The organism is Herbiconiux sp. VKM Ac-2851, from assembly GCF_013205105.1.
Classification (GTDB): Bacteria; Actinomycetota; Actinomycetes; order Actinomycetales; family Microbacteriaceae; genus Herbiconiux; species Herbiconiux flava.
On the sequence record NZ_JABMLJ010000003.1, the window covers coordinates 56291 to 277505 of the forward strand.

At 71.9% G+C, this 221215-nt stretch carries 226 protein-coding genes, 1 tRNA gene and 1 pseudogene (2 of these 228 cut by a window edge); 129 read left to right on the forward strand and 99 right to left on the reverse strand.

Annotation, left to right across the window (positions count from 1 at the left end; genetic code table 11):
* The 4 genes from HQQ85_RS13185 to HQQ85_RS13200 form a co-directional block, all read right to left on the reverse strand.
* Positions 1 to 494 carry the 5' portion of a hypothetical protein gene (locus HQQ85_RS13185; protein WP_173182972.1) on the reverse strand. Its footprint begins 76 nt before the window's first position, so only the first 494 of its 570 coding nucleotides appear in the window; it begins with the start codon at positions 492 to 494; its stop codon lies off the left edge, out of view.
* A gap of 83 nt (positions 495 to 577) precedes the next feature.
* Positions 578 to 1987 (reverse strand): L-serine ammonia-lyase, encoded by a 1410-nt coding sequence (locus tag HQQ85_RS13190; protein ID WP_173183022.1) that lies wholly within the window; start codon positions 1985 to 1987, stop codon positions 578 to 580.
* A gap of 188 nt (positions 1988 to 2175) precedes the next feature.
* On the reverse strand, positions 2176 to 3135 hold the full coding sequence (locus HQQ85_RS13195; protein WP_173183023.1) for an alpha/beta hydrolase: 960 nt from the start codon (positions 3133 to 3135) through the stop codon (positions 2176 to 2178).
* Entirely contained in the window at positions 3132 to 3977 is an 846-nt protein-coding gene (locus HQQ85_RS13200) for an alpha/beta fold hydrolase (protein ID WP_173183024.1), read from the reverse strand. Before HQQ85_RS13200 ends, HQQ85_RS13195 begins: the two co-directional genes overlap by 4 nt.
* Positions 3978 to 4108: 131 nt before the next feature.
* On the opposite strand from HQQ85_RS13200, the gene HQQ85_RS13205 reads away from it, so the two are divergent.
* Positions 4109 to 4681, forward strand: a complete 573-nt coding sequence (locus HQQ85_RS13205) for a TetR/AcrR family transcriptional regulator (RefSeq protein ID WP_173183025.1) — start codon at positions 4109 to 4111, stop codon at positions 4679 to 4681.
* Between the two features lie 19 nt (positions 4682 to 4700).
* Here HQQ85_RS13205 and HQQ85_RS13210 read toward each other — a convergent pair whose 3' ends face one another.
* Complete coding sequence (locus HQQ85_RS13210; protein WP_173183026.1) at positions 4701 to 6056, reverse strand: APC family permease; 1356 nt, start codon at positions 6054 to 6056, stop codon at positions 4701 to 4703.
* A gap of 191 nt (positions 6057 to 6247) precedes the next feature.
* On the opposite strand from HQQ85_RS13210, the gene HQQ85_RS13215 reads away from it, so the two are divergent.
* Positions 6248 to 6523 carry a type II toxin-antitoxin system HicA family toxin gene (locus tag HQQ85_RS13215; RefSeq protein ID WP_173183027.1) on the forward strand — a complete coding sequence of 92 codons (276 nt, stop codon included), beginning with the start codon at positions 6248 to 6250 and terminating at the stop codon, positions 6521 to 6523.
* Positions 6524 to 6547: 24 nt separating this feature from the next.
* Here HQQ85_RS13215 and HQQ85_RS13220 read toward each other — a convergent pair whose 3' ends face one another.
* From HQQ85_RS13220 to HQQ85_RS13240, 5 genes are all read right to left on the reverse strand, one after another.
* The gene (locus tag HQQ85_RS13220) at positions 6548 to 7567 is read right to left on the reverse strand and encodes a LacI family DNA-binding transcriptional regulator (protein WP_173183028.1); all 1020 of its coding nucleotides are present in this window, start codon (positions 7565 to 7567) and stop codon (positions 6548 to 6550) included.
* A gap of 143 nt (positions 7568 to 7710) precedes the next feature.
* Positions 7711 to 8574 carry a carbohydrate ABC transporter permease gene (locus HQQ85_RS13225; RefSeq protein ID WP_173183029.1) on the reverse strand — a complete coding sequence of 288 codons (864 nt, stop codon included), beginning with the start codon at positions 8572 to 8574 and terminating at the stop codon, positions 7711 to 7713.
* Positions 8571 to 9524 carry a carbohydrate ABC transporter permease gene (locus HQQ85_RS13230; RefSeq protein WP_371741897.1) on the reverse strand — a complete coding sequence of 318 codons (954 nt, stop codon included), beginning with the start codon at positions 9522 to 9524 and terminating at the stop codon, positions 8571 to 8573. Before HQQ85_RS13230 ends, HQQ85_RS13225 begins: the two co-directional genes overlap by 4 nt.
* A gap of 65 nt (positions 9525 to 9589) precedes the next feature.
* On the reverse strand, positions 9590 to 10903 hold the full coding sequence (locus tag HQQ85_RS13235) for an ABC transporter substrate-binding protein (protein ID WP_173183031.1): 1314 nt from the start codon (positions 10901 to 10903) through the stop codon (positions 9590 to 9592).
* A 75-nt stretch (positions 10904 to 10978) separates the two neighbouring features.
* A complete protein-coding gene (locus HQQ85_RS13240; RefSeq protein ID WP_173183032.1) occupies positions 10979 to 13102 on the reverse strand; it encodes a glycoside hydrolase family 36 protein in 2124 nt (707 codons plus the stop codon).
* A gap of 175 nt (positions 13103 to 13277) precedes the next feature.
* Between HQQ85_RS13240 and HQQ85_RS13245 the strand changes: the two genes are divergently transcribed.
* The 3 genes from HQQ85_RS13245 to HQQ85_RS13255 all read left to right on the forward strand — a co-directional run bounded on the left by HQQ85_RS13245 (position 13278) and on the right by HQQ85_RS13255 (position 19194).
* Positions 13278 to 16892 carry a cell wall-binding repeat-containing protein gene (locus tag HQQ85_RS13245; protein ID WP_173183033.1) on the forward strand — a complete coding sequence of 1205 codons (3615 nt, stop codon included), beginning with the start codon at positions 13278 to 13280 and terminating at the stop codon, positions 16890 to 16892.
* Between the two features lie 85 nt (positions 16893 to 16977).
* Positions 16978 to 17892 (forward strand): cation diffusion facilitator family transporter, encoded by a 915-nt coding sequence (locus tag HQQ85_RS13250; protein ID WP_173183034.1) that lies wholly within the window; start codon positions 16978 to 16980, stop codon positions 17890 to 17892.
* A gap of 66 nt (positions 17893 to 17958) precedes the next feature.
* Positions 17959 to 19194: a kynureninase gene (locus HQQ85_RS13255; RefSeq protein WP_173183035.1), complete on the forward strand. Its 1236-nt coding sequence runs from the start codon at positions 17959 to 17961 to the stop codon at positions 19192 to 19194.
* Positions 19195 to 19237: 43 nt separating this feature from the next.
* Here the strand turns inward: HQQ85_RS13255 and HQQ85_RS13260 are convergent, their stop codons facing one another.
* A complete protein-coding gene (locus tag HQQ85_RS13260; RefSeq protein ID WP_173183036.1) occupies positions 19238 to 19693 on the reverse strand; it encodes a MarR family winged helix-turn-helix transcriptional regulator in 456 nt (151 codons plus the stop codon).
* 22 nt (positions 19694 to 19715) lie between these two features.
* Here HQQ85_RS13260 and HQQ85_RS13265 point away from each other — a divergent pair, with 22 nt between their 5' ends.
* The 7 genes from HQQ85_RS13265 (at position 19716) to HQQ85_RS13295 (ending at position 25547) form a co-directional block, all read left to right on the forward strand.
* On the forward strand, positions 19716 to 19961 hold the full coding sequence (locus tag HQQ85_RS13265; RefSeq protein WP_173183037.1) for a hypothetical protein: 246 nt from the start codon (positions 19716 to 19718) through the stop codon (positions 19959 to 19961).
* 199 nt (positions 19962 to 20160) lie between these two features.
* Positions 20161 to 21552 carry an ABC transporter substrate-binding protein gene (locus tag HQQ85_RS13270; protein WP_254069459.1) on the forward strand — a complete coding sequence of 464 codons (1392 nt, stop codon included), beginning with the start codon at positions 20161 to 20163 and terminating at the stop codon, positions 21550 to 21552.
* The gene (locus tag HQQ85_RS13275; protein WP_173183038.1) at positions 21542 to 22558 is read left to right on the forward strand and encodes a carbohydrate ABC transporter permease; all 1017 of its coding nucleotides are present in this window, start codon (positions 21542 to 21544) and stop codon (positions 22556 to 22558) included. The genes HQQ85_RS13270 and HQQ85_RS13275 overlap by 11 nt, the downstream gene beginning before the upstream one ends.
* Positions 22555 to 23439 carry a carbohydrate ABC transporter permease gene (locus HQQ85_RS13280; RefSeq protein WP_173183039.1) on the forward strand — a complete coding sequence of 295 codons (885 nt, stop codon included), beginning with the start codon at positions 22555 to 22557 and terminating at the stop codon, positions 23437 to 23439. The genes HQQ85_RS13275 and HQQ85_RS13280 overlap by 4 nt, the downstream gene beginning before the upstream one ends.
* Positions 23440 to 23521: 82 nt before the next feature.
* Entirely contained in the window at positions 23522 to 23812 is a 291-nt protein-coding gene (locus HQQ85_RS13285) for a hypothetical protein (RefSeq protein ID WP_173183040.1), read from the forward strand.
* 11 nt (positions 23813 to 23823) lie between these two features.
* Positions 23824 to 24804 (forward strand): alpha/beta fold hydrolase, encoded by a 981-nt coding sequence (locus HQQ85_RS13290; protein ID WP_173183041.1) that lies wholly within the window; start codon positions 23824 to 23826, stop codon positions 24802 to 24804.
* Positions 24805 to 24878: 74 nt separating this feature from the next.
* The gene (locus HQQ85_RS13295; protein ID WP_173183042.1) at positions 24879 to 25547 is read left to right on the forward strand and encodes a GNAT family N-acetyltransferase; all 669 of its coding nucleotides are present in this window, start codon (positions 24879 to 24881) and stop codon (positions 25545 to 25547) included.
* On the opposite strand, the gene HQQ85_RS13300 is transcribed toward HQQ85_RS13295, so the two are convergent.
* Positions 25544 to 26803 (reverse strand): type II toxin-antitoxin system HipA family toxin, encoded by a 1260-nt coding sequence (locus tag HQQ85_RS13300; RefSeq protein WP_173183043.1) that lies wholly within the window; start codon positions 26801 to 26803, stop codon positions 25544 to 25546. The genes HQQ85_RS13295 and HQQ85_RS13300 overlap by 4 nt on opposite strands.
* Complete coding sequence (locus tag HQQ85_RS21375; protein ID WP_271206412.1) at positions 26803 to 27102, reverse strand: helix-turn-helix domain-containing protein; 300 nt, start codon at positions 27100 to 27102, stop codon at positions 26803 to 26805. The genes HQQ85_RS13300 and HQQ85_RS21375 overlap by 1 nt, the downstream gene beginning before the upstream one ends.
* Positions 27103 to 27258: 156 nt before the next feature.
* Between HQQ85_RS21375 and HQQ85_RS13310 the strand changes: the two genes are divergently transcribed.
* Entirely contained in the window at positions 27259 to 28455 is a 1197-nt protein-coding gene (locus tag HQQ85_RS13310) for an LLM class flavin-dependent oxidoreductase (RefSeq protein WP_173183045.1), read from the forward strand.
* Positions 28456 to 28562: 107 nt separating this feature from the next.
* Here the strand turns inward: HQQ85_RS13310 and HQQ85_RS13315 are convergent, their stop codons facing one another.
* Positions 28563 to 28871 (reverse strand): hypothetical protein, encoded by a 309-nt coding sequence (locus HQQ85_RS13315; protein WP_173183046.1) that lies wholly within the window; start codon positions 28869 to 28871, stop codon positions 28563 to 28565.
* Between the two features lie 85 nt (positions 28872 to 28956).
* On the reverse strand, positions 28957 to 29526 hold the full coding sequence (locus HQQ85_RS13320; RefSeq protein ID WP_173183047.1) for a tetratricopeptide repeat protein: 570 nt from the start codon (positions 29524 to 29526) through the stop codon (positions 28957 to 28959).
* A 108-nt stretch (positions 29527 to 29634) separates the two neighbouring features.
* On the opposite strand from HQQ85_RS13320, the gene HQQ85_RS13325 reads away from it, so the two are divergent.
* On the forward strand, positions 29635 to 29796 hold the full coding sequence (locus HQQ85_RS13325) for a hypothetical protein (RefSeq protein WP_254069460.1): 162 nt from the start codon (positions 29635 to 29637) through the stop codon (positions 29794 to 29796).
* 136 nt (positions 29797 to 29932) lie between these two features.
* A complete protein-coding gene (locus HQQ85_RS13330) occupies positions 29933 to 30220 on the forward strand; it encodes a hypothetical protein (RefSeq protein ID WP_173183048.1) in 288 nt (95 codons plus the stop codon).
* 141 nt (positions 30221 to 30361) lie between these two features.
* Here HQQ85_RS13330 and HQQ85_RS13335 read toward each other — a convergent pair whose 3' ends face one another.
* A complete protein-coding gene (locus tag HQQ85_RS13335) occupies positions 30362 to 30760 on the reverse strand; it encodes a tryptophan synthase subunit alpha (RefSeq protein WP_371741898.1) in 399 nt (132 codons plus the stop codon).
* Positions 30761 to 30845: 85 nt separating this feature from the next.
* Positions 30846 to 31727, reverse strand: coding sequence for a neutral zinc metallopeptidase (locus tag HQQ85_RS13340; protein ID WP_173183049.1), 882 nt, complete (start codon positions 31725 to 31727; stop codon positions 30846 to 30848).
* A 113-nt stretch (positions 31728 to 31840) separates the two neighbouring features.
* On the opposite strand from HQQ85_RS13340, the gene HQQ85_RS13345 reads away from it, so the two are divergent.
* The 6 genes from HQQ85_RS13345 to HQQ85_RS13370 all read left to right on the forward strand — a co-directional run bounded on the left by HQQ85_RS13345 (position 31841) and on the right by HQQ85_RS13370 (position 38072).
* Complete coding sequence (locus HQQ85_RS13345; protein ID WP_173183050.1) at positions 31841 to 32656, forward strand: GntR family transcriptional regulator; 816 nt, start codon at positions 31841 to 31843, stop codon at positions 32654 to 32656.
* Positions 32653 to 34161: an MmgE/PrpD family protein gene (locus tag HQQ85_RS13350; protein WP_173183051.1), complete on the forward strand. Its 1509-nt coding sequence runs from the start codon at positions 32653 to 32655 to the stop codon at positions 34159 to 34161. Before HQQ85_RS13345 ends, HQQ85_RS13350 begins: the two co-directional genes overlap by 4 nt.
* Entirely contained in the window at positions 34161 to 35066 is a 906-nt protein-coding gene (gene prpB / locus HQQ85_RS13355) for a methylisocitrate lyase (RefSeq protein ID WP_173183052.1), read from the forward strand. The genes HQQ85_RS13350 and prpB overlap by 1 nt, the downstream gene beginning before the upstream one ends.
* Positions 35067 to 35110: 44 nt before the next feature.
* Positions 35111 to 36232: a bifunctional 2-methylcitrate synthase/citrate synthase gene (locus HQQ85_RS13360; RefSeq protein WP_173183053.1), complete on the forward strand. Its 1122-nt coding sequence runs from the start codon at positions 35111 to 35113 to the stop codon at positions 36230 to 36232.
* A 67-nt stretch (positions 36233 to 36299) separates the two neighbouring features.
* On the forward strand, positions 36300 to 37520 hold the full coding sequence (locus tag HQQ85_RS13365) for a cation:proton antiporter (RefSeq protein WP_173183054.1): 1221 nt from the start codon (positions 36300 to 36302) through the stop codon (positions 37518 to 37520).
* A gap of 45 nt (positions 37521 to 37565) precedes the next feature.
* On the forward strand, positions 37566 to 38072 hold the full coding sequence (locus tag HQQ85_RS13370) for a nucleoside deaminase (RefSeq protein WP_173183055.1): 507 nt from the start codon (positions 37566 to 37568) through the stop codon (positions 38070 to 38072).
* 42 nt (positions 38073 to 38114) lie between these two features.
* On the opposite strand, the gene HQQ85_RS13375 is transcribed toward HQQ85_RS13370, so the two are convergent.
* On the reverse strand, positions 38115 to 38627 hold the full coding sequence (locus tag HQQ85_RS13375) for an Lrp/AsnC family transcriptional regulator (protein ID WP_173183056.1): 513 nt from the start codon (positions 38625 to 38627) through the stop codon (positions 38115 to 38117).
* Positions 38628 to 38769: 142 nt separating this feature from the next.
* Between HQQ85_RS13375 and ald the strand changes: the two genes are divergently transcribed.
* The 3 genes from ald (at position 38770) to HQQ85_RS13390 (ending at position 41589) form a co-directional block, all read left to right on the forward strand.
* Positions 38770 to 39927 (forward strand): alanine dehydrogenase, encoded by a 1158-nt coding sequence (gene ald / locus HQQ85_RS13380; protein WP_173183057.1) that lies wholly within the window; start codon positions 38770 to 38772, stop codon positions 39925 to 39927.
* Between the two features lie 167 nt (positions 39928 to 40094).
* The gene (locus HQQ85_RS13385; protein ID WP_173183058.1) at positions 40095 to 40496 is read left to right on the forward strand and encodes a hypothetical protein; all 402 of its coding nucleotides are present in this window, start codon (positions 40095 to 40097) and stop codon (positions 40494 to 40496) included.
* 190 nt (positions 40497 to 40686) lie between these two features.
* Positions 40687 to 41589: a DMT family transporter gene (locus HQQ85_RS13390; RefSeq protein ID WP_173183059.1), complete on the forward strand. Its 903-nt coding sequence runs from the start codon at positions 40687 to 40689 to the stop codon at positions 41587 to 41589.
* A gap of 28 nt (positions 41590 to 41617) precedes the next feature.
* On the opposite strand, the gene HQQ85_RS13395 is transcribed toward HQQ85_RS13390, so the two are convergent.
* A complete protein-coding gene (locus HQQ85_RS13395; protein ID WP_173183060.1) occupies positions 41618 to 44698 on the reverse strand; it encodes a DEAD/DEAH box helicase in 3081 nt (1026 codons plus the stop codon).
* A gap of 124 nt (positions 44699 to 44822) precedes the next feature.
* Here HQQ85_RS13395 and HQQ85_RS13400 point away from each other — a divergent pair.
* Positions 44823 to 44899 (forward strand) — tRNA-Arg (locus HQQ85_RS13400).
* Between the two features lie 95 nt (positions 44900 to 44994).
* Here the strand turns inward: HQQ85_RS13400 and HQQ85_RS13405 are convergent.
* The 6 genes from HQQ85_RS13405 to HQQ85_RS13430 form a co-directional block, all read right to left on the reverse strand.
* Positions 44995 to 45240 (reverse strand): hypothetical protein, encoded by a 246-nt coding sequence (locus tag HQQ85_RS13405; RefSeq protein ID WP_173183061.1) that lies wholly within the window; start codon positions 45238 to 45240, stop codon positions 44995 to 44997.
* Positions 45241 to 45244: 4 nt separating this feature from the next.
* Positions 45245 to 45562 (reverse strand): type II toxin-antitoxin system RelE/ParE family toxin, encoded by a 318-nt coding sequence (locus HQQ85_RS13410; protein WP_371741899.1) that lies wholly within the window; start codon positions 45560 to 45562, stop codon positions 45245 to 45247.
* Entirely contained in the window at positions 45559 to 45789 is a 231-nt protein-coding gene (locus HQQ85_RS13415; protein WP_173183062.1) for a type II toxin-antitoxin system ParD family antitoxin, read from the reverse strand. Before HQQ85_RS13415 ends, HQQ85_RS13410 begins: the two co-directional genes overlap by 4 nt.
* 47 nt (positions 45790 to 45836) lie before the next feature.
* A complete protein-coding gene (locus tag HQQ85_RS13420) occupies positions 45837 to 46487 on the reverse strand; it encodes a DUF5701 family protein (protein ID WP_173183063.1) in 651 nt (216 codons plus the stop codon).
* Between the two features lie 97 nt (positions 46488 to 46584).
* On the reverse strand, positions 46585 to 47004 hold the full coding sequence (locus tag HQQ85_RS13425) for a hypothetical protein (RefSeq protein ID WP_173183064.1): 420 nt from the start codon (positions 47002 to 47004) through the stop codon (positions 46585 to 46587).
* Between the two features lie 106 nt (positions 47005 to 47110).
* Positions 47111 to 47533 carry a YchJ family protein gene (locus HQQ85_RS13430; protein WP_173183898.1) on the reverse strand — a complete coding sequence of 141 codons (423 nt, stop codon included), beginning with the start codon at positions 47531 to 47533 and terminating at the stop codon, positions 47111 to 47113.
* Positions 47534 to 47588: 55 nt separating this feature from the next.
* Between HQQ85_RS13430 and HQQ85_RS13435 the strand changes: the two genes are divergently transcribed.
* The gene (locus HQQ85_RS13435; protein WP_173183065.1) at positions 47589 to 48509 is read left to right on the forward strand and encodes an alpha/beta hydrolase; all 921 of its coding nucleotides are present in this window, start codon (positions 47589 to 47591) and stop codon (positions 48507 to 48509) included.
* Here HQQ85_RS13435 and HQQ85_RS13440 read toward each other — a convergent pair.
* On the reverse strand, positions 48439 to 49092 hold the full coding sequence (locus HQQ85_RS13440; RefSeq protein ID WP_173183066.1) for a TMEM175 family protein: 654 nt from the start codon (positions 49090 to 49092) through the stop codon (positions 48439 to 48441). The genes HQQ85_RS13435 and HQQ85_RS13440 overlap by 71 nt on opposite strands.
* 157 nt (positions 49093 to 49249) lie before the next feature.
* Between HQQ85_RS13440 and HQQ85_RS13445 the strand changes: the two genes are divergently transcribed.
* On the forward strand, positions 49250 to 50704 hold the full coding sequence (locus HQQ85_RS13445) for an MFS transporter (protein ID WP_371741900.1): 1455 nt from the start codon (positions 49250 to 49252) through the stop codon (positions 50702 to 50704).
* An 81-nt stretch (positions 50705 to 50785) separates the two neighbouring features.
* Here HQQ85_RS13445 and HQQ85_RS13450 read toward each other — a convergent pair whose 3' ends face one another.
* The gene (locus HQQ85_RS13450; protein ID WP_371741901.1) at positions 50786 to 51721 is read right to left on the reverse strand and encodes an aldose 1-epimerase family protein; all 936 of its coding nucleotides are present in this window, start codon (positions 51719 to 51721) and stop codon (positions 50786 to 50788) included.
* 266 nt (positions 51722 to 51987) lie between these two features.
* On the opposite strand from HQQ85_RS13450, the gene HQQ85_RS13455 reads away from it, so the two are divergent.
* The 4 genes from HQQ85_RS13455 to HQQ85_RS13470 all read left to right on the forward strand — a co-directional run bounded on the left by HQQ85_RS13455 (position 51988) and on the right by HQQ85_RS13470 (position 54933).
* On the forward strand, positions 51988 to 52455 hold the full coding sequence (locus HQQ85_RS13455) for a DUF4190 domain-containing protein (protein WP_173183068.1): 468 nt from the start codon (positions 51988 to 51990) through the stop codon (positions 52453 to 52455).
* 202 nt (positions 52456 to 52657) lie between these two features.
* Positions 52658 to 53596: a cysteine synthase A gene (gene cysK / locus HQQ85_RS13460; protein WP_173183069.1), complete on the forward strand. Its 939-nt coding sequence runs from the start codon at positions 52658 to 52660 to the stop codon at positions 53594 to 53596.
* A gap of 178 nt (positions 53597 to 53774) precedes the next feature.
* The gene (gene epsC / locus HQQ85_RS13465) at positions 53775 to 54365 is read left to right on the forward strand and encodes a serine O-acetyltransferase EpsC (RefSeq protein ID WP_173183900.1); all 591 of its coding nucleotides are present in this window, start codon (positions 53775 to 53777) and stop codon (positions 54363 to 54365) included.
* Between the two features lie 97 nt (positions 54366 to 54462).
* Positions 54463 to 54933 (forward strand): hypothetical protein, encoded by a 471-nt coding sequence (locus HQQ85_RS13470; protein WP_254069461.1) that lies wholly within the window; start codon positions 54463 to 54465, stop codon positions 54931 to 54933.
* A 64-nt stretch (positions 54934 to 54997) separates the two neighbouring features.
* Here the strand turns inward: HQQ85_RS13470 and HQQ85_RS13475 are convergent, their stop codons facing one another.
* The 4 genes from HQQ85_RS13475 to HQQ85_RS13490 all read right to left on the reverse strand — a co-directional run bounded on the left by HQQ85_RS13475 (position 54998) and on the right by HQQ85_RS13490 (position 59052).
* Positions 54998 to 56110: a BMP family protein gene (locus HQQ85_RS13475; RefSeq protein WP_173183070.1), complete on the reverse strand. Its 1113-nt coding sequence runs from the start codon at positions 56108 to 56110 to the stop codon at positions 54998 to 55000.
* A gap of 140 nt (positions 56111 to 56250) precedes the next feature.
* Positions 56251 to 57228 carry an adenosine deaminase gene (add, locus tag HQQ85_RS13480; protein WP_173183071.1) on the reverse strand — a complete coding sequence of 326 codons (978 nt, stop codon included), beginning with the start codon at positions 57226 to 57228 and terminating at the stop codon, positions 56251 to 56253.
* A gap of 1 nt (position 57229) precedes the next feature.
* Positions 57230 to 58195: a nucleoside hydrolase gene (locus HQQ85_RS13485; RefSeq protein ID WP_173183072.1), complete on the reverse strand. Its 966-nt coding sequence runs from the start codon at positions 58193 to 58195 to the stop codon at positions 57230 to 57232.
* 86 nt (positions 58196 to 58281) lie between these two features.
* On the reverse strand, positions 58282 to 59052 hold the full coding sequence (locus HQQ85_RS13490) for a nucleoside phosphorylase (protein WP_173183073.1): 771 nt from the start codon (positions 59050 to 59052) through the stop codon (positions 58282 to 58284).
* 101 nt (positions 59053 to 59153) lie between these two features.
* On the opposite strand from HQQ85_RS13490, the gene HQQ85_RS13495 reads away from it, so the two are divergent.
* Positions 59154 to 59933, forward strand: coding sequence for a GntR family transcriptional regulator (locus tag HQQ85_RS13495; RefSeq protein ID WP_173183074.1), 780 nt, complete (start codon positions 59154 to 59156; stop codon positions 59931 to 59933).
* Between the two features lie 32 nt (positions 59934 to 59965).
* Here the strand turns inward: HQQ85_RS13495 and HQQ85_RS13500 are convergent, their stop codons facing one another.
* Complete coding sequence (locus HQQ85_RS13500; protein ID WP_173183075.1) at positions 59966 to 61900, reverse strand: glycoside hydrolase family 15 protein; 1935 nt, start codon at positions 61898 to 61900, stop codon at positions 59966 to 59968.
* Between the two features lie 120 nt (positions 61901 to 62020).
* Here HQQ85_RS13500 and HQQ85_RS13505 point away from each other — a divergent pair, with 120 nt between their 5' ends.
* From HQQ85_RS13505 to HQQ85_RS13515, 3 genes are all read left to right on the forward strand, one after another.
* Positions 62021 to 62914, forward strand: a complete 894-nt coding sequence (locus tag HQQ85_RS13505) for an SDR family oxidoreductase (RefSeq protein WP_173183076.1) — start codon at positions 62021 to 62023, stop codon at positions 62912 to 62914.
* Positions 62915 to 63235: 321 nt separating this feature from the next.
* Positions 63236 to 64114, forward strand: a complete 879-nt coding sequence (locus HQQ85_RS13510) for a CoA ester lyase (RefSeq protein ID WP_173183077.1) — start codon at positions 63236 to 63238, stop codon at positions 64112 to 64114.
* A gap of 69 nt (positions 64115 to 64183) precedes the next feature.
* Positions 64184 to 64516 carry a hypothetical protein gene (locus tag HQQ85_RS13515; protein WP_173183078.1) on the forward strand — a complete coding sequence of 111 codons (333 nt, stop codon included), beginning with the start codon at positions 64184 to 64186 and terminating at the stop codon, positions 64514 to 64516.
* A 13-nt stretch (positions 64517 to 64529) separates the two neighbouring features.
* On the opposite strand, the gene HQQ85_RS13520 is transcribed toward HQQ85_RS13515, so the two are convergent.
* On the reverse strand, positions 64530 to 65885 hold the full coding sequence (locus HQQ85_RS13520; RefSeq protein WP_173183079.1) for an alpha-amylase family glycosyl hydrolase: 1356 nt from the start codon (positions 65883 to 65885) through the stop codon (positions 64530 to 64532).
* Positions 65886 to 65940: 55 nt separating this feature from the next.
* On the opposite strand from HQQ85_RS13520, the gene argG reads away from it, so the two are divergent.
* Positions 65941 to 67380: an argininosuccinate synthase gene (gene argG, locus HQQ85_RS13525; protein ID WP_173183080.1), complete on the forward strand. Its 1440-nt coding sequence runs from the start codon at positions 65941 to 65943 to the stop codon at positions 67378 to 67380.
* Positions 67381 to 67502: 122 nt separating this feature from the next.
* Here the strand turns inward: argG and HQQ85_RS13530 are convergent, their stop codons facing one another.
* On the reverse strand, positions 67503 to 67682 hold the full coding sequence (locus tag HQQ85_RS13530) for a hypothetical protein (protein ID WP_173183081.1): 180 nt from the start codon (positions 67680 to 67682) through the stop codon (positions 67503 to 67505).
* Positions 67683 to 67764: 82 nt separating this feature from the next.
* On the opposite strand from HQQ85_RS13530, the gene HQQ85_RS13535 reads away from it, so the two are divergent.
* From HQQ85_RS13535 to HQQ85_RS13565, 7 genes are all read left to right on the forward strand, one after another.
* Complete coding sequence (locus tag HQQ85_RS13535) at positions 67765 to 69369, forward strand: FAD-dependent oxidoreductase (RefSeq protein ID WP_173183082.1); 1605 nt, start codon at positions 67765 to 67767, stop codon at positions 69367 to 69369.
* A 52-nt stretch (positions 69370 to 69421) separates the two neighbouring features.
* Positions 69422 to 70717 carry an MFS transporter gene (locus tag HQQ85_RS13540; RefSeq protein ID WP_173183083.1) on the forward strand — a complete coding sequence of 432 codons (1296 nt, stop codon included), beginning with the start codon at positions 69422 to 69424 and terminating at the stop codon, positions 70715 to 70717.
* Positions 70718 to 70726: 9 nt separating this feature from the next.
* The gene (locus tag HQQ85_RS13545) at positions 70727 to 72361 is read left to right on the forward strand and encodes a carboxylesterase/lipase family protein (RefSeq protein ID WP_173183084.1); all 1635 of its coding nucleotides are present in this window, start codon (positions 70727 to 70729) and stop codon (positions 72359 to 72361) included.
* 73 nt (positions 72362 to 72434) lie between these two features.
* Positions 72435 to 73103: a trimeric intracellular cation channel family protein gene (locus HQQ85_RS13550; RefSeq protein WP_173183085.1), complete on the forward strand. Its 669-nt coding sequence runs from the start codon at positions 72435 to 72437 to the stop codon at positions 73101 to 73103.
* A 157-nt stretch (positions 73104 to 73260) separates the two neighbouring features.
* Entirely contained in the window at positions 73261 to 73749 is a 489-nt protein-coding gene (locus HQQ85_RS13555; RefSeq protein WP_371741902.1) for a hypothetical protein, read from the forward strand.
* Between the two features lie 47 nt (positions 73750 to 73796).
* Positions 73797 to 74753: an FAD:protein FMN transferase gene (locus tag HQQ85_RS13560; RefSeq protein ID WP_173183086.1), complete on the forward strand. Its 957-nt coding sequence runs from the start codon at positions 73797 to 73799 to the stop codon at positions 74751 to 74753.
* On the forward strand, positions 74750 to 76276 hold the full coding sequence (locus HQQ85_RS13565) for an FAD-dependent oxidoreductase (protein ID WP_173183087.1): 1527 nt from the start codon (positions 74750 to 74752) through the stop codon (positions 76274 to 76276). Before HQQ85_RS13560 ends, HQQ85_RS13565 begins: the two co-directional genes overlap by 4 nt.
* 25 nt (positions 76277 to 76301) lie before the next feature.
* Here HQQ85_RS13565 and HQQ85_RS13570 read toward each other — a convergent pair whose 3' ends face one another.
* Both HQQ85_RS13570 and HQQ85_RS13575 read right to left on the reverse strand, forming a co-directional pair.
* Positions 76302 to 77681 (reverse strand): deoxyribodipyrimidine photo-lyase, encoded by a 1380-nt coding sequence (locus HQQ85_RS13570; protein WP_173183088.1) that lies wholly within the window; start codon positions 77679 to 77681, stop codon positions 76302 to 76304.
* A gap of 57 nt (positions 77682 to 77738) precedes the next feature.
* Complete coding sequence (locus HQQ85_RS13575; protein ID WP_173183089.1) at positions 77739 to 78185, reverse strand: MarR family winged helix-turn-helix transcriptional regulator; 447 nt, start codon at positions 78183 to 78185, stop codon at positions 77739 to 77741.
* Positions 78186 to 78592: 407 nt separating this feature from the next.
* On the opposite strand from HQQ85_RS13575, the gene HQQ85_RS13580 reads away from it, so the two are divergent.
* The 4 genes from HQQ85_RS13580 to HQQ85_RS13600 all read left to right on the forward strand — a co-directional run bounded on the left by HQQ85_RS13580 (position 78593) and on the right by HQQ85_RS13600 (position 83105).
* A complete protein-coding gene (locus tag HQQ85_RS13580) occupies positions 78593 to 79381 on the forward strand; it encodes a DeoR/GlpR family DNA-binding transcription regulator (RefSeq protein WP_173183090.1) in 789 nt (262 codons plus the stop codon).
* Positions 79378 to 80475, forward strand: a complete 1098-nt coding sequence (locus HQQ85_RS13585) for a 1-phosphofructokinase family hexose kinase (protein ID WP_173183091.1) — start codon at positions 79378 to 79380, stop codon at positions 80473 to 80475. Before HQQ85_RS13580 ends, HQQ85_RS13585 begins: the two co-directional genes overlap by 4 nt.
* Before the next feature lie 132 nt (positions 80476 to 80607).
* Complete coding sequence (locus HQQ85_RS13595) at positions 80608 to 82737, forward strand: fructose-specific PTS transporter subunit EIIC (protein WP_173183092.1); 2130 nt, start codon at positions 80608 to 80610, stop codon at positions 82735 to 82737.
* A 98-nt stretch (positions 82738 to 82835) separates the two neighbouring features.
* Positions 82836 to 83105: an HPr family phosphocarrier protein gene (locus tag HQQ85_RS13600; protein WP_173183093.1), complete on the forward strand. Its 270-nt coding sequence runs from the start codon at positions 82836 to 82838 to the stop codon at positions 83103 to 83105.
* A 63-nt stretch (positions 83106 to 83168) separates the two neighbouring features.
* On the opposite strand, the gene HQQ85_RS13605 is transcribed toward HQQ85_RS13600, so the two are convergent.
* Positions 83169 to 83867 carry a winged helix-turn-helix domain-containing protein gene (locus tag HQQ85_RS13605; protein WP_173183094.1) on the reverse strand — a complete coding sequence of 233 codons (699 nt, stop codon included), beginning with the start codon at positions 83865 to 83867 and terminating at the stop codon, positions 83169 to 83171.
* Positions 83868 to 84261: 394 nt separating this feature from the next.
* Between HQQ85_RS13605 and HQQ85_RS13610 the strand changes: the two genes are divergently transcribed.
* On the forward strand, positions 84262 to 85755 hold the full coding sequence (locus HQQ85_RS13610; RefSeq protein WP_173183095.1) for an MFS transporter: 1494 nt from the start codon (positions 84262 to 84264) through the stop codon (positions 85753 to 85755).
* A 29-nt stretch (positions 85756 to 85784) separates the two neighbouring features.
* On the opposite strand, the gene HQQ85_RS13615 is transcribed toward HQQ85_RS13610, so the two are convergent.
* The 3 genes from HQQ85_RS13615 to upp form a co-directional block, all read right to left on the reverse strand.
* On the reverse strand, positions 85785 to 86849 hold the full coding sequence (locus HQQ85_RS13615) for a nitronate monooxygenase family protein (protein WP_254069462.1): 1065 nt from the start codon (positions 86847 to 86849) through the stop codon (positions 85785 to 85787).
* 192 nt (positions 86850 to 87041) lie between these two features.
* A complete protein-coding gene (locus tag HQQ85_RS13620) occupies positions 87042 to 88424 on the reverse strand; it encodes an HNH endonuclease signature motif containing protein (RefSeq protein WP_173183096.1) in 1383 nt (460 codons plus the stop codon).
* A gap of 97 nt (positions 88425 to 88521) precedes the next feature.
* Complete coding sequence (gene upp / locus HQQ85_RS13625; protein ID WP_173183097.1) at positions 88522 to 89154, reverse strand: uracil phosphoribosyltransferase; 633 nt, start codon at positions 89152 to 89154, stop codon at positions 88522 to 88524.
* 86 nt (positions 89155 to 89240) lie between these two features.
* On the opposite strand from upp, the gene tadA reads away from it, so the two are divergent.
* Positions 89241 to 89669 (forward strand): tRNA adenosine(34) deaminase TadA, encoded by a 429-nt coding sequence (gene tadA, locus HQQ85_RS13630; RefSeq protein WP_173183904.1) that lies wholly within the window; start codon positions 89241 to 89243, stop codon positions 89667 to 89669.
* Positions 89670 to 89757: 88 nt separating this feature from the next.
* Here tadA and HQQ85_RS13635 read toward each other — a convergent pair whose 3' ends face one another.
* Both HQQ85_RS13635 and HQQ85_RS13640 read right to left on the reverse strand, forming a co-directional pair.
* Positions 89758 to 90516, reverse strand: coding sequence for a glutamine amidotransferase (locus tag HQQ85_RS13635; RefSeq protein ID WP_216851750.1), 759 nt, complete (start codon positions 90514 to 90516; stop codon positions 89758 to 89760).
* Positions 90513 to 91475, reverse strand: a complete 963-nt coding sequence (locus HQQ85_RS13640; RefSeq protein WP_173183098.1) for a cation diffusion facilitator family transporter — start codon at positions 91473 to 91475, stop codon at positions 90513 to 90515. The genes HQQ85_RS13635 and HQQ85_RS13640 overlap by 4 nt, the downstream gene beginning before the upstream one ends.
* A gap of 49 nt (positions 91476 to 91524) precedes the next feature.
* Here HQQ85_RS13640 and proC point away from each other — a divergent pair, with 49 nt between their 5' ends.
* Positions 91525 to 92385, forward strand: a complete 861-nt coding sequence (gene proC, locus HQQ85_RS13645) for a pyrroline-5-carboxylate reductase (protein ID WP_173183099.1) — start codon at positions 91525 to 91527, stop codon at positions 92383 to 92385.
* A gap of 10 nt (positions 92386 to 92395) precedes the next feature.
* On the opposite strand, the gene HQQ85_RS13650 is transcribed toward proC, so the two are convergent.
* Both HQQ85_RS13650 and HQQ85_RS13655 read right to left on the reverse strand, forming a co-directional pair.
* The gene (locus tag HQQ85_RS13650) at positions 92396 to 93034 is read right to left on the reverse strand and encodes a response regulator transcription factor (RefSeq protein WP_216851797.1); all 639 of its coding nucleotides are present in this window, start codon (positions 93032 to 93034) and stop codon (positions 92396 to 92398) included.
* A gap of 35 nt (positions 93035 to 93069) precedes the next feature.
* A complete protein-coding gene (locus HQQ85_RS13655) occupies positions 93070 to 94506 on the reverse strand; it encodes a sensor histidine kinase (RefSeq protein WP_173183101.1) in 1437 nt (478 codons plus the stop codon).
* A gap of 126 nt (positions 94507 to 94632) precedes the next feature.
* Here HQQ85_RS13655 and HQQ85_RS13660 point away from each other — a divergent pair, with 126 nt between their 5' ends.
* The gene (locus HQQ85_RS13660; protein ID WP_173183102.1) at positions 94633 to 95358 is read left to right on the forward strand and encodes a GAP family protein; all 726 of its coding nucleotides are present in this window, start codon (positions 94633 to 94635) and stop codon (positions 95356 to 95358) included.
* Positions 95359 to 95388: 30 nt separating this feature from the next.
* On the opposite strand, the gene HQQ85_RS13665 is transcribed toward HQQ85_RS13660, so the two are convergent.
* Positions 95389 to 96060 (reverse strand): TrkA family potassium uptake protein, encoded by a 672-nt coding sequence (locus HQQ85_RS13665; RefSeq protein ID WP_173183103.1) that lies wholly within the window; start codon positions 96058 to 96060, stop codon positions 95389 to 95391.
* Positions 96053 to 97468, reverse strand: a complete 1416-nt coding sequence (locus HQQ85_RS13670) for a TrkH family potassium uptake protein (protein ID WP_173183906.1) — start codon at positions 97466 to 97468, stop codon at positions 96053 to 96055. The genes HQQ85_RS13665 and HQQ85_RS13670 overlap by 8 nt, the downstream gene beginning before the upstream one ends.
* A gap of 158 nt (positions 97469 to 97626) precedes the next feature.
* On the opposite strand from HQQ85_RS13670, the gene HQQ85_RS13675 reads away from it, so the two are divergent.
* The 10 genes from HQQ85_RS13675 to HQQ85_RS13720 all read left to right on the forward strand — a co-directional run bounded on the left by HQQ85_RS13675 (position 97627) and on the right by HQQ85_RS13720 (position 104884).
* A complete protein-coding gene (locus tag HQQ85_RS13675; RefSeq protein WP_173183104.1) occupies positions 97627 to 98088 on the forward strand; it encodes a helix-turn-helix transcriptional regulator in 462 nt (153 codons plus the stop codon).
* Between the two features lie 39 nt (positions 98089 to 98127).
* Positions 98128 to 98331, forward strand: coding sequence for a helix-turn-helix domain-containing protein (locus tag HQQ85_RS13680; protein WP_173183105.1), 204 nt, complete (start codon positions 98128 to 98130; stop codon positions 98329 to 98331).
* 84 nt (positions 98332 to 98415) lie between these two features.
* Entirely contained in the window at positions 98416 to 98514 is a 99-nt protein-coding gene (locus HQQ85_RS13685) for a 30S ribosomal protein bS22 (protein ID WP_003792170.1), read from the forward strand.
* A 79-nt stretch (positions 98515 to 98593) separates the two neighbouring features.
* Positions 98594 to 98896, forward strand: a complete 303-nt coding sequence (locus HQQ85_RS13690) for a hypothetical protein (RefSeq protein WP_173183106.1) — start codon at positions 98594 to 98596, stop codon at positions 98894 to 98896.
* A gap of 103 nt (positions 98897 to 98999) precedes the next feature.
* The gene (locus HQQ85_RS13695) at positions 99000 to 99839 is read left to right on the forward strand and encodes a PRD domain-containing protein (RefSeq protein ID WP_173183107.1); all 840 of its coding nucleotides are present in this window, start codon (positions 99000 to 99002) and stop codon (positions 99837 to 99839) included.
* 136 nt (positions 99840 to 99975) lie between these two features.
* Entirely contained in the window at positions 99976 to 102042 is a 2067-nt protein-coding gene (locus HQQ85_RS13700) for a beta-glucoside-specific PTS transporter subunit IIABC (RefSeq protein ID WP_173183108.1), read from the forward strand.
* The gene (locus tag HQQ85_RS13705) at positions 102039 to 103673 is read left to right on the forward strand and encodes a glycoside hydrolase family 1 protein (protein WP_173183109.1); all 1635 of its coding nucleotides are present in this window, start codon (positions 102039 to 102041) and stop codon (positions 103671 to 103673) included. Before HQQ85_RS13700 ends, HQQ85_RS13705 begins: the two co-directional genes overlap by 4 nt.
* 49 nt (positions 103674 to 103722) lie before the next feature.
* Positions 103723 to 103986: a glutaredoxin family protein gene (locus HQQ85_RS13710; RefSeq protein ID WP_173183110.1), complete on the forward strand. Its 264-nt coding sequence runs from the start codon at positions 103723 to 103725 to the stop codon at positions 103984 to 103986.
* A complete protein-coding gene (locus HQQ85_RS13715; protein ID WP_173183111.1) occupies positions 103983 to 104282 on the forward strand; it encodes a Dabb family protein in 300 nt (99 codons plus the stop codon). Before HQQ85_RS13710 ends, HQQ85_RS13715 begins: the two co-directional genes overlap by 4 nt.
* Positions 104279 to 104884, forward strand: a complete 606-nt coding sequence (locus tag HQQ85_RS13720; protein WP_371741903.1) for a GNAT family N-acetyltransferase — start codon at positions 104279 to 104281, stop codon at positions 104882 to 104884. The genes HQQ85_RS13715 and HQQ85_RS13720 overlap by 4 nt, the downstream gene beginning before the upstream one ends.
* Here the strand turns inward: HQQ85_RS13720 and aspS are convergent.
* On the reverse strand, positions 104848 to 106176 hold the full coding sequence (aspS, locus tag HQQ85_RS13725) for an aspartate--tRNA(Asn) ligase (RefSeq protein ID WP_371741904.1): 1329 nt from the start codon (positions 106174 to 106176) through the stop codon (positions 104848 to 104850). The two genes, HQQ85_RS13720 and aspS, sit on opposite strands and share 37 nt — an antisense overlap.
* Before the next feature lie 407 nt (positions 106177 to 106583).
* Here aspS and HQQ85_RS13730 point away from each other — a divergent pair, with 407 nt between their 5' ends.
* Genes HQQ85_RS13730 through ccsB form a run of 5 tightly spaced genes read left to right on the forward strand, consistent with a single transcriptional unit; the run spans position 106584 to position 111483 of the window.
* Positions 106584 to 107240, forward strand: a complete 657-nt coding sequence (locus HQQ85_RS13730; protein WP_173183112.1) for a histidine phosphatase family protein — start codon at positions 106584 to 106586, stop codon at positions 107238 to 107240.
* Positions 107237 to 107899, forward strand: a complete 663-nt coding sequence (locus HQQ85_RS13735; protein ID WP_173183113.1) for a TlpA disulfide reductase family protein — start codon at positions 107237 to 107239, stop codon at positions 107897 to 107899. Before HQQ85_RS13730 ends, HQQ85_RS13735 begins: the two co-directional genes overlap by 4 nt.
* 1 nt (position 107900) lies before the next feature.
* Positions 107901 to 108689, forward strand: coding sequence for a cytochrome c biogenesis CcdA family protein (locus tag HQQ85_RS13740; protein WP_371741905.1), 789 nt, complete (start codon positions 107901 to 107903; stop codon positions 108687 to 108689).
* A complete protein-coding gene (locus HQQ85_RS13745; RefSeq protein ID WP_254069464.1) occupies positions 108673 to 110427 on the forward strand; it encodes a cytochrome c biogenesis protein ResB in 1755 nt (584 codons plus the stop codon). The genes HQQ85_RS13740 and HQQ85_RS13745 overlap by 17 nt, the downstream gene beginning before the upstream one ends.
* 57 nt (positions 110428 to 110484) lie before the next feature.
* Positions 110485 to 111483: a c-type cytochrome biogenesis protein CcsB gene (gene ccsB / locus HQQ85_RS13750; RefSeq protein WP_173183910.1), complete on the forward strand. Its 999-nt coding sequence runs from the start codon at positions 110485 to 110487 to the stop codon at positions 111481 to 111483.
* A 52-nt stretch (positions 111484 to 111535) separates the two neighbouring features.
* On the opposite strand, the gene HQQ85_RS13755 is transcribed toward ccsB, so the two are convergent.
* Entirely contained in the window at positions 111536 to 112555 is a 1020-nt protein-coding gene (locus HQQ85_RS13755) for an o-succinylbenzoate synthase (protein ID WP_371741906.1), read from the reverse strand.
* 110 nt (positions 112556 to 112665) lie between these two features.
* Here HQQ85_RS13755 and HQQ85_RS13760 point away from each other — a divergent pair, with 110 nt between their 5' ends.
* From HQQ85_RS13760 to HQQ85_RS13770, 3 genes are read left to right on the forward strand one after another with little or no spacing between them, the layout of a single operon-like run.
* Positions 112666 to 113583 carry a 1,4-dihydroxy-2-naphthoyl-CoA synthase gene (locus HQQ85_RS13760; RefSeq protein ID WP_173183115.1) on the forward strand — a complete coding sequence of 306 codons (918 nt, stop codon included), beginning with the start codon at positions 112666 to 112668 and terminating at the stop codon, positions 113581 to 113583.
* 43 nt (positions 113584 to 113626) lie between these two features.
* A complete protein-coding gene (locus HQQ85_RS13765; protein ID WP_173183116.1) occupies positions 113627 to 115150 on the forward strand; it encodes an AMP-binding protein in 1524 nt (507 codons plus the stop codon).
* Between the two features lie 11 nt (positions 115151 to 115161).
* On the forward strand, positions 115162 to 116148 hold the full coding sequence (locus HQQ85_RS13770; RefSeq protein WP_173183117.1) for a 1,4-dihydroxy-2-naphthoate polyprenyltransferase: 987 nt from the start codon (positions 115162 to 115164) through the stop codon (positions 116146 to 116148).
* 22 nt (positions 116149 to 116170) lie between these two features.
* Here HQQ85_RS13770 and HQQ85_RS13775 read toward each other — a convergent pair whose 3' ends face one another.
* A complete protein-coding gene (locus HQQ85_RS13775) occupies positions 116171 to 116503 on the reverse strand; it encodes a DUF4229 domain-containing protein (protein ID WP_173183118.1) in 333 nt (110 codons plus the stop codon).
* Positions 116504 to 116755: 252 nt separating this feature from the next.
* Here HQQ85_RS13775 and HQQ85_RS21095 point away from each other — a divergent pair, with 252 nt between their 5' ends.
* The 4 genes and pseudogenes from HQQ85_RS21095 (at position 116756) to HQQ85_RS13795 (ending at position 121693) form a co-directional block, all read left to right on the forward strand.
* Entirely contained in the window at positions 116756 to 117106 is a 351-nt protein-coding gene (locus HQQ85_RS21095) for a PLD nuclease N-terminal domain-containing protein (protein WP_173183119.1), read from the forward strand.
* On the forward strand, positions 117103 to 118896 hold the full coding sequence (gene menD, locus HQQ85_RS13785; RefSeq protein WP_173183120.1) for a 2-succinyl-5-enolpyruvyl-6-hydroxy-3-cyclohexene-1-carboxylic-acid synthase: 1794 nt from the start codon (positions 117103 to 117105) through the stop codon (positions 118894 to 118896). The genes HQQ85_RS21095 and menD overlap by 4 nt, the downstream gene beginning before the upstream one ends.
* A 144-nt stretch (positions 118897 to 119040) precedes the next feature.
* Positions 119041 to 120885: pseudogene (recQ, locus tag HQQ85_RS13790) on the forward strand (DNA helicase RecQ); the annotation flags it as partial.
* Positions 120886 to 121309: 424 nt separating this feature from the next.
* Entirely contained in the window at positions 121310 to 121693 is a 384-nt protein-coding gene (locus tag HQQ85_RS13795; protein WP_173183122.1) for a cupin domain-containing protein, read from the forward strand.
* Positions 121694 to 121701: 8 nt separating this feature from the next.
* Here HQQ85_RS13795 and HQQ85_RS13800 read toward each other — a convergent pair whose 3' ends face one another.
* From HQQ85_RS13800 to HQQ85_RS13810, 3 genes are all read right to left on the reverse strand, one after another.
* Positions 121702 to 122385, reverse strand: coding sequence for a HEAT repeat domain-containing protein (locus tag HQQ85_RS13800; RefSeq protein WP_173183123.1), 684 nt, complete (start codon positions 122383 to 122385; stop codon positions 121702 to 121704).
* Between the two features lie 77 nt (positions 122386 to 122462).
* On the reverse strand, positions 122463 to 122831 hold the full coding sequence (locus HQQ85_RS13805) for a nuclear transport factor 2 family protein (RefSeq protein ID WP_254069465.1): 369 nt from the start codon (positions 122829 to 122831) through the stop codon (positions 122463 to 122465).
* Between the two features lie 49 nt (positions 122832 to 122880).
* On the reverse strand, positions 122881 to 123354 hold the full coding sequence (locus HQQ85_RS13810) for a nuclear transport factor 2 family protein (protein ID WP_173183124.1): 474 nt from the start codon (positions 123352 to 123354) through the stop codon (positions 122881 to 122883).
* A gap of 85 nt (positions 123355 to 123439) precedes the next feature.
* On the opposite strand from HQQ85_RS13810, the gene HQQ85_RS13815 reads away from it, so the two are divergent.
* Entirely contained in the window at positions 123440 to 124552 is a 1113-nt protein-coding gene (locus HQQ85_RS13815; protein ID WP_173183125.1) for a DNA topoisomerase IB, read from the forward strand.
* Here HQQ85_RS13815 and HQQ85_RS13820 read toward each other — a convergent pair.
* Positions 124549 to 125514, reverse strand: a complete 966-nt coding sequence (locus HQQ85_RS13820; protein WP_173183126.1) for an alpha/beta hydrolase — start codon at positions 125512 to 125514, stop codon at positions 124549 to 124551. The genes HQQ85_RS13815 and HQQ85_RS13820 overlap by 4 nt on opposite strands.
* 164 nt (positions 125515 to 125678) lie before the next feature.
* On the opposite strand from HQQ85_RS13820, the gene HQQ85_RS13825 reads away from it, so the two are divergent.
* Positions 125679 to 128441, forward strand: coding sequence for a LuxR family transcriptional regulator (locus HQQ85_RS13825; RefSeq protein ID WP_173183127.1), 2763 nt, complete (start codon positions 125679 to 125681; stop codon positions 128439 to 128441).
* On the forward strand, positions 128438 to 129073 hold the full coding sequence (locus HQQ85_RS13830) for a GntR family transcriptional regulator (protein ID WP_173183128.1): 636 nt from the start codon (positions 128438 to 128440) through the stop codon (positions 129071 to 129073). The genes HQQ85_RS13825 and HQQ85_RS13830 overlap by 4 nt, the downstream gene beginning before the upstream one ends.
* A 26-nt stretch (positions 129074 to 129099) precedes the next feature.
* On the opposite strand, the gene HQQ85_RS13835 is transcribed toward HQQ85_RS13830, so the two are convergent.
* Positions 129100 to 129612 (reverse strand): hypothetical protein, encoded by a 513-nt coding sequence (locus HQQ85_RS13835; RefSeq protein WP_173183129.1) that lies wholly within the window; start codon positions 129610 to 129612, stop codon positions 129100 to 129102.
* 117 nt (positions 129613 to 129729) lie between these two features.
* Between HQQ85_RS13835 and HQQ85_RS13840 the strand changes: the two genes are divergently transcribed.
* Positions 129730 to 130143, forward strand: coding sequence for a nuclear transport factor 2 family protein (locus HQQ85_RS13840; RefSeq protein WP_173183130.1), 414 nt, complete (start codon positions 129730 to 129732; stop codon positions 130141 to 130143).
* A gap of 24 nt (positions 130144 to 130167) precedes the next feature.
* On the opposite strand, the gene HQQ85_RS13845 is transcribed toward HQQ85_RS13840, so the two are convergent.
* Together HQQ85_RS13845 and HQQ85_RS13850 are read right to left on the reverse strand one after the other, a co-directional pair.
* Positions 130168 to 131496: an FtsX-like permease family protein gene (locus HQQ85_RS13845; protein WP_173183131.1), complete on the reverse strand. Its 1329-nt coding sequence runs from the start codon at positions 131494 to 131496 to the stop codon at positions 130168 to 130170.
* Positions 131496 to 132263 carry an ABC transporter ATP-binding protein gene (locus HQQ85_RS13850; RefSeq protein WP_371741907.1) on the reverse strand — a complete coding sequence of 256 codons (768 nt, stop codon included), beginning with the start codon at positions 132261 to 132263 and terminating at the stop codon, positions 131496 to 131498. The genes HQQ85_RS13845 and HQQ85_RS13850 overlap by 1 nt, the downstream gene beginning before the upstream one ends.
* Before the next feature lie 225 nt (positions 132264 to 132488).
* Here HQQ85_RS13850 and HQQ85_RS13855 point away from each other — a divergent pair, with 225 nt between their 5' ends.
* Positions 132489 to 133010 (forward strand): MarR family winged helix-turn-helix transcriptional regulator, encoded by a 522-nt coding sequence (locus HQQ85_RS13855; RefSeq protein ID WP_371741908.1) that lies wholly within the window; start codon positions 132489 to 132491, stop codon positions 133008 to 133010.
* A 10-nt stretch (positions 133011 to 133020) separates the two neighbouring features.
* Here the strand turns inward: HQQ85_RS13855 and HQQ85_RS21385 are convergent, their stop codons facing one another.
* Entirely contained in the window at positions 133021 to 133797 is a 777-nt protein-coding gene (locus HQQ85_RS21385) for a DUF305 domain-containing protein (protein ID WP_371741909.1), read from the reverse strand.
* 5 nt (positions 133798 to 133802) lie between these two features.
* Positions 133803 to 134507: a DUF3105 domain-containing protein gene (locus HQQ85_RS13865; RefSeq protein ID WP_173183133.1), complete on the reverse strand. Its 705-nt coding sequence runs from the start codon at positions 134505 to 134507 to the stop codon at positions 133803 to 133805.
* Between the two features lie 158 nt (positions 134508 to 134665).
* Here HQQ85_RS13865 and HQQ85_RS13870 point away from each other — a divergent pair, with 158 nt between their 5' ends.
* Entirely contained in the window at positions 134666 to 135391 is a 726-nt protein-coding gene (locus tag HQQ85_RS13870; protein ID WP_173183134.1) for a 1-acyl-sn-glycerol-3-phosphate acyltransferase, read from the forward strand.
* Between the two features lie 79 nt (positions 135392 to 135470).
* Here the strand turns inward: HQQ85_RS13870 and HQQ85_RS13875 are convergent, their stop codons facing one another.
* Positions 135471 to 135938 (reverse strand): helix-turn-helix domain-containing protein, encoded by a 468-nt coding sequence (locus tag HQQ85_RS13875; RefSeq protein ID WP_173183135.1) that lies wholly within the window; start codon positions 135936 to 135938, stop codon positions 135471 to 135473.
* Between the two features lie 65 nt (positions 135939 to 136003).
* Here HQQ85_RS13875 and HQQ85_RS13880 point away from each other — a divergent pair, with 65 nt between their 5' ends.
* The 8 genes from HQQ85_RS13880 to HQQ85_RS13915 all read left to right on the forward strand — a co-directional run bounded on the left by HQQ85_RS13880 (position 136004) and on the right by HQQ85_RS13915 (position 145394).
* Positions 136004 to 137260, forward strand: a complete 1257-nt coding sequence (locus HQQ85_RS13880) for an MFS transporter (protein ID WP_216851751.1) — start codon at positions 136004 to 136006, stop codon at positions 137258 to 137260.
* Positions 137261 to 137389: 129 nt separating this feature from the next.
* The gene (locus HQQ85_RS13885; protein ID WP_173183136.1) at positions 137390 to 139549 is read left to right on the forward strand and encodes an acyl-CoA dehydrogenase; all 2160 of its coding nucleotides are present in this window, start codon (positions 137390 to 137392) and stop codon (positions 139547 to 139549) included.
* 119 nt (positions 139550 to 139668) lie between these two features.
* Positions 139669 to 140640, forward strand: a complete 972-nt coding sequence (locus HQQ85_RS13890) for an ABC transporter ATP-binding protein (protein ID WP_173183137.1) — start codon at positions 139669 to 139671, stop codon at positions 140638 to 140640.
* Positions 140637 to 141470, forward strand: a complete 834-nt coding sequence (locus HQQ85_RS13895) for an ABC transporter permease (protein WP_173183138.1) — start codon at positions 140637 to 140639, stop codon at positions 141468 to 141470. Before HQQ85_RS13890 ends, HQQ85_RS13895 begins: the two co-directional genes overlap by 4 nt.
* 5 nt (positions 141471 to 141475) lie before the next feature.
* A complete protein-coding gene (locus HQQ85_RS21100) occupies positions 141476 to 142894 on the forward strand; it encodes a histidine kinase (RefSeq protein WP_173183139.1) in 1419 nt (472 codons plus the stop codon).
* Positions 142891 to 143595 (forward strand): response regulator transcription factor, encoded by a 705-nt coding sequence (locus tag HQQ85_RS13905; RefSeq protein ID WP_173183140.1) that lies wholly within the window; start codon positions 142891 to 142893, stop codon positions 143593 to 143595. Before HQQ85_RS21100 ends, HQQ85_RS13905 begins: the two co-directional genes overlap by 4 nt.
* Before the next feature lie 79 nt (positions 143596 to 143674).
* The gene (locus HQQ85_RS13910; RefSeq protein WP_371741910.1) at positions 143675 to 144589 is read left to right on the forward strand and encodes an endo alpha-1,4 polygalactosaminidase; all 915 of its coding nucleotides are present in this window, start codon (positions 143675 to 143677) and stop codon (positions 144587 to 144589) included.
* Between the two features lie 121 nt (positions 144590 to 144710).
* Positions 144711 to 145394, forward strand: a complete 684-nt coding sequence (locus tag HQQ85_RS13915) for an HAD hydrolase-like protein (RefSeq protein WP_173183142.1) — start codon at positions 144711 to 144713, stop codon at positions 145392 to 145394.
* Here the strand turns inward: HQQ85_RS13915 and HQQ85_RS13920 are convergent.
* Entirely contained in the window at positions 145391 to 146125 is a 735-nt protein-coding gene (locus HQQ85_RS13920) for a DUF2510 domain-containing protein (RefSeq protein WP_173183143.1), read from the reverse strand. The two genes, HQQ85_RS13915 and HQQ85_RS13920, sit on opposite strands and share 4 nt — an antisense overlap.
* Before the next feature lie 49 nt (positions 146126 to 146174).
* Between HQQ85_RS13920 and HQQ85_RS13925 the strand changes: the two genes are divergently transcribed.
* The 5 genes from HQQ85_RS13925 (at position 146175) to mtnB (ending at position 151233) form a co-directional block, all read left to right on the forward strand.
* On the forward strand, positions 146175 to 147251 hold the full coding sequence (locus HQQ85_RS13925; RefSeq protein ID WP_173183144.1) for an aminotransferase class V-fold PLP-dependent enzyme: 1077 nt from the start codon (positions 146175 to 146177) through the stop codon (positions 147249 to 147251).
* 64 nt (positions 147252 to 147315) lie between these two features.
* Positions 147316 to 148476 carry a methylthioribose-1-phosphate isomerase gene (locus HQQ85_RS13930; RefSeq protein WP_173183145.1) on the forward strand — a complete coding sequence of 387 codons (1161 nt, stop codon included), beginning with the start codon at positions 147316 to 147318 and terminating at the stop codon, positions 148474 to 148476.
* Positions 148473 to 149639 carry a phosphotransferase gene (locus tag HQQ85_RS13935; protein ID WP_173183146.1) on the forward strand — a complete coding sequence of 389 codons (1167 nt, stop codon included), beginning with the start codon at positions 148473 to 148475 and terminating at the stop codon, positions 149637 to 149639. The genes HQQ85_RS13930 and HQQ85_RS13935 overlap by 4 nt, the downstream gene beginning before the upstream one ends.
* A gap of 101 nt (positions 149640 to 149740) precedes the next feature.
* Positions 149741 to 150490, forward strand: a complete 750-nt coding sequence (gene mtnC, locus HQQ85_RS13940) for an acireductone synthase (protein ID WP_371741911.1) — start codon at positions 149741 to 149743, stop codon at positions 150488 to 150490.
* The gene (mtnB, locus tag HQQ85_RS13945; RefSeq protein WP_371741912.1) at positions 150487 to 151233 is read left to right on the forward strand and encodes a methylthioribulose 1-phosphate dehydratase; all 747 of its coding nucleotides are present in this window, start codon (positions 150487 to 150489) and stop codon (positions 151231 to 151233) included. The genes mtnC and mtnB overlap by 4 nt, the downstream gene beginning before the upstream one ends.
* A 52-nt stretch (positions 151234 to 151285) precedes the next feature.
* On the opposite strand, the gene HQQ85_RS13950 is transcribed toward mtnB, so the two are convergent.
* Positions 151286 to 151879: a response regulator transcription factor gene (locus HQQ85_RS13950; RefSeq protein ID WP_173183918.1), complete on the reverse strand. Its 594-nt coding sequence runs from the start codon at positions 151877 to 151879 to the stop codon at positions 151286 to 151288.
* Between the two features lie 201 nt (positions 151880 to 152080).
* Between HQQ85_RS13950 and HQQ85_RS13955 the strand changes: the two genes are divergently transcribed.
* On the forward strand, positions 152081 to 152359 hold the full coding sequence (locus tag HQQ85_RS13955) for a GlsB/YeaQ/YmgE family stress response membrane protein (protein ID WP_173183147.1): 279 nt from the start codon (positions 152081 to 152083) through the stop codon (positions 152357 to 152359).
* Positions 152360 to 152461: 102 nt separating this feature from the next.
* Here the strand turns inward: HQQ85_RS13955 and HQQ85_RS13960 are convergent, their stop codons facing one another.
* On the reverse strand, positions 152462 to 153706 hold the full coding sequence (locus tag HQQ85_RS13960) for a low temperature requirement protein A (RefSeq protein WP_173183919.1): 1245 nt from the start codon (positions 153704 to 153706) through the stop codon (positions 152462 to 152464).
* A gap of 70 nt (positions 153707 to 153776) precedes the next feature.
* Positions 153777 to 154694: an aminotransferase class IV gene (locus HQQ85_RS13965; RefSeq protein ID WP_173183148.1), complete on the reverse strand. Its 918-nt coding sequence runs from the start codon at positions 154692 to 154694 to the stop codon at positions 153777 to 153779.
* Positions 154695 to 154798: 104 nt separating this feature from the next.
* Here HQQ85_RS13965 and HQQ85_RS13970 point away from each other — a divergent pair, with 104 nt between their 5' ends.
* On the forward strand, positions 154799 to 155593 hold the full coding sequence (locus HQQ85_RS13970) for an SDR family NAD(P)-dependent oxidoreductase (protein WP_173183149.1): 795 nt from the start codon (positions 154799 to 154801) through the stop codon (positions 155591 to 155593).
* Between the two features lie 60 nt (positions 155594 to 155653).
* On the opposite strand, the gene mtnK is transcribed toward HQQ85_RS13970, so the two are convergent.
* The 4 genes from mtnK to HQQ85_RS13990 all read right to left on the reverse strand — a co-directional run bounded on the left by mtnK (position 155654) and on the right by HQQ85_RS13990 (position 160921).
* A complete protein-coding gene (gene mtnK / locus HQQ85_RS13975; protein WP_173183150.1) occupies positions 155654 to 156892 on the reverse strand; it encodes an S-methyl-5-thioribose kinase in 1239 nt (412 codons plus the stop codon).
* A gap of 116 nt (positions 156893 to 157008) precedes the next feature.
* Positions 157009 to 158079 carry an ABC transporter permease gene (locus HQQ85_RS13980; RefSeq protein WP_173183151.1) on the reverse strand — a complete coding sequence of 357 codons (1071 nt, stop codon included), beginning with the start codon at positions 158077 to 158079 and terminating at the stop codon, positions 157009 to 157011.
* Complete coding sequence (locus tag HQQ85_RS13985; protein WP_216851752.1) at positions 158076 to 159827, reverse strand: sugar ABC transporter ATP-binding protein; 1752 nt, start codon at positions 159825 to 159827, stop codon at positions 158076 to 158078. The genes HQQ85_RS13980 and HQQ85_RS13985 overlap by 4 nt, the downstream gene beginning before the upstream one ends.
* Positions 159824 to 160921 (reverse strand): substrate-binding domain-containing protein, encoded by a 1098-nt coding sequence (locus HQQ85_RS13990; protein ID WP_173183152.1) that lies wholly within the window; start codon positions 160919 to 160921, stop codon positions 159824 to 159826. Before HQQ85_RS13990 ends, HQQ85_RS13985 begins: the two co-directional genes overlap by 4 nt.
* 169 nt (positions 160922 to 161090) lie before the next feature.
* Between HQQ85_RS13990 and HQQ85_RS13995 the strand changes: the two genes are divergently transcribed.
* Complete coding sequence (locus HQQ85_RS13995; protein ID WP_173183153.1) at positions 161091 to 161666, forward strand: acireductone dioxygenase; 576 nt, start codon at positions 161091 to 161093, stop codon at positions 161664 to 161666.
* A gap of 32 nt (positions 161667 to 161698) precedes the next feature.
* Here the strand turns inward: HQQ85_RS13995 and HQQ85_RS14000 are convergent, their stop codons facing one another.
* The 4 genes from HQQ85_RS14000 to HQQ85_RS14015 all read right to left on the reverse strand — a co-directional run bounded on the left by HQQ85_RS14000 (position 161699) and on the right by HQQ85_RS14015 (position 165460).
* On the reverse strand, positions 161699 to 162841 hold the full coding sequence (locus HQQ85_RS14000) for a VIT1/CCC1 transporter family protein (RefSeq protein ID WP_173183154.1): 1143 nt from the start codon (positions 162839 to 162841) through the stop codon (positions 161699 to 161701).
* A 148-nt stretch (positions 162842 to 162989) separates the two neighbouring features.
* The gene (locus tag HQQ85_RS14005) at positions 162990 to 163460 is read right to left on the reverse strand and encodes a hypothetical protein (protein ID WP_173182973.1); all 471 of its coding nucleotides are present in this window, start codon (positions 163458 to 163460) and stop codon (positions 162990 to 162992) included.
* Between the two features lie 123 nt (positions 163461 to 163583).
* Complete coding sequence (locus HQQ85_RS14010) at positions 163584 to 164777, reverse strand: acyl-CoA dehydrogenase family protein (RefSeq protein WP_173183155.1); 1194 nt, start codon at positions 164775 to 164777, stop codon at positions 163584 to 163586.
* Positions 164774 to 165460: a histidine phosphatase family protein gene (locus HQQ85_RS14015; RefSeq protein WP_173183156.1), complete on the reverse strand. Its 687-nt coding sequence runs from the start codon at positions 165458 to 165460 to the stop codon at positions 164774 to 164776. Before HQQ85_RS14015 ends, HQQ85_RS14010 begins: the two co-directional genes overlap by 4 nt.
* A gap of 94 nt (positions 165461 to 165554) precedes the next feature.
* Here HQQ85_RS14015 and HQQ85_RS14020 point away from each other — a divergent pair, with 94 nt between their 5' ends.
* From HQQ85_RS14020 to HQQ85_RS14050, 7 genes are all read left to right on the forward strand, one after another.
* Positions 165555 to 166964 (forward strand): amidohydrolase family protein, encoded by a 1410-nt coding sequence (locus HQQ85_RS14020; RefSeq protein WP_173183157.1) that lies wholly within the window; start codon positions 165555 to 165557, stop codon positions 166962 to 166964.
* Between the two features lie 104 nt (positions 166965 to 167068).
* Entirely contained in the window at positions 167069 to 167377 is a 309-nt protein-coding gene (locus HQQ85_RS14025; protein WP_216851754.1) for a hypothetical protein, read from the forward strand.
* Positions 167378 to 167408: 31 nt separating this feature from the next.
* Positions 167409 to 168311, forward strand: coding sequence for an FHA domain-containing protein (locus HQQ85_RS14030; protein WP_173183158.1), 903 nt, complete (start codon positions 167409 to 167411; stop codon positions 168309 to 168311).
* A 92-nt stretch (positions 168312 to 168403) separates the two neighbouring features.
* On the forward strand, positions 168404 to 169384 hold the full coding sequence (locus HQQ85_RS14035; protein WP_173183159.1) for an acetylxylan esterase: 981 nt from the start codon (positions 168404 to 168406) through the stop codon (positions 169382 to 169384).
* 10 nt (positions 169385 to 169394) lie between these two features.
* On the forward strand, positions 169395 to 169877 hold the full coding sequence (locus HQQ85_RS14040; RefSeq protein WP_173183160.1) for an N-acetyltransferase: 483 nt from the start codon (positions 169395 to 169397) through the stop codon (positions 169875 to 169877).
* 23 nt (positions 169878 to 169900) lie between these two features.
* Positions 169901 to 170785, forward strand: a complete 885-nt coding sequence (locus tag HQQ85_RS14045; RefSeq protein ID WP_173183161.1) for a PPK2 family polyphosphate kinase — start codon at positions 169901 to 169903, stop codon at positions 170783 to 170785.
* A gap of 66 nt (positions 170786 to 170851) precedes the next feature.
* A complete protein-coding gene (locus HQQ85_RS14050; RefSeq protein WP_173183162.1) occupies positions 170852 to 171745 on the forward strand; it encodes an alpha/beta fold hydrolase in 894 nt (297 codons plus the stop codon).
* Here HQQ85_RS14050 and HQQ85_RS14055 read toward each other — a convergent pair.
* Positions 171732 to 172991 carry an MFS transporter gene (locus HQQ85_RS14055; RefSeq protein WP_216851755.1) on the reverse strand — a complete coding sequence of 420 codons (1260 nt, stop codon included), beginning with the start codon at positions 172989 to 172991 and terminating at the stop codon, positions 171732 to 171734. The two genes, HQQ85_RS14050 and HQQ85_RS14055, sit on opposite strands and share 14 nt — an antisense overlap.
* 114 nt (positions 172992 to 173105) lie before the next feature.
* A complete protein-coding gene (locus HQQ85_RS14060; RefSeq protein WP_173183163.1) occupies positions 173106 to 174149 on the reverse strand; it encodes an LLM class flavin-dependent oxidoreductase in 1044 nt (347 codons plus the stop codon).
* A gap of 96 nt (positions 174150 to 174245) precedes the next feature.
* On the opposite strand from HQQ85_RS14060, the gene HQQ85_RS14065 reads away from it, so the two are divergent.
* Both HQQ85_RS14065 and HQQ85_RS14070 read left to right on the forward strand, forming a co-directional pair.
* The gene (locus HQQ85_RS14065) at positions 174246 to 174746 is read left to right on the forward strand and encodes a MarR family winged helix-turn-helix transcriptional regulator (RefSeq protein ID WP_173183164.1); all 501 of its coding nucleotides are present in this window, start codon (positions 174246 to 174248) and stop codon (positions 174744 to 174746) included.
* Between the two features lie 36 nt (positions 174747 to 174782).
* Complete coding sequence (locus HQQ85_RS14070; RefSeq protein WP_173183165.1) at positions 174783 to 175607, forward strand: SDR family oxidoreductase; 825 nt, start codon at positions 174783 to 174785, stop codon at positions 175605 to 175607.
* Between the two features lie 33 nt (positions 175608 to 175640).
* On the opposite strand, the gene HQQ85_RS14075 is transcribed toward HQQ85_RS14070, so the two are convergent.
* Positions 175641 to 176636: an NAD(P)/FAD-dependent oxidoreductase gene (locus HQQ85_RS14075; protein ID WP_173183166.1), complete on the reverse strand. Its 996-nt coding sequence runs from the start codon at positions 176634 to 176636 to the stop codon at positions 175641 to 175643.
* Positions 176637 to 176747: 111 nt separating this feature from the next.
* Between HQQ85_RS14075 and HQQ85_RS14080 the strand changes: the two genes are divergently transcribed.
* On the forward strand, positions 176748 to 178109 hold the full coding sequence (locus HQQ85_RS14080) for an HNH endonuclease signature motif containing protein (protein WP_173183167.1): 1362 nt from the start codon (positions 176748 to 176750) through the stop codon (positions 178107 to 178109).
* Positions 178110 to 178233: 124 nt separating this feature from the next.
* Here HQQ85_RS14080 and HQQ85_RS14085 read toward each other — a convergent pair whose 3' ends face one another.
* The gene (locus tag HQQ85_RS14085; protein WP_173183168.1) at positions 178234 to 178485 is read right to left on the reverse strand and encodes a hypothetical protein; all 252 of its coding nucleotides are present in this window, start codon (positions 178483 to 178485) and stop codon (positions 178234 to 178236) included.
* Between the two features lie 41 nt (positions 178486 to 178526).
* Here HQQ85_RS14085 and HQQ85_RS14090 point away from each other — a divergent pair, with 41 nt between their 5' ends.
* The gene (locus HQQ85_RS14090; RefSeq protein ID WP_173183169.1) at positions 178527 to 179111 is read left to right on the forward strand and encodes an XRE family transcriptional regulator; all 585 of its coding nucleotides are present in this window, start codon (positions 178527 to 178529) and stop codon (positions 179109 to 179111) included.
* 40 nt (positions 179112 to 179151) lie between these two features.
* Here the strand turns inward: HQQ85_RS14090 and HQQ85_RS14095 are convergent, their stop codons facing one another.
* Positions 179152 to 179331, reverse strand: coding sequence for an antitoxin (locus HQQ85_RS14095; protein ID WP_173183170.1), 180 nt, complete (start codon positions 179329 to 179331; stop codon positions 179152 to 179154).
* 130 nt (positions 179332 to 179461) lie between these two features.
* Between HQQ85_RS14095 and HQQ85_RS14100 the strand changes: the two genes are divergently transcribed.
* The gene (locus tag HQQ85_RS14100; RefSeq protein ID WP_254069467.1) at positions 179462 to 180139 is read left to right on the forward strand and encodes a hypothetical protein; all 678 of its coding nucleotides are present in this window, start codon (positions 179462 to 179464) and stop codon (positions 180137 to 180139) included.
* A gap of 33 nt (positions 180140 to 180172) precedes the next feature.
* Here HQQ85_RS14100 and HQQ85_RS14105 read toward each other — a convergent pair whose 3' ends face one another.
* Together HQQ85_RS14105 and HQQ85_RS14110 are read right to left on the reverse strand one after the other, a co-directional pair.
* Complete coding sequence (locus HQQ85_RS14105; RefSeq protein ID WP_173183171.1) at positions 180173 to 180544, reverse strand: gamma-glutamylcyclotransferase family protein; 372 nt, start codon at positions 180542 to 180544, stop codon at positions 180173 to 180175.
* A gap of 90 nt (positions 180545 to 180634) precedes the next feature.
* Positions 180635 to 181441: an SDR family NAD(P)-dependent oxidoreductase gene (locus HQQ85_RS14110; protein ID WP_173183172.1), complete on the reverse strand. Its 807-nt coding sequence runs from the start codon at positions 181439 to 181441 to the stop codon at positions 180635 to 180637.
* 135 nt (positions 181442 to 181576) lie between these two features.
* Between HQQ85_RS14110 and HQQ85_RS14115 the strand changes: the two genes are divergently transcribed.
* Genes HQQ85_RS14115 through HQQ85_RS14125 form a run of 3 tightly spaced genes read left to right on the forward strand, consistent with a single transcriptional unit; the run spans position 181577 to position 185138 of the window.
* Complete coding sequence (locus HQQ85_RS14115) at positions 181577 to 182839, forward strand: acyl-CoA dehydrogenase (protein WP_173183173.1); 1263 nt, start codon at positions 181577 to 181579, stop codon at positions 182837 to 182839.
* Positions 182836 to 184428 (forward strand): PIG-L family deacetylase, encoded by a 1593-nt coding sequence (locus HQQ85_RS14120; RefSeq protein ID WP_173183174.1) that lies wholly within the window; start codon positions 182836 to 182838, stop codon positions 184426 to 184428. Before HQQ85_RS14115 ends, HQQ85_RS14120 begins: the two co-directional genes overlap by 4 nt.
* Positions 184425 to 185138: a glycosyltransferase family A protein gene (locus HQQ85_RS14125; protein WP_173183175.1), complete on the forward strand. Its 714-nt coding sequence runs from the start codon at positions 184425 to 184427 to the stop codon at positions 185136 to 185138. The genes HQQ85_RS14120 and HQQ85_RS14125 overlap by 4 nt, the downstream gene beginning before the upstream one ends.
* Positions 185139 to 185172: 34 nt before the next feature.
* Here HQQ85_RS14125 and HQQ85_RS14130 read toward each other — a convergent pair whose 3' ends face one another.
* Positions 185173 to 185739 carry a TetR/AcrR family transcriptional regulator gene (locus HQQ85_RS14130; RefSeq protein ID WP_216851756.1) on the reverse strand — a complete coding sequence of 189 codons (567 nt, stop codon included), beginning with the start codon at positions 185737 to 185739 and terminating at the stop codon, positions 185173 to 185175.
* Positions 185740 to 185866: 127 nt separating this feature from the next.
* Between HQQ85_RS14130 and HQQ85_RS14135 the strand changes: the two genes are divergently transcribed.
* Positions 185867 to 187030, forward strand: coding sequence for an epoxide hydrolase family protein (locus HQQ85_RS14135; RefSeq protein ID WP_173183176.1), 1164 nt, complete (start codon positions 185867 to 185869; stop codon positions 187028 to 187030).
* A gap of 32 nt (positions 187031 to 187062) precedes the next feature.
* Here HQQ85_RS14135 and HQQ85_RS14140 read toward each other — a convergent pair whose 3' ends face one another.
* Entirely contained in the window at positions 187063 to 188178 is a 1116-nt protein-coding gene (locus HQQ85_RS14140) for an SDR family NAD(P)-dependent oxidoreductase (RefSeq protein ID WP_173183924.1), read from the reverse strand.
* A 133-nt stretch (positions 188179 to 188311) separates the two neighbouring features.
* Between HQQ85_RS14140 and HQQ85_RS14145 the strand changes: the two genes are divergently transcribed.
* Positions 188312 to 188869, forward strand: coding sequence for a TetR/AcrR family transcriptional regulator (locus HQQ85_RS14145; RefSeq protein WP_173183177.1), 558 nt, complete (start codon positions 188312 to 188314; stop codon positions 188867 to 188869).
* A gap of 14 nt (positions 188870 to 188883) precedes the next feature.
* On the opposite strand, the gene HQQ85_RS14150 is transcribed toward HQQ85_RS14145, so the two are convergent.
* The 4 genes from HQQ85_RS14150 to HQQ85_RS14165 form a co-directional block, all read right to left on the reverse strand.
* Positions 188884 to 189477 carry a signal peptidase I gene (locus HQQ85_RS14150; protein ID WP_173183178.1) on the reverse strand — a complete coding sequence of 198 codons (594 nt, stop codon included), beginning with the start codon at positions 189475 to 189477 and terminating at the stop codon, positions 188884 to 188886.
* Positions 189474 to 190259: a hypothetical protein gene (locus tag HQQ85_RS14155; RefSeq protein WP_173183179.1), complete on the reverse strand. Its 786-nt coding sequence runs from the start codon at positions 190257 to 190259 to the stop codon at positions 189474 to 189476. The genes HQQ85_RS14150 and HQQ85_RS14155 overlap by 4 nt, the downstream gene beginning before the upstream one ends.
* A gap of 1 nt (position 190260) precedes the next feature.
* The gene (locus tag HQQ85_RS14160; protein ID WP_173183180.1) at positions 190261 to 190779 is read right to left on the reverse strand and encodes a hypothetical protein; all 519 of its coding nucleotides are present in this window, start codon (positions 190777 to 190779) and stop codon (positions 190261 to 190263) included.
* 92 nt (positions 190780 to 190871) lie between these two features.
* Entirely contained in the window at positions 190872 to 191465 is a 594-nt protein-coding gene (locus tag HQQ85_RS14165) for an alternate-type signal peptide domain-containing protein (RefSeq protein ID WP_173183181.1), read from the reverse strand.
* A 205-nt stretch (positions 191466 to 191670) separates the two neighbouring features.
* Between HQQ85_RS14165 and HQQ85_RS14170 the strand changes: the two genes are divergently transcribed.
* Entirely contained in the window at positions 191671 to 192864 is a 1194-nt protein-coding gene (locus tag HQQ85_RS14170; RefSeq protein WP_173183182.1) for a zinc-dependent alcohol dehydrogenase, read from the forward strand.
* Positions 192865 to 192886: 22 nt separating this feature from the next.
* Here the strand turns inward: HQQ85_RS14170 and HQQ85_RS14175 are convergent, their stop codons facing one another.
* Together HQQ85_RS14175 and HQQ85_RS14180 are read right to left on the reverse strand one after the other, a co-directional pair.
* On the reverse strand, positions 192887 to 193321 hold the full coding sequence (locus tag HQQ85_RS14175; RefSeq protein WP_173183183.1) for a hypothetical protein: 435 nt from the start codon (positions 193319 to 193321) through the stop codon (positions 192887 to 192889).
* On the reverse strand, positions 193318 to 194472 hold the full coding sequence (locus HQQ85_RS14180; protein ID WP_173183184.1) for an HVA1 family protein: 1155 nt from the start codon (positions 194470 to 194472) through the stop codon (positions 193318 to 193320). Before HQQ85_RS14180 ends, HQQ85_RS14175 begins: the two co-directional genes overlap by 4 nt.
* A gap of 94 nt (positions 194473 to 194566) precedes the next feature.
* Between HQQ85_RS14180 and HQQ85_RS14185 the strand changes: the two genes are divergently transcribed.
* Complete coding sequence (locus HQQ85_RS14185; protein WP_173183185.1) at positions 194567 to 195124, forward strand: CGNR zinc finger domain-containing protein; 558 nt, start codon at positions 194567 to 194569, stop codon at positions 195122 to 195124.
* A 20-nt stretch (positions 195125 to 195144) separates the two neighbouring features.
* On the opposite strand, the gene HQQ85_RS14190 is transcribed toward HQQ85_RS14185, so the two are convergent.
* From HQQ85_RS14190 to HQQ85_RS14210, 5 genes are all read right to left on the reverse strand, one after another.
* Positions 195145 to 196182 (reverse strand): diacylglycerol kinase family protein, encoded by a 1038-nt coding sequence (locus HQQ85_RS14190; RefSeq protein ID WP_173183186.1) that lies wholly within the window; start codon positions 196180 to 196182, stop codon positions 195145 to 195147.
* A gap of 61 nt (positions 196183 to 196243) precedes the next feature.
* Positions 196244 to 196396, reverse strand: a complete 153-nt coding sequence (locus tag HQQ85_RS14195) for a hypothetical protein (protein WP_173183187.1) — start codon at positions 196394 to 196396, stop codon at positions 196244 to 196246.
* A 108-nt stretch (positions 196397 to 196504) separates the two neighbouring features.
* On the reverse strand, positions 196505 to 197059 hold the full coding sequence (locus HQQ85_RS14200; protein ID WP_173183188.1) for a DUF3800 domain-containing protein: 555 nt from the start codon (positions 197057 to 197059) through the stop codon (positions 196505 to 196507).
* A 63-nt stretch (positions 197060 to 197122) separates the two neighbouring features.
* Positions 197123 to 197653: a DUF1697 domain-containing protein gene (locus HQQ85_RS14205; RefSeq protein ID WP_173183189.1), complete on the reverse strand. Its 531-nt coding sequence runs from the start codon at positions 197651 to 197653 to the stop codon at positions 197123 to 197125.
* 9 nt (positions 197654 to 197662) lie between these two features.
* Positions 197663 to 198262 carry a TetR/AcrR family transcriptional regulator gene (locus HQQ85_RS14210; RefSeq protein ID WP_173183190.1) on the reverse strand — a complete coding sequence of 200 codons (600 nt, stop codon included), beginning with the start codon at positions 198260 to 198262 and terminating at the stop codon, positions 197663 to 197665.
* A gap of 96 nt (positions 198263 to 198358) precedes the next feature.
* On the opposite strand from HQQ85_RS14210, the gene HQQ85_RS14215 reads away from it, so the two are divergent.
* Genes HQQ85_RS14215 through HQQ85_RS14225 form a run of 3 tightly spaced genes read left to right on the forward strand, consistent with a single transcriptional unit; the run spans position 198359 to position 201005 of the window.
* Entirely contained in the window at positions 198359 to 199357 is a 999-nt protein-coding gene (locus HQQ85_RS14215; RefSeq protein WP_173183191.1) for an NADP-dependent oxidoreductase, read from the forward strand.
* A gap of 59 nt (positions 199358 to 199416) precedes the next feature.
* Positions 199417 to 200136 carry an SDR family oxidoreductase gene (locus HQQ85_RS14220; protein WP_173183192.1) on the forward strand — a complete coding sequence of 240 codons (720 nt, stop codon included), beginning with the start codon at positions 199417 to 199419 and terminating at the stop codon, positions 200134 to 200136.
* Positions 200133 to 201005: an alpha/beta fold hydrolase gene (locus HQQ85_RS14225; RefSeq protein ID WP_173183193.1), complete on the forward strand. Its 873-nt coding sequence runs from the start codon at positions 200133 to 200135 to the stop codon at positions 201003 to 201005. The genes HQQ85_RS14220 and HQQ85_RS14225 overlap by 4 nt, the downstream gene beginning before the upstream one ends.
* Positions 201006 to 201107: 102 nt before the next feature.
* Here HQQ85_RS14225 and phoA read toward each other — a convergent pair whose 3' ends face one another.
* On the reverse strand, positions 201108 to 203033 hold the full coding sequence (gene phoA / locus HQQ85_RS14230) for an alkaline phosphatase (protein WP_173183194.1): 1926 nt from the start codon (positions 203031 to 203033) through the stop codon (positions 201108 to 201110).
* 230 nt (positions 203034 to 203263) lie between these two features.
* Here phoA and HQQ85_RS14235 point away from each other — a divergent pair, with 230 nt between their 5' ends.
* Complete coding sequence (locus HQQ85_RS14235) at positions 203264 to 204439, forward strand: FAD-dependent oxidoreductase (RefSeq protein ID WP_173183195.1); 1176 nt, start codon at positions 203264 to 203266, stop codon at positions 204437 to 204439.
* On the opposite strand, the gene HQQ85_RS14240 is transcribed toward HQQ85_RS14235, so the two are convergent.
* Positions 204396 to 205103: a GNAT family N-acetyltransferase gene (locus HQQ85_RS14240; RefSeq protein WP_173183196.1), complete on the reverse strand. Its 708-nt coding sequence runs from the start codon at positions 205101 to 205103 to the stop codon at positions 204396 to 204398. The two genes, HQQ85_RS14235 and HQQ85_RS14240, sit on opposite strands and share 44 nt — an antisense overlap.
* A 182-nt stretch (positions 205104 to 205285) precedes the next feature.
* Between HQQ85_RS14240 and HQQ85_RS14245 the strand changes: the two genes are divergently transcribed.
* The 6 genes from HQQ85_RS14245 (at position 205286) to HQQ85_RS14270 (ending at position 210068) form a co-directional block, all read left to right on the forward strand.
* Entirely contained in the window at positions 205286 to 205990 is a 705-nt protein-coding gene (locus HQQ85_RS14245; RefSeq protein WP_173183925.1) for a response regulator transcription factor, read from the forward strand.
* A complete protein-coding gene (locus tag HQQ85_RS21685) occupies positions 205987 to 207576 on the forward strand; it encodes a HAMP domain-containing sensor histidine kinase (RefSeq protein ID WP_173183197.1) in 1590 nt (529 codons plus the stop codon). The genes HQQ85_RS14245 and HQQ85_RS21685 overlap by 4 nt, the downstream gene beginning before the upstream one ends.
* 88 nt (positions 207577 to 207664) lie before the next feature.
* Positions 207665 to 208810, forward strand: coding sequence for a zinc-dependent alcohol dehydrogenase (locus HQQ85_RS14255; protein ID WP_173183198.1), 1146 nt, complete (start codon positions 207665 to 207667; stop codon positions 208808 to 208810).
* Between the two features lie 9 nt (positions 208811 to 208819).
* The gene (locus HQQ85_RS14260) at positions 208820 to 209380 is read left to right on the forward strand and encodes a hypothetical protein (protein ID WP_173183199.1); all 561 of its coding nucleotides are present in this window, start codon (positions 208820 to 208822) and stop codon (positions 209378 to 209380) included.
* Positions 209381 to 209415: 35 nt separating this feature from the next.
* Entirely contained in the window at positions 209416 to 209676 is a 261-nt protein-coding gene (locus HQQ85_RS14265; protein ID WP_173183200.1) for a hypothetical protein, read from the forward strand.
* Complete coding sequence (locus tag HQQ85_RS14270) at positions 209673 to 210068, forward strand: hypothetical protein (RefSeq protein ID WP_173183201.1); 396 nt, start codon at positions 209673 to 209675, stop codon at positions 210066 to 210068. Before HQQ85_RS14265 ends, HQQ85_RS14270 begins: the two co-directional genes overlap by 4 nt.
* 19 nt (positions 210069 to 210087) lie before the next feature.
* On the opposite strand, the gene HQQ85_RS14275 is transcribed toward HQQ85_RS14270, so the two are convergent.
* Both HQQ85_RS14275 and HQQ85_RS14280 read right to left on the reverse strand, forming a co-directional pair.
* Positions 210088 to 211767: an MFS transporter gene (locus HQQ85_RS14275; protein ID WP_173183202.1), complete on the reverse strand. Its 1680-nt coding sequence runs from the start codon at positions 211765 to 211767 to the stop codon at positions 210088 to 210090.
* Positions 211764 to 212588 carry a tryptophan-rich sensory protein gene (locus HQQ85_RS14280; RefSeq protein ID WP_173183203.1) on the reverse strand — a complete coding sequence of 275 codons (825 nt, stop codon included), beginning with the start codon at positions 212586 to 212588 and terminating at the stop codon, positions 211764 to 211766. The genes HQQ85_RS14275 and HQQ85_RS14280 overlap by 4 nt, the downstream gene beginning before the upstream one ends.
* Positions 212589 to 212718: 130 nt before the next feature.
* Between HQQ85_RS14280 and HQQ85_RS14285 the strand changes: the two genes are divergently transcribed.
* Together HQQ85_RS14285 and HQQ85_RS14290 are read left to right on the forward strand one after the other, a co-directional pair.
* Positions 212719 to 213753 (forward strand): ABC transporter permease, encoded by a 1035-nt coding sequence (locus tag HQQ85_RS14285; RefSeq protein ID WP_173183204.1) that lies wholly within the window; start codon positions 212719 to 212721, stop codon positions 213751 to 213753.
* A gap of 55 nt (positions 213754 to 213808) precedes the next feature.
* Complete coding sequence (locus HQQ85_RS14290; protein WP_371741913.1) at positions 213809 to 214246, forward strand: DUF3253 domain-containing protein; 438 nt, start codon at positions 213809 to 213811, stop codon at positions 214244 to 214246.
* A 60-nt stretch (positions 214247 to 214306) separates the two neighbouring features.
* Here HQQ85_RS14290 and HQQ85_RS14295 read toward each other — a convergent pair whose 3' ends face one another.
* A complete protein-coding gene (locus tag HQQ85_RS14295) occupies positions 214307 to 214642 on the reverse strand; it encodes a LysR family transcriptional regulator (protein ID WP_173183205.1) in 336 nt (111 codons plus the stop codon).
* 9 nt (positions 214643 to 214651) lie between these two features.
* A complete protein-coding gene (locus HQQ85_RS14300; protein WP_173183206.1) occupies positions 214652 to 215446 on the reverse strand; it encodes a hypothetical protein in 795 nt (264 codons plus the stop codon).
* 158 nt (positions 215447 to 215604) lie between these two features.
* Between HQQ85_RS14300 and HQQ85_RS14305 the strand changes: the two genes are divergently transcribed.
* Positions 215605 to 215892 carry a hypothetical protein gene (locus HQQ85_RS14305; protein ID WP_173183207.1) on the forward strand — a complete coding sequence of 96 codons (288 nt, stop codon included), beginning with the start codon at positions 215605 to 215607 and terminating at the stop codon, positions 215890 to 215892.
* A gap of 96 nt (positions 215893 to 215988) precedes the next feature.
* The gene (locus tag HQQ85_RS14310; RefSeq protein ID WP_173183208.1) at positions 215989 to 217746 is read left to right on the forward strand and encodes a cellulase family glycosylhydrolase; all 1758 of its coding nucleotides are present in this window, start codon (positions 215989 to 215991) and stop codon (positions 217744 to 217746) included.
* A 33-nt stretch (positions 217747 to 217779) separates the two neighbouring features.
* On the opposite strand, the gene HQQ85_RS14315 is transcribed toward HQQ85_RS14310, so the two are convergent.
* Positions 217780 to 218454: a hypothetical protein gene (locus tag HQQ85_RS14315; RefSeq protein WP_173183209.1), complete on the reverse strand. Its 675-nt coding sequence runs from the start codon at positions 218452 to 218454 to the stop codon at positions 217780 to 217782.
* 63 nt (positions 218455 to 218517) lie between these two features.
* Entirely contained in the window at positions 218518 to 218802 is a 285-nt protein-coding gene (locus tag HQQ85_RS14320; RefSeq protein WP_173183210.1) for a putative quinol monooxygenase, read from the reverse strand.
* 68 nt (positions 218803 to 218870) lie between these two features.
* On the opposite strand from HQQ85_RS14320, the gene HQQ85_RS21485 reads away from it, so the two are divergent.
* Positions 218871 to 221215, forward strand: the 5' portion of a protein-coding gene (locus HQQ85_RS21485; RefSeq protein ID WP_173183211.1) for a DUF2207 domain-containing protein. Its footprint extends 934 nt past the window's final position; only the first 2345 of its 3279 coding nucleotides appear in the window; its start codon is at positions 218871 to 218873; its stop codon lies beyond the right edge, outside the window.

Sequence of the window (221215 nt, forward strand, 5' to 3'; positions counted from 1 at the left end):
CCGGCGATCACAAAACCGTCGATCTCCCGGTTGTCGGCCGCCCAGGAGAAGTAGACGCCCAGGTAGACCGTGGTGGCCTGGGGAAGTTGGAGGTTGTTGGCGACGAGCACGAGCGGTTCAGCGCCCGGGGTCGAGGCCAGGACGAACGGGAGGTTGTTCACGGGGACCTCGGCGTTGCTGGTGCCGCCGACGGGCGCGGTGTCGGTCAGATCGCCGTCGAACGCCATTGTGACGACGCCCGTCGTCGGGGTGAGACCTGCCAAGGTGAGCACAGCGGAGTCGGCCACCACCGCCTGACCGGAATTCGTGATCGCGATCACACCCAGCACCATGGTCTCGTCGGGGAGCTCGAGGTAGGCGGCAGCGAAGTCGACCGTGATCGTCGTGCTGGCGGCGGCCGCCGGGGCACCGACGGCGACCGCGATGACCGGCACCGACCACGCGGCTCCGGCGAGCACGGTGCGGCGGTCGACGGGCGTGGTGGGGAGGGCCATGGCGTCAGCCTAGAGACAGGCGGGCCCCGGATGCTCGCCCCCGACCGGGGCAGGGCCGGGCGGCAGCACAGCCGGCGGCAGCGTCAGCAGTTCGGCACGTTCACCGCGAGACCGCCGCGCGCCGTCTCCTTGTACTTGCTCGACATGTCGGCGCCGGTCTCGCGCATGGTCGCGATCACCTGGTCGAGCGAGACGTGGTGGGTGCCGTCGCCCCAGAGCGCCATCTTCGCCGCGTTGACGGCCTTGGCGGCGGCGAGGGCGTTGCGTTCGATGCACGGCACCTGCACGAGCCCGCCGATCGGGTCGCAGGTGAGGCCGAGGTTGTGCTCCATCGCGATCTCGGCCGCGTTCTCGACCTGGCGCGGGGTTCCGCCGAGCACCGCGGCGAGCCCGGCCGCCGCCATCGACGACGCTGAACCCACCTCGCCCTGGCAGCCGACCTCGGCGCCCGAGATCGAGGCGTTGCTCTTGTACAGCGCCCCGACGGCCGCCGCCGTCAGCAGGAACTCGGTGACGATGCCGCGGTGCGCATCCTGAACCTGCGAACGCGGCGTGTAGTGCAGCGCGTAGTACAGCACCGCCGGGATGATCCCCGCCGCCCCGTTCGTCGGCGCCGTTACGACCCGCCCGCCCGAGGCGTTCTCCTCGTTCACCGCGAGGGCCACGAGGTTCACCCGCTCCTGCCAGAACTCGGGCCGCCGCTCCGGGTCGACCACGTCGAGGTGCGCGTGCAGCACCCCGGCCCGCCGCCGCACGTTCAGCCCGCCCGGCAGCACGCCGGTGCGCGTGAGGGCGTTCCGCCAGCACGCGTCCATCGCCTGCTCGATCGCGACCAGTCCGTCGTCGAGGGCTGAGGCCGTGCGCGTCGCGAGCTCGTTCCGCCGCACCACCTCGGCGATCGACAGCCCCGTCTCGTCGCAGCGCGCGAGCAGCTCGTCGCCCGTGGCGAAGGGCAGGGGCACCGGATGCTCGTACCGCCCGCTCGCGCCCTCGTCATCGCCCTCGCGCAGCACGAACCCGCCGCCGACCGAGTAGTACGTCTCGGTGACGAGCGCCGCGCCCGCCGCATCGACGGCCGAGAGCGTGAGCGCGTTCGGATGCCGCGGCGCGATCGTCAGCGGCCGCAGCACGAAGTCGCTCACTGCGCACCGCACCGAGCACTGCCCGGCGAGCAGCACGAGCCCCGAGGCGCCGATCGCGGCGAGCCGCTCCTCGGCCTCCGACGGGAGCGTTGTGTCGGGCCGCAGCCCCTCGAGCCCGAGCTGGATGGCGCCGAAGGTGCCGTGTCCCGACCCGGTCGCCGCCAGCGACCCGAAGAGCGTCACCCGCACCTCGGCGGTGGCGTCCAGCACAGCGGGGGAGAGGGAGCCGGCGAAGGCGTTCGCCGCGCGCATCGGGCCGACCGTGTGCGAGCTCGAGGGCCCGAGACCGATCGTGAAGAGGTCGAAGACGCCGGCCAGTCGTGGCGGCGTCGCCGTGGATGATCCGGTCATCGCGCACTGCTCCTTCGTGCCCGGCGTCGTGTGCCGGGCGCTCCGGCCGCGCGGGGTGGGCGGGCGCGGAGTCGTTCGACTGTACCCGCGCGCCCACCCCCGATCAAGACCGGAATCCGCGTGCCGCCCCGCGTGAGGCGGCGTGCGCAGGGGCCGGATGCGACCGCCGCCGCATCCGGCCCCTGATCTCACCGCGAGAGCCGCCGCCGCACCCACTCGCCGCGGGTGCGCCGGGCCGCCCGGGAGAGCTCGGCGTCGGGCGCCAGCAGCTCGAACAGGTGGTACCCACCGGGCCAGACGTGCAGCTCGGCGTCACCGCCCGCGGCCCAGATCGCGCTCGCGTAGGCCACGTCCTCGTCGCGGAACACCTCGGCGGACCCCACCTCGATGTACGTCGGCGGCAGCCCTGCGAGACTGTCGGCGCTCGCTGGGGACTCGTACCGGCTGAGCGTCGCGAAGTGCCGGCGTTCACCGAGCAGGAAGTTCCAGCCGGTCTCGTTGCTGGTGCGATCCCAGATGCCGATGCCGTCGATCTGCTGGGCGGAGACCGAGTCGTTCTGCTCGTCGAGCATCCCGTACATGATCACCTGGCCGGCGAGGGCGGGGCCGCCGCGGTCCCTGGCCATCAGGGTGATGCCCGCCGTCAGCCCGCCACCGGCGCTGCCGCCGATCGTGAGCAGCCGCTCGGGGTCGATGCCGAGCTCCGCGGCGTGCTCGGCCGTCCAGAGCAGCGCGGCGTAGCTGTCCTCCAGCGCAGCGGGTGCCGGATGCTCGGGGGCCAGCCGGTACTCGACGGTCACGACCACGGCATCCACCTGCTCGACGTAGTCCAGCACCGGCTCGACGCCCACGAAGCGGTCGCCGAAGATCATCCCGCCCACGTGGGTGAAGAAGAACCCGGGACCGGTGGTGTGGCCGGGCCGGCTGAACACCGAGATGAGGAGCTCGGGTGCGCCGTCGGGCCCCGGCACGCTGATCTCGCGGTGCTCGAGGTCGCGCTCGGCGAGCAGCTGGTCGAGCGTCTTCGTGAAGCCCGGGCCGCGGAGCGCCTGGAGGTGCTCCGGCAGCAGGGTCGGACTGATCGACTGGTTGACGACGTCGAGCACGACTTTCAGCTCGGGGTCGAACGGGGGAGCGGAGATCGTCATCGTGCACCCGCCGCCCGCTCGATCAGCTTCGCCACGTCGGCGGGCTTCTCGAGCATCGAGAGGTGATCGGCCTTGACCTCGACCACGGTTCCGCCGGCGCGCGACGCCATGGCGCGCTGGCCGTCCGCCGGGATGACCCGGTCCTCGGTGCCGATCAGGAAGAAGCTCGGAAGCGACTTCCAGGCCGGGGCGCCGGACGGCTCCTGGAGGGCACCGCCCGCGATCGGCCGCTGCGAGGCCGCGAGGACGGCGGCGTCATGACGGTCGAGGTGCGCCGCGAACGCGGCCGCGAAGCCCGACCGCTTCACGTAGAGGTCGGGGTTCCCCGTGGGCAGGTTCGGGTCCTGCACCGCGTCGAACACCTCGCTCGGGTCGGCGGCGAGGGCCGAACCGGGCACCGCCCCCGCGAGCTGCACGATCGTCTCGCCCTGATCGGGGGCGAACGCGTCGATGTAGGCGAGTGCGGTCACGCTGGGGGTCTGCGCTGCGGCGTTGGTGATCACCGCGCCCCCGTAGGAGTGGCCGACGAGAACGACCGGTCCGGTGGTGGCCTGGTTCACGAACGCGGCGACGGTTCCGGCGTCGGCGGCGAGGCCGCGCAGCGGGTTCGGCGCGGACAGCACCGTGTAGCCGTCCTTCTGCAGGCGGGCGGTCACCGGGGCGAAGCTCGAGGAGTCGGCCCAGGCGCCGTGCACCAGCACGATCGTCGGCTTGGCGGAGGGACGAGCGGTGACGTCCGCGGCCGCAGCAGGGGCTGCGGCGGCGAGACCCGTCAGCGCGGCGACCGCGGTGACAGCGGCGGCGAGCCCCAGGGAGGAGCGCCGCGGGCGAAGGAGTGACATGGTGTGCCTTTCGATTGGTAGAACGATCGGTCGTTCTTGTTAAAGAATGCACTATTGATAATGCCTGTCAAGCGAATTCGCGCGAATTGGCTGGGTAGATATACCGTTCGTTCTTGTGTATGATCACGGGCATGCCTGCACGCACCCGCGACTCCCTGCCGCCTCGCCAGCACCTGCTCGAGGTCGCCGCCGAGCTGTTCTACCGCGAGGGCATCAACTCGGTCGGAATCGACCAGATCGTGCGTGAGGCCGGTGTCACCCGGGCCACCCTGTACCGGCACTTCCCCGGCAAGGAGGCGCTCGTCGTGGCCTATCTGCAGCGCGAGGACGAGCAGCTCCGCGCCGTCTTCGCGCAGGGCGAAGCGCAAGCGGTGTCACCCGAGCACATGCTGGAATCTGCTCTCGAGGGCATCGCCGACGACGCGACGCGTCATCATCAGCGGGGCTGCCCGTTCATCAACGCGGCCGCGGAGTTCCCTGACGCCGACAGCGCCGTGCGCCGGGTCGTGGCCGACCACCGGGCTTGGTTCAAGGAATCGCTCGTGCGCTACTTGGGCGACGCCGGCCGGCCCGAACCGGCCGAGACGGCCGACGCCCTCGGCATCCTGCGCGACGGGGTGCTGATCGGCAGCTATCTCGACGACTCCGCGAGGGTGCGCCGCGCCTTCCTGCGAACCGCGCGGCCTCTCGCCGGGCTCTCCTGAGGAGGCCGCGCGGGGGCTGTCAGGCGCGGCGGCGGTCGCGCATCCGTCGACCGAGCACGGTGGCGAAGTAGAGCACCACGCCCAGCACCAGGAACCCGCCGCCGAAGGCCCAGACGATCGGCTCCTGCTGGGTCAGCAGCAGGATGCACGAGAGCACGCCGAGCACGGGCACGAACGTCCAGACGCGGAAGTGCTCGTGCGCGACCCTGTCGCGGCGCAGCACCAGCACCGCCACGTTCGTGCTGATGAACGAGAACAGCAGCAAGAGCACGACCGCCGAGGCGAGCGTCGCGAGGTCGCCGACGAGCGTCAGCAGCATCGCCAGGATCGTGGTGCAGACGATCGCGACCCACGGGGTGCGGCGCTTCGGCAGCACCTTCGCGAGCGGGCTCGGCAGAAGACCCTCGGTGGCCATGCCGTAGCTCAGCCGGCTCGTCATGATCATCGTCAGCAGCGCCCCGTTGGCCACCGCGATCAGCGCGATCAGGCTGAACAGCCAGTCGGGGATCGGCACCCCGCTCGCGGCGACGACCGCCAGCAGCGGACCCGACGACTCGCCGAGCTCGTCGGCCGGCAGCGCGATCGACGAGGCGAGCCCCACCAGGATGTAGACCACCCCGGCCGTCAGCAGCGCCCCGAACAGCGCCTTCGGGTAGACCTTCGAGGGCCGGCGCACCTCCTCGGCCACGTTCGCCGAGGTCTCGAAGCCGACGAAGGAGTAGTAGGCCACGATCGCGCCGCCGAGCACCGCGAGCGCCGGCGAGGCGTCGGTGGGGAACTGCCCGATGCGCGAGACGTCGCCGCCCCCGCCGCCGAGCATGAGGCCCACGACGACCACCACGATCACGAGTCCCGAGACCTCGATCACGGTCATCACGACGTTGCTCTTGACCGACTCGCTGATGCCGCGCGCGTTGAGTGCCGCCACCAGCAGCAGGAACACCAGCGCCGCGGGGATCGTCGGCACGGGGAGGAACGTCTGCAGGTACTCGCCCGCGAAGGCGATCGCGAGCCCGGCCGCGCTCGTCACACCGGCGGCGAGCATGCAGAAGCCCACGAGGAACGACACGATCGGCGCCTTGAACGCCCGCTGCGCGAATACCGCGGCGCCGCCCGCCTTCGGGTACTTCGTGACGAGCTCGGCGTACGAGCCGGCGGTCAGCAGCGCCAGGACCAGCGCGAGCGCGAGCGGCGCCCAGAGCGCCCCGCCGACCTCGCCGGCGAGCACGCCCATCAGCGCGTAGATGCCCGCGCCGAGCACGTCGCCGAGGATGAACAGGAACAGCAGCGGCCCCGTGATCTTCTTGCGCAGCGGGGTGTCGCCGTCGCCGTCCTCGGTGCCGCTCGGGGCGGTCTCGCGTGTCTCGCTCGTCATGGGGCACACCGTACCCGGGTCGCCTCCCGCAGCCTCCCCCCTTGCCACCCGCCCCGCGTCGAGGCATCTTGCGACAGATGACGGGGCGCCGGCGGTCGGTGCGCGGCTAGGTTGACGAGCGGATGACCGTGCCACGCGCATCCGTTCACCACCGTGAACCCACCGAGCTGCACCACCGAAAGGGGCCACCGATGTCCGGCATCGACCACGTCAGCCAGCACCACCGCACCACCCTCGAGAACATCGGCCACCACCCCACCACCCATAACCTGGAGTGGAACGACGTGATCGGTCTGCTCGAGGAGATCGCCGAGGTGCGCGAGGAGCACGACGGCAAGTTCATCGTGAAGCTCGGCGACGAGCGCCTCCTGCTCACGAAGCCCCGGCACAAGGACGTCGACGAGCAGATGGTGCTCGACCTGCGCCGCATGCTGCGCGGGGCCGGGTACCTGCAGGCGAAGCCCTAGCGGGCGGGCGGCAGCGGGCGGACTCTAACGGCGGGCGGCCGGCGGCCCGGCGCTGTCGCGGATGACCAGCTGCGGCAGCTCGGTGGAGGTGCGCCTCCGCTCGTCGCCGGACATCGCCCCCCGCAGGAGCTCGACGCCGCGGCGGCCGAGACCGACGAAGTCCTGCTCGACGGTCGTCAGCGCAGGGCTCCACATGGCGGCCAGCGGATGATCGTCGAAGCCGACCACGCTGACATCACGCGGCACCGCCACTCCCTCATCGCTGAGGCCTTTGATCACACCCATGGCGATCTCGTCGTTGCCGCAGAACACGGCGGTGACGCCCGGGTCGTGCGCGATCTCCCGGCCGATCCGCCGACCGGACTCCGGTGACCAGCTCGCCTCGAACGGCGGCACGATCTCGGCTCCGGCCCGGGCGAGGGCGCGGCGCCAGCCCGTGGTGCGGCCGTCCTCCTTGCGCGAAGGCGGCACGCGCACGTGGTGCACGGTGGCGTGCCCGAGCGAGAGCAGGTACTCGGTGAGGGTCTCGGCGGCGTGCAGCTCGTCGAGCACGGCCTGCGGCACGTCCCGCGAGCGCACCCCGGAGATCGCGACGACGGGGGTGTCGCGCGGGAGACGGTTCAGCACCGCGACCCCGGGCGGGTCGAACTTCAGCACCACGACACCGGCCGGGCTCTGGTCGAGCACGAGCGACACCGCGCGCGAGACCTCCTCGTCACCGGGGCTCTCGACCACGGTGATGGTCACCGTGTAGCCGTCGGCGCGGGCCTCCTCCTCGATGCCGCGGATCGTCTCGGCGTAGCCGTACTGGGAGGTGTTGCCGGCGACGATGGCGATGGTGTGGGAGTGCCGGGAGGCGAGCGCCCGCGCCGTCGCGCTCGGCCGGTAGTTCAGCTGCTCGATGGCCTCGCGAACCCGCCGCACCTTCTCGGGCGTGACGCGGGCCGCACCGGTCAGCACCCTCGACACGGTGGGCACCGAGACGCCGGCCAGCTTCGCCACGTCGGCGATCACCGCCGGACGGGCGCTGCCGTTGTCTGCCATCGCACCCCTCGTCGCTCGTGCGCGCTTGCGCAGCGCAGCACTCCGTTGCCATTGTGGCTCCCATTCTGGCTGCCCGGCACCGGACTCGGCGACTTCCCCCTGAGCGTCGGCGGACACGGCGAGGCCGGCCGCCTGCGAGACGTCTACTTCACCGCTCCGCTCGTGATGCCCGAGATGATCTTGCGCTGGGCGAAGACGAACACCAGCAGCAGCGGCAGGCTCATCAGGATGATGTAGGCGAAGATCAGGTGCCAGTTCTGCAGGTACAGCCCGGCGCTGGCGACCTGGAAGAGGTTCAGCGGCAGGGTGTCGAGTCGCCCGCCCACCACGAACAGGGCGTAGAAGACGTCGTTCCAGATGTACAGGCAGATGAGGATCGTGGCGGTCGCGAGCACGGGCATCAGGAGCGGCAGGATGATGCGGATGAACACCTTCACCGGGCCGGCGCCGTCCACCCGGGCGGCCTCCTCCAGCTCCGGCGGGATGGTGCGCACGAATCCGGTGACGAAGAAGATCACGGTGGAGAGGTACATGCCCATGTACACGCCGATCATGCCGACCGCCGTGCCGGCCAGGCCGAGCTGCCGGAGCAGGAGCACGATCGTCACGACGGCCGGCGGGAGCACGATGCCGCTGATGGCCAGCGCGTAGAGCACCGCGAGACCGCGACCGCTCCGGCGCCCGAGGATCCAGGCGGCGGCCGAGCCCAGGATGAGCACGCCGATGACCGCGGGCACCATCACCAGCAGGCTGCCGGCGAGGCCGAGCAGCATGCGGCCCTGGTCGAACACCTCGGCGAAGTTCTGGAAGAGCTGCCACTCGGCGGGAGGCGAGAGATCGGGGTTGAAGGCCTCGGCCTGCGACTTTCCCGCCGTGCTGATGACGAGCCAGAACGGCACGCCGAGCAGCAGCACCACCGCCAGCACGGTCGCTACGGGCTGTGCGAGTCGGGCGAGGCGACCGGCGGATGCGCGGCGGCGGCGCAGGGAGTGCTCGAGGGTGCTCACAGCACGTCCTCTCTCTTGCGAAGGGTGCGGATGACGGGGAAGGCGAGGATCGCGACCATCAGGAACAGCACGAGGCTCATCGTGGTGGCCTGGGCGAACAGGCCCTGCCCGAAGGTGCGGAAGATGAAGATGTTGAGGAGCTCGGTGGTTCCCCCCGGGCCGCCCTCGGTGGTGGCCTGGACGATGTCGAAGCCGTTCATCGAGCCGAGCAGCGCCGTCGCCACGTTGAAGGTGATCGCGGGGGCGAGCAGCGGGAAGCGGATCTGCCGGAACGTCTGCCACCACGATGCGCCGTCGAGTCGGCTCGCCTCGAGCACGTCGGCGCTGATGGTCTTGAGGCCGGCGAGGTAGATCAGCATCGACAGGCCCATCCACTTCCAGGAGTGCACGAGGGCGACGACGACGATGGTCCAGGTGGTGTCGCCCAGCCAGGCGATGCTCACGTCGCTGCCGGTGACGAAGGAGAGGATGTCGTTCAGCGCGCCCTCCGGCTTCAGCAGCGCCTGGAAGATGTAGCCGACGGCCAGGGCCGACATGATCACCGGGATGAAGAAGAGCACCCGGGCCGTGCGGTTCAGGCGGGTGTCCCGCTCGAGCAGCAGGGCGAGGATCAACCCGAACACGTTCTGGAACACGGCGACCAGCACCGCATAGATCAGGGTGACCCGCAGGGCGTTGACGAGCGTGCCGTTGCTGAACAGCGAGACGAAGTTGTCGAAGCCGATGAACCCGATGCTCGACTTGAAGCTCGACCAGTCGGTGAAGGCGTAGACGAAGTTGAAGACCGTCGGCACGAAGAAGAACACCAGCAGCACCGCGAAGGCCGGGATGAGGAACCACAGCGGGTGGTCCTGGCGCCGGCCGCGCGACGGCTGCCGGCGGGGAGTCCGCGTCGGAGGCGAGATCGACTGACGTCTCTCCGGTGCGAGGAGCGTTCTGTTCGTGGACACGGCGGGACTGCCTTTCGTGGGGTGGTGCGCCGGATGCGGGACGGGCATCCGGCGCACCGGGATGATCAGAAGCCGGAGGCGCCCTGGGCCTTGGCCAGCTCGGCGAACTGGTCCTGGGTCGCCTGCGCGACCTGCTCGGGGGTCTTCGTTCCCTGGATCATGTCGGCCAGGTAGATGTACAGGTCGGGGTTCGCGATGGCGAGGGCCTGCATCGAGCCCACCGAGTCGCCGAGCGAGGCGCTGACGTCGGTGAGGGCGGTCGGCACGGTGTCGGGAGTCGTGACCGAGCTCTGCAGCGAGACCGTCGCCTGCGCGTCGACGAAGTCCTGGTAGCCGTCGCCGAGCCAGTACGACAGCAGCTGACGTGCGGCGGCCTCGCGGGTGGCATCCCCGGTCTTGAAGGCGACGAGGGCGTTGCTCTGGTCGGGGATGAAGGTTCCGATGTTGCCCGAGGGGGCGATCGGGAAGAAGCCGATCGAGTCGTTCAGCTCCTCGGTGCTCGACTTCGCCTGCAGCTGGCTGAAGAAGGAGTTGACCTGCACGACCATCGCCGCGTCGCCGTTCAGCAGCGCGTCGCCCTGGTCCTCGAACGTGGCCGTCTTGATGTCGGAGTTGAACAGCCCCTCGTCGATCAGGCCCTGGTAGCTCTCGATGGCTCCGAGGATGGTCGGGTCGGTGAACTTCTCCTCACCGGCGTTCACCCTGTCCCAGAGGCCGTCCTTGGCGGCGTCGGCGAGCTGCACCTGCACCCACCACTGCGTGGCCCAGCGGTCGCCGCCCATCTCGTAGAACGGGGTGACGCCCTTGCCCTTCAGATCGCGCGCGGTCTGCAGGAACGAGTCCCAGTCGGTCGGCAGCGTGGTGACACCGGCGTCGGCCAGCACCTTCTTGTTGTAGTAGACGCCCTCGACGGCGGGGGTCGAGACGAGCGCCGCATAGCGGGTGCCGTCGAGGATGCCCGTGATGTCCTTCAGAGCCGGATCGAACGAGTCGACCCAGGGCGCGCCTTCCAGGGACTGGAGGTTGGTGCTCGCGTTGAGCGCGGTGAGCTGCGAGCCGGTGGGCTGCCAGAAAGCGAGGTCGGGCTTGTCGCCGGTCGCCACCTTGGTCTGGATGCCCTGCTCGTAGGGGTCGGGGATCGTGACGACGTCGATCTTCGCGCCCGTCAGCTTCTCGAACCCGGAGACGACGCTCTCGGGGACGGTGTTGGAGTTCTGGGCGGCCCAGATGGTCAGGTCGACGCCCTCGAGCGAGGTGTCCTGCGCGGGCCAGTCGGCGGGGGCGGACGAGCCGCCGCCGCTGCCGGGGTCGCTGCATCCGGAGAGTGCGAGAGAGGCGGCCGCCACGAGGGCGGCGGCGCCGATCAAAGCTTTCTTCATTGAACTGCTTCTCTTTCTGTGATGTCGTCGGGCCGATCGACCACGGCGGTGCTGCAGGGGTGGATGGTCACCGGGTCAGTGACGGATCCGGAAGGTGCGCGCGGATGCGGTGCGGGCGTGCGCGCTGACGGTCAGCACTCCTCTCTCACGATTCCAGTCGGTGCTCCACTCCGGAAGACTCCGGGGGAAGACGGTCTCGACGACGATCTGCTGTCCGCGCAGATGCGGCAGGTCGAGCTCGAGGTCGAGGGGTTCGCCGTCGGACAGGCCGCGGTTCCAGACCGAGACCAGATCGCCGGAGCCGTCGCTCTGCGCATCCGGAGTCAGGCCGAGGGCCACCCATCGGTCGGTCCACCCCGGCAGGCCCAGCGGCCAGAACGGGGTCGAGGCCGCGATGTCGGCGCGCAGCGCCTGAGCTGCGCCGATGGCGTCGCGCACGAGGGATCGCTGCTCGTCGCGCATCCGGTTCAGGTAGCCCGAGACGTAGTAGCGGCCGAGGAGGCCGGTGACCAGGCAGAACGCGATCTCCTCGTCGGTCATCGACGGCTGCGGGTAGGCCCAGCTCGCCGCCTGCTCGGGCAGCATCGCGAGCGGCGCCGCAGCGGCGATCGGCGGATAGAGCCGGAAGTCCTGCTGGTCGGAGGTCGACTGCATCTGCAGGCGGGAGAGCATCGCGAAGTCCGTCCGCATCGCTCCGGAGGCGCAGTTCTCGACGATCAGTTCGGGATGCCGGTCGAGCACCCCGTCGAGCCACCGGAGGTGGGCGCGGTTGTGCTGCAGCAGTCCGTCGCCGGCACTCGCCGCGGCCACGTCGGTGCCCGGTCCGGGGTTGATGTTGTAGTCGAACTTGAAGAAGCCGATGCCGAACTCGCTGACGAGGCGGTCGACGACGGAGTCGAGGAAGGCGACGACCTCGGGGTGGCGGAGGTCGAGATGGTAGCGCTCGTGCTCCTCGACCCGCACGCCGAGGCGCTGAAGGAAGGCGTCGTCGGGGAGGCTCTCGGCCATCGGGCTCCTGACCCCCACCACTTCCGGCTCGAGCCAGAGCCCGGGCACCATGCCCCGGCTCCGGATGTGGTCGACGACCTCACCGAGCCCGCCCGGGAAGCGGGTGGTCGACGGCCGCCACTCGCCGACCGTGCCCCACCAGGATCCGCTGTCGTCGTACCAGCCCGCGTCGATGCAGAAGATCCCGGCGCCGGCGTCGGCTGCCGCGTCGATCAGCGGGAGCAGACGCTCGGTGGTGGGGTCGCCGTCGAGGGTGTTCATGTAGTCGTTGAACACGACGGCCAGTTCCGTGTTGTCGGGGTGCGGACGGCGGGCAGCCCGACGGTGCCGGGTGAGCGAGCGCACCGCCTCCGGGAAGGACGGCGCGAGGGCGACCGTGGCCGGTACGGTCGTGAACGACTGCCCGGGGTCGAGCCGATGCAGCCAGGCGTGGTCGGCGTCGGTCGGGCCCGATAGCGTGACGACACCGCCCGTGATGTTCTCGGCGACGTCCCAGCGCCAGCCGCCGTTGTGCTCGATCTGCCAGATCCAGCAGGCGCCCTGGGCGACCGACTCGACGGCGGCGAGAGGGATGCCCGACCCGGTCGACCAGGTGCCGGAGGAGTGCTGGCCGTGGAAGCTCCGGCGATCGTGCCCGGTGAGGTCCTCGCGGATGGTGGGGATCTCGGTGCGCAGGGGGGCTGTGCTCCACCGGCCCTCGCCGAGCCACTCGTTCCAACCGGACACGAGCTGCCAGCCGTCGAGCGCGCCGCTGCCCCCGAGGGCTGAGCTCCAGCTCGCGACCGACCGCAGCGCGTGGGCCTTCTCACTCGTGTTGCGCACCTGGACGGTGCTGCGCACCGCGCCCGTGCCGGGGAGGAGCTGCAGCCGGACCGTCACCTCGAGGCCACGGACGTCGTCGCGCTGCACGATGCGCAGCAGGCTGCCGTCGCCGTCGCCGTCGCCGTCGCCGTCCGCCTCGATCTCGTGGCGGACGTAGCGCAGGGCCGCGCCGATCTGCGAGTGGTCCAGGCGGCCGGACGCGGGGTCGTGCCCGGCCGCGACGGTGACGATCTCGACGAAGGGCACCGGTGACGCCATCGTGAGAGCAGCTCCGCCGCCGGCCGCGGAACGCAGTGAGACGGCGGAGTCGTCATCCCACCCGAACTCGAGCGACAGGTGGTCGTCTCCCCACTGGAACGTCGTGGTCACGGGTCTCCTCTTCATCGGGGAGGCGTCGCGGGGTGGCGGCGCCGGCTGGTCGAGAGCCATTGTGATAGCGATTTCAGAATTGCGCAAGCTGTAAATGAAACCGGTATCAAATTTCCTTGCCCTCAATCGTGAAACCGGTATCATCGGTCTCGTCCACCGACAGGAAGAGCATTCGATGAAGAAAGCCCTGACCGGGCTGGCCGCTACCGCGGCAGCCGCACTGACCATCGGAGGTCTGACCGCGCCGGCAGCCTCCGCCGCCGAGAACGCCGAGGTGCTCTCGGTCGACTTCTCCCAGACCACCGGCGAGTTCCGGGGCGGAGCCACCGGCACCCTCTACGGCTTCGGCGACCAGGGGGCTCCGACCCAGGCGCTGATCGACGGGGCCCACATCACCAATTCCTCGCAGAAGGCGCCCTACGGCACCCAGCACCCGAGTGGCGACGCCCTGAAGATCGAGGACGGCTTCTTCGCCAAGCACGGCGAGGATCTCTACATCTACATCCAGGACTACTACCCCGACTGGGCCTACAACGGCGGCGCCCGCCCGGGCGACGACCGCAGCTACGACCAGGCCACCGGGGACTACACCGAGACCCCCAACGGCGTCTGGGACTACCTCGAGGTGGTCGAGTTCGTCACGGAGGCGGTCGCGACGCAGTCGGCGCACCCCGAGCAGTACGTGTTCATCCCATTCAACGAGCCCGACGGCGGCAACTGGTACCCCGACTGGGCGGCGCAGAAAGACCAGTTCCTCGGCGACTGGCAGTCCACCTACGAGATGATCGAGTCGGTCTACGAGCGCCACGGCCTTGCGAACCCGGTGATCGGCGGGCCCGGCGACTACAAGTGGGAGCGCGAGCGGTCGGCTGACCTCCTCGACTTCTCGATCGAACACGACGTGCTGCCCGACGTGTTCATCTGGCACGAGCTGGGCATCGAGAACCTCGCGACCTTCCGGTCCAACCTCGACGAGTACCGGGCGTTGGAGGCCGAGCGCGAGCTCGAGCCCATCCCGGTGAACATCACCGAGTACGGCATGCTGCGGGACATGGGCGTGCCCGGTCAGCTGATCCAGTGGTTCTCGATGTTCGAGGACGAGAAGGTCGACGCCCAGACCGCCTACTGGAACTACGCGGGCAACTTCTCCGACAACAGCGCTCGCGTCAATTCGGCGAACGCCGGCTGGTGGATGTTCAAGTGGTACGGCGACCTGGCCGGCAGCCAGACCGTGCAGGTCACCCCTCCCGAGCTGAACGTCGCCGACACCCTGCAGGGCATCGGCGCCGTCGACACCGCCGAGAAGCGTGCCACGGTGCTCTACGGAGGAACCGGCGCCGACGTGCGACTCGAACTCTCGGGGCTCGACACCGCGGTCTTCGGGAACCGGGTGGACGTCGAGGTGCGCGAGGTGGCCCTCAGCGGTGCCGAGGGCGTGCACGGCACTCCCCGTGTCGTCGCGGCGTACGACGGCGCCGTGCTGTCGTCGGGAGGTCTCGACCTGACCGTTCCCGGCTACGACCGGTACGCGGGCTACCAGGTGGTCATCACCCCCGAGCAGACCCGCGAGGTCACCGCCGACACCACCTGGGCCGCGAGCATCGAGGCCGAGGACACCGCTCTGACCTCCGTTACCGCCTACGACCAGGACCCGACGGCGGGCGGAGGCTGGAAGTTCCTCGCCTCGGGCAGCCGCGACGTCGGCTCGTTCAACCGCGCCGACTCGAAGGCCGACTGGACGGTCACGGTGCCGCGCGACGGCACCTACCGTTTCCAGGTCGTCGGCTCGGCACCCGGTGAGCCCGGCCGCCAGGCGCTCTTCGTCGACGACGGGTTCGCCGAGACCGTGCAGTACACGGCCGACCTGGCCCTGAACGCGACGAGCCGTTGGCAGTACCGCGGCAGCGCCGAGGTGACCGTGCCGCTGACCGCCGGCGAGCACGTGCTCTCCCTGCGGGCCAGCGAGGACGGCAGCACCGTGCTGCCCGGTTCCGACATCACCCTCGACAAGTTCCTGCTGACCGACGTGACCGACGGCGAGCCGACGGTGTACCCCGCCAGCACGCTGCGCTACGACGGCGGGGCCGGGGTGCGGTACGAGAATCCGGATGCCCGTGGCTTCGCCTCGATCGCCGGTGCGGATGCTCGGGCCGACGTCTACGCGAACGCCTGGGAGGCGGGGTACCACGACGTCGCCGTCGACTACGCGAGCACCGCGGCCACGACGGTGGACGTCACGCTGAACGGCCGGGCGGTCGCGCGGCTCTCGGCGCCGGACGCGGGGCACTGGCGCTCGACGGCCCGGCTGCATCTGTCCGAGGGCATCAACGAGATCGAGCTGAGGTCGGCCGAGGGCATCCTGCTCGACCGGGTCACCACGACCCGTGCGGTCGAGGGCGACGCGGCGGCGACCACCATCGAGGCGGAGGACGCCCAGCTGAACGGCGGTGCCGCGCTGGTGCCGCTCGCTCCCGAGGTGGGCAGCAACGCGTCCGGTGCCGGCTACGTGGGCAATCTGGGCAACGGCGCGGGCAGCACCTTCGACATCGCACGCCAGCCGGCGTTCGCCGAGCCGGGCGCCTACGACGTCGTCGTGCACTACTCGAACGCGGAGACCTCGGGGAGGCACGACTACAACCCGCAGGTGGTCGACCGGCGGCTGACCGTCACCGAGGCCGGTTCCGACGAACCGGCTGCGGAGGCGTACTTCCGGTACACCTACTCGTGGAACAGCTTCTGGAACCGCACCATCCCGGTGACGCTCAGCACGACCGACGGAACGCTCTCGTTCGGCAACGCCGAGGCGTGGGCTCCGAACGTCGACCGCGTCACGATCGCTCCGGCGCTGGTCGGCATCCCGGTGACCGAGCCGACCGCGACGCCGGATCCCGACCCGGTGACGGTCGACCGCATCGGGGGCGCCGACCGTTTCGAGGTCGCCGTGAACACGGCTCAGGAGGGCTTTCCCGACGGGGCCGGCACGGTCTACGTCGTCTCGGGCGAGGTCTTCGCCGACGCCCTGTCGGCGGCTCCGGCTGCGGCGGCCGACGAGGCGCCGATCCTGCTGACCCGTCGAGACGAGGTGCCGAGCGGTGTCCTGACCGAACTCGACCGGCTCGACCCGCGGCGCATCGTGATCGTCGGCGGCGAGGACGCGGTCGGCGCAGCTGTGGCCAGCCGTCTCGCCGAGGTGGCCGACGTCTCGCGGATCCGCGGGGCCGACCGGTTCGAGACCTCGCGGGCGGTGGCCACCCGGGTCTTCGCCGGCGGGGCCGGAACGGTGGTGCTCGCGACCGGCTCGACCTTCGCCGACGCCCTGTCGGCGGGAGCCGCGGTCGGCTCCGACGGTCCGGTCGTGCTGATCGACGGTGCCGCCGCCGGTCTCGACGAGGCGACAACGGCCCTGGTCACGGAGCTCGGGCCCGACGAGATCGCCATCGCGGGAGGGCCGCTGGCCGTGTCAGACGGCATCCAGGAGCAGGCGGCGGGGATCGCCGAGACGGTCCGCCTCGGCGGGGCCGACCGCTTCGAGTCGTCGCGCAGCATCAACGCGCACTTCTTCGGGGCCGCCGACCGAGTGCTGCTCGCCACCGGTCAGACCTTCCCGGATGCGCTGGCCGGCTCGGCCTTCGCTCCCCGCGTCGCTGCCGCGCTGTTCACGGTGCCCGGCGACTGCGTGCCGACCGACACGCTCGCCCAGATCGAGCAGCTCGGCGCGGAGCGCATCACGCTGCTCGGCGGAACGGCGGCGCTGTCGCCGTCGGTGGAGAGCCTCACCCGCTGCGGCTGATCCGCAGCGACGACCGGGGGCGGGTGCGCGAGCACCCGCCTCTCCGTCGTCGGCGGATGGTGCGCGCGGGCGTAACGTCGCTCGCATGACCGTCGTCATCGCGTTCCTCGCCAACATCCTCGTGGCCGCCGCCAAGTCGGTCGTCGCCGCGCTCACCGGCTCGGCGTCGATGCTCGCCGAGGCGGCACACTCGTGGGCGGATGCGGGCAACGAGATCTTCTTGCTGATCGCCGACCGGCGGGCCGAGAAAAAGCAGGACCCCGCGCATCCGCTCGGCTACGGCCGGGACGCCTACATCTTCTCGCTGTTCGCGGCCTTCGGCATCTTCACGGTGGGGGCCGTGGTGTCGGTCTACCACGGCATCCAGAGCCTGGCGGCGCCCGAGGCGGTCGAGGACTACACGCTCAACTACATCGTGCTCGCGGTGGCCTTCGTGCTCGAGGGCTTCTCGCTGACGCAGTCGGTGATGCAGGGGCGTCGCGCCGCGAAGCAGTACGGGCGCGGCTTCTTCGACTACGTCGTGAACGGCTCGAACACGACGCTCCGCTCGGTGTTCTTCGAGGACACGGCGGCCCTCCTCGGCCTCGTCATCGCGGCCGGCGGCATCGGCCTGCACCAGGCGACGGGCGACCCGGTCTGGGACGCGATCGGCTCGATCCTGATCGGGCTGCTGCTCGGCGGGGTGGCCCTGCTCCTGATCAGCCGCAACCGGCGGTACCTGCTCGGGGCGGGGCCGAGCAGCTCGTACCGGGCCGAGACGGGGCGGATGCTCCTCGCGCACCCCGAGATCCAGCGCGTCACCTCGCTGTACCTCGAGTTCTCGGGGCCCGGGAAGCTGTTCCTGGTGGCCGCCGTCGACCTGGTCGGCGACCAGAACGAGGACGGCGTGGCCGCCCAGCTGCGCCGCCTCGAGACCGACCTCGAGCGCGAGGAGCTGATCGGCAAGGCCGTGCTCACCCTCGCGGTCAGCGACGAGCCCTCCCTCGACTTCGCCGCCTGAGCCCGGCTCGGCCGTGCCGGTGCGTGGGTCTGCGAGCATGGTGCCCTCGTCTGCGAGCATGGGGGGATGACCGCCTCCACCAGCCTGCCGGTGCTCGCCGCGCGGGCCGCCGAGCTCGACGCCGCCGATGCGCTCGCGCCCTTCCGCGACGAGTTCGTCGCCGACCCCGGCGTGCGCGCCTACTTCGACGGCAACTCCCTCGGCCGCCCCGTCGCCGCCACGAAGGAGCGGATGGCGGCGCTCCTCGACGCCTGGGGAGGCCGCCTGATCCGCGGCTGGGACGAGCAGTGGATGGCCTCCCCCGAGAAGGTCGGCGACCGCATCGGCGCCCTCACCCTCGGCGCGGCGCCCGGCCAGGTCGTCGTCGGGGACTCCACGACGGTTCTGCTCTACAAGCTCATCCGGGCCGCCGTCGCCGCCCGTCCCGGCCGCGACGAGATCGCGATCGACGACGACGACTTCCCGACCGACCGGTTCCTGGTCGAGAGCATCGCGCGCGAGTGCGGCCTCACCGTGCGCTGGATCCCGGTGCCCCGCGACGGCGGCCCCGAGCCCGCGCAGATCGAGGAGCTGGTCACCGAGCGCACCGCGCTGCTGCTGCTCAGCCACGTCTCGTACCGCTCGGGCCACCTCGCCGACGTCGAGACGCTCACCCGCCTCGCCCACGACGCCGGCGCGCTCGTGCTCTGGGACGTCTGCCACGCCGTCGGCTCGGTGCCCACCGAGCTCGACCGCTGGGGCGTCGACCTCGCCGTCGGCTGCACCTACAAGTACCTCAACGGCGGCCCGGGCGCTCCCGCCTTCGCCTACGTCCGGGCCGGGCTGCAGCCCGAGCTGCGCCAGCCGATCACGGGCTGGATGGGCGCGGCCGACCCCTTCGCGATGGGCGAGCACTACGAGCCGGCCATGGGCATCCGCCGGGTGCTCAGCGGAACGCCCTCGATCCTCGGCATGCAGCCGATGCTCGACATGCTCGACCTGATCGAGCGGGCGGGCATGCCGGCGGTGCGGGCGAAGTCGGTCGCGCTCACGGAGCTGGTGATCGAGGCGGTCGAGCCCGGCGGGGAGCTCGCCGGCCTCGGCCTCACGCTGGCGTCACCCCGCGACCCGTCTCGGCGCGGGGGCCACGTCACGCTCGGGCATCCGGATGCGCAGGCCGTCGTCGCCCGGGCCTGGCAGCGCGACGTCCTCCCCGACTACCGGGGGCCCGGCGGCATCCGCATCGGGCTGTCGCCCCTCAGCACCTCGTTCGACGAGGTGGCCGACGGGCTCGGCGTGATCGCGGAGTGCATCCGCGACTGAGCGGGCCCCAGCCGCTCGTGTCGGGCGGCGGGCAGGCGGCGGTTCAGGATGCGCTGACCGGCACCGGCGCGATCCGCTCGATGATCGCAGTCAGCCGGGCCTGCAGCTCGAGCAGCTCCGCGACATCGACGCCGAGCGCCTCGATCACCTGCGGCGGCACCTGCTCGGCCCGATCGCGCAGCCGACGCCCATCCGCCGTCAGCTGCACCGCGAGCTGGCGCTCGTCGCTGGCCGACCGGGCACGCGTCACCAGCCCGGCCGCCTCGAGCCGCTTCACGAGCGGCGACAGCGTCGCCGGTTCGAGCCGGAGCGCCGCGGCGAGCTCGCCGAGGGAGCGCGGCTCCCGCTCCCAGAGCGCCAGCATCACCAGGTACTGCGGATGCGTCAGCCCCAGCGGCTCGAGGATCGGCTTGTAGACCCCGATCACCGAGCGGGACGCGACCGCGAGCGCGTAACACAGCTGCCGGTCGAGGGCGAGAAGATCGGTGCCGGTCGTCATAATCGTTAGTATACTAATCGTTATGGCACGAAAGAAGGCCCCGCGCGAGCCGAACCCGATGAACCCCTTCGACGGCAAGCCCGGCTTCGTGAACCGCCTCAACCGCATCGTCTTCACCTTCACCGGCCCGGCCCAGGTGGGCATCGGCCGCCCCGAGGCGCCCTACGTGCCGCCGGCCGACCCCCGCTGCCCCCTCTGCGGCAACCTCATGGCCGACCACACCATCGACCGCACGGGCGAACGCACCCAGCTGCACTGCCCCGCCTGATCCAGGCTGCAGGCCCCGCCGCCGCCCCGCGCGCCGAGCAGCAGAATATGCCCGAACGGGGGTGGTGCTGTCAAGCCCCTTGTCGCTTCGAGAAGCGGTTCTAGCGTGATTTTCGGTTCCGGTGGCGGAACCCGGCGCGACCCGTCGCGCCGCGAACCACGACGCGCGAGAGACCCGCGCGGGCAGCACGAGGGTGACCATGGACAGCGCACGCACGGCCAAGACGATGACCGCCTCCGCGGTCGTCCTGGGGATCGCACTGGGGCTCGGCGGCTGCGCCGTCGGCACGGGCGGATCCGCCACGCAGGACGACACCGACTACGACTCCTCGGCGGCCCTCTCCGGAAAGCTGACCGTGATGGGCTTCGGCGCCAGCGACGACGTCGCCACCGCCCGCCTCGACCTGACGAAGAAGGAGCTCGGCAGCGACGTCGACGTCGAGCTGATCGAGGGCGACCTCGACATCCAGCAGTTCCTCTCCTCGGTCGCCTCGGGCCAGCCGCCCGAGCTGCTCTACGCCAATCGCGACCAGATCGGCTCGCTCGCCGCCCGCGGCGCCCTGCTGCCGCTGGATGCCTGCATCGCCGGCGAGGGCATCGACACGGGCCAGTATCGCGACACGGCGCTCGCGCAGGTCACCTTCGGCGACGAGATCTACGGCATCCCCGAGTTCAACGGCATCCAGATCACCATGGCGAACAGCGACCTCCTGAACGCGGCCGGCCTCACCCTCGACGACGTGAACGGCAGCGATCCCGCCGCCGTCACCGCGGCCAGCGCGGCGCTCGCGAAGCCCGACGCGAACCCGCCGGTGATCGGCTACGACAGCAAGCTGCCCGAGTTCCTCCCGCTCTGGGCCAAGGCGAACGGCGCCGACCTCATCTCGGAGGACGGACGCACCGCCCAGCTCGACGACCCCGCCGTCGTCGACGCGCTCGAGTGGGCGGTCGGCATCTACGACGCCCAGGGCGGCTTCAGCACCATCAAGGCGGTGCGCGACTCCGCCGACTTCTTCGGTTCGGGCAACCAGTTCGCCACCGACGCGCTGGGCGCCATGCCGATGGAGCAGTGGTACCTCAACGTGCTGAACGACGTCTCGCCCGACGCCCCGCTCGTGTTCGACACCGTGCGCGACCGCCAGGGCCAGCCGATCGCCTACGCCAGCGGCTCGGCCTGGGCCATCCCGGCCGGCAGCGAGAACACCGCGGCGGCCTGCCGCTGGGCGCGGGTGATGACGAGCGTCGACGCCTGGCAGGCGGCAGCGGATGCGCGGCTCGCCGCACGGCAGGAGGAGGGCAAGCCGTTCACGGGCATCCTCACCGCGAACGTCGAGGCCGACGAGGCCATCCGGGCGATGGTCACCTCGGGCGGCGAGCCCTGGGACTCGGGCGTCACCGCGATGTACGAGGCCAACGACCACACCTTCTCGCTGCCGGCGAACCCCGCTGACGCCGAGTTCAAGTCGGCCTGGCAGGACGCGGTCAACCGCGTGCTGAACGGACAGCAGGAGCCGCAGGATGCGCTCGCCCAGGCGCAGGACGAGGCCCAGAAGGCGCTCGACAAGGCCTGGGCGACGCTGGATGGCGAGTGACACGACGGCCCGCCCCCGAGCGAGCCGCGACGCACGCGGGGCCGACGGCGACGGCGCCGACGGCCCCGCACCGAAGACGAAGGCCGCCCCCGTCCGCCCGAGCCTGAAGCGGGCGCGGCGCCGCAACGTCCTCGCCGCCCTCGCCTTCCTCTCGCCCTGGATCGTCGGCTTCGCCGTCTTCACCCTCTGGCCCCTGATCTACAGCGGCTACCTCTCCCTCACCGACTACGACGTCATCAACGATCCGTCGTTCGTCGGCCTCGACAACTACGCGCAGCTCTTCGCCGACCCCAAGGTCGCGCTCGCGCTGGGCAACACCCTCTTCTACGCGGTGCTGCAGATCCCCGCGTACGTGATCGTCTCGCTGGTGCTGGCGGTGCTCCTGGATCGTGCCGGGCGCGCATCCGGATTCTTCAGGACCGTGTTCTTCCTGCCCAAGATGACCCCGCCCGTGGCCGTCGGCGTGCTCTTCCTGCTGCTCTTCAACGGCCAGAACGGCCTGGTGAACGGCGCGCTCGGGCTCGTGGGCATCGACGGGCCGGCCTGGACGACCGACCCCGCCTGGGTCAAGCCCGGCCTCATCCTGATGAGCCTGTGGACGGTCGGCTCGTCGGTGATCATCCTGCTCGCCGCCCTCCGCAGCGTGCCCGAGGACGTGCTCGAGGCCGCCCGCCTCGACGGCGCCAACGGCCTGCAGGTCACCTGGCGCGTGACCGTGCCGCTGATCAGCCCGGCGCTGTTATTCATCGTGATCATCAACACGATCAACGCCCTGCAGACCTTCGACGAGGTCTACACGGCGTTCTTCGGCGGCGGCAACACGACCTACAGCAACGACGCCGCGCTGTTCTACGTGATCTACCTCTTCCAGCAGGCCTTCGAGTTCCTGCACATGGGCTACGCCTCCGCGCTCGCCTGGCTGCTCTTCGTGATCATCATGGCGATCACGGTCGTGCAGTTCCTGGTCTCGCGCAAGGTCGTCTACTACGAGGGGGGCGAGCGATGAGCGGGCAGCGTTCGAGCGGCCGGATGCGCGGCCCGCTGCTGCGCCCCACCCGACACGGGCGTGCCGGCCGCATCGGGCTCGGCGTCGCCCTCGTCGCGGTCTCGGTGGTGTTCCTCTACCCCTTCGTCTGGCTCGTCAGCGCCTCGTTCAAGCCGCGCGGCGAGGTGTTCGACAACGCCCTGATCCCGAAGACGTTCACGCTCGAGAACTACGTGACCGTCTGGCAGGAGGCGCCGATGGCGCTGTGGCTGCTGAACACGGTGCTCGTGACGGTGCTGGCGGCGACCGCGGTCACGCTCTCGAGCGCGCTCGTGGCGTGGGGCTTCTCGTACTACCGCTTCCGCGGCCGGGGCGTGCTGTTCGCCTTCGTGCTCGGGTCGATGATGCTGCCCGGGGCGGTGACGATGATCCCGACGTTCCTGATCTGGAACTCGCTCGGCGCCGTCGGCACGCTCGTGCCGCTCTGGGCGGGCAACCTGTTCGGCAGCGCGTTCTACATCTTCCTGCTGCGGCAGTTCTTCCTCGGCGTTCCACGGGACTACTTCGACGCGGCCCGCATCGACGGCGCGGGCCACTTCGGCATGTTCTGGCGGATCGCGTTGCCGCTCTGCAAGCCGGCGCTGGTGGTGACGTTCCTGTTCGAGGCGCAGGCCGCCTGGACCGACCTCATGCGCGGCCTGATCTACCTCCGCGACACCTCGACGTTCACCATCCCACGAGGCCTCAAGTCGCTGGTCGACGCCTACGGCTTCGGAGGCGAGTGGCACTGGGAGATCATCGTCACGGCGTCGGTGATCACGACCGTGCCGATGATCATCCTGTTCTTCCTCGGTCAGAAGCAGTTCGTGAGCGGCATCAGCACCTCGGGCCTGAAGGGCTGAGCGAGCCGAGCGGATGCGCGGCCCGGCGCTTCCCGTCGGCCGCTCCCGTGCGGCAGACGGGTGCCCGGCATACGGTGAGGGCATGGCACTCGAACTGACCGACACCACCATCGAGCACCGCGGCTCGAGCTATGCGCTCAGCGGCGGCCCGACAGAGTGGGCCATCACCCGGGCGGGCACGCCCCTGGGCCACCTCGTCGTGAAGTCCTCCGCCGGCGAGGAGGGCGAGCCCGTCTACACGACGAGCCTGCCCGACGGCACGGCCGGCAACCTCGAGGGCACCGACTGGGAGCAGGTCGTGCGGGGCCACCTGAACGAATTCGACCCCGAGATCGCCGACCCGACCTCCGACGTACCGAGCGCCGGCGGCTGAGCCGCACGCGGATGGTGGAGCGCGGAGGGGACCCGAACGAGCCGAACACCTCGATCGAGGTGCGGCGCGTCGAGCGCGGCGACGTCTACACGCGCGTCTCGACCATCGGTTCGCCCGGCGGCCGCGCCTTCGTGCTCGTGGCCGGCCTCGGCGTCGCCGCCACCTACTTCGAGCGCCTCGCCCCGAACCTGAACGAGTTCGGCCCGGTGCACGCCCTCGACCTGCCCGGGTTCGGCGGGGTCCCGCATCCGCCCGCCGCGATGAGCATCGAGCAGTACGCCGACCTCGTCGAGGCCGTGATCGACGAGCTCGACCTCGACGACCCCGTGCTCATCGGGCACTCGATGGGCACCCAGATGGTCGCCGAGGTCGCGGCACGGCGGCCCGACATCACCACGGTGGTGCTGATCAGCCCGGTCGTCGACCCCTCGGCGCGGCGGCTGCCGACGCTCGCGTTCCGCTTCCTGCACGCCGCCTGGCACGAGCCGGTCAAGGTGAAGCTCCTCGCCGTCGGCTCGTACCTGACCTGCGGGCCGAAGTGGTTCCTGCGCGTGCTTCCGGCGATGATGCGCTTCCGCATCGAGGACCGCTTCCCGCGCATCCGGGCCGCCACCCTGATCGTGCGCGGGCAGCACGACGCCGTGGTCTCGGAGGCCTTCGCGGAGTGGGCGGCCACGCGCATCCCGTTCGCCTCGACCTGGGAGATCGGCGGCGCCGCCCACTCGGTGATGCACCAGCACGCCGAGGGCGTGGCCCGGCTCTGCGTCGAGTTCGCGCGGGCGCCGCGCGACACCGACGGCCTGCTCAACCGCATGTCGCACGAGGCGGCCGAGACCCCCGAGCCGACCCACGCGAGCCCGGCGCTCGCGCTCAAGGCCCTCGGCGGGCGGCTGCGCGAGTTCGTCGGCGTCGTGCGGCGGGACGACCGGCTGATCGCCGAGGGCAAGAGCGAGCACGCCGAGGCGATGGCGGAGGAGCAGGGCGAGCGCTGACGCGACTTAGCCTGACGTCGGCTCCTCGCGTCTTCCCCTGACGTCTGCTCCTCGCGTCTTCTACTCTTGTGGTCATGAGCATCGAAGACGTGTGGCCGCTGTTCGCCCTCCGCCTCGCGACGCCGCGGCTGGTGCTGCGGGTCGTGCGCGACGACGACCTGCCGGGTCTCGCCGACGCGGCTCTCGCGGGCATCCACGGGGAGCGGATGCCCTTCATGCGCCCCTGGAGCGAGGAGGAGCCCGCGACCCTCCGCCGCTCACTGGCGCAGTTCCAGTGGCGGCGCCGCGCCGATCTGCGGCCGGAGTCGTGGGGGCTGAACTTCGCGGTCCTGCGGGATGGGCATCCGATCGGTGTGCAGGACCTCGAGGCCGACGACTTCGGCATCCTGCGCACGGTGTCGACGGGCTCATGGCTCACCCGCTCGGCGCAGGGCCAGGGGTTCGGCACCGAGATGCGCCAGGCGGTGCTGACCTTCGCCTTCGACCACCTCGGCGCCGACTACGCCGACTCGGGCGCCTTCGACTGGAACGAGCCCTCGCTCGCGGTCTCGCGCAAGCTCGGCTACCACCCCAACGGCCTCGCCTTCGCGAGCCCGCGCCCGGGCGAACGCGCCACCGAGCAGCGCCTCCGCCTCGCGGCCGCCGACTTCGCGCGGCCCCCGTGGCCCGTCGCGGTCACGGCCCCGCCGGCGGCCCTGGCGGCCCTCCTCGGCGACGCTGCTCCTACAGAACCCGGCGCCTAGCCGGCAGCGGCTCCGCCGGCGCGGTCCGACGCGGCGGCGACGAGGTCGATCGTGGCGTCGAGAGTCGGCGCGAAGCGGTCGAGCTCGCCCCGCGCGATGCGGTGCCGCTTCGCGACCGCACGCCACTCCCGGGCCGCGTCGGCGACCTCCCGCAGAACGCCCTGCGCCCCAGCGGCGTCGAGATCGAAGGAGGGCGCGTAGTCGAGGAGTGTGCGCAGCTCGGCGTCCGGAGTCGACGCACCGCCGACCGAGGTCACCCGCTGGGCGGCGAAGACTGGTTCGGGGTTGATGTCGAACGCGGGCGACAGCGTCCAGCCGCCGCGGGCGCGCAGGAAGCCGTGGTTGCGCAGGTGATCGTCGGTGTTGTGCAGGGCGATCGAGAACGCGATGCGCCGCCAGAGCTGGCGGAGGTCGGCCGTGGCGCGAGCACTCTGCGCGGCCAGGGCCTCGGCGATCTCGAGGTAGTCGCGCGGTTCGCCGTCGCTCGTCTCCAGCATCGTCATGGCGGAGATGTAGCCGACCCGCTCGGTGCCCGCCCGGTCGAAGCGCTCGAGCAGCAGCACGCTGCGGCCGTCGAGCTCGAGGTGCTGTGTCACCGGGACGTCGATCCCGGCCTTCCCGGCGAGTTCCAGGGCGACGCCCTCCCACGCGATCACGTCCCACTCGTCGCCGGGGTGGGGGAACTTCGCGATCAGGAGGCGCTCGCCGTCGCGCACCGAGGCCTTCGGGCGGGCTCCGCCGAGCGATCCCGTTCCGGCGTCGAGCAGCAGCTTCACGGCGGCCAGATCTCCGGGCTCGTCCCGGGCCACGCGCTCGGCCGCCCGCATCAGCTCGGGCAGTGCGATCAGCTTGGGCACGGTGTCGGCCGGATGCTCGAACGGGCCGTCGGGCGAGGTGCGGAACCGCAGGGCGCCGTGCCGGGTCGCGTCGCTCACGCCGAGCAGGTAGTCGCGGTCGTCGATCATCCCCATGACCTCACCAGCGGCCGACGCCTCGGCGCGCAGCCGCTTCCCGATCAGCGCGCGTCCCCAGCGATCGGGGGCGGCGTCGGCGAAGGCCCGGGGCAGCGGGGTGGCGAGCGCCTGCGACCCGGCGTGCAGCGGGAGGGCTGGTTCGATCGCGTAGGCCGACGGGTCGGCGAGGTAGCGTCGGTCGTAGCCGAACGACGAGACGACCGTGCGGCGCCGCACCGTCGAGAAGAGCTCCCCGACCGAGCGCGTCGTGCCGCCTTCGTCGAGCTCGGCGAGGATGCGCATCAGGGTCGTACCCGGATGGGCAGCGCCTCGTCGGCACGGGCTCGGCCGAGGTCGGTGCGGTACGGGTCGCTCGCCTCCACCAGCGCGTCGAGCACGCCGAGCGCCCGCGACACCGCGAGCACGGAGCCGAGGCCGACGCCCGGGTCGCCGTGCTCGATCTTCGAGAGCGTGGAACGGGAGATGCCGGCGCGCTCCGCCAGCTGCGCCGAGGTGATCGACTGGAGCTTGCGCCACGCTGCGAGGTTCTCGCCGATCTCAGCGGCGGACCGGGTGACGCGAAGCGGGACCGGTCGGGCCACTTCGGCTCCTTCCGTCTGCAGATGACGACACAAAACAGTTTTACGTCGGTGATCTGAGACAATAGCACGACGCACTGCCGACGTGGGAATACCTGCGGGAGTCGGGCGTTGTAGGAGATACATGCAAACGCATTGATCTGAGAAAGGGTCGCAGCCATGCAGTTCGGAATCTTCACCGTCAGCGACGTCACCACCGACCCCACGACGGGCCGTACCCCGGATGACACCGAGCGCACCCGCGCCATCCTGACCATCGCCCAGCACGCCGACCAGGCGGGCCTCGACGTCTTCGCCACCGGCGAGCACCACAACCCGCCCTTCGTGGCCTCCTCGCCCACCACCATGCTGGGCTACCTCGCCGGCACGACCGAGAACATCGTGCTGTCGACCTCGACCACCCTGATCACCACGAACGACCCGGTGAAGATCGCCGAGGACTACGCGATGCTCCAGGTCATCTCGAACGGCCGCATGGACCTCATGATGGGCCGCGGCAACACCGGGCCGGTCTACCCCTGGTTCGGCAAGGACATCCGGGCGGGCATCCCGCTGGCCGTCGAGAACTACGCGCTGCTCCGCCGCCTCTGGGAGGAGGAGGTCGTGGACTGGGAGGGCAAGTTCCGCACCCCGCTGCAGGGCTTCACCTCGACGCCCCGCCCGCTCGACGGGGTGCCGCCGTTCGTCTGGCACGGCAGCATCCGCAGCCCGCAGATCGCCGAGCAGGCCGCGTACTACGGCGACGGCTTCTTCCACAACAACATCTTCTGGCCGATCCAGCACACCGAGCAGATGGTGTCGCTCTACCGCAGCCGCTTCGAGCACTACGGTCACGGCCGTGCCGACCAGGCGATCGTGGGGCTCGGCGGGCAGTTCTTCGCCCGCAAGAACTCGCAGGACGCGATCGACGAGTTCCGCCCGTACTTCGACAACGCCCCCGTCTACGGCCACGGGCCCTCGATGGAGGACTTCACGGAGCAGACCCCGCTCACCGTCGGCTCGCCCCAGCAGATCATCGACCGCTACGCCACCATGCGCGACCACGTCGGCGACTACCAGCGCCAGATGTTCCTGATCGACCACGCCGGGCTGCCGCTGAAGACGGTGCTCGAGCAGATCGACATCCTGGCCGAGGAGATCGTGCCTGCCCTCCGCGAGATCAACGACTCGCAGCGCCCCGCCGGCGTGCCGAGCAACCCGCCGTCGCACGCCGAGCGCGTCGCCGCGGCCCGGGCCGCGGGCGCGGTGGGCGAGGGTCACGTCGCCGGTGAGGACCACTGGACGGGCTCCACCGCCGAGGACGACCGCACCCCCGCCGCCGCGGGCGCCCACACCGGGGCTGCCTTCGGCCTCTGACCCACGCGCAGCGCTTACTCGCCGTACGCTCCGGACGAATAAAGAGGTCCTCCGCCGCCATAGTGGTCGCGGAGGGCCTCTTTATTCGTCCGGGGCGTACAGCCGCGTCAGCGCTGGGTGATCGCCAGGGCGACGAGGGTCGCGGTGCCGCCGACGAGCAGCACCCAGCTCAGGATGCGCACAGCGAGGTTGCCCCGGAACCGCTGCCAGCGCGTCCGGAGCTCGGGCCGCGCGAACGAGCCGCCCTTCGCCGCGACGGGCTGCTGCGGCACCGCCGTCGGTTCGGCCGGTGCCGGTGCCGGTGCGATCGCGCGATCGAGGTCGGAGCGCTCGCGGGTGACGTCGAACTCCCAGAGCAGGTCCTCGATGGCCGCGTCGTTCTCGGCCGTCCGGTCCCGTGCTGTGTGCTTCGTCATCAGGCTCCGAGCGTAGGCGCGGCCGAGCGGAGCCCGCCATGGGGAGAACTCCCCATCGCCGCGAGCGTCGGCGCTCGCGGGTCCGTCAGTCGGCGGGCCCGCGCAGCGCGGCGGCGTAGTTCGTGAGCGAGCGCCGGTAGCGCGGCACGTGCGGCGCTAGCGCCCCCAGCGCGACCCCCACGGCCTCGCGCTCCCGGCCGGCGTCGGCCAGGGCGAGCGCGAGGAACGCGAGCACCGCATCCTGCAGCTTCTCGGCCTCGCGGGCGTTCTCGTCGTCTCCGGCGATCGGATGCGCGGCCTCCGCCTCGAGCAGTGCCACCGCCTCTTCGGCCTGCCCGAGCGCGCGGAGCGAGCTCGCCAGCTGCACCGTCGCCTGCCGACGCCGCCACGCGTCGAGCCCCGGCTCCCCGCCGTCGGATCCGGCGCCGGAACCCGCGGCGAGCGCCGCGCGGTAGAGGGGCACGGCCTCCGGGGTGCGGCCGACCGAGTCGAAGCCGCCGGCCCGCTCGAACTCCACGACGGCGCGGGGCACGTCGGCCGCGCCCTCCGCGGTCACGCGCTCGAGCTCGGCCACGAAGGCCTCGGGCGTGTAGTCGTCGAAGCGCGCCCAGAGGTCGTCGACCCGGGACTGCCAGCGTGCATCCGTCGTGCTCATCGAACCAGTCTCGCACCCGGCTCCGTCTAGGCCGGGAGCGGGCTGGGCGAAGCGCCGCGGACCGGCGTGGCTGCCGCCGATGTCGGTGGTGCGGCGCACAATGTCGGCATGAACGATTTCGACATCTGCGAACGCTGCGACGGCTCGGGGGCCGACCCCCTGCAGAGCTTCCACGAGGACGAGTTCACCCACTGCCGCGACTGCCGCGGCGACGGTGTGACGCTGTCGTTCGACGAGCTGCTCGAGGAGCCCCTGCGCCTCTCGGCCTGACCGCCGTCTCCCGTCGCCGCACCCCGCCGCGACACAGCACCGCCGAGAAGTCAAGCCGCAACGAAGCGATAACGAATCGCGGCGCATCATGCGAAACTTCCCGTAAGCGAGGACGATTTTCCCCAGGGGAGGCGAGATGGGCACCAAGCACTACCGGCGCGGCGACGGTGCCGGCGCCACCGCCGTCGCTCCCGATCCGAGCGATCCCTACGCCGCGTACCTCGACTGGGTCGCCGAGGGGCGCCCGTCGCTCTCGGGCGGACTGAGCACCGGCCCCACGCCCATGCCGGCGGGGCCCGCGGCCGAGGCTCCGGCCATCCGCGTCACGGCTCACGTGCAGGTGCAAGACCTCGGCGGCGTCGCCGAGCAGCCCCTCCGCCCCTCCCTCTGGCAGCGCCTCACCTCCTTCGGCCGCTCCCGCTGACCCGGCCCGTCGCCTCGACGCGAGGCGTGCGCGGCGTGCGAGGCGTGCGCGGTGACGGAAGGTGCCTGATCACCCGGTTTCGCATTCCGGCCATTCCCGCGAGGGCGCTGACGCCGGGTTCGATGGACGGCTGCCCGGGCGTCAGCCGGCGCGGCGGTCGGGGGCGTCGGCGGTGTCGGGGGCGCCGGGGCGGGCGATCGAGCCGTTGCGGCCCGGGCCCGGAGCCCAGTCGGGAGCGTCTTTGTCGCCGATCAGGCGCCACACCGAGGGCGTGAGGTCGGGGTGGTCGAGCGCGATCTGCCGCAGCACGCGGTAGTTGCGCGCCGCCGAGGGCCGGCGCCCGCCGTTCGAGGCGATGTTGTCGGCGCGCAGGAGGTAGACCACGAGCTCGTCGACGGTGGGCAGCTCGTCCATGAAGTCCCACGGGTCTTCGCCCGAGAGCAGCCGCTCCTGCACGATCGTGGCGAGCTCGTCGGCCGCCTCGGCCCGCAGCACCTCGAGGCTGGCGTGCCCCCGGGGCAGATGCTCGTCGTACGTCACCCGAAGAGCCTAAACGGCACCCCCGACACCCGCCCAACCAGAGCATCGCTCACGACCCGACGGCCGCAACGCGCCACCGCGACGGTCAGAGCTGCGAGGCGTCGACGCCGAAGGTGTCGCAGGCCGTCGGCCCGCCCGACAGCCCCGCCGAGAACCACTTCTGCCGGGACTCGCTCGACCCGTGCGTCCACGCCTCGGGGTTCACCTGCCCGCTGCTCTTCTCCTGGATGCGGTCGTCGCCGATCACCGAGGCGGCGTTCAGCGCATCCGCGATCTGGGCGTCGGTGACCGGCTCGAGGAACGTCGTGCCGTCGGCGTCGGCGATGGTCGACGCGGCGCCCACCCACGACCCGGCGTAGCAGTCGGCCTGCAGCTCGGTACGAACCGACGCCGAGGCGGGCCCGGTGTCACCGGAATTCTCCGATGCGAGCACCCCGGTCAGGTTCTGGATGTGGTGCCCCCACTCGTGCGCGATCACGTACATCTGCGACAGCGTGCCTCCGCTCGCCCCGAACTGGGTGCGCAGCTCGTCGAAGAACTCGGTGTCGAGGTAGATCTGCTGGTCGGGAGGGCAGTAGAAGGGTCCGACGGCGCTGGTCGCCTGGCCGCAGCCGGTGTTCGTCGACTGCTCGAACAGGATGATGTCGCCCGGCGCCCGGTACTCGGCCCCCACCTGCGCGGTCGCATCGGTCCAGTAGACGTCGAGCGAGGTCGCCGCACCGGTGATCAGGCACTCGGTGCTCGCGTTCGCGTCGGCACCGGTCTCGCACGAGACCGCCTGGTCCTGCGAGCTGTCCGACCCGCCCGAGCCCCCACCGCCGGCGAGCCCCGTCAGGTCGACGCCCGTGAGCTGCGACAGCAGGAACAGCCCCACCACGACTACGACGCTTCCGCCGCCGATCGCGACCCCGCGACCCCGCTTCGAGACCTTGCCGGAGTCGATCTTCGCGTTCGGGTCGAATGTCATGTGCTGAATGTACTGCGGAACGCGCATCCCGGCCCGTGTATACACAGGCTCTTGAATCGGCCGACGAACGGGCGTAGATTGGCCTCGATGTATACAGAGAGCGGATGCGCGTGATGGCCCGCGCGAGTGAGCTCGCCTATGAGGCGCTGCGCTCCGAGATCCTGTCGTGGCAGCTCGCGCCAGGTGCCGTGCTCGCCGAGGTGGAGCTCTCGGGCCGTCTCGGCATCTCCCGCACCCCCGTGCGCGAGGCCCTGGCCCGGCTCGTCGCCGACGGTCTCGTGGAGCCGCAGGGCGGCCGCGGCCTGATCGTCACGGCCGTCTCGGCGGCGAACGTGACCGAGCTCTTCGAACTGCGGCGTGCACTGGAGACCGAGGCGGCCGCACTCGCGGCCCGACGCCGGAGCGCCCCCGCCTTCGTCGCCCTGCAGAACGAGCTGCGGGAGGTGCCCGCGCTGCTGACCGATCCCGACCCCGGCCGTCACGCCTACTACGACCTGGCGACCCGCTTCGACGCGGCCATCGACGAGGCTGTGCGGAACCCCTTCCTCGTGCAGGCCCTCACCGGCGTGCGCACCCACCTGGCGCGCCTCCGCCGCCTCTCCCGCGACAACCCAGCGCGCCTGCTCGAGGCGGCCCGCGAGCACCTGCTGATCGTCGACGCGATCGTCGACGGCGACCCGCAACTCGCGGCCGACGCCACGCGGGTGCACCTGGCGCGGAGCCTCCGCGCCACGCTCGGCTCCCTCGACGCCGACCCGCCCGCGACCCCGGCGCGAGCATCCGCCCCCACCGATGCCCGCCCCGCCGCCCCCACGGCCGCCGCCCCCACCGCCACGGCCGCCGCCCCCACGGCCGCCGCCCCCACGAACGACCAACGAACATCCACCCCCGCACCCACCACCCCACCGAAAGGCGCCCCCGCCCGATGAACCTCCACGACGTGCGCGTGCACCGCAGCGACGAGAACCTCCCCCGCGAGGGCCAGCTGGCCCACAAGATCGCCCAGGTCGCCGCCGACCCGGTGGCGGTGACCCCCGAGGTGACCGAGATGGTCATCAACCGCGTGATCGACAACGCCGCCGTCGCGGTCGCGAGCATCACCCGCGGCCCGGGTGTCGCCGCCCGCGCCCAGGCGCTCGACCACCCCTACGCCCCGGGCGCCTCCGTGTTCGGTGTCACCGGCGGCTACAGCCCCGAGTGGGCCGCCTGGGCTAACGGGGTCGCCGTGCGTGAGCTCGACTACCACGACACCTTCCTCGCGGCCGAGTACTCGCACCCGGGCGACAACATCCCGCCGATCCTCGCCGTCGCCCAGCACGTCGGCTGCACCGGCGCCGACCTCGTGCGCGGCATCGCGACGGGCTACGAGATCCAGGTCGACCTGGTGAAGGCGATCAGCCTGCACAAGCACAAGATCGACCATGTCGCCCACCTCGGCCCGTCGGCCGCCGCCGGCATCGGCACCCTGCTCGGCCTCGACGTCGAGACGATCTTCCAGGCCGTCGGCCAGGCGCTGCACACCACCACCGCCACCCGCCAGTCGCGCAAGGGCGAGATCTCCACCTGGAAGGCCCACGCCCCCGCCTTCGCCGGCAAGATGGCCGTCGAGGCGGTCGACCGGGCGATGCGCGGCCAGACCAGCCCCACCCCCATCTACGAGGGGGAGGACGGCGTGATCGCGTGGCTCCTCGACGGGCCGGATGCGCGCTACGAGGTTCCCCTCCCGGAAGACGGCGAGGCGAAGCGCGCCATCCTCGACACCTACACGAAGGAGCACTCGGCCGAGTACCAGGCGCAGGCGTGGATCGACCTGGCCCGCAAGCTCAACCGCGAGCATCCGGAGACCGCCGACCCGGCGAACGTGGTGAGCGTGACGATCCACACCAGCCACCACACCCACTTCGTGATCGGCTCGGGCGCGAACGACCCGCAGAAGTACGACCCGACGGCCAGCCGGGAGACGCTCGACCACTCGATCCCATACATCTTCACCGTCGCGCTGCAGGACGGCGCCTGGCACCACGTCGACTCGTACAGCCCGGCGCGGGCAGCGCGACCCGACACCGTCGAGCTCTGGCACAAGGTGCAGACGCTCGAGGACCCCGAGTGGACGCGCCGCTACCACTCGCTCGACCCCGCCGAGAAGGCGTTCGGCGGCCGTGTCGAGATCGTGCTCGCCGACGGCTCGACCGTCGTCGACGAGATCGCGGTGGCCGACGCGCATCCGCTCGGCGCCCGCCCGTTCGCCCGTGCCGACTACGTGCAGAAGTTCCGCACGCTGGCCGCCGGTGTCATCGAGGAGGCCGAGATCGAGCGCTTCCTCGCCCTCGCCGAGCGCCTGCCCGAGCTCACGGTCGACGAGGTGCGGCAGCTGAACGTCGTCGCTCGTCCCGGCCTCCTCGAGGCCATCCCCACCCCGAAGGGACTCTTCTGATGCTGTACTCCACGATTCCCGCGCACGAGAAGCGCGCCGCCTTCCGCTCGGCGCTGACCTCCGGCCGACTGCTCAGGATGCCCGGCGCCTTCAACCCGCTGAGCGCCCGCCTGATCGAGGAGAAGGGCTTCGACGGCGTCTACATCTCGGGCGCGGTCATCGCCGCCGACCTCGGCTTCCCCGACATCGGTCTCACCACGCTCACCGAGGTGGCCACCCGCGGTGGCCAGATCTCGCGGATGACGAACCTGCCGACGCTGATCGACGCCGACACGGGCTTCGGCGAGCCGATGAACGTCGCCCGCACGGTGCAGACGCTCGAGGACGCCGGGGTCTCCGGCCTGCACATCGAGGACCAGGTCAACCCGAAGCGCTGCGGACACCTCGACGGCAAGGCGGTGGTCGACGCCGACACGGCGGTCAAGCGCATCCGGGCCGCCGCCGACGCGCGCCGCGACCCGAACCTGCTGATCATGGCGCGCACCGACATCCGCGCCGTCGACGGCCTCGGCGCCGCGATCGACCGCGCCAAGCAGCTCGTCGACGCGGGCGCCGACGCGATCTTCCCCGAGGCCATGGCCGACCTGTCGGAGTTCGAGGCCATGCGCAAAGCGATCGACGTGCCGATGCTCGCGAACATGACGGAGTTCGGCAAGAGCGAGCTGTTCTCGGTGTCGCAGCTCGAGTCGGTGGGCGCGAACCTCGTGATCTACCCGGTCTCGCTGCTGCGCATCGCGATGGGCGCCGCCGAGCGCGGGCTCGACGCACTCGTCGCCGAAGGTTCACTGAAGAGCGAGGTCGCCACGATGCAGACGCGTGCCAGACTCTACGAACTGCTCGACTACCCGGCCTACAACGCGTTCGACTCCTCGGTCTTCGATTTCGAGGTTCCGGATGCTCGCTGAGCACCTCACCGGCCGGCCCACGTTGTTCACGAAGGAGTGCTGACATGACCGATCCGCAGGAGATCAAGAAGGGGCTGGCCGGCGTCGTCGTCGACTACACGGCGGTCTCGAAGGTCAACCCCGAGACGAACTCGCTGCTGTACCGGGGGTATCCGGTGCAGGAGCTGGCGGCGTCGTGCTCCTTCGAGCAGGTCGCGTACCTGCTCTGGAACGGTGAGCTGCCCTCCGACGCCGAGCTCGAGGCCTTCGAGCGGGCCGAGCGGTCGCAGCGCGCGCTGGATCCGGCCGTGAAGCGGGTGATCGACGAGCTGCCGCTGACCGCGCATCCGATGGACGTCGTGCGCACCGCCGTGTCGGTGATCGGCGCGCTCGACCCCTCGTGGGACGACTCGTCGGAGGAGGGGACGCTCGGCAAGGCCGTGCACCTGCTCGCCGCGCTGCCCGCGATCGTGGCCTACGACCAGCGCCGCCGCCGCGGGCAGGATGTCGTGGAGCCCGACGAGTCGCTCGGGTACTCGGCGAACTTCCTGCGGATGACCTTCGGTTCGGTGCCCTCCGACGTGGTCGTGAAGGCGTTCGACGTGTCGATGATCCTGTATGCGGAGCACTCGTTCAACGCGTCGACGTTCACGGCGCGGGTCGTGACCTCGACGCTCAGCGACCTGTACTCGGCGGTCGTCGCGGGCATCGGGGCGCTGAAGGGGCCGCTGCACGGCGGCGCCAACGAGGCCGTGATGCACGTGTTCGACGAGATCGGCACGGCTTCGGCGGCCGAGGCGTGGCTCGACGAGGCGCTGGCGGCCAAGCGCAAGATCATGGGATTCGGGCACCGGGTGTACAAGAACGGCGACTCGCGGGTGCCGACGATGAAGGCCTCGCTCGACACGCTCGTGGCCGAGTACGACCGGCCCGATCTGCTCGAGCTGTACGTGGCCCTCGACGAGGCGATGCAGTCCCGGAAGAGCATCAAGCCGAACCTCGACTACCCGTCGGGGCCGGCGTACCACCTGATGGGGTTCGACACCGAGATGTTCACGCCGCTGTTCGTGGCGTCGCGGATCGTGGGGTGGACGGCGCACATCCGGGAGCAGCTGGCGTCGAACGCGCTGATCCGGCCGCTGTCGGCGTACAACGGGGTCGACGAGCGGCACGTGCCCTCGGCCTGAGCGGTCGGGCTTGTCGACGCCGCCGCTGCCGTGCGCCAGGATGGTGCTGACGAAGGCGGGGTAGGGGATGGACCAGGCTGATCCGGTCGGCATCGTGCTGATCGCGGCGCTCGCCGTGGCGGCTCCGTTGGTCGCCGCGGCCGTGGGCCGGGTGGCGCGCGTGCCGCTGGTGGTGTTCGAGATCCTGCTGGGCGTGCTGGTGGGGCCGAGCGTTCTCGGCTGGCTCGGGCCGAGCCCGTTCTCGGGCGCGATCGCGGAGTTCGGGCTCGCGCTGCTGTTCTTCATGGCGGGTCGCGAGATCGACTTCGCCGCGATCGCCGGCCGCCCGATCGCCCGGGCCGGCCTCGGCTGGGGCATCTCGCTCGTCGTCGCGATCGCCGTCGGTTACCTGATCGCCCCCGACCTCGAGGCCGCGGTGTTCATCGGCGTCGCCCTCACCTCCACCGCGCTCGGCACGATCATGCCGATGCTCCGCGACGCGGGCGAGCTGTCCACCCCGTTCGGCCGGGCCGTCACCGCGGTCGGCGCCGTGGGGGAGTTCGGGCCGCTGATCGCCATCTCGCTCTTCCTCAGCGGCCGATCGCCCGGCATCTCGGCCGTCGTGCTGATCGGCTTCACGGCGATCGCGCTGCTGGGCATCCTGGCCGCCTCGCGCGGACCGCGCACGGGCCTGCACCGCATCGTCACGACGACCCTGCACACCAGCGGACAGTTCGCCGTGCGCCTCGTGCTGCTCGCGATCGCGGCGCTCGTGGTGCTGAGCGTGATCCTCGGGCTCGACATGCTGCTCGGCGCCTTCGCGGCCGGCGTGATCTGCCGGGTGCTGCTCTCGGGCGTGAACAAGCCCGACCTGGAGCTCGTCGACGCGAAGCTCGAGGCGGTCGCGTTCGGCTTCCTCGTGCCGGTCTTCTTCATCTACACCGGCATCACCTTCGACCTCGAGGCGCTCCTCGCCGACCCGGTCGCGCTCGTGCTGCTGCCGGTGTTCGCGGTGCTGCTGCTCCTCGTGCGGGGGCTGCCGAGCATCCTCGCCGCGCCCGCCGGATCCTCCCGTGTCGACCGCGCGGCCATCGGCCTCTTCGGCGCAACCGGCCTGCCGATCATCGTCGCGGTCACCGGCATCGCCCTCGATCGCCAGGCCATCCTCCCGGGCACGGCGGCGGCGCTGGTCGGCGCGGGGATGATCTCGGTGCTGCTGTATCCGCTGATCGGCCTGACGCTCCGCCGCCGCTCGCGTGGGGGCGCCCCGCTCCCGCCTGACGACGAGCACGTCCCGGTCGAGGCGTAGCCGGCGGTTCACGCCCCGTGGCGCGGCGTGTGCCAGGCTGAGTGGATGACCGTCGCACCGCTCGCGCCCTCCGACCTCGCCCCCGCCGACCTCGCGCACCTCGAGCGGGCCGTCGCCCTGGCGGCCGCCGCCCGCGACCGCGGCGACCACCCGTTCGGCGCGCTCCTCGTCACTGCCGACGGACGCGCCATCGAGGCGATGAACACCGTCAACACCGGACACGACCCCATCGGTCACGCCGAGACCAACCTCGTCCGCGACTCGGGGCAGCAGCTGGAGCGCGACGAGCTCGCCGCCTCCACGCTGTACACGAGCACCGAGCCCTGCGCGATGTGCACGGGCGCGATCTACTGGGCCGACATCCCGCGCGTGGTCTTCGCCCTGTCGGAGGAGGCGCTGCGCGACCTCGTCGACGCGCAGGAGGGCGTGCCGACGCTGGCGCTTCCGTCGCGCGAGGTGCTCGCGCGGGGCGGGCGTGACGTCGAGGTCGTCGGGCCGGTCGCGCTGCCCGGTGCCACCGCGGTGCACGTGGGGTTCTGGAACGAGGACTGACCCGACGCCCGCCCGCGCTGCCCGCCGCGCCGCGCAACCGCCCTACAGCGCCTCGCGCACCTCGCTCCACGAGCTGCCCTGCTGCATGTGCTGCACCCCGATCAGGTGGTCGAAGACGATGTTCGTCTGCGTGGAGGCGACCGAGTTGTCCATGCTGAGCTCGGTGGCCACGAAGTCCCGCAGCTGCCCCGTCGAGGTGCAGGCCACGTGGATCAGGAAGTCGTCGGCTCCGCCCAGGAAGAACACGTTCAGCACGTTCGGGAGGGTGATCACGCGCTGCGCGTAGCTGCGGATCTCCGCCCGCGCCTGCGCCTTCAGCCGCACCTGCACGATCGCCTCGATCGGCAGCCCGAGCGACGCCCAGTCGGGCTGCGCGTGGAACGACCGCAGCACCCCGCTCGCGTGCAGCGCCCGCACCCGCACGAGGCAGGTCGACGGCGCGATGCCCACGCGCTCCGCCAGCTCCTTGTTCGGCAGCCGGGCCTCGCGGCAGAGCTCCCAGACGATCCGCTCGTCGATGTCGTCGATCACGGCTGTTCCGTCGGTACGCCCCATCGCTCTCGTCCTCCGAACTACGCGGCCAGAACTGCCGCCTCGACCGAATGATATTCGGGATCGATGACAACGAGCATCCGATCGCCCGATAATCGAGCCAGATCGCGAACGCGACGGTCGACGACGAGCGAAGGAGCCCACCGTGATCATCGGGGTGCCGAAAGAGATCAAGAACAACGAGTTCCGGGTGGCGATGACGCCGTCGGGTGTCTTCGAGCTGGTGAAGCACGGGCACACGGTGCTCGTCGAGACGGGGGCCGGCGTCGGCTCGGCGATCGTCGACGACGAGTATGCGGCGGCGGGAGCATCCGTCGTCGATGTCGATGCGGTGTGGGCCGCCGAGATGATCGTGAAGGTCAAAGAGCCGATCGAGCCCGAATACGAGCGGATGCGCGCGGGCCAGCTCATCTTCACCTACCTGCACCTGGCCGCCGCCGAACCGCTCGTGGCCGCGCTGATCTCGTCTCGGGCGACGTCGATCGCCTACGAGACCGTGCAGCTCGCCGACGGTTCGCTGCCGTTGCTCGCGCCGATGAGCGAGGTCGCCGGACGGCTGTCGGTGATGGTCGGCAGCTACCACCTGATGGGGTCGAAGGGCGGCCGCGGCGTGCTGCTGGGGGGCGTGCCCGGGGTGCGCCCGGCGAAGGTCACCGTGATCGGCGGCGGGCAGGCCGGCGAGAACGCGGTGCAGCAGGCGGTCGCGGTGGGGGCGGACGTGACGGTGCTCGACCTGTCGATCCCGCGGCTGCGGCACATCGACGAGGTGTTCGCCGGGCGCGTGAAGACCGTGGTGTCGAACGCGTTCGAGGTCGAGCGGAGCGTGCTCGAGGCCGACCTCGTGATCGGCGCGGTGCTCGTGCCGGGTGCGGCCGCACCGAAGCTCGTCTCGCACGAGCTCGTGTCGCGGATGAAGCGCGGCTCGGTGCTGGTGGACATCGCCATCGACCAGGGCGGCTGCTTCGAGGACTCGCGACCGACCACCCATGATGAGCCGACGTATCCGGTCGAGGAGACGATCTTCTACTGCGTCGCGAACATGCCCGGCGCGGTGCCGGCCACGTCGACGGCGGCGCTGACTAACGCGACACTGCCGTACGTGGTGCGGTTGGCCGATCGCGGGTGGCGGGAGGCCGTGCAGCGGGACGCGGCGCTGGCGGCGGCGGTGTCGACCGTGGACGGGCGGCTGACGCACGAGCCGACGGCGGAGGCGTTCCCGCACTTCGGGTACACGCCGCTCGCGTCGGCGCTCGCTGCGGAGCCTGCCGGTGCGGCTTCGGCGGCTTCGCCCGCCTCGGCCTGACGGCTGCGGCGGCGGCTTCGCTCGCCTCGGCCTGGTCGCCGGCTCGCGGAGCCGCTGGGCGACGGTCGGCGCGGCGGATGTGACGAAGCGGGGTGCGGGAGCGTCTCAGAGGTGACGCGCGTCGGCGAGGCCGCCCCGCGCGGAGCCGCCGCCATCCGAGGAGCACCATGCGATCGTCCCGTTCCCGCCGAAGCCGCCCGCGCGCCGTCTGGGCCGCCGTCATCACGGGACTCGTCGTCTGCCTGCTGATCGTGGTCGGCGTGATGCTGCCCGTGCTCGGCCTGATCGCGGGCGCCGACGCCACGACGGTCGGGGTGCTCGACGTGCCGGTCGGTGCCATCGCGGTGTCGATCCTGATCTGCTCCGTGGTCGCGCTCGGGTTCCTCTGGTCGGCGTTTGTGTCGCGCAACGGCGCATTGTCGTGGGTCGCGGCCGTCGCGGCGGTGGTGGCGACGCTGATCGGGTCGGTCTGGCCGCTCGTCGCGACCGGGATGTCGAGCGTCGGCCAGGTGCAGGACCTCATCCCGTTCATCCAGGACCTGATCGGGCGGGTCGTGGCGCTGGGCTGACGTCGCCATCGCGGTCGCAGCCGCGGTCGCAGTCGCGGTCGCTCGTCCTCGTCCCGAGATGCCCATCGGCCGTCTGTCGGCAACCCTTTCGGCCGGGCTGCGTCGATATCCCGCCATCCTGCGTCGGCCCGTGCCGCGGGTGCTGCGGCGGGTGCCAGAATCGCTGCATGGCACCATCGGTTCGCGCGGCATGACACGTCGGGGCGTCGTGCTCTTCGCGGCGCTGGGCGTTGCATGGGGCATCCCGTACCTGCTCATCAAGGTCGCCGTCGGAGAGCTCGACCCCGCGATGGTGGTGCTCGCCCGCAGCGCGCTCGGCGGGCTCCTGCTGCTGCCGCTGGCGGTGCACCGCAGGCAGGTGCTCGTCGTGCTGCGGCGCTGGCGGCCGCTGCTGATCTACACGGCCGTCGAGATCGTGGTGCCGTGGTACTTCCTCAGCACGGCCGAGCAGCGGCTGCCGAGTTCGACCGCCGGGCTGCTGCTGGCCGCGGTGCCGCTCGTCGGGGTCGGGGTCGCGTTCCTGTTCGGCCGGCCCGAGCGGCTGAGCGGCGCCAACTGGGCCGGCATCGTCGTCGGCATGCTCGGGGTGGCCGCGCTGGTGGGCCTCGACGTCGCCGGTTCGGATCTCGTCGCCGTCGGCCAGGTCGCCATCGTCGTCGTGGGCTACGCGATCGGCCCGGCGATCCTGTCGAAGTGGATGCCCGATCTGCCCGCCGTGGGCGTCGTGACCGTCTCGCTGCTGATCGCCGCGCTCGTCTACCTACCCGTCGTGCTGCTGACCGGCGCGCTGCCCACCGAGGTGCCGTCGGCGGAGGTGATCGCGTCGGTGGTCACGCTCGCGGTCGTCTGCAGCGCGGGCGCGTTCCTGATCATGTTCGCGTTGATCGCCGAGATCGGACCCGTGCGCACCACGACGATCACCTACGTCAATCCGGCCGTGGCGATCGTGGCGGGGGCGCTCGTGCTCGGGGAGCGCGTCACGGTGTGGACCGCCGTCGGCTTCGGGCTGGTGCTCGTGGGCTCGTACCTCGTGACGCGCCGCCGCCGGGCGCGCGCGGCCCCTGAGCCGAAGGCGGCGCCGCTCCTCGACTGACTCTGACCGGCCGCGGTTCGCGCGCCGCTCAGGCGAGCAGCCCCCGCAGGTCGTCGGCCGTGAGCGCCCTCGCGAAGAGGGCGTCGTCGTCGAGCACCGCGTCGAAGAGCTCGGCCTTGTGCTCCTTCAGTGCCATCACCTTCTCCTCGATGGTGTCGGTCGCGACCAGCCGGTACACGTTCACCGGACGCTCCTGCCCGATCCGGTGCGTGCGGTCGATCGCCTGCGACTCCGACGCCGGGTTCCACCACGGGTCGAGCAGGTAGACGTAGTCGGCCTCCGTCAGCGTCAGCCCGAAGCCCCCGGCCTTGAGGCTGATCAGGAACACCGGCGCAGTGCCCTCCCGGAACCGCTGCACCACCTCGGGCCGCCGCCGCGTCGAGCCGTCGAGGTACTCGTAGGCGATGCCCTCCGCGTCGAGCCGGGCCGCGACCTTCGCCAGGTAGCTCGTGAACTGGCTGAACACGAGCGAGCGGTGGCCCTCGCCGATCACCTCGCCGAGCTGCTCGACCAGCACGTCGAGCTTGGACGAGGGGATGGACGAATGAGCGTCGTCGATGAGGGACGCGTCGAGGCTGAGCATCCTGAGCAGTGTCAGCGAGCGGAAGACGATGAAGCGGTTGCGGTCGAGGTCGTCGAGCAGCCCGAACAGCTTCTGCCGCTCGCGCTGCAGCACGGTGTCGTAGAGGTGCCGGTGCGCGGGGGAGAGCTCCACGGGCAGCACCTGCTCCTGCTTCGCCGGGAGCTCGGGCGCGACGGCGTCCTTCGTGCGGCGCAGCAGCACCGGCCGGATGCGCTGCCGCAGCGTCGCGAGCGCCCGCGGGTCGATGCCCCGCTCGATCGGCCGCTGGAACTTCTCGGCGAACAGCCGCGCCGACGGGAACAGCCCGGGCGCGACGATGTCGAGCAGCGCCCAGAGCTCGAGCAGGTTGTTCTCGAGCGGGGTTCCGGTGATGGCGAGGCGGAACGGCACGTCGAGCTCGCGCGCGGCCTCGTGCGCCTTCGAGAGGTGGTTCTTCACGAACTGGGCCTCGTCGAGCACGAGCCCGGCCCAATCGAGGGCGCGGTAGTGGGCGGCGTCGAGGCGGAACAGGGCATAGCTCGTGACCACGATGTCGGCCCCCGCGGCGACCTCGGCAAGCCGCGCCGCGCTGCCCTGCGTGGTGGTCACCGCGCGAACGACCAGGCCCGGGGTGAAGTGCGCGGCCTCGGCCTGCCACGTGCCGACCACCGAGGTCGGTGCCACCACGAGGAAGGGCGGCGGATGCGCGGCGGCGCCCGCCCCGCCTTCGGCCCGGTGCTCGCGGGCATGGGCGATCAGCGCCAAGGTCTGGAGGGTCTTGCCGAGGCCCATGTCGTCGGCCAGGATGCCGCCGAGCCCGTTGCGGTGAAGGAACGCCAGCCAGTCGAACCCCGCCTTCTGGTAGGGGCGGAGGGTGACCGAGACGGTGGCGGGCACCGGTGTGGGTGGCACCGAAGCATCCGTCGCCCGGGCCAGCTGCTGCGCCGCCCGCACCGCCTGCCGCCAGGCGAGGGCGTCGGGGCTCTCGTCGGCCGTGTCGTCGAACTCGGCGAAGCGGGCGGCCTGGTGGCGGCTGACGCGCAGGCCGGTCTCCCACTCGTCGAGCGTCGTGGACTCCTCGAGCAACTCGCGCAGGCGGTCGAACGCCGGATGCTCGAGCGACAGGTACGTCTTGTCGACCATCAGCAACCGCGTGCGCCCCTTGGCGAGCGCCTTGAAGAGCGGGCCGAACGGCACCCGGTAGCCGCCGATGTTCACCACGATGCCGAGGTCGAACCAGTCGCGCTTCAGCGTCTCGACGTGGGTGATGCTGATGTCGGGGTGGCCGATCAGCTCGCGGTAGGCCGGCCGCGGCCCGATCACGTCGACCCGCACGTCGGGCAGGGCGTCGAGGGCCGGCAGCGCCTTCTCGGCGAAAGCCGCCGCGGTGACGCCGTCGAGGGTGACCGGCGGCGCCTCCGCATCGATCTCGAGGGCGGCCGCCGCCGGGAAGCGCCGCAGCACGGTGTCAAGCTGCTCGCGCGCCGCCTCGGCGATGCGCAGCTCGGACACCGCGTCGCGCAGCCCCACCCACTCCCAGTCGAGCGTCAGCACGTCGTCGGCCAGGAACCGCGCCGTCAGCACCAGCGTCGGCGGGGGAACCGTCGGCAGCGCGACGCTCCCGTCGGCGCTCGCGAGCAGGATGCCGCGGCGGAGCGCCGGGTAGTACTCCTCGAAGAACTGCCCGGTGTCGGCCGCCGGCACGGTGATGGCGGGGCGGCCGAGTGCGCGCTGCTCCTCGATGCTGAGCGGATGCGCGGCCGGTGCCAGCACGATCCGCGGCCGCTTGGCGCTGGTCAGGTCGTAGGCGTAGATGCCGTGGTCGCCGATGGCTCCGGCATGCTGGGCGGGGTGCAGGTCGTCGTTTTCGTCGTCGTCGTCACCGTGGTCGTCGCGCCTTGCGTCATCACCGGCGTCGGCGGCCCTTTCGGTGAAGGCGACGAGCGGGGTGAGGCGGAGGTCGCCCGAGCGCTGGCGGGCGTCGAAGGAGACGGACGCGCATCCGCTCACCTGCACCGTGCCGGCCTTGGCCGAGCTGACGAGGGCGATGCCCAGCCGGCGCGCCTCGGCCAGCAGCTGCCAGAGCAGCGGGCTGAGGAAGTCGTCGAGCGTCAGCCAGTCGGTCTCGGGCACGACGTGGGGCGGCCGCGTGGCGCGGTGCAGCGCGGCGAACTGCGCGAACCAGCGGTGGTGCGCGGGGTCGAGCGCGAGCCGGTTGACCTGGTGGGTGAAGGAGCCCCAGGTCACGTTCGCCTTCACATACGAACCCGACACCGAGCGGATGACCGGCCGAACGGCCAGCCGTCGCGGGGCCCCCTCGGCCGCCGCTCCCTCCGCGGTCGCCGCGCGGGTGCTCGGGCCGCGCCAGCGATCGTGGTCACGCGGCGCCTCTTCACGCACCTCGAACTGGAGGCCCATAAACGTGCTTCCCTCGCCGCCCGCCCCACCGGTCTCAGCGGTTCGTGCGCTCGCCGACGCGCGCTCGGGGCCGGCAGGCGACAGGGCGTCGACGGCCGAACGCCAGCTCGGGGGCGGTGCGGGAGACATGGGTCAATCGTGGCATCCGCCCCCGACATCGAGGCACCCGCGAGCTGAGGCTGCGTCGACTTTGTGTTGCCCGAACCACCTGCTAGGCTCTGATGTTCGTGCGGGAGATCGTTTCTCACACACTGCGCCCTTAGCTCAGCTGGATAGAGCGTCTGACTACGGATCAGAAGGCCAGGGGTTCGAATCCCTTAGGGCGCACCACACGAAGGCCCCGGTTCTACGAACCGGGGCCTTCGCCGTTTCCGCGGCTGCGGCTCGCCTGCTGTCGCGACTCTTCATCCCGGAAAGTCGCGCGCCTACGCGACAAGGCGCACGATGAAGATGACCAGGCAGATCGCCCCCACGACGACGGTGCCGATTCCCCACACCCGGTTCGTCTCTCGATCGCCGCGCGTCGTCTCGTCCGTTCCCGGTCGGTTCCTGGCGATGAAACGCTCGAACGGGTGGGGGAAGATCAGGGACAGCGCCCCCACGAGGACCAGGCCGGCGCCGATGGCGAGCAGCAGGGTCGGGCGGTACTCGCGAGCGGCCAGGGACACCACTCCCTCAATCACCGGCGAACTCGCGGGGGAGGTCGCGCCGCGTGTGGAGCACGCGATGGATGCGCACGGCGTCCGCGTCGTCGGTGTAGATCGCCACGTACGGGAAGCGGCCGAGCGGAACGCTCCTCACCTCGGGGATGCCGAGATCGATTGCCAGGCGCGCCGACCCCAGCGACGGGAACTCGGCGAGGAGGTCGCGCAGATTCTCGAGTTCGTCGACGAGGTCGAGTGCGACATCAGCGGCGCCCTCGCCCACGTAGTCGTCGATCGCCGACGCGATGTCCTCGTCGGCGCGCGCGGTGGTGACCACGCGGCGGGTCACGCGGCGTCGCGGATGCGCGCACGCAGTGACTCGAAGTAGGAGGCATCGAGTTCAGAACCCGGTCCCGAGGTCATGCCGTCGGTGACGAGCGCGCGCAGCCTCTCGCGGTCCTGTTCCCGGCGGATCAACTCACGGATGAACTCGCTGCTGGTGCCGTACCGCTCGCCGACCTGCGACTCGACGAAGTCCTTGAGCGCGTCGGGGAGGGAGACGTTCATGGTTGCCATGGAGCGAGGATACGCCGTGTGACAAAGATTGTCACCGACTGGGAAGGTCAGGCGGCGGTGGCTGAGGCGTGGCCGAGCCAGGGGTGGCGGTTGCCCGCCCAGCACCAGCCGAGCTTGGGGGCGCCGCGGCGGGTGCGGCCGTCGCGGCCCGTCCCGCCGCTGATCCACAGGGCCGGGACGCGGGCGTCGAGCGTGCCGTCGGGCTTGCGGTGGCGGGAGGCGATGGTCATGAAGCAGTGATTCGGGGCCAGCTGCTCGGGCTGCTGGAGGAGCCAGCTGATGCCCTCGCTGATCGTGAGCGGGCGGCGGCCACGGGCGAGGATCTCGGGCAGCGCCTCGTCGGGCGTGCGGTTCGACAGGTCGTCGCCGCGGTCCATTCCGTGGGCGAGCGAGAAGCCCTCGGGGCAGGCGTCGAGGTCCGGATGCTCGGTGAACGCGTCGAGGTCGGTGAGGTCCTCGACGACGAATCCCGGCTTCCCGCCCCGACGCAGCAGAGTGACGAGCTGCGAGGGCGCGGCGATCGCGGGGCCGACCACGAGGATCGAGTCGGGGCGGCCGCGGAGAGTCGACGCGCGGCTCCGCAGTTCCTCGGCGCTGATGCCGGCGAGTTCGGGCAGGCCGAGGTCGATCAGGCGCTGCAGCTGCTCGCTGAGCGGCGGGGTGCGGTGGGTCGTGGGGGTGGCGATGGTCAAGGTCATGGTCGGCCTTCCAGGTCACCCGCTTCAACGCCTGGGTGGTCGCCGCCATTCCCTCGCCCGCCCGGCCTCCGGTGGCGAGGACGAACGGGGGAGGGCGTCAGGCGACGCCGTCAGCGTCGGGGTCGGGGCTGTCGGCGTGGGTGTCGGCCGGCGCGGCCGAGGCGTCGGCTCCGTCGCTGTAGGCTCCGATGCCGTCGGGGCTGCTGGTGCCGGATCCGTTCGGGCCCGAACTCTCGGAGTGCGCCTCCCGGGCGGCGAAGCTCTCGTGGTCGGGATCGAGCGACGACTTCTCGCCGCGCTCGTCGACGCCGTCGGGCTGGTCGGCGATGTCACGCGCGTCAGTGGTGTCGCCCGTCGAGCCGTCACCCGTCGAGTTGTCACCCGTCGAGCCGTCACCCGTCGAGCCGTCACCAGTGGAGGCGTCGACGGTCGGGGCGCCGAACGAGCCGCCCTGGTCGAGGACGTCGGGCTGGTCGGCGTCGTCGGGCGCGGGGGTGGTGCTGCTGCTGTCGGTCATGGTGACTCCTCTGTCGGTGCTTCCACCTTGGGCCCGATCCGCGGATGCGCAAGCCCGCGTGCCGAGCTGGTGCGGGCGCGGAGCCGGGCCCTGCGTAGGGCTCACCTCAGAGGGCGTCGACGTAGTACCAGCGGCCTCCTTCCCGCACGAAGCGGCTCGTCTCGTGCTGCATGCCCGCGGCACCCGGGTGGCCGGGGCGCGGGCGGTGGTGGGCCGCGAACTCGACGACTCCCTCGGTGTCGAGGGGGCCGCCCGCCGAGCGGGAGGGGATGTCGAGGCGGTACCAACGCAGCGAGTCGTCGAGCTCGAGCCGGGAGGGGCGCGTCGAGGGGTGCCAGGTTGCCAGGAGGTAGGCCGGGTCGCCGACCGCGAAGGCCGAGAAGCGGGAGCGCATGAGCTGCTCGGCCGTGGGAACGACGGCGGTGCCGGCATGGAACGGGCCGCAGCACTCGCCGTAGGGCGCGCCGCTGAGGCAGGGGCAGCGGGCATCGGCGGAGAGGCCGGGCGGGGCGGGAACCGGCGAGGGCAGCGAAGAGGGAGCGGAGTCTGTCACCCGGTCATTCTCGCGCGCCTAGGGTGGTCGGGTGACTGCGGGCGAGGCGAACGGTGGACAGATCCGGACTGCGACCGACGGTGCAGGAGGAGACAGCCGACCGGAGGCCCGCTCGGTCAGCGGCGCCGGCGGAGTGCGGATCGTCTATGAGACGGCGGGCGCGACCGGGGCGCCGGCGGTGCTGCTCGTGCACGGCTTCGCCTCCGACCGCCGGTCGAACTGGGTGCGCACGCGCTGGGTGTCCACGCTGGTCGACGCGGGCTTCCGCGTGATCGCCCCCGACCTCCGCGGCCACGGCGAGAGCGGCCGCCCCCGCAGTCTCGCCGCCTACGGGCTGAGCGCGTTCCGCGACGACCTGACTGCGGTGCTCGATGCCGAGGCGCCCGGCGAGAGCGTGCACGTGATCGGCTACTCGCTCGGTGCCCGGCTCGCGCACGACTACGTGCAGACCCACCCCGAGCGCGTGCGCTCGGTCACGATGGGCGGCCCGCCCGTCGAGGGGTCGTTCGCCGGCTTCGACCTCGCCGCCGCCCGATCCGCGACCGCCACAATCTCCGCAGCCAGCACCACCGCCGCCAGCACCGCGACGGCCAGCACCACGGCGGACGGAAGCCAGGCGCTGAACGGGGAGACCGCCCGCTACGTCGGCATGGCCTCATCCGCCGGCAACGACCCCGAAGCTCTGCTCCGGCTGGCCGAGGCCGTGAGGCGCCGGGCGTTCCGGCCGCGCGCGGGTGCGGTCGCGCATCCGCTCTTCATCGTCGCGGGGGAGGACGACCCGGTGCACGACGGCTCCCGGATGCTCGCCGCCGAGCTGCCCGGAGCGCGGTTCCTCGGGCTGCCGGGCCGCGACCACGTCAGCGCCGTGACCTCGCGGGTGTTCAGGGCAGCGGTGGCGGCGTTCCTGACGGAGCTGGAAGAGGGGCGTCGGAGCGACCCGTCAGGCGCCTGACGATCGCCTGCACCGGGCCGGTGAGCACGAGCAGGAACAGCCCCCAGAGGCCGAGCCCCGGCACGAGGACCACAGCGAGGAAGGTCACGAGCATCATCCCGGCGGTCACGACCGAGGGCATGATCGAGAGCGTGCCGCGCACCGCGGGGGCCACCAGGGCGGGCCGGCGGATCAGGATGGCCTGCTGCCAGAGCAGCGCGAGACTGCTGAGCAGCATCGTGCCGACGTAGATCGCGGCGCGACCGTCGTCGGCGCTGGAGCCCTCGGACAGCAGCTCGGTCGGGTACGGCAGGAAGACGATCGTCAGCAGCCAGAACAGGTTCGCCCAGAGCAGCCAGGAGTCGTAGTCGACGGCACGCTCGTAGACGCGGTGGTGGGCGATCCAGAAGCGGCCGATCACCGCGAAGCTGATGATGAAGACCATGAACTTCGGCAGGTCGTCGAGCACGACGTCCCAGACGCTCTGCCCCGAGGCGACGTCGGTGACGCTGTCGACCAGCGGCAGGATGAGCAGCGTGATCGCGATGGCCACGACGGCGTCGCTGAAGTTGACCAGTCGATCGAAGCCCCGCTCGGTGTGCATGGGGCCATTCTGCCGAACGACAGGGGTGTCGGGCGCGGGGGCCGGGCGGGCATCCTGAAATCAGCAGGAATAGAGCGGATGCCCGTGCGGTTGCACCCGCGTATCTACTTCACAGGGGGCAATCATCTCGTCGACGCAATCGGGTAACGATCAGAACGTGCAGCAGGACGTGCCGTGGCTCAGCGACGAGGAGCGCGCCCGTCTGAGCGCGCCCGTCAATCAGCGGGCCGTCGTGTTCACGCTCGCGTTCACGGGGCTGGTCGCGGCGTTCATGATGACGCTGCTCACGCCGCTCGTGCCCTCGCTGCCGGCGCTGCTCGACGTCTCGCCTTCGGACGGACAGTGGGCGGTCACCGTGACACTGCTCGCCGCGGCCGTGTCGACGCCGATCGCCGGGCGGCTCGGCGACCTCTACGGCAAGCGCCGGATGGTGCTCGTGCTGCTCGCGCTCGTGATCGTCGGGTCGGTGGTGGCGCTGTTCTCGAGCTCGCTGATCCCGCTGATCGTGGGGCGGGCGCTGCAGGGTGCGGGGATCGGTGTGATCCCGCTCGGCGTCAGCATCCTGCGCGACGTGCTGCACCGCGACCGGCTCGGCGGGGCCGTGGCACTGGTCTCGGCGACGCTCGGCGTCGGCGGCGCGGTCGGCCTGCCGGTCGCCGCCGTCATCTCTCAGTATCTGGACTGGCACGCGCTGTTCATCGTCTCGGGGCTGCTCGCGGCCGTGGGGCTGGTGCTGGTGTGGCGGATGATCCCGGTTAGCACCTTGCGGAGCGAAGGGCGCTTCGACGTGCTCGGCGCCGTCGGGCTCGCGGTCGGGCTGACCGGCGTGCTGCTCGGCGTGTCCAAGGGCGGGAGCTGGGGCTGGGGGTCACCGCTGACGCTCGGATCGCTCATCGGCGGCGCCGTCGTGCTGCTGGCCTGGGGCGTGTTCGAGCTGCGTACGCCGAGCCCGCTGATCGACCTGCGGGTCGCCGCGAGTCGCACCGTGCTGCTGACCAACCTCGCCTCCATCACGGTCGGGTTCGCGTTCTTCGCGAGCACCGTGGTGCTGCCGCAGCTGCTCGAGGCGCCGACCGGAACCGGCGTCGGGCTCGGGCAGACGATGCTGGTCGCCTCGCTCTGCCTGATGCCCAGTGGGCTCGTGATGTGGGCGATGTCGCCCGTCGCGGCGCGGCTGATCAAGGCCCGTGGGGCGCGCACGAGCTTCATGCTCGGCATCGCGATCATCGCCGTCGGCTACGTGCTGGCGCTGTTCCTGATGACCGAGGTGTGGCACACGATCGTGATCGCCACGGCGGTGGGCTTCGGCGTGGGGTTCGCGTACTCGTCGATGCCGACGCTGATCATGGCGGCGGTGCCGGCGACCGAGACGGCCGCGTCGAACGGGCTGAACTCGGTGATGCGCACGCTCGGATCGACGATTGCGAGCGCGGTGCTGGGCGTGGTGCTCGCCGGGAACCTCGTGACGGCGAACGGGGTGACGACGCCGAGCGCGTCGGCGTTCCAGGTGACCTTCGTGATCTCGGCGGTCGCGGCGGCGGTGGGCGTGGTGCTGACGGTGTTCATCCCGCGTCGCGCGGCTGCGGTGCGCGGGGCGAGCCTGCCCGACTAGCGTCGGCGGCGCTGCGCGGGGCGAGCCTGCCCGACTAGCCTCGGCGGCGCTGCGCGGGCGGCGACGGATGCGCGGCGGGGGCTAGACGGCCGCGATGGTCCAGGCCGCGGTGGTCGAGGCGTTCGGCGCCAGGACGATGAGGTCGGTGCCCGAGTTGAAGGCGTCGGGCGGGCAGGTCATGGGCTCGACCGCGAGGCCCGCGCGGTGCATCGTGGGGTCGACGTTGTCGGCCGTGTGCACCTGCACCCAGCCGCACTCGGGGCCGAAGGTCATGGCGGTGGCCGTGCCCTCGGGCGAGCGGACGGTGACCGTCGCGGTGCCGTCGGCGTCGCGCGAGAGCGAGCGGAACGCGTGGTCGATGAAGGTGTCGGCGATCAGCCGCTCGGTGCGGAAGTCGAAGACTCCGCCGTCTTCGCTCGTGACGTCGGCGATCGCGACCGGGATGAGACGGTCGGGCGTGACGGTGAGCACCTCCGCGGCCGGCAGAGTGAGCATCCACTCGTCGACCGGGCCGGGGCCGGCCACGAGGTAGGGGTGCGGGCCGGTGCCGTAGGGCGCGGGGGTGTCGGAGACGTTCGTGGCCGTGACGGACTGACGGAGGCCGCCGTCGGCGTCGAGCGCGTACTCGACCGCGAGTTCGAGACGGTGCGGGTAGCCCGCCTGGGGCTCGACGGTCGCGCCGAGCAGCACGCGGGAGTCATCGCGCTCGAGCACCGCGAAGTCGAGCCAGGCCGCGAGCCCGTGCAGGGCGTGGCCGCGGGCGGGCTCAGTGAGGGCGAGCACCTGGTCGACGCCGTCGAAGGTGTAGACGCCGTCGACCACGCGGTTGGGCCAGGGCGCGAGAGTGGCGCCCCGGTAGGCCGGCCGTAGCTCGTCGAGCCCGAACGGCACGACGAGGTCGCGGCCCTCGTGCTGGAGCAGACGCAGCGTGGCGCCGATGCTGGCGATCGAGGCGCGGTAGGCGCCGGCTTCGAGGTCGATCCGCGATCCGGACAGGGGGCGGCGGGAGGCGTTCACGGCAGAGCTGCTTTCAGACGAGGCGGGCGAGGCGGGTGGAGCGGGTGGAGCCGGTGGAGCGAGGCGGGTGAGGCGAGACGGCGGTGGCGCAGGGCGGGTGCGACGTCGGCCAGGCAGCCTCCGTTGCGCCTCCACGCTAGCGCGTCGGCTTCGGGCCGGGCGGCGGAGGGCTGATCTGTGGACGGTCCGCCGCGCATCCGAGCCTGTGCAGGAGCTTCGCGGTAGGTTCGTGATGCACCTGCTCATCAACTGAAGGGGACACGACGATGACCGACGACAGCCAGCGCCCGGGCGAACCCACGCCGCCGCCCGCCGCACCGCAGTACCAGGCTCCGCAGGGTCAGCAGCCCGCGCAGCCCTACCAGGCCGCCCCTCAGTACAACGCGGCCCCCCAGTACAACGCGGCGCCCCCCGCCGGCCAGGGCCAGGTCGTGCCCGGCAAGACGCTCGGCATCGTCAGCCTCGTGCTCGGCCTCGTCGGCTTCTTCATCATCGCGTTCGTCGCGCCGATCGCGGGCATCATCACCGGTGTCATCGCCGGTCGCCAGTCGAAGGCTGCCGGGGTGAAGAACACGCCGGCCAAGGCGGGTCTGATCATCTCGATCGTGGCGCTGGTGCTGCAGATCATCGGCACGATCATCCTCGTCGTGGTGCTCGGTGGCGTCATCGCCCAGTGCGCCGACCTCGGCCCCGGCGTCTACGAGGTCGACGGCACCACCTACACCTGCGGCTGAGCCCGCCCAGCTGCACACCGAAGCCCCGGGGGTCGACCCTCGGGGCTTCGTCGTCGGTTCAGGATGCTCGGTCGGCGCTCTCCGCCGGCACCGGCGTGCAGCCGCCGCAACATTCGGGCTCCGCGGAGCCTGGCGAACTAGAGTTGGCAGCGACGCTCCACGACCAGTTCACGCTCCAGAAGCTCCCAGAAAGACGGTACCCATGGCTGCTCGCATCTACGACGACGTCACCCAGCTCGTCGGCCGCACCCCGCTCGTCCGCATCAACCGGCTCACCGAGGGCATCGACGCCACGGTGCTCGGCAAGCTCGAGTTCTACAACCCCGCCAACAGCGTGAAGGACCGCATCGGTGTGGCCATCATCGACGCCGCCGAGAAGTCCGGCGAACTGAAGCCCGGGGGCACCATCGTCGAGGGTACGAGCGGCAACACCGGCATCGCGCTGGCCATGGTCGGCGCCGCGCGCGGCTACAAGGTCGTCATCACCATGCCCGAGACGGCATCGACCGAGCGTCGCGTCGTGATGCGGGCGTACGGCGCCGAGATCGTTCTCACCCCCGGCCCCGAGGGCATCCGCGGTGCGCTCGCGAAGGCGCACGAGATCGTCGACGCCACCCCGAACTCCATCCTCGCGCGCCAGTTCGAGAACGCCGCGAACCCCGAGATCCACCGCACCACCACCGCCGAGGAGATCTGGGACGACACCGACGGCGCCGTCGACATCTTCGTCGCGGGCATCGGCACCGGCGGAACCATCACGGGCGTCGGCCAGGTGCTGAAGCAGCGCAAGCCGGGCGTGCAGGTCGTGGGCGTGGAGCCGCTCGACTCGCCCCTGCTCACGCAGGGCACCGCCGGCCCGCACAAGATCCAGGGCATCGGCGCGAACATCGTGCCCGACATCCTCGACCGCGAGGTCTACGACGAGATCATCGACGTCTCCCTCGACGACGCCCTGCGGGTGGGGCGCGAGCTCGCCAGCGAGGAGGGCATCATGGCTGGCATCTCGTCGGGTGCCATCATGTGGGCGGCCCTCGAGGTCGCCAAGCGTCCCGAGAACGCGGGCAAGACCGTGGTCGCCATCGTCTGCGACCTGGGCGAGCGCTACATCTCGACGCCCCTCTGGGCCGGACTCGGCGACTGACGCGCGGGCCGCGGGCAGGCGAGGGGTGAGCGACCGGTCGGCGCTGCCGCCGGGGAACGATGCACGCCCGGCGGGCGGCTGGGCCGGGCGTGACCCGTCGGCGGTGCCGCCGGCGGACGGTGCGCGCGAGAGCGGCGGCCGAGTCGGGCGCGACCGGGCGGCCCTGCCCGCGGGCGGCATCGCGCGCGTACGGGCACGGCTGCGGGAGGACGTGCGGGCGGCGCGGCTGCGCGACCCGGCGGCGCGGTCGGGGCTCGAGATCGTGCTGGCGTACCCGGGTGTGCACGCGGTGTGGGTGCACCGGGTCGCGCATCGGTGGTGGCGCAGCCCGGGTCTCCGGCTGCCCGCGCGGCTGCTGTCGCAGTTCGCCCGGTTCCTCACCGGGGTCGAGATCCACCCCGGGGCCCGCATCGGGCGCCGCCTGTTCATCGACCACGGCATGGGCGTCGTCATCGGCGAGACCGCGGTGATCGGCGACGACGTGATGCTGTACCACGCCGTCACCCTGGGCGGGAAGAGCACCCGGCGCGAGAAGCGGCATCCGACGCTCGGCGATCGCGTGACGGTCGGCGCGGGGGCGACCATCCTCGGGCCTGTGCACATCGGCTCCGACTCGAGCGTCGGTGCAGGAGCAGTCGTCGTGAAGGATGCACCCGCCGGCGCCATCCTCGTCGGCATCCCGGCCCGCGACCTCTCGCAGCACGCCTCGACCGGCCCCGGCTCCCTCACCGACCCCGCCTTCTACCTCGACCCGGGCATCTACATCTGACCGGTGCGTCAGGCCGCGTGAGGCCGCGTCCGGCCGCGTCGCGCGTCGGCCGCGCGAGCCGGTGGTCGCGCATCCGTCATCGGGGCAAGCTCGAAGCATGAGTGAGCAGAGAGACGAACGGATGCCCGACCTCGCCGACCGCGACAGCGGGCCCGATGCGGCCCACCGTCGCCCCGAGGGTGTCGACGACGCCACCGTCGAGGCGCTCGGCAAGCTGTCGGAGGCGCTCGAGGTGGTGGAGCAGGCCCGCGGATTCCTCTACGGCTTCCACCGGATGACCGGCAAGGCCGACCTCGCGCTGGGTGAGGCCGTCGGGCTGCTGCGCGACGCGGGCCACGAGGAGCTGGCCGAGCGGATCGAGCGTGAGATCGTCGGACGCAACGTCATCGAGGGCCGCTGGACCTTCCAGATCGTCGAGGACTTCGACGACGACTACTACGCCGCCTTCAAGGCCGCCGAGCGCGACGCCCGCGACCAGCTCGCGGAGGGCCGCCGCCACCTCTTCGAGGCGGAGATGAAGGAGGACCGCCGCACCCACGGCCGCCGCCACCACGAAGCGCGCCCCTGACGTTCCGAAAGGGTCCCCTGCGCGACGAGCAGAGGACCCTTCAGGCGTTCGGTGGAGAAGGGCGTCAGCCCTGCGAGGGCGACGACGGCGACTCGACGACGACGGTGCCGGCGATGATGTCCGCCTTCAGCTGGTCGAGCTCGGCGATCACCGACGGGTCGATCCGGCTCTCCCAGTCGTGCAGCGGCGCGATGCCGACGCCGTCGTTCTCGAGGGTGCCGACGTAGGGGGTGCTGTCGAAGTCGCCGGCGCCCGCAGCCGTCGTGACCTCGGAGGCGGCGGTCGTCAGGTTCTTCAGCACCGACGTCAGGTAGTAGGGAGCGCCCTCGGGCTCGGCCTCGTAGGCGTCGTTGTTCACGCCGAGGATGGCGCCGTCGACGCCCCGGTCCTTCATCGCCTCGATCGACGCGAGGAAGAGCGAACCGGCCACCGGCATGATCACGTCGACGTTCTGGTCGAGCAGGCCCTCGCTCAGCGTCTTGGCCTGCACCTGGTCGTCGAAGTTGCCGACGAAGAGGCCGTCCTGGGCCGCCTTGTCCCAGCCGACCACCTTGACCGACGCGCCGTGCGCCTCGTTGAACTTCGCGACGCCGTCGACGAACCCGTCCATGAACACGGTGACCGAGGGGAACGGCATCCCGCCGTAGGTGCCGACGACGCCGGTCTTCGAGGCGGCGGCCGAGAGGTATCCGGCGAGGTAGGCGGCCTGGGCGGTGTCGAAGAGCACGGGCTTGACGTTGTCGACCTCGACCGGCGTGCCGTCGTCGTCGGAGACGGTCGAGTCGATCAGGGCGTAGTCGATGTCGGGGTTCTCGGCGGCCGAGTCACGGGTGGCGGCGGCCAGCGCGAAACCGACGGTCACGATGAGGCTGCAGTCCTCGTTCACCATGGCCGAGATGTTGCCGGCGTACTGGTCCTCCGAGGTCGACTCGGCGGTGCGGGTGTCGACGCCGAGCTCGTCGGCGGCCTGGGCGACGCCGTCGTAGGTGAGCTCGTTGAACTGGCCGTCTTTGAACCCGGTCAGGTCGGAGACGGCGCACGGCAGGAAGTCGCCGGCGGCGGTTCCGGATGCTCCCGCCTCCGTCTCGGGTGCACTGGCGCAGCCCGCCAGTACGAGGGCGGCGGCGGCCGTGACGGAGCCGAAGCCGAGGAAGCGGGTTCTCGTGGTGAGGGTCATCGTGATCTCCAGGTTCGCTGATGCGGTGTCGGAACGGTGCAGGTGGTGCGGGTGGAGCTGATCGGTGCTGCAGGTGATGCGTGGTGCGGTGATGCGTGATGCGTGGTGCGTGGTGCCGTGGTGCTGGGAGGGACGAGGGCCTATCGCCCTCGTCCCGCCGCCGCGATCAGCCCCGCCCGCACCGAGTCGTCGGCGAAGACCGCCGACGCGCTGGTGCGGTCGAGCCGCTCGAGGTCGGCGGCCGTGAAGCCGAGGGTCGGGCCGAGCAGTGCCCGCTCGGCCGAGAGCGGCGACCCGGTCTGCACGGGGTTGTCGTCGCCGAGCGCGAGGGCCGCGCCCGCGCGGGCGAACAGTCCCGCCGGATGCGCGTCCACCGACGGGATGGCCCCGGTGTACCAGTTCGACGTCGGGCAGATCTCGATCACGATGCCCTGCTCGACGATCCAGGCCAGCGCCTCGGGGTCGCTCGCGAGGTGCGCCCCGTGCCCGATCCGGCTGACGCCGAGCAGTTCGACCGCCGACCGCGCGGCGTGGCCGGGCGCCGACTCGGCAGCATGGCAGGTGAGCCCGAGCCCGGCGGCCCGAGCGAGGCGGAAGGCGTCGACGTGCGGCTCCAGCGCGGGGAAGAGCAGCTCGTCGCCGGCCAGGTCGAAGCCGACGACGCCGCGTCCGGCGAAGCGCGCGGCGCTCGCCGCGACCTCCTCGTTGACCGAGGGCGAGTGGTGCCGCAGCGCGGCCACCACGACGCCCGCGGGCATGCCCGTCAGGGCGACGCCGTCGGCGACACCTTCGCAGACCGCCGCCACGACCTCGTCGAGGGGCAGGGAGTCGGAGACGTGGGTGGCCGGCCCGAAGCGCAGCTCGAGGTAGTCCCCGCCGTCGGCGGCCGCGTCCTCCACCGCCTCGCGGGCGATCCGGGCGAGCATCTCCCGGCGCCGGAAGAACGGGTAGCTCGACGCCACCTTCTGCAGGTAGACGGTGAGGTCGGCCGGGCCGGTGAGCTGCAGAGCATCCGCCCACCCCGCCGGAGGCTGCGACAGGCCGGCCGCCCCCGCGAGCTCGGCGGCCGTCGACGGGCGCAGCCGCCCCTCGAGATGGGAGTGCAGATCGATCAGCACGTCACACCTCCAGCAGCCGGTCGAGCAGCACGGGCGCGAAGTCGGAGCCGAGTTCGAGCACCACCCGCACGTGTGCACCGGGCTGGTCCGGGTGGCCGAGGAAGCGGCCCCGCAGGTCGCAGATCGTCTGACCCCGCCCGGGCCCGTCGGTGGTGTCGACCTCGACGTGCACCCGCGGCGCCACCGAGGGGCGCACCGTGCCGGTGGCGATGGCCGCCGCGAGGGGGTCGTGCAGCGCCGAGCGGCGCTCGCCGTAGAACGTGGAGTTGAAGTCGAAGTAGAAGTCGAGCATCTCGCCGAGCGCGGAGGCGAGGGGCCGTCCCGAGTCGAGCAGCCGGTGGCGGCCGGCCTCGTCGAGCGGATGGGCCAGCGTCACGTCGAGCGGCACGAGCGTGACCGGCCATGGTGCCGAGAGCACGGCCTGGGCCGCCTCGGGGTCGTTGCCGATGTTGGCCTCGGTGACGGGCGAGATGTTGCCGGGCACGAGCGCCGCGCCGCCCATGATCGTGACCTCGGCGATCAGGGAGGGCAGTGCTGGCTCCCGACGCAGGGCCTCGGCGAGGTTGGTCAGCGGGCCGACGGCCAGGATGTGCAGCTCTCCGCCGTGCTCCCGGGCCAGCGAGATCAGCAGCTCGGCGGCGTCGACGTCGAGAGGGGTGCCGGCGGCGCGGGGCGCCGAGAAGCCGCCGAGCCCCGACGGCCCGTGCACGTGCGTGGCACCTCCGTCGAAGCCCGACCGGGTGAACCCGCCGTCCGACGGCTCGGCCGCGCCGACCGCGACCGGCCAGGACCGGCCGGCGAGCGCGAGCACGTCGATCGTGTTGCGGGCGCCCTGGGCGGCGGACACGTTGCCGCTCACGGTGCCGACTCCCACCACCTCGACCTCGGGCGACGCGGCCAGCCAGCCGAGCGCGAGGGCGTCGTCGATGCCGGTGTCGCAGTCGACGTACAGAGGTGCGGGGCTCATCGGTTCTCTCCTCGGGGGGTGGAGCGGGTATGAAGTTGGATGTTATACGTCCAATGTGTCGACGGTGTTACGGGCAAGCCGAGATCTCACAGCTCCAGCCGCACCGCGGTCTCGAGCGCGGCCTCGATGCTCGTCATCCATCCCGCCGCCAGCGCCTCCTTGACGCCGTCGTACAGGCTCGTCCCGTCGTGCAGGTTGCTCGACGCCGCGCAGATCATCCCGGCCCGCACCCCGCGCAGTCGCGCGACGACGAACAGGGCCGAGCTCTCCATCTCGACGTTCAGGATGCCCAGGCCGTTCAGTTCGGCGATCCACTCCGGCGTCTCGGCGTAGAACGCGTCATCGCTGACGTTCAGGCCGGAGTGCACCGTGGTCGAGGTGCCCGCGGTGAGCGACCGTGCGGTCTCCGCGAGGCTCGTCGCGATCTGCAGGTCGGGCACGGCGGGGTAGCCCGGGTGCGCGTAGGCGGCCGTCGTGCCGTCGTTCCGCAGCGTGCCCTCGCTGACGAGCAGGTCGCCGGGGCGGATGCCCGTCTGCAGGCCGGCCGACGAGCCCACGCGGATGAGCGAGGTGACGCCGACCCGGATCAGCTCCTCGGCCGCGATGGCGGTCGACGGGCAGCCCATTCCGGTGGAGGTCGCCGTGATCAGCCGCCCCTTGTAGAGCCCGGTCATGGTGAGGTGCTCCCGCTGGTGCGCGACGGTCTTCACGTCCGTCAGGAACTCCGCGATCATCGGCACCCGGAAGGGGTCGCCGGGCAGCAGGGCGACTGTCGAGACCTCGCCCGGTGCGATCCCGATGTGGTACTGCCGTTCGCCGAGTCCGACCGAGTTCTTGTCGACCGCTGTCGTTGCCATGGTGTCTCCCTGTCTGAGTGAGTATGATGTTATACATCCGAGTCGGCGTCAATGACCGACGGATGATCGGCACCGACGTCCGCGCGACGAGGAGAACGTCCATGGCAGCTGCAGTCACCACCCTCCGGCTCGACCCGCTCGTGGTGCCCACGGGCCAGCCGCTGCGGGTCGCCGTGTACTCCTCGCTGGCCGAGGCGATCCGTGGCGGGAGGGTCGAGCTCGGCTCGCTGCTGCCGAACGAGGCCGATCTCGGCGTGGCCCTCCGGGTCAGCCGCACGGTGGTGCGCGAGGCGCTGATGCTGCTCGAGGAGGACGGCCTGATCCGCACACGGCGGGGCATCGGCCGCTTCGTCGCCGAAGCGCTGCCGCAGGTCGGCCTCGAGCAGCTGCGCCCGCTCGAGGCGATCGCCGCGACCGGCGACAGCGCCATCGAGGTGGTGCGCACGCTGCACGAGCTGCAGCCGACGAGCGACTTCATCACCCGCGGACTGCAGCTCGGGGCCGACGACGACACCTGGGTGCAGGAGAACGTGCTGAAGCGCGACGGCGAGCCGGTGGCCCAGATGCTCGAGGTGCTTCCCGCCGGAGCGGTGCTGGCCGAGCGAAGCCCGGAGCTCGCGGCCCGGCTGCCCGAGCTCGAGACGGAGGGCCGGAGCCTCCTCGCGGCCGTGATGGACGTGCTGGGCGGCCGCCTCGGGCCGGCCGTCTACGACGTCTCGGTCGGCCGGGCCGGCGCCGAGCGCGGCCGCTCCATCGGCCTGCCGGCGAAGGCCCCGGTGCTGGTGCTGACGCACAACGTGCTGCTCGACGGCAAGCCGATCTACCTGGCGAAGAACCTCATCACCCAGGGCTTCGGCAGTCTCACCATCGCGCAGGGCTGAGAGTCAGCCCCGGCCGAGACGCAGGCTGCACCTCACTCCGACGACGACGACTCGGATGACGACGCCGAGCGGATCGACAGCGCCGCGTTGATCAGCGCCAGGTGGCTCAGCCCCTGCGGAAGGTTGCCGAGGAACGCGTGGTCGTCGGCGGCGATGATCTCGGAGTAGAGCCCGACGTCATTGGCGAGGGGGAGCAGGGCGCGCATCCGCTCGGTCGCATCGGCCACCCGCCCCGTGCGGGCCAGGGCCTCGGTGAGCCAGAAGGCGCAGGCCACGAAGGTGCCCTCCTCCTCGTCGACACCGCTGTAGCGGTAGAGCAGCGGGCCGGCCGAGAGCTCCTCGTCGATGCGGGCGATGGTGGCGTCCATGCGCGAGCGCGGCCCGAAGGCGCGGTCGGCGTGCAGCAGGATCGACGCGTCGAGCCGGTCGCTGCCCGGGTGCATGAGGTAGGCGCCGCGCTCCTCGCTCCAGCCGTGCTCCGCGACCCACTCCTCGATCAGGCGGCGGTTCTTCCGCCAGTGCGACAGGTCGTCCTCGCTCGGCTTGATCTCGCCGATCTCGGCGAGGTGCAACGCGTCGGTGATCGCCTGCCAGCAGCCGACCTTGCTCGAGACGTAGTGCTCCTCCTCAGGAAGCTCCCACATGCCCGAGTCCTTCTTCGGCCAGTCGTGGCAGGCCGCGTCGGCGAAGGCGACGATGAGCTCGCTGGTGCGCTCGTCGAGGATGTTGCCCGCATCCACGTAGCGCGCCATGATGCCCACGACGTCGGCGTAGACGCCGAGCTGCAGCTGGTCGCTGGCGTCGTTGCCGACGCGGACGGGGCCGATGCCGCGCCAGCCCTCGGCGGGGGCGTCGTGCATCCGGCCCGGCAGTGAGCCGTCGAGGCGGAAGAAGATGTGCAGCTCGCCCTCGTACTGCTTCAGAGTCTTCAGCACCCAGGACACCGCCGCGTGCGTCTCCTCGCGCAGCCCGAACTCGACGAGCGCTCCGACCGTGTAGGCCAGGTCGCGCACCCAGGCGAAGCGGTAGTCGTAGTTCTTGCCGCCGGTGCGGTTCTCGGGCAGGCCCGAGGTGGCGGCGGCCGCGATCGAGCCGGTGGGGCTGAAGATGAGCAGCTTGAGGGCGAGGGCGCTGCGCTGCACGACGTCGGTCCACTCGTCGTCCTCATCGCCGTCCGGGCCGTCGAACTCGCGGGTCCAGGCCTGCCAGCTCTCGATCGAGCGGTCGATGCCGCGGTCGACGTTCTCCGGCACCGGCACGTGGATCGGCTCGTCGTCGGTGCCGCAGAGCGTCAGCAGGTGCCGCGACCCGGACGAGGCGGTGAAGGCCCCGTAGAACGACAGCGGGCCTTCGGGGAACCCGTCGCCCGGCTCGGAGGGGTCGAGCCGGCCGTGCTCGCTGCCGACCAGCACGAGGTCGATCTGGCCGACGCGCAGGATGGGGCCGTGCACGGTGTCGACGCGCTTGACCCCGGGGATGTCGCTGCCGTCCGCGCTGCTGCCCTCGTCCTCGTCGTCCAGCCCCGCCCCGTCGTCCTCCAGCCCCTCGAACACGGCTCCCGGAATGACCGCCCACCGCATCGGCACCGACCCCTCGAGCCCCTCGATCCGGCGGGCGAGCTCGAGCCAGGGCAGCCGTCCGGCCACACCGGTGACCAGGGCATCCGTCACCCGCACCACGCCGGTCGCGGTGGTGAAGGTCGTCTGCAGCACGTTCGTGCCGGTGACGTAGGCGCGCTCGCTCGTGAAGTCGTCCACGGGGCGGAGCTCGAAGCGACCGCCGGCCGGGCCGTCGACGAGGGCCGCGAAGACGGGGGGCGAGTGCAGGGCCGGCACGGGCATCCAGTCGACCTGCCCGTCGAGGGCGATCAGGGCGACCGTGCGGCCGTCACCGATGGCAGCGTAGTCGCGCAGGTCGACGTAGCGGGTGGCGAGCTGGGGCGCGGCGTCGGCCGGTGAGGGTGTCATCGCTCTCGATCATGGCCCTGCCCGAGCCGCGCGGCATCGCTTCGCGCCCGTGAGTACGCCGACTGTCAGGCACCTGCAAGCCCCGCGCGCGATCGGCTCGACCGTCGTAGCGTGACGCGCATGTCCGAGACCATGTACACGCCCCAGGATCCGACCAGCCAGTACCCCCGCCCGCCGTTCCCCGCGCAGCAGCAGAGCGGTCCCGGCGATCACCGCAAGATGGACCCGGCCCCTGACCACGGCGAGACCACCTACGTCGGCACCGGACGCCTGCCCGGCCGCAAGGCGCTGGTCACCGGAGCCGACTCCGGCATCGGCCGCGCAGTTGCCATCGCCTATGCCCGTGAGGGTGCCGACGTCGCGCTCAGCTACCTGCCCGAGGAGCAGGCGGAGGCCGAGGAGGTCGCCGAGCTGATCCGCGCCGAGGGCCGCACCGCCGTGCTGCTGCCGGGCGACCTGCAGGACGAGGCCGTCGACCAGCAGGTCGTCGCCGACGCCGTCGAGGGCCTCGGTGGCCTCGACATCCTGGTCATCAACGCCGGCACCATGCCCACGGTCGACAGCATCGACGACTTCGAGACGAAGACCCTCGACCACGTGCTGAAGACCAACATCTACCCGCTGTTCTGGCTGACGAAGGCCGCCTCGCCGCACCTGAAGCCGGGCGCGTCGATCATCACCACGTCGAGCATCCAGGGCTTCGTGCCGTCGCCCTCGCTCGCCGAGTACGCGGTCTCGAAGGCGGGCATCGCCAACTGGACCCGGGCCATGGCGCAGCAGCTGATCGAGCGCGGCATCCGCGTCAACGGCGTGGCCCCCGGCCCCGTCTGGACGCCGCTGCAGCCCGCCTTCGTGCCGAACCAGAAGATCGAGCAGTTCGGCAGCGAGACCCCCATGGGCCGCGCCGGCCAGCCGGTCGAGCTCGCACCGGCCTTCGTGTTCCTCGCCTCGCAGGAGTCGAGCTACGTCGTGGGCGAGACGATCGCGGTCACGGGGGGCTCCCCGACTCACTAGCTGCAAGCTCGAGGGCCCGGTGCGACTGCGTCGCGCCGGGCGCTCGAGCGGCGGCTGCGCGCTTCGCGCGCGGCCGGGCGAGGCCGGAGGCCTCGCGGCTTGGCGCCACCGTGTTACTCGCGCCCTTCGGGGGCGAGTTGGGACGGTGACGTCGGTGCGGTCGAGTGGGCGCGGTGGTTCGCGGTCGCGGCGGCGGGTGTGAGGGGCGGATGCGGGGGTGACCCCGCGTTCGCCCCTTGCGTTCGTTATGCACGCAATTCGGGAGGTGGGGCGGGGGACCGTAGGGTTGAGGGGCAGCCTGTCGATGAAGAGAGAAGCACCATGACGTCAGAGACCACGACCACGCCGACCAGCGCGCCCGCGCCCGCCGCCGAGCGGCACGAGGTGCCCGCCGAGATCTCGCGCTCGTGGCTGCTGCTGTCGGCCCGGCGAACCGAGGACTTCGACCGCGCCTCCCGCTCACGCGCCGACCAGCTCGTGCTCGACCTCGAGGACGCGATCGACCCCAAGCACAAGGACTCCTCGCGCGACGACGTCGCCGCCTGGCTGAGCGGCGGCGGCAGCGCCTGGGTGCGCATCAACGACCGCGCCAGCGACTTCTGGAGCGACGACGTCGACCAGCTCAAGGGCCTGCCGGGCCTGAAGGGCGTGATGCTCGCCAAGACCGAGGACGCCTCGCACGTCACCGAGACCTTCGACCGCCTCGGCGGCACCACCCCGGTGCTCGTGCTGATCGAGTCGGCCCTCGGAATCGAGGAGGCCGTGAACATCGCCCGCGCCCGCGGTGCCTTCCGGCTCGCCTTCGGCAGCGGCGACTACCGCCGCGACACCGGCACCAGCGCCGAGGACATCGCGATGGCCTATCCGCGCTCGCGCCTCGTCGTCGCCAGCCGCGTCGGCGGGCTGCCCGGCCCGATCGACGGCCCGACCGTCTCGTCGAGCCACCCCGTGCTGCGCGAGCAGTCGGCCACCGCGGTCGCACTCGGCCTCACCGGCAAGCTCTGCCTCGACACCGATCAGCTGCCCGTGATCAACGAGGCCATCAGCCCGACGCAGTCCGACGTGACCTGGGCGCGCGACTTCCTCGCCGACTTCGAGGCGCGGGGCCGCGTGATCCGCGACGGCAGCGACCTGCCCCGCCTCGGCCGCGCCGAGAAGATCGACCGTCTCGCGCGCGCGTTCGGGGTCGGCCCGCTCTAGGCCTCGGCGAGCGGACGCAATTCGGCCAGCTCCGGCCCCGGTGTCGGTGGCTCCCGATATCATCGGCAGATGCCGTTCCGCAGTAAAGAGACCCTGGAGGCCTGGCTCGATGAGTTCCGCACCACCCGCGAGGGGGGTCAGCTCATCAACGTCCTGGTGCAGCACGGAGGCGATGGTGCCGACACCGGCCTCGTCGTCGTCCCGTTGAAGAACGAGGGCACCGAGATCTACATGCAGCCGGTCAGCGTGGGCGACCCGCACTGGAGCGTGACGCTCGGCGAGCGCAGCAAGCCTCTCGAGCTGTCGTCGCTCGACCTTCAGGCCCTGGTGGCCGAGCTCGCGGTCGCCGCCGCTCTCTGCCAGTTCCTGCAGGACAAGTCGGCCGCCCACACCGAGGACTGACCCACCTCGGGCGTCAGTCGCCGAGCACGGCCCAGCCGTGCGGCGGGAGGCTCGCCCGGCCCGCCGCGAGCGAGGCCGAGCCCGCCAGCACCGCCGAGGCGCCGCCCGCCGGCACCGCCACGGCTTCGTCGCCGATGTTCAGCGCCGTCACCACCGCGCCCGACCCGGTGGCCGTGCGCACGACGAGCGCCGTGTTCGTGACGTGCAGCACGTCCGAGCGCGCCGAGTGCAGCCAGGCGTGCCGTCGCCGCAGCGCGATCAGCTCGCCGTGCAACGCCAGGAGCTCTCGCGCATCCGGTCCGGCGCCCGGCAGCGAGGAGGGCAGCGACTCGGCCGACGGGGGCGAGTCGGGGAACTCCGGCCGCACCGCGTCGTCGCCGCCGAGCCGCTCCTCCTTCACGGCGCGCAGCCCGTACTCGTCACCCGCGTAGACCATCGGGGTGCCGGCGAGGGTGAACAGCAGGGCCAGGGCGTGCGGCAGATGCCGCGCATCCGGGATCGCCGAGGCGATGCGCGACACGTCGTGATTGCCCACGAAGGTGGTCGGCACGAAGCCCTCGAGCAGCTCGTTGCCGCGCTCGATGGCGTGCTTCAGCTCGAACAGGTTCGCGTCGGCGATGCCGTGCCAGAGGCCTTGCCACAGCTCGTACTGGGTGAGCGAGTCGAGCCCCGACTCGGCCACGATCGCGAGCGCGTCGCCGTGGATCACCTCACCCGTGAACCAGGCGTCCGGATGCGCGTCCCGCACCCGCGGCAGCACCTGCGCCCAGAACGCCGGCGGCACCGCGTACGCCGCGTCGAGCCGCCAGCCGTCGGCGCCGCGGCCGAGCCAGTACGTCATGACCTCGACCACGAGGTCGGCCACCGCGGGGGAGGAGTGGTCGAGCGCGACGAGCTGGTCGTGCCCCTCGAAGACGTCGGCCCGAACGGGGTCGCCGGGCTGCCAGCCCTCCCAATCGACGCGGAAGAGGCTCGCGGTCGCGGCAGACGGTCCCGATTCCTCGAGCGCTGCAAAGGCCGGATGAGCGCGGCCGACGTGGTTGAAGACCCCGTCGAGCAGCACGCGGATTCCCCGCTCGTGCGCGGCGGCGACCAGCCGGTCGAAGTCGGCCTCGTCGCCGAGCCGCGGGTCGATGCGGAAGTGATCGGTGGTGTCGTAGCCATGGGTGGAGCTCGCGAAGACGGGGCCCAGGGCGAGGCCGTTCAGGCCGAGGTCGACCACGTGGTCGAGCCAGGACTCGAGGCGGCCGAGGCGGTGCCGGGGAGCATCCGTCGACGCAGCCTCACCCGCCTCGGGACGCACGGGTGCCCCCGTGAAGCCGAGCGGATAGACATGCCACCACATCACGTGGTCGACCCAGGAGCTCATGCCGTCAGTCAACACCGTTCCGAGGCGGGTGCGGCGAGACCATAGGATTTAGGGCATGTCCAAGGTTCTGAGCAGGCTCCCCGTCGGCGAACGCGTCGGCATCGCATTCTCGGGAGGGCTCGACACCTCCTGCGCGGTGGCGTGGATGCGCGAGAAGGGCGCGGTGCCCTGCACGTACACGGCCGACATCGGCCAGTACGACGAGCCCGAGATCGACAAGGTGCCCGGCCGCGCGCTCGAGTACGGCGCCGAGATCGCCCGCCTCGTCGACGCGAAGGCCGCCCTGGTCGAGGAGGGGCTCGTGGCGCTGCAGTGCGGCGCCTTCCACATCCGCTCCGGCGGCAAGACCTACTTCAACACCACGCCGCTCGGCCGCGCCGTCACGGGCACGATGCTCGTTCGCGCAATGAAGGAGGACGGCGTCGACATCTGGGGCGACGGCTCCACCTACAAGGGCAACGACATCGAGCGGTTCTACCGCTACGGCCTGCTCGCCAACCCGCGCCTGCGCGTCTACAAGCCCTGGCTCGACGCCTCGTTCGTGGGCGAGCTCGGCGGCCGCACCGAGATGAGCGAGTGGCTCGTCGAGCGCGGCTTCCCCTACCGCGACTCCACCGAGAAGGCCTACAGCACCGACGCCAACATCTGGGGCGCCACCCACGAGGCCAAGCGCCTCGAGGAGCTCTCGGCCGGGCTCGACCTGATCGAGCCGATCATGGGCGTCGCCGCCTGGCGCGACGACGTCGAGGTCGCCACCGAGGAGGTGTCGGTGCGCTTCGAGGCCGGCCGCCCGGTCGCCATCAACGGCGTCGAGTACGACGACGCGGTGGCGCTCGTCTTCGAGGCCAACGCCATCGGCGGCCGTCACGGGCTGGGCGTCAGCGACCAGATCGAGAACCGCATCATCGAGGCCAAGAGCCGTGGCATCTACGAGGCCCCGGGCATGGCGCTGCTGCACATTGCCTACGAGCGACTGCTGAACGCCATCCACAACGAGGACACGGTGGCGAACTACCACACCGAGGGCCGCCGCCTCGGCCGCCTGATGTACGAGGGCCGCTGGCTCGACCCGCAGTCGCTGATGCTCCGCGAGTCCATCCAGCGCTGGGTCGGCTCGGCCGTGACCGGCGAGGTCGTGCTGCGTCTTCGCCGCGGCGACGACTACACGATCCTCGACACCACCGGCCCGGCGCTCAGCTACCACCCCGGCAAGCTGTCGATGGAGCGCGTCGGCGACGCCGCCTTCGGCCCCGACGACCGCATCGGCCAACTGACCATGCGCAACCTCGACATCGCCGACTCGCGGGCGCGGCTCGAGCAGTACGCCCTGGCCGGCATCATCGGCGGCGCGACGGCCGAGCTGGTGGGCGAGCTCGAGCAGGGCGAGGCGAGCTCGATCCTCGAGGGCGGGCAGGTGTCCGACTCCGAGGATGCGCTGGAGCGGGCGACGGATGCGGCCTCCGAGGGCGCCGCGTTCGACGCCGGCACCGACTGACGGCCTGCACGCACCCGCACCCCGCGCCCGCGCGCAGCAACCACTCGCGCTGGCAGCCACACGCACGACGGCCCCGGTCACCCGCTCATCGAGCCGGGCGGCCGGGGCCGTTCGCGTGACCGCTACTCGTCGTAGTTGAGGTTGTCGGCGATGACCTCCTGGTCGTCGCCGAACACGGGGTTGATCTCCTCCGCGTCGTCGTCCTGCACCTCGTCGATGCTGACGGTGTCGTCGAGATCGACGTCCTCCGCGCCGATGTCGGTCAGGTCGGGGTCTTCGATTCGGTCGTTCACGTCGGACATGCCGTTCCTCTCGGGGAAGTCGATAGCTGCAACCCCTCCAACTTACGCACCTTTCGGGCGGCGGGAGGAGTGTACTGAGGAGATGTCCCCGACTCATCCCAGTGCCTCGGCCCAGCCGCCCGCCGGACGCTCGCTCTGGCGCGACCGGCCCGCCCGCGCATCCGTCGCGACGCCGTTCGACCCGACCCCCGTCCACGACGTCGCCGTGGTCGGCGCCGGCCTGACCGGGCTGATCACCGCCCTCCGGCTGGCCCGCGCCGGCAAGCGCGTCGTGGTGCTCGAAGCCCTCGACATCGGTGCGCTGGCGTCGGGCAACACGACCGGGAAGGTGTCGCTCCTGCAGGGCAGCCGCTTCTCGAGCATCCGCTCGCACCATTCCTCGCGCATCCTGAAGGCCTATGCCGGCATGAACCGTGACGGGCAGGAGTGGCTGCTGGGCTTCTGCGAGGAGCAGGGCGTGCCGGTCGAGTACCGCACGGCCTACAGCTACGCCCAGCACGCCGACCCGAAGGCGGCCGACACGGTCGACGCCGAGTACCGGGCGGCGCGCGAGGCCGGGCTGCCGGTGTCGCTGGCGACCCCGGACGACGTCGACGTGCCGTTCCCCTTCGCTTTCGGCGTGGCCCTGCCCGAGCAGGCGCAGCTCGACGCGATGGACGTGCTCGAGGCGCTCGCCACCGCGTTCGTCGCCGCCGGCGGGGTGCTCCACACGCAGACCCGCGTCACCGGGGTGCGCGCCTCGAAGCCGGCGCGCGTGCGCACGAGCCGCGGCGAGCTGCGGGCGCAGTCGGTGGTGCTCGCGACCGCGACGCCCATCCTCGACCGGGGCCTCTACTTCACGAAGGTCGAGGGTCTCCGCAGCTACGGGCTGGCGTTCGAGCTTCCGGATGCCCGTCCCGGCGCACTCCCGGACGGCATGTTCATCTCCGTCGGCGACTCGGCCGAGGAGGGCTCGCGCTCGGTGCGCACGGCCCCGCACGAGGGGACGGAGCTGCTGGTCATCGGCGGCGACGGCCACTCGGTCGGACGGCCCGGCGACCGCTCCGAGAAGGAGCGCGTGACTCAGCTCGAGCGCTGGACCGAGGCGCAGTGGCCGGGCGCACGGCTGACGCACGCCTGGTCGGCGCAGGACTACGAGTCGCACAACCTGATCCCGTTCGTCGGCGCCCTGCCCCGCGGCCGGGGACGGGTCTACGTCGCGACCGGCTACGCCAAGTGGGGGCTGACGAACTCGGCGGGGGCCGCCATCCGGTTGACCGACGAGCTCACCGGGACGCCCCGGCGTGACCGGGCCCACTGGCAGACGGTGCTGGGCACGCGGCTCACGCGGCCGGCCGACCTGGCCAAGGGGGCGGCGGCAGGAGCATCCGTGGGCCTTCAGACGGTCAAGGGGTGGCTGGGCGCCGAGACGCGGTCGACCCCGGTGCCGCAGCCGCGCGAGGGCGAGGGCGTGGTCGCCAACTCGGGTGGGCGGCCCGTCGGCATCTCGACGGTCGACGGCACCACCTGCGCCGTCAGCGCGGTCTGCCCGCACCTCGGCGGAGTGCTGTCGTGGAACGACTCCGAGCGCAGCTGGGACTGCCCGCTGCACGCCTCGCGGTTCGCCGCCGACGGCACGCGGCTCGAGGGGCCGGCGCTGAGCGACCTGCCGACGCTGCCGCGCACCCGCCACCGGCACAGCGTGTAGGGGTTCGGGCCCCGTCTTCCCCGGTGTCGGTGGTCATGTGTACGCTGTTCACATGACCACCACCGAGGCGCCGGCGCACTGGAAGAGGAACGCCGGTCTGTTCCTCACGGGGCAGACGGTGTCGCTGTTCGGGTCGATGATCGTGCAGTACGCGGTGATGTGGTACGTCACCTTCGAGACCCGGTCGGGGCTGGCGGTGGCGCTCTACGCGCTCGCCGCCTTCCTGCCGCAGGGAATCGTGTCGATCTTCGGCGGGGTGATCGCCGACCGGGTCAACCGCAAGGTGCTCGTGATGATCGCCGACAGCAGCATCGCGCTGGCGACGCTCGCGCTGGCCCTGCTGATGCTGAACGGGCTGACCGATCTGTGGATCATCCTCGTCGCGGTCGGGGTGCGCTCGATCGGCGCCGGGGTGCAGTCGCCGGCGGTGCAGGCGATGATCCCGCAGATCGCTCCGGCCGATCAGCTGATGCGGGTGAACGGGCTGTTCCAGACCATCCAGTCGGCGATGGCGCTGCTCGCCCCGGCCGCCGCGGGAGCGGTGTTCGGGGTGTTCGGCATCGTGCCGGTGTTCTTCATCGACGTGGTCACGGCCGTCATCGGCGTCGGGCTGCTGGCGCTGGTGACGGTGCCGACGCTCGCCTCGATCGCGGCGAAGGAGACGAGCTTCCGCTACGACCTCGTCGAGGGGCTGCACTACATCTGGCGGCACAAGGTCGTGCGCTGGCTGCTGGTGGTGTTCGCCATCATCTTCCTGCTCACCGTGGCGCCCTCGTTCATCACCCCGCTGATGGTCGCCCGCACCTTCGGCGACGAGGTGTGGATGGTCACGGTGCTCGAGCTCGCGTTCAGCGTGGGCATGATCATCGGCGGCATCCTCGTGTCGACGGTGCTCGCGCGGTTCAGCCGGATGGGGCTGATCCTGTTCGCGACCTTCGGCTTCGCGGTGTTCACCACGGCGCTCGGGCTGAGCCCGAACCTCTGGGTGTTCTACGGCTTCATGTTCGGCTTCGGCCTGCTGGTGCCGCTGTTCTCGGCGCCGTTCATGACCCTGGTGCAGGAGACGGTCGACCCCGACAAGCACGGGCGGGTGTTCAGCTACGTGGGCATCGTGATGGCGCTGGCCGCCCCCATCGGCATGAGCGTGTTCGGGCCGCTGGCCGACGTGATCAGCGTGCAGCTGCTGCTCGTGGTGGCGGGGGTGCTCACGGTGGTCGTCGTGGTGGTCGCGATCGCGCTGCCGTCGGGTCGGGCGGCGATCGCAGCGTCGCGGGCGGTGGCGGTGAAGGAGGGGGCCGAGGGTGAGGTCGCTCCCGAGGCCCCGGCCGAACCCAGCCGGCGTGAGTAGCATCGGAGCATGACGCGCGCGGTCCGGGAACCCCTCATCCGCCAGACCGCCGCCGGAGCCGTCCGCGGGGCTCGCGACGGCGAGGTGCTGAGCTGGAAGGGCATCCCGTTCGCGGCGCCGCCCACCGGTGAGCGCCGCTTCCGCCGGCCACAGCCGCCCGCACCCTGGCACGAGCTGCGGGATGCGACGGCGTTCGGGGCGATGGCCCCGCAGCACGTGCTGAAATCGATGGAGGTCGATCCCTCGGTGCCGCTCAGCGAGGACTGCCTGACGGTCAACGTCTGGGCGCCGGCGGGTGCGGCGGGCCGGCCGGTCATGGTCTGGATCCACGGCGGCGGCTACTTCGCCGGCTCGACCGCGCAGCGCTTCTACGACGCCACCACTCTCGCGGCCGAGGGCGATGTCGTCGTGGTCACCGTCAACTACCGGCTGGGCATCCTGGGCTTCGTCGACTTCTCGAGCCTGAACCCCGAGGCGGGCTCCGCGTTCCGGCACGGCTTCGACGCGAACGTGGGCCTGCGCGACCAGATCGCCGGCCTCGCGTGGGTGCAGCAGAACATCGCCGCGTTCGGCGGCGACCCCGGCAACGTCACCCTCTTCGGCGAATCGGCCGGCGGAGCATCCGTCATCGCATTGATGGCCTCGCCGCTGACCACCGGCCTGTTCCACCGGGCCATCGCGCAGAGCGCGCCCGTCACCTCGGTCTACGGCCGGGAGCGCGCCGCGATGGTCGCGCGCCGCTTCCTCGACATCGTCGGCATCGATCCGGGCGACGCCCACCGCCTGCGCGAGCTCGACCCCTTCGACCTGGTCGATGCCGGCGCCGAGCTGGTGCACGAGGTCTCGGGCGCGGTGCCGGGCACCCTCGCGATGGCCCCGGTGATCGACGACGAGGTCGTGCCCGAGTACCCGCTGACGGCGTTCCGCGACGGGCACGTGCCCCGCATCCCCCTGATCATCGGCACGAACCGCGACGAGTCGTCGTTCTTCAAGCTGATGCGCTCGCCGCTCCTGCCGATCACCTCCGAGAAGGTCGAGCAGATGTTCGCCGAGATCGCCGCCGACAACCCCGGCAGCCCCGGTTTCGACGAGGCGGGCGCGCGCATCACAGGCGCCTACCCGAGCTACCCGCGCCGGCGCACCCCCGCCGAGGTCTCGCGCGACGCGGGGTTCCGGATGCCCAGCATCTGGCTCGCGGAGGCCCACAGCAGCCACGCCCCCACCTGGATGTACCGCTTCGACCACGCCACCCCGCTCCTGCGCGTCACGGGCATCGGCGCCACCCACGCGGCGGAGCTGGCCTACGTGTTCGGCTCGTTCGCGCCGCGCGGTCGCGACATCGTCTTCGGGCTCGGCGGGCGGGCCGAGGCGCTGCGGGTGGCGGGGCGGATGCGCGGCCGCTGGATCGCCTTCGCCCACGGTGAATCGCCCGAGCTCCCCGGCGCCGCGGATCGTGACTCCGCGGATCGTGACTCCCCGGATCCGGACGCCACGGGGCCCGGCATCGAACCCTCCGTGCCCTGGCCCCCCTACGACACAGAGGAGCGCCCCACCCTGATCATCGACCGCGAGGAGCGGGTCGAGAACGACCCCGACGGTGAGATCCGCGAGGCATGGGGGCCGGAGATCCTCGCCTTCCGGTGACGCGCGGGGCGAGCATCCGCCCCCCGTCTCGAGCCTCGCCCGAGGCGCCTCACCGTCGTGATAGGAATGCTGCATGGTCGCCGAGCAGTTCGTCACGCCGTTCTGGCTCGACCTCGCGGCGACCGGTCTCGGCAGCGTGCAAGGGGCGTCGTTCGCGGCCCAGTTCAAGGACCGGCGGCTCGACCTGCTCGGCGTCGGCCTGATCGGGGTGGTCGCCGGGTTCGGCGGCGGTCTCATCCGTGACCTGCTGCTGAACACGGTGCCGGCGGCGCTGGAGTCGAACTGGTTCATCCCCGTGGCGATCGTCGCGGCTCTGCTGGGCATGCTGCTCGAGCGCGTGTTCACCCGCCTGAACGTGCTCGTCACGGTGCTCGACGCCGTCAGCCTCGGGCTGTTCTGCGCGATCGGCACCAGCAAGGCGCTGGCCTTCGGCCTGCCCGTCGTGCCCGCCATCTTCGTGGGAATCGTCGCGGCGGTGGGGGGAGGCATGCTCCGCGACATCCTGCTGGGGCTGCCGATCGGCGTGATGCACGTCGGATCGCTCTACGCGGTCGCGGCGGGCGCCGGCGCGATCTTCCTCACGGTGGCGTTCGGGATGGGCTCGAACATCACCGTCGCGGGCATCGGCTGCGTGATCGTCACGACGCTGATCCGCCTGCTGGCCGTGCGCTTCGGCTGGAGCCTGCCCGAGCAGCGCACCATCAGCACGCTGCGGCGACTGCGCCGGCAGAAGCGCGCCTGAACGTTTCGCCGCCGGCCCCCGTTGTCCAAAGATGAGGCCGTCGGCAGCCCTCCTCGCACACCGGCCTCAGGCCAGGTGCAAAGAAACGCCATAGGGCTCTGTCAGCTTCGCTGAATACCGTCGAGACCGCCCCCGCCCCGAACGACAGGATGCGCACATGATGACCACACGACAGAAGAAGATCGGCCTCTCCGCCCTCGCCGGAGTCTCGCTCTCGGTCGCCCTGGCCGGCTGCGCCACCGATGCGACGGCCGAGTCCGGCTCCGGCTCGGCCGCTGAGCCGACCCCAGCCGCTTCGGCCGCCCCGACCCCGGCATCGACCGCTGCGGCCGGCGACTCCGCCGGCTCGTCCACCTACCAGGACGGCACCTACGAGGCGAAGGGCAGCTACACCTCGCCCAACGGCCAGGAGGAGATCGACGTCTCGCTCACCCTCGCGGGCGACGTCATCACCGCCGTCACGGTCACGCCGGAGGCCACGAACCCGAACTCCGTCAACTACCAGACCCAGTTCGCCGACGGCATCTCCGAGGTCGTCGTCGGCAAGGACATCGACGAGATCGACGTCTCCCGGGTCGCCGGCTCGAGCCTCACCAGCGGCGGCTTCAACGAGGCCGTCGAGACCATCAAGTCCGACGCGGCCTGACGCCGCCGGTCGTCACCCCACCCGTCGTCGCCGCGCCCGTCTCCGCCATGCTCGCCGATCCCTCCGCCCCCGTCGATCCGTCGGCTCCCGTCGCCTCGGCGCCGAGTCCGTGGCGGTTCGACTTCGAGGCGATCGGCACCCGCTGGCAGATCGAGACGCCGCAGCCGCTCCCGCCGGCCACCCGGGCCGCCGTGCTCGAGCGGGTCGAGGCCTTCGACCGCGACTACTCGCGGTTCCGGCCCGACTCGCTCGTCACGGCGCTCGCCCGCGGCGCCGGCCGGGTCGACTTCCCGGCCGACGCGGCGCCGCTGTTCGAGCTCTACGATCGGCTGCACGCCGCCACCGACGGCGCGGTCGATCCGCTGGTCGGGGCGCGCCTCGAGCAGCTCGGCTACGATGCGAATTACTCGCTGCGTGCGTCGCCCGCGGGTGAGTCCTCGATTCCGGATGCTCGCGCTCGCCCCACCTGGCCCACCACCGTCACCCGCACCTCCGCTTCGCCCGGTTCCGGCGTGACCGTCTCGGCCCCTGCCGGGACGGTGATCGACCTCGGCGCCGCCGGCAAGGGATACCTCGTCGATCTCGTGGCCTCCCTGCTGCGCGGCGCGGGGCACACCGAGTACGTCGTCGACGGGAGCGGGGATCTGGCGCACTCGGGCGGTACTCCCGTGCGGGTGGGGCTCGAGCATCCGCTCGACCCGCGCAAGGCGATCGGCGTGGCCGAGTTCGCCGGCCTCTCGCTCTGCGCCTCGGCGAGCAACCGCCGGGTCTGGGGCGAGGGACTGCACCACATCGTCGACCCGCGCACCGGATCGCCCGCCCGCGAGGTGATCGCCACCTGGGTCGTCGCCTCGTCGACCGCCCTCGCCGACGGCCTCGCGACCGCCCTCTTCTTCACCGGCGCTCACCAGCTGGCGAAGACATTCCACTTCAGCTATGTCCGAATGTACGCCGACGGGCGCGCCGAGCGCTCCCGTGACTTCCCCGGGGAGCTCTTCGCATGAAAGCACGACTCGACACCCTGATCGGGCGCGTCACCATGTACAACCTGATCGTGCTGGTGCTCGCCGCGCTGGTGGTGATCGCGATCGTAGCTGGTGCCCTCGGGCAGCTCTTCTACACGCCGCTGCAGCTGGTGCTGTCGACGATCGTCGCGGTCGTCGCCACCGGTGCGGTGAGCTGGCTGCTGGCGCGGCTGTTCCGCACCCGCGCACACCTGCCGTCGTCGGCGATCTCGGGGCTGATCATCGTCTTCGTCTTCATGCCGACGGCCGACCCCGCCGGGCTCGCGCTGATCGCCCTCACCGGGGCCATCGCGGCGGCGTCGAAGTTCGTGCTGGCCTTCCGGGGGCGGCACATCCTGAACCCCGTCGCCGCGGCCGCCGTGGTGATGAGCGTGACCGGGCTGTACCCGTCGGCGTGGTGGGTGGCGACGCCGGTGCTCCTGCCGTTCGTCGCGATCGGAGCCTTCCTCGTGCTCTGGCGCACCCGCAAGCTCGCGCTCGGGCTCACCTTCGTGGTGGCCGCGGGGGCGATCACCATCGGCCGGATCATGCTCACCGGAACCGCGTTCCCCGACGCGCTGGTGCTGGCGTTCGGCTCGTTCCCGATCGTCTTCCTCGCCGGCTTCATGCTGAGCGAGCCGCTGACGCTGCCGCCGCGCCGCTGGCAGCAGCTGCTCGTCGCGGTGGTGGTCGCCGTGCCGTTCTCGATCCCGTTCACGATCGGGAGCGTGTACTCGACGCCCGAGATCGCGCTCGTGATCGGCAACGTCGTCGCCTTCGCGTTCGGCCAGCGGCGGGGGGTGCGCCTCCGCTTCGCGGGCAGCCGCACGCTGACCCCGACGTCGGCGGCGTTCGACTTCGAGCCCGCGTCGCCCGTTCCGTTCCGTGCCGGACAGTACCTCGAGCTGTCGCTGCCCCATGCTCGCACCGATGCCCGCGGTGCGCGGCGGATGTTCAGCATCACCACACCGCCGCCGGCTCGCCTGCACGCGGAGACGTCGGCGCCGGTCTCGCTCGGCGTGAAGCTGTCGGATCCGTCGAGCTCGTTCAAGCGGGCGCTGACCACCCTGTCGCCGGGAGCGACCGTGCACGCGACCTGGGTGGGCGGCGACTTCCTGCTGCCGTCCGACGTCTCGGTGCCCCTGGTGCTCGCCGCCGGCGGGATCGGCGTCACACCGTTCGTCAGTCAGCTCGCCGAACGGGCCCGCCGCGGCTCGGCGGGGGACGTGGTGCTGATCTACTCGGCGTCGGCTCCGGACGAGCTGGCGTACACCGACGAGATCGCCGCCACGGGCATCCGCGTGCTGGTGATCGCACCTGACCGACCGGCCGACCTGCCGCCCGGGTGGACATACCTCGGACCGGCCCGGCTCACGGCCGATGTTGCGCGCGAGGCGATCCCGGATCTCGCGTCGCGGCGGGCCTACGTCTCAGGCCCGCCCGGGTACGTCGACCACGTCTCGGCGCAGCTGCGGCGGGCGGGGGCGCGGCGGGTGCGCACCGACGCGTTCGCGGGGTACTGAGCGAAGCGCCTGACTCGCGTCCGGCTCAGCGGATCGTCGCGTAGGCGTCGAGAGCCGCTCGCCGCGACTCCTTGAGGTCGACCATCGGCTCGGGGTACGCGGGCGTGCCCGCCTCGGGCACGTAGCGGTTGACGTACGAGCCGTGCTTGTCGAACTTGGAGGCCTGCAGCTCGGGGTTGAAGATGCGGAAGTAGGGCGCCGCATCCGGCCCCGAGCCCGCGACCCATTGCCAGTTGAGCGCGTTGGCCGCCGGATCGGCATCGACCAGCGTGTCCCAGAACCAGGCCTCGCCGACCCGCCAGTCGACCCGGAGGTTCTTGACGAGGAACGACGCCACGACCATCCGCACCCGGTTGTGCATGATGCCCGTCTGCCACAGCTCGCGCATGCCGGCGTCGACGAGCGGGATGCCCGTGTCGCCCTGCTGCCACCGCTGCAGCTCGTCGTCCGTGACCTCGGCCCAGGGGAAGCGGTCGAACTCCGGGCGCATGTTCGCAGTCGTGATCGAGGGCAGGTGGAAGAGCAGGTGATACGAGAACTCGCGCCAGATCAGCTGGCGCAGCACGGCGGCCGCTCCCTCGGCGTCGCTCGAGGCCCGCGCGCGATGACCGTCGAGCGCATGCCAGAACTGGAACGGGCTGATCTCGCCCCAGCGCAGGTGCGGTGACAGCATCGAGGTGCCCTCCTCGGCCGGCAGGTCCTGGTCGGCGACGTAGTGGGACACCCGCTCGTCGAGGAACGTCTCCAGGCGCTCGGCCGCGCCCGCCTCGCCCGGACGCCAGCGCTCGCGCAGACCGCCCGCCCAATCGGGCACGGGCGCCGAGGGCAGCAGCCCCCAGCCACCCAGCGCGTCGGACGCGACCTCCCGATGGTGCAGCCCGTCGTCCTTCGTCGGCGCCGGCAGGGGATGCCGCGGGGTCGGCTTCGCCATCACCGCTCGGTAGAAGGGGGTGAACACCTTGTACCAGCCGCCCTGGCCGGTCAGCACGGTCCACGGCTCGGCGAGCAGCGAGCCCTGGAAGCTCTCGGCCTCCACCCCCGCCTCCCGCAGACTCGCCTTGAGGTCGCCGTCGATGCCGCGCTCGACCTCACCGTAGCGCCGGTTCCAGAGCACTCGCGTCGCACCGACCTCGTCGACCAGCCCGGTCACGACCTCGCGCGCCGCACCCCGCCGCAACGTCAGCGTCAGTCCCACCTCGCGCAGCGACGCCCCGAGTGCCTCGAGCGAGTGGTGCAGCCACCACCTCGAGGCCCCACCGATCGGCCGGATGCCCGGCGACTCGTCATCGAGCACGTACACGCACACGATCGGATCGCCGCGCAGCACCGCCTCGTGCAGGGCCGGGTTGTCGGCCACACGCAGGTCGTCGCGGAACCAGACGACGGAAGTAGCTCTCTCGCTCACGTCTCCAGTCAACTCCACGCCGCCGACACCCGCCGCGCCGTCCTGCGGCAGCAGCGCTCAGCGGCCGGAGACGCCTTCGCGGAGCTTGTCGCAGAGGCGGGCCAGCTCGGCGAGCTCGTCGGGCGACAGGTGCCCGGTCATGTGGGCCGTGATCGACTGGGCGTGCACGACGGCGGCCTGGCGGTACACGCCGACACCCGCATCCGTCAGCCGCACCAGGGTGCCGCGCCCGTCGTTCGGGTCGTCGGCCTTCTCGAGGATGCCCCGTGCGACCAGCCGGTCGACCAGACGGCTGATGCTCGGCTGGGTGAGCAGCACCTTCTCGCCCAGATCTTTGATGCGCAGCGTGCGACCCGGGCACAGCGACAGGTTGAAGAGCACGTCGTACTCGTTCAGCGACACGATGCTCGACGGGAACTCGCTGGCCAGTTCCCGCATCACGCTCACCTGAGCGCGGAACAGCGACTCCCACGCCGCGACCGGCGACACCTCCGCGGCGGCCATGGCACTCCTTCTGCAACGTCGTGGAAGCTCATTCTTCCACGACGGCGCTCGGGTGAGGCCTGCGCCTCGAATGCCTGCTCGTTAAATGATTGAGGGCCCGTCGTAGAGGCTAACGACGGGCCCTCTCCCTTGCACCAAGAGTGTCCTGCAATCACATTCCGCGGGAGCTGCCACAGCAAACAACTTCCGCTCCATGAATATATAACGGTCAGGTAACGGAGCGCTAGTTATCGAATCGTTATTTTTCTGGGAGTTCGCTGTGTGCCGCAAATGGGGGTCAAATGCCGCCCTGGATCGATCTATCTCTGTGGAATTGCTTGATTCCCTGTTGAAACAGACATAGAGTCACTGAAACGAAGATTTGCGCAGAAACACGAACAGACGCAGAAGCTGAGGTCAGAGTCGACATGTACGCCATCGAACGCCACGAGCGCATCCACGCTCAGCTCAGCGACGCGGGCCGGGTCACGGTCGTCGACCTGGCCACGAGCCTCGGCGTCACGCCCGAGACCGTGCGCCGCGACCTCGACGCCCTCGAACGGGCCGGCGTGCTGCGACGGGTGCACGGGGGAGCGGTCGCCAACGGCAAGACGAGCCTCGTCGAGCCGACCGTCGCCGACCGGGCGAACCGGGCCCGCGAGGCGAAGTCCGCGATCGCCGACGCCGCCCTCGCCCTCCTCGGCGACGACTTCAGCGGATCGATCCTGCTCGACTCCGGCACCACCACCGCCGCGCTCGCCGAGCGCCTGGCGCACTGGCGGCCGTCGACGCCCGGCACCCAGCTCACGGTCATCACCAACTCGGTGCCCATCGCATCCCTTCTGCACCTGAACGACGCGCTCGAGCTGCACCTGCTCGGCGGCCGGGTGCGCGGTGTCACGAGCGCCGCCGTCGGCAGCCCCGCGATCGACCAGCTCGCGCACCTCCGCCCCGACATCGCCTTCATCGGAGCCAACGGCCTCAGCGCCGAGTTCGGCCTGAGCACCCCCGAGGAGCACGAGGCCTCGGTCAAGTCCGCCATGGTGCGGAGCGCCCGCCGCGTCGTGGCGCTCGTCGACGCGACGAAGCTCGGCGACGAGGCGCTGCACCGCTTCGCCGAGCTGCGCGAGCTCGACGTGCTGATCTCCGACGCCGATCCGGCCGGCACCCTCAGGGCGGCGCTCGACGCCCACGAGGTCGAGGTGATCGTCGCGTGATCGTCACCGTCACCCTGAACCCCTCCCTCGATCGCACGATCGAGCTGTCCGACCGGCTTCTCCGCGGTCAGGTGCAGCGCGCGGCCCGCACCACGCAGCAGCCCGGCGGCAAGGGCGTCAACGTCTCCCGCGCCCTGCACGCGGCGGGCGTCGAAACCCTCGCGATCCTCCCCGGGTCGCTCGAGGACCCGATGATCGTCGCCCTCCATGCCGACGGCATCCCGGCGGCGAGCGTCGCTGTTCCGGGCGCCGTCCGCGCGAACACCACCATCACCGAGCCCGACGGCACGACCACGAAGCTCAACGAGCCGGGCGAACCCCTCAGCGCCGAGGCGACGGATGCACTGCTGACCCTCATCGTCACCCACTCGCGCGCGGCGAGCTGGCTCGTGCTCGCGGGCTCCCTGCCGCCCGGGGTGCCCACCGACTTCTACGCGCGAATCGTCCGCGCGGTGCGGCGCGATGCCGGCGAGCGTGACCGGGCGACGGATGCTCGGCGCGCCGCCGACGGCCGCCTCCGTATCGCCGTGGACACGTCCGGCGCTCCGCTGGCCGCCCTCGTGGCGTCGGGAGAGCCCGTCGACCTCATCAAGCCGAACGCGGAGGAGCTGCTCGAACTCGTGCGGACCCTTCCCGACGGAGCCGTCCCTGCCGGTGCTGCGTTCGAGACGGAGCCGGGGTCCCCGACCGGACCCGGCGTCGTCGCCGATCCTGAGCACCTCGCCGCCGGTGACGACCGCATCGAGCAGCTGGCTGCGAGCGTGCTGTCCGAGTCGCTCGGCGCGGTGCTCGTCACCCTCGGCGCGAACGGGGCCGAACTGGTCACGCGGCACGCGGTGCATTCCGCCGACGCCCCGCGCATCGAGGCCCGCAGCACCGTCGGCGCCGGCGACTGCTCGCTCGCGGGCTACCTCCTCGCCGCCGACGCCGGACGCGACGACGCCGGCCGCCTCGCCCAGGCGATCGCCTACGGTGCGGCAGCGGCCGCGCTGCCCGGCTCCACCGTCCCCACGCCCGCGGAGGCCCCGGCCGACGCCATCGCCGTGAGCACGCGCTCGCGGCGCACCCTCAGCCGGCCCGTCGCCGTCGGCTGAGCATCCGCCCCCCACCCCGTCAGCCCCCACCCCGTCAGCCCCCACCCCGTCAGCCCCCACCCCGTCAGCCCCCACCCCGTCAACCCCCGCACCCCGCCGCACTGCCGCGGCGCCCGCCCCGAAGGAGCACCCATGTCCGCCCTCATCACCCCCGAGCTGGTCGTCCTCGACCAGGATCTCGGCAGCGACCGCGCCCCGGTCATCCGCCGCCTCGCCCAGCTGGTGGTCGACGCCGGTCGCGCCACCGACGTCGACGCGCTGTTCGCCGACGCCTGGGACCGCGAGAGCAAGACCGACACCGGCATCCCCGGTGGCCTGGCCATCCCGCACTGCCGGTCGGCCGCCGTGCTCGAGCCCACGCTCGCCATGGCGCGGCCGGCCCCGGGCGTCGACTTCGGTTCCTCCGACGGCCCCGCCGACCTGATCTTCTTCATCGCCGCCCCCGACGGCGCCGACCAGGAGCACCTGAAGCTCCTCTCGACCCTCGCCCGCTCCCTGATCAAGCCCGAGTTCGTCGCGTCCCTCCGCGCGGCGGCCACGCCGGCTGAGATCGTGGCGATCGTCGACGGCGCACTGGCCCCGGCCCCGGCCCCGACCACGTCCACGACGGCGACGGATGCTCAACCCGCCGCCTCGGCGACGCCGACCTCGCCCGCCAACCCCGCATCTCCGGCCCCCCGTCCCGTCATCGTCGCCGTCACCGCGTGCCCCACCGGCATCGCCCACACCTACATGGCGGCCGACTCCCTGGTCGCGGCCGGCGAGCGCGCCGGTGTCGAGCTGCACGTCGAGACCCAGGGCTCCTCCGGCGCCACCCCGCTCGACCCCGCCCTCATCGCCCGTGCCACTGCCGTCGTCTTCGCGGTCGACGTCGACGTGCGGGACAAGGCCCGGTTCGCGGGCCTCCCGGTCATCCAGGCGCCGGTCAAGCGCGGCATCGACGAGCCCGACGCGATGGTCGCCGAGGCGCTGGCCGCAGCCGACGACCCGAACGCCCGGCGCGTGGCCGGTGGCGGCAGCAACGGCACCGACGGCACCGCAGCCGGACACACCGACACCGGCCCGAATGAGCACATCGGCCAGAAGCTCAAGCGCTACCTCCTCACCGGCGTCAGCTACATGATCCCCTTCGTCGCGGGCGGCGGCCTCCTGATCGCCCTCGGCTTCCTGCTCGCGGGCTACCAGATCAACGGCAACGCCACCGACATCGTGCTCGGCAACAGCCTCTGGAACCTCCCCGAGGGCGGCCTCGCCACCTACCTCGGCGCCGTCGCCTTCGTCATCGGCGCCGCGTCGATGGGCTTCCTCGTTCCGGCGCTCGCGGGCTACATCGCCTACGCCATCGCCGACCGGCCCGGAATCGCGGTCGGCTTCACGGCCGGTGCGGTCGCGCTGGTGATGAACGCGGGCTTCCTCGGTGGCCTCGTCGGCGGTCTGCTCGCGGGCTTCATCGCCTGGGCGATCGGCCGCATCCGGGTGCCGCGGGTCATCCGCGGCCTGATGCCCGTCGTGATCATCCCGCTGTTCGGCTCGATCTTCGCCTCCGGCCTGATGCTGCTCGTGCTCGGCGGCCCGATCGCGCTGCTGATGAGCGGGCTGAACGACTGGCTGTCGTCGCTGACGGGTGCCTCCGCGGTGCTGCTCGGCGTCATCCTCGGCACGATGATGGCGATCGACCTCGGCGGCCCGATCAACAAGGTCGCCTACGCCTTCGCGGTCGCCGGCCTCGGCGCCGGTACCATCGCGAACCAGGCGCCGTGGCAGATCATGGCCGCGGTCATGGCCGCCGGCATGGTTCCGCCGCTGGCCCTCGCCCTGGCGACCCTGATCGACCGCAGGCTGTTCAGCGCCGCCGAGCGCGAGAACGGCAAGGCGGCCTGGTTCCTCGGCGCGGCCTTCATCTCCGAGGGCGCCATCCCGTTCGCGGCCGCCGACCCGCTGCGCGTCATCCCGGCCGGCATCGTGGGCAGCGCGCTCACCGGCGCCATCGTGATGGGAACCGGCGTCACCTCCCAGGCCCCGCACGGCGGCATCTTCGTCTTCTTCGCGATCGGCAACGTGGGCATGTTCATCGTCGCGATCCTCGCGGGCATGATCGTCTCGGCCGCACTAGTGGTGCTCCTGAAGCGCTTCGTGCGCCGTCGACCGGTGCAGGCCGATGCGGCTGCCGACTCGTCCGCGCAGGTTCCGGATGCTCGCGCCACCGCCCTGGCCGGCGCCCCCGCCTCGGCTCCCGCTCGCACCCCGGTCCCGGCCCGCTGACCCCGGTCACCGACGCCGCGCGTCCCACCTCGCGGACCGACGGTGTCGGCCACCGACCCCGCCCGACCACCCCGCCCCACCACCACCGAAGGATCCCCATGCCGGAACGCACCGCCACCATCGCCAGCCGCGTCGGGCTGCACGCCCGCCCCGCCTCGCTCTTCATCGAGGCCGTGAAGCGCCAGAACACCAAGGTCACCATCTCGAAGGACGGCAGCGCCCCGATGGACGCGTCGAGCATCCTCTCGATCATGAGCCTCGGCGCCGCCAACGGCGACACCGTCACGCTCGCGGCCGAGGGCCCCGACGCCGACACGGCGCTCACCGAGCTGGTCGCCCTGCTCGAGACGGATCTCGACGCCGAGTAGCGCCGCCGCGCATCCGCTCGTCTCAGAACGCCCTTCCGCCTGCCGGTGGAGGGGCGTTCTGCGTCAGAACAGGTCGGGGGAGGGCGTCGAGGTGTGGCGCACCGAGACGTCGGCGTGCCGGTCGAAGCGGTAGCCGACGCCGCGCACAGTGCGAACGATGTCCTCGTAGTCGCCGAGCTTGGAGCGCAGGCGCCGCACGTGCACGTCGATGGTGCGCTCGTTCGGAACCTCCTCGTCGCCGGCCGACCAGAGCGAGGAGATCAGCTCGGCGCGCTCGATGGTGCGGCCCTCGCGGAGCACCAGGTACTGCAGCAGCTCGAACTCCTTGTAGGTGAGGTTCGCGGCCTGGTTGTCGAGCAGCACCCGCTTTCGGGAGAGGTCGACGACGACCCCGTCGCGGGCGCGGTCCTGCTCCTCATCGGGGGCCTGGCGGTGCTTGGCGAGCGCGGCCGGGTCCTGCAGGGCGAGGCGTACGACCTCGACGTCGCGTCCGCCGGCGCCGCGGGGGGCGAGGGCGACGGCGGCGTAGGTCTCGGAGGAGGGGGCGATCTGCGCGGCGAGGGCCTTCAGCTGCTCGACGATGCGGCCGAGGTCGGTGCCGTCGGCGGCCGCCTTGTCCTCGTCGATGCCGACGTAGAGCACGAAGCCGCGGGCCTCGGTGCCATCAGGCACGGCGCGGATGCGGGGGGTGGGCTCCGCGGCGACGCGCGAGCGGAGGGGGGTAACGGTGGAGGGACGGGAATCGAGGTGGGCGATCGACATGGAGGCGTGTCCTAGCGGGAGCGGCCCGTGGTCGACGGGCCGGAAGTGTGTCATTCCGAAGGATCCTGGTACGGATCCGGATACGGCAGACCGAATCAGACGAGACGGATGCCGGGGAGCACGACGCTCTCCGCGATCAGATGCGCGGGGGTCGATGCTCGAGCGAGAGGGTGAGAGTTCTCGTCAGCGACACATTCGACAGCACATGACGGCGCCGCCGGCCATCATGCCGGCGTTCCCGGGGGCCTCAAAGGAGGTCGGGGTGAACGCGTTGTCAGTCATGACCCCAATCAAAGCGGATGCGCGAGACGGATGTCAAGCATCCGCTCGACTTCTGTGCAGTGGCACGGCGACGCCCGGGGTATAGGTTCGACCGCATGACCCGGAGCGAGGCATGACCCAGACGTCCCCCCCGATCGCCGATCGGGCCCGCTGGCAGGCCTTCGCGGTCTGCGTCGCGGTCGCCGCGCTGACGATCCTCGACCTGTCGAAGGTGAACGTCGGCCTGCCGTCGATCGAGAAGTCGCTCGGCGCCGGACCGACCGAGCTGCAGATCATCGTGGCGGGCTATGCCCTGGCCTTCGGTCTCGCGCTCGTGCCCTCCGGCCGGCTGGGCGACCTCTACTCGCGCAAGCTGCTGTTCATCATCGGCCTCAGCGCCTTCACGCTCGCCAGCGCGGCCTGCGCCGTCGCGCCCGACATCAACACGCTCGTGATCGCGCGCATCGTGCAGGGTGTGGCCGCGGGCATCCAGATGCCGCAGGTGCTCGGCCTCGTTCAGCAGTTGTTCCAGGGCGAGGAGCGTGGCCGCGCGTTCGGGCTCTTCGGGGCGACGATCGGTGTGGCGACGGCATTCGGTCCGACTCTCGGTGGGCTGCTCATCGCGATCGGCGGGCCCACCGACGGCTGGCGGCTGCTGTTCTGGATGAACGTGCCGCTCGGCATCGTGCTGCTGCTGATCGCCATCAGGCTGCTGCCCAAGACGCAGGTGCGCGACCCCGGCGCGAGGAACCTCGACCTCGTCGGGATCGTGCTGCTCGGAGCATCCGTCTTCACCTTCATGCTGCCGTTCGTGCTGACCACCGGCGGGCCTGACGACAGCAACTTCCGCTGGTTCTGGCTCGCCGGAACGGTCGTCGCGGTGGTGCTGTTCATCTGGTGGGAGCGGCGGTACCAGGCGAGCGGCAAGTCGCCGGCCATCCGTTTCTCGCTGTTCACGATCAGCTCGTACCGCAACGGGCTGCTGCTCGCGACGGCCTGGTTCGCGGCGGTGCCTGCGGTGTTCCTGCTGACGACGCTGTTCCTGCAGGAGGGGCTCGGGTTCGAGCCGGTGTTCGCGGGGATGGTGAGCATCCCGTTCGCGCTGACCTCGGCGATCTCGTCGCTGATCGGCGGGCGGCTCGTGATGCGGCTCGGCCGCAAGCTCGTGGTGATCGGCGTCGTCGTGGCGATGGTCGGTTTCGTGCTGGTGCTGCTCGCCGCCGTGCTGCCGCCGGCCGGCTGGTCGATCTGGCTGATGGCGGGGGCGATGGCCGTCGCGGGGGCCGGCGGTGGCTTCGTGATCTCGCCGAACCAGACGCTGACGCTCGCCGAGATCCCGGTGACCGAGGGCGGCGTGGCCGGGTCGATGGCCCAGGTCGGGCAGCGGGTCGGCACGGCGATGGGTGTCGCGGCGGCCTCGTCCATCTTCTTCGCGACGCTGTACCGCGAGGGGCCGGGCAACGCGGACAACGTGATGATCTACCACGACGGGTTCCGCAACGCGTTCTTCGTGGCGCTGGGGCTGCTGTCGGTGGCGCTCGTGATCGGGCTGTTCGACCTGCGGCGGCGGGCGAAGCAGGCGGCTGCTCCGGATGCCGACGAGCCGGCGCCTTCCGCGGCTTCCTAGGCGGGGCCCGGTGCGGGTCAGGGTGCGGGTCAGCGTGCGGGTGGAAGACCGGCCCTGAGCTCGTCGAAGACGGCAGTCGCGTCGTCGAGGCGGGCGAGCGCCGCTGACTGGCCGGCCCACAGCGAGAGCAGATCGCCGCGATCGAGTCGGGAGGCCGCGGCGCGGAATCGTCCGGTGAGCCAGTTCTGAGCGGGGAAGGGTGCGATGGCGTCGGCCTCCTCGATCGTTCTCAGCGCCCGGTTCGGGAGGCCGCGGGCGAGCCGTCCGCTCATCGCCCGGGTGAGCACGGTGTCGTGGGCGGCCGCAGCCGGAATGGCCTGCCGGTGCGACTCGGGCGCGGCGGACTGCTGGGTGCGCAGGAACGCCGTACCCACCTGCACGCCGTCGGCGCCGAGCGCTGAGGCCGCGGCGACCCCGCGCCGGTCGGCGATGCCGCCGGCCGCCACGACCGGCACGCCGACCGCGTCGACCACCTGGGGCACGAGCGCCATCGTTCCGACGAGCGACTGCTCGGCCGGGCGGAGGAACGAGGTGCGGTGCCCGCCGGCGTCCGACCCCGAGGCGACTATGACGTCGACGCCGCCCCGTTCGAGAGCGACCGCCTCGTCGACCGTGGTGGCGGTGCCGATCACGACGATCCCGGCACGGTGGGCGCGCTCGACGACGTCTTCGGGCGGCACCCCGAATACGAACGACACGGCGGCCGGCCGCGCCTCGAGCACAGCGTCGACCTGCTCGCCGAACGGCGGCAGGAAGGCGTCGGGTAGCCCGGGCACCTCGAGCCCCACCTCGGCGAACAGCGGGGCGACGGATGCGGCCGCCTTCGCGAACGCCGGCGCCGTCGCCGCGTCGGCGGGCTCGGCCTCGTCACCCGTCGGCACCCACAGGTTCAGGGCGAACGGCCGGCGCGTGCGGGCGTGCAGTTCTGCGGCGACCTGACGGATGCGCTCGGCGTCGTACCCGTACAGCCCGAAGGTCCCGAGCCCACCACGATCACTCACAATTGCCGCGAGCTCCACCGATGAGACCCCGCCGAACGGCCCCAGCACGATCGGTGCCTCGACCCCGATCGTGGCTCCCAACGACATCGTCATGCTCCGAGTATCCACCCCGCCACGGGTCTCCGACAGCGATCATCCATCTCTGGAACCCGCGCATTCCGCGGTCCTGCCTACCGGACCCGATCTCCTTGATCCAGCCATGACCATCTCGGGCAAGCGCGTCAGCGTGCGGCAGCCGTGTGTGCTGCCGCGCGCTTCGCGCTTGCCCTCGGATGCGGTGGCTGGCTATGCGGCGGGTCGCTGGATGGTGCGTCGACGGGTGGTCGGAATCGGTGTCTGTTCCGTGTCGACCCACCTCGGCGGAATCAGATGAGGCACACCCTCGTACATGGTTAATTTCCACGGCGATTTGTGCAGGTGTGAATGGTGGAAGTGGCAGAGCAGAACGCCGTTGTCGATATCAGTTCGACCGGGCGGATGATCGTCCGCAACCCACTCGTTCGCATGATGTGTCTCGCAGAACGAGGGTGGCCGGTCGCAATTGGGCCATACGCAGCCGCCGTCCCGGGCCGCTAGTGCCCGGTTCTGGGCGGCGGTGAAGAGGCGCTTGGCCTTGCCGTGGTAGAGCACCTCGCCCTTGTCGCCGAACAGCGTCGCCGCGACCGGTGATGAGCACCGCAGCTGGGCGATGGTGGAGGCGGGGACCGGCTGGTCGATGCCGTCGATCCAGCCGACCCCGCGGCCCTTCTCGAGATCGTCGAGGGTCATGTGCACGTTGACCGTGGCGATGGCCCCGTTGATACGCGGCATGTCGTCGGCCCCGGCAGCGCGGGCGATGAGCTCGGTGACGGTGTCGGCGTTCTTCTGCGCCTGCGTGCGCGTGTCGGCGGTCACCATCTGCGCGACGCACTCGTCCTCGTCTAGGAACCTGGGCCCCGTGACGCGGGGGCTCTGCATCGCTTGGATGCTGGCCAGCCAGACTCCGCCCTGCTCGGGGGCGAGTGCGATCGTCCCTCGGTACATCCCATCCGGCGCCAGCGCGATCGTCAGCGACCGCTGCATCTGCAGCACCTCGTCCCGCGGCTCGGCACCGTCGGGGTCGAGCACCTCGCGCAGGTGGATGGCGAGCTTTGCGGTCTCATCCGCCGTGAATCGGCACGCGATGGTCTGGTCGACCAGTGTCTCCTCAGCACCGGCCACGACATCGGCCGAGCATCCGCGGTCGGCGAGTTCGTTGCACCGCCCCACGATGGCCGCTGCTGCCTCGACCCCGAGCACGCCTTCGTTCAGCTTCTGCCCGACGAGCGGGAACGGTGCCGGCCCCTCGCCGCCACCGAGCAGCACCGCACCCCGCAACTTGCCCCCGAGGTCGAGCCGCGCCTTGCACGTCCGCGCCGACGCACCGGTGACGTTCGAGACCAGCTTGACGGGGCTGGTGAAGTTCTGCGACCGGCTCAGGCCCTCGTCGCCGAGCTCGGGACGCGACCGCACCCCCACCTCGCCGGCGGTGAGCACGCCCCCGGCCGACGCCAGCCGTGCAACCGCCTCGAAGTCGGCCATCAGCTCCAACACGGCCTCGTCGGAAAGCCCCGCCAGCCTGCCGCGCGCCGCGCCCAGAACGCCCTGAAGATCGCTGGCGATCTCCTTGAGCTGGGCGTCTGTTTCCATACTGAGATTCTATCAGAAATACCTGATGAATGCTCTCTTAATCAGCCCTTCGCTAGCCTCTGGACTGCTGCGGACGGACAGGTGCGAGTCGGTCGAACTAGACCAGGCCGTAAAGGCGGTCGCCCGCGTCGCCGAGGCCCGGCACGATGTAGCCCTTCTCGTTCAGGCGCTCATCGAGGGCGCCGAGCACCAGGGTGACGTCGCGTCCTTCGGTGGCCTTCTCGAGGGCGGCGACGCCTTCGGGAGCTCCGAGGAGGCAGATCGCCGTGACGTCCTGCGCACCGCGGTCGAAGAGGAACTCGATCGCGGCTGAGAGCGAGCCGCCGGTGGCGAGCATCGGGTCGAGCACGAAGCACTGGCGGTCGGAGAGGTCGTCGGGCAGGCGCTCGGCGTAGGTGGTGGGCTCGAGGGTCTCCTCGTTGCGCACCATGCCGAGGAAGCCGACCTCGGCCGACGGCACCAGCTTCACCATGCCCTCGAGCATTCCGAGCCCGGCGCGCAGGATCGGCACCACGAGCGGACGCGGCTCGCTCAGCGCGAGGCCCTGCGTCTCGGCGACGGGGGTCTGGATGGTGATCGGCTCCACACTCACGTTGCGGGTCGCCTCGTAGGCTAGGAGCGTCACGAGCTCCTCGGTGAGCGCGCGGAAGGTCGGCGAGGGTGTCGTGCGGTCGCGCAGCACGGTGAGCTTGTGGGTGATGAGCGGGTGATCGGCAACGTGAACTCGCATGAGGCCAATCTACTGGAGAGGACGGCGGCACCGTGCCCGAGAACGCCGCCCCGCCGCTGCCGCCCGCGAGTGTGCTCGACGAGTGGATGCGCGCCGCCCTCGTCGAGGCCAGGGCCGCGCTCGACACCGGGGATGTCCCGGTCGGAGCGATCGTGCTCGATGCCGCCGGCACCGTGATCGGCGTCGGACGGAACGAGCGCGAGGCCCGCCACGACCCGACAGCCCACGCCGAGGTGCTGGCCCTCCGCCAGGCGGCCGAGACGATCGGCGACTGGCACCTCACCGAGGCGACGCTCGTCGTCACGCTCGAGCCCTGCGTGATGTGCGCGGGGGCGATCCTCTCAGCGCGGGTGCCGCGGGTGGTCTACGGCGCCTGGGACGAGAAGGCGGGGGCCGCCGGCTCGGTCTACGACGTGCTGCGCGACCGCCGTCTCAACCACCGCGTCGAGGTGATCGCGGGCGTCGAGGCCGAGCGCTGCGCGGCCCTCCTCACCGACTTCTTCCGCGGCCCCTGACGGCGGCGGGCTCGCGGTGCGAGCCGGGCGCCGACTGTCAGGGGGAGCCGATGGTCGGAGGACGCCGACAGTCAGAGGACGCCATTGGTCAGAGGGCCGCGATGCGGGTGAGGTAGTCGTCGAGGAGGCGGGCCGAGGCGGTCTGCATCGCGTCCGAGTGCTGGGCCCGCTCGGCGCGGAGCGCGGCGGGGGAGTAGCCGGCTGCCGTGACGTAGGCCTCGTCTCCCGCGAGCCACTGCTCGTGCATGTCGGACGTCAGCTCCGGGTGGAACTGCACCGCGAGCATCCATTCGCCGATGCCGAAGGCCTCGTTCGGGTACTCGGCCGACGAGGCCAGCAGAGTCACGCCGTCGGGCAGGTCGAAGGTGTCGCCGTGCCACTCGGCCACGGGCACGCCGGCGACGTGGCGCACGGGGGAGTCCGCTCCCGCCGCGGTGGGCTCGACGATCCGGTAGCCGACCTCGACGGTGGGCCCCGGATGCACGGACGACCCCAGCGCCGCCGCCACCGCCTGCGCCCCGAAGCAGACGCCCAGCACCGGGCGCTCCGCGTCGAGGCGGGCCCGCAGGAAGTCGAGCTCGGGGGCGATGTAGCCCAGGCGGTCGCGCTCGTAGACCCCGTCGGTGGAACCGAGCACGATCACCAGCTCGGCATCCCGAGCGCGCGAGAGCCCCGCCGCGAACTCCGCCGCCGGACCCGAGGCGTCGACGAGATCGATCGTGTAGCCGTGTCGGGCGAGAACGGGAGCGAAGTTCCCGAGGTGCACCGACTCCTGGTGCTGCACGACGACAGCGCGGCGAGCGGCGGACGACACGGCCGTCTGATCGGTCGCTCGGCGCTCGGTCAATCGGCGCTCTTGATCACGATCGCCGAGGTGTTGAGCTCGACGTCGACCGGCGGCACATAGACGTCGGGCTCGAGGTAGATGACACGGGCGATGGGCACGACCTCGCGGATGCGGCCCTCGACCTCGTCGATCGTCTCGGCCACGTCGCGCAGCTCGGAGTCGGGCGCGAGTGCGATCTTCGCGCCGACGAGCAGCTCGTCGGGCCCCAGGTAGAGCGTCTTGATGTGGATGAGGCGGTCGACCTTGGGCGTCGACTCGATCGCCTGAACGATCTTCTCGTGGTCGGCGTCGGTCGCGCCCTCGCCGACGAGCAGGCTCTTGGTCTCGATACCGAGGATGACCGCGACCGCGACCAGCAGCACGCCGATGAAGAGCGTTCCGATGCCGTCCCACACCCCGTCGCCGGTGATCACCGAGAGGCCGACGCCCACGAGGGCGAAGGCGAGGCCGGTGAGGGCCGCCGTGTCCTCGAGCAGCACGACGGGCAGCTCGGGGGCCTTCGCGCGGCGCACGAACTGCACCCAGCTCTGCTTCCCGCGGGTGTGGTTGCTCTCCTTGATCGCGGTGCGCAGCGAGAAGCTCTCGAGCGCGATGGCGATCACCAGCACCGCGAGCGGCACGATCGGGTTCGAGATCTCCTCCGGGTGGGAGATCTTCTCGATGCCCTCGTAGACGGCGAAGACGCCGCCGACCGAGAACAGGATGATCGACACGACGAACGCGTAGACGTAGCGCTCGCGACCGTAGCCGAAGGGGTGCTCGCGGTCGGCCTGCTTCTTGGCCTTGCGGCCGCCGAGCAGGAGCAGGAGCTGGTTGCCCGAGTCGGCGAGCGAGTGCACGCTCTCGGCGAGCATCGACGACGATCCCGAGATGAGGAACGCGACGAACTTCGCGATGGCGATACCGACGTTGGCCAGCAGGGCCGCGATGATCGCCCTGGTGCCGCCCGATGCGCTCACGTGAGACCTTCTTCCTGCGGTGGGGTGATGCCAATCCTAGGATGGCGGGATGACCGACGCTCAGCCCTCCGCCTCCTCGCTCGCCCTGCCGACGATCGCGCTGCTCGGCGCCGGGTCGATGGGCCGCGCCATCCTGAGCGGGCTGCTCGCGCCGACGGTCGAGGTCGACGGCCCCATCCGCGTGACCAATCGCAGCGCCGAGAAGGCCGCCGAGCTGGCCGGCACGCCGGGCGTGACCGCCTACGCGACCGACGACGACCCCGAGGCGAACCGTCGGGCCGTCGCGGGCGCCCACGTCGTGCTGGTCGCGGTGAAGCCCTCGATGGTCGTCGATCTGCTCGACGAGATCGCGGATGCGCTGGAGCCCGGCGCCGTGGTCGTGAGCGTGGCGGCCGGGGTGACCGTGGCGACATTCGAGGAGCACCTCCCTTCTGGTGTGTCTGTGGTGCGGTCGATGCCCAACACGCCCGCGGTGGTGGGACGTGCCGTCACGGGCATCTCGGCCGGAACCCGCTCGAGCGACGACGACCTCGCGCTGGTGCGCCGCCTGTTCGAGACCGTGGGGACGGTGGTCGAGGTTCCGGAGAGCCAGCTCGATGCTCTCAGCACGATCTCCGGGTCGGGGCCCGCCTACGTCTATCTGTTGATAGAAGCGCTGACCGAGGCCGCTGTGCAGAAGGGGTTCACGGATGCCCAGGCCGACGAGCTCGTGAACGGCACCTTCGCAGGCGCCACCGAGCTCCTCGCGGCGTCGGGGAAGACGCCGACCGAGCTGCGCATCCAGGTGACGAGCCCCAAGGGCACGACGGAGCGCGCTGTCGCGGTGCTGCAGGAGGCGGGACTGCCCGAGCTCTTCGGCCGCGCCACCGACGCCGCCCTGGCGCGGGCCCGCGAGCTCGCCGCCGGCTGAGAGGCGCGGGTCAGGGGGCGAAGCCGGCGTCGCGGGCGAGCACGGCGGCCTGCAGCCGGGACGAGCATCCGAGCTTCATCAGCACCCGGCTGACGTGCGACTTCGCCGTGGTCTCGGTGATGACGAGCCGCGTGGCGATGGCCTGATTGCCGAGCCCCTCGGCCAGACAGCCCAGCACGTCGCGCTCCCGCGGGGTGAGCTCGTCGAAGTCGGGGTCAAGAGCCCGGGCGTTCGAGGCAGCGGCGAGCGAGGCGGCAGCGGGGGCCCCGCCTGCCACCGCGTCCAGCACCCGCCGCGTCACCGCCGGGGAGAGCATGCCCTCGCCCGCCGCGACGCGGTGCACGGCCTCGAGGAGGGTGCGCGCATCCGTCGACTTGAGCAGGAAGCCCGCCGCCCCGGCCCGGATCGCCCCGAACACGTACTCGTCGAGGTCGAACGTCGTCAGCACGATGACCGCGGCCAGGCCCTCCGCCGTGATGCGGCGGGTGGCGTCGATGCCGTCGCGGACGGGCATCCGCACGTCGACCAGGGCCACGTCGGGCCGCAGGCGCCGGGCCTCGACCACGGCCTCGTCGCCGTCGCCCGCCTCGCCGACGACCACCACGGCCGGGTCGGTCTCGAGCATCGCGCGCAGCCCGCTCCTGATCATCGGGTGGTCGTCGACGAGGAGCACCCGGATGCCCGTCACGCTCCGCCCCGCAGCCGCGTGGTCGGCAGCTCGGCGTGCACGAGCCACTCGCCGTCGTGCCGCCCGATCACGGCGAACCCGCCGAGCGCGGCCGCCCGCTCGCGCATCGCCTCGATGCCCACGCCCCCGGAGTGCGCAGAAACCGGCCCGGAAGCGACCGCAGCACTGAGCCCGGAAGCAGCAGCACCAGAAACCCCGGGAGCAGAAGCGCCGGCACCACCCGAACCCACCCCCACCAACGAACTCCGCACCTCCACCACCAACCGGTCCGGCCCCTCCGCCCGCCGCACCGACACCGCGGCCGAGCACCCCGGAGCGTGCTTCCCCGCGTTCACCAGCGCCTCCTGCACGATCCGCACCGCGGCCTGCTCGGCGGCCGGAGGCGGCCCCACCCGCGCGAAGTCGAGACCCCCGGCGACCGAGGCGGACACCCCCGACCGCCGCGCCCGCTCGATCACGGCCCCCAGCCCCTCGAGCCCCGGCGCCGTCGCCCACGGATCGGCCTCGGCGCCCCGCAGCAGCCCGATCAGCTGCCGCATCTCGCCCAGCGACTCGAGCGCCGACTCCCGCACCACGGCGAGCGTCCGCCGGTCGCGCGCCGGGTCGGGCGCCTGCGCCAGGCTCGCCTCGGCCTGGATCGCGATCACCGACACCTGCCCCGCGATCGTGTCGTGCAGGTCCCGCGCCATCCGCGCCCGTTCGTCCCGTACGGCCTCCGCCTGCTCGACGGAGGCGACCAGGCGCAGGGCCTCCGCCTCCCGCGCGAGCGCGTCGGCGCGCGAGGTCTCGAGCCGCGCCCGCTCCTCGGCGAGCTCGGCCAGCTCGCTCTTCTGCTGCACGTTCGCGGCCCACCAGAGCGGCAGCACGACGAGCGCCACCGCCTGCAGCACCAGCAGCACGGTCACCCGCGGCGGCGCCCCCGACAGCGCGGAGGCGAGCGTGATCCCCACCAGCACCACGATGACCGTGCGCGTGATCAGCCGCCGCCCGGCGACGGTGGTGAACAGCCACGCCGCGAAGAGCAGGTCGAACAGGGCGAGCACGACGCCGATGCTGCCGCCGAGCATCCCGTCGGCCACCGTCGCGGCGACCCCGACGAGCAGCATGGCGAGCGGATGCCGCCGCTTCGCCAGCATGGCCGCGCACGCGACGGCGAGCGGCGCGAGGTGCGCCCAGGGGGTCTCGACAAGCGACGGGGCGTCCGACCAGGTGCCGGTGACGCCGACGGCGATCAGCCCCGCCCCCAGCGCGAAGACGGCGGCGGCCGTGATGCCGTCCTCCAGCCGCGGCTCGGCGCGCACGCGGGCGTCGACCCGGCGGAGCGCGGCCGCGATCGCCCCGACCGCTCCCGCCACACGGCGGGAGGGAGTCGCCGCATCCGGGCGGGCGGCGGACGGTGAGCCGGGCCGGCTGTCGTCGGGGCGGTTCGTCATGCCGTCATCCCATCACACCGCCGTGCACCGGGACATCCTCCGAAGGGTGGAGGCGGGGCGGCGCGATGGCCCGAGACACCTCCTTCGACGGATGCCCGTGCCGCGCCGGTGCGCGAGCGTGAACCCATGACTCCCACCTTCTTCGGCACCCTCGCGGTGCTGGCTCTGATCGACAGCACGAGTTTCGGCACCTTGGTCATCCCCCTCTGGCTGATGCTCGCTCCCGGACGAGTGCGACCGGGACGCGTGATCGTCTTCCTCGGCACCGTCGCGGCGTTCTACCTCGGCGTCGGGCTGCTGCTCCTCGCGGGTACGACGTGGCTGCAGAGCGCGCTGGGCGGCGCCGACCCCGCGCGCCTGATCGAGCTGCCGGGCGTGCGGATCGCCGAGCTGGTGCTCGGGCTGGCCCTGCTCGTCGGCAGCTTCTGGATCGACTCGCCGAAGCGCAGGGCGGCGGCCGCCTCGACGGGGCCCGGTCGCCTGTCCCGGTGGCGCGAGCAGGCGATGGGGGAGGGGAGGAGCGGCGGCCTCGTGCTGCTGGCGCTCGCCGCGGCGCTTATCGAGGTGGGGTCGATGCTGCCCTACCTCGCCGGGATCGGGCTGGTCAGCGCATCTGGAGTCGACTGGCCCGCCTCTGGGCTCGTGATCGCGGGCTACTGCGCGGTGATGATCGCGCCCGCCCTCGTGCTGCTCGTCGTGCGCACGGTGGCGGCCCGGGCGGTCGAGCCCGTGCTGCGGCGGCTCAGCGACTGGTTGAGCACCCACGCCGCCTCGACCACCGCGTGGATCGTCGGGATCGTGGGCTTCCTGCTGGCCCGCGACGCCGCGATCGGCCTCGGCCTCTTCGGCTGAGGCCGCAGCCGCAGCCGAATCCGCAGCCGGCTAGTTCCCGAGCGCCGCGAACGTCTCGATGTCCGACGACTTCCCCGACACGATGATCAGATCGTGGTTCGACACCACGGTCGACTCGGTCGCGTACGTGAACGGCTTCCCCGGGCTCTTCACGCCCACGACGGTGACGTGGTACTTCGACCGCACCCCCGACTCGGTGAGGTTCAGGCCGCGGATCGGCTTCGGCGGGTACATCTTCACCAGCGCGAAGTCGTCGTCGAACTCGATGAAGTCGAGCATGCGCCCCGAGACGAGGTGCGCGACGCGCTCGCCGGCCTCGGCCTCGGGGTAGATGACGTGGTTGGCGCCGATGCGCTCGAGGATCTTGCCGTGCGAGCGCGAGATCGCCTTCGCCCAGATCTGCGGCACCCGGAGGTCGACGAGGTTCGCCGTGATCAGCACCGAGGCCTCGATCGACGATCCCACCGCGACCACCGCGATCTGGAACTCGGGGGCCCCGATCTGGCGCAGGGCCTCGACGTTCCGGGCATCCGCCTGCACCGTGTGGGTGACCCGCTCGGACCACTTCTGCACGAGCCGCTCGTCCTCGTCGATCGCGAGCACCTCACGGCCCAGCCGGTCGAGCTCGCCCGCGGTCGCCGCGCCGAACCGGCCGAGGCCGATCACGAGCACGGGCGCGTCGTGTCTGATGCGATCAACCAACGATGGGCCTCTCTTCCGGGCGCTTGTAGAGCTGCTGCCGCTGGCTGGCCGCCAGGGCGGCGGCGAGTGTCACTGTACCAACGCGGCCCATGAACATCGTGGCGGCCATGACGTAGACGCCCGCGTCGGGCAGCGAGGCGGTGAGACCGGTCGTCAGCCCCGAGGTGGCGAACGCCGAGATCACGTCGAACAGCACGAAGTCGAGCGAGGCCTTCGAGATCTGCAGGATCAGGATGCTCGACACCGCGACCGTGGTGGCCCCCCACAGCACCACGGACACACCGAGGCGCAGCACGTCGCCCGGGATGCGGCGCCCGAACGACTCCATGTCGTGCACACCCCGTGCCTCGGCGAACGCGGCGAGGAACAGCACCGCCAGCGTCGTCACCTTGATGCCGCCCGCTGTCGAGGCCGAGCCGCCGCCGATGAACATCAGCATGTCGGTGACGAGCAGGCTCGAGCCGTTGAGGTCGGGGATCGAGATCGTCGAGAAACCGCCCGACCGCGTCATCACCGAGAGGAAGAAGCTCTGGAAGACGGTGTCGCCGGCGTCGAGCTGCCCGAAGGTCTTCGGGTTGTCGAACTCCAGGGCGATGTAGAGGGCCGCCCCGATCACGATCAGCAGCAGGCTCGTGACGATGGTGAGCTTCACGTGCACCGACCAGCGCACCCGCGTCTCGGTGCCGTGCACGCGTCCGGTGCGCCGGCGGATGCCCCACGCCCGCAGGCTCCGCGAGAGCGTGTAGATCACGGGGAAGCCGATGGCGCCGAGCACCACGCCGAGCATCAGTACGCCGAGGAAGAAGTAGTCGTCGGCGAAGGGCGTCAGGCCCTCGGCGTTCGGCGAGAACCCGGTGTTCGTGAACGCCATGGCCGAGTAGTAGAAGCTGTGCCAGACGGCCTCGCCGAGCGGGATGCCGTCGATGAGCATCCGGGGGAAGAGGAGTGCGGCCAGCAGCGCCTCGATCACCAGGGCGCTGATGGCGACGGTCGAGAGCAGCGAGCCGATCTCGCCGAGCCGCACGGCCTGCCCCTCGGCGACCGGGCCGTGGTGCATGCGCAGCGGGTTGGTGTCGCTGGCGGCGATCAGCCGGGCGCGCAGGCCGAGCTTGCGTGAGATGGCCAGGCCCAGGATGCTCGCCAGCGTCAGCACCCCGAGAGCGCCGATCTGCACACCGATGTAGACGATGGTGTGCCCGAAGGCCGACCAGTGGGTGGCCATGTCGACCGTGGACAGGCCCGTCACGCAGATCACCGAGACCGCCGTGAAGAGGGCGTCGGCCAGCGGGGTCATCTTCCCGTCGGTCGCTGCGATGGGCAGCGAGAACAGGATCGTGAAGATCAGGATGAGCACCGCGAAGATGAGGATCGCGAAGCGCGAGGGCGAGTTCTCCGAGAACTCCCGCATGCCGTCGCGGATGCGACCCGCCAGAGTGGCACTCCGATTGAACGGATTGGGTCGTGCCGGGAGGGTGCGGGCGCTCACCGCAGCAATGCTACTCGGCGGCCTGCGTCGGCAGCGGCGGGTTTGGCGCGGATCCGGGCCCTGCCCACTACCCTGGTCGCATGGCCGACATCTTCTCCGTGATCGCTGACCCGACCCGGCGTCAGCTGCTGTCGCTGCTGCTGGAGCGCTACGTCTCCGAGGAGTCGGCCACCGCATCCGGGGCCTCGGAGGGCGAGTACAGCGTCTCGGAGCTCGTCGGCCACCTCGAGCTGAGCCAGCCGACCGTGTCGAAGCATCTCAAGGTGCTGCGCGACGCCGGCCTCGTCGCCGTGCGCGAGGAGGGCCAGCACCGCTTCTACAAGATCGACGTCGCGCCGCTGGAAGACGTCGAGGACTGGCTGATCCCCTTCCTCTCCGCCGACTTCGACACCGCCGAGGAGGACGCCCTCTGGGACAACGCCTCCGACGCCGTGCGCTCGGCCGCGGCGACCTTCGGCCAGAACGTGGGGCGGCGGGCGGCGCAGACCTCGCACGCGGTCAAGTCCGTCACCGAAGACCTGGTCTCCAAGCTCCGCCGCTAGCCGTTCCCGTGGGGCCTCCCGGCGCACTATAGTTTCGCCATGACCACCTCCTCGTCCGAGCTCGGCGACGTGAAGTTCCTCACCGTCGCCGAAGTGGCCGAGATGATGCGGGTGTCGAAGATGACGGTCTACCGTCTCGTGCACGCCGGAGATCTGCCTGCCATCCGCTTCGGCCGCTCCTTCCGGGTGCCCGAGTCGGCGGTCGCCGTGGCCCTCAAGAACCACATCGCCGACACCGCCTGACGGCGACTGCTACACTTCTCCGAGGCTCTTTCTGCCCCTGGCCGCCGTTCTCGTGCGGTCATCCCCGAAACGTGTGAGGTCTGTGTGGGTTCTGTAATCAAGAAGCGACGCAAGCGCATGGCGAAGAAGAAGCACCGCAAGCTGCTTCGCAAGACTCGCCACCAGCGTCGCAACAAGAAGTAGCGCCGAGGCTTCCGCCTCGCCGTTGCGCGAGCAGAGCGTCAGACCTTCGGGCCTGGCGCTTTTTGCTTAGGCTGGCGCCATGCCCCTCTACTGCGCCACCCTCGTCGTGCGCGACGCGGTCACGAAGCTCGACGCCCTGGCGATCGTGGCCCTGGCGACGGATGCGGTGGTCAGCGACCCGGGCACGGTGCGTCCGAAGGTGCTGCTGCCGGGCGGTGCGTGGGTCGAGGTCGAGATCCCGAAGTTCGGCGAGCCGCCGCCGCTCGCTCTCGACGTGTACTCGGAGCTCGGCGACGACCACGCCAAGATCGCCGCGCTCGCGCTGCTCACCCGCCTCGAGGAGCGGACGGCCTGGACGGTGAAGCCCGACTTCGTGCTCTGAGCTGGGCGTGATACCGTCTTCGTGGCTTGTCACTGCTCCCGCAGGCAACACCGCAGCTGCTCTCGACGTCGACGACAGCACGAGTGTCCCTAGGAGTGAATGTGTGCGAGGCGAAGCCATGATCGTGCGGCGGGTGCTGAACAACAGCGTCGTCGATGCGCTCGACGACTCCCTGCAGGAGGTCATCGTCTTCGGGCGGGGCATCGGCTTCGCGTCGAAGCCGGGTGACACGATCGACCAGTCGATGATCGAGAAGATCTTCCGGCTCGACGACGACGCCGCCAGCCGGCACTTCGCCTCGATCGTCGGGAGCGTGCCGGCCGAGGTGCTCTCGGCCACGGCAGACCTCGTGACCCGGGCCCGCGCCGAACTGACGGCGAAGATCAGCGACAGCCTCTACGCCTCCCTCGCCGACCACCTCTCCTTCGCCGTGCAGCGCGTGCGCTCGGGCGAGCAGTTCACGGTGCCGCTCGCCGTGGAGGTGCAGCGCTTCTACCCGAGCGAGTACGCCTTCGCCCGCAGCGCCGTCGCCGAGCTCAACGACCGGCTCGACGTCGAGCTGCCCGCCGAGGAGGCGACGAGCATCGCCCTGCACGTGATCAACGCGCAGGTGGGCGGCGCCGCCGACAGCGCCGCGCGCATGATGGAGCTCACCCGCTCGGTGCTCGACATCGTGCGCTTGCACTTCGGGCTCGACTACCGCGACGACGATCCGGCCTACCTCCGCTTCGTGACCCACGTGCGCTTCTTCGCCCAGCGCGTGCTGCTCGGCGAGTCGGTGCAGCGCGACGACGCCGAGCTGCTGCAGCTGCTGCGCACGCAGAAGCCGGCGGCGTTCGTGTCGGTCGACAAGGTCGACGCCTTCGTGATGCGCAGTCACGGCCACGCGATGAGCGCCTCCGAGAAGGTCTACCTCGGGCTGCACATCGCCAACTTCCTGTAGTCCGCGCGAACCGTTCCATCCGTCCCATCCGTCCCACCCGTTCCATCCGTCCCACCGAAACCGAACAGTCACACCGAATCCGAAGCCGCGTCAGGGCAACCGCGTGAAGCCGGGATTCTCTATCGAGGAGAGTTCCATGAAGTACGAACGAGACGCCGCCGCGATCATCGCGGCGGTCGGCGGCGAGGAGAACATCTCCTCGCTGTACCACTGCGTCACCCGCCTGCGCTTCGGCCTGCGCGACAACGCGAAGGCCGACCAGGGCGCGCTGCAGGCGATCGCGCCCGTGATGGGCGTGAACGACGCCGGCACCCAGTACCAGGTGGTCATCGGCAACGACGTCCCCGACGTGTACCGCGCGATCGTCGCCGAGCTGCCGCGGCTCGCGCCCGCCGAGGGGGCCGACGGCGCGGGCCCGTCCGGTGCCTCGGGCTCCGACCCTGTCGAGCCCACCGGCAACCCGGTCAAGCGCGCCTTCGCCCGTTTCCTCGACTTCATCTCGGGCACCTTCGCGCCCATCCTGCCCGCCATCGCCGGTGCCGGTCTGCTGAAGGGTGTGCTCGCGCTGATCAACGCCTTCGGCTGGGTCGACCCGCAGTCGCAGACCTTCCTGATCTTCTCGGCCATCGCCGACGCGGTGTTCTTCTTCCTGCCGGTGATCGTCGCGATCTCCGCCGCCCGCAAGCTCGGCGCGAACCCCTACGTCGCCGGCTCGCTCGGCGCCGTGCTGGTCTACCCGGCACTGACCGCGCTGCTCGGGGCGGGCGATCCGGTCGGGCTGCTGGGCATCCCGGTCACGAACGTGTCGTACTCGTACTCGGTCATCCCGGTGCTGCTCGGCGTGTACCTGATGTCGTGGGTCGAGCGCGGGCTCACCCGGGTCATCCCCTCGTTCCTGAAGCTGACCGTCGTGCCCATGCTGACCCTCGTCGTAGTGGCCCCCATCACGCTCGTCGCCCTCGGCCCGCTCGGCACCTTCGTCGGCAACGGCATCGCGGGCGGCATCAACTGGGCTCTCGACAACGGCGGGGCGCCGGCCGGCTTCGTGATCGGTGCACTGCTGCCGCTGATCATCATGACGGGCATGCACTACGCGCTGGTGCCGTTCATCCTGCAGAACCTGGCCACGCTCGGCTTCGACAAGTTCCTGCCGCTGACCTACGTGCAGACCTTCGCCACCGCCGGTGCCGTGTTCGGTGTCTTCCTGCGCGCGAAGAACTCGCAGGTCAAGGCCCTCTCGCTCTCGACGACCTTCACGGCGCTGATGGGCGTCACCGAGCCGGCCCTGTACGGGCTCGCGCTGCCGCTGCGGCGCCCGCTGATCGCCTCGATGGCCGGCGCCGGCGTGGGCGGAGCGATCTCGCTCGGCCTCGGCGTGAAGGCCTACGTGCTCGCCGGCAACGGTGGACTGCCGGGGCTCCCCGGCCTCGTGGGCGAGACGTTCATCTGGGCGATCGTCGGCATCGCGGTGGCGTTCGTGGTGTCGACCGTGGTCGCGATGGTGCTGGGGGTCGACGAGTCGATCCTGGCGCGCACGGCCGAGACGGCGACGGGGGCGGCGAAGGCTTCGACGCCTACCCAGGCGGGTGCGGCTGCGGGTGCAGGTGCGGCTGCGGGTGCGGGTACTGGTGCCGTGATGCCTGCTGCGGCCGCGTCGATTCCGGATGCTCGTCCCTCCGCCACGGCCGCGACCTCCGGTGCCCGGCTGCTCGGTGAGATCGTCTCGTCGCCGATGACCGGTGAGCTGGTGTCGCTCGACGACGTGCCCGACAGCACCTTCTCCAAGCGCCTGGTCGGCGACGGTACGGCGATCCGCCCGATGGTCGGCATCGTCGACTCCCCGGTGGACGGCGAGGTCGTGACGGTCTTCCCGACCAAGCACGCCATCGGGCTGCGCAGCGACTCGGGCATCGAGGTGCTGATCCACGTCGGGCTCGACACCGTCGCTCTGAAGGGCGAGGGCTTCCAGAGCCGCGTCACCGCCGGTGACCGCGTGCTAGTCGGCGATCGGCTGCTCGACTTCGACCTCGAGGCGATCAGCCGCACCAATGATCCGCTGAGCGTGATCGTGATCACGAACTCCGGCGACTACGGCATCGACCCGGGCACGACGGGCCCGGTGCGGTCGGGCGACGCGCTGATCCGCGTCACGCCCGCCGCGACCGGCGAGCCGGTCGGCGCCACCGAGGGGGCCGTTCGATGAGCGCCGAGACCGCGCATCCGGAATCGCCGGTGACCGCGACCGCGCCTGATACCGAGACCGCGACCGAGACCGTGCCTGAGACCGCGACCGCGCCTCGGACCGCGACCGACCCGGCCCCGCACGGAGCGACCGGGCCGTTCCCCGAGGGGTTCCTCTGGGGGGTCGCCTTCGCCGCGAACCAGGTCGAGGGCGGCTTCGACGAGGGCGGCAAGGGACTGTCGCAGGCCGACGTCATCCCGTTCCGCACCGCCCGCGACTACGTCGACATCAGCGCGCTGATGAAGGCGAGCGACGAGACCATCGCCGAGGCGGCGGCCACCCCCGGCGCGGCCGGCTACCCGAAGCGCTCGGGCAGCGACTTCTACCACCGCTGGGAGGGCGACGTCGAGCTCTTCGCCGAGCTCGGCCTCTCGGCGCTGCGGATGTCGATCGCCTGGTCGCGCATCTTCCCGACCGGGGTGGAGACCGAGCCGAACGAGGAGGGGCTGCTGTTCTACGAGCGCCTCTTCAGCCGGCTGCGCGAGCGCGGCATCGAGCCGGTCGTGACGATGTCGCACTACGAGATGCCGCTGCACCTCGTGACCGAGTACGGCGGCTGGACGAACCGGGCGGTGATCGGGCACTTCGAGCGGTACGCCCGCACGATCGTCACCCGGTTCCGCGGCCTCGTGCGGTACTGGCTCACCTTCAACGAGATCAACACCACGGTGATCGAGCCGTACACCGGGGGAGGGGTGATCGAGCGTGAGCCTGCGCCCGGCGTCGACCCGAGGCAGGCCTCCTACCAGGCGCTGCACCACCAGTTCGTGGCGAGTGCCCTGGCCGCGCGGCTCGTGCACGAGCTCGACGAGGATGCGCGGGTGGGCTGCATGCTCGCCCGGATGGCGCACTACCCGGCGTCGAGCGACCCGGCCGACGTAGTGAAGGCGCAGTTCGACAACAACCTGAACCTGTTCCATACGGATGTGCAGGTGCGCGGACGCTACTCGGGCACCGTGCGCCGCTTCTGGCGGGACCAGGGCATCGACGTCGCCATGGAGCCGGGCGACGAGGCGCTTCTGGCGGAGGGCACCGTCGACTTCCTCTCGTTCAGCTACTACATGAGCCTGGTCTCGTCGGTGTCGCCCGAGAAGTACGGCGCGACGGGCGGCAACCTGTTCTCGACCATCAAGAACCCGCACCTGCCCACCACCGAGTGGGGCTGGCACTTCGACCCCGAGGGCCTGCGCTACGTGCTCGACGACCTGTGGGACCGGTACGGCATCCCGCTCTTCATCGTCGAGAACGGTCTGGGCGCGACCGACGTGCTGGAGGGCTCGGCGGCGGATGCGGCGGCCGGCACCCCCGACACGAGAGCCGTGCACGACCCCTACCGCGTCGACTACTTCGTGCAGCACCTCCGGCAGGTGCGGGAGGCGATCGCCGACGGCGTCGAGCTGCTCGGCTACACGGCGTGGGGCGGGCTCGACATCGTCAGCGCCTCGACCTCGCAGATGACCAAGCGGTACGGCGTCGTGTACGTCGACGCGGACGACCTGGGCAACGGGTCGTACGACCGCGTCCGGAAGGACAGCTTCTTCTGGTATCAGCGGCTGGTCGCGACGAACGGGGCGGTGCTCGACGAGTCCTGACGGGAATCGTGCCTCTCGGGGGAGACGGCGGAACGCCTAGGCTTGGGGCGTGGCCGCCGTCTCCCTCACCTTCATCGCCAAGCCGGGGTGTCACCTCTGCGACGACGCCCGTGCCGTGGTGCGCGAGGTCATCGGCTCGCTGGCCCCCGCGGTCGAGGTCGAGGTGACCGAGCTGTCGATCCTCGACAACCCGGCGCTGAGGGACGAGTTCGCCGAGGAGATCCCGGTCGTGATGATCGAGGGTCGCGTCCACACCATCTGGCGGGTCGAGCCGGCCCGCCTCCGCACCGCTCTCCTGGAGGCCTCCGAATGATCCGCCACGTCGTCGCCTGGAAGGTCGCCGCCACCGAGCCCGCGGAGGCCGCCGCGGCCGCCGCCGAGATCACCCGGCTGCTGGCGTCGCTGCCGCCGCTCGTGCCGTCGATCTCGTCGCTCACCGTCGGGCCGAACATGGCCTACTTCGAGTCGAACTGGGACGTCGTGCTGGTCGCGGACTTCGAGACGCTCGCCGATCTCGATGCGTACCAGGTTCATCCGGCGCACCAGGCCGTGGTGCCGCAGATCAAGGCGCTCGTCGCGCAGCGGGCGGCCGTCGACTTCGAGCTGTGAGCGCCGGTCGCACACCCTCGCACTCGCCCTTCGAGGTTCGCACGGAACGGCTGCTGCTCCGGAGATGGCTCCCGGATGATCGGCCACCCTTCGCCGCGATGAACGCGGACCCCGAGGTGATGCGCTACTTCCCGGCGCCCCTCACGCAGTCCGAGAGCGACGCGCTCGCATCACGCGCCGACGCCTCGTTCGAGGAGCATGGGTTCGGACTCTGGGCGCTCGAGCTGCGGGAGTCGCGGGAGTTCCTCGGCTTCACCGGCCTCGCGCCGATGCCCGACGGCTTCGGCGGGGTCGAGGTCGGCTGGCGGCTGGCGCGGGCGTTCTGGGGCGCGGGGTATGCGACCGAGGCGGCGCGGGCGAGCATCCGCGTCGCCTTCGACACGCTGGGGCTCGACGAGGTGAGCTCGGTCACCGCGGTGGTCAACGAGCGCTCGCAGGCGGTCATGCGCCGGCTCGGCATGGTTTCGGTCGAGCACTTCGACAGCCCACGCGTGCCGGCCGGCTCACCGCTGGTGCCGCACGTGCGCTACGCGCTCGCGGCACCCTCGACGTCGGCCGGCGCGCCCTACGGCGTGAGCCGCGTCGGGCCGCGGAACAGGTAGACGACCTCGCGCAGGTTCGTCTGGTGCAGCATGAGCATCAGCACGCGCGAGAGGCCCATGCCGAACCCGCCGTGCGGCGGCACCCCGTAGCGGAAGAAGTCGAGGTAGAAGCCGAGCTCCTCGGGGTCGAGCCCCTTCTCCTTCGCCTGCTCGATCAGCACCTCGACGCGGTGCTCGCGCTGCGCGCCGGTCGAGATCTCGACGCCGTTGTAGACGAGGTCGTAGCTGTTCGTGATCGTCTCGTCGCCCGCATTGCGCATGTGGTAGAACGGGCGGATGCTCGCGGCGTAGTCGGTGAGGAAGACGAAGTCGTGGCCGTAGGTCTCCTTGACGTAGGCCGCGATCTGGCGCTCGCCCTCCGGGTCCATGTCGTCGTCCTCACGGGGCACGACGTAGCCGCGTGAGGCCACGATCTCCTTCGCCTCGGCGAGCGGGATGCGCGGGAACGGGTGGGTCGGCACCTCGATGTCGACGTCGAAGAGGGCCTTGATCTCCTCGCCGTGCTTCTCCTTCACGGCGCGCAGGCCCGCGACCATGAGCTCCTCGTGGAGCTGCATGACGTCTTCGTGCGAGTCGATCCAGGAGATCTCGGCGTCGACGCTCGTGAACTCGGTGGCGTGACGGCTGGTGAAGCTGGGGTCGGCGCGGAACGCGGGCCCGACCTCGAAGACCTTGCCGAAGCCGGCCGGCTGCGCCATCTGCTTGAAGAACTGCGGGCTCTGCGAGAGATAGGCCTTGGTCTCGAAGTACTCGACCTCGAACAGCTCGGCGCGCGACTCGCTGGCCGAGGCCATGAGCTTCGGGGTGTGGATCTCGATGAAGTCATGCTCGACCCAGTAGGTGCGCCAGGCGTGCTCGAGCGTGGTCTGCACGCGGAAGACGAGGTTCTGCTCGGGGCGGCGCAGGTCGAGGAAGCGCCAGTCCATGCGCTTGTCGATGCCCGAGTCGGCCGCGATCGGCGTCTCGGGGATGGCGGCGGTGACGACCTCGAGGGTCGCGAGCTTGACCTCGATGCCGCCGAGCTTCACGCGCTCGTCGTGCTTCAGCTCGCCCGTGACGGTGATGAAGGAGCCCTGGGCGAGGCCGGAGATGGTCTCGGCGACCTCGACGGTGTCGTCGGTGCGCGGGTTCACGAGCTGAACGGCGCCCGACTCGTCGCGCAGCACGACGAACTGCACCTTCTTCTGATCGCGAACGGTGTCGACCCACCCGGAGACGGTCACGGGGCCGTCGTCGAGGGCGGAGAGGTTCTTGACGAGGGTGCGGGTTGAGGCGCTCACGGGTTCGGTCACGGTAGAGAAGTCTACCTGCGCCGCCGCGGCGCACGAGGGCCGGCGGCGGCGCAGGACCGAGCGGACCGGACTGCACGCCGGCGGGCTCGGACTGAGCGGCGGGACTGCACGCCCGGCTGCTCAGGGTCTAGAGGTGGACTGCTGCGTCAGGCCTTGCGGGTGGGCACGCGGTGGTAGCCGTCGATGCCGATGGCACGGACGGTGGCGACGATGCCGGCGAGGGAGACGAGAGCGAATGCGGAGAGCGTGATGAGAGTCATGAGTAAGCCTTTCTGTCTCCTATTTCAGCGCTGAAAACTGTTCAGCACAATCTCATAGTTCTACACGTCTCATGTAGCGCGCCTACACAATCGTCGGGCTGCTCGTTCTCGGCAAAAGCTCGGGTGGGGCGCTCGTAGACTTGACGGGTGCCCGCCCGCCAGATCCACCTCGTCCGCCACGGAGAAGTCTTCAACCCGAGCGGCGTGCTCTACGGCCGCATCCCGGGCTTCGGCCTCTCCGAACTGGGCCACCGCATGGCGGCAGCGGCCGCGGCCGACATCGTCGCCCGCGACCGGCCGATCGCCGCTCTCTACACCTCTCCTCTGCAGCGGGCGCGCGAATCCGGTCGTCCCATCGCCGAGGCCCTCGGGCTCGAGCCCTCGATCGAAGACCGCATCATCGAGCCCACCAACGCCTTCGAGGGCCGGCGCATGGAGGGCAAGGGCGGCGCGCTCCGCGACCCCCGCATGTGGCGCTTCCTCTGGAACCCGTGGCTGCCGGCCTGGGGCGAGCACTTCACCTCGATAGCGGGGCGGATGCGCGCGGCCATGACCGACGCGCACACCGCAGCCGAGGCATCCGGCGAGGCGGGCGACGTCGTGATGGTCAGCCACCAGCTCCCGATCTGGATGGCGCACCGCTCCATCGTGGGCGAATCCCTCCCGCACGACCCCCGCAAACGCCGCTGCTCCCTGTCGAGCATCACGAGCTTCGAGCTGCGCGACGGGAAGCTGGTCGAAGTCGGTTACAGCGATCCCGCCGCCGGGCTGCAGGCCGAGGCCACCGACGTGGGGGCGGTATGACGGTCACGTCCCGTTCTTCCCGCTCGCGCGCTCGCGTCGGCGTCGCCGCCGGGCTGGCGCTGGTCGCCCTGCTGCTGGCCGGATGCTCGAACGACCCCCTGGCCGAGCAGTACCTCGAGGGCAGCGGCAAGGGCTACATCTCCGGCGACGGCACCGTCACCGAGGTGAACGAGGCCGATCGCGGCGAGCCGATCGCGTTCGAGGGAACCGACGAGAACGGCGACCCCGTCAGCTCGGCCGACTACGCCGGCCAGGTGCTCGTTCTGAACTTCTGGTACGCCGGCTGCGCCCCGTGCCGCGCCGAAGCGCCCGACCTCGAGAAGCTGAACACCGAGTACGCGGGCACCGGTGCCTCCTTCCTGGGTGTCAACGTGCGCGACCAGGCGGCCACCGCTCGCTCCTTCGCCGAGAACTACGGCGTCACCTACCCCTCCATCGTCGACACCGACGGAGCGCTGCAGTACGCCTTCGCCGGAACGGTGGCGCCGAACGCGGTGCCGACCACGCTCGTGCTCGACACCGAGGGTCGCGTGGCGGCGCGCATCCTGGGCCGGGTGAGCGAGCCGGCCATCCTCGACACGCTGATCAAGACGAGCCTCGGCGCGCTGCCCGAGCCCGGTGCGACCTCGTCCCCGTCGTCCACCCCGGCTGCCGGCTGACGTGAACAATCCCTTCGCCGAGATCGTCCTGAGCGGACAGCTGCTGCTCGCCATCCCGATCGCCCTGCTCGCGGGGCTGGTGTCGTTCGCGTCGCCGTGCGTGCTGCCGCTCGTGCCGGGGTACCTCGGATATGTGAGCGGTATCGCGGGCATCCCGTCGCCGGCGTCGGGTTCGACCTCGCAGGTCGAGGCGCGCAAGGCGGCGAAGGATGCGCGGCGGCGCATGCTCCTCGGCATCTCGCTCTTCGTGTTGGGCTTCTCGCTCGTCTTCCTCGCCTACTCGGCCGCGTTCGGAGCGCTCGGCACCTGGCTGTTCCGCTGGCAGGACCTGATCACCCGCATCATGGGCGTCGTCGTGATCGCGCTCGGACTTGTCTTCATCGGGCAGTTCAGCTTCCTGCAGCGCACGCTGAAGCCGGCGTTCCGCCCGGCGACCGGCCTCGCGGGCGCTCCGGTGCTCGGCATCGTGTTCGGCCTCGGCTGGACGCCCTGCATCGGCCCGACCCTCGGAGCCATCCAGGCGCTCAGCCTCACCAGCGGCTCGGCCTGGAACGGCCTGCTGCTCGGCTTCTTCTACTGCATCGGCCTCGGCGTGCCGTTCCTGCTGGTGGCCCTGGGGCTCAATTGGGTCACCGGGTCGGTCGCATTCCTCAAGCGGCATATCCGCACGATCAACATCGTGGGCGGCGTGCTGCTGGTCGTCATCGGCCTGCTGATGGTGACCGGGCTCTGGTCGCTATGGATCTACGAGCTCCAGGCGGTGATCTCCGGTTTTGTCCCGTCCATCTGATCACATCGACTCTCCCGACCCCGCGCGACGGCCTGCGCCCGACGGTTCCGGTTCCGGTTCCGACGACATCACCATGCCCAAGCTGGGCTTCGTCGGGTACCTGCGGTGGTTCTGGCGGCAGCTCACGAGCATGCGCACGGCCCTGTTCCTGCTGCTCCTGCTCGCCCTCGCCGCGGTGCCGGGCTCCCTCGTGCCGCAGCGCGCGGCGGACCCCAACGGCGTCACTCAGTACTTCGTCGACAACCCCGACCTCGCGCCGGTGCTCGACAAGATTCAGGCCTTCGACGTCTACACCTCGGTCTGGTTCTCGTCGATCTACCTGCTGCTGTTCGTCTCTCTGATCGGCTGCATCATCCCGCGCACGAAGCACCACTTCGACGCGCTGCGGGCGAAGCCGCCGCGCACACCCGCGCGGCTGTCGCGGCTGGCGGGGTTCACGACGCGGGAGGTGCCGGCTTCTGCCGCTCCGGCCGGCTCGGCTGCTTCGACCGCCTCGGCCGCCTCCGCCGCCTCCGCTGCCTCCGTCGTCGACTCGGCTCGCACGCTGCTGAAGCGGCAGCGCTACCGCACCGTCGTCTTCACCGGCTTCGACCGGGCCACGGGACTCGAGACCGCCTCGGTGTCGGCCGAGCGCGGCTACCTGCGTGAGACCGGCAACCTGGTGTTCCACTCGGCGCTCGTCGGCATCCTTCTGGCCGTGGGCATCGGCGGCGGGTTCGGCTACCAGGGCCAGCGCGTGGTGGTCGAGGGGCAGACCTTCGTCAACACCCTGCTCGCCTACGACTCGTTCAACCCGGGCCGCTTCTTCAGCGACGGGGCGCTCTCGCCGTACCAGATCACCCTCGACTCGTTCTCGGCCACCTACGAGACGCAGTCGCTCAAGGCCTTCGGCCAGCCGCTGGACTACACGGCCGCCGTCACCACCACCGACGCCGACGGCTCGGTCTCCGACGCGGACATCAAGGTGAACGACCCGCTGAAGATCGGCGGCACCGACGTCTACCTGCTCGGCAACGGCTACGCCCCGACGATCACGGTGCGGAACCCGGCGGGCGATGTCGTATTCACCGACTCGGTGCCCTTCCTGCCGCAGGATGCGAACCTCACCTCGCTCGGCGTGGTCAAGGTTCCGGATGGCCTGCCCGAGCAGGTGGGCATGATCGGGTTCTTCTACCCGACCCAGTCCGAGGCGCAGTCCGGTGTCTACTTCTCCTCGTTCCCCGACCTGCAGTACCCGGTGCTGACGCTCAACGTCTACGACGGCGACCTCGGATTGAACGACGGCGTCCCGGCGTCGGTCTACTCGCTCGACACCGACACGATGAACCAGCTCACGGGCGGCGCCACCGGCGTCGACTCGATCGAGCTGAAGCCCGGCGACACCGCCGAGCTGCCGAACGGCCTCGGCACCGTCTCGCTCGACGGCGTCAAGCGCTTCGCCTCCTTCGACGTGCACCACGACGCGACGCAGGGATGGGTGCTGCTGTTCGCCCTCCTCGTGCTGGCCGGGCTGCTCACGTCGCTGTTCATCCCGCGGCGGCGGCTGTGGGTCAAGGCGACCTCGCGGGCGGACGGATCGGTGCACGTGGAGTACGCCGGGCTGGCGCGCGGGGACGACCCGCGGCTGGTGGAGGCGGTGGCGGCGCTGGCCGACAAGCACGCCGGCAGTGCTCCGGTGGAGGACGCTCCGTCCACAGGCTCGCCGACTCCCGGCACACCCCCCGATACCAAGGCTTAGGCTTCTACCGTGACGCAAACCCTCGACGAGATCTCGATCATCCTCATCTACTCGGCCATGGCCGTGTACGCGCTCGCGTTCATCGCGTTCGCGCTCGATCTCGCTCGCCGCTCCTCGACGGTGAAGTCGGCCGTGGGAGCCTCGACGACGGCCGCCGCGTCGACCGCGTCCGCCACGGTGATGCCCGAGTTGGCGACCGTCGGGGGCACGTCGTCCGCCCGCCCCGTGCGGGGTTCTTCCGACCCCGATCCCGACTCCTCCCTGGTGTCGCTCGCCGGTGTCGACGCCGCCGGCCGCCGCTCGATCGCGCTGCGTCTCGGCGTCTCGTTCACGATCCTCGCCTTCGTCGTGCAGCTCGCCGGCGTCATCCTCCGGGGCGTCGCGGCCTCGCGGGTGCCGTGGGCGAACATGTACGAGTTCTCGATCACCGGAACGCTGCTGATCGTCGCCGTCTTCCTCGTCGTGCTGCTGCGTGAAGACCTGCGCTTCCTCGGCACCTTCGTCACCGGCCTCGTGCTGATCCTGCTCGGCGTCAGCGCCGTCAACTACTACGTCAGCGTGGCTCCGCTGCCGCCGGCACTGCAGTCGGCGTGGCTCGTCATCCACGTGCTGGTGGCCATTCTCGGCACGGCGTTCTTCGCCCTGGGCGGAGCGCTGTCGGTCATCCAGCTGCTGCAGACCAAGGGCGACTCTGTCTCCCGCCTCGCCACCACGCTGCGCCTGCGCTTCCTCAAGACCCTGCCCGATGCCGAGACCCTCGAGCGCCTGGCCTACCGCGTCAACATCGTCGGTTTCGTCTTCTGGACCTTCACTCTCATCGCCGGCGCCATCTGGGCCGAGCGCGCCTGGGGCCGCTACTGGGGGTGGGACACCAAGGAGGTCTGGACCTTCATCATCTGGGTGATCTACGCCGGCTACATCCACGCCCGCGCGACCCGCGGCTGGCGCGGCTCCCGTTCGGCGTGGCTCGCCATCGTCGGCTTCTCAGCCGTTCTCTTCAACTTCGGCGTGGTCAACGTCTTCTTCAAGGGGCTGCACGCCTACTCGGGGCTGTGATCGGCTGATCGCGTCGGTGCGGCTGCCCTCGGCGTTGCCGACTGGATGACGGTCAGCGGGCGAGGTGGGCGTGGGTGCGGGTGACGCGATCGGCCCACCACTGCCGGCGGGCATCCGTCGCTCGGTGCTCGACGAGCAGCGCGGGGTCGACGCGGGGGCGCTCGACCGGGATCGTGCCGCCGCGGGGAACGAGACTCTCGCCCGGCGGCACGACATCGCCCGTGAAGAGGTCGACGGTGGCCAGGCCGCAGTCGTAGTCGAGCTCGGGCAGGGCGGCCGCGAGATGCGCCCCCATCGCGATGCCGACCGAGCTCTCCAGGGCCGACGAGACCACGGCGGGCAGCCCCGCCTCGGCGACTATCCGCAGCGCGCGGGCCACCCCGCCGAGCGGCTGCGCCTTGATCACGATGAGGTCGGCTGCGCCCGCCCGCGCGACCGCGATCGGATCCTCCGCCTTGCGGACGCTCTCATCGGCCGCGATCGCGATGCCGAGCGACTCACCGACCCGCTCGCGGATCTCGACCAGCTCCTCGACGCTCGCGCACGGCTGCTCGACGTACTCGAGATCGAACTCGGCCAGGGTGCGGATGGCGTGCTCGGCCTCGTCGACGTTCCAGCCGCCGTTGGCGTCGATGCGCACCCGCCCCTCGGGGCCCACGATCTCGCGGGCCCGCCGAACCCGCGCGACGTCGTCCTCGAGTGTCTGGCCGCGTTCGGCGACCTTGACCTTGACGGTGCGGCAGCCGTCGTACCGGGCCAGCACCTCCTCGACCTGCTCGGCGGGCACCGCCGGCAGCGTCGCATTGACGCGGATGCTCGTGCGCCCCGTCACTCCGGCAGGCACCTCGTTCCAGCCGAAGTCGACCGCAGCCCGCAGCCACGTGCTGGCCTCGGCGTCGCCGTACTCGGGGAAGGGGGAGAACTCGGTCCAGCCGCGGGGGCCCTCGAACAGGGCGAGCTCGCGGACGGTCTGGCCGCGGAAGCGGGTGTTCAGCGGGATCGCCACCACGTGCATCCGCTCGAGGAGGTCGCTGAGCTCGGGCAGGGTCGAATCGTCCTCGATGTCATCCACAGCACAATCCTCGACCACCCGTTCGTTCTCCACAAACGCTCACGCGCCCCGATTCTCCACAACTGCACCGTCCGAGGAGCGGCGCGGGCTGAGCCGCGTAGCCTTGCAGCATGACCGACCAGAGCACCGTCTCCGACATCTTCGACCCGTCAGCGTGGGTCGTCGCCCCGGGTTCCGAGGGCTTCACCGACATCACCTACCACCTCGACACCGAGGGGCAGGTGGCGCGCATCGCCTTCAACCGGCCCGAGGTGCGCAACGCGTTCCGGCCGAAGACGGTCGACGAGCTCTACAGCGCGCTCGACGACGCCCGGCAGAACCCGCGGGTGGGCGTGGTGCTGCTCACGGGCAACGGGCCGAGCCCGCGTGACGGCGGCTGGGCGTTCTGCAGCGGCGGCGACCAGCGCATCCGTGGTCGCGACGGCTATAAGTACTCCGACGAGGAGACTGCGGCGGGCATCGATCCCGCGCGGGCGGGCCGTCTGCACATCCTCGAGGTGCAGCGGCTCATCCGCTTCATGCCCAAGGTCGTCATCGCGGTCGTCCCGGGCTGGGCGGCGGGCGGCGGCCACTCGCTGCACGCGGTCTGCGACCTCACCATCGCGAGCGCCGAGCACGGCCGCTTCAAGCAGACCGACGCCGACGTCGGCTCCTTCGACGCCGGCTACGGCAGCGCCTACTACGCTCGCCAGATCGGTCAGAAGCTCGCCCGCGAGGTGTTCTTCCTGGCCGAGGAGTACAGCGCGCAGCGGGCCTACGAGATGGGCGCCGTGAACAAGGTCGTGCCGCACGCCGAGCTCGAGGGCGAGGCGCTGGCCTGGGCGCGCATCATCCTCGGCAAGTCGCCGACGGCCATCCGCATGCTGAAGTACGCGTTCAACGCCGTCGACGACGGCCTCGTCGGCCAGCAGATCTTCGCGGGCGAGGCCACCCGCCTCGCCTACGGCAGCGACGAGGCGGTCGAGGGCCGCGACTCCTTCCTCGAGAAGAGGGCGCCCGACTGGTCGGCCTTCCCGTACCACTACTGATGCCGCCCCCCACCCACCCCACGCACCAGCTCGGGACCGGCCGATGACGCGGCCGCTCGAGGTCGTCAGCGGTTTGTCCGCTCCCGAGCTCTCCGCACGTCTGCGTGAGGCGCTGTCGAACGACGGCCCGGCGCTTCTTCCGCGCGAGGCGGGTGACGGGTCGCGGGGTGCGGTGGGCTTATCGACGGAGAACACTGCTCCACTCGGCGATGCCGGCGCGGGGGCCGCCGTGCCGCTGCCCAGTGAGGTGCCGAAGGCGGTGGCGCTCGTGATCGAGACGTCGGGCTCGACGGGGATGCCCAAGCGCGTGGCGTTGAGTGCGGATGCTCTGCTCGCCTCGGCGGCCGCGTCGGAGCAGGCGCTCGGCGGGCCCGGGCAGTGGCTGCTCGCGCTGCCGACCCACTACGTGGCCGGGGTGCAGGTGCTGGTGCGCTCGATCGCCGCCGGGTCGGAGCCGGTCGTGCATCCACCCGGACACTTCTCGCCCGAGGCCTTCGCCGCCCTCGCCGGGCGGCTCAAGCTGCCACTCCGCTTCAGCTCGCTGGTGCCGGCCCAGTTGGCCCGGCTTGTCGATGCGGCCGAGGCCGACCGCGACATCCGGCGAGCGGTCGCGCGCTTCGACGCCATCCTGATCGGCGGCCAGGCCCTGCCCGATCCGCTGCGCGAGCGGGCGCTCGACCTCGGCTTCGCCGTCGTGCGCACGTACGGCGCGAGCGAGACCGCCGGCGGCTGCGTCTACGACGGACAGCCGATCGGCCGCACCGTCGTGCGTCTCGCCGCGGGCGAGCTCGAGATCGCCGGCCCGTCGCTGGCGGAGGGCTACCTCGGCGACGCCGAGCTCACGGCGGCCCGCTTCCACAGCGACGAGGGCCACCGCTGGTACCGCACGAGCGACGCCGGCACGGTGGTCGACGGTCTCGTCACGGTCACCGGTCGCCTCGACGACCTCATCATCTCGGGCGGCATCAAGGTCTCGCTCGGCCGCGTCGAACGGCTCGTGCAGTCCCAGCCGGGCCTCGAGCAGGCCGTCGTCGTCCCGCGAGACAGCGAACGCTGGGGCCAGGTCGGCGTAGTCGTGACTGAAGACCCCTCGACCGACGCCCCGGTCGTCGAGCTCTCGGGCCCGCGCCTCGACCACCTCCGCGAAGCCGTCGTCGCCGAGGCCGGCCGAGCGTCCGCCCCAGCGGCCCTCGTCCACGTCCGCGCCCTGCCCCGCCTCTCCTCGGGCAAACCCGACCGCCTCCTCATCGAACGCCTCGTCGCGGCCGGCGCCCCCGGCGTCGCCCCGCCGACCCCCGGCGCCTCCCGCATCGCCCCGCCGGCCCCCGGTGCCTCCGGCGTCGCCCCGCCGGCCCCCGGTGCGCCCGGCATCGCCCCTCCAGCCCCCGCTGCCTCCGGTGTTGCCCCGCCGACCCCCGGTGCGTCCCACGTCGCCCCGTCGGTCCCCGACTCCCGGTCGGCGCGGACGGCCGGAGGCGGGACGCCCGCGGCCGGCGAGGCTGCCGGCGAGGTCGCCGATGAGGTCGCTCACGCTCCGCTCCCAGACGACGCCGCGCCACGAGAATAGAATCAGCCCCGATGTCCAAGACGAAGAAGCGCCCTTCCGGCCACCCCGCCCGCACCGCCGCGCCACGAAACGGCGCCCGCCCTGCACCAGGGCGCGCACCTGCCGCGCGGCCGGCCGGCCCGCGGTCGGCGGCCGGTGCGTGGATCGCCGGGGCGCGCATCCGCACGCTGACGCTCGGCGTCGCCCCCGTCGCCATCGGAACCGGCGCCGGCATGGTGGCGAGCGACTTCGACATCTCGAAGACCCTCGTCGCGCTCTGCCTGCTCGTCGCGATCTTCCTGCAGATCGGCGTCAACTACGCCAACGACTACTCCGACGGCGTGCGCGGCACCGACGACGTGCGCGTCGGGCCGCCCCGCCTCACGGGGTCCGGCCTCGTGCCGGCGAAGCGCGTGCTCGTGGTGGCCCTGGTGTTCTTCGGGCTGGCCGCGGCCTCCGGGCTCGCCATCGTGATCATCACCGGCCACTGGTGGCTGCTCGCCGTGGGTGCCGCCGCCATCGCCGCGGGCTGGTTCTACACCGGCGGCAAGCACCCCTACGGCTACTACGGCCTCGGCGAGATCTTCGTCTTCGCCTTCTTCGGCATCGTCGCGACGGCGGGCACGACCTTCATCCTCGCGGGCGACGTCAACTTCGAGGGCTGGCTCGGCGGAGTGGCCGCCGGGGCGATCGCGTGCGCCGTGCTGATGGCCAACAACATCCGCGACATCGACCAGGACCGCCTCGTGAAGAAGCGCACGCTGGCGGTGCTGATCGGGCGCACCGCCTCGCGCATCCTGTACGTGTTCTGGCTGCTGGTGGCCTACGTGGTGCTGGCCTTCTTCGCGCTGATCTACCCGAAGGCGTGGCTGGTGTTCTTCACCCTGCTGCTGACGGTGCCGGCGACGATCATCATGTTCACCGCCCGCACCCCCAAGGAGTACGTCACCGTGCTGAAGCTCACGAGCTTCTTCGGCCTGCTCTACGGCGTGGGCCTCGGGCTGTCGTTCGCCTACTGAGGGTGAGTCGAGCCGCCGTCACTCACGGGGTGCGGCGGTCGGTGCCGTCGACGGCGCTGTCCTCGACGTCTTCGTCCTCGGTCGAGCCGGCCTTGCGGGTCGGAGCTGCACCGGGGTCGGAGGCGGGAGTCGGGCGGCCGGCTTGTCCGCGGTTCTGGCGGGCCTCGTAGAGCGAGCGCGCGGCCTCTTCGCGCGGCTTCCGCAGGAAGATGATCGAGATGCAGAGCGAGATGATCGCGGCGATCACGGCGGCGATCCACGGCTCGATGCGAAGCAGGTAGAGGACGGTGAGCACGACGGCGAAGATCCCCACACGGATGAGGGTGTACACGAGCCACGTACGTCCAGGATTCACACCCCGAGTCTAGAACGGGCATCCTGACCGCCTGCTCGACAGCCCGCGCCGCACCCGGCCCGACGGCCGCCGATGACCCGCCCCGACCGCCGGCGACCGCCCGGCCGATCCGCCGCCGACCACCCGGTCAACCCCGCGCCGACCACCCAGTAGAACCCGCTCCGACGGCCGCCCGGCCGACCCTGGGAATCCCACCTCCAGCGCACGACGAACACGCAGTCCGCTCCCGGATCCCGGGGGTACAGTTACGACATGGCTCGCGTACTCCTAGCCCTCGTCATCGTGGTCGTGGCATTCACCGTGTACGCCCTCGTCGACTGCCTGATGGTGCCGAAGTCGCGCGTGAAAGCTCTTCCCCGCATCGCCTGGGTCTTCATCATCATCCTGTTCACGCCGATCGGCGGCATCCTCTGGCTGGTCATCGGCCGCGGGCGCCGGTCGAACACCCCACCCGTCCGGGCGATGGGGCCCGACGACGACCCCGACTTCCTCGGCACCATCCGCCCTGTTCGCGATCCCGACGACGACGAGCACCTCCGCGACCTCGAGCGCCGCCTCGCCGAGACCGACGACGAGCAGGACAACCCCCGCGCCGAACGGTGACCGTCAGCCCCGCGGCGACCTTCGCCCACCGGCTCGTCGACGCGTTCGTCGACCTCGGCGTGCGCCACGCGGTCGTCTCGCCCGGATCCCGTTCGCAGGCCCTCGCTCTCGCACTCGCCGACGCGGAGACCCGCGGCCGCATCGCCCTCCACGTCCGCATCGACGAACGGGCGGCAGCGTTCACGGCGCTCGGCCTCGCCCGGGAGTCGGGCCTCCCGGCGCTGGTCGTCACCACCTCCGGCACCGCGGTCGCCAACCTCCTCCCCGCCGTCGTCGAGGCGAGCCACTCTGGCGTTCCGATGATCGTGCTGAGCGGCGACCGCCCGGCGCACCTCCGCGGCACCGGCTCGAACCAGACCACCTGGCAGCCGGGCCTGTTCGGCCGCTTCACCCGTCTCGAACTCGACGTCGCCCCACCCACCCTCACCCGGCTCCCGGATGCCCGAGCCCTCGCCGCCCGCGCCCTGTCGGCCGCCCTGGCCACTCCCGCGCCGGCCACTCCCGCGCCCTGTAACGACGACTCACAGCGGGCTGGTGACGAATCGACGATGATCGGCGCCGGACCGGTGCACCTCAATCTGCAGTTCGTCGAGCCGCTCTCGGGCGACGTGCTCCCGGAGGAGGCCACGGTCGAGGACGACCCGGCTGCCGCATCCGACCACCCGGGCGGCGCGGTCGCACCCGCGTCGGCAGCGCCCCGCACCCTCCACCTCGACCGCGGCCCCCGCACCCTGGTCATCGCCGGAGCCGACGCCGGCGAGCGCGCCAATGCCTTCGCCCTGCACGCCGGCCTGCCGCTGATCGCCGAGGTGTCGAGCGGCGCCCGCTTCGGCCCGAACCTCGTCAGCGCCTACCGCACCCTGCTCGACCACCCCGACTTCGGCGGCCGGGTCGAGCGCGCCGTCGTGTTCGGACATCCCACCCTCAGCCGCCAGGTGCCCGCCCTCCTCGCCCGCGACGACGTTCAGACGATCGTGGTGCGGGGTCACGGTGAGGCGGTGGTCCCGCATCCGGAGACCATCGTCGTCGACGACATCACCGCCGACCCCGACGACCGCAGCGACCGCGCAGCCCGGGCCTGGACGGGCCAGTGGGTCTTCGCCGGGCGCGAGCTTCTGGAGGAGCAGTCGGCGGCCGACGACGTCGCCGCGCCCCTGATCATCCCGGGCGGCTCGGCCGACGTGGCGGGCGCCCGCGAGTACGCCAAGGCCGAGCTCGCCGCGCTGCGGGCACCGGTCACGCGCCGGTTCCTGGCCGACGCCGTCTGGCGGGCCACGTGGCCGCACGACCGGCTGGTGCTCGGGGCGTCGCGGCTGATCCGCGAGGTCGACACGGCGGTCGGCGGCAAGAAGATCGTCGTGCACGCGAACCGCGGCCTCGCCGGGATCGACGGCACCGTCTCCACCGCGATCGGCATCGCCCTGGCCGCGACCGAAGGCTCGGCGGCGGGCGGGCGCACCGGCACCACTCGCGTGCTGCTCGGCGACGTCACCCTGCTGCACGACGCCGGCGGCCTGAACGTGCCGCCCGGCGAGCCGCGCCCCCGCGTGCAGCTCGTCGTCGGCAACGACGGCGGCGGCACCATCTTCGACGGCCTCGAGGTGGCCGGCACCGCGGCGCGCGATCCCTTCGACCGGGTCATGTTCACGCCCCAGAACGTCGATCTCGCCGCCCTGGCGCAGGCTTTCGGATGGTCGTACCGCACCGTCTCCACCCGGGGAGACCTCGACTCGGCCCTCGCATCTCCCCCCGCGGGCTTCAGCCTGCTCGAGGTGCCGCTGCCACGCTGAGCGCCCGCTCCAGCGCGCCCGCTGATCCTCGCGTCGCACCTCGGCGCGCGTCATCTCGTCCTGCACCATCGCGGCGACTCCGGATCTTCTCCACAGACCCGCCCCGGCGACCGCGCTGTCAGCCCCGCGAACTAGGCTCGACCCGTGACCGAAACCACCGCATCCGCAGCTCTCGAGACCCTCAGCCGGGTCTTCGGGTACGACTCGTTCCGAGGCGACCAGGCGGAGGTCATCGATCACGTCATCGGGGGCGGCGACGCCGTGGTCCTGATGCCCACGGGCGCGGGCAAGTCGCTCTGCTACCAGGTGCCGTCGCTCGTGCGGCACGGCACCGGCGTGGTCGTCTCGCCGCTCATCGCGCTCATGCACGACCAGGTCGAGGCCATGAAGGCCGTCGGTGTGAAGGCGGCGTTCCTCAACTCGACGCAAGATGCGAGTGAGCGCGCCGGAGTCGAGCGCGACTACCTGGCGGGCGATCTCGACCTTCTCTACGTCGCGCCCGAGCGGCTGTCGAGCGAGAGCACGAAGCGGTTCCTCGAGAGCGGCGACATCGCGCTGTTCGCGATCGACGAGGCGCACTGCGTGTCGCAGTGGGGGCACGACTTCCGGCCCGACTACCTCGCGCTGGCCGAGCTGGCCGAGCGCTGGCCCGACGTTCCGCGCATCGCCCTCACGGCGACGGCCACCGAGGCCACCCACAAAGAGATCACGCAGCGGCTGTCGATGGGGCAGGCGAAGCACTTCGTGGCGAGCTTCGACCGGCCGAACATCCAGTACCGCATCGACCCCAAGGTCGAGGTGCGCAAGCAGCTGCTGTCGTTCATCCGCTCGGAGCACTCGGGCGACGCGGGCATCGTCTACGCGATGTCGCGCAACACCGTCGAGAAGACGGCGCAGTTCCTGGCAGCCAACGGTGTCGACGCCATGCCCTACCACGCGGGGCTCGACTCGCGGCTGCGGGCGCAGACGCAGGCGCGGTTCCTCCGCGACGAGGGCGTCGTGATCGTCGCCACCATCGCGTTCGGCATGGGCATCGACAAGCCCGACGTGCGGTTCGTGGCGCACATCGACCTGCCCAAATCGGTCGAGGGGTACTACCAGGAGACCGGCCGTGCGGGCCGTGACGGCCTGCCGTCGACCGCGTGGATGGCGTATGGGCTGAACGACGTCGTGCAGCAGCGGCGCATGATCGACGAGTCGCCGGGCGATCTCGCACATCGGCGCCGGCTGTCGGCGCACCTCGACGCGATGCTCGCGCTCTGCGAGACCGTGAGCTGCCGCCGGCAGAACCTGCTCGGCTACTTCGGCCAGAAGAGCGAGCCCTGCGGCAACTGCGACACCTGCCTGACGCCACCCGAGTCGTGGGACGGCACGGTGGCGGCCCAGAAGCTGCTCTCCACCGTCGTGCGGCTCGACCGTGAGCGCAACCAGCGCTTCGGGGCGGGCCACCTGGTCGACATCCTGCGTGGCAAGCGCACCGAGAGGGTGGGTCAGTGGAAGCACGACGAACTGAGCACCTGGGGCATCGGCACCGAGCTGAGCGAGCAGCAGTGGCGCGGGGTCGTGCGGCAGCTGCTCGCCCAAGGGCTGCTCGCGGTGAACGACGACGGGTACGGCACGCTCGTCATCACGGCCGACAGCGCGGCAGTGCTCTCGGGCTCGCGCACCGTCCAGCTGCGCAAGGAGCCGGAGCGCGTCGCGACCCGCGGCGGCTCGAGCTCGGGTTCGGGATCGTCGCGCGGCGGCAGCCGTTCGGCGGCGAAAGACGACCTCAACGAGGCTGACGCGACGCTCTTCGAGGAATTGCGCGCGTGGCGCGCGGCCACGGCGAAGCAGCAGGGCGTGCCGGCCTATGTGGTGTTCCACGACGCCACGCTGGCGGCCGTCGCCTCCTTGCGCCCCGGCACGGTCTCGGCCCTCGAGGGCATCGCGGGCATCGGCGACCGCAAGCGCGAGTCCTACGGCGCGGGCCTCGTCGAGGTCGTCACGGCCGGCACCTTCGACCCGTCCTCTCTCCCCGCCCCCGACGCCGACTCGTCGGCCTCCGCTGACGCCGACGGTGACGTACCGCCGGCTGCCGGCTCCTTCGCGGCCCGCCGGGCGGGCGGCACGGCCACGGGTTCCGGCGCTGGCGCGCGCGGCTCGGGCGGTCGAGGCCGCTCCACCGCCGGCGCGCGGCGCGACGGCAACCGTCGACCCGGTGCATCGCGCTTCACGGCCGCCGCCGAGCCCCCCTTCGACGACGTGCCGCCGTTCGACGACGTGCCACCCGACGCGATCTACGACGAGGCGCCCCCGTACGACGACGAGGACGCACCACCGCTGTACCCCTGACCGACCAGCTCCATCGTCATTGCGGTCTCGACGGCGGTGGCGGTGGCGGGAGCGGAGGGGGAGGCGGCAGACTCGGGGGATGACGTTTCCCGGGCCGACCGACATCGCCGCCGAACTCGAGCAGGTCACCGCGCACTGGACGCCACGGGTCGTGGGGCGGGTGAACGACCAGTACGTGAAGGTCGCGAAGCTGCTCGGCGAGCTCGTCTGGCACGCCCACGAGAACGAGGACGAGATGTTCCTCGTCGTGTCCGGGCAGCTCGTGATCCAGATCGAGGCGGCCGAGGATGTCGAGCTCGGCCCGGGCCAGTTCTTCGTGGTGCCCCGCGGCGTCCGGCACAATCCGGTGGCGAAGGAGGAGGTGCACATCGTCCTGATCGAGACGGTCACCACCGCTCACACGGGCGACGTCACCGTGGAGGGCACCGTGCCCCTCGATCGTCAGCTGGGCGAGTTCCGCTAGTCGGGAATCTAGTCGGAGGTCGTGCCGTCGTCGGGGGTGGCCGGCAGCGCGAAGGATCGGTGTGCCTGCGCGATGGCCTCGTCGAAGTCGGCCTCGGGGTCGGCGAGGAGGTGCGCCGTGGCGAGGGCATGCGCGAGGACGTCGCGGCGAGCATCCGTCGACGCGGTGTCGAGGGCGGGGCGGGCCGGCTCACCGAGGCGCTGGAAGGACTGCGTCAGGCTGAGGCGCAGGTCGCGGTCGCCGCGGCCGAGCTGGGACGCCAGGATCGTGGCGAGCGCGGCCCGGTGCTCGTCGTCGGGCGCCAGGCCCGAGGCGGTGCGCCAGGCGTTGCGGGCCACGATGTCGTCGGTGTCCGTGAGGAGGGCGGTCGTGATCGCCGGGAACGTGCGGGGGTCGCCGACCTTCGACAGGGTGTGCAGCGCCTGGCTGCGCGCCTGCCCGATGGGGGAGTCGAGCTCGGGGAGCAGCAGGTCGACCACGATGTCGCGGTCGAGGCGGGTGAGCGCCCAGGTGAGCATGTCCCGAACGAAGAAGTCGGGTTCGACCCGGCACTGGCCGACGAGCACCCGGGCGTAGGCGTCGGCCGGCCGGGTGCCCGCGGTCAGCGCAGCCTGCAGGCGGGCCGACGCATCCGGAGCGCTGAGGGCGAGTCGGAGACGCGAGGCGGCGCCGGCTGTGTCCCTGTCGCTCATCTCCCGCACCCTCCGATCAGGCGCGAAGCCCCGCCGTCATCCAGCGTACGACGGCGGGCCGGGCGAGCGGGAGGAGATCAGTCCTTCAGCAGCAGCGTGTACACCTTCGCGATCCGCCCGTCCCGCACGAAGCACGAGTCCACGCCCCGCACCACCGGCGGCTGCCCCTCGGGCCCGAGGTTCCAGGCCAGGTACCCCATGTCGTGGTTGACGTAGATGGAACCGGCCTCCGAGAACACGAAGCCCGGAGCGCCTTCGAGCAGGGCGCCGGCCTTGGCGTCGAGGGCGTCCCAGCCTTCGACGACCTCGTCGGGGTCGAGGAACACCACGTCCTCGGTGTAGGTGCGCTCGATCGCCGCCCGGCGGAGCTCGGGGTCGCGCTGCCCGAAGACCTCGTGGAGGTTGGCCTTCATCAGGCTCTCGATCTGCTCGATCTGCTCGGTCATGGTCGTCTCATCTCTCTCGGAAACAGAAAAGGGTCGGTTGAAGCCACGATCACGGCTGCGACGGCCGCCGATCGGTCCAGTCGAACACGAGCTTCCGCTCCGCGATGAACCACGAGCCGTCGACCTTCGCGAAGCTGTCGAGGTACCGGATCGCCATCGTCAGCAGCACCCGCTGCTCCCCGTCGTGCAGCAGGTGATAGGCCAGGCAGTACGTCTCCCCGGTCGCCGTCACCGGCCCGGTGCGCACGAGAGTCGATTGGCCGTTCAGATACGTCGTCATGTCGTACTGCGCGATCAGCCCGGCGAAAGTCGACTCGAGCGCCGCCCGGCCCGACACGGTCTGAACAGGCCCCGTCGCGTTCGGGTCGCCCTCGTACAGCAGCACCGTGCCGTCCTCGGTGAACACCGCCGCCTGCTCGGCCGGCTGCCGGCGGTCGGCGTGGTGGGCGTACCGGTCGACGACGTCGCGGATCTCGATTCGGTCCGCGTCCCACGTGGGGTTCGATGCGGTAAGGCTGCTCACCGAAGAACCATCCCGCGGATGCCCGCCCGCCGACAACCGTCATCTGACGTACCGCAGGCGAACGCCCGGATGACTACCGTCAGGTATGCCGTCTTCGCACCCCTCGGCCGCGCGGCTCTGCCGTGCCACCGGTCTGCACCGCATGAACGCACCCGCGACGGGCTGGGTGGACGACGAGGGCGCCCCGGTGACCGACGCGAGCACGCTCGCGCGACTGGCGGCGCTGAGCATCCCGCCGGCCTGGCGGGACGTCTGGGCCTCGCCCGACCCGGCGGCACGGGTGCAGGCCACCGGGGTCGACGCGCGCGGACGCACCCAGTACCGCTACTCCACCGAGGCGGAGCAGCGCGCATCCGACCACAAGTTCTCCGAACTGCTGCTGTTCGGCGCGGCCCTGCCCGAGCTGCGCACGCGGGTCGAGCAGCACCTGGCAGCCGGCGCGGACGACGCCACCCGGGCCGTGCGCCGCGCGACCGCGGCGGCGGTGCGCCTGATCGATCGCGGCCTCTTCCGCGTCGGCACCGACCGCTACGCCCGCGACAACCACACCTACGGCCTGACGACGCTCACCCCCGAGCACGTGCGGGTCAGCGGCGCCGCCATCGAGTTCGCCTTCATCGGCAAGGAGCACCGGCCCTGGCACGTGGTCGTCGACGATGCGGCGGTCGCCCGCGTGCTCGAACGGCTGATAGCGGATGCGCCCCGCCCCGACGCCCCGCTCTTCTCGGTCGAAGCGGGTGGCGGCCTCTACGTGGTCGGCAGCGCGGCGGTGAACGCGTACATCCACGGGGCGACCACCGCTCCGGCCACCGCGAAGACGTTCCGCACCTGGGGCGGCACCGCGGCGGCCGCGGCCGTCACGGCGGGGGCTGTCCCGCCGGGGGCCGTCCCGCCCGGTGGCACCCGCTCCGCGCGCGCCGATCTGCGGGCGTACGACGCCGCGGCCGAGCTGCTGGGCAACACCCGCGAGGTCGCGCGGCGCTCGTACGTGCATCCGTCGGCCATCGAGGCGGGGCGGGCGGCAGCGGTCGTCGCAGCGGTCGAGGCCCTCGCCGCCGCGGGATCGGCCGACCTCCGCACCGCGCTCGGCGACGACGCTCTCGTGGCGGCCGTCGTCACCGAGTTGGAGCGGCTCACTGCGACCGGGACGCCGACCGCGACCGCGACCGCGAAGAGCCCGCCGCCCAGCGAGGTCTAGCCGCGGCCGAGTGCGTCCCGCAGCGACGCCGTCGCCATCCACAGCGCGTGCTTCGCCGCCTCGGTGCCGTGCAGCGAGTTCACCATCACGAAGTCGTGCGTGATGCCGCCGAACCGCGCGTTCGTCGCCCGCACCCCGGCCTCGCGCAGCCGCGCGGCGAAGGCCTCGCCCTCGTCCCGCAGCACGTCCGCCTCGCCCGTGATCACGAGGGTGCCGGGCAGCCCCGCGAGCTCGTCGAGGCTCGCCCGCAGCGGCGACGCCGTGCTCTCGGCCCGCTGGGCCTCGTCGAGGGTGTACTGGTCCCAGAACCAGCGCATGCCCTCCCGGCCGAGGAAGTAGCCCACCTCGAACTCGTCGTACGAACCGGTGTCGAACGCGGCGTTCGTGACGGGGTAGAACAGCACCAGCTTCGACAGGGCGACGTCACCGCGCTGCGCGGCCAGCAGGCCGATCGCGATCGCCATGTTGCCGCCGACCGAGTCGCCGGAGACCGCGAGCCGGCTGCCGTCGAGGCCCTTCGTCGCGCCCTGGGTGACGATCCACTGCGCGGCCGCGTACGACTGCTCGATGGCAACCGGGTACTTCGCCTCCGGCGAGCGGTCGTACTCGGGGAAGACGACGGCCGCGTTCGAGCCGATCGCGAGGTCGCGCACCAGCCGGTCGTGCGTGTGGGCGTCGCCGAACACCCAGCCCGCGCCGTGGATGTACAGGATGACCGGCAGCTCGCCCTCGGCGCCGAGCGGCTTCACGATCCGCAGCCGCACCGTGCCGGTCGGGCCGCCGGCGATCTCGATCCATTCGTCCTGCACCTCGGGCTTGTCGATGGGGGAGTCCTGCACCGAGTCGACGGCCTTCCGTCCCTCCTCGGGCGTGAGCTGGTAGAGGAACGGGGGAGTGGACGTAGCGTCCGCGAACTCCTGGGCGGCGGGTTCGAGGGCGATGTTCTTGGGGTTTCCGGACATGATGCCTCCTGCGGTGGATGACGGGCGATGTGCTCCCAATCTGCGCGAGCGTCGCTGCGGCGTCATCCGTCTGCTGACGTACGGGTCGCACGGCCCAGCTGCGGTAGGGATCGTACGGTCGGGAAGTGTCGACACTCGGCCGCGGCATGCCTACTATGGGTGACATGTCCCTCAAGTTGGCGTCCGGGTTCGACGCTCGTCCCCTCGTCGGCCGCGCGGCCGAGGTGCGCGATCTGGAGCGGGTGGTCATCCGCTCGCAGCCCGGGGGCGCGGCCGTGCTGGTCGAGGGTGACGCCGGCATCGGCAAGTCGACCCTCCTCGCCGAGATCGCGGGGCTCGCGGGCGACGCCGGGTACCGGGTGCTGAGCTGCACCGGCCTCGAGCTCGCCCCGCCGGTCGGCTACGCGGCGCTGCACCAGATGCTCCGGCCGCTGCTGATGCACCTGACGAGACTGCCGGCGCGGCAACGCGAGGCGCTGTCGGCGGCGTTCGGGCTCGAGCACGGCACCTCGCCCGACCGGCTGCTCGTCAGCGTCGCGGCGCTCGGGCTGCTCGAGGAGGCGAGCGCCGCGGTGCCGCTGTTCATCGCGGTCGAGGACCTGCAGTGGGTCGACCCCTCGACGCGGCACGTGATCGAGTTCCTCGCCCTGCGCCTCGGTGAACCGCACGTCTCGCTCGTCGCCACCATGCGCACCCCGTGGGGCGGGCAGTCCGGGCCCGGCGGCCTCGAGCGCCTGCTGCTCGGCCCCCTCGACGACGCCGCCTCCCGGCGCCTGCTCGGCGAGGTCGCTCCCGAGCTGGGCGAGGCGAGACGGATGCGCGTCCTGCGCGAGGCGAACGGCAACCCGCTGGCGCTGACCGAGCTCGCCATCGCGGTGACGGGCCCCGTCCGCCGCACCGGCCTCCGCAGCGTCATCCCCACGACCCAGCGCCTCGAGCAGGCCTTCCTCGGGCAGGTCGCGGGCATCCCGGAGCGGAGTCAGGCGCTGATGCTGCTCGCGGCCGTCGCCGACGACGCCGGGATGCTCGACGTGCTCGACGCCGCCCGGCTCGCCGGTCTCGACCTGCGCGACCTGGCGCCGCTCGAGACCGCGGGCATGCTGCAGGTGGTCGAGGAGCGGCCTCAGTTCCGGCACCCGCTGCTGCGGGCGGCCGTGCTCGGTGCGGCGACCACCGCGGAGCTCCAGCGCGCCCACTCGGTGCTGGCCCAGACCGTGCGCGACCCGGCCAGGGCGGCCTGGCACCGGGCCGCCTCCAGCTTCGAGCGCAGCGAGACCGTCGCGCAGGAGCTCGAGGACGCGGGCTCGCGGGCCCAGCAACGCGGGGCGCTCGCCGAAGCGGCGGCGGCCTACGAGCGGGCGGCCGAGCTCTCGGAGTCGCAGGAGAGCCGCGCCGCCCGGCTCGCCCGGGCGGCCGACGTGTCCCGCAGCGCCGGCCTCGGCGTCGAGGCGCTGCAGGCCGTGGAGGAGGCCGAGCGGATCGCCACCCGACCCGAGACCATCGCGCTCCTCGCCACCACGCGCAACGGGCTCAGCCTGACGACGGGGCTGACCGGGCACTCTCCGGCCGACATCGAGCGCACGATCGCGCGGCTCGGTGGACCCGAGAACGCCGACCGCCGGATCGAGGTGCTCTGGGCCGCGGCGATGACCGTGCGGGGCCGCAACCTCCCGGCGGCGGAGTGGCGCAAGGTCGAGCGGCAGGTGCGGGCCATCCACACCCAGAACCCGCTGAAGCCCATCGTGCTGGCGCTGATGTCGCCGCTCGGCCGGGTCGACGACGACGTGCGGGCCGCACTGCCGCAGCTCATCCCCGAGCTCGACCAGTCGCCCATCGGCATGCTGAGCCTCGCCATCGCCGCCGAGTCGCTGCACGACATCGAGACGGCGCTGACCTGCTGGGGGCTGGCGCGCGAGCGGTTCCACGAGCGCGGGGCGCCGGCCGACGAGGCGCAGGCGCTGCGCGGCAAGGCCACCCTGCTGATGCTCCGCGGGCGGGTGCGCGAGGGGCTCGCCGAGGCCGAGTTCGCCGCCCGGATGGCGAAGGACACCGGCCAGCCGCTGGTCGAGGGGATGTGCGTCGCCACCATCGCGCGCGGCCACGCCACCCTTGGGGACGCCGAGCGGACGGCCGAGTCGCTGCGGCGTCTGCGGGAGCTCGCCGCCGTGCATCCGCTCGCCATGGCGACCGCCGATGCGCGCTGGGCCACGGGGATCGTGGCGCTCGCCGAGAACCGGTACCGGGATGCGCTGATCGAGCTCGCCCAGGTGACCGTGCACCCGACGCGGGGGCTCTGGGCCATCGCCGACCGCACCGAGGCGGCGGTGCGCGCCGGCCGGGCCGACACGGTGCGCGACGGGGTCGATGCGGCGGAGGGCGCCGCCCGGGCGTACCGCTCGGCCTTCCTCGGGTCGCTGGTCGCGCGCAGCCGGGCGCTGCTGGCCGATGCCGACGGCGATGCGGCAGCGGCCGAGGCACACTACGCGTCGTCGATCGGGCTGGGGGAGTACAGCGAGTCGCCGTTCGAGTTCGCCCGCTCGGAGCTGCTGTTCGGGGAGTGGCTGCGGCGGGAGCGGCGGCCGGTTGAGGCGCGCGAGCACCTGGGGCGGGCGCTCGCGACGTTCGACTCGAGCGGTGCGCGGGTGCTGGCCGAGCGGTCGGTGGCCGAGCTGCGGGCGGCGGGAGAGGCGCCGCGACGGGGCGAAGGTGGGGGGTCGCCTCTGACGGGGTCTTCGCCGCTCACGCCTCAGGAGCTGCAGGTCGCGGTGCTCGCGGCGCGCGGCATGAGCAACAAGGAGATCGCCGACCGGGTGTACCTGTCGCACCGCACCGTGAGCACGCACCTCTACAAGGCGTTCCCGAAGCTGGGCATCGCCAGCCGGGCCCAGCTGCGGGATGCGCTCGAGCAGGGCGGGCATCTGCGGTGACGGTGCTCGAGACGATCCGGGCGCGCATCCTGAGCGGTGAGCTCGCGTCGGGTGACTGGCTCAAGGACTCGGTGCTGGCGACGGAGCTCGGTACCAGCCGCGCCCCCGTTCGCGAGGCGCTGGAGCGCCTGGTGCAGAGCGGCCTCGTCACCAAGACGCTCAACCGGCCCTACCGGGTGGTGACCATCGACGCGGCGGCGCTGTCGGAGCTGCGGCTGCTGCGCTTCGCGGACGAGTCGGCGGCGATCATCCACGTGGTGCTGAACTGCACGCCGCTGGCTGCGCTCGAGGCGCCCCTCGCCGAGATGGAGCGGCTGACCGTGGCCGGCGCGGGCTGGGTGTCGCTGGTCGACGTCGACCTCGAGTTCCACCGGGCACTCGTCGCCGCCACCGGGCTGCCGCGGCTGCTGTCGCGGTTCGACGGGATCACCGACCAGATCCGGGCGTGGCTCGGCGGGATCGAGGTGCCGCCGATCGTCGCCGGGACGCAGCTGCAGCGGCACGTCGAGCTGCGCGACACGCTCGTCGCGTGCCAGGCGGCGCAGGACGTGCGGCCGGCCATCCGGCTGTGGGAGGCGCACCTGCTCGGGGACCACCGGGCCAGTGCGTTCTGGGGCGACGAGTCGCGCTGACCCGGGTCGCGTCGGCCGCCCCGCTCTCAGGCTCGGCAGCTGAGGGAGCCGAAGGAGGACTCGGTGGTGGCTCCGGTGGCGACGTAGTCGCGCGGCAGCGTCGAGACGGCCCGGAGCGTCCAACGGGTGCTGATCGAGGTGGACAGGGTGGTGCTGATCGTCATCGTCGCTCCGGCCGGCAGCGGCGACGTCAACACGATGAGGCGGGACGTGGCACTCACGTCGTTGACGATCGCGCCGACGCCGGTGACGGTGAGCTCGCCGATCGTCGTCACGCCCGTGACGGACACGGTGATCGTCGTGCGCTCGGGCAGCGATGCGATGGGGCCGGCCGTCAGGAGGAAGCCGGGGCGGCCCGATCCCGGCACCGAGCAGGAGTCCGTGACACGGTAGGCACCTACGTCGATTGTGGATGCGGCCGCGAGCGGGGTGGCGACGCCCAGCGCCACGACCGGCGCGCTCCAGGCGGCGGCGCGCAGGACCGTGCGGCGGGCGAGAGCCGTGTCCTTCGGATCGGTCGGTGGTGGGGCTGGAGTCATCGTGGTCTTCCTGGCACGGCGGCGGGTTGGCCGCCCAGAAGCGGCGGGTTGCCGCCCAGAATACGCACGGATCAAGTTTTTCGGGACATCGAGGCGGGTCGATGCCAGAGTTCACTCATGACCGATACCTCCCCGTCCGAGAACAGCACGAGCCACATGACGCCCGAGGTGCTGGCGGCGTTCAGCGACGCCTGGACCCGCCGCGACCTCGAAGCCCTGATGAGCCACGTCACCGACGACTGCGTCTACAGCGCATCCGTCGGCCCCGAGCCCGGACAGACCTGGTCGGGGAAGGAGCAGGTGCGGGAGGGCTTCGCGCTGATGCTCGCCTTCGACACCGGGCAGGAGCGGCACGAGGAGGAGAACCCGATCATCGCCGGGACCCGTGGTGCGGCGACCTGGTCGTTCACGGGAGCGGGCCCGGACGGAAAGGTCCTGACCACGCGCGGCTGCGACATCTATGAGTTCCGCGACGGGAAGATCGCGCGCAAGGACGCGTTCCGGAAGGTCTACCAGGCCGAAGGGCACTAGCAAATCGGGACCAGCCGCGATCTGCTACGACCCGCTGAGCACCTCGACGGTCGTCCGGCGCCGAGCCAACCGCGGCCCGAAGGTCGCGGCCCATGCGAGCACGAGGCACACGACGGTGCCGACCGCCCCCAGCGCCGGCACCGGCGTCGGCCGCACCGACGGCGCCACCCCCTGCAGGAACACCCCGATCCCCCCGGCCACCAGCGCGACCACGACGCTCGCCAGAACCGCAGCGGTCAGCACGTAGATCAGCGCCTCCCCCGCGGCCGTCAGCACCCGCACGCCCCGGTCGGCCCCCGCGACCTCGAGCAGCGCCTCCTCCCGCTCGCGGAACGAGCTCGCCATCAGAACGCCCGCCGCCGCCCCTACGGCCGCGAGCAACGTGGGCCCGCCGAGCAGCAGCGCCAGTGGCCGAGGGTCGGCGGCAGCCCCGCCGCCGAACGCGGTGGCGGCCGTGTTCTGCCCCGCGAGGAAGGTCCAGAGCAGCCCGATCGCCACCATGAACGAGACGACGGATGCGCTGCTGCGCTCCGCCGAATCGATCACGGTGGCCCGGGCGAGGTACCATGACACCGACGCCCGCGAGGGCACGACCGCGGTCCACAGCTGGATCAGCCTCGGCACGTACACCGGCGCCCCCGCCGACGCCGCCGCGATCAGCACCGGTCCGATCAGCACCGACTGCGCCGCCCCGGTGGGGAGCGACTGCGGCAGCCCGGCGAACATCGTGCCGGCGAGGGCGAGCAGCAGCGCGGCGACGACGATCCGCACCACCACGCGCTGCCGCGGCCGCGCCCCTCCGCGCAGCAGGGCGAGCACCGGCGTCGAACCGGCCTCCCGGGCGCGCGGCAGGGCGGCGAGCAGCACCACGCCCACCACGACCGCCCCGCCGATCGCCGCCGACCCCGGTCCGAGCGTCGGAACGACCTCGCCGAGACCGTCCGACCCGACGAGGAGCGCCCGCACCAGCGTCGGGCACACGAGCCAGGCGAGCACCGAACCGAGCGCCGCACCCAGCACGGCCACCGCCGCCAGCTCCCCGAGCACCAGCCGCCCGAGCTGCGACGGCTGCACCCCGACGATCAGCCACAGCGCGAAGGTGCGCCGCCGCAGCTCGACCAGCGTGCGAACGGTCGACGACAGCACGATCACCAGGCTCAGCACCGAGAGCGTCAGCGCGATGCTCGCCACCGAGACCAGCCCCAGCTGCACCGTCACGTCGCTCTGCCCCAGTGCGGTGTCGACGAGCGTGGCCGGGATGCCCGCAGCGGCCCCCGCCGCGACGAGCACCGCGAAGGTGCCGATCCAGACGCGCAGGTCGCCGAGCAGGTCGGCCTTCAGCAGCGTCAGCATCAGCGGGCCGCCAGCACGGCGTCGAAGAGCTGCTCGGCGGTCGGGGCGGCCAGCTCCTGGTGCACCCGCCCGTCGCGGATGACGATCGCCCGGTCGGCCCGCGCCGCCGACTCGAGGTCGTGCGTCACCATCAGCACCGCACTGCCCGCATCCCGCACGCCCCGCAGCAGGTCGAGCACCACGCGCCCCGCCGCGGCATCCAGAGCCCCGGTCGGTTCGTCGGCGAACAGGATGCCCGGCCGAGCGAACAGCGCCCGGGCGATCGCCACCCGCTGCTGCTGCCCGCCCGACATCGACGGCGGCTTGGCGTCGGCCAGCTCGGCCAGCCCCACCGCGGCCAGCGCCTCGACGACCTCGTCCGGCGCGACGGCCCGCCGGGCGAGCCGGGCGGGGAGCGCCACGTTCTGCGCCGCGGTCAGGGAGGGGATGAGGTTGTACGACTGGAAGACGAAGCCGATGCTGCTGCGCCTCAGCTGCGCGAGCCGCCGGGCCGAGAGCGCCGTGGTGTCGACGCCGCCGATCCGCACGCCGCCCCGGCTCGGACGCTCGAGGCCGGCCAGGCAGTAGAGCAGCGTCGACTTGCCCGAGCCGCTCGGGCCGACCACGCTCACCATCTCGCCGGGCGTGACCGTGAGCGAGATGCCGTGCAGCACCTCGACCGGCTCACCGCCGCTGTCAGGCCGGAAGGTCTTGGCGACGTCGATCGCCTCGAGGGCGGGAGCGAAAGCGGGTACAGGTGTGGGCCTCGGCAGCGGTGCATCGGTCACGGCGGTCCTCCCCGGCGCCGCGATGACGCTCCCCACGATGATCCCGCGTGGGCCGCTCGGGCGCATCCGTGCGATGACGTACCGGCACGGGCATCCGTCGATCGATGCGTCAGATGTCGGATGCGCACCCGCCCGCCGCGGTGGAGGCGCTCATCGTGGTGGTCGACGGGGTGACCTCGACCTCGACCTCCGACGAGGAGTAACCTCGATCGCATAGACGAGCACGTGGGCACACCCGAGGCGGCCGGGCCGCCGGAGGGTTCGCCGTACTCGCTGATGAGCGACGAGCAGATCCGGGCGTGGTACGCCTACATGAAGGTGCAGCTGCGCCTGCGCTACGAGATGAACCGTCAGCTGCAGGCCGACAGCGGGCTCTCTCTGCCCGACTACGACGTGCTCGTCGCCCTCACCAGCGAGCCCTCGGGCAGCATGCGCATCGCCGCGCTCGCCACCCGGCTGGGCTGGGAGCGCAGCCGCACGTCCCACCACGTGCGGCGCATGCAGACGCGCTCGCTGCTCGAGACCAGCACCGCGGCCGACGACCGGCGGGCCACCGATGTGCGCCTCACGCCGGCGGGCTGGGAGGCGCTGCGGGCCGCGACCCCGCCGCACGTCGAGCTCGTGAAGTCGATCTTCCTCGACGCGCTCGACGGCACCGACCTCGAGCAGCTCGCGGGCATCATGGACCGGGTCTACGAGCGCCTGATCGCGAACGGCACCCTGCCCCGCCCCAACGACCACCCCTGACCGGCACGGGTCAGGTGCGGGCGGCCAGGAGCTCCTGCATGTACTGGATCTCGCCCGACTGGGCGAAGACGATGGCCTTCGCGAGGGCGGTGACGAGCGGGTTCGTGGTGCGCGAGAGCGCGGCCTCGGCCATCTCGACCCCACCCTGGTGGTGGGCGATCATGAGCTCGAGGAAGAGGGTCTCGGCCTCCACCCCGGTGAGGGAGGAGAGGCGGTCGAGGTCGGCGGAGGTCGCCATGCCCGGCATGGGCTCGCCGGGCACCATGGGGGCGGGGGTCGCCGCGGTCGACGTGCCGGCCGCACCGCCGGCGTCGGGTACCGTGGTGGAGGCCGCGCCGCCGTGGCCGTGGTCGTCCGAGCCGTCGAGGGTGGGCTGGAGCATCCACGTCATCTCGGGCTGGGTCGAGGCCTGGGGGAGGCCCCAGGCGTTCAGCCACGCGTACATCTGGCCCGACTGCTGCGCCTGCGAGGTCGCGATGTCGTAGGCCAGCGAGCGGATGGCCGGGTCGTCGCTCTGCTCGCGGATGATCAGAGCCATCTGCACGGCCTGGTCGTGGTGGGTCTGCATGTCCCGGGCGAAGCCCGCCTCGACGCCGGTGTCGGTGGGCGTCGCGGTGCGGGGGGCGGCGAGCCAGCCGGCCGAGAACGCCACGACCGCCACGAGCACCGCGGCCACGATCGCCGCGAGGGTGAGGCGGCCGCGCGAGGGGCGCCGAGCATCCGGAACCGCCCCGGTCACGAGCGAGGGATCAGCGACCGAGGAATCAGCGGGCGACGAGTCGGGCACCCCGCTCAGGCCACCTTGCCGGCCGCGTCGAGACCGCCGGTGCAGGCGGCGCCCGGCTCGGGGGCGTCGTTCGAGCGCCAGAACTTCTGCACGAAGTCGCCGAGGCGCTCGTCGTCGACGCCGTCGAGGAAGACCTGGTTGCCCCAGGCGGAGGCGACGACGGGGGCGGCGATGCCCTCGTAGGGCGAGAGCACGACGTAGGTGTCGGGCAGCTTGGAGCGGAGGGTCTCGACGCCGGCCTCGTCGACGACGGCGGGGTCGTAGGTGACCCAGACGGCTCCGTGCTCGAGCGCGTGCACCGCGTTCTCGTTGGGCACCTGCTGGTCGTAGACGCCGCAGTTCAGCCAGACGGCGTTGTGGTCGCCGCCGGCCGGAGGGGTCTGGGCGTAATCGACGGTGGTCGAGACGTGGTTCGAGGTGAGGTTGTCGTAGGTCTGGAGCTCGCCGATCGAGATCGACGCCGGGTCGACCTTGGGCTCGGCGCTCGTGACGACGAAGGTGATGACGAGACCGAGCGCGATGAGGCCGGCCGCGGCGCCGCCGAAGATGCCGATGCGGCGGTTGCGCTGCTGCTTCTTCTGCTGCGCGACCATCTGCGCGACCTTCTCGGCGCGGCGGGCTTCGCGCTCCTGCTTGACCGTGAGCTTCTTGGCCTGGTCTTTGGCCTTCGGGGGCACGGAGGAGGAGGAATCGGTGGGCACGGGTCTCATTTCGACGAACGGGAGCAGGGCAGGTTGAAGCGACAACCATTATGAGACTGCCGCAGCCACCTATGAAAACGCAGTGAGCAGGGCGGCGCAACGAGCTCCACCGTGCAGTGCTCAGCACCATAGCCCGCGCGGCATGCGATGCGTGCGAGCATCGGGGCATGTTCAAGACGATCGCCCGGGGCCTCGCCCGCCCCCTCGCCGGCGCCGTCTACCGGCCGACCGTGATCGGGCGGGAGCTCGTTCCCCGCGAGGGCGCCGTGCTGCTCGCGAGCAACCACCTCAGCTTCATGGACAGCGTGGTCATCACGGTGATCGCACCCCGCGACGTCCGCTTCCTCGCCAAGCAGGAGTACTTCACGGGCGAGGGGCTGAAGGGCCGCGTGTCCAAGACCTTCTTCGAGTCGATCGGCGCCATCCCCGTCGACCGGGAGAGCGCCACCGCGGCCCAGGACTCGCTCGAGCGCGGCCGCGAGGTGCTCGAGTCGGGTGGCGCCTTCGCGATCTACCCCGAGGGCACCCGCTCGCGCGACGGCCGGCTGTACCGGGGGCGCACGGGGGTCGCGTGGCTGGGCCTGACCACCGGATGCCCGATCGTGCCGGTCGCGCTCAGCGGAACCGAGAACCTCCAACCCGACGGCGCTCGCGTTCCCCGGGTGACTCCGGTGACCATCCGCTTCGGCGAGCCGATCCAGTCGGCCGGCTACGGGGAGGCCGGCTCGGCGCGGGCGCGGCGGAGGCTCACCGATGACGTGATGGCGGCGATCGCCGCGATGTCGGGCCAGGAGCTCGCGAACGCGTACAACGAGCCGCCCGCCTCGGGCGTGGTGGAGCGGGTGCGCCGGGCGATGCACCGCAACGACCCGGGCGGGGCGACGCCCGACTGACGTAGCGCCGGGCGCGCGCCCGGCGACGAGCACCGCCCGCGTCACGCCCGCCGGCCCCGCGTGGCGGCTGGCCGCCCGCCTACCAGCGCGTGCGCGCGGCCGGCCCCGGCGCGATCGTCACGTCGAGCGGCTCCACCGCGTGCCCCTCGCCGTCGACGAACGCGAGCGACACCGGCTCCTCGCCGGCCACGAGCACCGACGACGCCCCACCCTCATACGGGTTGTACGCATCCCCCCACTGCACCATCGCCCCGATCACGACCGCGAGCCCCCGCCCCGCCTCGGTGAGGTGGTAGCTCGAGCGCTCGCGCGACCCTGGGGCCCGGTACGGCCGCTTCTCGAGCACGCCGCTGTCGACCAGCTTGGCGAGACGCGCGCTCAGGATGTCGCTCGGGGCACCGAGGGAGTCCTTGAACTCCGAGAAGCGGGTGAGCCCGCGGAACGCGTCGCGCACGACGAGCAGCGACCACTTCTCGCCGACCACGTCGAGCGTGCGCACGATCTGGCACCGGGGCCCGTCGGCGGGCCGGCTCGCGGGGTCGCTCATGGCCACCATGGTACGTCCGGAGCGCCTGTATTGGAAATTCCAACTCAGACCGCTACTGTGGCGGCATGACGAGAGCAGCGCGCTTCGGGCGCCGGGGGACGTTCTGGGCGGCAGCCGCGGTGCTGGCGCTCTGCCTGTGGTCGAGCGGGGCGGCCAGCGTGCTGTACCCGAGCTACGCCGCCGAGTGGTCGCTGCCCCCGGTGGTGACGACGTCGGTGTTCGGCGCCTATCCGGTGGCCCTGCTGATCGTGCTGCTCCTGTTCGGCGGCGTCAGCGACGCGATCGGCCGCCGCCGGGCCATGCTGCTCGGCATCGCGCTGCTCGCCGTGGCCGCCCTCGTGTTCGCGGTCGCCCCGAACGTCGGCTGGCTCTTCGCCGGCCGCATCCTGCAGGGCATCGGAACCGGCTTCGCGCTCGGTGCCGCCAGCGCAGCCCTCGTCGAGCACAACCCCTGGTCGAACCCCCGCCGGGCGAGCTCGATGACGACCGTCTCGACCTCCACCGGCCTGACCCTCGCGCTGGTGGTCTCCGGGCTCCTGGCGCAGTACGCCCCGCTTCCGCTCGTGCTCGGCTTCGTGCTGCTGTTCGTGCTGGCGCTCCTCGCCTTCGTGGCCGTGCTGCTGACCCCCGACGACCGTCCGGCACCGGTGCCGGGCCAGGATGCGCGGCCCGCCTTCCGCCCGCAGGCCCTCCGTCTCCCGCGCGGCATCGCCCTCGCCTTCGCCGCCGCGACGCTCTCGGTCGCCACCGCCTACAGCGTCGGCGCGATCTTCCTCTCGCTCGGCGCCCAGATGGCGCGCGAGCTGACCGGCACCACCGACCTGCTCGTGGTGGGCGCCCTGCTCGGCGTCTCGTCGGCGACCATCGGCGTGACGGCGCTGCTGCTCGGCAAGGTGCCCGCCGTGCCGGCGATCGTCATCGGCGGCATCGTCTCGCTGGCCGGCCTCGGCCTGATGGCGGCGGCCGCCTCGTCCGGATCGCTGCTGCTCTTCTTCGCCTGGTGCATCGTCGGCGGCATCGGCTACTCCTTCGCCTTCACCGGCGGTCTCGGCTTGGCGAACCGTGCGGCCCCGGCCTCGCACCGCGGCGCCGTGCTCTCGCTGCTCTACCTCTTCTCCTACCTCCTGCAGGCGCTCACCGCGATCGGCGCGGGGGCCACCGCGACGGCGCTTGGCCTCGCGACCGCCGTCGACCTGGCGGCGCCGGCCCTGGCGGTGCTCGCCGTCGCGACGATCGTCCTGGCTCTCGTCGAGCGGATGCGCGACCGCACGGCCACGCTCGCCCACCCCGGCCCTTTGTCTGCCTCGGTGGGTGGATCCTGAGAACGACTGTGGGATGTCCACAGTGCGTCGTGCACCCCCTCGGCCCCCGTTTGTAGGCCCGTCACCGGCCGTTTCGCGCTCTCCGGCAGTCCTCCTAGCGTGGGATCAGCCACGACGACGAGGATGACGATGACGAACACGATCGAGAACACGCAGAGCTCCGAGCAGAAGCCCGACACCGACGCCGCCCGCATCGACAGCGAGCTCGACGCCTCGGCGCGGCTGCCCCGGCGCTCCACGGGCAGCGGCGTGGTCGTCGCCCGCACCGACGTCGAGTGGCTCGGCCGCTATCTGCTCGGCAGCTGGGCCGAGGTGCGCCTCGCCGCCCGCGAGCTGACCGCACGCCCCGAGATGCAGCGCATCGAGGGCCAGAGCGTCGACGAGCACCGCGAGCGCGTCTTCGGCCAGCTGAAGCTGCTGGTGGAGGACGGCCAGGTGCACCGCGCCTTCCCGAAGTCGGTCGGCGGCGAGGACGACCACGGCGGCAACATCGCCGGCTTCGAGGAGCTCGTCACCGCCGATCCGAGTCTGCAGATCAAGTCGGGCGTGCAGTGGGGGCTGTTCGGCGCCGCCGTGCTGCACCTCGGCACCGAGTACCACCACCGCACCTTCCTGCCCGGCATCATGAGCCTCGAGGTGCCCGGTGCCTTCGCCATGACCGAGACGGGGCACGGCTCCGACGTCGCCGCCATCGGCACCACCGCCACCTTCGACGAGGCCACCGGCGAGTTCGTGATCGACACCCCGTTCCGGGGCGCGTGGAAGGACTACCTCGGCAACGCCGCGAAGCACGGCATCGCCGCGGTGCTGTTCGCGCAGCTCATCACGAAGAACGTCAACCACGGCGTGCACGCCTTCTACGTGCCCCTCCGTGACGCGGCCACCGGTGAGTTCCTGCCCGGCATCGGCGGGGAGGACGACGGGCTGAAGGGCGGCCTGAACGGCATCGACAACGGCCGGCTGCACTTCGACGGCGTGCGCATCCCGCGCGCCAACCTGCTGAACCGCTACGGCGACGTCAGCGCCGAGGGCGAGTACTCCAGCAGCATCGCGAGCCCCGGCCGCCGCTTCTTCACCATGCTCGGCACGCTCGTGCAGGGCCGCGTCTCGCTCGACGGCGCCTCGGTCGCCGCCGCGAAGATCGCGCTCACCATCGCCGTGACCTACGGCAACGAGCGCCGCCAGTTCACCGCCGGCAGCGACACCGACGAGGAGGTGCTGCTCGACTACCAGCTGCACCAGAAGCGGCTCATGCCCAAGCTCGCCACCACCTACGCCGCGAGCTTCGCGCACGAGAAGCTGCTCACCAAGTTCGACGAGGTCTTCTCGGGCGTCGCCGACACCGACGAGGGCCGTCAAGACCTCGAGACCCTCGCCGCGGCGCTCAAGCCGCTCAGCACCTGGCACGCGCTCGACACCCTGCAGGAGGCGCGCGAGGCCTGCGGCGGCGCCGGCTTCCTCGCCGAGAACCGTCTCGTCGGGCTCCGTGCCGACCTCGACGTCTACGCCACCTTCGAGGGCGACAACCACGTGCTGCTGCAGCTGGTCGCCAAGCGCCTGCTGAGCGACTACGGCCGCCGCTTCGCCAAGGCCGACTTCGGGGTGCTCGCGCGCTACGTGGTGGAGCAGGCCGCGGGCCGCACGGTCAACGGCTCGGGGCTCCGCTCCTTCGCGCAGACCGTCGCCGACTTCGGCTCCACCGCCCGCTCGGTGGGGCAGCTGCGGGAGTCGGCGGCCCAGCGCCAGCTGCTCACCGACCGCGTCGAGACGATGGTGGGCGAGGTCGCCGGCAAGCTCCGGCCCGCCGCCAAGCTGTCGAAGAAGGATGCGGCCGACCTGTTCAACCTGCACCAGTCCGAGATCATCGAAGCGGCCAGGGCGCACGCCGAGCTGCTGCAGTGGGAGGCCTTCACCGAGGCGATCGAGGGCGCGGACGGCACGAGCCCCGAGGGCATGGACGACGGCACCCGCGTCGTGCTCACCTGGCTGCGCGACCTGTTCGGCCTCGGCCTCGTCGAGAAGCACCTCGCCTGGTACCTGATGAACGGCCGGCTCTCGCCGAGCCGCGCCCGCGCGGTCGGCCTCTACACCGAGCGGCTCTCGGCCCGGCTGCGCCCGCACGCCCAGGATCTGGTGAGCGCCTTCGGCTACGGCCCCGAGCACATCCGCGCCTCGATCGCGAGCGGTGCCGAGAAGGCGCGGCAGAGCGAGGCCCGCGAGTACTACAAGGCCGCACGGGCCGCCGGCACCCTCCCGGTGGAGGAGAAGAAGCAGAAGAAGACGAAGTAGCTCGTACCCCGGTACCAGCCGCACGGCACCGGGGTCCGATGAGGGGTGGGACGCGCATCCGTAGCGTGGAGAACGGCGCAGAGAGCGCCCGAACCACGAGCACAGGAGCGCGAGAGCCCATGATCGAAGCCACCTCGTTGACCAAGCGCTACGGCGCCCGCACGGCAGTCGACTCCGTCGACTTCGTCGTGCGACCCGGGCAGGTGACGGGCTTCCTCGGCCCGAACGGCGCCGGCAAGTCCACCACCATGCGCATGATCGTCGGCCTCGACCGGCCGACCTCGGGACGGGTCACGGTGAACGGCCGGCCCTACGCCGAGCACCGTGCCCCGCTGCGGGAGGTCGGCGCACTGCTCGACGCCAAGGCGGTGCACACCGGCCGTTCGGCCCGCAACCACCTGCGCGCCATCGCGGCCACCCACGGCATCCCGGTGCGCCGGGTCGACGAGGTGATCGGCCTCACCGGCCTCGAGAGCGTCGCCCGCAAGCGCGTCGGCGGCTTCTCGCTCGGCATGGGCCAGCGGCTCGGCATCGCGGCGGCCCTGCTCGGCGACCCGGCCACGCTCATCCTCGACGAGCCCGTGAACGGCCTCGACCCCGAGGGCGTGCTCTGGGTGCGCGGCTTCGCCCGGCAGCTCGCGGCCGAGGGCCGCACCGTGCTGCTGTCGAGCCACCTGATGAGCGAGATGGCGCTCACCGCCGACCACATCATCGTGCTCGGCAAGGGGCACGTCGTGGCGAACGCCCCGGTGTCCGAGATCCTCGGCACCACCGGTGGCTTCGTGCGCGTGCGGAGCCCCCGCGTCGACGAGATCGCCCGCCGGCTCGGCCAGCCCGACATCACCGTGACGAGCGTCGACGCCACCACCATCGAGGTGCGCGGCGCGCAGGCCGAGGTGATCGGCGACGTCGCGGCGGCCCTCGGGGTTCCCCTGCACGAGCTCACCCTGGTGCAGGGCTCGCTCGAGGACGCCTACCTCTCGCTCACCCGCGACGAGGTCGAGTACCGCACAGGCGGCGTGAGCGGTGAGGCGGCCGGTGCCGCTTCCGGTTCAACCTCCGCTCCCGTCACCGAGGAGGTGGCCCGATGAGCGCCGCGACGACCGCTCCCGCCGCCGCGCGGGTGACGCTCCAGCCGGTTCCGGATGCGCGGCTGCGCTTCACCGGAATCCTCCGCAGCGAGTGGATCAAACTGACCACCCTGCGCTCGACCGTCTGGGCCTACGCCATCCTGATCGCCCTGCAGATCGGCATGGGGGTACTTCTCGTGCTCACCCAGCCCGAGATGACGACGGCGGCGGGATCCGACCCCTCCGTCGTGGCGCAGGCCGCCGTGCAGGTGTCGACCCTCGGCATTCTGTTCAACCAGCTCGTGATCTCGGTGCTCGGCGTGCTCGTCATCACCGGGGAGTACGGCACCGGGCAGATCCGCTCCAGCCTGACGGCCGTGCCCAAGCGCCTGCCGGTGCTCTGGGCGAAGGCGCTGGTGTTCAGCGTCACGAGCTTCGTCGTGGGACTGGTCGCCGTGTTCGCCAGCTACGCCGTGACCTGGCCGATGCTGCAGGCGAAGGGTGTCGAGAGCAGCCTCGGCGACGTCGAGGTCTGGGGTCACCTGGTCGGCGCCGCCGGCTACCTCGCCCTGATCGGGCTGGTCGCCTTCTTCCTCGGCGCGCTGCTGCGACACACCGCGGGCGGGATCGCCGCAGCCGTCGGGCTGCTGCTCGTCGTGCCCTCGGTGATCTCGTTCATCTCGGCCGACTGGGCGTCCGTGCTCGCCGACTGGCTGCCCGGTTCGGTGGGCCAGACGCTGTTCTTCGGCGGCGAGGTCTTCGAGCCCTGGCAGGCGGTGCTGGTTATGCTCGGGTGGATCGCCCTGTTCGCAGTGCCCGCGGCGGTCCTGATGCGCCGGAGGGATGCCTGACAGTGGTGACGACGGGGCCCTCGGGCCCGGGCATCCGGTCCTCGGCGCCGGCGGTACCCCCGCCTGGCGCCGAGGACCTGCGGCTGCCCAAACCGCCGGGCTTCATCCGCTCGTTCTTCAACCGTCACCCGTGGCTGCTCGACGGCCTGATCGCCGGCACCTACGCGGTGCCGATGGGCGTCTGGGCGCTCGTGTCGGCCATCGCGGTACTGGTCGGACGACCCTTCGGCGACGACCCGGTGACGAGCAGCCCGCTCTTCCCGGCGCTGCTGCTCTACGGGGCGGCGGCCGTCGCGGTGGCGCTGCTGTTCCGGCGGCATGTCCCGGTGATCACCGCGGGGATCTGCATCGGCGCGATGCTGCTGCCCTCGCCCGACGGCCCGCAGCTCGACGTCTCGCCCGTGCTGTTCGCGCTGTACGCGCTGGCCGTCTACCGCTCCACCCGCGCGGCCTGGATCGGCACGGCCGCGGCGGCGGGCGTCGGGGTGCTCGCGACCGCGCTGCAGACCGGTGACCCGGTCTCGACGGTGGCCTTCGGCATCCTGATCGCGTTCCTCTGTGTCATCTCGACCCTCGTCGGCATCACCTTCGGCAATCGGCGCCGGTACATCGACGCCCTGCTCGAGCGGGCCGCCCAGCTGGCCCGCGAGCGCGACCAGCGGGCGCAGCTCGCGGTGGCGTCCGAGCGGGCCCGGATCGCGCGGGAGATGCACGACATCGTGGCGCACAGCCTGACGGTGATCGTCGCCCTGAGCGACGGCGCCGAGGCGAGTCTCGCCCGCTCGGGCACCGCCCCGGCGTCGGCGCAGGAGGCCGTGCGCCAGACCGGTGTCACGGCCCGGCGGGCGCTCACCGACATGCGCCGCTCGCTCGGGGTGCTCGCCGACGACCGCAGCGGCCCGGGTGTCGCCGGATCGTCGCCGGCCGCCCTCGCCCCGCAGCCCGGCGTCGCCGACCTGCCGGAGCTCATCGCGACCTTCCGCGCGGCCGGTCTCCCGGTGCGCTTCACGAGCATCGGCGAGCCGCCCGCCGACTCGGTGCTGCAGCTCACCGTCTACCGGGTGGTGCAGGAGGCTCTGACCAACGCGCTCCGCTACGCCATGGGCGTCGACCGGGTCGACGTCGAGCTGCGGTACGACGCGACCGGCATCTCGATCACGGTGCTCGACGACGGGATCGACCCGGCGCGCGGGGCCGCCTCCGAGGGCTCGGGCCGCGGGCTGATCGGGATGCACGAGCGTGTGCAGGTGCACGGCGGCACCGTCAGCGCCGGGCCGCTCGGCACCCGCGGGTGGCGCGTGGCGGCGCGGCTCGGCGATCCGGTGCCGGTGCCGGTTCCCGCCCCGCAGCCTGTGCCGGCGCCGCAGCCCGTTCCCGTGCCCGATCCCGCGCCCACCCCGCTCCCTCAGGAAGGCACCCCATGACCGACGCCCCCGCCCGCATCCGGGTGCTCCTCGTCGACGACCAGCAGCTCATCCGTCTCGGCATGCGCATGGTGATCGAGTCGTACGACGACCTCGAGGTCGTGGGCGAGGCCGGCGACGGCCGCGAGGCGATCGCCGCCACCGCCCGGCTCACTCCCGACGTCGTGCTGATGGACGTGCGGATGCCCGGCCTCGACGGCATCGAGGCCACCCGCGCGATCGTGGCGGCGAACCCCGCCAGCCGCATCATCATCCTCACCACCTTCGACCTCGACGAGTACGCCTTCGCCGGGCTCTCCGCGGGCGCCAGCGGCTTCCTGCTGAAGGACGCGCAGCCGGCCGAGCTCGTCGCCGCCATCCGTGCCGTCTCCTCGGGCGACGCCGCCGTCTCGCCCCGGGTCACCCGCAAGCTGCTCGAGCTGTTCGGCCCCCAGCTGCCGACGAGCGGGGCGGATGCCCGTCCCGCCGCCCCCGCCCCGGGCAGCCCGGGCGCCGCTCCCGCGCTCCTCGCGACCCTCACCGAACGTGAGCACGAGGTGCTCGTCGCCATGGCGGAGGGCCTGACGAACTCCGAGATCGCGGCGCGCTTCTTCCTGTCGGAGTCGACGGTGAAGACCCACGTGGGGCGGGTGCTGATGAAGCTCGAGCTGCGCGACCGGGTGCAGGCCGTCATCTTCGCCTACGGGGCCGGGCTGGTCTGAGATGGGGTGGCCGCGCATCCGCTTCGCTTGTCGGCCGCTTCCCATGGGGCGGTCGACTCGCCCCGCTACGATCGGCCACGTGGTCCCTGCACTCCGTCTCCGCGCCTCGGCGGTCGCCCTCGTCGTGGTCACGGTGCTCGGGCTCAGCGCCTGCGCGACGAGCTCCGACGACGACGGCCCGGCAGCCGCCTCCGGCACCGGCACCGGTACGCCCAGCGCCACCGCGAGCCCGACGCCGAGCGCCACGGCCGAGGTGGACGCGGTGGCGCCGCCGAGCATCCGCCCGCTGCCCGCCGACCCGGTGTTCGACTACCAGCTCGGCGGCGCCTACGCGCCCCCGGCCGGCGTGAACGTCGTCGCCCGGGACAGCACGGCCGCCCCCGAGGCCGGGGTCTACAGCATCTGCTACGTCAACGGCTTCCAGAGCCAGCCGGGCGAGAACTGGCCCGAGGTGCTCGTGCTGCGCGACGACGAGGGTGAGCCGGTCGCCGACCCGGGCTGGCCCGACGAGACGATCTTCGACATCTCCACGCCCGACAACCGGGCCGCGCTCGCCGACAAGATCGCGGTGACGATCGCCGGCTGCGCGGGAAGCGGCTTCGACGCGGTCGAGTTCGACAACCTCGACTCGTACACGCGCTCCGACGGCGCCTTCGGGCTGGAGCAGGCGGTGCAGTTCGCCACGATGCTGGTCGGCATCGCGCACGCCAACGGGCTCGCGGCCGGCCAGAAGAACACGCCGGTGCTCGGCGCCCGCGGGCACACGCAGATCGGCTTCGACTTCGCCGTCGCCGAGGAGTGCCAGCGCTTCGCCGAGTGCGAGAGCTACACCGAGGTGTACGGCGACCAGGTGCTCGACATCGAGTACGCCGGTCACCTCAGCGGCAGCTGGGCCGAGGTCTGCGCCGATCCCTCCCGGCCCGCCGGCATCGTGCTGCGCGACCGGCCACTCGCTCCGGCGGGGGCGAAGGGTCACGTGTACGACCGCTGCTGACGCCGGGTCTTCACCGTCCGTTCACCTGCAGGTCGGCGCGCACCACCGCGAGGCGTTCGCGGCGGCATGCAGGATGAGGCGCAGGCGGTGGGGCGTGCGGTTCCCGCGGAACGGGGCGGGCGTGAGAACGAGAAGCAGTGGGCGGGCATCCGGAACCGGCGGGGACTCGTCGCTCGTCGACACCATGCTGCTGTTCGACTGGAACGGCACCATCGTGATCGACTCCGACCACGCGCACGCGGCGCTGACGACCGTGCTCGCGCGACGGGGGCTGCGCACGCTCGGCGAGGCGGAGTTCGCGCTGCGGTTCCGGCTGCCGCTCGGCGAGCTGCTGGAGCGGCTCGGGGTCGATCCGGCCGATCTCGTCGCGGCCGAGGAGGAGTGGACGACGGCGCTGGCCGAATCGCGCACGCAGCTGCGGGGCGGGGCGGCCGAGTGCCTGCGGGCCCTCGCCGAGGCGGGGGCATGGCTCGGCGTGGTGTCGGTGGCCTCGCCCTCGGCGGTGCGCTTCGACCAGCGGGCGCTGCAGGTTCCGCCGGTGTGGAACTCGGTCGACGCCGGGGTCGGCGACACCCTCGAGCTGCTGCTGCGGCACCGGGCCGTGCGTGAGCGGGCCTTCTTCGTCGGCGACGACCCCGACGACCTGCGCTGCGCCTCCGTGGCGGGCTACCTGCCGGTGGGGGTGACGGATGCTCCCGCCGACGCCCGGGCCCTGCGCGCCGCCGGGGCGCTGCACGTCATCGGCGACCTCGAGGAGCTGCCGGCGATCGTGGCGGGCTCGCCGGTCTGGGTGCCGGCGCCCTAGCTGCGGAACGAGCCGTAGTCGAGGGAGTTCATCATGCCGATCGTGATGCTGAAGATCCAGACGGTCACGGCGATGCCGATGATCAGGCTGAGAGCCAGCAGGCCGATCGACACCCACATCGGGGCGATGCCCCGGCCGGAGCGGCGGCGCACGACGATGGAGCGGCCGATCGGGTAGACCGGCGCCGGGATGAACGCGAAGGCCCAGTGGAACGGACGGTCGAACCCGCGGGCCAGGAGCCATTTGCGGTCGAAGAACGCGAGCACGACGCCGGCGCCGTAGATGAGCCAGCCGAACAGCGTCGCCGCCGACTGGGCCAGGAGCGCGCCGCCCGAGAGGCCGCCGGTCATTCCGTAGCCGGTGCCGCCGCTCTGCATCTCGGAGCGGATCATGTCCTCGAAGCCCGTGAACGACAGGGGCAGCAGCAGGAGGCTGAGCGCGGGCAGCAGCGTGATGATCCAGATGAAGGGGCCGTAGACCGGCGTGCCGGGGTCGACGCGGCGCGGCTCGGCGCCGGGCTGCGAGCCGTACGCGGGCGCGGCGGGGTAGGCGTACTGACCGGACGCCTGCGGCGCCGGCTGCTGCTGGGGCGCCTGCTGCGGGGCCGCCTGCTGCGCGGGCTGCACGTGGTCGCTCCAGCGCGAGCCGTCCCACCAGCGCAGGCCTCCCGAGCCCGCCGGGTCGTCGTACCAGCCTGCTGCCGTGCCGCCCTGTCCATCCGTCTGGCTCACTGCGCCCCCTTCGTCACCCACAGCATAGAGGCCGCACCAGAATGGACGGGTGCATCCCGGCTACCTGAACCACGCCAGCTACGGACCCCCGACGCCGGAGGTCGAGGCGACGGTGCATCAGCTCCTCGCCGCCGCGATGCGGGGTGAACCCGCGGCGTCCCTCCACGCGGTCGGCGAGCGGGCACGCGCCGCCGCGGCACGCCTCACGGGCTTCGACCCTGAGGGCGTCGCGCTCACCACGAGCACCTCGCAGGGCCTCATGACGGCGGCCGCGGGGCTCCGGGGCGAGGTGATGCTGAGCCTCGACGAGTTCCCCGCGAACCTCTACCCGTGGCTCCGCGCCGAGCAGGCGGGGCGGATGCGCGTGCGGCCCCTCCCGGGATCGGGCACCGGCACGCCCGTCCAGGTCACCGCCGACCGCGTCGCCGCCGCCCTCACCCCGTCCACCCGGGTGCTGGCGGTGAGCGCCGTGGACTTCCGCACCGGCTACCGTGCCGATCTGCGGGCGCTCCGCGAGGCGATCGGCCCCGACCGGCTGCTCGTCGTCGACGGCATCCAGAACCTCGGCGCCGCCGCCAACGACTGGACGGCCGCCGACGTGCTGGCCGTCGGCGGCCAGAAGTGGCTGCGGGCCGGCTGGGGCACGGGCTTCCTCGCACTCTCGCCGCGCGGCCTCGAGGCGGTCGGCCCGGCGCTCGGCGGGTGGACCGGGGTCGAGGACCCTGTGGCCTACGACGGGCGCGAGCATCCGCTGCTGCCCGGCGCGGAGCGCTACTCGGTCACCAGCCTCTCGCCGTTCGCCACCGGCGCCTTCGCCACGGCGCTCGAGCTGTTCGAGGCGGCCGGGCCCGATCGGGTCGCCGAGGGGGTGCGGGCGGCGACGGACAGCGTGATCGCGGCCATCGACGCCGCCGGCCTGACGCTGCTGTCGCCGCGGGCGCCCGAGGAGCGTGCGGGCATCGTGGTGGCCGGGCTGCCCGAGGAGCAGGCGGCCGGGCTGCACGCCCGGCTCGCGGACGCCGGGGTGACGACGACGCTGCACCCGGGCGGGCGCATCCGCTTCTCACCGCAGGCAGGCACGGATGCCGAGACGCTCGACCGGCTGCCGGCACTGCTGCACAGCTGACGCGGGTGCCGGGAGCGGTATTCTCGAGGGGGTTGGCGACGAGACGGGCAGTGGGCGGCAGGGCATGACGAGCAGCACCGAGATCACCACCGAGATCACCCCCGCGCTCGACGACTCCGTGCGGGTCGCGGGCGGGGTCGTTCGCATCCTCGACCGGCGGGTGTTCCCCGAGACGGTGAGCTGGGTCGAGGCCGGTGACGCCGAGCAGGTGGCCGAGGCCATCCGCGCCATGGTCACGCAGAGCTCCGGCCCCCTGTTCGCGGCCTACGCCGGGCTCGAGCTGACGGCGCTGCAGGTCGCCGGGCTCGGTCCCGAGGCGGCGCGCGAGCGGATGCGCGTGGCGGGGCTCGCGCTCGAGAGCGCCCGTCCGACCAACGGTCACCCCCGCGAGGCCGTGCACCGGGTGCTGGGCGACGTCGACGCGGCGCTGGCGGCGGCCCGCGCATCCGGAGCCGACGACGCCCGCGCCACCGCAGCCCTCGTCGAGGCCGCGGTCGAGAGCGCCCGGAGCGGCGCGCAGAGCTACCGTGACCGCAGTCGGCGGCTCGGCGTCGAGACGGCGGCGCTGCTGCCCGACGGGGCGCGCATCCTGACCCACTGCTGGATGGACACGTACCTGATCGAGTTCGTGCGCGCCTCCCGCGAGGCCGGCAAGCGGTTCGACTGGGTGGCCACCGAAACCCGGCCCTACCTGCAGGGCGCCCGGCTGACCGCGCACACGCTCGCGGAGTTCGGCGAGCACGTCACGCTGATCACCGACGGCATGGGTGCCGCCGCGCTCGCGCCGGGCTCGACGCTCGGGCCGATCGACGCGCTCGTCACCGCGGCCGACCGGGTCTCGCTCGACGGCAGCGTCGTGAACAAGGTGGGCACGCTCGGGCTCGCGGTCGCCGCGTCGGCGTTCGGGGTGCCGTTCTACGCGCTGGTGCAGGCACCAGATGCCGAGGCCCCCACGGCCGCCGACATCGTGGTGGAGGAGCGCGACCCCGCGGAGGTGCTGCACACCCTCGGGCGGCGCACGGCCTCGGCGCTCGTCACCGACGCCTGGTATCCGGCGTTCGACGTGACGCCGGCGCGGTTCGTCAGCCGGATCGTGACCGACCGGGGGGCGTTCGAGCCGGCGCGGGTGGGGGAGTACTACGCGGGGGCGGGTTCTGCTGATGCGGCCGCGAGTGCTGGTGCGGGCGCGGGTGCCCCGGTGCCGGACGCGGGGGGTGCGCGATGAGCGCCGACTACGAGCTGCTCGTCGGGCGGGACGACGTGGTGGGCTACCTCGCGGGGGCCGGGCTGCTGGGGCGGGTGTCCGCGACGCCGACGGGGTCGGACGTGCGGGTGGATGAGGTGACCGCCGGCAACATGAACCGCGTGTTCATCGCGCGAGGCCCGCTCGGCAGCCTCGCCGTGAAGCAGGCGCCGCCGTGGGTGCAGGTCGTCGGGCCCGACTGGCCGGTCGACCCGGGGCGCATCGCGTCCGAGGCCCGCACCTACGAGCGGCTGGCCGAGCAGGTGCCCGAGTCCATTCCCACGATCGTCGCGTTCGATCCCGAGCGCTACGTGCTCGTGATGGAGGACCTCAGCGCCCTCGACGTGCTGCGCGACGCCCTCGTGCGCCAGGTCGTCTCGGGCCCCGACGCGGTCGACATCGACTACGCCGGGCTCGGCGAGGTGGTCGGCCGCTTCGTCGCCGAGCTCGCCGCGTCGACCACGACGTCCGCGCTCGGGCCGGCCGCGCACGCCGAGCTGGTCGAGACGGCCGCGAACCCCGAGCTCTGCCGCATGACACTCGATGTCGTGCTCGACGAGCCCTACCGGCGGCACGAGCACAACCACTGGCACCCGGCGCTCGACGAGCGCGTCGCGGCCCTCTACGACGACGAGCGGATGCGCGCGGCCGTCGCGAGCATCCGGCACGACTTCGAGACGCGGCACGAGGCGCTGATCCACGGCGACCTGCACACCGGATCGGTGATGATCGGGCGGCCATCGGGGGCTCAGCGGGTGGTCGTCTTCGACCCCGAGTTCAGCTTCGTGGGGCCGATCGGCATGGACCTCGGGTTGTTCTGGGCGAACCTCGAGCTGGCTGCGATCGCCGCCGACGCGGTGGGGCAGCCGGCGCTCGCCGCGGCCCGGCGCTCGGCGATCGACGCCAGCTGGGACGCGTTCGCCGAGGTGTGGGACGCCGCCGGCGCCTCGTCGCCGTCGCTCGCCGCGATCTCGCGCGACGCCTGGCGCTTCGCCGGGGTCGAGGGGATGCGCCGCGCCGTCGGCTTCTCGCACGCCGCCGACATCGAGTCGCTGCCCGGGGGCGTGCTGGGGGAGGCGTCGATCCGCCTCTTCGACGCGGCCCGGCACCACGTGCTGACCGGCGAGGCCCTGCCCGCATCCTGAACCGGGTGGGTGCGCGCCGACCGCCCGCTGACCCGCTACCGACCCGCTGACCCGCTACCGACCCCCGCCCGACCACGACCCCCCGACGCGAAGGAACGACCGTGACCATCGAGAACCCGCCGGCCCCCACCCCCGACCCGCTGATGGTGACGGCGCGCTGCCTCGTCGTCGACCTGGAGGGCACGACGAGCGCCGCCGGGTTCATCCTCGGCGACCTCTACGACTACGCCCGGCCCCGGCTCGCGGCGTGGATCGACGAGCACTCCGACGACGCGGCCATCGCCGAGGCGCGGGAGCAGGTCATCCGTGACGCCTCGCTACCGGCCGATGCCACGACCGACGCCGTGGTCGCGGTGCTGCACGAGTGGATGGAGCAGGACGTCAAGGCCACGCCGCTGAAGACCATCCAGGGCCAGATCTGGGCCGAGGGCTTCGCTCGGGACGAGATCTCGTCGCACTTCTTCGACGACGTCATCCCGAAGCTGCGCGACTGGCACGAGCACGGCGTCGCGCTCGCGGTGTTCTCGTCGGGGTCGGTGGCGTCGCAGGTGCCGTGGTTCCGGCACTCGCCCGAGGGTGACCTCACGCCGCTGATCACCGACTACTTCGACACGATCAAGGCTGGGCCGAAGAAGGAGGCCGCCTCCTACGACGCGATCGCCTCAGCCCTCGGCGTCCCGGCCGCGGAGCTCGTGTTCTTCACCGACAACCCCGGCGAGGTCGCGGCGGCGCTCGAGGCGGGCTGGCAGGTCGTGGCGTTCTCGCGCGAGGGGGAGCCGTTCTTCGAGGCGGACTTCGGCACCGCCTCCGTCGTCACCTCGTTCGCCGACGTGGAGGTCGTGGCGCCGTGAGCGGAGCCCCGACCCACGACGCCTCGACGGCCGGCGGCCCCGGTCACGGAGTCTCGACGCACGGAGTCTCGACACACCAGGTCTCGACCCACGGCGTTTCGGCGGGTTCGCTGCGGGCCGCCGGCGCCGCGCTCGCCGCCGAGTCGGCCCGCTTCGCCGGCCTCGGCTGGATGCCCGGCACCGCGGGCAACCTCTCCGTCACGCTCGACCGCGACCCGCTGCGCCTCGCCGTCACCGCGTCGGGCCTCGACAAGGGCGAGCTGACGGCGTCGGACATCGTGGTCGTCGACGAGCACGGCGACTGGGCCGCCGATTCCTCGGCACTGACCACGTCGCTCGGGCTCGCACGCAAGCCCTCCGCCGAGGCGGGCCTGCACGCCCGGATCGCGGCGGTCACGGGGGCGGGCGCCGGCATCCACGTGCACGCCCTCGCGGCCGTGCGCGCCGGCCACCGCTGGCCCGACGGCGTCGAGCTCGAGGACCTCGAGATGCTGAAGGGCATCGGCCACTCCGCCCACGGCGAGCGGGTGGTCATCCCGGTCGTGCAGAACCACCAGGACATGCGCGTGCTCGGCGACGACTTCGAGCGCGTCTACCGCCCGGCCGCCGACGGCCTCGCCGAGGTGCCGGCCCTGATCGTCGCCTCGCACGGCATCTACGCCTGGGGCGCCGACCTCCGCCAGGCCCGCTGGCACCTCGAGCTCACCGAGGCCCTCCTGCAGATCGCCCTCGCGACCCGCTGACCCCGCCCCCGACCCGGGCCGCGGAGCATCCGCTCGCACTGACGCGGGCCCGTCAGGGGCCGCCGAGCCAGTGGTCGATGCGGTGGTGGTCGGGGGAGAAGCCGTGGGCGACGCCCCAGAGCACGGCCTGCGTGCGGCTGGCCGCGCCGATTCGGCGGTAGATCTCGCGGATGTAGGACTTGATCGTGTTGACGCTGAGGTAGGTGAGCGCGGCGACCTCGGCGTTGCTCTTGCCCTGCGTGATCAGGGCGAGGATCTCGGACTCGCGCTCGGTGAAGCCCTCGTGCCGGCCGGGCCAGTCGAGGCCGGGCGCGCTGCCGACCCGCTTGCTCGGGGGTTCGCTGACGACGCGTTCGCCCGCGTGCACGGCCTCGAGGGCGGCCACGAGGTCGCGGGCGGGCAGCGTCTTCGAGAGGTAGCCGTGGGTGCCCTGCGTGCGGGCGCTCTCGACGAGCTCGGGCTGGAAGTTCCAGGTGTAGACGACCACGCGGCTCGCCCGCGGGTTCTTCACGAGGGCGGCGAGCTCCTGCCGATCGGACTCGGGCTGGGCGAAGGAGTCGTAGAGCACGATGTCGACCTGGTCGCTGAGCTCGGCGTTCGCGTCGATCTCGCAGATGACGATGCGGTCGCGGTAGCGGTCGAACATGTGCGCGAGGCCCGTGAGCACGACGTCGTAGTCGTCGACGAGGGCCACGCGGATGGGCTGCTTCGTCGTCTCGGTCACGTTCTGAACCTACCCCCGCTGCGGGTTCCGAAGACCACCCCTAGGGGTGTCCCGGCCCACCTCGGGGGGTGGTTCGCTGAACGGAGTCGCTCAGAACCGGGCGCACGAACGAAGGAAGACATCATGCTCGGACTCATCATCAGCCTCCTCGTGATCGGCCTCATCGCCGGCGCACTCGCCCGTCTGATCGTCCCCGGGCGGCAGAACATCTCCATCCCGATGACCATCCTGCTGGGCGTCATCGGCTCCTTCGTCGGGGGCTTCCTCGGCTTCCTGATCTTCCAGCACGACCCGATGGACGGCTTCTTCCAGCCCGCCGGCATCATCGGCTCGATCATCGGCGCCATCGTGGTGCTGCTGATCTGGACCCGCTTCGCCGGGCGCAGCACCGCGCGCCGCTGAGCGCACGTCCTGCCCGGCCGACGGCCCTTCCCTTCGGGGGAGGGCCTTCGGCGTTTCCGGCCGTCCGATGAGGCGGGCCGACGCGGGATCCCGGCCGCCTGGTCAGTCCAGCTGGCGCGCGAGCGCGGCCGCCTCGTGCCGGTGGCCGACGAGCTCGTAGCCGACGACCACCACGAACGGCGACAGCGTAATCAGGATGAGGCTCGTGCCCATCGACGCCCCGGCCGCCGCCGCCAGCACCGACGCCACGAGCAGGGCCACGGTTCCGGCGATCAGGCCGAAGTGGAACGGGTCGATCGCCTGCACCAGGTAGTCGTAGAGCGCGAAGATCGTCAGGCAGAGCACCAGCACCGGGATCGCGACCGTGAGCACCGCCCCGACCGTGCCGAGTTCCGCTTCGCCCTCCAGCTCGTAGGCGGCGACGTGGAGGCCCGCCCCGGTGGCGGTGATCGCCGCGAACAGCAGCAGGTGCCCGTAGCCCCAGCCGAAGCCGCGATGGCGGTGCTTGGCCAGGATGCGCCCGGCGGGCATGAGGAAGTACGACCACCAGAGACCGAACGTCAGCCCGATGCCCGCCGTGACGAGCAGCACGGCCTCCACCGTCCAGCCCTGGTGCTCGATCACGGCCGAGACCGCCGTCACCGTGCCGAACACGCCCTCGCCCAGCGCGATGATCGTCAGCAGCCCGTACCGCTCGGCGATGTGGTGGGCGTGCCAGGGAGTGCCGCCCTCGTGCACCCGGCGCTCGGCGAGCCACGGCCCGACGAGTTCGACGGCCCAGAGCACGAGGGCGATCACGATCGTCAGTGCGAGGGCGGTGTGGGCGATGGCGAGTGCCACCCAGCCCACCTGCGCAACGGTGACCCACAGGGCGTAGGTGAGCGCGGTGCGGCGGCGCGCCGGGTCCTGCCGGGCGACCCGCAGCCACTGCGCGATCATCGCGACCCGCATCACCACGTAGCCGGCGACGAGCACGCCGTTGTCGAGGTAGTGGCCCTCGTCGATCGAGTGGAATAACGGCGGGATGCCCAGGGTGAGCACCACGACGCCGATCATCTGCACGAGGGTGGTGAGCCGGTAGAACCAGTCGTCGGTGTCGTAGGCCGAGGCGAACCAGGAGAAGTTGATCCAGGCCCACCCGGTGGCGAACATGACGAAGGCGAAGCCCATGATCGCCGAGCCGATGTGCCCCTCGGCGAGGTAGTGCGCGAGCCCGCTGCTCGCCTGGCTGAACGCCACCACGAAGGCGAGGTCGAACAGCAGCTCGAGCGGGGTGGCGGCGCGGTGAGCCTCGGCCGGGTCGCGGCCGGTCATCCGTCTGAGGTGGTGGGCGAGGGTCCCCGTCATGCTCACGAGGACATGGTGGCAGATGGCGGGGCCGTCGCACTACTCGGGCGCGTCGCGTCGGCGGGGCGGGTCAGGCCTCCAGGCCGAAGGCCTCCAGGCCGAAGGCCTCCGCCAGCACACCGGCCGTGAAGTCGGCGTCGACCGGCAGCGGCGCGCCGTCGAGCGAGCGGATGGGCGCCAGCAGGCGTCCGCTCGAGCAGAGCCAGGCCGCATCAGCGGTCGCCAGGTCGTCGGGCGTGAGCACAGCCTCCTCGGCGGTGAAGCCGCGGGCGCGTACGGTGTCGAAGAAGGCGGCCTGCGTCGTGCCGGCCAGGATCCCGAGGTCGGTGCGCGGGGTGCGGAACACGTCGCCGTGCCGCACGACCACGTTCGCCGTCGGGCCCTCCAGCAGCACCCCGTCGGTCGAGACGAACACGACGTCGTCGGCGCCGCGGCGGGCGGCCTCGCGGAGCGCCGCCTTGTTCAGCGCGTAGGACAGCGTCTTGGCGCCCTGCAGCAGCCACGGCGCGGTCTGCGCGATGTCGCTGCGGTAGCCGCGGTCGAGCAGCGCGACCCGCACGCCGTCGCGCCGGGCGGCCGTGTGGTCGGCGCCCGAGAGCACCTGAACCCAGCCCGTCGGACCGTCGACCGTGTGCGCCGGTGTCTCGACGCCTCGGCTGTGGAACAGCTTGACCAGCAGCTCGGGGGCCGGCTCGTGCGCGGCGAGGGCCGCCTGCACCGCCGCCTCGAAGGCCGCGAGGTCGGGCGCCGGCAGCTCGAGCAGCTCGGCCGAGTGCGCCAGCCGGGTGAGGTGGCGGGGCAGCTCGAGCGGCCGCCCGGCCACGACGCCGATCGACTCGAACACGCCGTCGCCGCGGGTCACCGCGAGGTCGGCCACGTTCACCTCGGCCTCCGCCTGGGGCACCGCGACCAGCGCAGCGGATGCGCGGCCGCCGCCCGGCAGGAACACCACCACGTCGTCGTTCGGCACGGTCGTCGCTTCGGTCATGGTGGGGCTCCTCGTGTCGTGCGGGCCGCGCATCCGTTCGTCGGGGCCCCTGACAGTCTCACCCACGACTACCGTTCAGCGGAGCAACGCAACAGGATGGTCGCATGAGAATCGACCTGAGTTCGAAGACCGCCCTCGTCACCGGCAGCACCTCGGGCATCGGCTTCGCCATCGCCCAGGGGCTGGCCGCGGCCGGGGCGGACGTCGTCGTGAACGGGCGATCGGCGGAGCGCGTGGCGGAGGCGGTCGAGAGGCTGCGGGGCGAGCATCCGGACGCCACGATCTCGGGGGTCGATGCCGACATCACGAGCGACGAGGGCACGGCCCGGCTGCTCGAGCGGGTGCCCGCCGTGGACGTTCTGGTGAACAACCTCGGCATCTTCGGGGAGGCGCCGGCGCTGGAGATCTCCGACGAGGAGTGGCGCCGGTACTTCGACACGAACGTGATGACGGCGGTGCGGCTGATCAGGCATTACCTGCCGGGCATGATCGAGAAGGGCTGGGGGCGGGTGCTCGACATCGCGAGCGACTCGGCGCTGGTGATCCCGGCCGAGATGATCCACTACGGGGTGTCGAAGACGGCGTTGCTCGCGGTGTCGCGGGGGTTCGCGAAGGCGGCGGCGGGCACGGGCGTGACGGTGAACTCGGTGATCGCGGGGCCGACGCACACCGGCGGCGTCGAGGACTTCGTCTACCAGCTCGTGTCGAAGGATCTCGACTGGGACGAGGCGCAGCGCGAGTTCATGCGCGTGCACCGGCCGCAGTCGCTGCTGCAGCGGTTGATCGAGCCGGTCGAGATCGCGAACCTCGTGGTGTACCTGGCGTCGCCGCTCGCCTCGGCGACGACGGGTGGCGCGGTGCGGGTCGACGGCGGCTACGTCAACTCGATCGTGCCCTAGGGGGCGGATGCGCGGAGGGGCCTGACGCGCTGGCAGCGGTGTCGGCGCGGAGGGCCGCGGCTAGCGCGGGGTGCCGGTCGCGCGGAGGGTCGCGAGGGACTCGGCCGCCAGGGCCTCGACGTCGGCGATGCCGTGGCGGGTGAGGGCGAGCGAGCGGCCGGCCTGCAGCACGCCGCGGGCGGCGCCCTCGCGCTCGGCAGGCGGCAGGGTCTCGATGTCGCTCGCCTTCGCGAAGCCCACGATGCGCCGGATCGCCTTCGCCGCCGCGAAGACCGCCGCATCGTCGCGGATGCCCGCCAGCAGATGCTCGAGCACCTCGTCGCCCCACACCCGCGGGTCGAGCCGCTCGGGCCAGAGCGCGCGGTACTCGCGCTCGAAGGCGCCCCAGAGTCGGCCGGGGAGCGAGAGCACGAGCTCGGCGCGATCCGGTTCGCCGAGGGCCTCCGCGCGGGCCGCCGCGAGGATCAGGTTCGCCCAGAGAGCGCCGAGGTCGAACCCCGTCGGGCCCACGAAGCCGAACTCGCTGTCGAACGCGCGCACGGAGGCGGGAGCATCCGTCGCCTTCTCGAAACCGCCCGCCGGCCGTACGAACACCGAGCCGGTGTGCAGGTCGCCGTGGATCAGCGACTGCGCGGTCGTCATGAAGCGGAACTTCGCCAGCCCCATCTCGCGCCGCAGCGCCCGGTCGGCCCGCAGGGCGGCCACGTCGGGCTCGTTCGCGGGCAGCACCGCGTTGTGCGGGTGGTCGATGTACGGCTCGGTGAAGACGAGGTCTTCGGTGATCTGCGCGAGTTCGGGGTTCACGGCGCGGGCGACGAGGGCCTTGTGCTCGAGCGGGTCGAGGCCGAGCGGTGAGGTCGCGAAGGCGGTGCGGGCCACGTAGGCGCCGATCGCGTCGGCCGCGTACTCGTGGACGCGCCCCGCGTTCAGCTCGTTGCGCCAGACCCGGTGGTCGGACAGGTTCTCGATCGCCAGCACGTAGTGCTCGTGGTCGAAGTCGTAGAGCGCCGGCACGTGCTCGGCGTCGGCGCGCTGGTGCTCGCCCAGCACGGTGGCCTCGCGCGCCGAGCGCTCGCGGGTCATCGGCCACGACGGGTCGGTGCGCACGTGGGGCAGCGACTGCTTCAGAACGACGGATGCTCCGCCCGCGTCCTCGACGATGAAGACGAGGTTGAGGTTGCCGTCGCCGACCTCCCGCACCGACGCGATGCGGTCGGCGTCGATCACGGCGGCGAGGGCGCGGCGGCTCGCGAGGTAGGCGGCGACGGTGTCGGCGGTGAGCTGGGTGAAGTCGGTCATCGTGGTCCTGGTCGTGCGGTGGGTTCGGACGGAGGCGGTGCGGGTGGTCGGCTGGTGCTGGTGCTGGTGCTGGTGCTGGTGCTGGTGCTGGTGCTGGTGCGGAGGCGGGCGCCAGGTCAGGCGGAGCTGGTGGTGGAGCCGGCCGTGACGACGGTGCGGCGACGGGAGAAGGTGAAGCTGAACAACAGGGCGACGAGCAGGACGATGCCCTTGCCGAAGTCCTGAGCGTAGTAGGGCAGGCCGGCCATGGTGAAGCCGGTCACCATCACGGCGATCAGCACGGCCCCGAGCGCGGTGCCCCAGGCGTTCGGCCGGCCGATGCCGAGCACGCTCACGCCCACCAGCGCGACCGCGACCGCGTCGAGCAGCAGCGAGTTGCCCGCCGTGACGTCGCCCTGCCCGATGCGGGCGGCCAGCAGCAGGCCGGCGACCGAGGCGAGCAGGCCGCAGCCCATGTAGGCGGCGGTGCGGTACCACTGCACCCGGATGCCCGAGAGCCGCGCCGCCTCGGCGTTGGTGCCGACGGCGAAGAGGGCGCGGCCCCAGCGGGTGCGCTCGAGCAGGAACCAGAGCAGCACGGTGATCAGCAGGAACAGGATCACGGGGATCGGCACCGGGCCGATCGAACCCCGGTCGAGCCAGAGGAAGTCGGCGGTGAACTTGCCGGGCGCGGTCGTGCCGTTCGAGAGGGTCATCTGCGACGAGATCGACTTGCCGTCGACGATGATCAGCTTGAGGCCGACGATGACGAACATCGTGGTCAGCGTCGCGAGCAGGTCGGGGATGCGCGCCACCACGATCAGGAACGCGTTCAGTGCCCCGATCAGCAGCCCGCAGACCAGCACGACCGAGACGGCGACGCCGCCGACCTGGTTGGCGATGACCATGGTCCAGGCCGCGATGGAGACGGCGAAGCCGGCCGAGGCGCCGACCGAGAGGTCGATGCCCCCGACGGTCATGGCGAGCATCACACCGAGGCCCGCGATCGCGGTGGGGGCGATGAACTTGAGCATGCCGAACACGTTGTCGACGGTGCGGAAGTTCGGCTCGGACACCACGAAGAACAGGATCAGCAGCGCCGTCACGGCGACGAAGCCCCACTTCACGACGACGCCCGAGACGCGCTCGGCCGTCGACCTGGTGCGTGCGGCCGGCCGGGTGGGCGGGGCCGTGGCGGTGCTGCTCATGAGGAAGTCCTTTCGGGGCGGGACTCGGGGGTGGAGGAAGTGGGGGCGCCCGCGTCAGCGGGGGTGGCCGAGGTCGCCGGGGTGGCCGCGGGATCGGTGGAGGTGGCACGAGCGGCCGCTGGATCGGCGGGGGCGGGATCGGCGGGGGCCGGGGCGGTTTCGCCGAGGAAGGCGTGGATGATCGTGGGGCGGTCGACGTCGTCGGCGTAGCGGTCGAGCTCGATGCGGCCCGCGACGAGGACGACGATGCGGTCGGCCACCTCGAGGATCTCGTCGACGTCGCTCGAGAAGACGACCGCGGCGGCGCCGTCGGCGGCGATGGCCGCGAGGCGGGTGCCGATCTCGCGGCGGGCCGCGATGTCGACGCCGCGGAACGGCTCGTCGAGCAGCGCGAGCTTGGGCGCCGCCGAGAGCCAGCGGCCCACGACGACCTTCTGCTGGTTGCCCCCCGAGAGGTCGTCGATCAGCGCGTCGGGCCCGGCGGTGACGACCGAGAGCGTGTCGATCACCGTGTCGGCGCGTGACCGCTCCGAGCGACGGCGGAGCAGGCCGATCGCACTCGACTCGGCGAGGAACGGCAGCGTGATGTTCCGCAGCACCGACCAGCCCGGCAGGATGCCCTGCTTCTGCCGATCCTCCGGCACCAGCACGACCCCGGCGCGGATGGCGTCGGACGGCCGTTTCGGCGCATACGGGGCCCCCTCCAGCGTGAGGGTGCCGGCGAGCGGCTGCGCGAGGCCGCCCAGCAGCTCGGCGAGCTCGGTCTTGCCGGCACCGATCAGGCCGAGAACTCCGAGCACCTCCCCGCGTCGGATCTCGAGGTCGATGGGCGGGGCGTCGGGCAGCGCGACGACGCCCTCGAGGCGGGCCACCGCATCCGTTCCCCGGGCGGACGTGCCTCGGTCGTGGTCGAGTGCGGTCTGCCGGCCGAGCATGTCGTGCAGCAGCTCGTGCCAGGCGAAGGGCCGGGCCGAGACCGACTGCACGAGACCGTCGCGCAGTACGACGACGCGATCGGCCAGCGCCTCGATCTCACCGAAGCGGTGCGACACGTAGACGATCGACAGCCCCTGCGCCCGCAGCGCCCGCAGCACGCCGAACAGGCGCTCGGCCTCGGCTGCGGTGAGCGCGGAGGTGGGCTCGTCGAGGATGAGCAGGCGCGGGGTGCTGCGGAGCGCCCGCGCGAGCACGAGCAGCTGCGCGTCGGAGATGGGCAGCGTGGCCGCGTCGCGCTCGAGCACCGAGTCGCTCCAGTCGAGGCCGAGCGTGCTGAGCGCGGCCCGGGCGTCGGCGAGGGCCTGGCGGCGACGGCGCAGCGGATGCCTGGACGCCTGCGCGAGGTCGTCGAGCGTGAGGTTCTCGGCCACCGAGAGCCCGGGGACGATACCGTCGGCGACCTTCTGGTGCACGGTCGAGATGCCGAGCTGCCTGGCCTGCACGGGCGAGGAGAGGTGCACCGGCTCGCCGCCGATGCGGATCTCGCCGCCGTAGCGGGCGTTCGCGCCCGAGAGCGCCTTGATCAGCGTCGACTTGCCGGCGCCGTTGGCCCCGAGCAGCGCGGTGATCTCGCCGGCGCCGAAGGCGAGGTCGACGCCCTGCAGCACGACGTTCGACCCGTACGCCACCGAGACGCCGCTGAGCGACACGACGGCGTCCGGAGCATCCACGACGGGCACCGCCGCGGGAACCCCGACGGGGGACACGACGGCGTCGTGCCCCCCGGGGTGTTCAGAGCGGGAGTCGGTCATTCGGAGACCGCAGGCAGCCAATCCGCCACGACCACGTCGTCGAGCGCCAGCGAGGGCTCGGCGGTGCGCAGCTCCTTGACGTTCGTGACCTTGTTCTCGGCCAGGAAGTCCTGCGTGATGGTGATGGCGGGGAACTGCACGTCAGTCTCGTCGAGCTGACCGGCGAGGCTGAGGGCGAGGGCGCGCACGACACCGGCGCCGACGGCGGCGGGGTCGGTGGCCGAAGTGGCGACCCAGGGGCTGCCGTCGGCCGTGATGACCTCGAGGTCGGCGTTCGAGATGTCGATGCCGTAGACCTTCACCGAGCTCTGCAGGTTGTTCTGGATGACCGCCTGCACGGCGCCCTTCGTGATCTCGTCATAGGGGGCGAAGATCGCCTTGACGTCGGGGTTCTGCTTGAGCGCCGCGTCGACCAGCGGGATGTTGTCGGTGGCGGTCGACTCGGAGACCTTGCCCGTCGAGAACACGACGTCGAGGTCGTTGTCGGTCACCACCTGGTTCCACACCTCGGCCCGGCGGTCGAGCGGCGCGAAGCCGGTGGCCGAGACGTAGCCAACCTTCGCGCCCTGGCCGACGTCGGCGACGAGCTGCTTCAGCACACCCTCGGCCATCGAGGCGTCGGACTGGCTCGTGGTGATGACGCCCTCGGTGTCGGTGAGCGCCAGGTCGTAGACGATGACGGGGATGCCCGCGTCGACGGCCTTCGTGATGAGCGGCTGGATGGTGTCGGTCTGGCCGTGGTCGACGATGATCGCGTCGGGCTTGGCGGCGATGGCCTGCTCGAGGTCGCTGGCCTGCTTGGCGTTGTCGTTGCGGGCGTCGGTGACCTGGAGGTCGATGTTGGCGAACTCGGCCTGGGCGGCGGCTCCGGCGCCCCAGGCCTCGAAGAAGTCGCCGGCGCCGCTCTGGCGCACGAGGGCGACGGTGACCGGGTCGCCGTCGAAGGGCGAGGGCAGGGCGGCCGAGGCGGTGGGCGCGGCCGAGGAGTCGGCGGCGGTCTCGGACGACGTGCTCGACTGCGCGCAGCCGGAGAGGACGAGGAGGCCGGCGGCGGCGAGGGCCGTGACGGCTGCGGCTCTCTGGAGAATGGCCATGGAGTGCTCCTTCGGGACGAGGAAGAGGGGTGCGGTGGGTGTGAGTGCAGCTCGATTCAAGACCTCGGGCGAGCCCCGCGACGAATCGTGTTGCGCTCTGTTACCGTTTCGCGCCTGTGCGACGGATGTGCAGGAGGAGACGCTGGGCGAGCGGGATTACGATGAGGGCATGACCCTGCTGACCGTGTGGAACGACACCGACCCCACCACTCCCGCGCTGCAGACGCGCGACTTCGACACCATCCATGAGGTGCTCGCCGGGCTGAACGCCCGGTTCAGCCGCTGGGAGCTCAAGCAGCTCTCGGCCGAGCCCACCCAGGAGGAGGTGCTCGAGCTCTACCGCGACGAGATCGCCGGTGTGAACGCCGACCACGGCTACACGCTGGTCGACGTCGTCTCGATCACCCCCGCCGACACCGACGAGTACCGGGCGCAGGCCGCCGAGGCACGCCAGAAGTTCCTCAGCGAGCACCAGCACGACGACGACGAGGACCGCTTCTTCGCCCGCGGCTCCGGCGTCTTCTACCTGCACGCGCAGGGCAAGGTGCACGCCGTGTTCTGCGAGGCCGGCGACCTGCTGTCGGTTCCGAAGGACACGACGCACTGGTTCGACATGGGCACGAACCCCGACTACGTCTCGGTGCGCTTCTTCCACGACGACGACGGCTGGGTCGGTCACTTCACCGGCAGCGACGTCGCCACGCAGTTCGCCACCTACGACGAACTGGCCTCCGTCCCCGCCTGAGCTGAGAAGACGGGGCCGAGACGCGGGGCGGCTCAGGACTGGGTCGCCCCGAACGCCAGCCCCAGTACATAGGTCACCGCGGCCGCGCCGAACCCGATGGCGAGCTGCCGCAGCGCCCGGCGCAGCGGCGGCCCGCCCGAGAGCAGCCCCACGACGGCGCCCGTGCCGAGCAGAGCCAGCCCGACCAGCACCGACGCGATGACGACGGCGACGATCCCCGAGAGCCCGAACAGGTAGGGCAGCACCGGGATGACCGCCCCCGACGCGAAGAAGCAGAACGACGAGATCGCGGCCTGCCAGGCGGTGCCGATCTCCTCGTGCTCGTCGCCGTCGGAGTCGATTGAATCGGGAGTCACCGTCGGCGCCGTCACCCCGGCATCCCCCGCCCGCTGGATGCGGATCGCCGAGGTCGTCGTCGACAGCCCCCCGAATACGTCGGCGGCCTTCGCCGCGGCATCGGCCGAACTCATCCCGCGCGCCCGGTAGACCAGCGCCAGCTCGTTCGCGTCGACGTCGAGCTTCGGCACCGCGGTGTGCGCGTCGGGGTCGGGAGTCGAGGCGGCGAGCAGCTCCCGCTGCGACCGCACCGAGACGAATTCCCCGGCGCCCATCGACAGCGCACCGGCCAGCAGCCCGGCGACACCCGTGGCCAGCACGACGGTGCTCGAGACGCCGGTCGCGCCGATGCCGAGCACGAGGGCGAGGTTCGACACGAGGCCGTCGTTCGCGCCGAAGACGGCCGCGCGGAACGTGCCAGAGAGCCGGCTCCGACCGCGGGCCGCGAGACTGCGCACGACCTCACCGTGGATGCGCTCGTCGGCCGCCATCGCCGCGGTGGCGTCGTCGTCGGTCTCATACGGGGAGCGCGCCTCGGCCCGCTGCATCAGCGCGAGCACGAACACCGACCCGAAGCGGCGCGCGAACACGGCGAGCAGCCGGGTGCGGAAGTCGGCCCGCCGCGGCTTGCCGACGTCGTCGCCGAGCAGCTCCAGCCAGTGCTCCTCGTGCCGCCCCTCGGCGTCGGCGAGCGCATCGAGGATCTCGCGCTCCGACCCGGTCTTGCGCTGCGCCAGCTCGCGGTAGACACGGGCCTCGGCCCGTTCGTCAGCGAGGTACTGGCGCCAGCGGCGGAGTTCGGCCGGGCTCGGCGAGGCGGGGGAGGGCGTACTGATCACAGGCGACAAGTCTGGCAGCCGCTCGTCGCCCTCCCCGCCCGATCACCGTCTTTCCCAGTATTTCGAGCCCCCGAAACGCCGAGCCGACACACCCGGCCGAGCGGATGCGCGACGCGCCCGCCCTGCTCGGTGACGCCGAGGCGCGGGGCTAGTTGTCCTCGTCGCGCAGGTCGAGCGGGTCGGACTCCCCGACGGGCTCCGAGGCGTCGGTCGCGGCGTCCGGCCCCGGCGGGATGGTCGGGTCGGGCTGCGCCTCGCCCTCCGTGTCCCCGTCGAGCCCCGACGGCAGCGCGGTCTCGCCCGCGATCGCGCCCGTTCCGGCGCCCTCGGGCAGCAGCTCGTCGGCGTCGCCCTGCCCGTAGTCGCGTCCCTCGCGGTCGTCCTCGGCCTCGGTCGGCCCGTCGGGCAGCACCGTCTCGCCGGCCACCGCGTCGTTCGTCACCGTCTCCTTGGCCATCGCGTCGGCCAGCACGGTGTCGCTCACCGTGTCGGAATCGGGCAGCTGCGTCTCGGCGGGCGTTGTCTCGATGCCGTTCCCCTCCGAGGCGACCCGGCCCGAGAAGCCCTCGTCGGCCAGGGCGCCTTCCGAGGAGCCCTCGGGCGTGATGCTGTCAGTCATGGTTCCGCTCCTTGCCGGGCGGCCGGTCACCGCCCCGAGCTCCCAGCCCACCACCCTGAGCGCCGACCGCAACCCCCACGACCGAGCTGCGACCGCAACCCCTGGCTGTACCGCGACCGCGACCTAGCTGTACCCCGACGGCGTCGGGAACAGCCCCTGCAGCGCGTGGTCGCCGACCTCCTGCGCCTTGTACGCCACGGGGTCGTGCAACGTGATCGTGCGGGCGTTCCGCCAGAACCGGTCGAAGCCGTACGACTCGCCGGTGGCCCGCGCCCCGGTGAGCTCGAACAGCCGCGAGGTCACGTCGAGCACGGTTTTCGTAGAGACGACCTTGGCCGCCGCGATCTCCACGGCGACCTCGCCGCGCTCGGCGTCGGTGAGGGCCCAGCCGCGGTCGGCCGCCTCGACGAGGGCGTCCGTGGCGCGCCAGGTCAGAGCATCCGCCGCCCTCGTCTGCGCGGTCAGCTCGCCGATCAGCTCCCGGATGTACGGGTCGTCGACGGCCCGGGAGACGGAGGACGTCGACCAGGGCCGGGTGCTCGTGGCGACGTACGAGGCCGCCGCGGCCAGCGCCCCCTCGGCCAGCCCCACGTGCAGGTGGTCGAGCGCCACCTGGAACAGCAGGATCGACAGCGAGGCGTAGGGCCGGTACGCCTCCCCGGCCTGCTCGCCGACGCCGAGCACGTGCGCGTCGGGCACGAAGGCGGCCTCGAACGACACCGAGCCCGAGGCGGAGAGCCGCTGGCCGATGTTCGCCCAGTCGTCATGGTGCACGACCTCGGGCTGCCGGGCGTCGATCACGATGGCGAGCTTCTCCCCCGTGTCGACGCGGGTCGCCGAGGCGGTGACGCGGTCGGCCACCTGGGCGCCGGTGGCGAAGAACTTGCGACCCGAGACGGTGAAGCCGCCGGCGGCCGGGGTGAGCTCGAGCCCGGCGTCCCGCGGGTTGCCGGCGCCGCCCCAGAACCAGTGGTTCGCGGCGAGCCCGCGCTGCAGGCCCTCGATGGCCGCTCGGTTCTCGTTCAACTGCACCCGCCACGAGTTGACGTAGTGGTACGCGAAGACGTGCCCGAGCCCGGCATCGGCGCGGATGACCGGCCGCAGCGCCTCGAACACCGACCGCCAGCCCAGCCCGCCACCGCCGAGCTCGGCCGGCACCAGCGCGGGCAGGGCCCCCGTGGCCCGCAGTCGCTCGACCTCGGCGAACGGTGCCGTGCCCTCGGCGTCGCGTTCGACCGCCACCGCGGCGAACTCGGACGCGAGCGCGCCGAACGCGTCGATCAGCGCGGGCGCCGACGTGATGGTGCGGGGGCTCATCGCTGCTGCTCCTCCTGCCACGGCGAGCGGTTCCACTGGCGCAGAACCTGGTTGCCGTGCTCGAAGCCGAGCACGCAGAGCGCCGCGGTGTCGAGCACGAGGTACTCGCCGGTGCTGATCGGGGCCCCGATCCAGGTGGCGGCGAGGGTGCGCAGGTAGTGGCCGTGCGAGAACAGCAGCACGTCCTCGCCGCGGTTGAGCGTGAGGTGGGCGCGGCGGATGATCGCCTGGTTGCGCCGCAGCAGGTCGGCCGCCTGCTCGCCGACGCCCTCCGGGGTCGGCTGCACGCCGTCGCGCCAGAGGTTCCAGTCGTCGCCGTAGGCCTCGGAGATCTGCGGGCTGGTCAGGCCCTCGTAGGCGCCGTAGTCCCACTCGACGAGATCGGCATCGGTCTCCGCATCCGGGTAGCCGACGATCGCGGCGGTCTCGACGGCGCGACGGCGGGGGCTCGAGACCACGAGGCCGAAGCGGCGGCCGGCGAGCACGCGGGCGACGGCGGCCGCCTGCTCCTCGCCCCGGGCGGTGAGGGGGATGTCGGTGCTGCCCGTGTGGCGGCCGTCGAGGCTCCACTCCGTCTCGCCGTGCCGCACCAGGACGACCTGGGGAGCGGTACCGCGCGCGGCGTGCTTGAAGGTCTCGCCCGCATCGGGGTGGTCGGGCGGGAGGGCTGCGGGGTGGGTCATGGCAGAGGTCCTTCGACGAGAGGGCGGGCGGAGACGCCCCGTCAAGGCTAGCGCCCGAAACATGGCCGCAATCCGGGCGGGGCATCATGGCGTCATGAGCGAAGCCGGCACCCTCCTGACCATCGTGAACGCCGTCGTCATCCCGCTGGCCGACGGAACGGGCTGGTTCCGCGGCTGGCTCGCCGTCGGGGCCGACGGCCGCATCGAGGCGATGGGCGAGGGCGCGCTGCCGCCCGAGCGCGAGTCGATCGGCTCGGGCGAGGTGCTCGACGCGAAGGGGGCGTTCCTCGCGCCCGGCTTCGTCTCGGCGCACAGCCACATCTTCACGAGCGGGATGCGCGGCATGACCCCGGGCGAACCGCTCTACGGCTGGGTCGGCGAGCAGAGCACCTTCATCGCCGGCGCCGACGAGGAGGACGTGTACTGGTTCACCCTGCACGGCTGCCTCGACTTCCTCGGCAACGGGGTGACGAGCGCCTACAACTTCACCGACTCCCGGGTCGTCGGCAAGTACGACGCCGACACCGACCGGCGCGAGATCTACGCGATCCGGCCCGAGGGCTACCTGCACCGCCAGTTCGACGCGGCCCGGGACGCGGGGCTCCGCACGATGAACGCCATCCGTCTCGACAGCGAGTTCCAGCCGGCCGAGGAGGCCTTCGACGCCTTCGCCCGCGCCGTGCGGTACCTCGAGGCGTCGGTGCCGCCCGAGCTGTCGCTCGGGGCATCCGTCTTCGGAGCGGTGCAGTGGTCGGCGAGCGCCCAGGCCGCCCGCGACGAGGTGCGCGCCATGGACGAGCACGGGATCGGCAACCAGGCCCACTTCCTCGAGACGAGCGAGGCGCTGGATCAGCAGCGCGAGAAGTTCCGCTGGTACGAGGAGGCGGGAGCGCTGCGTCCCGGCTTCCTGTTCGGCCACTTCGTGCACCCCGACACCTACATGGCGCGGGTCGCAGCCCAGAAGGGCGCCGGCATGGTCTGGCAGCCCACCTCGAACGGGCGGCTCGGCTCGGGCGTCGCCGACATCCCGCGCTACCGCGAGCTCGGCATGCCGATCGGGGTGGGGCTCGACGACCAGTCCTGCACCGACGTCAGCGACCCGTTCCAGAACGTGCGCATCGGCGTCTACACGCAGCGGGCCGTCAACCAGGAGGCATCGGTGCTGATGCCCCGCGAGATGCTCCGGATGCACACGCTGGGCTCGGCCGAGGCGCTCGGCGTCGCCGACCGCGTCGGCTCCCTCGAGGTCGGCAAGTTCGCCGACCTCCTCCTCGTCGACCCGTCGAGCCCCGACACCGGGCCCGTCTGGGACGTGCACGCGCACTATGCGTTCGCCTGCGGGCTGCGCAACCTCAAGCGCGTCTACGTCGGCGGGCAGCTCGTGTCGGAGGACGGTGTCAGCACCAATCCGCTCGCCGCACGGGCCTCGGCCGAGCTGCACTCGCGGGTTCGGGAGGTGGCATCGAGGTCGGCCTCGAGGAGCACCGAGCGACTGGCCTGGTAGCGCATCCGGACCTCGACGCGAACGGCTCCTGAGAACACCGCGAGTTTGCTGGACCCGGTACAAAAAAGGGGGATACGCTCCGAAAAAAGGGAAAGGCCACCGCCATGTCTGACACCACTTCCGCCTCCGCCGACGCCCCCACCGGATCCTCCGCGGACACCGACCCGTTCGCCGACGCCGCAGGCCCCGAGGGCCACTCGATCACCGACTGGACCGATCTCGGCCGCGAGATGTGGTCGTATCTCACGGGTCGCGGCGCCGCCGTGAACTACAGCTTCGTCGACATGACCGTGGAGGTGCCGCGAGACATCGGTCCGGATGCTCCGCGCGCCACCTGGAAGCTCAACGGCACCCTGAGGGTCACCACGAGCGACGACACCGCGGCCGGCTCCGACCCGCACCGCGGACGCTGAGCCGGGGACCCGGACGGGGACGGGCGCCGACATGGTGCGCCTCGACATCGACCTGACGTTCTCCGAGATCGAGGCGGACGGCGACGGCACGACGACGCCCTTCGAGGGCACCATCACGGCCGCGGGCAGCGAGATCACGATCCACGTGAGCGAGCCCGCGCGGCTGCCCGGGAACGGGCGGCGGAGCCTCGCCGACCTCACGACCGTCGCCGACGCGCTCGCCGCGCGGGGCATCTCGCTCTGCCTGGAGGGGCCGGACGGCCCGATCGTGCACCTCGGCGACGTGAAGAACAGCCGGCTGCAGCGGCTTGTGACGCGCTCGCCGCACATCCGGCTCGGCGGTCTCCAGGCTCTCGCGCCCCTGCTGGTGCGCCGGAACGGCGACCAGGCGCTCACCTTCCCGATCCCGCCCACGACGCCGTTCCCGCTGCTGCCGACCGTCAACCGGGTGGTGCGACGTCGGGTCACGACGACGCACTACCTTCCCGGCTCCGGTCGGCCCCGCTTGATCTTCACGGTCGGCTCGGAGTACTGGGACGGGCGACCGCCCCGGGAGTTCGACCTGCTTTCCGGCCGCACGGTCATCGGCTCGGGGCCCGACGCCGATCTGCGGCTGCCGGGGCTCGCGCCCGTGCACGCCGAGATCCGGCACGAGGACGACGACGAGTACGTGCTCTACGACGTCGAGCCCACCGGCGGCGGCCACACCCGCGAGGCGGGCCCGGTCGGCGGTCGCCCGCCGCGCGGCCGCATCCTGCGCACCGGTGCCCGGGTCGAACTGGGCGAGTGGCGGCTGGCGTACTTCCGGGAGGAGTTCGCCGACCACGGCCGCCCGTACGGCGGGCGGATCGGCGGCGAGCTGTCGAAGCAGAAGAAGCAGCCCCCGCGCGGCGGTGCGTCGTCGGTGGCCGGGAGGGTGACCGATCCGAACTGAGCGCGGTGCGGGCATCCGCTCTTCGCTACAGTCGTGCTGAGCTCGAGCGCGCCCGTCGACGGGGCGTGCCGGCCGGTGCGAAGGAGACCGCCATGCTGACCGATCTCGGCGAAGCCGAACTGGCCGAATACGAGAGCGTGCAGACCGCTCCCGACGACTTCGACGAGTTCTGGGACTCGACGCTCGCCGAAGCGCGGGCCGCGGGTGCCGGCGCCGGGCGGGAGGTCGTGCTCGAACGCGTGCCGACGGGGCTCGAGACCGTCGACGTGTTCGACGTGAAGTTCCCCGGCTTCGGCGGGCAGGGCATCAAGGCGTGGCTGCGGGTGCCCGCGCACGCGGAGGGGCCGCTGCCGGCCGTCGTGCAGTACGTTGGCTACGGCGGCGGGCGAGGGCGCGCCTGGGAGAACCTGTTCTGGGCGAGCGCCGGCTTCGCGCACCTGCACATGGACACGCGCGGCCAGGGCTCCACCTGGTCGGTGGGCGCCACGGGCGACCCCGACGGGTCGACGGGGCCGCAGATCCCGGGCGTGATGACGCGGGGCATCGAGAGCCGCGAAGGCTACTACTACCGCCGGCTGATGACGGATGCGGTGCTCGCCGTCGACGCCGCCCGCACCCTGCCGCAGGTCGACCCCGAGCGCATCGGCGTGGTCGGGGGCAGCCAGGGCGGCGGGCTGGCCCTGGCCGTCGCGGCCCTCGCCGAGGGCGTCACCGCCGGCGCCTTCACCACCCCGTTCCTCTGCGACTACCCGCGGGCCATCCGCATCACCGACGCGCACCCGTACAAGGAGATCGCCCAGTACCTGGCGGTGCACCGGGATCGGCTCGGTGAGGTGATGGAGACGCTGCGCTACTTCGACGGGGTGAACTTCGCCCGCCGGGCGCAGGTCCCCGCCTGGTTCTCGGCGGCGATGATGGACCCGATCACCCCGCCGTCGACGATCGCCGGCGCCCATCGGGCCTACGCCGGCGACAGCGCGCTGCACCTCTGGCCCTTCAACGGCCACGAGGCGGGCGGGCCCGACGAAGACGCCCTCGTGCTCGCCTTCCTCGCGTCGCACCTGCGCCGCTAGAGTTCGGATCATGCCCGTCGATCTCCGTCCGCTCGCCGAAGAAGGCCTCGCCGAGTTCATCGCGCGCAGTAACGCCGAGTACCGCCGCGAGCGCATCGAGTCCGGGGACAGCCCCGAGTACGCCGACGAGCGCGTGGCGTCGTCGAACGAGCAGTACTTCCCGGGCGGCGTGCCCGCCGAAGGGCAGCTCGTCTTCGACGTGCTCGCCCCGGGAGAAGCCGGTTCCGACCCCGAGGTCGTGGGCGTGCTCTGGCTCGGGGTGATCGACCCGGTGCGGCCGACCGAGTGGTGGGTGTTCGACATCGAGATCGCCGAGGAGCACCGCGGGCACGGCTACGGCCGGGCCGCGATGCTGCTCGCCGAGCGCGTCGCCGCCGAGCACGGCGCCACGAAGCTCGGGCTGAACGTCTTCGGCCACAACACCGTCGCGCGCGGCCTGTACGACTCGCTGGGCTACGAGGTCACGGCGACGAACATGGCGAAGCCGCTGTGACGCAGAAGAGGGGGAGGCAGGGCATGCCGGCACACGCCGAACCGCCGCGCGGGCGGATCGAGGGGCCGTGGAGCTCGAGGCTGCGGGCGGGGGCGCCCGGCGCATCCGTCGATCTCGGCGAGTTCGACACGGGAGCGACCCCCGGCGTGCTCGACAAGGACGACGGGGAGGCCAGCTTCCGCGGCACCGGCAAGTCGCTCGCGCGGATGCAGGAGCAGCTGTTCGCCGCGAGCACCGTGAGCGGCGGGGCGACGGCTCGTTCGGTGCTGCTCGTGCTGCAGGGCATGGACACCTCGGGCAAGGGCGGCGTGGTGAAGAAGGTGGCCGGCTCGGTCGACCCCCAGGGCGTCTCGCACCACGCCTTCAAGGCGCCGACCGAGGAGGAGCGGGCGCACCCGTTCCTCTGGCGCGTCGAGCGGCAGCTGCCGGCGCCCGGGCAGATCGGGGTGTGGGACAGGTCGCACTATGAGGACGTGCTGGTGCCGAGGGTGCGCGGCACGCTCTCGACCGCCGCCATCGACGACCGCTACGCGACCATCAACGCCTTTGAGCGGCAGCTGGTCGAGGCCGGCACGACGATCGTGAAGGTGTTCCTGCACCTGGGGTACGAGGAACAGCGCAAGCGGTTGCTGCGGCGGCTCGACCGCCCGGACAAGCACTGGAAGTTCAGCCCCGGCGACGTCGACGACCGCGCGCACTGGCCGGCCTTCCAAGAGGCGTACGAGGCGGCGCTGTCGGCCACGAACACCGAGCCCGCGCCGTGGTTCGTGGTGCCGGCCGACCACAAGTGGTTCTCGGCGCTCGCCGTGCAGCAGCTGCTCGAGGAGGCGCTGACCGGGCTGCAGCTGGGGTGGCCGGCGGCGTCGTTCGACGTCGAGCGGGAGCGGGAGCGGCTGCTCGCGACGTGAGCGTCCGCGGCGGGTGCCTGCCCCACGCGACCTCGGGTATCGTACGAGCTCGGGTATCGTTCGAGAATGAGCCAGGGCCTCCGCCGCCGCATCGCCCTCGGCGACGGGCGCGGACTGGCCTACCGGGTCTACGGCGACCTGCGTGGGTCGCTCGTGCTGAGCTGCCACGGCGGGCTGATGAGCGGCCTCGATGCCGCCACCGGTGACGCGGTCGCCCGCTCGCTCGGCATCGCCCTCGTCTCGCCAGACCGCCCGGGCATCGGCGGCAGCTCGCGGAGCCCCGGCCGCACCCCGCTCGCCTGGGCCCGGCACGACGTCGCCGCCCTGCTCGAGCACCTCGCGTCGCCCGCCGGCGGATCCCTCGACACGGATCGCTTCGCGGTCACCGGCTGGTCGGAGGGTGGGCAGTACGCTCTCGCCGTGGCCCGCGCCTTCCCTTCCCGGGTGTCGGCCGTCGCGGTCGTGGCGGGCGCGCTGCCGCTGGAGGACCCGGCCGTGTTCGCCGAGCTCAACCGCACCGACAAGCGCGTCGCCGGGCTGTCGCTGCGGGCACCCCTGCTGGCCGCCATGGGCTTCGCGGCCACCCGGCGCATCGCGCGGGCCTTCCCGCGACTGACCGCCGAGGCCTCGGGGGCCGCGCTCGACGCGAGCGACACCCGGCTGCTCGCCCGGCACTCGGCCTGGTTCGCCCGCTGCGTCGCCGAGGGCGTCGCCGACCCGCTCGGCGCCGTCGACTCCTACCGCGCATTCGTGGGGCCGTGGGGCTTCCCGCCCGGCGAGGTGACGGTGCCCGTCGTCGTGCACCAGGGCTCGGCCGACCGCCTCATCCCGGCGTCCTGGGCCTCCCGCCTGGTCGACGAGCTCCCGGATGCCCGCCTCCGCCGCTACCCGTCCGAGGGCCACTTCATCGTGCTGAGCCGTCGCGCCGACGTCCTGGCGTCCCTCCTCACCCCTGCGTGACCGGCGCGGCCGGGGCGGGGACGCGGGGGCGGAGGCAGAGGGCCAGGAGGAGGGCGCCGACGGCGGCGCAGCCGACGTAGACGAGGGCCAGGGGCACCTGGTCCCGATCGGGCAGCACGGCCGCCGCACCCATCGTGGCCGCGACCACGAGGTAGCAGACGGCGCTGGTGAGGCCGCCGATGAGGCCGAGGTTGCGGTCGAAGAGGCCGAGGGCGAGGCCGTAGGCGAGCGGGCAGAGGGCCCCGCAGCCGAGCATCACGAGCATGCCGCCGATCGTGATGAACAGCACGTCGGGCCCGACGGTGAGGCCGCTGACGAGCAGCACCGCGGTGCCGGCGACGAAGAAGGCGAACGCCGAGAAGCCGAGCACGCGCGGTGACAGCCGGGTGGCGAAGGCCCCGGTCGCGAGTTCGCCGGCCAGGTTGGCCGCACCGATGACCAGGGCGATGCCGCCGTAGGCGATCGACGACAGGCCGAGCACGTCCTCGTAGAGCAGCGGGGCGATGATGCCGAACAGCAGCTGGGCGCTGGCGAACACGGCGAACGCGAGCGTCAGGCCCACGAAGATCTTGCGGCGCAGCGTCGTGCCGAGCACCCGGATGATCGCCTTCGGCACGATCGGCTGGGCGCCGGCCGGGTCGAGCGTCTCGGGGAGCATCCGCCACACCACCAGCAATGCGATGCCGGCGAGCGCGGCCACGAGCACGAAGATGTCCCGCCACGACCCGACGGCCAGGATGAAGCCGCCGATCGCGGGCGCGATCACGGGGGCGAGGCCCCAGGAGGCGCCGAGCAGGCCCGACAGCGAGGTGAGTTTCGGGCCGCGGGTGGTGTCGGCGGCGATGGCGTAGACGAGCACCATGCACGCGCATCCGCCCACCCCCTGGAGGAATCGCAGCACCAGCAGCACCGCGATGTCGTTCGTGAAGGCGATGCCGACGCTCGTCACGAGGAGCAGGGCGAGGCAGGTCAGGAGTGTCGGCCGGCGGCCTTTCGCATCGGCGATCACGCCGACCGGGATGAGGCCGAGGCTCATGCCGAGCACGTAGACCGCCACGGTGTTCTGCACGAGCGTCGACGTGGTGCCGAGCTCGGTGACCATCGTCGGGATGGCCGGCGTGTAGATGTCGATCGGCGCCTGGCTGAGCGGGATGACCCCGAGCAGGATCGCGACGAGAACGCGTCGGCTCGGCATGCGGGGGCCTGGCCGCTGGGGGCCCCGGCGCGTGGCGGTGCTGTCGGTCATCCGGTCTCCCCTGGTCGCTGCGGTCAGCCTAGGGGCGGGGACGGTGGGCGGCCTGCCCCAGAAGGGGTGCAGGTCCCGGGTGGCCCGCCCGCCGTCTCGGCCGGACCGCGGGGCTCAGCGGGCGAGCGGCGCGTGGGTCAGCATGTCCTTCACCATCGGCACGACCTCGGAGCCGTAGAGCTCGACGGCGCGCAGCCGGGCGCTCATCGGGGTCGATCCGGCGCCGTAGATGAGGTCGAACCGGCCGACGTCGAGCGAGCGGATGGCCGCGGCGATCCGCCGCGCGACGGTCTCGGGTGAGCCGATGTACATCGAGCCGGTCGCCACCTCGCGGTCGAACTCCGCGCGGGTGATCGGCGGCCAGCCGCGGAGCGCCCCGATGCGGTCGCGCATCACCCGGTAGTGCGGCCAGAAGATCTCGGCCGCCTGCTCGTCGGTGTCGGCGATGAAGCCGGGCGAGTGCATCCCGACCGCGTGCGGGGTGGTGCCGAACTGCTCGGCCGCTCGCTGGTAGAGCTCGACGAACGGGGCGAAGCGCTCGGGGGAGCCGCCGATGATCGCGAGCATCATGGGCAGCCCGTGCTTCGCGGTGCGGATGACCGACTGCGGTGATCCGCCGACGCCGACCCAGGCCGGCAGCCGCCCCGACGCGGTCTTCGGGAAGACGTCGGCGTTCTCGAGGGCGGCGCGCGTGGTGCCGCTCCAGGTGACCGGCTTCTCGTCGAGGAGCTTCACGAACAGCTCGAGCTTCTCCTCGAAGAGCACGTCGTAGTCGTGCAGGTCGTAGCCGAACAGCGGGAACGACTCGGTGAACGAGCCGCGCCCGAGGATGACCTCGGCCCGCCCGTTCGAGAGCGCGTCGACCGTGGCGAAGCGCTGGAACACCCGCACCGGGTCGTCCGAGCTCAGCACGGTCACGCCCGAGCTCAGCCGGATGCGCTTCGTGCGGGTGGCGATACCGGCGAGCACGGTCTCGGGGGAGGAGATCGAGTACTCGGGGCGGTGGTGCTCCCCGAGCGCGATGACGTCGAGGCCGAGCTCGTCGGCCAGCACCGCCTCGTCGAGCACCTGGCGGATCGCCTCGGGGTGGGTGGCGAGGGTGCCGTCGTCGCGCTGGGGCACGTCGCCGAAGGTGTCGAGGCCGAATTCGATGGACATCTGCGCTTCTCTCTGATGGTGCCGACGGCAGGCTGTGCCGGTGATTGACGTATCAACTACCGGTACGCTTGAGCTATTCCCACCTCAGGAGGAGCCATGGACGATCGGCCCGCACCCAGCCGGCGCTCGCCGGACGCCCGGCAGCTCGCCGCCTGGCGGAGCTACATCGAGGCCTCCGAGCGGCTGCGCAGCGTCGTCGCGTCGCGGCTGCTCGCGGAGTCGGGGTTGTCGGCGGGCGACTATGCGGTGCTGCTCGCCCTCTTCGACGCCGACGGCGGCCGGCTCCGCTCCTCGCCGCTCGCCGACGCGGTGGGCTGGGAGCGCAGCCGGCTCTCGCATCAGCTCGGGCGGATGGAGAAGCGAGGCCTCGTCGAGCGGATGCCCAGCCCCGACGACAACCGCGGGGCCGAGGTGGTGCTCACCGCTCTCGGCCGCTCGGAATTCCGGGCCGCGTCGTCGCCGCACCTCCGCGCCGTGCGCCAGCTGTTCGTCGATGCGCTGACGCCGGCCCAGCTCGATGCACTGGTCGAGGCCTCGGAGGCGCTGGACCGGCACCTGGCCGGGCTTCGCGCGGAGCCGCCGGCATCCGCTGAGTAGGGAAGCGTTCGGGCCGGGCGGGTGTTGACTCGAGGCATGGCACAGAAAACCTGGTTCATCACCGGAGCGTCCCGCGGTTTCGGCCGCGAGTGGGCGCTCGCCGCCCTCGAGCGAGGGGACAGCGTGGCCGCGACCGCGCGCGACACCTCCGCCCTCGCCGAGCTGGTCGACCGCTACGGCGACCGCTTCCTCCCGCTGCAGCTCGACGTGAACGACCGCGAGGCCGACTTCGCCGCCGTCACCGAGGCCTACGACTACTTCGGCCGTCTCGACGTCGTGATCAACAACGCCGGCTACGGCCAGTTCGGCTTCATCGAGGAGCTCAGCGAGAAGGAGGTGCGCGACCAGTTCGAGACGAACGTGTTCGGCGCGTTCTGGATCACGCAGGCCGCCCTGCCGTATCTGCGCGAGCAGGGGTCGGGCCACATCATCCAGGTGTCGTCGATCGGGGGCATCTCGGCGTTCCCGAACATCGGCGTCTACAACGCGTCCAAGTGGGCGCTCGAGGGGTTCTCGCAGGCGCTCGCCCAGGAGGTCGCCCCGTTCGGCGTGACCGTCACGCTGGTGGAGCCGGGTGGGTTCAGCACCGACTGGGGCGGAGCATCCGCCAAGCACGCGGAGCCGCTCGAGGACTACGCCGCCGTGAAGGAGGCCGCCGCCGAGGCCCGCAAGTCGCGTGTCGCCTCACCGGGCGACCCGACGGCGACGGGCGAGGCCATCCTGCGGATCGTCGACGCCGAGAAGCCGCCGCTGCGCGTGTTCTTCGGGCGCACCCCGATCGAGACGGCGAAGGCCGACTATGCGGGGCGCATCGCGGAGTGGGAGCAGTGGAACGACGTGTCGGTGCTGGCGCAGGGCTGAGCGCCCCCGTCTGCGTGCTCGGGGCGTGATCGCTCACGGTCGGAGCGCTGGGGGTCTGAGCGCTTGGAATTCGAGCGCTTGGGCGATGTCGTCCTGCACCAGGTCGTAGTTGATCACCGTGGCCGCGGTGAGCCCTGATGCCGCGGCCACGATGACGAGTGCGCCCGCGTTCGCCGAGTTGCCCGCCACCCACACCCCGGGCACCGAGGTGAGGCCGGTGGGGTCGGATGCGGTCCATTCACCCATCGGGCCGGCGACCGTTTCGGCGCCCAGCTGTCGCAGCAGCTCGTCGTTCGGCACGAGCGCCCCGCCGGTGAAGACGGCGTCGGCTTCGAGCGTGCTCCCGTCGTCGAGGGTGAGCCGGAGCGGTCGCTCCCGCGTTTCGTCGATGCGTTCGACGCGCACCACGTCGTTCTCGCCCACGCGGATGCCCCGGGCCGCGAACCCGCGCAAGGTCTCGGTCTCGAGCTCGGCGGTGACGCGGCCGACGATCGTCACGTCGTCGCTCAGCTGGCGCATCAGCTCGGCCTGGTGGGAGGCGCGGGCGGAGGCGGCGATCACCACCACGCGGGAGTCGCGTGCCTCCCAGCCGTCGCAGTAGGGGCAGGCGACGGCGCCGCGGCCCCACTGCTCCTGGAGGCCGTCGATCGGGGGGAGCTCGTCGCGGAGGCCGGTGGCGATGACGATTCTTCGCCCCTTCAGGGTGCGGGTCTCGGCTTCGCGGGTCTCGCTGGCGGCTGTCTCGACCATGACCTCGAAGGCGCCGGCGCTTCCGGTCGCGGTGATCGCGCGTCCCTCGAGGATCGTGGCGCCGTAGCCGCGCACCTCGTCACGGCCGATCCGGAGCAGCTCGGCCGGGTCGAAGCCGTCTCGGGTCAGGAAACCGTGCATGTGGGCGGTGAAGCGGTTGCGGGGCTCTCCGGCGTCGACCACGACCACGCGGCGGCGGGAGCGGGCCAGGACCAGGGCGGCGTTCAGTCCGGCTGCTCCGCCGCCGACGACGATGACATCGAATTCGTTCTCGTTCATGGGTCTACTGTCGTCGCGGATGGCTCTCGCGGCAAAGTAGATTGCTGATCCGGCAAGGCCAGGCCATGTCGGAAACGAGCATTAATCAGCTGTTTCTGATAGAATCTCAGTATGAGTTCAGTCGCCCGAATCCTTGAGATGGCCGCCGGTGTCTGCGGCCGTTCCGGCGCGGGTCTGGCGGGTCTCGGTGATGACGAGTTGCTCGAATTGATGGCTGCCTATGAGGTGCTCGGGCGCGCAGTGTCGGCGCAGCAGGTTCGGCTCGCCGGCGAGGTCGGGGTGCGTTCGCGCACCGAGCTCGGTGACGAGGGGCTCAGCCGGTCGCAGAACTTCACGACGCCGGTCGCGCTCGTCGCGAAGGTCACCGGGGCGTCGGCGCGGGCATGCAAGGCCCGGCTCGACCTCGGTCGGAAGCTCCGCGGCGCCGTGCTGCTAGGTGGCGGCGAAGGGCCTGCGCCGTTCCCGGTAGTGGCCCGCGTGCTCGACGAGGGCGTGCTCGGCGTGGAGGCAGCAACGGCCATCGTGGGGCGGTGCAACGAACTGGCCGATCGGGGATGTTCGGCCGACGTGGTCGCGACCGCCGAGGAGACCCTCGTCGACCAGACCATCGCATGCCGGCTATCGGCCGATGAGACGGCCAAGCTCGCCATTCACCTGCGCGAGGTGCTCGACCCCGACGGCGCCGAGCCACGTGACGAGGTGTTGCAGATGCAGCGGTCGTTGACGATCGCGCTGGCGCCGGATGGGATGTACCGGGGGAAGTTCGCGCTGGCGCCTGAGCAGGGCGGGGTGTGGATGTCGAGCATCCAGGCGTTGCAGAGCCCCCGCGTGGCCGGGCCGCGGTTCGTCGATGGCGACGAGTACGTGATCGCGGATGGTCGCACGCAGGCGCAGAAGAATGCCGACACGGTGACCGAACTGATCGCCCGCGCCGCCGGTGCTGACGACATGCCCCGCATCAACGGTGCCATCGCCACCGTCAACGTGCACATGACACTCGACGACCTCGAGAACGGGCGCGGGGTCGGGTGGATCGACGGAATAGACCAGCCCGTCCCCGCCTCCACTGTCGCTCAGCTGCGATGCTCGTCGCCGGTCGCGGCGACGCTGTTCGGCGACAAGGGCGAGGTGCTCTTCCACGGCAAGGCGAAGCGCCTCTTCACCGCCGCCCAGAACCGGGCGCTAGCGGCACGAGACGGCGGGTGCGTGTGGCCCTCCTGCGACCGGCCACCCTCGTTCTGCGAAACACATCACGCGAACGAATGGGTGTCGGACGATCATCCACCCGGAAGAACCGACATCGACAACGGCGTTCTGCTCTGCCACTTCCATCACTCCCACCTGCACAAATCGCCATGGAAGCTGACCATGCACGACGGGGTGCCGCATCTGATTCCGCCCAGATGGGTAGACACGGAACAGAAGCCGATTCCGACCACCCGGCGTCGCACCATCCAGCGACCCGCCGCCTAGCCAGCCACCATTTTCCGAGGGCAAGCGCGAAGCGCGCGGCAGCACACACGGCTGCCGCGCGCTCACGCGCTTGCCCGAGATGGTCATGGCTGAGTTGTCGAGGAGGGCCGGTGGGTCGGCGCGGTCAGGCGACGCCGCCGAGGGCGCCGATCAGGCGGAGCTGGTTCTCACGGTCGACGCCCTGGGCGTGGAACGTGCCGTCGGGCGTGAAGTAGGCCACGAGACCGTCGGGGTTCGGGTGGCCCCAGGTCCTGAGGTGCTTCTCGAGGTCTTTGACGTAGTAGCGGGCCTCGCCCTCGACGGTGCGCTTCTCGGTGTGCTCCGAGGCGTCGAGCTGCTGGGCGCTGGGGCGGGGGAGGTCGTCGTGATCGCTCATGCTGCGAGCCTAGAACTGGTTCGGTGCGGCAGGATGGGGGCGTGATCACCGAGTCGCAGGGCGCGCGCATCGGCGCCCGGCTGCGTGCCGCGCGCACCGGGCGTGAGCTGACGCTTGCCGCGCTCTCGGCCGACACCGGCATCTCGGCCAGCACCATCTCGCGCCTCGAGGCGGGCAAGCGGCAGCCGAACCTCGAGCTGCTCATCCCGCTGGCCGCGGCTCTCGAGGTGACCATCGACGAACTGGTGACGGATGCGGTGCCCGACCCGCGCATCCGGGGACGTCGCACGCACCGGCCGGGGGTCACCACCGAGCTGCTCTCCCGCGAGAACGCGCCGATGCAGACCGTGCGGATGACGCTTCGGCCGAGCTCCGAGGAGGTCGCGCTGCGCACGCACGAGGGCTTCGAGTGGCTCTACGTGCTGAGCGGGCGGCTGCGCCTGCTGCTCGGCGACCACGACCTGGTGCTCGCCGAGGGCGAGGCGGCCGAGTTCGCGACGCGTGTGCCGCATTGGCTCGGCTGCGCCGACGACGAGCCCGTCGAGCTGATGTGCATCTTCAGCCGGGACGGGGAGCGCATCCACGTGCGGGCGCAGACCGAGCCCGACCGGCGCGCGGGGCGCTGACCCGGACCGAGCCGGGCTGCGCCCGCGCATAGGCTTGCGCCTACTTGCCGACCTTGTCGTCGGCCGCCTGCTGGACCTTGTCGATCTGGTCGTCGAACTTGCCGCCCGTGGCCTTGTCGGCCGCGTCGCCCGCCTTGTCGATGCCCGTGTCGGTGGCCTTCTCGCCCTTGTCGCTGTCGGCCAGGTCCTTCGCCTTGTCGCCGAGGTCGCCGAGTCCCATGATCGTGCTCCTTCCGAGCCTCCCGCCGGTCGGGTGGCGTCTGCGGGGCACGGTACGCCGCCGGGCATCCTCCGCCAGGGGCTTGCGGAGGGGCCGGGCCGTTGTCAGCCATGCGCCGTACGCTCGGGGGATGGAGCGAGCGCGAGCGACAGAGCCCACCGGGGCGGCCCGGGCCGGGGCTGCGGGCAGCGGTGAGCTGCGGTTCGAGGGTCGCATCGCGGGGTTCGGCAGCGCATCCGGAACCCGTGTCGTGATCGGAATGTGGGAGCGCTCGCCGTTCGGCCGCTTCGCCGACGCGATGATCGAGAACGCCGCCGGCCACCGCACGCTGCTCGCGCCCTCGGAGGTGGTCGCGGCGTTCGTGTCCGAGACGTATGAATTCGACGAGGTGCGGGTGGTGCCGGTGTCGTGGCGACGCATCTCGGGCGGCCTGGCCGTGCGGGCGGGCGACGACGGCTCGGCACTGACGGCGCGCATCGCGGTGGGCGACGTGCCCCCGCTCGGGCGGCTGCTGCGTTCGGTGCCGCGACGGCTTGCGACCGACGTGCGCTGGCTCAGGATGCTCGACCCGCTCGCCTCGCGCCTCGTGCCCGGTGTGCACACCGCCGGTTCGGCCGGGCGCGGGCGCCGCGAGTTCTACGGGGTCACGACGATGCGCCGCATCGCCTGGGCCGAGGCGACGGTCGACGGGGAGCCGCTCGGCGCCTTCGCGGCGCTCGACCCGGCCGTGCGCTTCGGCTTCGGATCGGCGCCGCCCGAGCCGCACCTGGTCGACCTCACGACGGTCATCCACCTGCCGCGTCGCTGACCGGTTGCGCCGCAGCTCAGGCGGGGGAGTCGCTCAGGAGGGCGAGCCCGCGAAGACGTAGACCCAGGCGAGCTCGCCGGTGTCGAGCGGCAGCTGCACGCGTTCGTAGTCGTCGACCTCGTAGGCGTCGGCCGCCGCGAGCTCGTCGGGGCTGAGCTCGACGACCGTCCCGGGCACGGGCGGGGCGTCGGGGTCGGGCACGAGCAGCGGATGCCGGTCCGAACCGCTCGCGGCGATCACCGCCGGGTCGGAGATCGCCAGCCACTCCTGCGCGTACCCCACGATCGACGCGTCGCGGCCCTCGATCAGGCGGCCGAAGACGGCCTGCTGCACAGACTCCTGGCGGAGGGTGCCGTAGGAGAACAGCAGCTGCGCATCCGTCGCCCGCCCGGTCTCGTCGCTCATGCAGCGAGTCTACGAGCCGGGCCCGGCAGGGCCGAGCCGGGCCGAGGCCGGTCGGAGCCGGTCGGAGTCGGGTGGCGCCGGGCGAGACGCTCAGATCGTCGCGACCGAGCCCGCATCGACGCGGTAGTTCGAGCCGTTCACGAACGAGGCGCGGTCGGAGCAGAGGAACGCGATCACCGCGGCCACCTCCTCCGGCTCCCCGCGGCGCTTCAGCTCGAGGTACGGCCGCTCCTCGTCCAGGAATGTGGCGATCGCTTCGTCGACCGAGGTGCCCCGCTGGTCGGCGCGCTTCTGCATCATCGCGTCGGTCATCGGCGTGTGGATGAAGGCCGGCGACACCGCGTTCACCAGCAGCCCCTCCGTCGCGTAGCTGCGCGAGAGGCCCTTGGCGAGCGCGAGCACACCGGCCTTGGCGGCGCAGTAGGGGAGCTCGTCGTCGTAGGGCTGCACGGCGTCCTCGCTGGCGGTGAGCACGATTCGGCCCCAGCCGCCCTTCCGCAGCGACGGGAGGAACGTGCGAACGAGTCGCACGGGCCCGAGCAGGTCGGTTTCGATGGTGCTCGTCCAGCCCTCGTCGTCGATCTCGTGGAACAGGCCCTGCGCCCCGGTGATGCCGGCGCACTGCACCAGGATGTCGATGTCGCCCACCGCATCCTGAACCTGCTCGTGCAGGGTCGAGAGGTCGTCGAGGCGGGTGATGTCGGCGGGGAAGCCGTGCAGCGTCGCGCCCTGGCGCGGAGTCGGCAGCTCGGCGAGGGCTCCCTCGAGCTTCGCGGGGTCGCGGTCGGTGATGACGACCGAGGCGCCCTCCTCGAGCAGCAGCTTCGCGGTGTGCCAGCCGATGCCCGAGTCTGCACCGCTCACGAGGGCGGTCTTGCCGGAGATGCCGAGGTCCATGCGGCCGACGCTACGCCGGGCCGCGCGGGCACGCACGGGGTGGGCGCTCAGGCTTTCGGGGGGTGGGCGACCTACCGGGTCGGGCCCGATCGGGGTTCGATGAGAAGCGGATGCCCGAACACGGAAGGCGGCGACATGCAGCAGGGAGTCACGCTCGACGGCCGGTCCGGGGGCGACGCCGCCCTCGACGCGCTGTTCGCGGCGGCGCTCGGAGCGGCGGGCCCTCAGGACGCGGCGCCACGTGCGGCGGGTGGAGCCGGCGAGGCCGATGGCTCTGATGCAGCCGGTGCTGCCGCGACGGGCGGTTTCGCCAGATGGCTCCAGCGGTGGAACGCCGGGGGCGGTGTCGTGCCGGCGGTGGAGCTCGCCCGGCGGGTGGGGGCGGATGCTCCGGCGCCTGGCCGAGGCCGCACCGCCGACTACTTCGAGACGTTGGCGACGCTGGCTGCGGCGGACGTGTCCGTGGCGCGGGTGGTCGAGCCGCAGCTGGACGCGCTCGCGATCCTGGCCGAGTGCCCCGACCCCGTCGACCTCGCCGCCATCGGTGCCGGCGCCGGCAGCACCTGGGGCGTGTTCGCGGCCGAGGGCCCCGGGGCGCGGCTCACGGCGGTTCCGGATGCGCGGGGCTGGGTTCTGAGCGGCACGAAGCCCTGGTGCTCCCTCGCCGGTGACCTGAGTCACGCGCTGGTGACGGCTCACGTGGAGCTTCCCCACGGCGGGAGCGAGCGGCGGTTGTTCGCGGTGGCGCTGCAGCGGGGTGGGGTGGTCGTGCATCCGGAGGCCTGGGTCTCGCGGGGGATGCCCACCGTGCCGAGCGGCCCCGTGGACTTCGACGCCGTGCCCGCCGTGCCCGTGGGGGCGCCGGGGTGGTACCTGGAGCGGGACGGCTTCGAGTGGGGCGGCATCGGCGTCGCCGCGTGCTGGTTCGGCGGGGCGGTGGGTGTGGCGCGGCGGGTGCTCGATGCCGCCGGCCGCCGTGACGACGACCTCGGGGCGCTGCACGCCGGCCGCTGCGCGGCGGCTCTCTTCGCGGCCCGCTCGGTGCTCGCGGCGGCCGCGACCCGGATCGATGCGACTCCGGTTGGTGCGTCCCGGATCGACGCGTCCCGCATCGACGCGCCCGGCTTGGGGCGGGACGAGGCGCGGGAGCTGGCACAGGGGGTGCGAAGCGTCGTCCGCGAGGCCTGCGAGACCGTGCTGCGCGAGGCCGCGCACGCGCTCGGGCCCGCGCCGCTCGCGCTCGATGCCGCGTACGCGGCGCGGGTCGCCGACCTCGAGCTGTACCTGCTGCAGGATCATGGCGCCCGCGACGAGCTGCGCCTGGGCCGGATGCTCGTCGAGCGCGCACGACGGGAGGCCGGCGCGGTGGCGCCGGGTGTCGAGGAAGGGATCCGATGAGCGGCTTCACGCATCAGGACCAGGGCACCGACGAAGAGCGATGGGCTGGGGCCCTCGCCGAACGGGGCGACGCGCAGCCCGAGATCGGCGTCGGCGAGCTGGCGGAGTTGGGGCACCTCGTGGTGGTGGCCGCGCATCCGGATGACGAGACTCTCGGCGCCGCCGGGCTGCTCGCCCGCGCCTACGCCGCCGGGGTGCGCACGACGGTGATCGTCGCGACCTCGGGGGAGGCCTCGCACCCCGCGTCGACGACGCATCGGCCCGAGGAGCTCGCCCGGCTGCGCGAGGAGGAGACGGCCGCGGCCGTGGCGTCGATCGACCCCGGGGCGACGGTCGCGTTCCTGCGCGCTCCCGACGGCCGGCTCGGCGAGCCGGAGTACCGCGAGGCACTCACGGCCGCGCTGCTCGCGGCGGTTCACGGCAGCGGCACCGGCCCGGCCGAGGCGCCGGGCGAGTCCCCGGTCGACGAGCCGGTCGAGTCCCCGATCGACGAGCCGATCGACGAGCCATCCGGTGCCGGCGCAGAATCGGATGCCGACGGCACTGGCGACGCGGCTCCCGTCGCCGAGACCTGGTTCGTCGCCCCGTGGAACGGTGACCGCCACCCCGACCACGAGGCCGCCGCCGCGGCGGTGGCCGAGGCCGTGCGGCGGCTGGCCGACGAGGCGGGCGGGATGAGCATCCGGAGCCTGGCCTACCCCGTGTGGCTCTGGCACTGGGGCGCGCCCGACGGCGACGACCTGCCGTGGGCCGCGCTCGTGCGCCTGCCGCTCGACGACGCGACGCTCGCGGCGAAGCGCAGGGCGCTCGCCGTGCACCGCAGCCAGGTCGAGCCGCTGAGCGATCACACGGGTGACGAGGTGCTGCTGCATCCGGGGATGCTCGCGCACTTCGAGCGGCCGTTCGAGCTCTTCGTCGATGTGCCGGTCGAGGCCCCGGCCGAGAGCGACGCCGAGACACCGGCCGAGCAGCCCGAGGCGCCGCGCGACGCGAGCGCCCGCTACTTCGACGCCCTGCACGAGTCCGCCGACGACCCGTGGGGCTTCGAGTCGCGCTGGTACGAGGAGCGCAAGCGGGCGATCCTGCTCGCGAGCCTGCCCGATCGCGAGTACCGGGAGGTTCTCGAGGTCGGCACCTCGACGGGGGTGCTCTCGCGGGAACTCGCAGCTCGCGCATCCGCTCGTTTCGTCGGCGTCGACGTCTCCGAGGTGGCTTTGGCGCGCGCCGCCGAGCGCAACCGCGACCTGCCGCACGCCACTTTCGAGCGGATGACCGTGCCCGCCGACTGGCCCGACGGCACCTTCGACCTCGTCGTCGTGTCCGAGGTCGGCTACTACCTCGACCCGGCGTCGCTCACCGCACTGTTCGACCGGATCGCCGCCGCCCTCGCCCCCGCCGGCGCCCTCGTGCTCTGCCACTGGCGGCACACCATCGTCGACCGCGCGCTGACCGGCGACGACGTGCACGCCGTGCTCGAGCGGCGGCCCGAGTTCGTGCGGCTCGCCCGCCACCTGGAGGAGGACTTCGTGCTCGATGTCGTCGTGCGCCCACCGGCCGTCTCGATCGCGGCGCGGGAGGGGCTCGCGTGATCGGGGCGATCGACGTGGTGATCCCGGCCCGGGACGAGGAGGAGTCGCTCGGTGAGTGCATCCGCGCGGTGCTGGCGAGCCGGAAGGCGCTGCTGCACCTCGACCCGACGCCGCTGGTGCGCTGCCGGGTGGTCGTCGTGCTGGATGCGTGCGTCGACAACTCGATCGACGTCGCCGAGTCGTTCGGCGACGCGGTGACCGTGCTCGAGTCGACCGCCGGGAACGTCGGGCAGGCCCGCGGGATCGGCGTGCGGCACGCTCTCGCGGGCTTCGACCGGCCCGACGAGCAGTGGATCTGCACCACCGACGCCGACACCGTCGTGCCCGCCGACTGGCTGATCGACCACTTCTCGGTGGCGCAGTCGGGGGCCTACGTGGGGCTCGGCCGGGTCGAGCCGCGGGGCGACCGGCTGCCGCCCGAGGCGCTCGCCGCGTGGCACCGGGCGCACGACGACGAGGCGGTGCGGCACGTGTACGGGGCGAACCTCGGCGTGCGTGCGGATGCCTATCTGCGGGCGGGTGGGTTCCCGCCGATCCGGGTAGGCGAGGACGAGGAGCTCGTTCGGGCGATCGAGGGGCTCGAGTCCCACGGCACCGAGCCGGCCGGCGGGCGCATCGCGACCGTCGACGGGGTCGCGGTCACGTCCGACCGCCTCGACGGGCGCACCTCGGGCGGCTTCGCGGGCTTCCTCCGCCGCCTCGTCGACTAGGGGCGGATGCGCGGCCGGGCAGGAGCGGCGTGCGTCACGATGCGTCAGCGAGGATGGCTGATGCGCGGTCGGCCGGGACGCCGAGCAGCAGCAGGCTCGACGTCGTCGCGGCGCGCGCGTCCAGCCCATCCAGTGTCAGGTCGTGGTCGGCGATCGTGAAGAGGGCCGACCACGCGACCTGCGCGAGTACTGCGGCGGGCAGGTGCCGGCCGAACTGTCCCGCATCCTGCCCCCGCTCCACGAGCTGGGCCAGTGTCCGGTCCACCGGCGTGAGCAGTGCGTGGATGTCCGGGCCGAACGGACCCCGGCGGAGGACGACGAGAACCCGGTACCGGCGCACGAGCGGCCAGACCCGGTCGAGGAAGGCCACCCAGGTCGCATCCGCCGGACCGCCGTCGTCGACCGAGGCGAGCACCACCTCGATCTCCCCGGCCGCACGGCGAGTGAGTGCCAGAACGAGGTCGGACCGCGACGGGAAGTAGCCGTACACCGTGCGCCGAACCACTCCGGCGGCGGTTGCGATCGCATCCATTCCCGCGTTCGGGTCGCCCCCGAGCACGTCGGTCGCCGCGTCGAGAATCCGTTCCTCGGTGGTCGTCACGTCTCCTCCTCGCGTCCGCCGTCCGTCCCGATCGATCATTGCACACACGTGTGCAAAACGCTTATCCTCGATTGCACAGCGGTGTGCAATCGAGCGGACCGGAACGATGAGCAGGGGAGAACCACCCATGAGCGACACCAGATCTGCAGCCGACGACGAGATCCGCCCGTTCCGCATCGCGGTGCCGGACGTCGACATCCTCGACCTGCACCGCCGACTCGACGCCACGCGCTGGCCCGACCCCGAGACCGTCCCGGACGGCTCCCAAGGGGTCCGCACGGAGCAGGCCCGGGCATTGGTGGACTGGTGGCGGCACCGCTACGACTGGCGCCGAACGGAGACCAGGCTCAACAGCTTCCCCCAGTTCACGACGGTCATCGACGGGCTCGAGGTGCACTTCCTCCACATCCGGTCCCCGCACCCGAACGCGCTCCCGCTGCTCCTGACCCATGGTTGGCCGGGTTCTGTCGCGGACTTCGCAGACCTCATCGGACCGCTGACCGACCCCGTCGCATCCGGTGGCCACGCCGAGGACGCGTTCGACGTCATCGTTCCGTCCCTGCCCGGCTTCGGCTTCTCCGGCAAGCCGACCGCACCCGGGTGGAGCGTCGACCGGATCGCGGCAGCCTGGGCGGTGCTCATGGATCGACTCGGCTATCGGGAGTGGGCGGCCCACGGCGGAGACTGGGGAGCGGCGGTCACCACCGCGCTCGGTGCCAGGCGACCGGACGGACTGCTCGGCGTGCACCTCAGCACGCCTTACGCCTTTCCGGCGGAGATCCCGAGCGCGTTGAGCCCGGCGGAGCGACGAGCTGTGGACGGCCTCGCCCAGTACGCGGGGTCGCTCGGCGGTGCGAACCACGTGCAGGGCACCGTTCCGCAGACCGTCGGCTACGGACTCGCCGACTCTCCGGCGGGCCAGGCGGCCTGGATCTGGGACAAGTACGAGTCCAAGACCGACAACGCCGGTCGAGCCGAGGACCCCATCGCCATCGACCGCATGCTCGACACCATCGCGATCTCGTGGTTCACGAACAGCGCGGCGTCCTCGGCCCGCATCTACTGGGAGAACCGCACGGCGACGATGGCGGGTCCACACCTCGATCTCCCCGTCGCCGTGACAGTCTTCCCGCGGGACATCCCCGTGCTGCCGAGGACCTGGATCGAGGACGCGTACAGCGACCTCGTGCACGTCGGGGAGGCGGAGCGCGGCGGACACTTCGCCGCACTGGAGATGCCCGCGTTCCTTGCGAGCGAGATCCGGACCGGGCTGCGCGGGCTGCGAGCCTAGGTGAGGTGTCGGTCGGTCGGCGGGGCCTCGGGTCAGGCCGCCGACCAGCCGCCGTCGGAGGGGAGGATCGCGCCGTTGACGTTCACCCCGTCGTCCGAGAGCAGGAACGTGATCGACGCGGCCAGCGCGTCGGCCTCGACGGCGTCGGGCAGGATCGCCATGGCCTGACGCACCCGCTCCGCGCCGAGCGGCGACGCGAAGCGCGCCTCGATGTTCGTGATCGTCGGCCCGGGCGCCACCGCGTTCGCGCGGACGCCCGACGGCCCGTACATGAACGCCGTCGACTTCGTCAGCCCCGCGACCGCGTGCTTCGAGGCGGTGTAGGCGGCGCCGGCGGCCGAGCCGCGGAGGGCCGCCTCCGAGGCGACGTTCACGATCGAGCCCTTGCCCTGAGCGAGCATCACGGGGATCACCGCGCGGGTCAGCTTCATCGTCCCGGTCACGTTGATCGCGAAGACCCGGTTCCAGACCTCGTCGGTGACCTCGCCGACGGGCGTCATGTCGTCCATGATCCCCGCGACGTTCGCGAGACCGTCGATCCGCTCGCCCGCGGCCGACACGATCGCCGCGATGGCCTCGTCCGAGGTGATGTCGCCCGCGACGGGCGTGATGTCGGCCTCGGGTAGTGAGGCGGCGAAGTCGTCGAGGCGCTCGGCCGAGATGTCGACGGCGATCACGCGTCCGCCCTCGCGCGCGACCCGCGAGGCGGTGGCCCGGCCGATGCCCGAGCCGGCACCCGTCACGATCACGGTCTGGCCGGCGAAGCGCCCGCCGTCGAGCCGCTCGACCCACTCCGGCCGCTCGACGGGCACGAGGCCCTCCTCGGTGCTGCCGAGGTCACCGGCGGTGCGCTGGTCTCCGGATGCTCCCGCACCCCCGGCGGCACTCCCGGCCTCCCCCGAACCCGCCCCGTCCGGCACCTCGCCGGCGGCGGCCCGCGCGACGAGCTGCTCCACGAGCTCCGCGGGGAACTGCCCCTTGCTCAGGGTGACCAGCCGCTTCAGCGCCAGGCGCCGAACGGGCCGCAGCGCATCCGCGTCCTGTCCGCCCTGGGCCAGCAGTTCGCGCATGAGAGGGCCGCCGATCGGATGCTCGAGCCAGGTGGCGATCGAGGAGTCGGCGCTGAGGGGAGCGGAGGAGGACGGCATGGTGGTCTCGCTTTCTCGGGTGATGACACGGTCGGACGAGGCGAGTCGGCGGCCGTCCTCGGCACCCCCCGCCTGACGGGCGGCGACTCGAACGAGCAACCGGACAACCTTGTCCGCTAGTAGGCTACACGTCGTGCCCACGGCTCCGAAACCCAATCGCGGCCCGAGTGCCGGGCCCGGCAATCGACGGGCGCTGATCGCGGCGGCCCGCGAGATCTTCGCGGGTGACGGCTACGCGGCTCCCCTCAGCTCGGTGGCCCGCCGGGCCGGCGTCGGGCAGGGCAGCCTGTACCGCCACTTCCCCGACCGGGTGGCGCTCGCGATCGCGGTCTTCGACGAGAACATCACCGAGCTCGAGGCGCTGGCCGCGCATCCGGAGACCACCGTCGACGCGCTGCTCGACGGGGTCGTGGCCCAGGCGCTGGTATCGACGGCGATGATCGACATGATCCGCGCCGAGCGCGACGACGACCGGGTCGACCATCTGAGCGAGCGGATGCTGCGCGTCGTCGGCGAGGTCGTCTCGCGCGAGCAGGCGGCCGGGCGGGTGCGGGCGGGGGTGTCGGCCGACGACGTGTTCCTCGTGGTGTCGATGCTCGCGGGGCTGCTCGCCACGACCCCGGAGGCGCAGCGGGCGGCAGCGGTGGCCCGCGCGCGCGAACTGCTGCGCCCGGCACTCGACCCGCGCTGATCCGCGACCGTGGCTCAGGAGCGGGCGCGGTGAGGGTGGCGCGCGCGGGTGCGTGCGCGGCGGCGCGCGAGCAGCGCCGAGCCGAAGGCCCAGGCGGCGTACCCGAACAGCGCCACCACCACGATCGGCACGATCAGAGCCCGCGCTTCGCCGTTGACCGCGGTGTTCACCCAGCCGAGCAGCGGAACGCTGTACCAGAGCACCCCCACGATCTGCACCTCGCGCACGGGCTGCTCGTCGACCGCGTCGTTGTTGTCGCCCCTGGTGCGGAAGGTCGTCGAGCCGTCGGTCGCGAAGGTCTTCTCGACCACGCGGTGGCTGACCACTCCCGGCTTGCCCGACTCGATCTGGTAGGTCACGACGTCCCCGAGCCGGATCTCGCCGACCGGCTCCGGCTTCACGATGATCAGCGTTCCGGGCGGCAGCCCCGGCTCCATCGACTGAGTCAGCACGGTCAGCGGCCGGCCGCCGACGGCGAGCGGCAGCAGGATCGTCACCACGGCCAGCCCCAGCACGAGCACGAGCAGCCCCGCGCTCAGCCCGACCCCGATCGCGTGCAGCACCCCGCGCTCGCGGGACGGCGCCTCGAGCACGCGCCGGCCGGTCATCGTGGCCGCTCCGGGTCGTCGCGGCGGGATCGCGCGGCGCCGATCCGCAGCGCCACGACGAGGCCACCGCTCACGGCCAGCGCCGCACCCCAGAGCAGCGCGGCCAGTGGCGGCAGGGCCCCGGTGTCCGACAGCAGCCCGCCGGGACCCGCGCCGGGCCCGTCGGGCAGCCCCGGGACAGCGACGCCCGCCCCGCACGAGCCGGCGTCGGCGGCCTCGGCGGCCTGGTCGCGGAGGGACGCGGTGAAGTCGAGCGTCGCGCGCGCGTCGTGGCCGACCCGGTCGGGCGTCGCCGCCGAGAAGGAGAGCGAGACCGCGACGGCGACCAGCTCGCCGGGCTCGAGCACCGGGCCGCGGAGGAGCACCGCGCAGTCGGCGGCGTCAGCGAACGGCACTGCGCCCGCATCGAGCGGGGGGATGGCGGCGGAGACCCGGAGGGCGTCGGCGAACCCGGCGACGGTGGCGCGGGCATCCGTCGCGTCGATGCGCAGGGTGGCCGGCACGTCGCCGTCGTTGCGCACCCAGAGCGTCTCGGTGACGACGTCGCCCGGCACGATCACGGGCGGCGCCGCGAACAACGGCTCGGCCGGGGCGTCGTCGTACCGTTCCCCGTCGACGCTGACCACGATCCCTTCGCTATCGGCCGCTCCGGCCGCGGGCAGACCCGTTGCCGCCACGGCCGCAGGCAGATCCGATGCCGCCACCGGGGCCGCCGCCACCGCGAGCAGCGCCGCCGACGCGGCGACCACCGCAGCACCCGCACGACGACGACGGCGAGCCATGTCAGGCCACCTGCCGGCCGTCGATCGAGAGGGTAAACGCCGCGGGCGCTGCGCCGGCCGCGGCCGCCGGGGCCGACGCCGGCAGCGTCACGCCGACGCAGATCCGGGCGTTCGCGCCGGGCGCCACCCGCACCGCGAGATCGGTGGGTGTCGACGAGGCGAACGTCCCCTGCCAGGCCGTCGGCACCGCCGGGCAGCTGCCGGTCGTGATCGCCGACACGTGAACGGTCAGGGCCGAGGAGAAGGTGGTCGCCGTGCCGGTCAGGGCGAGCCCCGCGACCCGCACCGACAGCGGCACCTGTCCCGAGTTGGTCACGACGGCGGAGCCCGAGACTGTCGCGCCCGGGTAGAGCGGGGTGGCGGCGAGCGACAGGGCCGTGCTGACTCCGAGTTCGGCGGTGCCCGAGCGCACGACCGCACCGGGGCTGGTGGCGGAGGAGTTCAGCAGCGCGAAGGTGCTGCCCGAGGCGACGGTGCCGAGGAGGACGGCGCCGCAGGCGAGGGCGGTCGCGACGAGCATCCGCTTCACCGGGGAGGGTGACGCGGAGGAGCCACGGAACGAGGATGGCTCCGGGCGACGCGCGCGAACGCGCCGCCCGGAGCCGCGGGGGGTCACGGGGTGACGGCGGGGGCGGTCTGCGACAGCGTCAGGGTGAGGTTGCTGAGGTTGACCGCGCCGAGCTTGGCCGCGTTCTCGGCGCCGGCGGTGTTGACGTTCGGGAACTTCAGCGCCACCGAGGCCGTGACGTTCTGGCTGACGCCCGCGGTGCCGGCGGTGACGGTGTACGTCGGGCCGGTGCCCGAGATGCCGGTGCCGGTCGCCGTCAGCGTGTTCGTGGCGCCCGCGTTCAGGTAGGCGGCCAGGGCGATGTCGGCGGTGTTGCCCGCGACGGCCGGGGCGATCGAGCCGGGCTGGATGCCGAGGGTCGCCACCAGGTTGTCGCCGACCGCGACGACGCTGAGGGTGTCGGTGTAGGTGAGGGTGTCGCCGGGCACGATGCGGTAGGTGGCGATGTTGACGACCGTGCCGTTCTGGTCGGTCCAGACACCCGGGCCGTCGGCATTGGAGACCGAGAGGTTGCCGGCGGTGATCGTGCCGCCCGCGACCTGCGCGGTGGAGTTCCAGAAGGCGAAGGTCCCGGCCCCTCCGAGAAGGAGCACGACTCCGGCTGCTGCGGCGATTGCGCCCTTGGTGAGCTTGTTCATGAGGGGAGATCCTTTCGCGCCACACCGTGCGGGCGCCTTTGAGCGACAGGTGTCGCGTGAGTTGTGGCTCGAGTGTGCCCAGCGGGGGTGGGCGTGGCCAAGGGCCTGGTGAGCGGATGTCGCACGGGTCATCGAAACTGTCGCCCACTGCACGGCACCTCCGAACCACTGGCCGCGGCGGCCTGCCCGGCGTAGGCAGGAAGGCATGAGAGCACTCACCTGGCAGGGAACGATGAAGGTCACCGTCGAAGACGTGGTCGACCCCGTTCTGATCGACGACACCGACGTGATCATCCGCGTCACCTCGACCGCGATCTGCGGTTCCGACCTGCACCTCTACGACGTGCTCGGGCCGTTCCTGGACAAGGGCGACATCCTCGGCCACGAGCCGATGGGCGTCGTCGAGCAGGTCGGCTCGGCGGTCACCCGGCTCGCGGTCGGCGACCGTGTGGTCATCCCGTTCGTGATCGCCTGCGGCCACTGCTTCATGTGCAAGCAGGGCCTCACCACCCAGTGCGAGACCACCCAGAACAGGGCCACCGACACGGGCGCCTCGCTCTACGGCTACACCGAGCTGTACGGCTCGGTTCCCGGCGGCCAGGCCGAGCTGCTGCGCGTGCCGTTCGCCGACTTCAACGCGCAGAAGGTCGGCAGCGAGCTGCCCGACGAGCGCTACCTGTTCCTGTCGGACATCCTGCCGACCGCCTGGCAGGGCGTCGAGTACGCCGAGCTGCCCGAGGGCGGCACCCTGGGCGTCATCGGCCTCGGCCCGGTCGGCCAGTTCGTCGCGCGCATCGCCCGGCACCGCGGCCACCGCGTGATCGCGGTCGAGCCGGTCGCCGAGCGTCGTGCCATGGCCGAGCGGCACGGCATCGAGACCCTCGACCTCACCGAGGACGTGGTCGACCGGCTGCGCGAGCTGACCGACGGCCGCGGGCCCGACTCGATCGTCGACGCCGTGGGCATGGAGGCGCACGGCAACCCGGCGGCATCCTTCGCGCAGTACGCGGTGGGCCTACTCCCGGATGCGGTGGCCAAGAAGGCCATGCAGACCTTCGGCAGCGACCGGCTGGCCGCCCTGCTGCTGGCCCTCGACGCCGTGCGGCGCGGCGGCACCGTCTCACTCTCGGGCGTCTACGCCGGAGCCGGCGACCCGCTGCCGTTCATGACCATGTTCGACAAGGGCATCACGCTGAAGATGGGGCAGTGCAACGTGCACCGGTGGCGCGACGACATCCTGCCCCTGGTCGAGGACCCGGCCGACCCGCTGGGCATCGACGACCTCGTTACGCACACCGTGTCGCTCGAGGAGGCGCCCGAGATGTACGAGCTGTTCAAGAACAAGCAGGACGGCTGCATCAAGGTCGTGCTGAAGCCGGGGCTGAAGGTCGCGGTCTAGAAGCGGGGCTGAAGGTCGCGGGCTAGAAGCTGGACGAGAAGCTGTAGAGGAACTGCACGAGCAGTCCGTAGCTGAACGAGCCGAACACCGAGACGAGCGCGGCGGCGCCGAGCGCGATGCCCGCCGCCGCGAACGTCTTGGAGAGCCCGCGGCGGGTGATCGCGACGATACCCAGCACGATCGCCGCGATCGCCAGCAGCGCCGACAGCACCCCGTTTACCGCCGAGACCGCGCCGAGGGCCTGCGGGTCGGCCGTCGTGATCACCGCGGCCTGGATGACGAGGAACAGCAGACCGAGCAGCGAGATCGCGGCGCCGATCAGCAGGGACGCGAGCCCGAGCGGGTTGCGGCCGGGCTTCGCGACGCGATCGTCGTGCGGCTGCGGCTGCGGCTGCGGCTGCCCTTGCGGCCCGCCCTGCGGCTGCCGGTACTCAGGCTGCGGGTACTCGCCGCTCACGAGCTGGTCTTCTTCAGCGCCTCGGGCTTGTGCACGGCCTCGCGCCCGCTCTTGTCGCTCTTCACGAGGTACTGCGGGTCGTCATCGGATGCCCGGACCGTCCGTCCCGCCGCCTCGGTGTCCGACGTGATCGACTTTTCGACCTCGCCGCTCGTGGTGGTGCCGTGGGTGGACCACTCGACGTGGTCGCCTTTCGAGAGTTTCTTCGCCATGGGCTGGACGGTACTCCCGTCGGGCCCCTCGCGCTCGAGCTTCACGAACACGACGCCCGCCACGATCAGAGCGCCGCCCATCAGCTGCAGCCAGGTCGGCACCTCGCCGAGCAGCAGCCAGGCGAAGAGCACCGCGAACAGCACCTCGACGAGCCCCACGAACGAGGCGACACGGGAGCCGAGGCGGATCGCCCCGATGATGCCCGTGAGGTAGGCGAACGCGGTGGCGACGAGCACGACCACGGCCATCGGCAGCATCCACGACACCTCGCCGACGAGCGGCATGTCGACCGGTTCGAACGAGAAGGTGAACGGCACGAGGCCGATCGCGCCGATGCCGCCGAGCACCAGCCCGCCCAGCACGAGCCCGGCACTGACGAGCGTGACCGGGGGGAGGTCGCCCGTCGGCAGGGCGGCGATCAGGTAGTAGCCCGCGAGGCAGAGCGCGGCGCAGAGCGCGAACACCACGCCGAGCACGTCGAGCCCGCCCGCGCCCGAGGGGTTGATCACCAGGGCGAGGCCGGCGACGCTGAGCACCGCGCCGACGATCGTCAGCAGCGCCGGTGGGATGCGCGTGCGCCCCCAGGCGAGCAGCACCAGCAGGATCGGCGCCGTGTACTCGATCAGCAGCGCGATGCCCACCGGCATGCGCGAGATGGCGGCGAAGTAGAACACCTGGGCGCCGATCACGGCGACGAGGCCGTAAGCCAGGATCAGGCGCCAGGCTGAGGCGAGCAGACCCCAGCGGCCGCGCAGGGCGACGAGGGCGGCGGGCAGCAGCACGAGGCCTCCGGCGAAGGCCCGCACGGCCACCGCCGCGGCGGGGGACCAGCCGGCGTCGAGCAGCGGTTTGACGAACGGGCCGCTCGTGCCGAAGGCGGCGGCTGCCGCGAGGGCGATGATCAGCCCCGAGGCGCGGTGTGTCGCGGGAGCGGGCATCCGCGCATCCTCTCGTCGTCATCGGGGCATCGCCCTGTCAGGAGTGTCAGGGCTTACGCTAGTGACAGTAACCCCCGATCTGTCAGGAGTCAACATGGTCTTTGCCTATGACACCGAAGCGACCCTCGTGTTCGCCTCGGCGCTGATCGACTCGACCGGGGGCATCTCGAACGGCAACCCCGAGGGCCTCGCCGACGTCGGTGACCTCGAGCGGATGCTCGACGAGCACGGCTACTCCGGACGGCGCGACCTCGACACGGCCGAACTGGACGAGGTGCGGGCGCTGCGGCCGGAGTTCCGGCGGTTCTGGGAGGTCTCGCGCGACGAGGCGGTGGCGCTGGTGAACGGCATCCTGCGTGACGCGCAGGCGCTGCCGCAGCTCGTGCGGCACGACGACTGGGACTGGCACCTGCACGCCACCGAGGCCGATGCGCCGCTGGCCACCCGGATGCGCGTGGAGTTCGCCATGGCGTTCATCGACGTCATCCGCTCCGACGAGTTCGACCGGCTGCGGGTGTGCGAGGCGAGCGACTGCTCTGCGGTGCTCGTGGACCTGTCGCGCAACCGGTCGAAGCGGTACTGCGACATCGGGAACTGCGGGAACCGGATGAACGTGATCGCGTATCGGGCTCGGCAGGCCGCCGAGGTTTAGCTCTCTCCTCGGGGCCTGGTCTACTCGGCGGGCTGCGCGGGCTGGGCCGGCTTTCCCGCCTCGCCGCTGTCGACGGTGTCGGCAGTCGGGCTGTCGAGCGTCACGGAGGTGCGAGGCGACAGGCCGGGCGCCTGCGCGACCGGCACCGGGAGGCGCACGATGAGCGAGCCCGGGTCGACGCCGAAGCGGCCGCGGGTGGTCTCGCCGACGGGATCGCCGTCGAGCTCGGCCAGCACCGGCGCGTCGAGCTCGAACTCGAACTCGCGGCCGGGCCACTGCTTGAGCGAAGCGAGGCCGTTGCGGTTGCGGGTGGCGACGTCGATGGCGACGCCGACCCAGCCGGCGACGATGTTCGGCTGCAGCATGACGAGCTCGAGGTCGCCGTCGTCGAGCACGGCGCCGGTGGCGATCTCGATGTTCGCCACGACCGAGCTGCAGTTGCAGGCGAGCACCATCAGGCACTTCGCCGGTTCCTCGGCCTCGCCGTCGATCGTCAGCGTCGCCTCGAAGCCGCCCTTCAGCAGGGCCGGTGCACCGGCGGCGACGTAGGCGCCCCAGCCGACCTTCTTCTTCAGGTCGTCGTCGGTCTTGTCCATGATCTCGGCGTCGAGGCCGACGCCGCCCATCACGACGAACACGCGCTCCTCGCCGTCGTCGAAGGTGGCGAGGCCGACGTCGATGGCGCGGTCCTGGCCGAGCAGGGCGATCTCGACGGCGTCCTCGACCGAGGTGAGCGGGATGCCGAGGTTCCGCGCGAGCAGGTTGCCCGTGCCGCTCGGCAGCAGGCCGTAGGGCACGGAGGTGCCGCGCAGCACCGCGGCGACCGCGCGCACGGTTCCGTCGCCGCCCATGGCGCACACCACGTCGGGTTCGGCCTCGAGCGCCGAGTTCGCGGCGGCCGTGCCGGAGTCGTCGACGCTGGTCTCGAACCAGAGCGGCTCGTTCCAGCCCGCGCGCTGCGCGCCGGCGGCCACGACCGCCTTGACGGCCTCGACGTCGTCGAACTTGCTCGGATTGATGACGACGGCGACGGTGCGCCGCCCGCTCTCTGCGCTCATGCCTGAACTCTAGGCCCCCGCCCCTCCGCCGGCCCCCGCCCTGTCCGCCGACCGCGTGGTCCTACTCGCTTCCGGCCTTCCAGTCGGTCAGGTTGTGGACGACGACGAGCGCCACCCCGGTCGCGATCCAGTAGGCGAGCGCCTTTGGGCTCCGGTGGGTCTTGGCCACGAGCGGTGCGATCACGAACAGCGGCGCGCCCCCGGGCTTGCGCATCGGGATTCACCGCTAAGTGAATATTGCTTAATTCCATCCTCAGTCGATAAGCTGATGGAGCGGACCCGCCCCACACACGTGGACAGGCGGGTCTAGCTGTTCCCTCCGTCACACTTCCTGCGGGCCTCCGTGCGGATCCGCCGACGCCAGGTGTTCTGCGTACCACTCCCATGCGAACCGATTGCCCTCGTGTCTGTTCAGGCTCGCGAATGCCGAGTAGGCCACCAGGTCCGCCATCTGCACGAACTGCGACCGACGCGAGTCGTAGAAGGTCGGATCCTCGATGATGTGACGGGTGTCGAGCTCGAGCTCGCGATGGGCCTCCGTGTAGCTGGAGTCGGTGCCGTTGCCATCCATGCGCAGGTGTTCGTGCTCGGCGAGTGCGGTCAAGCAGTCGAGCGCGACGGCGCGGCCGAGCGTCTTCCATTCGACGGCGTCGTCGATCGCGGTCGAGATGCGGGCTCGGCCGTTGACGAACTTGGTGGCGTGCAGTTCGGTCGACGGCGGGACCGAATGGGCGCGGTAGAGGCGCTTGCGCAGTTCGAGGATGCCGCGGAGCGCGTGCCGCCACCGGGCAGGGCCGCACTCGACCCAGCCGTAGACGATCAGGCCGGAGGTGACGGAGCCGGAGTCATCGACGTAGAGCAGGCGCGAGACGGTCATGATCGGGCGACGCTACCGGTCGAGACTGCGGCGGCGGGCCGCTCGAAGCGATCTGTGGAGAAGTCAGAGGAGCTTGCGGAGGGTGCGGAGGTTTCGGGTCGTCGTCGTGGCGCGGTAGGCGGCGCGGGCGAGGTGCTTCGCGAGCGGGGTGTCGGTGCTCGAGCCGCGGGGGCACTGCCAATAGAGGACGCCGTCGCCCGGCTCCGCCCGCTCGACGCCGCCGTCGGGCGCGAGGGTCGACGCGAAGGCGGTGACGTCGGCGAGGACGTCGGGGGAGGAGGTGAAGACCACGTAGGGGTGGGTGGCGTCGTCCTCGAGGAAGGGGTAGGCCGCGACGGCCGCCGCGAGGCGGTCGTGGGGGAGGAGGACGATCCACGCGTCGTAGCCGAAGCGGGTGCGGAGGGCCGCCTCGATGGTGGGCTTCAGGGTGAGGGTGTCGCGCGCATCCGTCGTCTCGAACACGACGTTGCCGGAGGCGAGCACCGTTCGCACGTCTGAGAAGCCGAGTGTGCGGAAGAGTTCGGCGAGTTCGGCGCTCTTCACCGTGATGCCGTTGACGTTCACCCCGCGCAGCAGCGCCACGAACCGTGTCATGCCCCGACGCTAGCGCAGCACCAGCGCGACCTGCTCGCGGATGTCGGCGCCGAGCGCCGCATCGCTCGCCGCGACGTTCAGCGGTGACGACAGCGTCACGAACATCGCCGCCGAGATCGTGCGGGCGAGCACCGCCGCGTCGTGCGCCGTGACGCCCGCGTCGCGCTCGAGGATCTCGACGAACGCCTCGTCGACCCGCGCGATCAGCTCGAGCCCGACCCGGTGGTGCGGCTCCTCAGGGTCGCCGAAGACGAGCTCGCGCAGGTAGGTGCGCCCGTTCTCGACCTGCCGCCGGTTGCAGGCGACCACCGGTTCGATCAGCGCCATGATGGCGTCGAGGGGCGACGCGGCGCGGGGGGCGGCGGCCAGCCCGGCCTCGATCGCCTCGGCGTAGTGCACGTTCTGCACGAGCAGCAGCAGCTCGGCCTTCGTCTTGGCGTACAGGAAGAGCGTGCCGGTGCCGATGTCGGCCGCGTCGGCGATCTGCTGCGTCGTGACCTCGTCGATGCCGTGGCGGTCGAAGAGCTCGGTGGCGGCGGCGGTGATGCGCTCGAGCTTCTGCTGCTTGTTGCGCTCGCGGCGCCCGGGGGTGGTGGCGGGGGTGGTCATCAGGAGGCGAGTCTACTGCACTGAGGTATCCGCTCATTTGCGATTGTACTCGAATATGACTACGCTCAGAAAACTAAGACGAAACGAGAGAAGACGATGAAGGCGTTCAGCATCGACCGGTACCAGGGCGAGATCAGAGAGACGGATGCGCGTGAGCCCGTCCTGGGCGCCCGCGACGTCCTGGTGCGAGTGCTCGCCGCCTCCGCGAACCAGCTCGACGTGAAGCTGGCGGAGGGCGAGTTCAAGGCCCTGCTGAAGTACGAGCTGCCCCTCACCCTCGGTCACGACCTCGCCGGAACCGTCGAGGCCGTCGGCCCCGCGGTGACCCGCTTCGCGGTCGGTGACGACGTCTTCGCCCGCCCGGCCGACTTCCGCATCGGCACCTTCGCCGAGCGCATCGCCGTCGACGAGGCCGACATCGCCCTGAAGCCCACGACGCTCGGCATGGTCGAGGCCGCGTCGCTGCCGCTCGTCGCGCTCACGGCGTGGCAGGCCCTGGTCGAGAAGGCGAAGGTGCAGCCGGGCCAGAAGGTGCTGATCCACGGCGGCGCCGGTGGCTTCGGCTCGATCGCCGTGCAGCTCGCGAAGCACCTCGGCGCGCACGTCGCCACGACCGCGAGCGGATCGAACGCCGACTGGCTGCGCGAGCTCGGTGCCGACGAGGTGATCGACTACCGCTCCCAGCGCTTCGACGAGCTGCTGAGCGGCTACGACGTGGTGGTCGACAGCCTGGGCGGTGAGAACCTCGAGCGCTCGCTGCGCATCCTGAAGCCGGGCGGCATCGCCATCGGGCTCGCCGGCCCGCCCGACCCCGACTTCGCCCGGCAGCTCGGCCTGAACCCCGCCGTCCGCCTGGCCGTCGGCAGTCTGAGCGCGAAGATCCGCCGGCAGGCGCGGCGGCTCGGGGTGCGCTACTCCTTCCTCTGGATGAGAGCGGATGGCGAGCAGCTCGCCGAGATCACGGCCCTCGTCGACGCGGGTGCGCTGCGTCCGGTGGTCGGCCGGGTCTTCCCGTTCGCCGAGACCCCGGCGGCGCTCGAAGCGCTTGGCCGCGGGGGCCTCCGCGGCAAGGTCGTCATCGACCTCGCCGGGTGACGACGCTCGCACCCCACCTCACCCCAACACACCCCACACCCCACACCCAAGGAGTCCCCATGCCCACCCTCACCGGAGCCGTCGTGCTCGTCACCGGAGCCAACGGCGGAATCGGCTCGGCCTTCGTCGCCGAAGCCCTCGCCCGCGGAGCCGCCAAGGTCTACGCGTCCGCCCGCACCCCGCGCAGCTGGGACGACGACCGCATTGTCCCGCTCGCACTCGACATCACCGACCCCGCCTCGGTGGCCGCCGCGGTGGAGCAGGCCGCCGACGTGAGCGTGCTGATCAACAACGCCGGCATGCTGCCGCCCACGGCGAGCTTCCTCGAGCTCTCGGCCGACGACCTCCGGGCGACGATGGAGACGAACTTCGTGGCGCCGGTGCTCGTGGCGACGGCCTTCGCGCCGGTGCTGACCGCGCATCCGGAGTCGGTGCTCGTCGACATGCACTCGGTCGCCAGCTGGTACGCGTTCGGTGGCGTCTACAGCGCCTCGAAGGCGGCCCTCTGGTCGGCCACGAACTCGCTGCGCCTCGAGCTGGCCCCGAAGGGCACGCACGTGGTCGGGGTGCACGTCGGCTACGTCGACACCGCCATGGCCGCCCACGCCGACGGCCCGAAGCTGCTCCCCGCCGAGCTGGTGACCCAGGTGTTCGACACGGTCGAGCAGGGCGGCTACGAGGTCATCGCCGACGAGCTCACCGCCTCGGTCAAGGGCGCCCTGAGCGCCCCGGTCGAGGCCCTCTACCCCGAGCTGAAGCCCGGGCAGGCACGATCATGAGTGCCGACGAGCCCGTCATGACGTCCTACGCCGAGGCGCCGAACCACACTCTCACGACGGGTGGCACGACCTTCGCCTACCGCGAGCTCGGCCCGAAGGGCGGCGTGCCGGTCGTGTTCTTCGTGCACCTCGCCGCGACGCTCGACAACTGGGACCCGCGGATCGTCGACGCGATCTCGAAGACCCGCCACGTCGTCGCCTTCGACAACGTCGGCGTCGGCGGCTCCTCGGGCACCGTGCCGCCCACGATCGAGCAGGCGGCGGCCGATGCCCACCGTTTCATCGAGGCGCTCGGCTTCGACGAGATCGACGTGTTCTCGTTCTCGATGGGCGGGATGATCGCCCAGGACCTGATCGTCGCGCATCCGGGCCTCGTGCGCCGGCTCGTGCTCACGGGCACCGGCCCCCGCGGCGGGAAGGACATGGACAAGGTGCTCCGCACCACCTACTACGACGTGCTGCGGGCGACCCTCACCCGGAGCGACCCGAAGGAGTTCCTCTTCTTCAACCGCGACCTCGTGGGCAAGCGCGCGGGCAAGGCCTTCATCAAGCGCCTCGGTGAGCGCACCGCCGAGCGCGACGCGGCCATCGGACTGAAGGCGTTCCAGACGCAGCTGCGCGCGATCCAGCGCTTCGGCCGCTCGGCACCGAGCGACCTCTCGGTCTTCACGATGCCGACCCTGATCGCCAACGGCGACAACGACCGCATGGTGCCGTCGGTGCTCTCCGACGACCTGCACCGCCGCATCCCCGGCTCCGAGCTCGTGATCTATCCCGACTCGGGCCACGGCGGCATCTTCCAGTACCACGCCGACTTCGCGCCGCGGGCGGTCGAGTTCCTCGGGTCGGGTGGGCCGAGCGAGGGCTGAGGGTCTGAGGGCCTGAAACGCGGATGCGCGGCACCCCGTCCCCGAGGGGAGAGGTGCCGCGCATCCGGTGCAGCGGTAGAACCGCAGCGGCAGAACTGCGGGTCAGGCGGCGTGCTGGCGGCGGCGCTGGCGCACCAGGAGCAGCCCGCCGGCGGCGAGGAGCAGCGCGCCGAGCGTGAGGATCGGAGCGACCACCGCGCCCGTCGAGCCGAGCGCCGACGAACCGGACCCGGCACCCGAGCCCGTGCCGGCCGACCCCGTGCCGCCCGAGCCGTCAGCGCCCGGGGCGCCCGCCGGAGCGGTCGGTGCCGGAGTGGGGCTCGGTGCCGGCTCGGCACCCGCGGCGACCGTGAAGTCGACCGTCGCGGTCACGCCGCTCTGGCGGCCGCTGACCGTCAGGGAGTACGAGCCCTCCGCGGTCGGGGCCTCGAAGGAGAAGCGCGCCGCGCCGTTCACCGAGTCCTCGGAGGCGAGCTGCACCGCCGAGGAGGTCGGGTCGAGCTGACGGTCGCCGCGGAAGCCGCTCGCGTCGAGCACGAGCGAGTCACCGGGGGCGACGGTCGTCGCGTTGAGCGTGGCGGTCGCGCCGGCGCTGAAGCTCGCGGTGTCGCGGTTCAGGGTGAGCGCGTTCGCCATCGTGAAGAAGTTGTCCGTCTGGTCGGTCAGCCCGACGACCTGCGCCGCGCCCGGTCCGAACGCCGCGATGCGGAGCTGGGTTCCGGTGTGCTGCTGCGATCCGCCGGCCTCGGCCGTGCCGTAGGCGACCTTCATCGTGGAGCCGTCGGCCGTGGTGAGCGCGGTGCTCAGGGTCGCGGGCGGGGCGTCGTCGACGATCTGGCTCGAGTGGGCGTGGTCGGCGGTCACGATGACCAGCGTGTTGCCGTCGGCGCGGGCGAACTCGAGGGCCTCCTGCACGGCCTCGTCGAGGTCGATGGTCTCACCGATCTGGCCGCAGGCGTCGGCCGCGTGGTCCTGCTTGTCGATCGAGGCGCCCTCGACCTGCAGGAAGAAGCCCTCGTCGCCGGTGTTCAGCAGGCCGATCGACTTCTCGGTCAGCGAGGCGAGCGAGAGACCGGTGTCGAGCCGGGCCGGGTTCGGCTGGCAGGTCACGGGAGCCTCGTCCCCGCCGCCGACGGTCGCCGTGGTGGGCGCGTAGCGGGTGGGGAAGTTGCCGGGGGTGAACAGGCCGAGCACGGGCTGGTTCTGGTCGGCGACCGAGAGGCCCTTCAGGCCGTCGGCGTCGCCTACGACCTGGTATCCGCGGTCGGTGGCCTGGGAGAACAGGGTCTCGCCATTCCACTGGCCCGCCTTGGCGGTCTGCTCGAACGAGGATGAGCCGCCGCCGAGGGTGAGGTCGGCGCGGGTGTCGAGCAGCTGCTCGCTGATCGAGCCGAGGCCGCCGTTGACGAGGGCGTCGTCGCCGCACACCTCGCTGTCGGGGCCGTAGCACTTGCGGGCGTCGACGTGCGCGACCTCGACCGCGGGAGTCGCATCCTGGATCTCGGCGGTCGAGACGTTGCCGGTCTTCAGACCGTTGGCCTTGGCGATCTCGATCAGGGTCTGCTGCGGGGTGCCGTCGATGTCGACCGAGATGGCGCCGTCGTAGGTCTTGGTGCCGGTCGACCAGGCCGAGCCGGTGGCGGCCGAGTCGGGCACGTAGTCGGGCAGGCCCTTCTCGTCGCCTTCGTTGTGCAGCGAGTAGGTGGTGTACTGACCGGTCAGGGGCAGCGCGTCGATGCCGGGCAGCTCGCCCGCGGCGCCGTAGGCGTAGTTGCGGGCGATGGTGATCTCGGAGTCGCCCATGCCGTCGCCGATCAGCAGGATGACGTTCTTCGCCGGGCCGTCGACGATCGAGGCGCGCAGGTCGGCGGTCTTGTCGCCGCTGTTGCGCTGCGCCCCGCCGTTGACCGAGAGGTCGCCGTCGGCCGAGGCCGCGAACGCTGCGGCCGGCAGGCTGATGCTCGCCGCCGTGAGCAGCGCCGCCGCGGCGACGAGCGCCTTCCGGCGGGTGGGTGTGATGAAAGACATGGTGTTCCCCAGTGTTCTATCCCGAAGGCGCCCGAGCGGGCGTCGAGGCCCAAGCTCATCGTCGCCCGGCCAACACGGGGTGAACAGGGGCCGACTCGACGGTGAAGCGGCGATGGAGAGCGGATGCACCCCGAACGGGGGTCGCAACCGGCACGTAACACGGCGGAACGCGGCGACACAGTGTGTCGCCCGGCGTGCGCGGCGCCGGGGCGTCTGCCTACTGTCGCCCCATGGCCACCTTCATCGACACGATCGTCGTCGGCGGCGGAGCCATGGGCTCGGCGGCCGCCTGGCAGCTCGCCGGCCGCGGCACCGAGGTCGCCCTGTTCGAGCGCTTCGAGCCGGGCCACACCCACGGGGCCTCCCACGGCCGCTCCCGCAACTTCAACCTCGCCTACGCCGACCCCGTGCACCTCCGGATGCTGAGCGACTCCGCCCGGCTCTGGCGCGAGCTGGAGGCCGAGACGGGCCGCGCGCTGCTGACCGAGACCGGGGTGGTCAGCCACGGCCACCACCCGGGGTTCGACGAGATGGCCCGGGTGCTGCCGAACTTCGGCTTCGACGCCGAGATCGTGCCGCCCGCCGAGGCGGAGGCGCGGTGGCCGGGCATCCGCTTCGACCAGCGCGCGCTCGTGGTTCCGCAGGCCGGGCGGCTCGACGCCGACGGCGCGGTCGCGGCGCTTCAGCAGGCCGCGGCCGGCCGGGGTGCGGTCGTGACGCACCGCTCGCGGGTCACGCGCATCCGGGTGCTCGGCGACGACCGCGCCGCCGTCGAGGTGACGCCTCAGGATGCCCAGGGCGACCCCGCGGGCGACGCCGAGCTGTTCGAGTGCCGCCGCCTCGTCGTGACCCTCGGCGGATGGACCACGCGCCTGCTCGGTCCCGTGCTCGTGCTGCCCCGGCTGACCGTGACCCGCGAGGAGCCGGCGCACTTCCGCCCCGTCGACGAGTCCGCGATCTGGCCCGGCTTCAACCACGTCCCCGACCTCGGCGACGGCCGGTACGGCTACTGGCCGGCGCCGATCTACGGGGTGCAGACGCCGGGGGAGGGCATCAAGGTGGGCTGGCACGGCGCCGGCCCGATCACCGATCCCGACTCACCGGCAGCCCGCACCGACCGCCGCCGCTTCGCCCCGCTGCAGCACTACGTGCGCGAGTGGCTTCCCGGCGCCGACCCCTCAGACTTCGCCGAGATCAGCTGCACCTACACCTCCACCCGCGACTCGGCGTTCGTCATCGACCGCGTGGGCCCGGTGGCGGTGGGCGCCGGCTTCTCGGGGCACGGCTTCAAGTTCGTGCCGGTGGTGGGGCGGATGCTCGCCGACCTCACCGAGGGCATCCGCGCCCCCTCGCTCTTCTCGCTCAGGCCCGCTCGGCGCTCGGGGCCGCAGCCGGCGCGACGCTGACGGCGAGCAGCGTCTCGCCGGGGGCGACCTCGGGATCGCCCACCGCCCGGGCCGTCTGGGCGACCAGGCCGAGCCGCTTGGCCAGCGCGACCGAGCGTGTGTTGCGCGCATCCGTCACCGCCGTCACCCGCTGCGCCCCGACGGTGGTCGCCGCGAAGTCGAGCAGGGCTGCCGCGGCCTCGGTGGCGTAGCCGCGGCCGCGGAGTGACGGATGCACGACCCACCCCATCTCGACCGTGCGCGTCGAGGCAGCCACCGAGCGCAGGTGCAGCGAGACGTCGCCGATCACATGACCGTCGAGCTCGACCGCGAGGGCCAGGAAGTCGTCGGCCTGCCAGAGCCGGGTGTGCCGCGTTCGGTCGCGCAGGTGCCGGGCCGAGCGGCGGGCGTCGCGCTCGGGCCACGGCAGGAACTCGCGCACCGCAGGCTCGGACTGGAGGTCGTGCCAGTCGGCGGCATCCGCCTCGGTGAAGCGGTGCGGGCGCAGCACGAGGCGCTCGGTGCGGAGGACGGGAGCGTCGACCGGGTGCTCGATGCGCTCGCCGCGCAGAGCACGCGGCCGGTGCAGCCCGGCCGAGGCGAGGGCGTCCTTGACGGCGGGCAGCGGGTTCGACCAGGCCGGGGTGCGGGGCCGGGTCGGGTGTCGGGCCGTGAGCTGGGTCATGCGGAGACCGTAGACGCCCCCCGCATGAGGGGGTGATGAGATCATTTGAGGTCCCTATGAAAAGGGGCGGCCGACTGGAGTGGGGCGTGGGCAGGGCGAACAATGGGGTGGTGACGACCCCTGCCCCCGACGACCTGCTCTCCTCGGGCCGCCGTCGTGCCGTGCTCGCGAAGCTGCCCCGGATGTACCGGGCCGACGGGTCACCCATCCGCGTGCTGCTCGTCGATGACGAGGCCGTGCTCACGAGCCTCGTCAGTCTCGCCCTCGGCTACGAGGGCTGGACGGTGGACATCGCCCACGACGGAGCGAGCGCGCTGCAGGCCTACCGCGATTCCCGGCCCGACATCGTCGTGCTCGACATCATGCTGCCCGACACGGACGGCATCTCGCTGCTGCGTCAGCTGCGCGAGCTCGAGGGCGGAGCCCCCACCCTCTTCCTCACCGCGCGCGACTCGGTCGACGACCGGATCGTCGGCCTCACCGCCGGCGGCGACGACTACATGACCAAGCCGTTCAGCCTCGAGGAGCTCGTGGCGCGGCTCCGCGGTCTCCTGCGCCGCTCCATCACGACGACCTCGGAGGATGACTCGCACATCGCCGTCGGCGACCTCACCCTCGACGAGTCGAGCTACGAGGTGACCCGCGGCGGCGACAGCATCGCGCTGACGACGACGGAATTCGAGCTGCTGCGCTACTTCATGCGCAACCCCCGGCGGGTGCTCTCGCGGGCGCAGATCCTCGACCGGGTGTGGAACTACGACTTCGCGGGCAAGGCGTCGATCGTCGACCTGTACGTGTCGTACCTGCGCAAGAAGATCGACGCCGACCGGCCGTCGATGATCCACACCGTGCGCGGCGTGGGCTACGTGCTCAGGCCCGTCGAGTGAGCGGGGCGTCCGCGGCGGGCGACACGACGGCCGGCGGTGCCGGCCCCGTCGGCTCCACAGGCCCCGCCGTCACGCGCGGGCGGCGCCCGTGGAGCATCAGCCGGCGTCTCGTGGTCGGCACGGCCGCCGTCGTCGCCGCCGTGCTGGCGGCCGTCGGCATCCTCGGCGTCATCACCCTCTCCGCCTCCGTCACCACCGTCGTCGACTCCCAGCTCACGGGATCGATGTCGGCCCTCGACCACACGGTCGAACGGGTGCGCTACCCCAATGCGTACCAGAGCGCATCCGGAGACCAGAAGCCGGTGAAGCCCTTCGTCGACTACGTCGGCCACGGGCCGGGCGGCTTCATCGCCCTCATCTCGAACGGCACGGTGGAGGATTCGGCGATCTTCTCCGACTCCGACGCGGCTCCGCTTGACGACGCCGTGGTGCAGCAACTCGAGTCGGCGACCTTCGACGTGGGCGAGCACCAGAACGTCGACCTCGACGGTCTCGGCTCGTACCGGGTGGCGACCGAGCTCGACAGCCGCGGCAACCTGCTCGTCGCGGGTGTCTCGCTGGCCACCGTGCAGTCGGCCGTGATGCAGGAGGCGATCACCATCGGTGTGCTCTCGCTCGTCGGCCTCGCCATCATCATCGTGGGCGTCGTGGTGGTGGTGCGCCTCGCGCTGCGCCCGCTCGGCCGCGTGGTCGCGACGGCCGCCGAGGTGGCGTCGATGCCGCTCGACCGCGGCGAGGTGGCCATCACGCCCCGAGTCGACGCCGCCGACACCGACCCCCGCACCGAGGTCGGCAAGGTGGGCGAGGCGCTGAACCACCTGCTCGCGCACGTCGACGACGCCCTAGCGGTGCGCGCCGAGACCGACAAGCGGATGCGCCGCTTCGTCACCGACGCCAGTCACGAGCTGCGCACGCCGCTGGCCGCGATCCAGGGCTACGCGGAGCTCACCCGGCAGGACGCCGACTCGCTGCCCGAGATGACCGAGTACTCCCTCGCGCGCATCGAGTCGGAGGCGAAGCGCATGAACTCGCTCGTCAGCGACCTGCTGCTGCTCGCCCGGCTCGACGAGGGGCAGGACCTGCACCTCGACCGCGTCGACCTCGGCGAGATCGTGATCAACGCGGTCAGCGACGCGGGCGCCTCCTGGCCCGGCCACTCCTGGTCGCTGTCGGTTCCGGATGAGCCGGTGCCCGTGCTGGGCGACCGGGAGCGGCTGCATCAGCTGGTGCTCAACCTGCTCTCGAACGCGGCCGTGCACACGCCCGCGGGAACGCACGTCGCCACGGCGGTCGCGGTCGTCGAGGGGGCGGACGCGCATCCGTCGATCGAGCTCACGGTCACCGACGACGGACCCGGCATCTCGGCCGAGCTGGTGCCCGAGCTGTTCGAGCGCTTCGCGCGGGGCGACTCCTCGCGCTCACGCCGCTCGGGGAGCACGGGCCTCGGCCTGGCGATCGTCTCGTCGATCGTGGAGGCGCACGAGGGCTCGATCACGGTCGACTCCTCGCCGGCGGGCACGACGTTCACGGTGCGCCTGGCGCCCGTGCTGCCGGTTCGCGGTGCGATGGCCGACGCCGCGTCCTAGCTCGCGTCCTGCCGGCCGGCCGTCTGCGTGTCGGCCCTCGCCTTGTCAAGCCCCTGCCGGACGTCGCGAAGCGGGGTGGGCTGGACGCATGCGAGCGATGACGTACCGGGGCCCGTACAAGGTGCGGGTCGAGGAGAAGGACAGGCCGCGGATCGAGCATCCGAACGACGCGATCGTACGGGTCACGCTGGCCGCGATCTGCGGCTCCGATCTGCACCTGTACCACGGGCTCATGCCCGACACGAGGATCGGGCACACCTTCGGTCACGAGTTCATCGGCGTCGTCGACGAGGTCGGGTCGTCGGTCGAGGGACTCAAGGTCGGCGACCGGGTGATGGTGCCGTTCAACATCTACTGCGGCTCCTGCTGGTTCTGCGCCCGCGGCCTCTACTCCAACTGCCACAACGTCAACCCGAACGCCACCGCGATCGGCGGCATCTACGGCTACTCCCACTCAACTGGTGGCTACGACGGTGGGCAGGCCGAGTACGTGCGGGTGCCGTTCGCCGACGTCGGGCCGATGGTCATCCCCGACTGGCTGGCCGACGAGGATGCTCTGCTGCTCACCGACGCGTTCTCGACGGGCTACTTCGGCGCTCAGCTCGGCGACATCGTCGAGGGCGACACCGTCGTGGTGCTCGGCGCGGGCCCGGTGGGCCTCGCCGCCGCCCGCTCGGCCTGGCTGATGGGCGCCGGCCGCGTGATCGCCATCGACCAGCTCGACTACCGGCTCGAGAAGGCGGCGTCGTTCGCGTTCGCGGAGACGCGCAACTACACCCACTACGACGACATCGTGGTCGAGATGAAGAAGACCACCGGCGGCCTCGGCGCCGACGTCGTGATCGACGCGGTGGGGGCCGAGGCCGATGGCAACCTCGTGCAGCACGTCACCTCGGCGAAGCTGAAGCTGCAGGGCGGTTCGCCCGTCGCGCTCAACTGGGCGATCGACGGTGTGCGGAAGGGCGGCACGATCTCGGTGATGGGGGCCTACGGTCCGCTGTTCAGCGCCGTCAAGTTCGGCGACGCCATGAACAAGGGCCTGACGCTCCGGATGAACCAGGCGCCGGTGAAGCGGCAGTGGCCACGGCTGCTCGAGCACATCAAGGCCGGGTACCTCAAGCCGTCCGAGATGATCACCCACCGCATCCCGCTCGAGCACATAGCCGAGGGGTACCACATGTTCTCGTCGAAGCTCGACGGCTGCATCAAGACCGTCGTCGTGCCGGGTTCCTAAGGAGTTCCGATGCCGTACACCGCAGACAAGCCCGTCCCGCCGCCCACCGCGGAGGAGCTGCGCGCCCGCGTGCCCGGCTGGGGCGCCGACCTCGACCACGCCGACCGCCCGGCCTGGCCGAAGGAGCGCTTCGCCCCGGGGGTGAGCGGCGCCCACTGGGAGTACCCCGACGAGCAGCAGCCGCGCGAGGGTCGCGAGAAGAGCATCGAGCACCTGCAGCTCACGCCCGTGTTCGGCACCGCGCAGCCACTGCACGGGCTCTCCGGCGCCATCCGCCGCTTCGCCTACGACCGCTTCAGCGAGGGGCGGGCCGCGCACTGGCTGCTGCTCGTCGCGGGCGACCGCGTCGAGTCGACGGGCGCGCACCTGCGCTCGCTCGTCACCCTCCGGCCCGACAACCCCGTCACGGAGACGGGAGTGCTCTCGGAGCTGCACCGGCATCCGATCGCCTCGCGCCGGGGCCGCGTCGACGTGCGCCACCAGGTGCTCGACCCCGTGATCGTCGCGGGGCCGTGGCTTCTCGCGGGCGGGGTGGCGTGGATGCTCGCCCGGCGCCTGCTCCGTCGCTGACCCCCTTCACCCACCCCTCGAAAGGAACCTCCCCCATGGATCTCGGAACCCTCGGCGGCTACCGCCTCCCCTCGGCTCTGCAGAAGGCCTACGGCGTCAGCACCGCGCAGGAGCTCGCCGACCAGCTCGGCGTCTCGAAGCGCCCGACGCCTGAGCTCGGGCGTGAGGCCGACGCGGCCTACCAGTCGCTGCGTCAGGGCGATCAGGGGCCGGCGCGGTCGCTGCTCGTCGAGAAGCTCGGGGTGAGCGAGGAGAAGGCCGACGAGGCGCTGGCGAAGCTTCCGTCGCTGACGTGAGTCTGGCGGGCGCCGCCTCCGCCTCTGCCTCTGCCTCCTCCTCTTCTTCGGCGCCTGCTCGGCTCGACCTCCGTCGGGCCGAGCTGGAGCGTCACGCCGCCGTGCTCTTCGCCGCCTCGGCGCTGGTCATGGCCGTCATCTGCGGAGCGGTGATCGTCTCGGGCTGGTTCGCGGGCGTGCTCGTCGACAGCTGGGAGCGGGTGTTCTGGGCGGGTGCGCTGCTCGGTGGGCTGATGGTGGCGGTGTTTGCGGCCGCCGCGGTGCCCGGTGGGGCGGATGCGCGGCGCAGCGTGCAGCGGATCACCTGGCTGCTGCGGGCCGGGCTGCTGCTGTTCGTGCTGGCGCCGGCGCTGTGCATCGTCGCGATGGTGGGGGACTTCTACCGGCTCTGAGGGTCACCGGCTCTGAGGGTTACCGGCTCTGAGGGTCGCCGCCCGGCTCGTCGTCGCGGTCGTCGCGGTCGCGGCGGCCGAGTGCGGCGGGGCCGGCGCCGAGGCGCAGGGTGGCGAGGAAGCCGATGGCGAGGAAGCCCGCGGCCGCGAAGGCCGAGTAGCGGGTGCCCTCCGAGAAGGCGGCCTTCGCATCCGTCACCGCATCGGCCATCGCCGGGTCGTTCTCGAGCCCCGCGATCGCGGCCCCCGAGCTGTCGACGACCTGGCTGACGATCTGCTGCCGCTGAGCATCCGGAACCCCGCTGTCGGCGAGGCGCGCGTCGAGCTGCAGCGACGCGGTCGTGAACAGCACCGTGCCGAGCACCGCGATGCCGAGCGCCGATCCGATCTGCCGCGCCGTGCTCTGCGTGCCCGAGCCCTGGCCGCTCTGCTCGACCGGCACGTCGCGCAGCACGACGCCCGTCAGCTGCGCGGTGGCGAGGCCCACGCCGAAGCCGTAGACGAACAGGAACGGGATGAGCAGGCCCCACGCGGTGTCGGGACCGATCACGAGCCCGAGCCCCGCGACGCCCACGATCTCGGCGGCCAGTCCGACCCGCACGATCACCACGGCGCGGATGCGGTTGCCGAACGCACCCGCGAAGCCCGACGCAACGAACGACCCCACCGCGAGCGCCACGAGGATGAACCCGGTCTGCAGCGCGTCGAAGCCGAGCACGTTCTGCAGCCACAGCGGCAGCGAGAGGATGATGCCGAACTCGCCGAGCGATACGATCATCGCCGCCAGGTTGCCGTTGCGGAAGCTCGGGATGCGGAACAGGTCGAACGCGAGCATCGCGCTCTTGCCCTGCTTCTCACGGGAGCGGCCCCACACCACGAAGCCGACCCCGCTCGCGACGGCCACCGCGAACGCGACGGGCACGGGGGAGAGGGCGAAGGGCCACGTCCAGTCGCCGAGCTGCGGTGCCGTGTCGGTGAGCCACCAGCCGTAGGTGCGGCCCTCGATCAGGCCGAACACGAGGGTCGCGCTCGCCACCACCGACAGCAGGGCGCCGACGACGTCGACGCGGCGCGGGGTTCCGGAGGCGGTGAGCGGCTCTTTGGACTCGCGCACGAACACGAGCACGCCGACGATGATCACCACGCCGAGCGGGATGTTGATGCCGAAGGCCCAGCGCCAGGAGAAGTAGGTCGTGAGCCAGCCGCCGAGGAGCGGGCCGACGGCCGTCATGCCGCCGATCGTGGAGCCCCAGACGGCGAACGCGAGGGCCCGCTCGCGGCCGCGGAAGGTGGCGTTGATCAGCGAGAGCGTGGTCGGCAGCACCATCGCGCCGCCGACGCCTTGGGCGACGCGGGCCGCGATCAGCAGGTCGCCCGTCGCGGCGGTCGCGGCCAGGATGCTCGATGCCGCGAACACGGCGACACCGATGATCAGCATGCGGCGGCGCCCGAAGCGGTCGGCGAGGGTGCCGAAGACCAGCAGGAGGGCGGCGAAGACGAGGGTGTACGACTCCTGCACCCACTGCACCTGGGTCGACGTTATCCCCAGGTCGTCGATGATCGACGGGATCGCGACGTTGACGATGGTGGAATCGACGATGATCAGCGCCACGGCGATGCTGATGAAGACGAGGCCCGCCCAGCGGGCGCGGGAGGAGGGTGCGGTGGGTGCTCCGGGCGTGGGGCGCGCGGTCGTCATGCGCGGGTGCCGGTGGTGCGGTTCGGGGCGGTGCGGCCGAGGGCGAGGCGGATGACGACGGTGGCGACGACGAGCGAGATCGCCACGATCGCGGCAGTGGTGGCGACGGGCGCCGAGACGAGTTCGCCGGTGGTGCGCGAGACGGCGACCCAGGCGAGGCCCCAGGCGAGTGACGCCGTGGGCGAGAGCCGGCCGCGGCCGTAGAGGGCGAGGGCCAGCCCGGCGAGCCCGGCGACGACGACGATCAGGATGCCCCAGGCATCCGGGGCCCACCCGAAGCCGTCGAAGCCCGCGGTCTGCAGGCCCGCGGTCAGGTTGGCCGCGGTGGCGATCGACACCCAGCCGAGGTAGAGGCCGACGGTTCCGTCGAGCACGACCGACTCGACGATGCCCTGCGGGCGGCGGCGGGTGCGCAGCACGAGCACGAAGGTCACGAGGAGGGCGACGAGGAGCACCACGATCACGATGCAGCTGAGCCAGAGCAGCCCGGCCTGCACGCTGAGGATCCAGGCGGCGTTGAGCACGAGCGTGACGGCGATCGGATAGCCCAGCCGACGGTTGCGTTCGCGTGCGGCCTGCTTCGGCAGCGCCTGCCAGATCGCGTAGGCGATGAGCCCGGCGTAGATGACCGACCAGATCGAGAAGGCGGGGCCGGCCGGCGCGATCAGCGTGGAGTCGGCGCTCAGCGCACCACCGGCGGCGCTCTGGATCGGCGTTCCTCCGGCGGCACCCGAGCCGACGAATGACCCGATGACCGCGAACACCGCGCTGGAGATGACGACGATCTGCCGCACCCGGTCGGCTCCATTGGGCTCGTTCATCGCCAGTTCTCCTCGTTCCGTCCGTCGATTTCGCTAACTACCTTAGTAACTTTATTACCTAGATGGTTCTTTCGCCACCTCCCCGCGCAAGCCCCGTCTTCCGGCAGCGCGATGGCGCTACTTTGGTGCCATGGACGAGACCAGCGACGCCACCGGCCCCACGCCGCGGTCGCCGATGCGGCGCCTGGTGACCGGCCCGAACAAGTCGGCGCTCGTCGTCTCGCTGCTGGTGTCCGTGTTCGCCGCGCTCTTCGTCACCAGCTACAGCCTCGCGATGGGCAACCCCAAGCCCCACGACATCCCGGTCGCCGTGGTCTCGGACACCATCGCGCCGAAGCAGCTCGATTCCGCGATCGACGCGGCGACCGGGACGACCTTCGACGTGGTGCGCCTGCCCGACCAGGCGGCGGCCGAGACCGCTCTGGAGCAGCAGCAGATCTACGGCGCCCTCATCACCGGCGGCGGGTCGACGGCGACGGTGCTGGTCTCCAGCGCCTCCGGGGCCTCGATCGCCACCCTCATCCGCAGCGAGGCACCGGTGCTCGGATCGTCGTTCGGTGTCACCGTCACGATCACCGACGTCAATCCGCTGCGGCCGAACGACCCGAGCGGGCTGGTGCTGTTCTACCTGGCGCTCGCGGCCACGATCATCGGCTTCGTCGGCGCCATCCAGACCCGGGTGAACGCCAGCGGCATGACCATCCGCGGCGAGCTCGGCTGGGACGCCGGCCGGGCCGCCCTCGTCGGCCTCGTGATCGCGCTGACCACCGGGCCGGTGCTCGGCTTCGAGACGTTCCCGCTCGTGCCGGTCTGGATCGTGCTCGCGATGCAGGTGTTCATCGCAGGCGCCGTCTACAACTTCTTCCGGGTGCTCGTGGGAGGCAAGTGGGCGCTGATGCCCACCTGGATCCTGTTCATCCTGATCAGCAATCCCTCGTCCGGTGGGGCGGTCGCCCCGCAGCTGCTCCCGCCGTTCTACGAGTTCATGGGCCGGTGGATGCCGACGGGCGCCACCGTGCGCGCCCTCCGCGACCTCGCTTACTTCCCTGGCGCCGTGCATCCGGAGCCGTACATCGTGCTCGGCGTCTGGCTCGTCGTCGCGACGGCCGCCTTCGTCATCGCCCGCCGGGTGCGCTTCGGCTTCGGCCGCGTCGCGAAGGACTGACCGGCCTTCACCGTCAGCCGGCCCCGCCGCCCCGCCGGAGGGGGAGACTGGAGGGGTGGCGCATCGGCAGCAGGTGAAGGCGGGGGAGGCCCGGGAATCCGGGGCGTCCGGGCAGGGCGGTCCGGGCGACGAGAAGACCTGCGCCGTCTGCGGGCGGCGGATGCAGTGGCGGGCCAAGTGGGCCGCGAACTGGTCCGAGGTGCGCTACTGCTCGGACGCGTGCCGGAAGCGCGGCATCGCCGACGTCGACCGTCAGCTCGAGGCGACCATCCTGGAGTTGCTCGCCGCCCGGGCGGCGACCTCGACGATCTGCCCCTCCGACGCAGCGCGGGCGGTGGGCGAGGAGGACACCTGGCGCGAACTCATGGAGCCGGCGCGGCAGGCCGCCCGGCGGCTGGTCGCGGCGGGCGAGGTGGAGATCACGCAGGGCGGCTCGGTCGTGGATCCGTCCACGGCGAAGGGTCCGATCCGCATCCGTCGTCGTCGCCCGTAGGCCCCTGCTCGTTCCCGTGCGGCGATGGTCAGCGACCCGAGCGCCGGTTGGCCGGCGGGGCTAGCGGCCCTGGCGCTTGGGGTAGGGCTTGGGCTGGCCCTTGACGATGGGGGCGCGGCCCTTGCCCTTCGAGGCCTTCGCCTTGCCGCCGGCCTTCGGGGCCGGGGCCGGGGCCTTCGCCACGCGACCGCGCGCCTCGCTGCGGAAGGCGACCCCCGCATCCGTCAACCGCACGCCCTCGTCGTCGGCGACGACCAGCTGCTCCTCGCGGTCGGCCTCGAGCGCGGCGACGGAGGCCTGGATGGTCGCCCGCGAGACGTGCTCGGCGTTCGCGGCGCGCGACCAGTCGCCCTCGTCGGCGACGGCGAGGAAGTGACGGAGCGCGCTGATGTCCACGGCCCCAGGCTACCGGGGTTCTCCGACGCGCCACGGTGCCCAGCGGTGGTCGCCGCGGTCCAGCCGCTCCTTCACGGGGCGGGCCACCATCACGTCACCCGAGCGGAAGATGTTCGCCGTGCGGGTCGCGCTGTGGAGCACGCCGCCTCCACCCAGCACCTCGGTCGTGAACTCGACGCCCTCGGGGATGTCGCGCACCCGCTCCTGCACCTGACCGGTGGCTGCGGCCTCGACGAAGGCCTCGAGCATCCGCACCCCGTCGTCGTCGGCGGCGAGGGCGAAGCGCCCGTCACCGAGCTCCACGCCGAGGGCGTCCTGCGGAGCGTCGCTCCTCGACCAGGACAGGTGGGCGCCGGCTGCGTGAGGCGTGAAGCTGAGGTGCGCCCCGGTCGAGGATCGCGCGGTCACACCGGCATCGCCCCAGTGCTGGTCGAGGTGGTCGGCGAGCGCAGCCAGTCGCACGCCGACCGGGTCGCCCGCCCGCCGCTCGGCGCGGTGCGCGGCCTCGAGCCGCAACCGCTCCTGCTTCACGTCCTCGACACTGCGCCGGTACTCGGGCAGGGCGGCGCCGTCGTCGACCTCCAGGGTGACCCGGTACTCGTCGGGCCCCTGGGCGCGGGCGGCGACCGTGTCGAGCGGATGCGCGTCGCGCTCATCCTCGTCCCGCTCGTGCACCCGTGGCTGACCGGGGCGCTCGCGTCGCCCGTAGCGCACGGCCTCGATCGAGACGACCCGGCCCGGCACCTCCCACTGCGGCACGTCGTCGGGGGTCTGGCCGTGGTGCTCCTCGATGAAAAGCGGCACGTGCGGCACGCTAGCGCCTGCCACCGACGGCCGACAGGTGCGCGCCGCGGGAGCCTGCCCGCCGGCCCCGGCCGCCCTGGCTGCGCGGCGACCCCCTTGCCGCATCCGTCGGCCCCCCGTTGACTGGGAGGACCGCCCACCATCGAAGGAGGAGCCGCATGTCGGATCTCGACGACCCCACCCAGCGCCCCCAGACCCTGCAGGCCCCGCGTGGCGGCATCGACGCCACCGCCATCGTCTCGATCGTCGCCGGGCTCGCGGCCATCGTGCTGCTCGTGGCCGGCATCCCCACCTGGCTGCCGCTGATCCTCGCCTCGGTCGGGTTGTTCATCGGCATGATCTCGGTGCTGCGCTCGCGCCCGTCGGCCGCGCGCTGGGTGAGCACCGTGGGCATCGCGGCGTCGGCGATCCCGTTCATCCTGATGTTCTTCTTCATCACGACCTGACCCCGACCGCTTTTCGTCCACAGCCCCCTCGTCGGATGCGGCCGTCGGCTACCATGAACCCACTCCCGGCCTCGGGGGTGCCGGGGAAGGGGAGTGATGAGCGCACGCAACCGAATCGGGCGAAGGCTCGCCGCGTCGCTGGTCGCCGCTGCCCTGGTGGTCGCCGGGCTGATCGCTCCGACGATGCCGGCGCCGTCGGCCCAGGCTGCCTCGCTGCCCGGCTGGCTGCACACGAGCGGCGCCCAGATCGTCACCGCCTCGAACGCGCCCTACGTCGTCAAGGCCGCCGCCTGGTTCGGCATGGAGACCTCGAACTGCGCCCCGCACGGTCTGTGGTCCATCTCGCTCGACGCGGGCATGGGGCAGATCGCATCGATGGGGTTCAACACCATCCGGCTGCCGTTCTCGAACGAGTGTCTCGCGCAGGCGGCCCCGAACTCGATCAACGAGCAGGTCAACCCGGGCCTGTCGAAGCTGACCGTGCTGCAGCTGCTCGACCGGGTGGTGGCGCGGGCGAACGCGTACGGGCTGAACGTCATCCTCGACCGGCACCGCCCTGACTCGGGCGGGCAGTCCGAGCTCTGGTACACGGGGCGGTACAGCGAGGCGAAGTGGATCGCCGACTGGAAGGCCCTCGCCACCCGCTACAAGTCGAACCCCGCCGTGATCGGCGTCGACCTGCACAACGAGCCGCACGGCAGCGCGTGCTGGGGCTGCGGCGACGCCTCCCGCGACTGGCAGGCCGCGGCGACGCGGGCGGGCAACGCCGTGCTCGCGGTCAATCCGAAGCTGCTCATCGTGGTCGAGGGCGTCGAGCGCCAGCCCGACGGCAGCTCCACCTGGTGGGGCGGCGGGCTCTCCGGCGTCGCGAGCAAGCCGGTCAGGCTCTCGGTCGCGAACCGCGTCGTCTACTCGCCGCACGACTACCCGTCGACGGTCTTCGCGCAGAGCTGGTTCCAGGCGCCCGACTACCCGGCGAACCTGCCGGCCGTGTGGGAGAAGAACTGGGGCTTCATCGCCACGAAGAAGATCGCCCCCGTGCTCCTGGGTGAGTTCGGCACGAAGCTAGAGACCCGCAGCGATCAGCAGTGGCTCGCGAAGCTGGTCGGCTACCTGTCCGCCAAGAAGCTCAGCTTCGCCTACTGGTCGTTCAACCCCAACAGCGGCGACACGGGCGGGCTCGTGAAAGACGACTGGGTCACCCCGCAGTCGGCCAAGCTCACCGCGCTCCGCCCCCTCCTCGGAGCCGGCGTCCCGGTGCCCACGCCGACCCCGGCGCCCACCACGCCGAAGCCGACCCCCGCGCCGACCCCGAAGCCCACGTCCACCCCGGCACCGACCCCGAAGCCGACGTCCACCCCGGCGCCGACTCCGAAGCCGACCACGACCGCGACGCCGACCCCGAAGCCCACCGCCACGCCCACTCCGGCGCCGACCCCGAAGCCGTCGACCACTCCCGCGCCCACGTCCACCCCCAAGCCCACGACGGCCCCTTCCCCCACCGCCACCCCGAAGCCGACGGGCACCCCCGCGCCGGGCACCCCCGCGCCGGGCGCCCCGGTCGCGGCGGCCTGGGCGCTGCAGAGCGCGTGGGGCGAGGGCTACGTCGCCGACCTCACCCTGTCGGCGACGTCCACGGTCTCCGGCTGGACGGTCACCTGGCCCGACCCCGCGGTCACCTCCGTCGCGAACTCCTGGGGCATGAGCTGCACGGCCGTCCCGAAGACCTCGATCACCTGCACCGGCGCCGACTGGGCCGCCGCGCTCGCCCCCGGCCAATCCGTCCGCGTGGGCCTCCAGGTCGTGGCCCCCAAGGCGCCGACCGCCCCCACCCTCACGATCACCGCCCGCTAGCCACGGCCCGGTCGCCGGCCACCGATCGCACGGTCATGTCAGCTGACGCAGCCGTTCCACCTCGAAGGCCACGGCGCGAAGCTGCTGAGGCGGCACGGTCTGCCGCAGGAGGACTGAGTCGCTGTCGACCGTGAGCGGAATCCGGAGCGGGTGTCCTTCGATCGACAGCTCCACGACGAGCCCGCCGGTGCGCCGGAACCCGTCGCGACTCGGAGCCACATCCACCCGCGCGACATCGAGCCAGGAAAGACGAAGAAACGGCTCGGCCGAGCGCCCGGCGGTGGTGAGGACGAGACCGGCCGAGTCCATTACCACTCCGAAGACGTACGGCACCGGATCAGGCAGCTCCGTCGACGCCGGCCCCCCGATTCGTCGGAGCGTGGACAGCGATCGTTCGAGCTGCGAGGTACGGGAGCTGGTGAACGTGATCGTGCCTGGTCGACGCAACTCGCGCATCCGCACGACGGCGCGAGCGCAGAACAGCGCCGAGGCGCCGAACCCGCCGACGGCGGCGAGCAGACAGCCGCCCACGATCGCCCCGCTCTGCACGGCTTCGACGCCAGCCTCTTCGAGCGCCGGAAGCGCGAAGGTCCAGGCCGCGACGATCCCCGCGAGGAGCGCAACCGTTGTTATCGCCACGCGTCGGTACAGTGCCGCCGCGGCTCGATGTCCGATCTGGTCGTCTCTCTGTACGGTCCGGTCGTCCACCGCTCGAGGATAGCCGCGCATCCGATCGGCCCGCGGTCATATGCGGTGACGGGCCGAGCTGCGTCAGGCGGGGAGGCCGGTGATCGTGTAGTCGCGGGCGAGGTGCGCCGTCGCGCGGCCCCAGGGGCTCTCCGCCGCGCGCGACTGGTGGGCGCGGAACGAGGGCTCGCCGTCGAAGCGCTCCTCGACGGTCCAGACGAGGGGGTCGGCCGTCGGCGCCACCTCGAACGAGAGGCAGCCGGGCTCCGCGCGGGTGAGCGCGAGATGCGCCGGGAGGTGCTCGGCGACGATCGACGCGTCACGAGCATCCGCACAGACGAGGCGGCCGGACAGGTGCACGACGGTCATGCCCCCACTGTAGCCAGCGGCCGATGGGGCGGATGCGGCCCGCTTCTCGTAGGCTCGACTGATGAGCCGTGGCCGCTCGGCGGGTGGGCCGGACGCGGCGGGCCGACGATGACGGGGGAGACGACATCAGCGACGACAGCAGCGACGACAGCAGTGGCCGCGGGGACGACCGCCCCGACACGAACGCCGAGGCCGCGACCGGTTCGGGCGAGGGTGCCCTGCGCGAAGAGCGGGTGGCGGATGCTCCGCCGCAGCACACCGCCCTCTGGGTCGTGCTCTCGCGGTGGCTGCTCGGCGCCGAGGCGTGGCTGCGGTCGCACGGCGGCACCCGGCTGCGGAACGGGATCCGGGCGTTCTGGGCGCTGGTCGCCGTCGGCGGCCTCGTGCTGCTGTTCGGCCCCGTCATCAACGAGCCGCTGAGCCTCGAGGACATCACCGGATCCGCCGAGACCGCCACCGACACCTGGATCGCCCGCGACTTCGACGTCGACTACACCGTCGAGCGCGGCGACGACGGCCGCCTGACCGCCCATGTCGAGGAGACGATCACCGCGTTCTTCCCCGACGACGCCGAGGAGACCGGCATCCGGCGCGTGCTGGCGACGCAGTACCAGGGGCACGCCCTCGAGCCCTCGGACGTCACGGCGACCGTCGACGGGGTGGCCGTCGAGCCGCGCCGCAGCGAGACGACCGACCAGTTGGCCCTCGACCTCGAGCCGCCCGCCGGAGACGGCAGCGCCGACGGCAGCGCCGCGCTCCAGGGCGACCACGTCTTCGTCATCACCTACGACCTCCACGACCTCGCCTACGTCACCACCCAGGCCGACGCCTCGAACACCGCCGACGACGAGAACCCCGACACCGCCCCCGTCGACCTGCTCGAGTGGGACGTCTTCGGCCCCGACTGGCGCCAGGCCCTCGCGGGCCTCGACGTCTCGGTCACCCTGCCCGACGACCTCGACGCCCAGCTGCTGCAGCAGCCCCGCGGCACGCTCGCGTGGCTGCTGATCGGCGGCGGCGAGTGGCTGGAGCCCGAGCCGGGCCCCGACCCCGGCACCACCACCTACGGCTTCAGCAACGACCAGAACATGCCGCCCTACGCCCAGGCCCGCTTCCGCATGGTCTTCGAGCCCGGCACCTTCACCATGCCCGCGCCGACCGCGCTGTTCTGGCTGCAGACGTACGGACCGCTGGCGCCGCTGGCGATCCTGACCGCCACGCTCCTGCTCGCGCTCGCCGCCCGCGCCGTCGCCTGGAGCGACGCTCGTGGTCGCCCCTGGTTCATCGCCCAGTACGACCCGCCGGCGGGGGTCTCGGTGCGGATGGCCGCGCAGATCCTCCGCGAGCCGGCCGCGCTCGAGCTCGCCGAGGCGCTCGCGCGGGCCCGATCGGCTCCGCGCACGGCCACAGCGAAGCGCCGCTGGGGTCGCCGGAAGAAGACCGGCACCACCGCTCCGCCGGCGCCCAGTGCCGCCCGCCAGCGACTGCTGCGCGAGGCGTCCCGCGTCGCCGCGCGCACGGGCCGGCTCGGCGACCGCCCCCGCGCCCTCAGCCGGTACCTCACGGCGTCGGAGCGGGCGGGGCAGCTGCGGGAGGGCATCCGTCGCATACCCCGCGGCTTCGTGCGCGACCTCTTCATCGCCGCCCCGCTCGCGCTGACCGTGGTGCAGTGGGGGCTCGTGCGGCAGCTCTCGCACCAGACCGTGCTCGCGGTGGTGTGGTGGCCGGTCGCGTTCGTGCTGCTCTCGTCGGCCATCGCCGTCGTCGTGCTCGCGATCGCCCTCACCTCGCGACCGCTGACCCGCAAGGGCGCCCTGCTCAAGCAGCACCTGCGGGGCGTCGGCGTCTACGCCGAGCGCACGCGGATGCTCGCCCGCGGCCCCCTCCGCGAGGACGCCCTGGCGTACGCCGTGCTGCAGTCGCCGCCGCGCGAGGCCGGCCGCAGCGTCATCGCCCTGATCGACCAGGAGCTCGGCGAGGACTCCAGCCGCGGCTGGCGGTCGAGGTCGTTCCTCGGCGGCGGCCGCATCGGTCTCCGGATGCTCGCCCTGCTCCTCGTGGCCGGCGCCGTCGCCGCGGTGGCCTTCCTGCCGACGCCCTTCCCGCGCTCCTACGACTACGCCACCTATTCGGGCGATGTGCCCGGCGCCCTCTTCACGACGGTGCAGTCGCTCGACGCCGTCGCGGAGCTCACGCGGGACGACGACGGCACCGCCCGCCTCGCCGTCACCGAGACCCTCGACGTCACGTTCGACGACGAGGGATCGCGGGTTCCGCAGTTCGCGCAGCAGTGGCCTCGCGAGGTCGACGGGCAGGACCTCGGGCTCCGCGTCGAGGACGTGCGCGTCGACGGGGACTCGGTGCCCTTCACTACCAGGACCGACGGCGACACGCTGCTCGTCGTGACGCGAAT

Coding starts and splice junctions, on each gene's coding strand:
- HQQ85_RS13190 (WP_173183022.1), bottom strand. CDS start 1,987: ATGACCGGATCATCCACGGCGACGCCGCCACGACTGGCCGGCGTCTTC.
- HQQ85_RS13195 (WP_173183023.1), bottom strand. CDS start 3,135: ATGACGATCTCCGCTCCCCCGTTCGACCCCGAGCTGAAAGTCGTGCTC.
- HQQ85_RS13200 (WP_173183024.1), bottom strand. CDS start 3,977: ATGTCACTCCTTCGCCCGCGGCGCTCCTCCCTGGGGCTCGCCGCCGCT.
- HQQ85_RS13205 (WP_173183025.1), top strand. CDS start 4,109: ATGCCTGCACGCACCCGCGACTCCCTGCCGCCTCGCCAGCACCTGCTC.
- HQQ85_RS13210 (WP_173183026.1), bottom strand. CDS start 6,056: ATGACGAGCGAGACACGCGAGACCGCCCCGAGCGGCACCGAGGACGGC.
- HQQ85_RS13215 (WP_173183027.1), top strand. CDS start 6,248: ATGTCCGGCATCGACCACGTCAGCCAGCACCACCGCACCACCCTCGAG.
- HQQ85_RS13220 (WP_173183028.1), bottom strand. CDS start 7,567: ATGGCAGACAACGGCAGCGCCCGTCCGGCGGTGATCGCCGACGTGGCG.
- HQQ85_RS13235 (WP_173183031.1), bottom strand. CDS start 10,903: ATGAAGAAAGCTTTGATCGGCGCCGCCGCCCTCGTGGCGGCCGCCTCT.
- HQQ85_RS13245 (WP_173183033.1), top strand. CDS start 13,278: ATGAAGAAAGCCCTGACCGGGCTGGCCGCTACCGCGGCAGCCGCACTG.
- HQQ85_RS13250 (WP_173183034.1), top strand. CDS start 16,978: ATGACCGTCGTCATCGCGTTCCTCGCCAACATCCTCGTGGCCGCCGCC.
- HQQ85_RS13255 (WP_173183035.1), top strand. CDS start 17,959: ATGACCGCCTCCACCAGCCTGCCGGTGCTCGCCGCGCGGGCCGCCGAG.
- HQQ85_RS13260 (WP_173183036.1), bottom strand. CDS start 19,693: ATGACGACCGGCACCGATCTTCTCGCCCTCGACCGGCAGCTGTGTTAC.
- HQQ85_RS13265 (WP_173183037.1), top strand. CDS start 19,716: ATGGCACGAAAGAAGGCCCCGCGCGAGCCGAACCCGATGAACCCCTTC.
- HQQ85_RS13270 (WP_254069459.1), top strand. CDS start 20,161: ATGGACAGCGCACGCACGGCCAAGACGATGACCGCCTCCGCGGTCGTC.
- HQQ85_RS13275 (WP_173183038.1), top strand. CDS start 21,542: ATGGCGAGTGACACGACGGCCCGCCCCCGAGCGAGCCGCGACGCACGC.
- HQQ85_RS13280 (WP_173183039.1), top strand. CDS start 22,555: ATGAGCGGGCAGCGTTCGAGCGGCCGGATGCGCGGCCCGCTGCTGCGC.
- HQQ85_RS13285 (WP_173183040.1), top strand. CDS start 23,522: ATGGCACTCGAACTGACCGACACCACCATCGAGCACCGCGGCTCGAGC.
- HQQ85_RS13290 (WP_173183041.1), top strand. CDS start 23,824: ATGGTGGAGCGCGGAGGGGACCCGAACGAGCCGAACACCTCGATCGAG.
- HQQ85_RS13295 (WP_173183042.1), top strand. CDS start 24,879: ATGAGCATCGAAGACGTGTGGCCGCTGTTCGCCCTCCGCCTCGCGACG.
- HQQ85_RS13300 (WP_173183043.1), bottom strand. CDS start 26,803: ATGCGCATCCTCGCCGAGCTCGACGAAGGCGGCACGACGCGCTCGGTC.
- HQQ85_RS13310 (WP_173183045.1), top strand. CDS start 27,259: ATGCAGTTCGGAATCTTCACCGTCAGCGACGTCACCACCGACCCCACG.
- HQQ85_RS13315 (WP_173183046.1), bottom strand. CDS start 28,871: ATGACGAAGCACACAGCACGGGACCGGACGGCCGAGAACGACGCGGCC.
- HQQ85_RS13320 (WP_173183047.1), bottom strand. CDS start 29,526: ATGAGCACGACGGATGCACGCTGGCAGTCCCGGGTCGACGACCTCTGG.
- HQQ85_RS13325 (WP_254069460.1), top strand. CDS start 29,635: ATGAACGATTTCGACATCTGCGAACGCTGCGACGGCTCGGGGGCCGAC.
- HQQ85_RS13330 (WP_173183048.1), top strand. CDS start 29,933: ATGGGCACCAAGCACTACCGGCGCGGCGACGGTGCCGGCGCCACCGCC.
- HQQ85_RS13340 (WP_173183049.1), bottom strand. CDS start 31,727: ATGACATTCGACCCGAACGCGAAGATCGACTCCGGCAAGGTCTCGAAG.
- HQQ85_RS13345 (WP_173183050.1), top strand. CDS start 31,841: ATGGCCCGCGCGAGTGAGCTCGCCTATGAGGCGCTGCGCTCCGAGATC.
- HQQ85_RS13350 (WP_173183051.1), top strand. CDS start 32,653: ATGAACCTCCACGACGTGCGCGTGCACCGCAGCGACGAGAACCTCCCC.
- prpB (WP_173183052.1), top strand. CDS start 34,161: ATGCTGTACTCCACGATTCCCGCGCACGAGAAGCGCGCCGCCTTCCGC.
- HQQ85_RS13360 (WP_173183053.1), top strand. CDS start 35,111: ATGACCGATCCGCAGGAGATCAAGAAGGGGCTGGCCGGCGTCGTCGTC.
- HQQ85_RS13365 (WP_173183054.1), top strand. CDS start 36,300: ATGGACCAGGCTGATCCGGTCGGCATCGTGCTGATCGCGGCGCTCGCC.
- HQQ85_RS13370 (WP_173183055.1), top strand. CDS start 37,566: ATGACCGTCGCACCGCTCGCGCCCTCCGACCTCGCCCCCGCCGACCTC.
- HQQ85_RS13375 (WP_173183056.1), bottom strand. CDS start 38,627: ATGGGGCGTACCGACGGAACAGCCGTGATCGACGACATCGACGAGCGG.
- HQQ85_RS13385 (WP_173183058.1), top strand. CDS start 40,095: ATGCGATCGTCCCGTTCCCGCCGAAGCCGCCCGCGCGCCGTCTGGGCC.
- HQQ85_RS13390 (WP_173183059.1), top strand. CDS start 40,687: ATGACACGTCGGGGCGTCGTGCTCTTCGCGGCGCTGGGCGTTGCATGG.
- HQQ85_RS13395 (WP_173183060.1), bottom strand. CDS start 44,698: ATGTCTCCCGCACCGCCCCCGAGCTGGCGTTCGGCCGTCGACGCCCTG.
- HQQ85_RS13415 (WP_173183062.1), bottom strand. CDS start 45,789: ATGGCAACCATGAACGTCTCCCTCCCCGACGCGCTCAAGGACTTCGTC.
- HQQ85_RS13420 (WP_173183063.1), bottom strand. CDS start 46,487: ATGACCTTGACCATCGCCACCCCCACGACCCACCGCACCCCGCCGCTC.
- HQQ85_RS13425 (WP_173183064.1), bottom strand. CDS start 47,004: ATGACCGACAGCAGCAGCACCACCCCCGCGCCCGACGACGCCGACCAG.
- HQQ85_RS13440 (WP_173183066.1), bottom strand. CDS start 49,092: ATGCACACCGAGCGGGGCTTCGATCGACTGGTCAACTTCAGCGACGCC.
- HQQ85_RS13455 (WP_173183068.1), top strand. CDS start 51,988: ATGACCGACGACAGCCAGCGCCCGGGCGAACCCACGCCGCCGCCCGCC.
- cysK (WP_173183069.1), top strand. CDS start 52,658: ATGGCTGCTCGCATCTACGACGACGTCACCCAGCTCGTCGGCCGCACC.
- HQQ85_RS13470 (WP_254069461.1), top strand. CDS start 54,463: ATGAGTGAGCAGAGAGACGAACGGATGCCCGACCTCGCCGACCGCGAC.
- HQQ85_RS13475 (WP_173183070.1), bottom strand. CDS start 56,110: ATGACCCTCACCACGAGAACCCGCTTCCTCGGCTTCGGCTCCGTCACG.
- HQQ85_RS13485 (WP_173183072.1), bottom strand. CDS start 58,195: ATGAGCCCCGCACCTCTGTACGTCGACTGCGACACCGGCATCGACGAC.
- HQQ85_RS13490 (WP_173183073.1), bottom strand. CDS start 59,052: ATGGCAACGACAGCGGTCGACAAGAACTCGGTCGGACTCGGCGAACGG.
- HQQ85_RS13495 (WP_173183074.1), top strand. CDS start 59,154: ATGGCAGCTGCAGTCACCACCCTCCGGCTCGACCCGCTCGTGGTGCCC.
- HQQ85_RS13500 (WP_173183075.1), bottom strand. CDS start 61,900: ATGACACCCTCACCGGCCGACGCCGCGCCCCAGCTCGCCACCCGCTAC.
- HQQ85_RS13505 (WP_173183076.1), top strand. CDS start 62,021: ATGTCCGAGACCATGTACACGCCCCAGGATCCGACCAGCCAGTACCCC.
- HQQ85_RS13510 (WP_173183077.1), top strand. CDS start 63,236: ATGACGTCAGAGACCACGACCACGCCGACCAGCGCGCCCGCGCCCGCC.
- HQQ85_RS13515 (WP_173183078.1), top strand. CDS start 64,184: ATGCCGTTCCGCAGTAAAGAGACCCTGGAGGCCTGGCTCGATGAGTTC.
- HQQ85_RS13520 (WP_173183079.1), bottom strand. CDS start 65,885: ATGAGCTCCTGGGTCGACCACGTGATGTGGTGGCATGTCTATCCGCTC.
- argG (WP_173183080.1), top strand. CDS start 65,941: ATGTCCAAGGTTCTGAGCAGGCTCCCCGTCGGCGAACGCGTCGGCATC.
- HQQ85_RS13530 (WP_173183081.1), bottom strand. CDS start 67,682: ATGTCCGACGTGAACGACCGAATCGAAGACCCCGACCTGACCGACATC.
- HQQ85_RS13535 (WP_173183082.1), top strand. CDS start 67,765: ATGTCCCCGACTCATCCCAGTGCCTCGGCCCAGCCGCCCGCCGGACGC.
- HQQ85_RS13540 (WP_173183083.1), top strand. CDS start 69,422: ATGACCACCACCGAGGCGCCGGCGCACTGGAAGAGGAACGCCGGTCTG.
- HQQ85_RS13545 (WP_173183084.1), top strand. CDS start 70,727: ATGACGCGCGCGGTCCGGGAACCCCTCATCCGCCAGACCGCCGCCGGA.
- HQQ85_RS13550 (WP_173183085.1), top strand. CDS start 72,435: ATGGTCGCCGAGCAGTTCGTCACGCCGTTCTGGCTCGACCTCGCGGCG.
- HQQ85_RS13555 (WP_371741902.1), top strand. CDS start 73,261: ATGATGACCACACGACAGAAGAAGATCGGCCTCTCCGCCCTCGCCGGA.
- HQQ85_RS13560 (WP_173183086.1), top strand. CDS start 73,797: ATGCTCGCCGATCCCTCCGCCCCCGTCGATCCGTCGGCTCCCGTCGCC.
- HQQ85_RS13565 (WP_173183087.1), top strand. CDS start 74,750: ATGAAAGCACGACTCGACACCCTGATCGGGCGCGTCACCATGTACAAC.
- HQQ85_RS13575 (WP_173183089.1), bottom strand. CDS start 78,185: ATGGCCGCCGCGGAGGTGTCGCCGGTCGCGGCGTGGGAGTCGCTGTTC.
- HQQ85_RS13580 (WP_173183090.1), top strand. CDS start 78,593: ATGTACGCCATCGAACGCCACGAGCGCATCCACGCTCAGCTCAGCGAC.
- HQQ85_RS13595 (WP_173183092.1), top strand. CDS start 80,608: ATGTCCGCCCTCATCACCCCCGAGCTGGTCGTCCTCGACCAGGATCTC.
- HQQ85_RS13600 (WP_173183093.1), top strand. CDS start 82,836: ATGCCGGAACGCACCGCCACCATCGCCAGCCGCGTCGGGCTGCACGCC.
- HQQ85_RS13605 (WP_173183094.1), bottom strand. CDS start 83,867: ATGTCGATCGCCCACCTCGATTCCCGTCCCTCCACCGTTACCCCCCTC.
- HQQ85_RS13610 (WP_173183095.1), top strand. CDS start 84,262: ATGACCCAGACGTCCCCCCCGATCGCCGATCGGGCCCGCTGGCAGGCC.
- HQQ85_RS13615 (WP_254069462.1), bottom strand. CDS start 86,849: ATGACGATGTCGTTGGGAGCCACGATCGGGGTCGAGGCACCGATCGTG.
- HQQ85_RS13620 (WP_173183096.1), bottom strand. CDS start 88,424: ATGGAAACAGACGCCCAGCTCAAGGAGATCGCCAGCGATCTTCAGGGC.
- upp (WP_173183097.1), bottom strand. CDS start 89,154: ATGCGAGTTCACGTTGCCGATCACCCGCTCATCACCCACAAGCTCACC.
- tadA (WP_173183904.1), top strand. CDS start 89,241: ATGCGCGCCGCCCTCGTCGAGGCCAGGGCCGCGCTCGACACCGGGGAT.
- proC (WP_173183099.1), top strand. CDS start 91,525: ATGACCGACGCTCAGCCCTCCGCCTCCTCGCTCGCCCTGCCGACGATC.
- HQQ85_RS13650 (WP_216851797.1), bottom strand. CDS start 93,034: ATGATCAGGAGCGGGCTGCGCGCGATGCTCGAGACCGACCCGGCCGTG.
- HQQ85_RS13655 (WP_173183101.1), bottom strand. CDS start 94,506: ATGACGAACCGCCCCGACGACAGCCGGCCCGGCTCACCGTCCGCCGCC.
- HQQ85_RS13660 (WP_173183102.1), top strand. CDS start 94,633: ATGACTCCCACCTTCTTCGGCACCCTCGCGGTGCTGGCTCTGATCGAC.
- HQQ85_RS13670 (WP_173183906.1), bottom strand. CDS start 97,468: ATGCGGGAGTTCTCGGAGAACTCGCCCTCGCGCTTCGCGATCCTCATC.
- HQQ85_RS13675 (WP_173183104.1), top strand. CDS start 97,627: ATGGCCGACATCTTCTCCGTGATCGCTGACCCGACCCGGCGTCAGCTG.
- HQQ85_RS13680 (WP_173183105.1), top strand. CDS start 98,128: ATGACCACCTCCTCGTCCGAGCTCGGCGACGTGAAGTTCCTCACCGTC.
- HQQ85_RS13690 (WP_173183106.1), top strand. CDS start 98,594: ATGCCCCTCTACTGCGCCACCCTCGTCGTGCGCGACGCGGTCACGAAG.
- HQQ85_RS13700 (WP_173183108.1), top strand. CDS start 99,976: ATGAAGTACGAACGAGACGCCGCCGCGATCATCGCGGCGGTCGGCGGC.
- HQQ85_RS13705 (WP_173183109.1), top strand. CDS start 102,039: ATGAGCGCCGAGACCGCGCATCCGGAATCGCCGGTGACCGCGACCGCG.
- HQQ85_RS13715 (WP_173183111.1), top strand. CDS start 103,983: ATGATCCGCCACGTCGTCGCCTGGAAGGTCGCCGCCACCGAGCCCGCG.
- HQQ85_RS13735 (WP_173183113.1), top strand. CDS start 107,237: ATGACGGTCACGTCCCGTTCTTCCCGCTCGCGCGCTCGCGTCGGCGTC.
- ccsB (WP_173183910.1), top strand. CDS start 110,485: ATGGCCGTGTACGCGCTCGCGTTCATCGCGTTCGCGCTCGATCTCGCT.
- HQQ85_RS13760 (WP_173183115.1), top strand. CDS start 112,666: ATGACCGACCAGAGCACCGTCTCCGACATCTTCGACCCGTCAGCGTGG.
- HQQ85_RS13765 (WP_173183116.1), top strand. CDS start 113,627: ATGACGCGGCCGCTCGAGGTCGTCAGCGGTTTGTCCGCTCCCGAGCTC.
- HQQ85_RS13770 (WP_173183117.1), top strand. CDS start 115,162: ATGTCCAAGACGAAGAAGCGCCCTTCCGGCCACCCCGCCCGCACCGCC.
- HQQ85_RS21095 (WP_173183119.1), top strand. CDS start 116,756: ATGGCTCGCGTACTCCTAGCCCTCGTCATCGTGGTCGTGGCATTCACC.
- HQQ85_RS13795 (WP_173183122.1), top strand. CDS start 121,310: ATGACGTTTCCCGGGCCGACCGACATCGCCGCCGAACTCGAGCAGGTC.
- HQQ85_RS13800 (WP_173183123.1), bottom strand. CDS start 122,385: ATGAGCGACAGGGACACAGCCGGCGCCGCCTCGCGTCTCCGACTCGCC.
- HQQ85_RS13805 (WP_254069465.1), bottom strand. CDS start 122,831: ATGACCGAGCAGATCGAGCAGATCGAGAGCCTGATGAAGGCCAACCTC.
- HQQ85_RS13815 (WP_173183125.1), top strand. CDS start 123,440: ATGCCGTCTTCGCACCCCTCGGCCGCGCGGCTCTGCCGTGCCACCGGT.
- HQQ85_RS13820 (WP_173183126.1), bottom strand. CDS start 125,514: ATGTCCGGAAACCCCAAGAACATCGCCCTCGAACCCGCCGCCCAGGAG.
- HQQ85_RS13825 (WP_173183127.1), top strand. CDS start 125,679: ATGTCCCTCAAGTTGGCGTCCGGGTTCGACGCTCGTCCCCTCGTCGGC.
- HQQ85_RS13835 (WP_173183129.1), bottom strand. CDS start 129,612: ATGACTCCAGCCCCACCACCGACCGATCCGAAGGACACGGCTCTCGCC.
- HQQ85_RS13840 (WP_173183130.1), top strand. CDS start 129,730: ATGACCGATACCTCCCCGTCCGAGAACAGCACGAGCCACATGACGCCC.
- HQQ85_RS13845 (WP_173183131.1), bottom strand. CDS start 131,496: ATGCTGACGCTGCTGAAGGCCGACCTGCTCGGCGACCTGCGCGTCTGG.
- HQQ85_RS13865 (WP_173183133.1), bottom strand. CDS start 134,507: ATGAGACCCGTGCCCACCGATTCCTCCTCCTCCGTGCCCCCGAAGGCC.
- HQQ85_RS13870 (WP_173183134.1), top strand. CDS start 134,666: ATGTTCAAGACGATCGCCCGGGGCCTCGCCCGCCCCCTCGCCGGCGCC.
- HQQ85_RS13875 (WP_173183135.1), bottom strand. CDS start 135,938: ATGAGCGACCCCGCGAGCCGGCCCGCCGACGGGCCCCGGTGCCAGATC.
- HQQ85_RS13880 (WP_216851751.1), top strand. CDS start 136,004: ATGACGAGAGCAGCGCGCTTCGGGCGCCGGGGGACGTTCTGGGCGGCA.
- HQQ85_RS13885 (WP_173183136.1), top strand. CDS start 137,390: ATGACGAACACGATCGAGAACACGCAGAGCTCCGAGCAGAAGCCCGAC.
- HQQ85_RS13890 (WP_173183137.1), top strand. CDS start 139,669: ATGATCGAAGCCACCTCGTTGACCAAGCGCTACGGCGCCCGCACGGCA.
- HQQ85_RS13895 (WP_173183138.1), top strand. CDS start 140,637: ATGAGCGCCGCGACGACCGCTCCCGCCGCCGCGCGGGTGACGCTCCAG.
- HQQ85_RS13905 (WP_173183140.1), top strand. CDS start 142,891: ATGACCGACGCCCCCGCCCGCATCCGGGTGCTCCTCGTCGACGACCAG.
- HQQ85_RS13930 (WP_173183145.1), top strand. CDS start 147,316: ATGACGAGCAGCACCGAGATCACCACCGAGATCACCCCCGCGCTCGAC.
- HQQ85_RS13935 (WP_173183146.1), top strand. CDS start 148,473: ATGAGCGCCGACTACGAGCTGCTCGTCGGGCGGGACGACGTGGTGGGC.
- HQQ85_RS13950 (WP_173183918.1), bottom strand. CDS start 151,879: ATGTTCGACCGCTACCGCGACCGCATCGTCATCTGCGAGATCGACGCG.
- HQQ85_RS13955 (WP_173183147.1), top strand. CDS start 152,081: ATGCTCGGACTCATCATCAGCCTCCTCGTGATCGGCCTCATCGCCGGC.
- HQQ85_RS13960 (WP_173183919.1), bottom strand. CDS start 153,706: ATGACGGGGACCCTCGCCCACCACCTCAGACGGATGACCGGCCGCGAC.
- HQQ85_RS13965 (WP_173183148.1), bottom strand. CDS start 154,694: ATGACCGAAGCGACGACCGTGCCGAACGACGACGTGGTGGTGTTCCTG.
- HQQ85_RS13970 (WP_173183149.1), top strand. CDS start 154,799: ATGAGAATCGACCTGAGTTCGAAGACCGCCCTCGTCACCGGCAGCACC.
- mtnK (WP_173183150.1), bottom strand. CDS start 156,892: ATGACCGACTTCACCCAGCTCACCGCCGACACCGTCGCCGCCTACCTC.
- HQQ85_RS13980 (WP_173183151.1), bottom strand. CDS start 158,079: ATGAGCAGCACCGCCACGGCCCCGCCCACCCGGCCGGCCGCACGCACC.
- HQQ85_RS13985 (WP_216851752.1), bottom strand. CDS start 159,827: ATGACCGACTCCCGCTCTGAACACCCCGGGGGGCACGACGCCGTCGTG.
- HQQ85_RS13990 (WP_173183152.1), bottom strand. CDS start 160,921: ATGGCCATTCTCCAGAGAGCCGCAGCCGTCACGGCCCTCGCCGCCGCC.
- HQQ85_RS13995 (WP_173183153.1), top strand. CDS start 161,091: ATGACCCTGCTGACCGTGTGGAACGACACCGACCCCACCACTCCCGCG.
- HQQ85_RS14005 (WP_173182973.1), bottom strand. CDS start 163,460: ATGACTGACAGCATCACGCCCGAGGGCTCCTCGGAAGGCGCCCTGGCC.
- HQQ85_RS14010 (WP_173183155.1), bottom strand. CDS start 164,777: ATGAGCCCCCGCACCATCACGTCGGCGCCCGCGCTGATCGACGCGTTC.
- HQQ85_RS14015 (WP_173183156.1), bottom strand. CDS start 165,460: ATGACCCACCCCGCAGCCCTCCCGCCCGACCACCCCGATGCGGGCGAG.
- HQQ85_RS14020 (WP_173183157.1), top strand. CDS start 165,555: ATGAGCGAAGCCGGCACCCTCCTGACCATCGTGAACGCCGTCGTCATC.
- HQQ85_RS14025 (WP_216851754.1), top strand. CDS start 167,069: ATGTCTGACACCACTTCCGCCTCCGCCGACGCCCCCACCGGATCCTCC.
- HQQ85_RS14030 (WP_173183158.1), top strand. CDS start 167,409: ATGGTGCGCCTCGACATCGACCTGACGTTCTCCGAGATCGAGGCGGAC.
- HQQ85_RS14035 (WP_173183159.1), top strand. CDS start 168,404: ATGCTGACCGATCTCGGCGAAGCCGAACTGGCCGAATACGAGAGCGTG.
- HQQ85_RS14040 (WP_173183160.1), top strand. CDS start 169,395: ATGCCCGTCGATCTCCGTCCGCTCGCCGAAGAAGGCCTCGCCGAGTTC.
- HQQ85_RS14045 (WP_173183161.1), top strand. CDS start 169,901: ATGCCGGCACACGCCGAACCGCCGCGCGGGCGGATCGAGGGGCCGTGG.
- HQQ85_RS14050 (WP_173183162.1), top strand. CDS start 170,852: ATGAGCCAGGGCCTCCGCCGCCGCATCGCCCTCGGCGACGGGCGCGGA.
- HQQ85_RS14055 (WP_216851755.1), bottom strand. CDS start 172,991: ATGACCGACAGCACCGCCACGCGCCGGGGCCCCCAGCGGCCAGGCCCC.
- HQQ85_RS14060 (WP_173183163.1), bottom strand. CDS start 174,149: ATGTCCATCGAATTCGGCCTCGACACCTTCGGCGACGTGCCCCAGCGC.
- HQQ85_RS14065 (WP_173183164.1), top strand. CDS start 174,246: ATGGACGATCGGCCCGCACCCAGCCGGCGCTCGCCGGACGCCCGGCAG.
- HQQ85_RS14070 (WP_173183165.1), top strand. CDS start 174,783: ATGGCACAGAAAACCTGGTTCATCACCGGAGCGTCCCGCGGTTTCGGC.
- HQQ85_RS14075 (WP_173183166.1), bottom strand. CDS start 176,636: ATGAACGAGAACGAATTCGATGTCATCGTCGTCGGCGGCGGAGCAGCC.
- HQQ85_RS14080 (WP_173183167.1), top strand. CDS start 176,748: ATGAGTTCAGTCGCCCGAATCCTTGAGATGGCCGCCGGTGTCTGCGGC.
- HQQ85_RS14085 (WP_173183168.1), bottom strand. CDS start 178,485: ATGAGCGATCACGACGACCTCCCCCGCCCCAGCGCCCAGCAGCTCGAC.
- HQQ85_RS14095 (WP_173183170.1), bottom strand. CDS start 179,331: ATGGGACTCGGCGACCTCGGCGACAAGGCGAAGGACCTGGCCGACAGC.
- HQQ85_RS14100 (WP_254069467.1), top strand. CDS start 179,462: ATGGAGCGAGCGCGAGCGACAGAGCCCACCGGGGCGGCCCGGGCCGGG.
- HQQ85_RS14105 (WP_173183171.1), bottom strand. CDS start 180,544: ATGAGCGACGAGACCGGGCGGGCGACGGATGCGCAGCTGCTGTTCTCC.
- HQQ85_RS14110 (WP_173183172.1), bottom strand. CDS start 181,441: ATGGACCTCGGCATCTCCGGCAAGACCGCCCTCGTGAGCGGTGCAGAC.
- HQQ85_RS14115 (WP_173183173.1), top strand. CDS start 181,577: ATGCAGCAGGGAGTCACGCTCGACGGCCGGTCCGGGGGCGACGCCGCC.
- HQQ85_RS14120 (WP_173183174.1), top strand. CDS start 182,836: ATGAGCGGCTTCACGCATCAGGACCAGGGCACCGACGAAGAGCGATGG.
- HQQ85_RS14135 (WP_173183176.1), top strand. CDS start 185,867: ATGAGCGACACCAGATCTGCAGCCGACGACGAGATCCGCCCGTTCCGC.
- HQQ85_RS14140 (WP_173183924.1), bottom strand. CDS start 188,178: ATGCCGTCCTCCTCCGCTCCCCTCAGCGCCGACTCCTCGATCGCCACC.
- HQQ85_RS14150 (WP_173183178.1), bottom strand. CDS start 189,477: ATGACCGGCCGGCGCGTGCTCGAGGCGCCGTCCCGCGAGCGCGGGGTG.
- HQQ85_RS14155 (WP_173183179.1), bottom strand. CDS start 190,259: ATGGCTCGCCGTCGTCGTCGTGCGGGTGCTGCGGTGGTCGCCGCGTCG.
- HQQ85_RS14160 (WP_173183180.1), bottom strand. CDS start 190,779: ATGCTCGTCGCGACCGCCCTCGCCTGCGGCGCCGTCCTCCTCGGCACC.
- HQQ85_RS14165 (WP_173183181.1), bottom strand. CDS start 191,465: ATGAACAAGCTCACCAAGGGCGCAATCGCCGCAGCAGCCGGAGTCGTG.
- HQQ85_RS14170 (WP_173183182.1), top strand. CDS start 191,671: ATGAGAGCACTCACCTGGCAGGGAACGATGAAGGTCACCGTCGAAGAC.
- HQQ85_RS14180 (WP_173183184.1), bottom strand. CDS start 194,472: ATGCCCGCTCCCGCGACACACCGCGCCTCGGGGCTGATCATCGCCCTC.
- HQQ85_RS14185 (WP_173183185.1), top strand. CDS start 194,567: ATGGTCTTTGCCTATGACACCGAAGCGACCCTCGTGTTCGCCTCGGCG.
- HQQ85_RS14190 (WP_173183186.1), bottom strand. CDS start 196,182: ATGAGCGCAGAGAGCGGGCGGCGCACCGTCGCCGTCGTCATCAATCCG.
- HQQ85_RS14195 (WP_173183187.1), bottom strand. CDS start 196,396: ATGCGCAAGCCCGGGGGCGCGCCGCTGTTCGTGATCGCACCGCTCGTG.
- HQQ85_RS14200 (WP_173183188.1), bottom strand. CDS start 197,059: ATGACCGTCTCGCGCCTGCTCTACGTCGATGACTCCGGCTCCGTCACC.
- HQQ85_RS14205 (WP_173183189.1), bottom strand. CDS start 197,653: ATGACACGGTTCGTGGCGCTGCTGCGCGGGGTGAACGTCAACGGCATC.
- HQQ85_RS14210 (WP_173183190.1), bottom strand. CDS start 198,262: ATGACCACCCCCGCCACCACCCCCGGGCGCCGCGAGCGCAACAAGCAG.
- HQQ85_RS14215 (WP_173183191.1), top strand. CDS start 198,359: ATGAAGGCGTTCAGCATCGACCGGTACCAGGGCGAGATCAGAGAGACG.
- HQQ85_RS14220 (WP_173183192.1), top strand. CDS start 199,417: ATGCCCACCCTCACCGGAGCCGTCGTGCTCGTCACCGGAGCCAACGGC.
- HQQ85_RS14225 (WP_173183193.1), top strand. CDS start 200,133: ATGAGTGCCGACGAGCCCGTCATGACGTCCTACGCCGAGGCGCCGAAC.
- phoA (WP_173183194.1), bottom strand. CDS start 203,033: ATGTCTTTCATCACACCCACCCGCCGGAAGGCGCTCGTCGCCGCGGCG.
- HQQ85_RS14235 (WP_173183195.1), top strand. CDS start 203,264: ATGGCCACCTTCATCGACACGATCGTCGTCGGCGGCGGAGCCATGGGC.
- HQQ85_RS14240 (WP_173183196.1), bottom strand. CDS start 205,103: ATGACCCAGCTCACGGCCCGACACCCGACCCGGCCCCGCACCCCGGCC.
- HQQ85_RS14245 (WP_173183925.1), top strand. CDS start 205,286: ATGTACCGGGCCGACGGGTCACCCATCCGCGTGCTGCTCGTCGATGAC.
- HQQ85_RS14255 (WP_173183198.1), top strand. CDS start 207,665: ATGCGAGCGATGACGTACCGGGGCCCGTACAAGGTGCGGGTCGAGGAG.
- HQQ85_RS14260 (WP_173183199.1), top strand. CDS start 208,820: ATGCCGTACACCGCAGACAAGCCCGTCCCGCCGCCCACCGCGGAGGAG.
- HQQ85_RS14265 (WP_173183200.1), top strand. CDS start 209,416: ATGGATCTCGGAACCCTCGGCGGCTACCGCCTCCCCTCGGCTCTGCAG.
- HQQ85_RS14275 (WP_173183202.1), bottom strand. CDS start 211,767: ATGACGACCGCGCGCCCCACGCCCGGAGCACCCACCGCACCCTCCTCC.
- HQQ85_RS14280 (WP_173183203.1), bottom strand. CDS start 212,588: ATGAACGAGCCCAATGGAGCCGACCGGGTGCGGCAGATCGTCGTCATC.
- HQQ85_RS14285 (WP_173183204.1), top strand. CDS start 212,719: ATGGACGAGACCAGCGACGCCACCGGCCCCACGCCGCGGTCGCCGATG.
- HQQ85_RS14305 (WP_173183207.1), top strand. CDS start 215,605: ATGTCGGATCTCGACGACCCCACCCAGCGCCCCCAGACCCTGCAGGCC.
- HQQ85_RS14310 (WP_173183208.1), top strand. CDS start 215,989: ATGAGCGCACGCAACCGAATCGGGCGAAGGCTCGCCGCGTCGCTGGTC.
- HQQ85_RS14320 (WP_173183210.1), bottom strand. CDS start 218,802: ATGACCGTCGTGCACCTGTCCGGCCGCCTCGTCTGTGCGGATGCTCGT.